The following is a 230,686-nucleotide window of genomic DNA, read 5'->3' as shown; positions in this document are numbered from 1 at the left end:
CAACGGCCGCACGGCCCGTATGCATGCCAAAGGCACATCATACCTGATATTAGCGCCGGACGAAAAGCCATCCTATTTGAAAGAGATGCCGGAGGTGGAAGAATTGCCCGAGCATCCTGTGGTACCCAAGCCATCGCCCTGGGCAACGCTTTATGTAGCTGCCGGTAAAAAAGACAAGGTAAATAAAATAGATATTGTTGGTTTGCTGCTAAAAAAAGGCGGATTGGATAAAGAGGATGTAGGCCTGATAGAGGTACTGGATTACACCTCATACGCGGCCGTGAAGCGCAACAAGATAGAAAAGGTTGTGCAGCAGATTAAGGGCGAAAAGATTAAAAACAAGAAGGTTAAAATAGATATTTCCATATAATTTAATACCAATAGCATGAGCAATAATGATATCATGAAAAAGCTGCGGGTAGCTATGAAGTTTACCGACGATGATATTGTAAAAGTATTAGAATTGGCCAACTTCCGGATTACCAAAACCGAACTGGGCGCCATTTTCCGGGCCGATGATCACCCCAACTTTAAACCCTGCGGCGACCAGATCCTGCGCAATTTCCTGAATGGCCTTATCATCTACAAGCGTGGCCCTATGCCTGATAAGCGCGCGCCTAAGACTGAAGCGAAGAAAGAGGAAAATAAATAAGCTTTTTGGCGGTAAGGCCGACTGTGGGGACACAGCCGGAGGGGGGAGCCAACTATATCCTAGTAATAAAATCGGCGGTGAGGACACTATCCCGTTGGCTGTGTCCCCACAGCCAACTATATCCTCGCAAAAAAACGGCTGTGAGGACACAGCCGATCGGATAAAGGGTGTATTGTAATGCAGATCAATATTTTTGGAGCATCGGGCTCCGGTTCAACCACTTTGGGGAAAGCCCTGGGTAAGGCGCTTGGTTACCCAGCTTTTGATGGCGATGAATACTTTTGGATACCAACGGAAACCCCGTTCACCATTAGGCGAAAGCCGGAAGAACGTAATACCATGCTTAACCTTGATACGGCCCCTCACAAAAACTGGATACTAAGCGGTTCGGTAGTCAGCTGGAACAATAATTGGGATTTCGACCTCTCGGTATTCTTATATATCCCAAACGCAGTAAGAATGGAAAGACTCAAAAAACGTGAGTTTGAACGTTATGGCGATAAGATATATACCGACCCCGAGCGTGCCGCACTCTACCATAAATTTTTAGATTGGGCCAACGGCTACGACGATAATACCACCGATGGCCGCACCCTGCAAGTACACCAAAACTGGATGAAAAACCTTAAAAAGCCCTTGTTGCTTATTGAAGGAGATACTACTGTTGATGAGCGGGTAAGGGCTGTATTGCGGAAACTGGAGGAGTTGAAATAACTTTCTGTTGCGCTACGAATTTGATCATGTGCCGGGGAGACTCAAAAAAGGCGGGGAATGTGCGATTCCTTCCTTGGGAAGGGGAGGTGGGGGCAAATCAGGCGTTCAAGTCGCTTTACAACTCATCGCGCGTACAAACCCCTCCCTGCCTTTGCGCTCGTGACCATCACACCCCTCCCCGAGGAGGGAATTTTTAAAACCCCATTTCTCCTTCGAACATATCGATAAACAAAAAGAGCGATGATCCTAATCACCGCTCTTTATAAGTCTCATATCTCAAATCTAATATCTCACATCTAAAAAGATTTACCTCAAGTCCACCACTTCAACGCCGGGGTGTGCTTTTGCGTCCCAGCCAAAGGTGCTGTCGGCAACGGGAGCGTTGGGGGTAAAGCTCTTCACAACATAGTTGTATTTGTTGCCGTTTTTATCGAATAAAAGAGCGCTGTAGATCTGTTTTTTGGCTTTATCAACCAATAGGCGTACTTTAAAAATGCTCGCTTTTTCGTTTTCAGGTGTCAGGTCGATAGCCTGGTATGCTTTGCCGGCAATTTTTTGTTCGCCGGTGTACATGTATTTGTAGCCCTTTTCATAGATGGTAAAAATCTGCGAAGGATTGCTTAAACCATCACCTCCTTTACCAGCATCGCTTACTTGTACTTCTTTATCTTTTTTAAGGTAAGTCCACTGGCTTTTGCCATCGCTGATGATCTCTTTATCCACATCCTTTGCTGTAGCCGCACTGTATAAGGTAACCTTGTATTTGCCTGCTTTGGCTTTGGATATCAGCGTACCTGTCTGGGTTTCTTTTACGCCGGCCTGTTGGTTATCAAGTGTGAAAGAAAAATCGGCTTTAATTAGATCGTATGATTTGTATTTGGCGCTTACCTGGTTTAAAATGGCTTTGGCCTGGGTATCTTTCTGGGCAAAAGCGCTTGTGTAAGTGCTTAAAGCTAAAAGGGTGTATAAGATTGTTTTTTTCATGTTTGTTTTATCATCAACAACTATTCATGTTAATAGTTATTGGTTTAGAGCATATTTATTGTATTTGGTTTAATCTTTGGCTTTTTGCAGAGTTTCCAGGTAGCGCTCCAGGCTATATTCGTCGGGGTAAAGTACATCACGGGCTTTGCTGCCTTCAAAAGCGCCAACTATGCCGGCCGCTTCCAACTGGTCGATGATCCGGCCGGCGCGGTTGTAACCCAGTTTCATTTTACGCTGAATGAGCGATGTTGAACCTTGCTGATGCAATACAATCAAACGGGCAGCTTCCTCAAACATTGGGTCGCGGTCGTCCGGGTCATACTCTTTAGGGCTGCTGGTTTCGCCTTCGCCAAGGTATTCCGGCAGTAACATGGCAGTTGGGTAGCCCTTTTGGTTACCAATAAAATCAGATATCGCCTCAACTTCGGGTGTATCCACAAACGCGCACTGCAGGCGGATAAGGTCGCTGCCCGTTGAAAACAACATATCCCCGCGGCCAATCAGCTGATCGGCGCCGCCCGCATCCAAAATGGTACGCGAATCTATTTTAGACAGTACCCTGAATGCCAGCCTGGATGGAAAGTTGGCCTTAATAGTACCCGTAATAATGTTTACCGATGGCCTTTGCGTTGCAATAACCAGGTGTATACCCACGGCGCGGGCCAGCTGGGCAATACGGGCTATGGGTACTTCTACCTCTTTACCGGCGGTCATCATCAAATCGGCAAACTCATCAATTACCAGTACGATGAATGGCAGGTAACGGTGTTTTTCGGGATCGCTTATTTTGCGGTTAACGTATTTGGCATTGTACTCTTTCAGGTTACGTACCTGCGCATCCTTCAACAAATCATAACGCTGGTCCATCTCGATACAAAGCGAATTAAGGGTGTTCACCACCTTTTTGGTATCGGTAATAATAGCGTCGGCTTCATCGGGCAGCTTGGCCAAAAAGTGCCTTTCTATCTTACGGAAAAGTGTAAGCTCTACCTTTTTAGGGTCAACCAGTACAAATTTCAACTCGGCGGGATGTTTTTTAAATAGTAAAGAAACCAGTATCGCATTGATACCAACCGATTTACCCTGCCCGGTAGCACCAGCAACCAGCAGGTGAGGCATTTTGGCCAAATCGGCTATAAAAACTTCGTTTGATATGGTTTTACCCAAAGCAATGGGCAAGTCCATTGTGGTGTTCTGAAACTTCTCGGTCATCAGTATCGAGCGCATCGACACCATTTCGGGGTGCTGATTTGGTACTTCGATACCGATGGTGCCCTTACCAGGCATTGGCGCGATAATACGGATGCCCAATGCGGCCAAGCTCAGGGCGATATCATCTTCGAGGTTTTTGATTTTGGAGATGCGGACACCCGGTGCCGGTATAATTTCGTATAGGGTAACCGTTGGGCCAATGGTGGCTTTTATTTTATCAATCTCGATATTATAATGGTTCAGCGTTTCAACAATTTTGTTTTTGTTGGCTTCCAGCTCTTCGGCATTAACCGAAATTTTGTTTGAACCATGGTTTTCCAGCAAATCCAGGTGCGGGAATTTGTAATTAGCCAGGTCAAGGCGATGGTCGTAGATACCAAACTGGTTTACCAGTTCCTGCGCTTTTAAATCGTCGGCCTTTTCAACACTCAATTCAGGCAAAGGGCGGTTAACATCGATAGTAAGAGGGAGGCCCTCGTCATCTGTCCCCGTCTTGCCGCTTCCGGTAGGTGTTAAAACAATGGGCTCATGATAAATAGGAGTTTGTACCATTGGCGGCTGTACAAGAGGTTCGGGCCTCACAACATTAACCGGGGTTACCGGTACATCCTTTACGCGGTTGCCGCGGGGCCATTCAACAGGCAGGTCAATTTCGTCGTCAATCAGCTCAACAGGCTCTGGTGATACTTCGTCGACAGCTATGGGTGTTACCTTTTTTTCTTTACGGGATGGTATTTTAAAGTCGATGTTATATGCTATAACCAACACGGTAAGCGCTGCAAATACAAGCAGGCCGCCGGTACCTGCCGGGCCTATCTGGGCATCAAGCAACCGGTTGCTCCAATAACCAAAGCCACCCTCTAAAAAATGAGGGTAATCTATAATAAACGCGTGAAAATAGCCTATGGCTGTTGAGATGAATACGATACTGAAAATGGAGTAAGCAATTGTTTTAGCGAGCGAAAAAAGCCTTACCTTAAACAGCAGGCGATACCCCAAAACAAAAAATATAAACACAAACAGGAACGATGCTACGCCAAACCACTCATAAATAAATTGGTTGCTTAGCAGTGCGCCAAATTTACCCAGCCAGTTTTGGGCAATATGCGGCGTACCGGTATCGGCAATTTCCTGTACGGTTTTGCCGGTGGCCAGGTTATGCCAGCCGCCATTGGTTGATGAAATATAACTTTGGTCTTCCTGCCAGGTAAACAGGTACGATGTAAACGCGATCAGGAAATAGATGGCCAATAAAAGCGAAAATAAGCCCGCTATTTTTACACCACGCCCATTTTCCATATCAAAGCGGGGCATTTTAGGGAGCAGTTTTTTTGCTTCCTTCTCTTTTTCGGCCCTGCCGCCTGGTTGGCGTGGCTGATTATCGTCCTTAAAACTATTTGATTTAAACTGATTTGCTTTTACCGGCATCCTGATGTAACATCCTTTAACTGCAAACTTACATAAAATTTCACCTATGTAAACTTTGCAAAAACAACATATAAATTTTTATCTACTGTCAAGTCAAATGCGTTTAATCGCATGTGTTTAGCCGAAAGTTGTAGGTTCTAAGCCGAAAATGACAATCAAACTTAATGGCTTGCAACTAATTACTTATCACTTAACATTACCCTCATCAACCACCCGAAAAAATACTAAGTGTTGAAATATAAAGTTAGCAGATTAAACAAATATTTAGGCGTATTTTTATTTTTTTAGTATAATTGAAACAATGGTACGCTTTATGTTTACCATGTAGATTTTGCCTTTATTTATGTGCAGATAATGAGTATAGAACAGGTTGAAGAGTACATTGCTACTGCCGATTTAACCGGACTGGCACAGCTGCTTGCCCAAAACCCTAAACTGGCCACAACATTAACCAGCCAGCGGGTTTCGCCGCTGATGCTGTCATGCTATTACAAAAAGCCCGGCGTAACCGAGTTGTTGTTAAAATACGCCGGCGAGCTTACCATGTTTGAGGCCGCCGCTGCCGGTAAACTGGATTTGATAGCCAACCTTGTTTATGACAGCCCCAACTCGCTTGACGATTATGCCGACGATGGCTTTACCGCCCTTGGGCTGGCCTGCTACTTTGGCCACTATGATGTGGCCCGCTACCTGGTGCTAAAAGGGACCGATGTTAACAGGCCTTCAAACAACGGGTTCCATGTGTATCCCTTACATTCGGCCTGTGCGGGCAACTATACCCAGATAGCCCGGATGCTGATAGAAAACGGGGCCCTTATCAACATCAAACAACAGGCAGGGGCCACCCCACTGCACTCGGCTGCTCAAAACGGCAACACCGAACTGCTGATACTATTACTGGAAAACGGCGCCGAAATTAATACCCGCATGGAAGGCGGCAAACTCCCCGCGGATCTGGCCCGCGAAAAAGGCTTTGTTGAGATAGCGGAGATTCTGGAATAGGGGAGAAGGTAGAATCAAGAATCAAGATGGAAGGGGCTGGATGAGATAATATTAAACATACGTCATTGCGAGGTACGAAGCAATCCCCTACATGCTAAGTCCCACATAGTTCGGGATTGCTTCGTACCTCGCAATGACGGTAGTTTAGAACATTTGTTTAACTATATCCGTTGCACGTCATAACGATTTTTTTCAGGTTTTACCTGATGTATACGCGCAATGACATGATTGTTGTGAGGCTCTAAAGCCTGAAAGTCCCTAAGACTTACGAAGTTTTTAAAACTTCGTAAGTCTTTCGCGGTATATTCTGTTCATTTTTAAATTCTGAAAATTCTGATTCAGACAAATGCGTAAGGGATTGGCGCGGATACCGGCCAATGTGGTTAAGGCCTGTGCAGTATGAGCAAAAAGCCCGACCCCAACTTCTACCGGTTGGGGTTACGCCCTATTACATTAATACACTTTCAGTTTTAGGCTTCTCTCCAATCTTCTGCTTCTCCAGCTCCTCAAAATATTTTTTCTTTACAACGGTTGTCATTTTATGGTCGCCGGTGTGGCTCCAGCCGGGGGGCATTACGATGTAGAGGAATTTATTCTTGATGCCGGGGGCTTTATACACATCTTTGGCCAGAGCTATTATTTCGCCAAAGTAAGCATCGAGGAAACTGTTTTTAATCATTGGGCGGCTTATGCCGTATTCTATCGGGATGTTACGGTCTTCGTTTTGGTAGGTGCCAAAAACACGGTCCCAGATGGGGAGCAGGTTGCAAAAGTTGGTATCCATATAGGTTACGTTGCGGGCGTGGTGCACCCGGTGGTGCGATGGTGTAAGGATAATGTTGTTCAGGAAACCCAGGCGGGCATCTTTCATCGCATTTTCGCCAATGTGGATAAACGTGCCCCAGAAACCATCAATAAACATGATAACGCCCAGCATAAGCGGACTAACGCCTAACAAGATACAAACCGTAGTACGGATAAAATCGGCATAGGGAGCCTCTAAAAAGAAGTGCGCATTGCTGATGGCAATATTCATGCTTTCGGGTGCGTGGTGCGTGGAGTGCAGGCACCAGAACAACCTTACCTTATGGCCAAAATAGTGGTACAAAAAGTGGGCAAACTCCCAAACAATATAGCCATATATAAACCAGTACCAGGTAAACGTGGTTTTAAAAATGGCATACTTTTCAAACAAGCCTATACAAAGCACCACCATGGCAATTGAAAAATACCTGCCGATAAAGGAGTTTAAAACGAACGAAAAAAACGATAGCTTATAATGAATAACATGAAAGCGTTTATAAAAAGCACCGCGAATAATCTCAAGTAGTAGTAAAAAAGGCATGATGGGGAATAGCATAGCCTGGAAACCCTCGTAGGTAAGCAGCCTGCTGTAATTGCCCGATTTAATAATGTCGGTTAAACTGCCCCAGCTGCCCCAGCCAAAAAAGCCTTTAAAAAGATCAAGTATGTAATTGAAAAAAGCACTCATCTGAATTTTTATAATTGGTATAACCGGCAGGTTAATGTATATACATTACAATATTATAAAAATAGATTTGTAAAATGAAAAGATTTGAGTGTTCTGTAGTGTAACAATTTGCCGTTTGGGTGGTGTTTAATAAACAAAAGCTTCCATGTGCTGTACGTATTCTTCAAACTCCAGCAGGTAATTGGCATCCTGTTCAAAGTACCTGGCCTTCTCATAATCTTTGCCGGCAAACAGCTTAATTGATTCAAACGAATCCCATTTGGTAACCGTCCAGAAATGGCAAACATCACCTTCTGTTTTTCGCCATATTTCGGCAGATAGGTTGCCTTTTATGTTTTTGTATTCGGCGATGCCGGTATCTTCAACATATTTAAGGTATATGTCGGCATCGGTGGCTTTTGTGCGGCCGTGCCAGATACGTGTTATCACTTTTTTCATAAACTATATAACGCCGCCTTTAAAAGTTTGTTTAACGGCCATTTTGATTTGATTTGATGTGCCCATGTAAAACAGAATGGATAGGTGGATGTTATTTGCACAGTAATATAAATCAAAAACCCGCACCCAAAGGCGGGTAAAAACACAGTTATGAATGTTTATCAACAAAAATGGCTAACGGTATTGCATCATACCAACTTGCCCGGATGGAAGATTGAGGCACAGGGAGATGATATTTTTATTGAAATGCCCCACGTAACCGACCTGAAACTAATACGGGATAACCTGCCTGAAACACTGGCTTTAATGTCATTAGATATTGCAGGGCCGAAAGAAAGGTTGAAATTTATTATCCACAACGGTTACGAGCAGTTTGATTACCTGCTAAACCCGGGTGATGCTGATTTGAATAAAGCTTAATGTACTAAACTACCACTATTGCGAGTATCCACCAGCCTATGCTTGAAAAAACAGTGATGACATAATTGTAAACGGGGCTTTTGTAGAGACGCAACATTTTGCGTCTCCCGCATGCAAATCCCGCATGCAAATTGGGCCTGTAAATTTTGAATGTCCTGGGGGAGACGCAAAGTATTGCGTCTCTACATTAAAAAAAACTCTGATAATCAACAGCTTACAATCATGTCATTATAAGGTACGAAGCAATCCCGAACTATTTGGGACTTAGCATGTCGGGGATTGCGTCGTGCCTCGCAATGGCGGACATCTGATATTGATAATCAATAACTTACAAGCATGTCATTACAAGCAACTGAATAAATTACTCGCTCCTTAAACTCTTCACCGGGTTTGCTTTTGCCGCTTTTACAGCCTGGAAACTAATGGTTAAAAGCGCAATAATTATGGCCGCCAGGCCGCCTATTGCAAATAACCACCAGCTTATATCAATACGGTAGGCATAAGCCTGCAGCCATTGGTGCATGTAATACCATGCTATGGGTGCAGCAACAGCAAAGGCAATTGTAATGAGTATGACAAATTCTTTCGAAAACAAATAAACGATACTGCCCGAGGTAGCACCAAGTATTTTACGGATGCCAACTTCTTTTATGCGCTGCACTGTCATAAATGAGGCTAAACCATACAATCCCAAACAGCTAAGGAATATGGCAATGGCGGCAAAAATTTTGTACAAAGCGGCTAACTGGTTTTCCTGTTTATAAAAACCTGCAATTTTATCATCCAAAAACTTGTATTCATAAACAAAATCGGGAATTGACTTCTCAAATATTTGTTTAACAGATTGCATCGTCGAAAAGATATTTGTTGTTTTAAGTTTTATGCCTACCTGGTTATACATGGTGCCATTTGTGGCAATAAGCAATGGGGCAAGGCCATGCCGAAAAGACCTGTCGTTAAAATCTTTTAACACACCAACAACCGGACACTTGATAACACCATCCCAAATGCTGATTTCTTTATTCAATATATCCTCGGGTTTTTTAAGCCCTAAGCTTTTCACAACTGATTCATTCACCAGGAATTCTCTCGTAGTCATGGAAGGCTGCAAATTTCTTCCCGCTATTAATTGTAACTTATACACCGGAATATACCCTTCGTCTGCAAATTTGGTGATAGCCTTAAAGTCCGATTCTTTAATTGAATGGTTAAACTTTATAGTACTCCAGGTATCGTTATTATTTTCAATAGGCGTATTTGAACTGTAACTCACCGCCTGTACGCCGTTTATCGCTAATAACTGGTTTCTCAAAAAATCATACCTGCTGATGCGAAGACTATCTACACGGAATGGAATATTTACAACGGCATCTTTATCAAAACCTAAGGGTTGATCCATAAAATAGTTCATTTGCCTTACTATAATGATTGTGCCGATGATGAGTGCCTGTGCAATAATGAATTGAAATACCACCAATCCTCTCCGTAACGAAATTCCGTCTGCGCTATTGGTTGAAAGTTTACTCTTTAAAGCATTAACCGGACTAAAACGTGATAAAACAACAGCCGGGTAAAAACCTGCAAGCGCGGTCACAACAATGGTTATTGCGAAAAGAAATAAAATGATTGCAGGATTGCCGAATATATTGAACGAAAGCGAAAGCTCCAAAAGCCGGCTTACAGCAGAAACTGCAAAAAATGTAATAACTGCTGCAAGTATTACAGCGCCAGCAACTATCAAAAATGTTTCGACGATGAACTGAATTTGTAGTTGGGATTTACTGCTTCCCAAAACTTTTCGTACACCAATCTCCTTTGCCCGGTTAACAGCTTGCGCGGTAGAAAGGTTGATGAAATTTACGCAGGCAATTGACAAAATGAACGCCGCAATAAGCCACAGCACATTTAGCAGCTGACGACTGATTGATTTATTGCTGTAATTAGCTACCTGGGTATCATAATGTACAGCGTTTAAAGGCTGTATCATTTGAATATCCTTGTTAACGGTTGATTTAACCTTTTTTGAATATGCGCTCAGCTGCTGGTTGAAATTACCGGCAGCAACATTCGGCGGTAATAAAATATAGCAACCAAAATCGGCTACCGTTCTGTCCCAGTCGGTTGATTTGGCCAAATAATCTCCGGTAAACCCTGTTCCAAAACTAACCACAAGTTTTAGCTGAAAGTCGGAATTTGCAGGAATTGTTGCCAGGATGCCCGAAACTTTTAATACATCGGTGCCGTGCTCAAACATAAAGCCGCCCATTTGCAGTTTAATGGATTTGCCTATTGCCGTTTTCCAGTCGCCAAAATATTTTTCGGCGGTCTCTTTTGTGAGCAATACGTTGTTCGGATCTTTTAACGATTCATAAGAACCTGCAAGCAGCGGAAAATCAAATATTTTAAAGAAAGAAGGCTGTGTATAAAATAGCCCCCGTTCCTCTTTAAATACTTTTACCGTAGTTCCGTTATTATCAGGTATCAATAACTGATCATTTTGGCTTGCAAAAATTGGCGCTACCTGTTCTACCTGGGTAAAAGCAGTCTTCAATCCCAGTGGTAGTGGAAACGGTAGGTCTTTTCCATAGGATATATTTCCTGCGTCCTGGTGATGATATTCGGTTAGCACACGGTAGATGCGATCTTTTTTGGAGTGAAAAGCATCGAAGCTTGTATGGTATTGTATAATGATAAAAATCATCATACAAACGGCAATGCCAACAGCCATGCCAATAATATTAATAGCCGCGTAGCTTTTATTGCGCGTAAGATTGCGCCAGGCTATTTTAAAATAATTTTTGAACATATAATTGCGATTTAATTTGTGAGTAGACCACGTAGGTGTGGTTTCCTGGAACGAAATTACCTTCGCAAAGCGGGGCGAACGCCCCAAACTATAAGATGGGCCTTCTTTTTTTTGATGATTTTTATATTCAGCCGGGCTTTTCCCGGTTATTTGTTTAAAGGTGCGGTTAAAAGTAGTTTTAGAATTGAAGCCCGATTCAAAAGCAATACCCAGCAGCGTAATATGATCATAAGCCGGGTTTTGCATTTTTTGAACAACAGCTGCAACGCGATACTCACCAACGAAATCGTTGAAGCTTTTCTTGAGTGCTGTATTGATGATGCGCGATAACTCATGAGGGCTCAGCTCAAGCTTTTCGGCCAGCGAAGTTAGGCTTAGATCAGGGTCCTGGTAATACAGGCCTGCTTGCACGGCTTTTTTTAGCCAGGTACCCCTTTGCTTCATTTCGGCAGGAAGCGGTGCGCTGAACAACGCGGGCGACTCGGCCGGTACACTTGTTTCCTGCCTGAAAAAAGCGACTGCCGACAGCCAGATGGTCATTACCGCTAATAAGGAATACAGAGGATAATAGGCATGTATACCTAACTGATGATGATAATAAAAATAATCTATAGCGATATAAGGCACCCACAATAGCCATAACAGGCCAAAAATGGTGAGTAATCGATGCAGCCACCGCAGCTGGTACCGGTAACGATCGTTCACCGTATTAAATTCCAGCTGCTGGTAAAAACGTTCAATCAGCCTGAAAGAGAGGTATAAGTATACGGTGACAGATATAAACGCGGACAGGTCCAATACCGGGCTCAGTTGCCGAAAGATCAGTGTATCATAAGTGGCGCCTCCCGTCCTGATGCTCTCCATGATCTCCAATACCCAAACGGCCAGTTGCAACAACCATGGGCTAAAATGCAGCAGATTCTTCCATCGGAATAGATATTCCGGCCGGGTTATTTTAAGCACATAAAAATAGATGAGGGGGCCGAGTGACATGGAAAATTGCAGCGGCAGCCAGTTCCAGCCGGGAAAAAAGCTATCCGGCCTGATGTCAATGCCCAATACCCAGGCCATCCACAAAACGACAGTTGCCGTGGCCAGGCCAATAAACCGGTTTGCAGCCCGGTTCACTCCTTTGGCAAACCATAACTGCAGGCTAAAAGTTAGCCCAATAAAAATGGCTCCCAGGAAAACCAGGTCGAACAAGCTGATATGGAATGTGTATGGATTCAAATGAAGTATTTAAACACAATCGCTGTTCCAAACTTATAACTTATTGATAATATAAAAGTTATATAAAATGCAATATATGTGCTGTAGCAAAACCGGACATTGAGACGTCCGGTTTTGGATTGTGGTGACCCGTCTGGAAATATACCGATTTGCGGATTGTTTTTGAAGATAGGGATGAAAATAATGAAGACCCTTGACGTGTTTTGTTACATGCTAACCTTTGCACAGTAACTTAGTGCCCCGCACTACGAATCGAGTTTAGCTTTGGTTGATACCAAAACTACCGAAAGCCCCATGAGCGCAATAAGCACAAACGACGCCCGCAATGTTGCGATGCCTGCAATAAATCCGATAACCGGAGGGCCAACCAAAAAACCAAGAAAGCCGATAGTGGATACCGCTGCCAAAGCAACGCCGGGCTGCATGGTTTTTGATTTACCTGCGGCGCTGTATACCATTGGAACAACAGACGATACACCGGCACCCACCAGTAAAAAGCCAAACATGGCTGTATAAAGATTGGGGAAAATTACCGCTATAGTCAGGCCTGTCGCAGTTAGTGAACCGCTTAATTGTAAAGTGCGTTTTAAACCAAATTTATGTGCAAACCAATCGGCGACAAAACGACCGGCGGCCATCGTAAACATAAACGCTGTAAAGCCAAGGCCTACTAATTTTGCCGGAGCAACCACTACATTTTGAAAATATATAGAACTCCAATCAAACATGGCACCCTCGCAAATCATCGAACAAAACGCGATGATACCCAGTTTGATGAGCGATTTATCAGGCATTACAAAGGCTGGCCCCGCACTGGCCACTTTATCATCTTTTAAATAGCGGGCAGAAATAAAAACACTTAAAGCTATAACTAAAAGCATTAATAAAAAGTGGTAGAACGGTGCAACATTGATAGCTATCATAAACGCGCCCACTACACCGCCGGCAAAGCCAGCCAAGCTCCACAAGCCATGAAACGATGCTAAGATTGGTCTTTGGTATAGTTCTTCGGTAGCTACAGCCTGAGTGTTTACAGATATGTTTACGGCGTTACTGCTAAAACCGAAAAATACCAGGCAGGCAATAAGCTGAAATGGATTTTTTGCCAGGCCTAAAGTCACCAGGGAGCTCCCATATACCAATAATGAACTTATCAATAAACGCCTGCTTCCAATTTTGGTTATAATCCATCCGGAAAATGGCAATGAACACATTAGGCCAATTGGCAACGACACAAGCACAGCACCCCAGGCGGCCTCCGAAAGGCCTAAGCTTTGTTTGATCGTCGGAATACGCGACGCCCAGCTTGCAAAGCTTAGCCCGGCCATAAAAAACATAGCGCCCACCGCAATGCGCAGTGTTCTTTTGTTATTTAAAACCGGTAGGGCGGGAGCATCTATCATTACTATCTGTATTGAACTAAGTGTATTTTTTACACTTAGTTATGTTAATGCAAATATAGGTGTTTTATTGACACAATGAAAATGCTAAATCGTTTTTTACTTTGGCTTGTTTTTTTTGAAAATAAAAATGCTAAATCGTTTTTTACTTTAACCTTTTTTTGAAAATAAAAAAAGCAGTTGCTTTTAAACAACTGCCTTGCAAATATGACATTGGTTTGGGTAAGGTTATTGCTTTAAGTTAAACGACCCTTTAACATGATGGGTATTAAATGATGCGTCCATCTCGTCGCCGCTAAATGTACCTTGTACGGTTCCTTTTATATTAGATGAATGACTTAAAATGGTAGCTTTCACTTTACCGTTTGCCGAGGCCGACAGCTGCAAGGTTGGAGTAGTAATAGTTACTGAAAAAATATCATACGTGCCCGGTGTAATACCCGTAAATACCATCATAAAAAGAGTATTTACATCACTTGGGTTTAACATCGAAATTTGCGTAGCCCCGTTTGGATATAAAAGACTTACGCCGGGTTCGCCGGGAGAAAAAACAACAAACGATGTATGTGCAGAATAGGTAACCACAGCACTACTATCTACCTGGTAAGAAATTGTACCAACCGGACCAATAGCCACATCTCCACTACTGCCAGTACCCGTTCCAGTACCTGTTCCAGTACCTGTTCCAGTACCTGTTCCAGTTCCTGTTCCAGTACCCGTACCCGTACCCGTACCCGTTCCGGTGGTGTCTATTTTAACAGCATTAGCCGGTATAACATCGCCGCTAAGCCTGCAGCTGCTAACAGTAGTAATTAAAAATAAGCCGGTAAATAAATTATAGTATATTTTTCGCATACACACATCATTGATTTTCAATTCGTTTTACTGCTTTAAATATAATATTGTTTCGCCTTATTTAAAAATGTTTAAAACTATTTTTCTGGTTAATTGTATAAGGCGGGGTTAAAAAAGATACAGGTCGAATAACGAAATTTATTTAACCTGTACATTCTGAAATTTATATCAAATGAAATATTGTCGTAAAAAAACAATATGTTGGATTTACAGCTATTAATCAGTAATTAAGCGCAGTCGCCATCAGGTCCGCACGATTCACCTTCGATAATAGTTAGCGCTGGGTTGCTGTTTTCCTGCTGCCACTCTGCAAACGATTTTTCTATAGTCTCCTGGAAAACCGGAACCGCCTGCGCGCCTGACACGCCATATTTGTTATTCATCACAAAAAACGGAACGCCCCTGATACCCAGTTGCTGTGCTTCGGCAATGTCGTGCTTTACATCGTCGGCATAAGTGTCACTTTCCAGCACTTGTTTTATTTCGGCCGCTTCAAGGCCAATGCTGGTGCCCAGGTTTACAAGGGTATCGGTATCATCAATATTTAAACCGTCGGTAAAGTAAGCTTTAAACAATGCTTCTTCCGCCTCGTCGCCCAAGGCATGCTTTTTGGCCAGGTGGCTAAAACGATGCGCTTTAAAACTATTGGCAACAACCGACCGGTCGAAATCATAGGTGAGGCCAACTTCGGCCGCCATCTGGGTTACGTGGTTGTTCATTTGTTGGGCGTATTCAAGCGTCCATCCTTTTGCATCGGCCAGGTATTGGCTAATGTTAATATTGGGGTCGGTTTTCATATCCGGGTTAAGCTGAAAGCTTTTCCATTCAATCTCAACCTGGTTTTTATGTTCAAATTGTTCCAAAGCTTCTTCAAACCGGCGTTTGCCTATATAACAAAACGGGCACATTACGTCGCTCCAGATCTCTACTTTCATCATGGTATTTTAAATTATTTGCTATACAAATTTAAACTAAGCGTTTAGCATCACCGTAAGGGCAAAGTAAAATTTAAGTATTCGGCCACATTGGTCTGAACCAGGATTCGTCAGATTTTTTGAATTTGATTTGCAGGTGGTGAACTAATCAAATCCAAAAAATCTGAAGAATCTGGTTAATCCTGGTTCAGACAAAAAAATGTGGCTGCACAAAAAGCAATCAAACTTAATTATGTTCAATTAGTTGGATAGATACCAGTAAAACAATTGTTTTGTATACCCTAAAACAACAACAACAGAAATGCAAAAACGCTATACTATTACCTGTTTATTATCGGCGCTTATTTTATGCTGTAACAATTCTATCGCCCAGCAAAAAACAAAACCTGGCGGTACCGGCGATAACCTGTTCAGCGCCGGTTTTGCCTCAGGCTTTATAGGCGGCCTGTATGATAACTGGTATCCCTACAAACAACTAAAAAAACATGGCGATTTTGGCCTCGGCGCCCCCGGCCACCTTGATGGCGAGCTGCTGATGCTGGATGGAAAGATTTATCAGACAAGATCAACCGGTAAAACAACCCTGGTAACCGATACCGGTAAACTGCCTTATGCGATAGTTTGCTTTTTTAAAGCAAAAAAAACATTTAAACATACGGGCAACTTAAATAAAACAACGCTTTATGCCCTGTTGGATAGCTTGCTTACCAATCAAAACGGTATTTATGCCATTCATATCAACGGTAAATTTAAGCTTGTTAAAACACGCGCTTTCCCGCCGGTTGAAAAGCCTTACCTGCCGCTTGCCGCCATGCTAAACAGGCAGCGTTTTTTTGAACATACCAACGTGCAAGGCGACCTTGTGGGCTTCCGTATTCCGGCGTATATGGAGGGGGCGCATATCAGCGGGTATCACTTTCATTTTCTGTCGATGGATAAAACAGCCGGCGGCCACCTGATTGACCTGGAAGTGACGGATATTACCATAGAAGTTGATACCCTCACCAGCTACACCATGGATTTGCCCCAAACTGCCGATTTTAATAACTTCGATTTTAAAAAAGACCGCAAGGAAGAGATAAAGAGTGTGGAAAACGGTAAGAAGCAGTAAATTAAGCGTTGGGGTGGCGAGGTTCGAGGAACGAGGTTCGGGTCGAAGGGTCGAAATTCAATTTGTTCTTTTCAACTTACCCCGAACCACGCTACACGAACCCCGCCCCTCAATAATAATTTACAATAGATTGTTGTTTATTTAATTTTTTAGATAAATTAGGGTCGATTATAAAACCTTGTATTTAAATTTATTGGCTGGCTACAACGCCGGAAACACATAAAACTGGTATGCCCTATATCCCGTTAGACAAAAACCTGCCCGGAATTACCGGTTTGCTTAATTATAGGCAGGATACGGCTTTGCCTATAAGGCAGCTTACCCAAATCCTGTTGCGGGGAGAATCGACCCTGACGGAAGGCGAGCGCGAATTAATTGCCACCGTTGTAAGCAATGGTAACCAATGCCGCTTTTGCACCAATGCCCATACCGCAGCTGCTAACGTTTTGTTGGGCGAAACCGCAACTGCCGAAAAGGTAAAAAACGACCCCGACAACGCCCCGGTGACTGAAAAAATGAAACATCTGCTTGAAATTGCGCGCCAAACACAGGTAAACGGCAAAAATGTAACCCCCGAATTGGTTGCAAAGGCCAAACAGGCCGGCGCTACCGACCTGGAGTTACACGATACTGTGTTAATTGCCGCTCTTTTTAGCTTATATAACCGTTATGTAGATGGATTGGCCAGCGTAACACCAACCGAACCTGCTTTTTATAATCGCCTTGCGGGTATCTTGAAAACAAATGGGTACCTGCCATCGGCAAACAGGTACGCCGCCTTAAATGCAGATTAAATGAAGAAATATATACACAGACCAGGAATATTTTGGATTGGGATTATTTTGTTGGTGGTACCGGGCCTGGTACATGCCTACCTGCTGATGCCTTTTCCCGGCAGCCAGGATTTGAATGCTATTACGGTATGTTATTACCTTGAAAAAATAGTAAACCCGTTACGCTTGATAGGGGCAATTTTTATTATTTGGTACCTGTTTAAGTTTTACTCAAAAAACACGCAGAAAGGCAAAATAGTTAAAGCCGTGATATTGTTGCTTTGCCTGGGCAGCTTTTACATTACCGATTATATGTACAAAGCCGAAACCATGTTTAAAGAAACCGAGGCTGCTAAATTTGCTAACGGATTATCAAACAAGGTGCCTTTAAATTATTTGGTTGTGGGAGTGGTAAATAATGGTGTTGCCAAAGCTTACCCGGTTATTTATTTGGGCTATCATCATAAAGTACAAGATAATGTGGGCCAGCAGCCTGTTCTGGTTACCTATTGTACCATGTGCCGCACGGGCAGGGTTTATAACCCAATTGTAAATGGCATACGTCAAAATTTCAGGTTGGTAGGGGCAAGGCATTATAACGCCATTATTGAAGACGAAAGTACCAAAACCTGGTGGTACCAGGCTACCGGCAACGCCGCGGTTGGTAAACTAAAAGGCCAGCATTTACAGGAGTTGCCTTATGAGCAATTAACCCTGGGAGCCTGGCTGCAAAAGCATCCCACATCGCTTATTATGCAGCCCGATAAGTTGTATGCTCCTGATTATGCCGACCTTAAGAATTATGATCGCGTGCAGTACATAGATAAAGATAGCACGCTGAAAAACAAGGATTCGCTGATCCGTAAAAGCTGGGTTATAGGGGTAATCATCAACGGGCAAGCCAAGGCTTACGACTGGCGGCACATGTTTCACAAGCGGATTCTGAACGATGAACTTAATAATAATTCGCTGCTGATTGGCATCGAGAAGGATAGCCTGAGCTATCACGTATGGAATGCCGTCCTCAATGGTAAAACACTCCATTTCGACCTGGATAAGAATGATCAGCTTACCGATAAGGAAACAGCCTCTGTTTGGGATTGGGATGGTTTATGTACCTCAGGGGCACAAACGGGGCAACGACTTACCAAGGTGCAGGCCTACCAGGAGTATTGGCATTCGTGGAAACATTTTCACCCCAAAACCATATTCTGGAAAGAAGGTGAACGCGAGGAGCCTTTGGCAGTTATTTTTGGTTTTTAGCTTAACCTAAATAACAGCAATAATTTTTGCTACATCGCCGTCGTTTAGCAGGTCGCCGTTATCAATGTTCGGGTAATATTTGTTCAGGATTTTTTGGATAAGCAGGTAGCTTTCCATCGACTGGATAGGAGGGTTGGCCAGTTCATTGATGATAGAACCAATCATTTTTATTTTTTTAGCCTCATACTGGTTCAGCACAAAGTCAGAAGTCTTCGTTTTGCGGCTTTGGGTAATCAATTCGTCCAGTTTCTTAATCTCCTCAATCAGGTCAATCAGCTTTAATACTTCCACTTTTTTCATCGGCGGTAAAAATAAACAAATAATGTAGATGTGCAGATTTTAGATTTCAGATGTGCAGATGAGAGTCATTTAAAAATTTGAGAATTTGAAGATTTGAAAATGAGGCTGCAATAGATTATAATTCAATAATTCTTCCCCTCGTAACAATTCCCCCTGCCAGCCGTCTATAAAGCGTATGCTTCAGCTTGAAAAGGGAAAATATTTCGGAATCCAGAATAAGGCTATTCATTTGGATAACCTTATCGTTACTGATACCGAGTATACATATGATAAGGTTGACTGGCATACCCATGAAAACCCGTACTTTACTTTTTTGCTTACCGGTAACATGCAGGAAACCAACAAAAAAGAAAGTTATGAATGCAACGCCGGAACTCTGTTATTCCATAACTGGCAGGATGCGCATTGCAATACCAAGCATCCCGGCTATACCCGTGGTTTTCATATCGAATTGGAGCAGGACTTTTTTGACAAGTACCAATTGCCTTTAAGCCGGATGGAAGGCAGCCTGAAACTGGACAACCCGGTTTTGAAACTGCTGTTCCGCAGCATGTACATGGAAACCAAATACACGGCTGGTGTCGAACTGCTTTCAATCCGTGAATCGCTTTTTAAAGTCCTGGGCTTGTTAGCCAATGAAAAATGCCGGGAGACAGCGAGGCAGCCAACCTGGGTTAAAAAAATAAAAGAGGTTTTAAACAGTAGTGATATATCCGCTTTATCCTGGGATACACTGGCATCCATAGCACAGGTGCACCCGGTACATTTATCGCGCTGTTTCCCAAAATATTTTAATACCACTGTTGGCGATTACCTTAAAAAACTACGAATAGAACAGGCGGCCGGGTTGTTAACCAAAGCAGATGTTTCACTTACCCAGGTTGGTTATGAATGCGGTTTTGCCGATCAGAGCCATTTTATCCGGAGTTTTAAGCAGGCGGTAGGGGTTACGCCATTGCAATACCGAAAAATAATTACCGCACGTTAACAATGTGCTATTTTGCCGGCATTATTGCCATTACTATTGTGGTATAAAATATATATCATGTTATTAAGCACGTATTTAAAAAATAGGTTACCCACATTGTTATTTCTGTTGCTAATCAGTTGTGGCTGCATGGCCCAGGCCGGGATGAAACCATACGAAGGCCATTGGGAGGGTTTACTAAATCATCCGGAGAATTTCAGCATTAATGTATCGGTAAAAAAGTTGAGTGCTAATGCGTATACCTTTCAATTGTTATCTGCCGGGAAATCAATTCAAAGGAAATTTGGCTTATCGGCCAATAGGTTTGATATCAAAATAGATAGCAATCTTGCTGTTAAAGGCATTATCGGGGAGGGGCAAATTCGGCTCTTTATCCGTTCTGTTCAGTGGAGCTATCACCTGGTATTGAAACAGCAACCGGGCAATATTTATACCGGCCGGTGGAATATTCTTTTTGTGCCCAACCTGAAACCTCAATTTTATATTGATGTGGAGAATACCGATTCAACCAAATACGAAGCTTATATTTTCTTGGGCGATCCTCGTTTTTCGGGTTTCGCCAGTGGCGGGCTAAGGCTTACAGGTGATAATATTCATTTCGGAGATTATCGCACCGGGTTAAAGTTTAATGGCAGAACTTTAAAGGATGCAATAAACTTACAGGTTTCCATAGCCGGCTTGCCTATTGCTGCGGTTTCATTGCACCGCTCGGTTAATGATTGGGATTTAACGGGCGGAAACCCCAAAATGCCGTTTAATGGTAAAGTGCCGGCCGATATGCACGATGGCTTACCTGTAAATAGTTTAAAAGCTGCCGGTTTTGATGTACGTTATTTAAAGTTGATGGCAGATAGCATTAACGCCAATAAAATTACAAATACACATAGTGTGCTCATTAGCCACAACGGTAAGCTGGTTTATGAGCAATATTTTAACGGCTACGATGAAGCAACGGTGCATGACCTTCGTTCGGCCTCAAAAAGTATCTCGTCGGCAATTGTGGGCATTGCCATGGACAGAGGCCTGCTGAAAGACACGGCTCAAAAACTGTTTGGATTTTTACCCGCAAAGTACAAACACGCCGCCGATGGCGATGCCAGGAAACAAGCCATCAGTATTGGCAGCCTGCTTACCATGAGCTCGGGCCTTGATGCGATAGATTTCGGGATTGATCGTAAATCTGTGGCATCTGAAGATGAATACCAAAACTCGGCCGACTGGCTTAAAACGGTAGCAGAGGCACCAATGATCAATTATCCGGGGACGCATGCCAATTACAGTTCGGCTAATCCATATCTATTAGGTGTCATAGTAGATACTGTTGTAAAACAACCGCTCGATTTTTTTATCGACCAAAATCTTTTTGAGCCCTTAGGTATCTCCAACTATATTGTTTTTGACGATCCTTTGCACCGCCCTTATTTTGGAGGCGGCATGCTGCTGCGCCCGCGCGACCTATTGAAATTCGGCCTGTTGTATGCTGATGGTGGTAAATGGCAAAGCAAACAGATCATCAGCAAAAACTGGGTTGATGCATCATTTAAAAAATACCTGGTGCTTGAAAATCATAATGAGAAAAACGAATATGGGTTTTTATGGTGGCATTACCACTATAACGTAAACGGCCAAACTATCAACACTATTGAAGCCCGCGGGGCGGGTGGCCAGTACATTTTTATTGTGCCGCAATACCAAATGGTAGTAGTTATTACATCTGGTAATTTCAGGAACCGAAGGGTATGGCAACCTGAAAAGATCATGGAAAATTATATTTTGAAGGCGGTAATGGCCAAGTAGGCTGTCATATAAGAAGGGATAGGCAGCATTGATTTTAAAACTATAGTGTTTATCCTTTTTTATAATGTCCCTTTAAAAAGAATATCCTAATCTCATCGTCGATTACGTCATAAACGATACGATGTTCTTCATTAATTCGTCTCGACCATTTGCCAGAAAGTTCGTGTTTTAACGCTTCGGGTTTCCCAATCCCTTCGAATGGCGTTTTCTGAATTGAAATTAATAATTGCTGAATTTTTTTCTGTACAATTTTATTTCATGATTTTTTCCAATATTTCAAGTCTTCAACAGCTTGAACCATGTAAACTATTTCCACAGATCTTCAATCTCTATTTTAACGCCTTTCCCTTTTTTATAATCTTCTTCTCCCTGGCGCACTTTGGCTACAGCTTTAGGGCCATAATGATTTTTCTCTGTTTTAAATTTTACATTTATAGCCTTGGCAAAAGCTTTTATGGCACTTAGCTGCTCTTTATTTTCGGGTAACATAACCATCGTTTCCATAATTTATTTTTATAATCAAATTTACATAATATCAAAGTTAAAGCCAAATTACGTCGGTACCTTGTTGTCACCGGATGCATTGAGTTAAAACGTTGACACAGAATTTTTTTTATAATAATTTGGTAACTTAAGTGTTTAAAAAACATCTTATCTTAGATATCAACAAAATTAAATTATGAAAAGAAAGTTTTTTACTACAGCATTATTGGTTGGCTGCTTTATGGTGTGCCTTGCAGCCATTGCCGACCTTAACGGAAAATGGGCCGGAAAAATTGACATTGGCGGTACCGAGTATCCATTGCTTTACAATTTTAAAGTTGAAGGGGATAAATTAACAGGAACGGCTTTAACACCCGAAGGTGATGTGCCTTTAACCAACGGTAAAACAGATGGTACCACGTTTTCATTCAGCATAGCTACCAGCGGAATGGATATTGCTCATACCGGCAAATTCTACGGCGATTCAACTGCTATCGACCTGGAAATTAACGGCTCAAAAAATCACGCCGTATTAAAAAGGGCTGAAGAAAAGAAATAAAAACTTTTTGATAAAAAAACTCATGTCGAAGCTTGTTTCGGCACCTCTATAAACAAGTTCGCCATTATATTGGTTAGCTGTGACGTGCTGAAACAAGTTACACATGACATATTAAATTTTCGATGTGTGAAGCTTAGCCGGCTTAAAGCTGTAAATGAAGCAGATCTAACGTCCGTTGACGGCTCTGCAATTTTAAATAACAGTTCTGTAAGGGATTTACAATTCTCAACCGTTCTTCTCCGCACAAAAAAAAGACTGCCCTTTTGAGGCAGCCTCCATAAGCAACAAGGTAGTGGAAATATTTTAGTTTACATTAACTTTTAAAACTATGGGGATGATATCGCCACTTTTTGAAGTACCTGTAACACTCATTTTTCCGGGCTGATATTGCAGGCTGCCGATGGGCATCAGGCGATTACCAAGCACTTCTTTAAGTTTATCCATCATGACTGGTTTGGCGCTTTCTTTTACCTGGGTAACAATATCACTGATGTTTTCTATCTGGTTGTAGCTGTATAAAATCACCATATTATCAAGCCCGCTAACATCTGTGGTAATAACCTTATTGTTGCCTGGTATCTCCAACACGGCGTTATCGTAAATACGTGGCACCTCGGTTACATTGCCACTCAGGCCATGTGCCGCGCTAAAAGCTTCATTTTTACTGAAGGGGTATAATACCTCGCCCTTGCCATTAGGATCGATACTGAATACATAGATATAACAGTTAGAACTCACGTTTTTTGCAAAAAGTCGTAAATAATCGCCTTTGCTAAATTCGGCATGCAGTGTATATTCGTTATTCTCGAGCTTTGGACTCACCGCATCAAATACAGGCTTATCCTTTTTATCATCCCATGATTGGAAGCGTTCTATCGCAAAATCGCCGCCAACTTTCACCGCGGCATCGGGAGTGGGCCGATCATCAAGCGTTACCTGGTAGCCGTAATTGGCAAGCCTGACAAAATCCTTATAGCTGATGTTAAAGTAACCACCATTGCCCCAGCCTATGCCCCAGCTGTTCATCACCTCGAAGGTTTTCAGGTAATCGTTGTAGCCTACTATGCACATAGCATGCGACGCCAGCTTTTGCTCGGCAGCGGGGTTGGGCGACCATAGGAAATTAGTTGAATTTACATCGTAAAAGCTGGAATACAGCTGAAAACCGGCGACAACAGGTTGATGGTTTGCAATGCTATAACGGGTTTCATCAACCTTTTTAGCCGAATCGGAATTGAGGGGAAATACCGTGGCAAAATCTTTAATGCGGTATGGTAAAGCCACCGGTTTTAAAGGTTCAATATCGCCCAAATGATTATCAGATGTGTAATAAGTTTGCGGGTTAAAATCGTTTATGGAACAAGCTCCCTGTTTTTTGAGTACGGTTAATGCATCGTTCAGCCTTGACCCGCGCTCGCAGCTATTGGCTATCTGCACATAAACAAACATAGGCGATTTGGCATCGTTTGTGATTTTTGCCCTGTCGGTTATATTGTTTTTGTAAGCCCACGAGGTGGTAAGCGCACCATAACTGGCCGCCCAGCACACACAGGAGTTACACTGCCCCTGGTTACCAGGATAGGGTGTGTAATTTTTAAGCGAAAATTGCGGGGCTGTAACCGGCGATTTACTGCCAACGGCCAACCGCGGCGCGCTGTCATATAAGGTATCATCCAATATCAAACCAAACTGCCGGCCATTTTTAAACAAGGTGTCCTGCTGCGATTTTAAACCAGAGTATTGCATGTTCGGCTGAGTAAAGCCATGATGCAAGGCGCGCGCGTTAAGCGCCAATGTTTTTGACTGGGCCATCGCTCCGATACAGCAACCCAGGTTTAATATGATGAATACGAGTAAAAGTGCAGGTTGCTTATTCATTTTAAGTGCTTTTAACGGTGACAAGTCCGGCTATTTTATGTAGATGCTGACATCGCCCCGGGGATTTACCATTTTAGGAGTTTGCGTAACGGGATTGCCGTTTTCGTCTTTCTTGCCGGCCTGGCTTATCAGGTCGGCCACCCGGATTTTTACATACTCAAATAATTCATTCATTGTAACAAAGCCATTGCCGTCTTTGTCGGCCTTCATATCCTGCAGGCCATCTTTTATTGCCCTGGTAAAGGCGCCATTTCCCCAGCTTTCATCTTCCCAGCTTTTTTCGGTGCTACTGCTCGAGCTGATGATGGTAATGCCGTTGCCTGATGTTGCCATCTTATTAATTTCGCCGGTTACGTCTTGCAAGGCAGCCTTGCCGCCATCGCCCAGCCCGGCACCACTGTTGCAGGCATCAATAAAAATAAATTTCTTACAATTCAGTGCCTCCAACTGGTCAACCACCTGGCTTTTAAAATCGATAGTTGTTTGCCTGCTATTGGTGGCCTTATAGTCCGACCCGGTAATTACCAGGTGCCCATTTTCAATTAATCCGTGAGATGAGATAAACAACATAAGCACATCCCGTTCATTATATTGCTTGCCGGCCCACATTCCAATTTCGTTGGCCATATTTATAGCTTTGGCATCATCGCCTATCAAAACTTTCGCACTTACATCATGAAATAATTTGCCGGCGCCTTTTTGCTCGCTGAATATATTTGCAAAATCGGTCGCATCCTTTTCGGGATATTTTAAGCTTTGCCCTTCGGTACCTATGGCCAGTATGTGGAGACTTATATCCTGCGGACGGTAAACAACAGTCAGGTCATCGCTTGGTGCGTAATTTTTGTATGCAAGCCTAATAACGCTTGTATCAAGCCCTACCTTAACGGTGGTTATATAGGTGTATTGATAAGTATTTGCCTTGCGCTTTAAATCCTCAATGCTGGCGGTTGTCATTTTATTGCCGTTACTTACGTCGGCATTGTTCATATACAGGTGAAACTCCTTTGCATCAAGCGGCACGTTGGAATTTACCTTTATTTTAATCTGTATTTCATTGCTGTCAAAAGGTTTTAAAACACCATTGGGCAGGCTGCTGACGTCGTCAACCGGTTTAATCCACTGGAAGTTTACAAAAGTGTTATTTGCATTGTTTTCCGGCGGTGCAATTGTACTTTGGTTTACCACGGGCGGTTGTTGTGGCTGGACTGTTTCTGCCTGTTTTATGGTTGCAGGATTAGCAGGCACATTCGTTGCCGCTGTTTCGGTTACAGGAACAGGTTTTATCGGCGAAGGTGTTGCCGGAGGTGTCGTAGCCTGGGTAGTTGGTTGTGAACTGCTTGAAGATGAGTTGACTGTAAATTTAGTAACCGGTACCATTGCCGTTACTTTTGATGCAATGGCAACTGCGCCCCCTTGTTTATTCAATTTAGCTTCGGCATCGTCGCGGTATTGCCAGTAGGGGTTGCTATCGTCCTCTTTATAATCGGTGCTGGTATCATCATCTTTTATAGCCAGTTCATATTTACCCAGCATATAATAGGCGTATCCCCTGTAATTGTAGGCTTTGGGGTTTTGCAGGTCGAGGCCAATTGCTTTACTGCAATCTTCTATCGCTGCTTCATATTTTCCCAGTTTTATTTCGGCATTACCGCGATTACGGTAAGCGCCTGCGGCAAGTTTAGGGTCTAAACGAAGCGCCGTATTGCAATCATTTATTGCCTCAACGTTTTTACCCATCACCGTGCGCGCAAAGGCACGGTTGTTATAATAGGTAGCGTTGGCAGGATCGATAGCAATCGCCTCCGAAAAATCATTTATTGCCTCATTATATAAATGTACGCACACCTTTGCATTGCCCCGGTTGGCATAAGCCGATGCATATTTGGGCGAAATACGAATGGCAGCGGAAAAATCTTTTATAGCCTCAAGCACCTGCCGCTGTTGTTTATCCATTTTGTCTGTTTTGCCAAGTATGTACCGGCATGTGCCCCTGTAGTTAAAAGCCAGCGCATTGGTAGGATAAACGCGAATGGTACGGTTAAAATCTTCAATTGCCTGTTCGTATTGCCCCAGGTTAAATGACGATAAGGCTCTGACATTGGTTATATCAGCAATATTTTGCCCAAAAGTCAATGCCTTGTTACAATCGGCAATTGCTCCCTCATTATCTCCTGAGCTTTGTTTGTCTATAGCGCTCTTTAAATAACTTTCGGCAGTTTGCTGGGCATTTAGGGTAAAAGCTGAAATTAGTAAAACAAACGCGAGTAAAAGTTTCTTCATAAATAACAATAATTACAATATATTAAAATATAACATGCGATTTAACTCCTGCTTAAGTCGATCGGGTGTATGGTTTGTAAAAAACAAGCTGAGGTATGGCTCATAATTATTTAAAGCTTAGGTGTTTAGTAGTAATTTATCGATATAGTGAATTTAAAAGTAAAGCAGGCAACGTATTCTAAATTATTAGCCTCAATCCTTATGCACAACCTAAATAATTTGCTGCGTTTATATTTTAAATATAACTACAAATATTTTAGTTTTTATCTGTGCTGCAATATTTAAAAAAAAGCAGGCAAAACTTCCCATTGAATTGAATCAGCTTCAAAAAAAATCCTCAATTTTAAATTTGGATCGTCAACTTAAATCGCAAGGAACACGTCCGCCAACCCCATCAAATTTAAGCATTAAACATTGTAAATGAATACCATGAAATGGGTATTTGTTTATAATATACCATTGATTATTTTAGGCGATATTAAATCAAGGGTTAAATTTTTTTTTGCTGTAATTGGGAAGATATCATAGGAAAGCTGACCGCGGCATTGTATATCGAAACTACTAAGGTTATATATTATTTATTATTTTCTGAAGAAACATCTTGGTGTTTGTTTTGAGTTTATTAAATAATTTACAAGTTAAATTTACCTTTCTTTTTATGTAAAAAGCTGATTTTTAGTACAATAATTGATAATAATGAGCTGATAATTTTTCATTGCGCATTTAATTATTATATTTATGATACCTAATGCCAAAGTGATTTCCTAATAGTTAATTATATGATTAAACCTTTACAAAAACTTTTCACTAATCGCCAGCTTGCATTCCCGATATTGATTAAGGCGGTGTTAATTATTTCATTATTTTGCTGTTCGCGCGTTGCAAATGCACAGGCTGTTATTTATACTGTAAAGGGGGGTGCAATTTCCTGTAAGGTGCAAGAAATTGGCGATGACTCGGTGGCATACAACGAAGCTACCGATCTTGCAGGCAAGCCCAAACTGATTTTGAAAAAAGAAATAAGCATCATAAGGTATACTAAGGATAATTACGAAGAACCTTTTAACACCGATGCTATATTAACAACCGCAGGAAAGCAGATATATGCCAAGGTTATTACAGCCGACGAGGCAAGCGGAGCTATAACATATACCCTGCCCGGTGCTACAGATCCGGAGAAAATGGCAACAAAAAATATTCAGTTTGTTAAATACGCCGATGGAACCAGGAAAAGTTTTAACATAGCCGGCCAAAAGCCTGCATCGGCGGTTGTAAAACTGCCGCCGAAAGTTGACATGGAAACCGCGCAAAAAAACAATAGCATGTTAACCATATTGCAAAACTGGAAAAACAAGTATATAGCCCCGCCACTTGATGTACTTTAAGCGTCCGTAATAGCAAACCTAATATACCCCTAATCACTATACCCGAAATGAGAGTTTTTTACCTTATAATTTTGTTGTTTTTTGTTTCAAAGGCGTCGGCACAGGATATCCTGTACACGGTCAGCGGCGAAGCCACCCCTGCCAAAATTGTAGATATACAGGCCGAAAAAATAAAGTTTAAAGATCCCGAAAATGTAGCCGGGCCCGATCATTCAAAAAGCATCTCCAAATCCCTTTTTGCATTTAATGCTGCCGGGAGCTACCTGGTGTTTTCGGATAAAAGAAGCGTTGCCGATAACAAAGACCAGTTCATCGCCGAAACGTTACAGCCCCGTGCGTTTGATGTTTTGGTTGATAATAAAGGCGTAGCGCTTGATATGAATATTACCGCCGAAGGAGATAACGACATTACCGGCACCCGCCACTATAAAACTATCAAAGCGCCGAAAGCGTCGCTTATATTTTTGATCCGCAAAAATGGTACACACCAGTTGTTTGTTCCTGCCGACAAAGCGGCCCCTTACCTTATCAATGCCAAAGCGAAAATAGCGCAACTATTTGCACCGGCTATAGCTGGGCCTGTACCAACTCCTGCTGTTTCAGCAAAACCGGCAGTTGTAGCAGCCGGCGATATTGATGTAGATATGGCATTGTTTAATAAAAAAGCACTCGATAAAACCAAGGAATTATCAAATTACCTGGCCACAATATGCTCGGTAAATACATCTGCAACAATAGCAACCAAAACCATCGGCCTTGCAGTAGATTTATTTGTGAACGAAGATGCCAAAGTTGAGGTGTCAAGCGTAAACGCTTTAACCAAACCACAATACAAGATCCGCAGCTACCTTAACCGGCTGCAAAAATTAAGTGGCCAATATGATAAGGTTGATATTGAATACGCTAATATTAATTATGCATCAAAATTTACCCTTGGCGCCGATGGCAATTATTATGCGGTGATAACATTTGTACAAAAATTCAGGGGGTTTAGCGATGGTAAAGTAATTTATGGCGATGTAACCCGCCGTAATGTAACCGTGGTTTTAAAATCGTACCTAAAAACCGGCGCCGATGGTGATACTAAGAAAGCATGGGACGTTTTCCTTGAAGATATAGGTGTTGTACAAACCCATAAAGCATGACTTTTAAGCCTTATAATTACCTTATTATGTTAAAATACGCGTTTGCTTTTTTACTGGTTTTTAACAGCACAACGCTGTTGGCGCAGGATTATGAGAACGAATATCAAAATATATTTGTATGGCAGGTAAAACAGGTTAACGAGTTTATTGAACGTTTTAACAATAATGATAGCACATTATTAAAAAAATACACTGGCGATAATACCCAAGCCAACCTCATAAGCCGCGAAAGGCTGATATTAAGCCTTTTTAATGCCGAAAAAAAAGATTGGGACAAAACCGAAGTAAAAAGCTTTATAAAAAGCGTTGATGATAAAGCAAATCCCAGGTTTTTGAGTATGTATGGCGACAAATGGTACGCCAGCCTCAACTGCGATATTAACTGGAAGGGTAGGCGTGAGAATGCAGTATTAAGCTTAAAGCTCATAAGGTTGCCCTCAAATGGCTATAAATGGATAATAACGGCAGTTAACGCCAAATTTTTAAACGCCGTTGCTCCAGCCGGTGCTGTAAATCAGCCGGAGTTTACAATGCCTGCTGCAGTAGATAAAACTACCTCACTTAACCCCATGAGCCACGGTACCGATTTTATGGATATTTACCAGGTTAACACCGATAAAAAGAACATAGCCAACTATTTTGACGAAGTGCAAAACCTTGATGCGGCAACACAGCGCTTTATACAGGAAAACATAAATAACAACGCGCAAATTACCAGGGTAAATAATATAACCTACCACTTTAATCAAATTGACGGCTGGGCGTTTGACATTCAACAGTATAACCGGCAAACCCGAAACTCCGGATGGCTTATAAGTAAACTTACAAAAACATCCGCTAATTAAAATCCCCTCCCTGTTATGGATAAAAAATTACTTATCAAAAATTTACAACTAAAAAGCGCCGGCAGCATACTTTTTTTGCTGTTATTTTCGGCAGCTGGTTTTGCCCAAAAGCTTACACTTAAGGATGCGCGTGAAATTAGTTACCAGGCTACAGAGACTGTGAAACGGATACCAGACCTGCTGAATGTTATTAACGATCCTAACAACATAGCCAGCGACCTGATTCAGATTGAGGGCGACAGCTATAAGCCATCGCGAAATCAGCTTTTTTACAATAAGGACATTACGGTTGAGAATGACATTGACCCCTTAGCCTCGCTGGGCAACAGCAAAGATATAAGCATTGATAAGTACATGACTACGCTTGATTTACAATACGATAAATCAACAGATGCTACTATTAATTATAACAACCTTGTGCCGTCGTTCATCAAGAAAAAAGATTTTGTATTTGTTAACGTAAAGTTTGACGGTGAGTTTAAAGGCAAATACAAGGTTAAAAACATCGCCTATAAAACAAGGCCGCGCATTGCAACTATCAGGATGGTGAGCGGCGGCAATGGCAAATGGTCGGCTTATGTTATGGGTATCAGCTTTTATGATCCGGCGAAGCCAATAGAATCTACAGAAAATAATACAGATATATATACAGACACATCGGCTACTGCAACCGTTGTACCACCCGATAGCGTATTTAAAGAAAGCAGTTCGTTCCGTACGGCCAAAGAAGAACAGGAAAAAGCGATTCAAGCCAATTTTAACGAATATGTGAACACCGGCAACGGCTATTTTGCCGATCAGCGTTATAAAGATGCTTTGGAGATGTATGTAAAGGCTCAAAACCTAAAGGCATTTGTTCCGGCGCTTGATAAGAAAGTAATGGACACCAAACGCATGGTTGCCGAGTACACTTACGACAACTTTAAAAACAAAGGAGATAAAGCCAGAGACGAACGCAGATACAATGAAGCCATAAGGTTTTACCAAAAGGCGCTCACATTAAAACCAGAAGCCAATGCCGAAATAACTGCCGCAACTGCGCCGCTCAATAAAATGCTTATCCTGATTGCTTCTCCGGGCAATAAAGTTGGGTCTGGGTTATTAGATGAGGCTATTGACGAATGTGATAAAATACTAAAGGAACACAAAAAAGATAAAAGTGAATACCCCGAGGTATTTTTTATTAAGGCTAAGGCATATGAAGCTATGATTGCTAAAAAGCCCGATGAAACCAGAGCGATAGACAGGGCTTTGGAAAATTACTCATTTGCGATACAATATTTCCCAAATTACCTGGATGCCCGCATTGCCCGCGCTGCCTTTTATATTAAATATAAAAATGATTTTAGCAGCGCCATTTCCGATTACGATGTGTTAACCTTGAGCGCTACCGATGACGCGCCCGAAAAACCAATTTATTTTGATACAAAAGGGCATTGGAAAGATAAAGTTGGCAATTATGCCGGTGCACTTGATGAGTACGGTAAAGCGATAGCTTTGAATGATAAAAACGCTGTTTTTTATTTTGACAGGGGAGAGATTTTATACCGGTACGGAAAAACTGAAGATGCCCAAAAAGATCTTGATGTCGCGCTTAAATTGAATCCCAAATATGAGGCGGCTTATTATATCAGGGGCTTAAATTATGTGGCAACAAAAAACAACAGCAGCGCCGGCGCCGATTTTATTGAAGCCGAAAAGTTAGGATTTGAGCCGGCGCAGCAACAAAAGGTTGATTCCATCAGCAATGCATATTTCCTATCGGCCGAAGATTTACGCCAAAAGCATGATTTTACTAATGCCGATACCGCTTATGACAATGCGCTCAAAATACGCAAATGCAATGCACTGGCGCTTCATGGCAAGGCCGAGATAAGGTTTACAAGAGCCGTGGAGTTTGGCAAAAAAGATATCGGCGCAAAATCACAATACCTGGAATCAATTGATTTTAACCGGCGCGCCATTGCCTGTAATAACGACTTATCTGACGCCCATTTTAAGATGGGGCTTGCTCATAACCGTATAACCAATTACGATAAGGCTATAAAGAGCTACGATGAAGCCATCCGCAGTGATAAAAATAACTACGGTGCGTACCTTGAACAAGGTAACACGTACCAGATACAGCAAAAATATGCTAAAGCCGTTGAGGATTTTGGCCAGGCTATCAATATCCTGAAAGTTAACCTGGAGGCAGCTAAAAATGGCTCGAAAAGTGACCTTGCGAAGGAAATTACCCTCAACCTTTCAACCGCTCAGGAACTTTATGGCGAAGCATTGTATAACTCCAAAGATTATGATAACGCGCTGATATCGTTAGATCAATCGCTTAATTATAATGAATTTAATTCAGAAGCATTATACTATCGCGGTTTGGTGCGTGTGCAGCAAGCCGATTTTAGTAGGGCGTACAAAGACTACTACGCCGCTATAAAAATAACTCCTAAGTACAAATACTTTTACGCCAACGGTGATGCATCTTTAACCAATAAAAATTATGAGCAGGCCATTAGCAATTATAACGATGCTATAACCGCTGATACCTTATCAACCGTAAGGAACAGGTTTTACCTGCTTGGCCTTAGTTACTTTAAGAATAAATCGTTTGAAAACGCCGCTACAGCTTTTGCCAGTTACGAAAAAGGGGGCACCTTACGCAGCGACAGTTCATTTAACGCTGAGTATGGTTTAGCATTATTATATAACAACCAGGATAGCCTTGCCATTAAGCATCTTACCCAGGCATTAGCCCAAAAAAATAATGATGCCAGCGCGTTATACAGCATGGGTTGCTCTTTTGCGAAAAAAAGCCAGTTTGACAAGGCATTGGAATATTTTGAAAAAGCCTTTGCCACCAGGCAGCTAACCCGGGATGATATTAAACTGGCCGAAAATACATTCCTGGCAGATTTGTATAAAACCAAGCCGGTGAAAACCAAATATAACCAGCTAAAAAAGCAGTATACTGATTGACGGCCTTTTGATAACATGCTGATTTAGTTTAAGGGGGTAGTGTCGGCACATAAAAGCAACCTTATGTATTATTAGTTAAATTAAATCATGAAAAATATTGTAATGCCTTAAAGTAAAAGATCAAAAAATAGGGTAAATTATCAATAAACTACATAAAAGTTCCAAAAAGAGCAATATTGGCAAGGTATTTTATATATCGGGACATTGCTTGGTAATAAAAATTTTACATATATTCATCCTGTCGAGTTTGCCCTCCTGCACAGCCTGATTTGTAAAATGAAGAAGTATTTAGGTCTTTTATTGTTGCTAATATTTGTGGGTAAGGTTGGCTATTGCCAAATAAAAGATATCGACTATATCCAAAAACAACTTCCTTTAATAAACGATAGTATAAAATACGTTAACGCCCTTAACCGCCTGGGGATGCTGATGTATGAAAGAAACATTGATAATTCATTTTACTACGCAAAGCTTGCACGGGCTATCTCTACAAGATTAAAATACCAGCAAGGCGAAGCCGACGCCCTTAATATTATAGGGATAGTTTATGACCTGCGCGGCAATCTTCAACTATCGCTTAGGTATTATAATGACGCATACAACCGCTATGTTGTGTTACGAGACTCGGCCAATATTGTTCAGACCTTGATGAATATAGCGCTTGTTTTTAACGAACGTAAAGAGGATAAAAAGGCTGTAGAAACTTTAAAACATGCGCTGGCCCAGGGTACCGGCCTTAAAAAAGATTCGATCATGTCTTTGTTGTATTGCAACTACCTTTTGATATATCCCGATTCGGTTAGTGAAGATTTAACTAAAGTATACCTTGACCGCGCCCGCCGTATAGCCACTAAGTACAAAGATGAACGGGTGTTGTTGGTGACAGATCAGGTAGAGGCAAACCTTTACCTAAAAAATGGCAAACGCGAACGAGGTATAGCACAACTGCAAAAGGCCGCCGCCGAAGGTATAGCCTTAGATGTAAACTACGTAACCCTTGATATATTAAAAAGCCTCGGCGATCTTTTTATTCTTACCGATAGCTCAAAGGCCATCTATTATTATAAACAAGGGCTTAAAATATCGGAGTTAAAGGGCTATCATTTTTACGGCAAAGTTTTTGGCAAAAGTTTATACAATATCTACATTAATCAAAACAATCTGCGCGAAGCGCAACGTTATAGCGGCAAACTGCTTGAACTATATGAAGCTGAAGAAGTATTTACCAACACATCGGGGCTTGATTATATTGACTATGCTATAAAAGACCAGCAAATTGAAGCTTTAACGGTAAGAGCCGAGAATCGCAATACGCTGATGTTAGTTTTCGGCTTTCTGCTTTTGCTTACTGCGCTTTCGGTAGGCATATTTTATCGATTATACAGGCTTAAACGCCGCCACAGCGAAACCCTGGAAGAGTTGAACCGCACGGTACAATTGCGCAATCAAAAATTGGAGGTTGACCATGAATTTAATAACCGCCTGGTGTCTATCCTGGCCCACGATTTCAGACAGCCGTTGGGTACATTAAAAACACTGGCTACAGTTTTGAAGGATCCGGATGCTTTTACCCGCGAAGAATTGATAGCATTGGTAGAAACCATGGAACGCTCATCGGATGTATCGCTGGAAATTTTTGAAAATATTTTACAATGGATAAAGCAACAGCTATCGGGTTTTAGTTATAGCCCAGTTGTACTGCCACTCAGGGAGCTGATAGACGAGGCCTTACAACCATTTGCACTTATGGCCAGGGAAAATGATATTACATTAGTAAATAACATAGACAGCCACATTAACCTTTATGCCGATAAAGAACTTGTGCAATTTATCCATCGTAATTTTATCCATAATGCAATTAAGTTCTCGCCAAAAAAATCAAGTATCACCATTGTTGGATTTGGCGGCCCCGATGAAGTAACAGTTTGTGTACAGGACGAAGGCAAGGGCATTTCGCCGGAAAAACTACCGGGAATTTTCAATTTCAAGATAGACCTGAAATATAGCAGCGAAAAGGAGAAGGGAGCCGGTGTAGCCCTCATGATATGCAGCGATTTCATCGACAAAATGAATGGCCGTATTTGGGTTGAAAATAATAAGGGTAAAGGGGCTTCATTTTGCTATGCACTGCCAGTTGTTCAAAAATTATCAAAAAGAATAATTTTAAATGTACAAGCTACAGTACATTAGTAATTTCACCAGGTAAACCAATCAAATCCAAACCGTTAAGCACAAATAGCATGAAAAAAAACTTACCATTATTTTTAAAGATAGCAACTGTCTTTATGAGTATTATAACATGTTTCTCCATCAGTAAGGTATCGGCTCAAAGCGGCGATTATAAAAAAAACAACATCCAGGTTAACTTATCCTCGTTGGTGTTGCATAATTACAGTTTTAACTACGAACGTTCAGTTGCCCGTAAGATCACTATATCAGCAGGATATAAATTTATGCCCGATACCCGCATTGGCGACGTATCGTTAATTAACACCATAAGCGACAAAATATCACATGATGGCGACAATATTGATTACAAAAACACCCGCACCTCAAACCAAACGTTTACCGCCGAAGCACGGTTTTATACCGGCAAACATGATGGCCCCCGTGGATTTTATGTTTCGGTATATGGCAGGTACAACAGTATGAAAGTTGATTATCCATATGTTTATAATGATGGTAATGGCAATAATGTAAATGTGCCTTTGAACACCACCTTAAACGGCATAGGAGGGGGCGTGATGATTGGCGCTAAATGGCTTATCGCCCAAAAGGTATCATTAGACGTCTATATCCTGGGATTACACTATGGCAGCATGAGCGGCGATGTAATAGGAAATACAGATTTGAGCGGCTTATCAGCAAGTGATAAACAGGGGCTTAAGGATGATATTGACAGCAAGTTTGTTTTATTAAACCACAACTACGTTAAAAGTTCTACAGTTACCAATAGCGGCGTTACGGCGCATGCAAGCGGCCCTTTTGCCGGTATCAGGGGCTTAGGCATCAACATAGGGTTTTCATTTTAACATTAATCAAACTCTGGCAGAGGGTTTCTTAACTCATACTTGACAGATTGATATCGTAATCAAGCGTATTGGAGCGCGTTTCACAAACTATCTATAGCTTTGCTGTGAAAAGATAGAACAGAATAATTACTATATTAGCAGAAATGCAGCTGCGGTTAAAAGTAACTTCATTTCTGCCTGTCATAAGCGTACAATAAAATGTGTTTGGGATATGCTCATTGTAGATATAAATAAAAATACGTCAAAGAAAAAACGCAAATTACACCTGTGCCCAAAGTGCAAAAGCAACGGCGGACAAAGAAAGCAACGACCATTATTAGTTAAGTGGCTTTTATTTTGGCTCCCCATAAAACGTTATCATTGTAAAATTTGCAGCAAAAACTTCATGACTTTCGGCAGTTGGGGATAAACCTTGATAATACCTGCTCGTAGACACTAAACGTGGAAAACTACATTTCTATGATTTTTTCAACACAATCACCCCCAAAATCCCTGCAAGCAACGAAGCCAACAAGATCCCATACTTCGCCTGGTCAACCATCTCAACATGCGTAAATGCCAGGCCAGATATAAAAAGCGACATGGTAAAACCAACACCAGCCAGTAACGCTACGCCGGTTATTTGTTTCCAGGTGGAGTTTGCCGGGAGTGGGGCGCCAAACTTTACCATGAGCCAGGTGGCTGATAGCACCCCTATAAATTTGCCGGCTACCAGGCTAATCATCACACCCAGGCTTACGGGGTTTAGTAACGACGAAAAGAAATCAGAGCCAATAATGATGCCTGCGTTTGCGAGGGCGAACAGTGGCATCACCACAAAGGCCACCCAGGGATGCAGTCCATACTCTACTTTTTGCAGCGGTGTTTCAGCATCGGTAGTCATTTTCTTTATTTTTTCGATGGTATCATGCTGTTCGGGCGTGGTAAGTGTGCTGTTATTGGGGATTTGCGCTTCAAAATCAAACAAAAGCTTGCGCAGGCTTTCGGCATAGTTTTTTTCGTTGATGCGGGTTCGTGCAGGAATGGTAAAGGCAACCAATACGCCGGCAATTGTAGCATGCACACCCGAAAGCAAAAAGGCTACCCATACTGCAAAACCTATCACCAGGTAAAAAATAATGCTGCGGATGCCAAGTTTATTGCCAATAAGTAATATGGTTAACAGGCATACGCCAATGGTTAAAGGCGCAAAATCGATATGCGAACTGTAAAAAATGGCTATCACCAGTACAGCGCCTAAATCGTCGGCCACTGCCAATGCCGATAAAAACACTTTTACCGATGATGGGATATGCTTGCCTGCAATAGATAACAATGCCAGCGCGAAGGCGATATCCGTAGCCATAGGGATACCCCAGCCATGTTCGGATGCTGTTCCTTTGTTAATGAAAAAGTATATCAGGGCGGGCACTATCATTCCGCCTAAAGCGGCTACCATGGGCAGGGAAGCTTTTTTTATGGTCGATAATTCGCCGGCCATAAATTCGCGTTTCAACTCCAGGCCAATCACAAAAAAGAACACGGCCATTAGCCCATCATTAATCCACAAGTGCAGCGGGTGATTAAGCGCGTGATTGCCAAAGCCCAATGATACTTTAATATCCCAAAGTTGATGGTACGAATGCGCAAACGGCGAGTTTACCCAGGTTATAGCTACCAAAACACCTATAAAAAGCACAATACCGCTGGTATGCTCCTGGTGTATGAACTTACTTGCCGGTTCGGTAATTTTGTCAATGGGTAGTTTTTTTCGCATCGTTTTTAGTTAGAATCAAGAATTAAGAGTCAAGATAGCTGCATTTGTTGTTATCGATTTTTACAAGACCGTCATTGCGAGTATCCATCAGGATGATCCTGAAAAAAATGGGGATGACGTGCAACGAAATATAGTTAAACCAATGTCCAAAACTACCGTCATTGCGAGGCACGAAGCAATCCCAAACTATGTGGGACTTAGCATGTCGGGGATTGCTTCGTGCCTCGCAATGACGGATATTTGATATTGACAGTCAGTAACTTACAAGCACGTCATTATAAGGTACGAAGCAATCCCCGATTTGCAGATCAATTACGCAAAGGTCAACAATCGTCCTAAAGAGATTGCTTCGTGCCTCGCAATGACGGTGAAGAATCGCTGATTTTCAGTCTTTGTTTCTTGCTCCTGAACTCTTTGCGCCCTTTTTATGGTTTCCAAACATTATTGCTCTTATCCGAATCTACATCGTAAGTAGTACCTAATGTTATTTGCTTAATGGCGCCTTCGGCTACAAAGTTAAGCGTTGTTGTTTTATTGCCCTTTGCCCAGGCTGCAATACTTGTTCCTGCCGACTGTTTGCTGCCATCAGCATAAAAAATGGTAAGGTGCACGGGTACAGCTTTGTTACCAATGCTGGTAACTGTAACCGTATATTTTTTTGCCACATGCGCTACCTTGCTGATGGCCAGGTCGGGGATGCCGTTATCAAAGAACCAGTTTTTCCAAAACCAGTTCATGTTAATGCCTGCGCCGGTATTCATGCAATTAAAAAAATCATACGGCATGGGGTGTTTACCATGCCACAGGTTAATATAGTTGTGCAGTGCTTTGGTAAATAGTTTGTCGCCCAGCATTTCTTTTACATAAAGGTAGCCAAAGCCGGGTTTAGGGTAATTATCGGTAAAGGCTGCAATGCCTGTAAGCGCGGGGGTAAGCGTCATGATAGGTACATCCTGTTCGCTGCCTGCCGAGTTTTCAACGGCTGTAATGCCATACAGATCGGTTATTTTAGGATCAATCTCGGGGCTGATCAGCCATTCGCCAATGGTGGCCCAGCCTTCGTCCATAAAAGCATACTTGGTTTCGTTTATACCCATGTAAAAAGGGAACATGGTATGGAAAATTTCATGGTCGGTCAATTCTATCGCATCTTCGCTTTGCTCTAATGGGTTGTCGTTCACCATCATGGGGTATTCCATTTGGGCAAGGCCATCAAAAACGGTTTCGTGCGGGTAGGGGTAAGGCCATTTAGGGAATTTATAGCTCATACTCTCTACCGTTTTGCGGGCGTAATCTACCACCGCGTAATAATCCTTATGTGCCGGGTTAAATACAGCATCCACGCGGGTACGCCTTTGGGTTTTAGGATCAACCACCAGGCTGCTGGCTTTCCATATATAGTGGTTGGCGGTGGCAAAAGCCAGGTCGGTAACACTGTCGGCTTCAAATTTCCAGGTGTTGATAGCATTCTTTTTGGTGATATCGCCTGCGGCTACATCAGCTTCGGTAACAATATCTGTTACGTTATCGGCGCCGGCAGCGGCGGTTATTAGTTTTACATATTTAGAGTTGTAAACTTCATCAGCATTTTTCAGGTTGCCGGTTGCCCAAACCTGGTAATCGCCGGGAACGGTAATCTCGGCATTAAAATGGCAAAAATCGTTGTAAAACTCCTGCGAACCGGTGTAAGGAAATTCGTTCCATCCGTCTATATCATCATAAACAGCCACCCGCGGAAAAAAGTAGGCAATAAAGAAAGCGCCCGGATCAACCTGCCCGCCGCGGATGTGCGAGGTTTTGTTGAGGATGAACGAATAAGCAATATCCAAATGCACCTTTTGTTTAGGGCTGATAGGTTTAACACTTAACGACATATTGGTAGCATTAACACGGCGTTTGGTACTATCAACAGGCTGATTATCCAAAGTGATCGACTTTATTTTAACGCCATCGCTTACATCATTTGGCGAAATAGCGGCATCCCGCGGTGCTCCTTTTTGGTATACATTGGGATATAGCTTAAAGCCAAGTTTTTTAAGTGTATCGGGACTGTTGTTTATATAATCGATACCAACAGTGCCGGTAATTTCGAGGGTCTTAGGATCAAAATTTACTTTTATGGAATAGTCGGCAGTGTTTTGCCAGTAATTTTTACCCGGTGCGCCGCCCCGGGTACGTGTGCCTTTGGTATATGTTTTTTGCAGGGTAGTATTTATGGGTAAAGTTATTTGTGCCGATGCCATTGTGCTGCCAAGGAGCAAAGCCACCGGGAGTAATTTTTTAAGGTTGATCATGAAGGCAGTTTATATCTATATTTGACGTAAATATAATAAACAGGAATATACCCAGGTTGGCGTAGCAGCTTTAATGTATAAATATTACATAACTTAAAGCTATTTGTGCCCGTTTAAGTAGTACCAATTATAACAACCATATGACCGCAGAAAAAATGATCATTATAACAGGTAAGCAATACCTGGAACTTAAGCAAAGTTTAGAGAGCGGCGAAGGCCTTACCTATAATATAGGCACTGATAAGCACCCCGAAATGGTGAAAATCACCAACATGTACATGGATACCGACCCTGATTTTACGCGCAACTCGGGCCAGTTTGCCAAAATGAACGAAAGCCTGAATGTGCAGGTGAAAATGGAGTATATGGCGGAGTAGGTTGTTGGGCGAATTCCTGCAAGCGGTTAAACTTGTTTCAAAATTTTACAATTCCAATTTCCCTGTCATCCTGAGGTACGAAGGATCTATCAGTTGTGTATACCTGACAGAAAAGTTCGCGAGTAGATCCTTCGTACCTCAGGATGACGGTCTTTTATTTTTGAATGTCATTTCTCCTCCACAGTACCCGGATTTTAACACTCAGCGTGACATCCGAATAGGGTCTTCCCAATGCTATTAAATTAAGTTAAGTAATTGACAGGTTGCTCCATCGGAGCAAAACATTTGTAGCATTTGTAAATCAACATTTTTGCGTGCCGTAGGTACGCTTCATAAGTTCCGTACGGCACGGAGCATTGTTTTTCTATTTTTCTCTGCAAATGTTATACCCCTACGGGGTTGAAAACGCTTAACTTAATAGCACTGAGGGTCTTCCTCAAGGTTCAATTCACTAAATCACTAATTCAGTAATTAAAAATCACCATCCTCCTTTAAAGCCCTCTGTCAGCGCGTGTTTATAGCCTTCCAAATCAAACGAATAGAGGTAGGGCGCTTTATGGGCGCCTCCCTTACGGGGCTGTTCTGCACGGTTCAGGATGCCAAAGCCCAAAATCCGGCGCTGAAAGTTGCGGCGGTCCAGCTTTTTATCAAGGATGGTTTCGTATAGTTTTTGCAGTTCGGGCATAGTAAACTCCTTTGGCATCAGGTTATAGCCGATGGGCTGGTAGTTTAATTGCAGCCGCAGGGTATCTAAAGCAGTTTTAAATATCAGCTCATGGTCAAGCTCAAGTTTGGGCATATCATCCAAATCCCGCCAGCCGCATAATTCCGAAAAGCGATCGGCCTGTGGTGTTACTTCAAAAAAATCAACCAGTGCATAATACCCTATTGTTAAAAAACGGCCCGAAAACCAGTTCTTTTCAGGTGGCAGCATACCGCCATACATCTCGTTGTGAACTTTCGACCTGTCGGGATCGCCAAATACGTGAAATTGCTGCAAAAATATCTGGTCGAGGCCGGTACGCTCTTTTAAAATGCGGTTGGCAGCCATTTCAATAGGTTCGCGCTTAAGCACAAAGCCGCCTGGCAGGTACCATTTTTCTTCTCCTATGTTTTTAAGCAACAGTATTTTCATCTGGCCTTCGTGAAAGCCAAAAACAACACAATCAATAGAAATATGCTCGAGGTAGTTTTTACGGGCCTCGTCGCTGTACTCAATAAGTTCTTCTCTGGTCAACATTTTTGCTATTCTACAAAAATACTTTGATTATTTAATTATAATAATTACAATTGTGTACTTTATACACAATCATTTTGTTGTTGTGTTATAGCCAATTATAAGCGATGATTTTTAATTAAATAGTTTTGTAAGGGCTTAATCGCGCTTTTACCTGTCCAATTTTGGTTAATCAATATCCCTACAACGTAAATTTAAAAAATGAACAAATATTTTTCAACTCAACTTATAGCCAGGGTTATTCCGCTTTGTGTAGCGTTGTTGCCTTTTAACAGGGTGTTGGCTCAAAATAAAACCGAGGATGCCAAAATGGATGTTTTTGTGAGCGGTTTGATGAAAAAAATGACGCTCGACGAAAAAATCGGCCAGTTAAACCTGGTAACCATCGGTGCGCCAACCACAGGATCGGTAGTTAATAAAGGTGTAGAGGATAAAATAAAAAAGGGTGCTATCGGCGGAGTGTTCGGCATTTGGGGTGTGGATCATACCAAAGAGGTACAGGAAGCGGCTGTTAAAAACTCTCGGCTACATATTCCGTTGATTTTTGGGTTGGATGTTATACACGGGCATCGCACTATTTTTCCAATTCCGTTGGGCATGTCGGCAACGTGGGACCTGGATCTGATCAAACAATCGGCACATATTGCAGCAAAGGAAGCAACTGCCGAGGGCTTAAGCTGGGTGTTTTCGCCCATGGTTGATATCGCCCGCGACGCACGCTGGGGCCGGATATCAGAAGGTGCCGGCGAAGACCCATGGTACGGCGGGCAGGTGGCAAAGGCTATGGTACAGGGTTACCAGGGCGCCAGCCTGAAAAATGCCGATGCGGTTATGGCCTGCGTAAAACACTTTGCTTTATATGGAGGCGCGGAAGCCGGCCGCGAATACAATACCGTTGATATGAGCCGTATTAAAATGTTCCAGGACTACCTGCCGCCTTACAAAGCGGCCGTTGATGCGGGTGCAGGTAGCTTCATGAGCTCATTTAATACCGTTGACGGTGTACCCGCAACAGGTAACCAATGGCTGCTTACCGACTTGTTGCGCAAGCAATGGGGATTTAAAGGTTTCGTGGTATCGGACTATACTGCAGTTAACGAAATGGAAGCGCACGGCCTTGGCAATTTGCAAACGGTATCGGCCCTGGCGTTAAAAGCCGGGTTGGATATGGATATGGTTGGCGAAGGCTTTTTAACCACGCTAAAAAAATCATTACAGCAAAAAAAGATAACCCAGTTTGAAATTGACCAGGCTTGCCGCCGGGTATTAGAGGCCAAGTATAAATTGGGTTTGTTTGATAACCCATACAAATCAATGGATGCCGCGCGCGAAAAAACGGATGTGATGTCTGAGGCGAATCTTTCTGCTGCCAGGGAAATTACCAAACGTTCATTTGTGTTGTTAAAAAACGATAACCAAACGCTGCCGCTTAAAAAAACGGGCAGTATAGCGCTTGTTGGCCCGCTGGCCAATAACCAGCGCGATATGCTGGGCACCTGGATATTAGCCGGCGAATGGCAAAAGTCAATCAGTGTAATGCAAGGGATTAAAAACGTTGTTGGTGATGGTGTTACTATCAATTATGCCAAAGGATCAAACATTACCGAGGATGCTGAATTTATAAAACGCTTGAATTTTGGCCCCGGAATGGTTACAATCGATCCGAAATCGGCTGATGAGCTTTTGAAGGAAGCTATTGATGCCGCCAATAAATCGGATGTGATTGTGGCGGTGGTAGGGGAGTCGCAAAGCATGTCGGGCGAATCATCAAGCCGGTCGGATATTGATATCCCGGAGCCGCAAAAAAATATGCTGAAGGCATTGTCTAAATTAGGTAAGCCAATGGTTATTGTTTTATTTAATGGCCGCCCGCTTACTTTGACCTGGGAAAATGGCCATGCAAGCGCTATACTTGATGTTTGGGCGCCGGGTACCGAAGCAGGCAATGCAATTGCCGATGTTTTATTTGGGCAGTATAATCCTTCAGGAAAAATAACAGCTACTTTTCCGCGTAGTGTGGGGCAGATACCTATATATTATAACCACAAAAACACCGGCCGTCCGTACAGCAGCGGACCAACTAAGTTTAAATCAAACTATCTGGATATTTCTAATGATCCGCTTTATCCATTTGGGTATGGCTTAAGTTACACAACTTTTGGCTACAGCGATGTTAAGTTGAGTAAAACCACGCTTAAAGGCAACGAAACGCTGACCGCAACTGTTACAGTTACCAATACCGGAAAATATACAGGCGAAGAGGTTGTACAATTGTACATTAGCGACCCAGTTGCAAGTATCAGCCGTTCGGTTAAAGAGCTGAAAAATTTTAAAAAGATAAGCCTGCAGCCGGGCGAAGCCAAAGAGGTAAGTTTTTCCATTACACCCGAGCAACTGAAGTTTTACAACAGCCAACTTAAGTACGATTGGGAGCCAGGCAAATTTGTAGTTGAGGTAGGAACAAACTCGAGCGATACCCATTTGGCATCGGTTTGGTGGAACAAATAGCAGTCACAATTTTTAATATAAATTATAAAAAATAATATATGAGGCTGAAACTACGGGCAGTTTAGAAAATTAATTCTACCTGATAAAAAGCACCGTGCATTTTTTAATGCACGGTGCTTTTTTGCTTAAAGGGAGAGTTTTTGGGCGAATTTTTCACAGTTTTATAAATCGATAAATGTTGACGGAACATTTATTATTTCGTTTATAAATGTTTGTATCACAGTTATAATGCAATAAAATAATAAATGTTGTAGTGACATTATTACAAAATCATGATGATATTTTAACACTAAGCCTGCAATGTTTTTGTAACATTCATGTAGCATTGTTCCAATAAAAAAAATGAGGTTTGGCCCCTGCAACATTAAACATGTGCCCATAAAGTGTGGTATCGATTGTGTTTTACCATAAGTGCTGTTATTTTGGCTTTGCAAAATTTACAAACAAGGCTTTGATTTGTTAATGATTTATTAATAAAATATTCACAATTTGTAATTTTAACGCCTTTTTGGTTCTATAAATAATTAATTTGTAAATCTGCATTTTTCACTTGTGTAAACAATACACTCTCTTTACATTAGTTGCATAGCCAATATAAATTTCTGGAACGCCAGAAACCATACAAATTCTGATAGTATTATAACATAGTTCACGTACACTTAGTTTTTAGGCAGCGTGAAACCAGGGTAACGGGGATAAATTAAATTTGTTACAGGAAGTTCATATATGATAAAACTTTTACATTCCAACATTTTAAAGTCTTCAAATTTTACCGGTCAGCACTATGCTGCCAAGCCCCATGATTTTTTTGTTCTCACCAAAAAAATTATAACGAGGCATGTTATTGTTCAACTGCAAACTTAATAAACACCAAAACCGCCCAAGATCTTAAATCAAATATATTAATCAACTAAATCTCAATCTCATGTTTAAAAGTTTACTCCTAAAGGGAAGATTCCTTGGCGTGCTACTATGCTGCCTCGTATCTTCATTGGTAGTTACAGCCCAAACAAAGTACAAAGGTAAAGTTATCGGCAGCGATGACAAGTTACCAATCATTGGAGCGTCAGTACGCATCCAGGGATCTACTACAGGTGCAGTAACTGATGTTAACGGTGAATTCACCCTTACATTAAGCCCGGGCCAAACGCTTGTGGTTTCGTACATTGGCTATCAAAGCCAGGAAGTTAAAATTGGTGCAAGTACCAGCATCACGGTTACTCTTGTTGCAGGCAGCAACGCGCTGAACGAGGTGGTAGTAACAGGGTACGGTTCGCAACGTAAAAAAGACATCACCGGTTCGGTTGCTGTTGTTAACGTTGCCAACTTAAAAACTGTACCAGGCGGCCAGGCGGCAGCATTATTGCAAGGCCAGGCAGCAGGTGTTACCGTAATCAACAACGGTCAGCCAGGTAGCGGAAGCTCGGTGCGCGTGCGTGGTATTACATCAACAGGTAACTCCGATCCATTGTATATTATTGATGGTGTGCAAGGCAATTTTAATGATGTTAACGCAAACGACATCGAATCAATCCAGGTACTGAAAGATGCAGGTTCTGCTGCCATCTATGGTGTGCAGGGTTCAAATGGTGTGGTTGTAATTACTACCAAAAAAGGTAAATCAGGCCGCGCTAGTATTAGTTATGATGCTTATTACGGTAGCCAAAAGCCGCTAAGTAATGGCTTTAACCTTGCAGGTACCCAGGAATATGCAGAAGCTCTCCAAAAATCAGTAGGTAGCGTTCAGTTCCCAGGTACTTCGGTTACAATCCCTGATTATATTACGCCAACTGCAACAGCATCTGGTGGTGCTAATACCGACCCTGCTACTTATAACATCAATAGTAACCAGATCACCAAAGCCAACAAAACAGGCACCGATTGGTTTCATGAAGTATTTAAATCTGCCCCTCAAACTTTCCACAACATTACGGCAAGCGGCGGTAGCGATAAATCAAGCTATTTGATGTCTGTTAATTACCTTAATCAACAAGGTACTTTGCTTAACACTTACTTAAAACGTTACGCATTGCGTGTTAATACAAATTTTGCCATTGGTGATCACATTCGTGTAGGCGAAAACGCTTATATGTTCTTTAAAAGCAACCCAACAATTGGTAACCAAAACGAAGGCAACGCCATTTCACACACCTATCGTGAACCTCCGATTATACCAGTTTATGACATTAAGGGTAATTTTGCAGGTACAAAATCAGCTGGTTTAGGTAACGCGTCAAACCCAGTTGCTATACAAACACGTGCAAAGGTAAACCAGGGGAATGACTGGCAGATGGCTGGTAACGTGTTTGCAGAAGTAGACTTCCTGAAACACTTTACTGCCCGCACGCAATTTGGCGGTACTTTTGATAATTACTACTTCCACTCTTTTAATTATACTGCTTACGAAAACGCCGAAGGTAACACCAACCCTAATAACTACACCGAAGGCGCAGGCTACAACAGTACATACTTGTGGACTAATACTTTAAACTATAACCAAAAATTTGGCAAACACGATGTTAAGGTGTTTGTAGGTTCAGAGTCAAATAAGGTGTATAATCGTGGTTTACAGGCCGGAAGATCAAACTATAGTGTATCAACCGATCCTAACTATGTGGATTTGGATACTGGTTCGCCGTCTGGTCCAAGTAACCAGAATATCAACATCTATTATAGAACCATTTATTCAGTATTTGGAAAAGTGGATTATGCATTCAATGACAGGTACCTGTTAAGCGGTACCTTGCGTCGTGATGGTGCTTCTGTATTCTCTTCTGCCCACCGTTATGGTGTGTTCCCGTCGATAACTGCTGGTTGGAGGATTTCGCAAGAATCGTTCATGAAAAATATCAGCTGGTTAAACGATTTAAAATTACGTGGTGGTTGGGGTAAATTAGGATCATTGAACAACGTAAGTATCACTAACATTACTAACCTTTATGCAGCAGGTCCGCAAAACTCTTATTATGATGTTACAGGTTCTGGTAACAGCGCTGTGTTAGGTACTTACGCAGCTTCATTAGGTAACACTAACACTACCTGGGAAGAAGATAAAGTGACCAACGTCGGCTTTGATGCAACTTTGTTAAACAATAAATTAGAGATTGGTTTCGAGGTTTACAAAAAAGAAATCAGTGGCTTACTTTTCCAGAACCCAGCTTACAATCCGCTTGGTGGTGCAGCCCCAGCTTATAGCAATTCCGGTAACATCAGCAACAAGGGTTTTGACTTTAATATCACCTACCATGGTAACGTTGGCAGCGATTTTAAATATGACATAACAGGTAATATTACCTCATACAAAAGCCGTGTTGTTGCCTTGCCTCCAGGTTTAAAATATCAGGACAGAAATAGTGCTGGTTCAACCCGTATTGGTAACTTCACCAGGTTACAGCCAGGCCAGCCATTAGGCGAGTTCTTTGGTTATGAGGTTTTAGGTTTATTCAGGGATGCTGCAGATGTAACTGCTTCTCCAACCCAGGAGAGTGCTGCACCGGGTTTCTTCAAATATAAAGATGTAAATGGTGATGGTAAAATAACTTCGGATGACAGAACTTTCTTTGGTAACCCAAATCCGAATTTCACTTATAGCTTTACTTTGAACACCAACTACAAGAATTTTGATTTGAATGCATTCTTCTACGGTTCACAAGGTAACAAAAACATTAATTACATTAAATACTGGACAGATTTTCCACAAGTATTCAAAGGAAACGTATCTAAAGGAATTATAGCTAATTCATGGACACCAACTAACCAAAATGCTACAATCCCTGTGTTAACTGCCTCTGCAAACTTTAGCAATACAGCTGTATTTAACTCTTACTACATGGAAAGTGGTTCTTACCTAAGATTAAAAACTTTAACATTGGGTTACAGCATTCCAGGCATACAACTCAAAAAGGTAGGTTTATCGAAGCTAAGAGTTTATGTTCAAGCGGTTAACTTGTTTACCATTACCAAATACAAAGGTTTAGATCCGGAAATTCAGCCATCTGCTTTGGGAGATAATAGTAACTTTGGTATCGACTTTGGTAACTACCCGGCAAACCAAAAAACTTATTTATTAGGTGTACAGGCTACATTTTAACAATATTTTAATAGATTAAAATCATGAAAAAATTTCAATTAAAATTAATCATCCCACTGTGTTTGCTGCTGATATGTGCAGTATACGCGTGCCAGAAAAAAGGCTTTTTAGATAAGCCAGCGCTGGGTAGAATTGATCCTGTACTTCTTGCAAATAAGGCGGGTGTCGAAAGCTTATTGATAGGTGCTTATTCAGAATTGGATGGTTACGGCGGTGCCGGTGGTGGTCAATCAGCAGCCCCTTCAAACTGGATGTTTGGTAGTATTACCGGTGGCGATGCTTATAAAGGTTCTGATCCATCAGATGGTGCTGCCGATCAAACTCCGGTAGCAACATTTAACCTGCCCGCTACCAATAGCTTTATAACAGGTAAATTTGCGGCTCTTTACGATGGTGTACAGCGTTCAAATGATGTTTTGCGCGGTATTCCTAACGCAAAGGATCTTACTGCTGATGACATTAAAAGGATAAGTGGCGAAGCCAGGTTTTTAAGAGGCTATTTTTACTTCGAGTTGCGTCGTAACTTCTTTATGGTTCCTTATGTAGATGAAACTACAACAAGTGATGCAGTTTATACCACTAAAAACGATAAGGATATTTACCCTATGATTGAGGCCGACTTTAAATTTGCAGCCGATAATCTTCCGGAAACTCAGCCTCAAAAAGCGCGTGCAAATAAATATGCTGCAATGGCATACCAGGCAAAAGTTTTTATGGCCGAAGCTAAATATACTTCTGCATTGCCTATATTAACTACTTTAATGGCAAGTGGTAAAACTGCCGGTGGTTTAACATATGCTTTAAATGATCACTTTCAGCAAAACTTTAGCCCGGAAGCAGGTCAGAAAAACAGCGCCGAATCAGTATTTGCTGTTCAGGCATCGGTGAATGATGGATCATTGGGTAATAATAGTAACCAGGGCGATAACCTTAACTTCCCTTACAACGGTGGTCCTGGTGGTTGCTGCGGTTTCTTTAACCCATCGCAATGGCTGGCTAACTCTTACAAAACAGATGCTGTAACCGGTTTACCATTGTTAGATGATTTCAACTCGGCACCTGCTGTAACTGATGTAACCTACACCGGTACATTAGATCCACGTATTGATGTTACTATGGGCCGTAAAGGTATTCCTTATCTTGACTGGGGTCCACACCCTGGTGATGCATGGATTCGTAACCCAGGGTCTGATGGTCACTTCAGCCCTAAAAAGAACGTGTATTCAAAAAGCGAAGTTGGTACTAACACAAGTACAGAAAATACCTGGACTTCTGCTTTGAGTACTTCGAACAACGTAAATTTAATCCGTTACTCAGATATCCTGTTATGGGCTGCTGAATGCCAGGTTGAAGCAAACAACCTTCCTGCTGCAATGGCACTTGTTAACCAGGTACGTACCCGTGCCGGTGTCAAAAGCGGATGGGTTTATTTGAACTCCCCTTACGATGCTTCAAAATCAATTTATACCGTTCAAACTACGCCGGCAGCTAATTATAAAGTTGGTCTTTACACCGTGTTTGCCGATCAGGCTTATGCACGTAAAGCCGTACGTTTTGAGCGCAAAATTGAGTTAGCTATGGAAGGTCACCGTTTCTTCGACTTACAACGTTGGGGCAGCGCTTACCAGACTGCTGAGATGAATACTTTCTTTGCAAGCGACAAATCAATTGATATTACCCTGAAAGATGCCAAATTCACTCCTAACAAGAGCGAGTACCGCCCAATCCCTCAGGCACAAATTGATATTGCTAACGCAAAAGGTCCAATCATTTTAAAACAAAATCCTGGTTATTAATTTTTGATAACCCGTTCGATTATTCTAATTTAGGTGGAGATAATTTTCTCCACCTTTTTTTATAGCCTACTGTCCAAAATTCATGAAGTATACCTACATATTTATTAGCCTGCTTGTGTCTTTATCTGCCTGTAAAAAGTCGGCGCTTTTTCAACAGATACCCTCATCGGCATCAGGTATTACCTTTAGTAATACCATTGTTGAAGATGATAAAATAAACCCTCTTACCAAGCTTAACCTTTACAATGGGGGCGGGGTAGGTATAGGCGATTTTAATAACGATGGCTTGCAGGACATTTATTTTGTTGCCAATACACTCTCAAACAGGCTATACCTTAACAAAGGCGATATGAAGTTTGAGGATGTAACCGCAAAGGCGGGGGTTGGCGGAAAAGGAGGCTGGGGCAGGGGAGTTGCTGTTGTAGATATTAATAACGATGGCCTTGCCGATATATATGTTTGTAATACCTTGCTCGACGATTCTGTTAAGCGTACTAACTTGCTATACGTAAATCAGGGCGTTGGCGAAGATGGTGTACCGGTTTTTAAAGAAATGGGTAAAGAGTATGGTCTGGATATTAACGTGCACTCTACCATGGCGTCGTTTTTTGATTATGACAACGATGGCGACCTGGATATGTACGTTACTGTAAATGAAGCTTTAGCCAGCGATAATCAAAGTACTTTTAGGCCTACTATAAAGGATGGCAGCCACAAAAGTACAGGCAGGCTTTATCGTAATGATTGGAACGCCGCACTTAAACATCCCGTATTTACCAACGTATCAAAACAGGCGGGCATAACTATTGAAGGCTACGGGCATGCTACAACTATTGTTGATATTAACAAAGATGGCTGGAAGGACATTTATGTAACCAACGATTTTTTACCCGATAATATACTGTACATCAATAATGGCGATGGTACTTTTACAGACCGATCTAAAGAATACTTTAAGCATACTTCATTTAGTGCCATGGGACAGGATTTTGAAGATGTTAACAACGATGGGCTGGTTGATGCATTTGAAGTTGATATGAACCCTGAGGATAATTATCGTAAAAAGATGTTTATGCCCGGCAATAATTACCAGATATTTCAAAATTTTGACCGCTATAACCAACAATACCAATATACACGCAATACCTTACAAATAAATAAAGGCCCGCGCCTGGGCCAAAATGATTCAATAGGCGCGCCAGTTTTTAGTGAAGTTGCTTTTTTAAGCGGCGTGGGCCAAACAGACTGGAGCTGGGGCCCAATGCTTACTGATTTTGATAACGATGGCTTACGAGATCTGATAGTGACCAATGGCTATCCCCGCGACGTTACCGATCATGACTTTATTACCTTCAGGAACCGGGCTTTTGCAATCGCGTCAAACAAACAAATCCTTGACCAGATACCGATTGTAAAAATACCCAACTATGCATTTAAAAATACCGACGGGTTGCAATTTACCGATGTAACTAAAGAATGGGGCCTCGGCACACCGTCATTTTCAAACGGGGCGGCTTACGCCGACCTGGATAATGACGGCGCTATGGACATGATTATCAATAACATTGATGACGAAGCCTTTGTTTACAGAAATACAGCCCGCGACAAAAATAAAACCGGCAACAACTATTTACACATACAATTTAAAGGCGGCCCGCAAAACCTTGGCGGCATTGGGGCATTTGCCAATATTTATTACAACCACGGCCAGCAGCAGGTATATGAAAACACGCCATACCGTGGCTATCTGTCTACCATTCAAAATATAGCCCATTTTGGCTTGGGTAACGTACCTCAGTTAGATTCGGTTGTTATCAGTTGGGATAATGGGAAAAAACAGGTGCTGAAAAATGTAAAGGCCAACCAAACGCTTAAAGTAAGCATGGCCGACGCAAGAGAGCCCTATTCATTTAAGCTTCCGGCCCAAAACACGGGCGCACTTTTTCGCGAGATAACAAAATCGGCAGGTATTAACTATAAGCACCAGGAAAAAGACTATATCGATTTTAACGTTCAAAAATTAATCCCTCATAAATTATCGCAATATACCCCGGCAGTGGCAGTTGGCGATGTAGATGGCAATGGTTTTGATGATATGGTAATTGGCGGTACAACTTTATACCCGGCACAGTTATTATTGCAACAAGCCAGCGGTAAATTTATTCAGCGCAATTTGCTGCCGCAATCGCCGGTGAAGGCACCTGCTTTAAACCCCATGGATATGGGTTCATATTTGGCCCAGGTAGCTGGTAATAAAGATGAAGGTTTGCTGTTATTTGATGCCAACGGCGATGGCCATCCTGATTTATATATTGCCAGCGGCGGGTTTGAAACCCAGCCGGGGTCGGCCAATTACCAGGATAGGTTTTACCTGAATGATGGTAAAGGTAATTTTATATTGCAGCCAGATGCATTGCCCAAAAACCTCACCAGTAAATTGTGCGTAAAGGCAGTTGATTTTGACCATGATGGCAAGCTCGATCTTTTTGTATCGGGCCGTGTTGATCCATGGAATTATCCTAAACCAGTATCCAGTTTCATTTTGCGTAACGACAGCAAAAATGGTGTTATCAAATTTACCGATGTATCTGCAGTGGTAGCGCCCGCGTTAAAAAATATCGGCCTGGTATGCGATGCTACTTTTACCGATTTTAACAATGATGGCTGGCCCGATTTAATACTTACGGGCGAATGGATGCCAATTACCTTTTTGAAAAATGATAAAGGCGTATTCAAAAACATTACAAGCAACACCGGGGTAGCCGATAAATTAGGCTGGTGGAATACCATTGCCGCAGGCGATTTTGATCATGATGGTGATATCGACTACATTGTAGGAAATACTGGGCTGAATACTTTTTACAAAGCATCAGACCAATACCCTATTTATATAACAGCTAAAGATTTTGATAATAATGATAGTTATGATGCTTTCCCATCTGTGTTTTTAAAAGATCAGGATGGCGTGAAGCGGGAGTTTCCGGCATTTGGGCGCGATGATATTGTGAAGCAAATGATTAGCATGCGTATCAAATTCCAAAACTACCACTCTCTTGCTGTGGCGCCTATGGATTCGGTAATCACCCCAAAAATGCGTGAGGGTGCTATCCGTCTGAAGGTAAACTACCTGCAGTCGTGCTATTTGCGCAACGATGGTGGCGGTAAATTTACAGTGACGCCGTTACCAATTGATGCCCAGCAGTCTGAACTTTGCGGTATTACCGTTGATGATTTTGATGGCGACGGCAACCTTGATGTAGCCCTGAGCGGCAATGATTACGGTACCGAGGTTGCAACAGGCCGCTACGATGCATTTAACGGACTGGTGCTAAAAGGTGATGGCAAAGGTGGTTTTAAACCCTTAAGTATTTTGCAAAGCGGTTTATACATACCTGGCGATGGCAAAGGCCTTGTTAAATTAAGAAGCGCCAAAGGGAGTTATATGCTTGCAGCAACCCAAAACCGCGATGCGCTGAAGTTATTTGAGCTTAACCGCAGTGTTAAAACGGTTGCTTTACAGCCATTGGATGCTTTTGCAACCATCAAATATAAAAATGGAAAAATGACCAGGCAGGAGTTTTATAATGGAAGTTCTTTCTTGTCGCAGTCAGGCAGATTCTTTAATATTGAAAGTAATATGGCATCAGTAACCATAACTGATAGCTATGGCCACCAACGAACCGTACAGCTTAACTAATTACCTGTTTATGAGATGTTTTAAAATACTTTTAGCCGTTGCATGCTTATCTTTGATTTATAGTTGCGGACAAAAAAAAACAACGCCCTTGTTAAAAGACGCGGATGTACTACATAATAACGTTGATCAGTTAACGCAGGTTATTATTTATGATGTGTTTACACCTCCGGTTGCAAGCCGGATTTACGGCTATACTACATTGGCAGCTTACGAAGCTGAGCGTTACGCTGATACCAGTTATAATTCAATAGCTGCCCAGTTAAAGGGCTTTGGCAAACCGCCTAAGCCCAACAAAGATTTTAAATACAATTTTACACTGGCCGCAACCAAGGCTTTTTTTACGGTAGCACACAAAATTACTTTCTCGGTAGATACGTTGCAAAAATACGAGGATAAGGTTTACGCTATGTATAAGAATAACCTTGATGATTCGACTTACTCGCGTTCAATAGCTTTTGGCGCCCAGGTAGGTAAATTCATCCTTAAACGCGCATCAGTTGATAATTACCCGCAAACCCGTGGCAAGCCTCGTTTTTTGGGTAACGATGGCCCTGGTCAATGGCGCCCAACTGCCCCCGATTATCTTGATGGAGTTGAGTTTTGCTGGGGTACCATGCATACTTTTGCTGTTGATACTTCAACGCAATTTAAATTACCACCGCCCCCGGCTTTTAGCGACGACAAAAACAGCCCTTATTTTAAGCAGGTTGTTGAGGTGTACGAGTTAAGTAAACACATCACCCCCGAGCAAACTACTATAGCCCGCTTTTGGGATGATAACCCTTTTGTAATTCAGCACAATGGGCACATGATGTTTGCCAATAAAAAAATTACCCCCGGTGGCCACTGGATTGGTATTACGGCTATTGCCTGTAAACAAACCCATGCCGATGGTATAAAAACCGCGCAGGCATACGCACTTACTTCTATAGCCTTATTTGATGCTTTTATAAGCGGATGGCAGGTTAAATACCAAACCAACTACATAAGGCCGGTTACGGTTATTAACGATAAAATTGACCACGACTGGCTGCCTATGCTGCAAACGCCACCATTCCCCGAGTATCCAAGCGGACATAGCGATATCAGCGCAGCATCTGCCGTGATGCTTACCCACTTGTTTGGCGATAATTTTGCTTATCAGGATACCAGCGATTTAAAATATATAGGAATGCAGCGTCATTTTGATTCGTTTTTAAAAGCGTCTGACGAAACATCTATAAGTCGTTTTTACGGCGGTATTCACTATCGGAACAGTGTTGACCAGGGGGCTGTACAAGGCCGGCAGGTTGGCGAATACATCTGGAAGAAACTTAAACTTAAAAAATAACGGTACTTAACGCTTTATATGTACTTCAAACCAAAATACCTGGCGGCTACTTACCTGCTTTTATTTACAGTTTTATTATCGTTTGCTACGTTGATTTATGGCTGCAAACCCAAAACAAGTCAGCCCTATAAGTTAACCGGTAATGTAAAGTTAGATGGCGAAAACCTGGTACAATTAAAATGTACAAGATGTCATGCATTAACACCCATAAATGCTTTGCCAAAGGATGTTTGGATAAATCACGTGTTGGTAAGTATGGCGCCTATGCTAAAAATTTCTACTTACGGAGGGCAATTTTTTAAACAGGATGCTAAAGATACTACGGGCGCAAGCATACTGGAGTGGCTGGCTATTGTTAATTATTACAAAAAGTTTGCGCCCGATACATTGTTACCCGCCAAAAAACCTACGCCACTGGTTGAAGACTGGGCTGGGTTTACTTTAAAAAAGCCAGCGCCCTTTAATTCAACCAGTTTTACCACCGCTATAAACTATAACCCGGCTACCAAAAAGTTGTACAGTGCCGATGCAGTTAATGAAAAATTATATGGTTGGGATAGCAATTTAAAAGCCGATACGCTGGCATCGCTGCCCTCAGCGGGCGTTGATATCAGCTTTGATAAAGAAGCTGGCAGTAACATTGGTTTTGTATCGGCCATTGGTCGCATGGCACCAATTGATTTCCCTAACGGGAAAATTGTGAAGCTTAATCTTGATGCTAAGGACGTTCACGCTTCTGAAACTTATATAGCATCAGATTTGCCCCGGCCCGTTCAAACCATTGTAGGCGATTTCAATAAAGATGGCCTGAACGACATTGTAGTATGTGGGCAGGGCGATAAAAAGGGCGGCGTTTATTTGTTGGTTCAAAATAAAGACAAAACCTATACTCAACAACCTATTTTAAATAAAGCAGGATCGGTGCAGGCTTTAAAAGGCGACTTTAATAAAGATGGATGGCCTGATGTGATGGTTTTAACTGGCACAGGTGACGAGGGACTATGGCTATTACTAAATGACCAGAAAGGCGGATTTACGACGAGAAAATTACTTACTTTCCCGCCGACAAACAGTTCAACCAGTTTTCAGTTGGTTGATATGGATCACGATGGTAATCTTGATTTGGTTTATACCTGTGGGTATAATTACCATGATTCGCGCATTTTAAAACCCTACCATGGCCTGTATATTTTTACCAACGCCGGCGACTGGAGCTTTAAACAGAAATATTTTTACCCTATAAATGGCTGTACCAAGGCAATTGCTGCTGATTTTGATGGTGATGGCGATGTTGATATTGCCACGATAGCCTTTTTTGCAGATATGCAAAACACAGCCTATGAGGAGTTTATCTACTTTGAACAAAACAAACCGTTTGATTTTAAACCGCACGCCGTGCCTGTAAGTAAATATGGCCGCTGGATGTGCATGGAAACAGCCGATTTAAATAACGATGGGAAGGTTGATATTATATTGGGTAATTACGCTGATGGGTTTAAATTCATCCATGGCCTGCAACCGCAATGGGATAGAAATTTGCCGCTGATTGTGCTTGAAAATCATACAAAAAAATAGGTTATTACTATAATAGATTATATAATAAGCGTCTATCTTCAAAGCTTTGAAAGCTGCTTCGGAAAACGGGATAAGTGTAAATGATTAATAAACAAAAGTTTTTTTTCCATTCATTAATCATAGCGCTGTTTGCTGCGCTCACAACATGTGGCAGTTGCAATAGGGATAATGGGCAGGCAGACGATGAAAGGTATATTGAGGAGGGCAAGCAACTGGCTCAAAAGCGCTGTTCCACCTGTCACCAGGCGCCAGATGCATCTTTGCTTGATAAAGCAACATGGGATAAGGGTATTTTGCCGGCAATGGCAGCTAAGTTTGGTGTAAGGCCCTTTATGGGCGACTACCTGGTATACTCATCCTCGGCCATATCAAACGCCGATTGGCATAAGATTGTAATGTATTACAAAAGTGCTGCGCCCGATAAATTGGCTATCCCTAAGCCCAATGCGGTGAAAGATTGGGCTATTTTTAGCTTAAAACGGCCGGCAAAGGCAGATACCACCAATGGTATGGCCATGACAACTATGGTTGCTTTTAACCCTAATGATAAAAGTTTTTATACTGGCGGAGCCGGTGATAAGCTCTATAAATGGGATAGCAACCTCAACGCCACAGTTGTCAAAAAATTCCAGTCGCCGGTAGTTGATGCGGATTTTTTTAAAACGGTTGCAAATCCTAATGGCGCGGTTATTACCTGTATCGGAGTGTTGCCCCCTAATGATCAGCTTAAAGGGAAACTGATCAGCCTTAACCTTAACAGTAAAATGAAGGGCAAAGATTCGGTTTTAATTACCGACAGCTTGCCCAGGCCGGTAAAAAGCGCTTATGCCGATTTTAATAAAGATGGCTTAATGGATTATGTATCCTGTGGATTCGGCCACAATAAAGGTGGCCTATTCCTGGTGCAGCAACAATCGGCGCATCAATTCACAAAAAAAATCATCAGGGCAATGCCAGGGCCAAGTCAGCTTTATATTGATGATTACAACCATGACGGCTGGCCCGATATTGTATGCCTGTTTGCCCAGGCTGATGAGGGTGTGTGGCTGTTTCTGAATGACAAAAAAGGAGGGTTTACCACGCAAAATCTGGTGCGTTTTCCATCTGTTTATGGATCGAGCAGTTTCCAGTTCATTGATTTTAATAACGATGGCAAACCGGATATTTTGTATACCTGTGGCGATAACAATGATTACTCGCCTATATTTAAACCCTACCATGGGGTATATATTTTTACCAACCAGGGCAACTGGAAGTTTAAGCAAACCTATTTTTACCATATCAACGGATGCTCAAAGGCTATGGCCACAGATTTTGACCATGACGGCGACCTTGACCTGGCCGTTATCGCTTTCTTCCCCGATTTTAAATACCATCCCACTGAAGGTTTTACCTACCACGAACAAGTAAGTCCTGGCAAATTTAAAGTACACGAGATCCCGGTTAATCCTTATGGCCGCTGGCTCGCCATGGATGTGAACGATATTGATGGCGATGGCAACATGGATATCGTTTTAGGTAATTTTTCGGTAGGCGCAAAAGGACTTATCAACCAAAAAGACTACAATCCTAACTGGGACATGTATTCGCCCATCACTGTATTACACAATACCACCAAAAAGCGGCCCTGAAAGTTGTATTTGTATCATTTGTATGATAAAATGATAAATAAGTACAATATCATCCTGCCGATTGTTAATTAGTTTTACCGTTGTTAATTATTGCCCAATGGGTGTTTCCATGCCTATTCATTGAATGGCCGGTGGGCATCCCTGTTAAAAAATCATTATGATGAAAAAAACTATTAATGCGGTATTTGGTGTTGTCGCAGCCTGCGTTTTTCCCGCCTTTTTGTCGGCCCAAACGGCCCCCGTAAAGCAGGTTAAACTGGTTAACTTTGATTTGCAATCCTCGGCATTGATTAACGCCAGCGGTGCCGAGTTATCAAGTATCCAATACCATTCGTCCATATACTGGTTTCCGGTTAGGGTACCTTCAACCGTGTTAACGGGGCTGGTGGCCAATAAAATTTATCCCGATCCATACCAGGGATTAAATAATATGCTGATCCCCGATGCATCAGATCAGTTTAATAAAGAATATAACCTGGAGCAATACAGTCATTTACCCAATGATCCCAATCCATGGAGAAAGCCCTACTGGTACCGTACCACATTTAAAGTTGCAGCGGCAGATAAGGGCAAACAATTTCAGCTGATATTTAAGGGCATCAACTACCGCGCAGCAGTGTATTTAAACGGCAAACAAATTGCCGATAGCACCCAGATGGCCGGCATGTTTGCCGAGCACAACCTGGATGTTAGTAAAGCTATCAATGCCGGTGGCGAGAACGCGTTAGCTGTAAAAATTTACCCCTTGGATTACGCAGGTTATCCTGCAAAGGAACAGTTAAAAGCCCTTGGCCCATTCTACGAAAATGGAGGCCCTACCGGCGATATCGGCAAAAACGTAACCATGCTTTGCTCTGCCGGCTGGGATTGGATTCCCCCGGTTCGGGATCGTAATATGGGTATCTGGCAGCCGGTTTTTTTACGGACCACGGGCGCAGTTACTATAGGAAGGCCAAAATTGGTAACCAATTTGCCAAACCTGCCCGATACCAGTACGGCTAAACTATCTTTAAAACTTACTTTATCAAACAATACTTCGGTTGCCAATGCAGGTAAGCTAACCATCAGTATAAAACCCGAAAACTTTGCAGGTTTACCTGTGCAGTTTACGCAGGCGTTTTCCGTTCCTGCAAACTCGGGTACAGCGGTTGATTTAAACGCCGATAATATTAGCCAGCTGGTTATTCATCAGCCTAAATTATGGTGGCCCAATGGGTATGGTAAAGCCAACTTATACCGTATTCGCCTGCAATATGCCGATGCCAAAGGTATAAGCGATGATACTACTTTTGTTTTTGGGGTGCGTACGGTATCGTCAAACGCCGAAAAAGTGAACGGCTTTGTACGCCGGCAGTTTTATGTAAATGGCAAGTTGGTACATTTAGTAGGCGGCGCCTGGGTACCCGATATGATGGTGAACCGCGATTCGGCCCGGTATGATTACGAGATGCACCTGTGCCGCAATGCCAACGTGAACCTGGTTCGCATTTGGGGCGGTGGAGTTACCGAACCTGATGCGTTTTGGAACGCAGCCGACAAATATGGCCAGATGGTATGGTCGGATTTTTGGATCACCGGCGATACGCAGGGTGAGTTTAAAGGCTCGCCGGATTGGCCTTTGGAAGGCAACGTATTTACCAAAAATGTTCAGAGTACTATTTATCGTATCCGTAATCACCCAAGTCTGTTGGTTTGGACCGGGGGGAACGAAGGCCATGCCCGTAAGGAATTGTACGACAAAATGCGCAACGATATCATTGAACTGGATGGCACCCGTCCGTTTATACCAAGTTCATCGGGCTTTGCCAAGCTACCCGAAGGTTGGAAGGGCTCGTGGCCGGATGATATGCCTTCTGGCGTTTATAGCGGTGGCCCATATGCCTGGAAAGATCCTAAAGAATATTACAAACTGGCCAATTTGGCTCATGATTGGGTATTTAAAGACGAAACTGGTTTGCCATCGCAGCCACCTTATACCACGCTGCCAAAAATAATTCCCAACCTTACCTGGGATAAAACTTTGCCTTTCCCCTTAAATAATACCTGGGGATATCATGATGCTGCCACAGGCGCGGGTCAGTATGATAAGTACTATGACGAAATGGTAAAGCGCTATGGTGCACCAAGCAGCATCGTCAACTTTTCGGATAAGATGCAGTTCTTGAACTACATTGGCTACCAGGGGATTTTTGAGGCAGATGGCCATAAGTTAAACCAAACAGGTGGTGTTATGCTTTGGAAACTGAACGCTGCGCTCCCAAGTGTTATCTGGCAAATTTATGACTGGTACCTGGAGCCAAATGCAGGCTACTACAGCATGCAAAACGCCTGTGAGCCTGTGCATATCCAGTATAACTACGATAATTCGAGCGTGTCTATTATTAACCGAACGCACCATGCAACAGGTAGTTTAAGCGCTACAGCCGATGTTTTTGATATCGATAGCAAGCTCATTAAATCTATCAAATTAGATCATGTTGGTTTGGCTACAAACGGTGTGCTGGAAATTATTCAGCTTAAGGATGTTTTGGCAGGTACACAAGGTGTAAGCTTTGTAATACTTAACCTAAAAACTTCAACCGGCAAAGCGGTTTCGCACAACGCTTACTGGCTATCTGCAACAGATGAATTCAAAACGCTTAACGATATGAAACATGCACAGGTAAGCGCCAAAATTATCAAAACCGAAAAAGGTACCGTAGAAAGTAAATGGACCGTTCAATTCACCAACACATCAAATAAACTGGCATTCTTTGTACGCCCGCAACTAATGAAAAACGGCGAAGAAATTATGCCAAGCTACTGGACAGGTAACTATTTTACCCTGGCCCCGCATGAAAGCATAGCCCTATCGGTAACCGCCCCGGCAGCCAAATTAGGTAACGTAACCCCAACCATATTGCTGGAAGGCTGGAACCTGGATAAGCAAGTGATCGGGTTAGCTTCAAAGTAGTAAAGAAAGTTCCTATAATAGAAAAGCCCTTAAAAAAGGGTTTTTCTATTACCAAAAGTTATAATTGTTGCGGTTTTGTTGCGGTTTGTAAATTATGACAATTCGTAATGTGTTGATTAATAGTGATATGTGATTTTACAGTGTTTCACCTGTTTCGCAACACAACACTTTTTCATCTGCACATCTGTAATCTGCACACCTGCACATCAAACCGAAGGTTCCTGCTGGCTCAAACAGTGGAAGCTACCCAGTCCCCAGATAATATCTGTTGAATCAATGCCTACAACCTCGCGGCCGGGGAAACATTGCTGGATGATTTGCAATGCTTTATCATCATTTGCCGAACGGTACGTAGGTACTACCACCGCCGAATTAGCGATATAGAAGTTAGCGTATGATGCCGGCAAACGGGTGTCTTCGTAAATTATTTCGTCGGGCATTGGCAACTCAACTACATTAAGTTGTTTACCGTTAAGCAAGCGCATGGTTTTAAGTGCTTCAAGGTTTTCTTGCAGCAGATGATAGTTATCGTCGTTTTTGTTTTCTTCAACAACGGTAACTACGGTGTCTTCATTTACAAAACGGGTAATATCGTCGATATGGCCGTCGGTATCATCGCCAACAATACCATCACCCAGCCATAAAATTTGTTCGGCACCGTAAAAATTACGCAGGTAGCCTTCAATCTGGTCCTGGTTAAGATGTGGGTTACGGTTTTTGTTAAGCAGGCAGGCGGTGGTTGTTAAAATAGTGCCCTTGCCATTAAAATCGACAGAGCCACCTTCCATTACAATCCCCGGGTTAAATACCGGCAAACCAAAGTGATAACCAATTTTTGTAGGGATTACATCATCCAGGTCAAACGGCGGATATTTACCGCCCCAGGCGTTGTAACCCCAATCAACAGTAGCTTTTTGTTTGGTATCCGGGTTTATCAAAAATGCCGGTCCGTGATCGCGACACCAGGCATCGTTGGTAGCAAATTCAAATAGTTCAATTTTGCTCATATCAACCCCGGCATTTTGCAGCTGGAAGGCTACCGAGGCTTTCATGCTTTCATCAACCACGTTTATGCGCACTAATTCGCCTTTGGTTAGTACTTTGATGAATTCAATGTATGCTGGATAAATCAAATCTATTTTACCCGGCCATGAAGCCTCTTTATGAGGCCACGAAAGCCAGGTGGCGGTATGTGGTGTCCATTCCGCGGGAAAGACGAATCCCTGCGAAGCGGGAGTTTGTATAGTAGAAATTTTTTGACTCATAATTGGTATATGAAATACCCATTATGTCATTGCGAGCGTAGCGCGGCAACCTCGTAGCGGGCAGGGCAAACATGCATAGCTACGAGATTGCCACGTCGTTCCTCCTCGCAATGACAAAGGGTGGTAAATTAATCTTCGTCCAGTAACCGTTTTGTTATCGGCTGATAGCTGTCAATCCTTCTGTCCCTTAAAAAAGGCCAGTGACTGCGGTAGTAATCAGATTTATCCAGATCCAACTCCTGCACAACAACTTCTTCCTGGTCATGTGATGTTTGATGGATGATGGCGCCAAACGGATTGGCAAAAAATGATCCGCCCCAGAATTTTACGCCGGCTTCTTCGCCTACGCGGTTGATGCTTACAACGTGTATGCCATTTGCAACCGCGTGCGAACGTTGGATGGTTTGCCATGCGTTGTATTGTTCAATATTTGTAGCCTCGTCCTGAGTGGTAGCCCAGCCAATGGCGGTTGGATAAAACAGGATATCGGCACCCATCAACGCTGTAATGCGGGCAGCTTCGGGATACCATTGGTCCCAGCAAATCAAAACGCCTAAACGACCGTATTTGGTATTGAATACCTTGTAGCCCAGATCGCCGGGAGTAAAGTAAAATTTTTCGTAAAAACCCGGATCATCGGGGATATGCATTTTGCGGTATTTGCCAAGGTAGTTGCCATCGGCATCTAAAACAGCTGTGGTGTTGTGATATACACCTTGCGCACGCTTCTCAAAAAGCGAAGCAATGATCACCACATTTAACTCAGCAGCAACTTTCGACAATTCGTCAGTTGATGGGCCGGGGATGGTTTCGGCCAGTTTAAAGTTGTCGTAATCTTCTACATCGCAAAAATAAAGCGAGGTAAATAGTTCTTGTAAGCAAACAATCTGCGCACCTTTAGCAGCTGCTTCCCTTACTTTAACAATGGCCTTTTGCAGGTTCTGCTGCTTATCTGCAGTACAGCTCATTTGCACAATGCCAACTTTTACTTTGTTCATACCTATAAAAATTTGCGCAAAAATAACAATTATGAATTTATGATTGCGCCGATAATTATATGATTACACTGATTTGATTTGCAGGTTATATGGGTGTCGGTTTTAACGCGGTTTTTTCTCGCGCAAAGACGCAAAGGCGCTAAGAAAAATAAGGAGTTTGACTTGCATCTTTGAGCGGAAAATAATCTTGGTTTTAAATAGCTGTTTTAGGAAATCGTTCTTGATTTTTTTGACTAAAGCTTTGCGTCTTACCGTCTTTGCGCGACAAAAATATCCTCCCTGTTAAACTTTTATACAAAAAGCTTTAAACTTGATTTTACCTTTAAATAACGTGCCGGTTATATCCAAATAAAAAAATACCATAGCTTTGCACCCAGATGACAGATACCGAAGAAATTATAGACGAAGGCACCGAACATAAAACCTGGAAAGGCAAGCTTTGGGGCGTTGTTAAAGTTATCCTGATTATTGTAGTTACCGGCGGCCTGTTGTATTGGGTTTTTAGCAAAGTACCATTTGCCAAAATAAAGTACAGGTTGGTACATGCCGACAGGGCCTGGCTGGCAGCCGCAATTCTTTGCTATTTCGGTTCAATGTTATTTTCGGCCTGGCGGTTATTGAGCTTTTTTAAGTCGATAGGCTTAAAGCTTGATTATCGCTTTAATTTACGCCTGTATTTTTTAGGCCTGTGTTATAATGTACTACTACCCGGCGGTATAGGTGGCGATGGGTATAAAATTTACCTGCTGCACAAAAAATATAAACTACCCACCAAAAAAGTATTCTGGGCTATTTTGTTCGATAGACTAAGCGGCTTTTGGGCTATAGGCGTTATCACCGTTGCACTTATTATTTTAATACCGCACATCAGTATACTGGTAGGTTTAAAAATTCCGATAACTTTGCTGGTTGTTGGCTCTGTTGTATATTATGTAGTTGTTCGCAAATTTTTCAAAGAGTATACTCATAATTTTTTTGCAGCGCATTTAAAGGCTATCGGCGTACAATCCATGCAGTTGCTGTGCATTGTATGTTTACTGCTTGCCCAGGATTTTACCGGCAAATTTGCACCTTACCTGCTTTCGTTTCTCATATCTGCTTTTGCATCTGTGATTCCATTTGGTTTAGGCGGCGGCGGCGTACGCGACGCTATTTTTTTAAACCTGGCCAAGCCATTTCACCTTACCGAGGATATGGCTCTTTATTTAAGTTTCACGTTTTTACTTATATCTATCGTAGTAGCCTTATTGGGTGTGTATTACGTTTTTCGTACCGATAAACTGCAGGCTGGTTTGCCCGATATTGAAGAAAAATAGACAGGTTTATTAAACCTTATTTCCTAATTTTACGTTCTGTTATAAACCGTACCCAACGTACATGAGCCATTTTAATGATTTTAATAATCCGCAGGTTGCGGCATTGCCCGGTCATTTAAAACAATTTATAGTCGACCAGCACTACGAGCATTACACGCCTATTGACCACGCGGTTTGGCGCTATGTAATGAGGCAAAATTATAGCTATCTTAAAGATGTAGCCTACTATCCCTACATTCCCGGTTTAACCAAAGCCGGCCTTACCATCGAACGGATACCCGATTTGCAGGAAATGAACGATGCCCTGGCTAAAATAGGCTGGGGCGCGGTTACTGTTGATGGCTTTATACCGCCGGCCGCCTTCATGGAATACCAGGCCTGCAGGGTGCTGGTTATTGCTGCCGATATCCGGCAATCGCGACATATTGAGTATACACCGGCCCCCGATATTATCCACGAATCGGCAGGGCATGCGCCAATTATTGCCGATAAGGACTACCACGAGTATTTGAGCTATTTTGGCTCGATAGGGGCAAAAGCGATGTTTTCGGCACAGGATTTTGAACTTTATGAAGCCATAAGGGCTTTATCAATATTAAAAGAAATGCCCGACGCCGACCCCGAGCAGATCAAAAAGGCCGAAGAATTGTTGGCCCACCGGCAGGAAAATATGGGCGAACCTTCAGAAATGGCACTGCTTAGCCGCCTGCATTGGTGGACGGTAGAATATGGCCTGATAGGTACACTCGAAAACCCGAAGATATACGGGGCGGGCCTGCTATCGTCAATAGGCGAAAGTGCCAGCTGTATGATGGCCGGGGTAAAAAAACTTTGGTATACCATAGATGCCGTGAATTATAGTTATGATATTACCAAAACACAGCCGCAGCTTTTTGTAACGCCAACATTTCAAAACCTGATAGATGTGCTGGAGGAATTTGCCAATACCATGGCCTTCCGCAGAGGGGGCGCATATGGTTTGGGTAAGGCTGTTGAAAGCAAAAATACCTGTACCGTAGTTTATAGCTCGGGCCTGCAGGTTTCGGGCACGGTTGCCGAATTTAAGGTAGATAAAGATGGCCAGCCCTGTTTTATCAAAACCGCAGGATCTACAGCTTTGGCAGTAAATAATAAACAACATAAGGGTCATGGCAAAAGCTATCATCATAACGGCTTTAGCTCGCCTGTTGGCAAGCTAAAAAACCTTGGCCCGATTGAAGATTTGAATGCAATGCAATTGGAAAATACCGGCATCAGTATAAACCAAAATGCGGTGCTGAATTTTGAAAGTGGTATTACGGTGAAAGGGATAGTAAAAAGCATCCTGGAAAATGAAGGCAAAACGTGCCTTATTACTTTTACAGACTGTACGGTAACGGATAAAGACGATACTGTACTGTTCGACCCATCGTGGGGTGTTTATGATATGGCCGTTGGCCAACAGGTAACGTCGGTGTTTTGCGGCGCCGCCGATAAAGAAGCTTTTGAAGATGCTGTTTATAAATCAAAAACAGCAACCCATCATGTAGAATACGATTTCAAAAACAAGGAGCTGCACAAACTGTACAAACAAGTTAGGGATTGCCGCCAAAAACAAGGCGATTATGGTTTTTTAGGTAACGTTTGGCTCAAGCTGCAAAAAGACCATCATGACGACTGGCTTTGCGCCCTGGAAATACTTGAACTTCTGGAACATGAGGATATTGAGCCGTTATTGGCATCCGACATCCGCAATTTTCTGCAACAAAAGGCAAAAGATCAGCCCGAACTAAAAAAACTGATTGACGATGGTTTTTACCTTATAGCGCACCCGGTTGAGCAAAAATTGGTATTTTAGGCCGGCGATAACAATAAAGCTACGACATACGAGTAACCATCAGATGAAACCCGAAAAAATCGTTATGAGGCGCAAAGAAATATAGTTAAATCGAGGTACTATAAACTACCCGTCATTGCGGGTATTCATCAGGTAAAACCTGAAAAAAATCGTTATAACGTGCAACGGATATAGTTAAACGAATGTTCTAAACTACCGTCATTGCGAGGCACGAAGCAATCCCGAACTATGTGGGACTTAGCATGTCGGGGATTGCTTCGTGCCTCGCAATGACGGATATTTGATATTGACAATCAATAACTTACAAGCGCGTCATTGCGAGGCACGAAGCAATCCCAAACTATGTGGGACTTAGCACATCGGGGATTGCTTCGTACCTCGCAATGACGGTACTTTAAGGCATTGACTTAACTATATTTCGTTGCACGTCTCAGTGGTTTTTTCGGATTTTACCTGATGGGTACTCGCAATGATCTTAAATATATAGGGGCTGACACTTATGAACATTATTATAACAGGCGCCAGCAGCGGCGTAGGATTTGAAGCTGTAATTGAACTGATACTATCCGGTAATCATAAAGTAATAGCCCTGGCGCGCTCGCAGGATAAACTGGAGCGTTTGCTGGAAATTGCCAATGGCCTTAACCCCGATTGCCAGTTATACGCTCTTACGTTTGATATTGTACATGATGATTACGAAGGCCTGCTTCAGTTTATTGAAGCCAACTTTGATAACCGGGTTGATATTTTAATTAACAACGCCGGTGTACTTATTAATAAGCCTTTTGCCGAACTGCAGGAAACTGATTTTGTAGAAATGCTGCAAAGTAACTTTATTGGGCATGTACGCATTATACAAGCTTTATTGCCATTGGTGCCGGGTGGCGGCCATATTGTAAATATTGGCAGTATGGGCGGCTACCAGGGCAGCGCTAAGTTTCCGGGGTTGGCGGCATATTCGGCAAGTAAAGCGGCATTGCATACTTTAACCGAGTGTTTAGCCCAGGAATTAGCCGGTCAGGATATTAAAGTGAATTGTCTGGCATTAGGATCGGCACAAACTGAGATGCTGGAAAAGGCTTTTCCCGGTTATGAATCGCCTGTACTGGCATTTGAAATGGGAAAATACGTGGCCGATTTTGCGCTTACCGGTCATCGGTTTTTTAACGGTAAGGTTTTGCCGGTTGCTGTAAGCACCCCTTAAATTAATATTTGGTTATTGTAAATATTTTATAACTTAGATATAGTAAAATATGCCATAATAGCCTGCTATGGATAAAAGATTCATATCCTTTTTTACACACTCAAAAGATATATTTTTTGTGATGGATATGAGTGGTGTAATATTACATACCAACCCATCCTTCCGGCAATTATTTAACTATACCGAGGCCGAACTGCATGGAATAAATATTGCAGATATTTGCCACCCGGCGGATAAGGAACGCAGAGAAGAATCAGTAGGCAGGTTAGTTGCAGATAAACAGTTAATAGGATATCAGAGCCGCGTTAAAGCTAAGGATGGATGTTACTATAGCGTAACATGGTCTATCTTACTGAATGACGATGGCCTTATTTATTCAACCGGTAACGTGGTGATTGGCGTTCCTGCCAAATCTGGCGCCACAAGTGATGATATTGTGCAACATACCATTCAAAGCCTTACCGAGGGTTTCATAGTACTTGATACCGGGTGGAATGTTTTAGCCTTCAATCCTGCCTTCCAGGTGATGACCAATCTGGATGAAAACCAGATAAGGTCATCTCGCTTTACATACATCAAAAGCCTGGGTTTAACACCCAGGGTAATAGATGAGTTACAGCGATCATTGGCCAGCGAACAAGCATTACAGGTACAGTATCTGAATACATTTTGTAATTCGTGGTTGCGAATGAATGTATATCCGTACCATAACAGGTTAGCTGTTTTTATAAGGGATATTACCGAAATAATGATTCAGCAATGGGTTTTAACGCTGGAAAAGAAGGTGTTAGAATTAAATACCACCTCGAGGTATACCCTTGCTCAAACCGCGAATGAATTGTTAATGGGAATTGAGGGTATTTTTCCTGAAATGATTTGCTCGGTTTTAGAGGTTGATGATGTGGAGGATAAATTACATAACCTTGCCGCCCCACAATTACCCAAAACGTATTGCGACGCAATCGAAAATCTTTCGGTGGGGCCAAATGTGGGCTCATGTGGTACGGCGGTTTTTCACCGGAGCCAGGTTATTGTGAGCGATATTGAAAACGACCCACTTTGGGCCGACTATGCCGGATTAGCTAAACAATTTGGATTAAAAGCGTGTTGGTCTACCCCGGTTATCAGTTCAAAAGGGTCGAAGGTTTTGGCGGTGTTTGGTATTTATTATAACACTGTGCGCGAGCCTAAGGATAGTGAACTACAGTTGATTGGACGTACGGTAAATATTTTGCGGGTTTTGATAGAAAGTAAAAGAAACGAAGAAAATATACTTGACCAGAACAACAGGCTGCAATCCATCGCCAACATTAGCTCGCACGAACTCAGGCGACCGGTAGCTACCATCCTCGGCCTGGTAAATTTATTCGACAAGGATGATATGGAAAATCCTTTGAATAAAGAAATAGTTGCCCACCTTGACACCACAGCCCGTGAACTGGATGGGGTGATACACAATATTGTCGAAAAAACCGTTTATATGCGGGTTAACGAAACAGAGATGTATGGCGAGGAAGTGAAGGGTGGAAGGTAAACCATATCAAATGTTCGACAAAAAAGTAATCACAAAAGATACATTGGAGCAGCATTTAGCCGAAGCGACGGTTAGTTTGCTTGCTATGACCCGTGATATGACATGGAATACAATTTCAGATAGCTGTTTGTATTTTATTACAAATTATCAAGAAGCGGCGGGGATTGGTCGTATAGAGAAGACCAGGGAATTTAGATTTGATAAAACGGAACCACAATATTTAGCCAATGTTATGCCTCAACTGTTAACATTATATTCCAAGCTGTGTGATATTAACCTTTTTATTTATGAAGCTTCAAAAGCACTTACAATAATTGAAATTGAGTATAATCCAAAAAGTGCATTGGATGACGATTACCGGAAAATAGTTGAAAATAACCCGCCAACACTTCATTGCAAAGTGGCATTGCCTTTTTATTATCATTTTAATGGAAAAAAAAAGTTCGACATCAACTGGCAAAATAATTCCCTTTCCTATAAAATAAATTCTTTTTGGGCCAGGTTTAAATATAAGTTTTACAGGACTATTGGCCGGGATCACTACGCTATATTGACAAAATAACCTTGAAACGGTCTTTCTGTGCAATTATAAACTTCAAGAAATTAATGAGGTCCTCGAATTTCAGGCTATTGGAATAGTAAACCAAAAAGTACTCCCTTTCCCCGGTTCGCTTTCAACGCCTATCTGCCCTTCATGTTTTTTAATAATTTCGGCGCTGATGTATAATCCTAAGCCCAATCCACCTGTTTGAAAGCCGGCTGTTTCAACCCGGTAATAGCGTTCAAAAATACGTTTTACTTCTTCAGGGTGTATGCCTGGTCCTTTATCTGTTACGCTAACCCTGGCCATATCGTTTATTTTTTCAATCGAAACAATAATATCCTTCGACCGCGGAGCGTATTTAACAGCATTGTTTATAAAGTTCACCAACACCTGGTCTATCTGGTGCTCGTCGGCAAATACCTCCAATTCAAGATTGCCGGTTGCTATTATCTTATATTCTTCTGCCAGCCTTATTTCGCTGCTGCCTGCACTTACTATTTTTGAAAGTACAAACGTTGATTTGCTTAATTGCAGGCGGTCCTGGTTTATCCTGCTCAGGTTTAACAGGTCTTCAACCAGGGCAGTTATTTTGTGCATGCTCCTGCTTGATTGAGTTATCAGTTTAGGCAGCATGGGCGAAGAGGGGTTATTGGTTAACCGCTCCAATAATTGCAACGAACCTTTGAGGCTGGTCATCGGAGTTTTAAGCTCATGGCTGGCAATACTAATGAAGTCGTCTTTTTGCTGTTGCAGTTCTTTAAGTTGGTTTATCTCGGTGGCAGTACCAATCCACAGCTCAGTTTCGCCCTCTTCGTTTTTAACCGGCACCATCCTTGTTAAATGCCAGCGAAATACGCCATCAGTGCCTTTGATCCTGTTTTCGATGCCGCCACCATTACTTAAGCCCAATTGCATATCCCTGAATTTGTTAAGGGCTGCTTCCACATCGTCAGGATGCATCGCTTCTTTCCAGCCATATCCTTTGCTGGCTTCAAAATCAAGCCCGGTATAGTCGTACCATCTTTTGTTAAAAAAGGTTGCTTCGGCGTTGTTATTAACAGTCCATGCCATTTGCGATATGGTTTCAAACATTGTTCTGAAACGGGTTTCACTATCGGCTAAAGCTTTGGTACGCCTTAAAATGCGGTCTTCCAGTTCGGTATTGAGCAGCTGCAAACTTTCGCGCGATTGTTCCAGCAGTTCATTTGATGTGTATAACTGTTCGTTTGTAACGGCAAGCTCTTCGTTGGTGCAAGCTAATTCTTCATTTAGTGCACGCAGTTCTTCATTAAAGTTTTGCAATTCATTATTGGCGTTGGCAAGCTCTTCGGCCATCTCCAATTCTTTTTTCCTTGATGCTGCAAGGGCCAGTTTGTTCAGCTCCTGTTCTGTTACATTTTTGGCAATACTTAGCAGGTATGCTACCTTACCTTCGCTATCAAAAATGGGCGTAATTTCTGTTTGCGCCCAACCCTGAACGGTTGCACCCCCGGGTACAGGAATTTCGAAATAGAGCAGTGGGAGCTTAACGTATTTTTTTTGTTCTACGGCTTCAATGAGCCCGTTTTTTAACAGGTTTAGTTGTTCTTCGCTGTTTTTGTCCCAGGGTTTAAAAACATCAAAGGTATCCTTGCCAATCATTTGCTCTGCGGTCATCGAAGTTGCCCTTATCCGCGCCTCATTCATGGCTATTATAGTAAACCGGGGTATGTTGGGCTCAATAATAGTCATGGGGAAACCAATCTGGTTAAATACAGTTTCAAACATAGCGGCTTGCTCGGGGGCCATATTGGTAGATATAATTGGATTCAAATATACTATTCAAAACTCAAAGCCCCTACAGACCCGGCCTAAAACATGGAATCGTTTTTTTGAACGTTCGCAAATAGCAAAAAGCCACAGGAAAGCTTTTAACATTGATAAGATTTATTTCGCGCAAAGACGCAGAGGCGCAAAGGGATTTGCTTGTTCTTTTTGGGCCTCGACGATCCCGGCGCGAAAAACCTAATAAGCAATCATCAGTTATAATCAGCCAGGACCAGCAAACAAAGCGGTGCTTCCTGATCCAGCTGATTATTGATATCGTAAACGCGATTAAATAAAGTCGGGTCATTTTTCATCGTCTTTATTTACCGGTGCTACAAACCAGCGGCCCGAAACCTTTTTTACTTCCTTGGCTTTCTCTTCATCAATACTTGCATCAGGTGCTTTGAGTTCTTCGGCCACCGGGGATTGGTTTGCGGTTTTGCTCTTCAGCCTTTTGCGCCAACTTTCAAAAAGTCGTTTACCACAATTTCAGATACGTAGCGTTTAATGCCGTCTTTATCTACGTAATTGCGGTTGGCCAGTTTGCCTTCAATGGCTACTTCATCGCCTTTTTTAAGCAAATCTTCTGCAAGCTTGGCTGTAGTGTTCCAAAATACCAGGTTATGCCAGGTGGTATCGGTTATTTTTTCGCCTTTGTCATTTTTATAACTTTCGTTAGTGGCCAGGGATACCCGCACCATTTTTTTGTTGCTGTCAAAAACTTTTACTTCGGGGTCCATACCTAAGTTGCCTACAAGGCGTACACTGTTTTTTAATGTGTTCATCGTTTTATTTTTTAATGTTACTGTTGTTTTGATAACGATACAAAGGTGCAGTGACTCTGAAAATTTAACCGGATAATAACCGTTTACAGTCGATAGTATCCATTTGTAAGCGTTTGCAAACGGATAAATAATTGCCTAACTTTATATCATGAACCAGGAAAGAAACTGTTTGGATTGCGGCGAACCCCTGCATGGCCGGGCTGATAAAAAATTCTGTAACGACCTATGCCGAAACAATTACAACAACCAGCTTAATAGCAACAGCTATAACCTGGTGCGCAATATCAATAACATATTACGCCGCAACCGCCGGGTAATGGAAGAGCTAAACCCCACCGGCAAAACCAAAACCACCCGCAAAAAAATGGCAGCTAAGGGTTTTGATTTTGATCATATCACAAGTGTCTATCAAACCAAAACAGGGTCGACTTATATGTTTTGCTACGAGTATGGATATTTGTTGCTGGATGGCGATGAGGTTTTGTTGGTGAAAAGGGAAGGGGAGTAGTTGGTGTTTTGAAGATAACTAACGTGATTTACCATACTTCCCTTTTAAAGCCAATTCTGCTACAGATTTAATTGTACCATCTTTTCCTGATGTTGCAACGCAATGGTTTAAGAATGGAAGTGTTAAATCTTTTTTCCACCCCGCGCAGGCAAGTGCTAAGCCATATCTTGGGTCTAAGTAGCCGCTCGATAATCCAACGCGATCTGGGTGTTGATGGAGGTCCCAACTCAAATTAATTAATTCACAAATCTCATTGTCTGAGGGTATCATTCTGTCGTTCCCAATGGGGATCAATGCACCCGTTACTACAGATAATCTCCCGAATGTTAGCAACTGAATGGCAGGAGAAGAGTCAGCCAACGTTTCTCGTTTCAAACGGACGAATGTAATTGCGGCGGCGTAGGTCACCATATCGTGCGGTAAATTAGCTTTAGTAATCATTTCCATTTCTGAAAGTGCTGCCTTATATTCAATTAACCCCAAGGCCAAAATCATTTCTACTTTGGTTTCCCAGGTCCTGAGATCTTTTTTTTCTTTTAAAAATGCGTCAAAAAGTTGTTCACCTGCTTGTTTAATTTTAAGCTTGCCGATAGCTTTTGCAGCCTGTCGCCTATCCGAGGATTTGGTTGATTTAAGTTTAGTTGCGATTTCGTTATTAATCATAAAATAAATTTGACCACAGTAAATGGCGGCCTATAAATGTATTTATATAAATACGAATTTCAACTCAAAATAAAGTGAAATCCGAACACTTAAATTTGTGTTAGGGATTGAAACGGATACCGGCCAATGTGGCTAAGGCTTGTGCAGTATGAGTGTAAAGCCCGGCCGCAGGCAACACCGTAATAAAGTATCAAGTAGTTAGTATCAAGTATCAAGATTTTTTGATGTGCAGATATCCAGATTTTAGATGTGCAGATGAGTTTATCTGAACCGGGATTCGTCGGATTTATCAGATTTTTTTGGATTTTGATTGCGTTGCATTTTAAAATCTGTGGAATTCGATAAATCTGCTTAATCCAGGTTCAGACAAAACTCATCAATTAAAAAAATCCGAAATCCCAATTCCCAAATCCGAAATCAAAACCGCCATCCAAAAATCTCAAATCTCATATCTCACATCTCATATCAAAATCCTATCTTTGCCCATGCAAGAAAAAATCCTCATTCTTGACTTTGGCTCGCAATTCACCCAACTTATAGCGCGCCGTGTCAGGGAGCTCAATATTTACTGTGAGATCCACCCCTTTAATCATTATCCCGAAATTGACAGCACTGTAAAAGGTATCATCCTTTCCGGCAGTCCTTATTCTGTAAGGCAGGAGGATGCGCCACGCTTTGATTTTGAGCAATTTCATGACACCCGCCCAATTTTAGGGGTTTGTTACGGGGCGCAGTATGTAGCCCATTTTCATGGTGGCGAGGTGTTGGCATCAAGCACCCGCGAATATGGCCGTGCTAATTTAGATTACGTTAACCGCGAAAACCCGCTGTTTAAAAATATTCCCGAAAATTCACAGGTGTGGATGTCGCATGCGGATACCATCGCGCGCATTGCCGATAATTTTGAGGTTATTGCAAGTACCGATACCGTGAAGGTTGCGGCTTACCAGGTTACGGGCACCCAAACTTATGGCATCCAGTTTCACCCCGAAGTTACCCACAGTATTGATGGCAAGCAATTGCTGCAAAACTTTTTGGTTGATATTTGCGGCTGCCACCAGGACTGGACACCAGATTCGTTCATTGAAACTACCATTGCCGCTTTAAAAGAGAAACTGGGCGATGATAAAGTAGTTTTAGGCTTATCAGGCGGAGTTGATTCGTCTGTTGCGGCTGTATTGCTGCACCATGCCATTGGTACCAATTTGCATTGTATTTTTGTTGATAACGGCCTGCTGCGTAAAGGCGAGTATGAGCAGGTGCTCGACTCGTACAAGCACATGGGCTTAAATATAAAAGGTATTGATGCCAAACAACGCTTTTACGATGCGCTGGCCGGCTTAAATGACCCCGAGAAGAAACGTAAAGCCATCGGCCGCGTATTTATTGAAGTTTTTGATGATGCAGCACACGAGGTGCAGGATGTAAAATGGCTTGGCCAGGGTACCATTTACCCTGATGTTATCGAGTCGGTTTCTGTTAAAGGGCCATCGGCTACTATCAAATCGCACCATAACGTTGGTGGACTGCCTGATTTTATGAAGCTGAAGGTAGTTGAACCTTTAAACACCCTGTTTAAAGACGAAGTTAGGCGTGTTGGCAAAGCATTGGGTATCGATCCTAATATTTTAGGCAGGCACCCTTTTCCTGGTCCGGGCCTGGCTATCAGGATACTGGGTGATGTTACGCCAGAAAAAGTTGCTATATTACAGGAGGCTGATGCGATTTATATCAACAATTTACGCAGTTACGGTGTTTACGATAAAGTTTGGCAGGCAGGTGCAATATTTTTACCGGTACAATCGGTAGGAGTAATGGGCGATGAGCGTACTTACGAGAACGTAATTTGCCTGCGTGCTGTTGAATCGTTGGATGGAATGACAGCCGATTGGTGCCATTTACCGTACGATTTGCTGGCCAAGATCAGTAACGAGATCATTAACAACGTAAAAGGAATTAACCGGGTAGTATATGATATCAGTTCGAAACCACCTGCTACAATTGAGTGGGAATAAATGGTTACTGTTTTTTATAACGGCGCTGGTACTGGCTGCATGTTCGCCAAAAGTGCGGCAGGTAGCGCCTGTTAAAAAACCAACTGACACAGAAGCCGAAAAGCCAAAGGTTGCCGAAAAGCCACCTGTAAAGCCCGTAAGTGCCAAGCCTTTAACCATTGCTATGGTATTGCCGCTGGGTTTAGATCACCTGAAACCCGGCGCCAGGTATACTTCGCCCGGCTTAACCAAGGCCAACATGAGCGTGGAGTATTACCAGGGTTTTAAATTGGCCCTGGACTCGCTTACGGCCAGCGGAGCCAATTTCAAGCTCCGGCTGTACGATTCAAAAGACGAGGGCGCGCAGGCGCATAGCCTCGGTTTTAATCCCCTCATCAAAAACAGCGACCTGATTGTGGGTCCGGTTTTTCCTGACGGGATGAAAGTTTTTACCGCGGTGCTCAATACTAAATCGCCCGTTGTTTCGCCGCTTTCTCCTGCATCTCCGGCCACCATCAACAGCAATAATTTAATTACGGTAATGCCCCCCTTGGAGTATCATGGCTGGGGTGCTGCGCAGTATATCAACGATAAACTAAAGCCTAAAAAGATTTTTATCCTGCGGTCGGGCTTTAGCCAGGAGCAGGATTACGTGCGGGGCTTTAAAAATGCCACTGATAGCTTGAGCAATAAAAAGGTTAAGGTTATTATCGTTACCATCTCAAAAGGCCAGTTAGGCGGGCTGATACCACAGTTGTCAAAAAAAGAACAAAACATATTTGTGGTAGCGGCTACCGACCAGGCATTTTTATCGGTTACCTTAAAATCGCTGGATACTTTAAACAGGCATTATCCCGTAACCTTGTTTGGACACCCAAGCTGGGAGAAGTTTAATTTTTTGAAAATAGATATTTTGCAACGGTTGAAAACCCACATAACATCGGCCGATCAAATTGACTATAAATCAGACGCCAATATGGAATTTGTGCGGGTTTACCACCGTGTTTACCATGTTGAGCCTACCGACTTTGCCATTAAGGGCTTTGACGAGGGCATGTACTTTGGCCGCCAATTGATTGATAATAATTTCGCGGCATTGGACAAAGCCGATTATACAGGCCTGCACAATCAGTTTCACTTTATTAAGAAAAATGGACTGGGATGGGTAAATACCCATGTAAATGTGTTAATGTATGCTAACTTTGAGCTTAAACAGGTAGAATGAAGGCGATAAACCAGCTTAAAACGTTTCAGCGCATAATAGGGGAGTACCCGGTTGATACGCCCTTAAGTAAATTTTTACCAGGCTTTTACAGGCAAAACAAGCAAATGGGATCAACCGACCGGCGGGTGGCCAGTCGCCTGGTATACAGCTATTTTCGCCTGGGGCAGGCACTCCCCAATTTAGCTACTGATGAAAGACTGATAGTTGCGGAATTTTTGTGCAATACCCAAAGCAATTCATTTTTACTGCATTTTAAGCCCGATTGGGCGGCTTGCATTAATTTTACTATTGATGATAAGCTTGCGCTAATAAAAACAGCATACCCTGCATTTAAATTGGAAGATGTTTTCCCCTGGACATCACAGATCTCGGCAGGCATTGATAAAGATGCATTCCTGAAATCATTTTTTTGCCAGCCCGATTTATTTATCCGGGTGCGCAATGGATACGATCACCTGGTGAAAGCCGAACTGAATAAAGCCGGAGTTGTGTTTAAAGATGAAGGCAACGGCTGTTACGCTTTGCCTAACGGAACGAGGCTCGAAACCATCTTCCCAAAACAAAACTGGTTCGAGGTGCAGGACCTTTCCTCGCAGCAAACCGGCGATTTTTTCAGGCCCCAGCGCTGGGATAGCTGGTGGGATGCCTGCGCAGCATCGGGCGGTAAGTCGTTATTACTGCACGAGGACGAACCCAATATTAAACTGGTAGTATCAGATATCCGCGAATCGGTTTTAGCCAACCTGGATGAGCGTTTCCAGTTAGCCGGCCTAACCAAGTACCAGAAAAAGGTACTGGATTTAACCACCAATATCGCTCAAACCCTGCACGATTACGAATTTGATGGAATCATCCTTGATGCCCCCTGTAGTGGTTCGGGCACCTGGGGCCGCACACCCGAGATGATAGCCCAGTTTATGCCGGCTAAAATCGAGTTTTTTCAGCGCCTGCAAAAAGGGATTGCCCAAAACGTGGTGAAATACCTTAAACCCGGTAAGCCGCTTATTTACATCACCTGCTCGGCCTTTAAAGGCGAGAATGAGGATGTGGTTGATTACCTGGTAAAAGAGTTAGGATTGAAACTGGAGGAGAGCAAGGTGCTGAAGGGCTATGAGCATAAGGCGGATACGATGTTTGTGGCGAGGCTTTTAGCAATTTGAAAATTTGAGGATTTGAAAATTTGAAAATGCCAAATTATCCTTAACCTGGTGGCATTTCGAGTCGAAGAGCAATTCTACTTTTTCATTTTCAAATCTTCAAATTAACTCATTCTCAAATTAAAGATGCGTATTTGCTCTAAACAACTTTATTGCTATTGCCAGCAAAATAATCCCGAACGATTTACGCAGTATACTCAACCCAACAGGCCCCAACAGCTTCTCTATCCACTTTACATTTTTAAGCACCAGGTAAACTACAATGGTGTTTAGCACAATGCCTACAATGATGTTTTGGGTTTGATATTGAGATTTTAAAGATAACAACGTGGTCATGGTGCCGGCACCGGCTATCAGCGGGAAGGCTATGGGTACTATGGATGCAGATAGCGGCACCTCTTCCTTAAAAAAGTCGACGCCTAATACCATTTCCATGGCTATGATAAAGATGACCAGCGAGCCCGCTATCGCGAAGGAAGAAATGTCCAGGCCGATGATGGCCAGCAGCTCATCGCCCACAAATAAAAACACCACCATTAATACCAGTACCGCGATGCTTGCCTTTTCCGATTCGATGTGTCCTACACGCTGGCGTACCTGGATAATTACAGGTATGGCGCCCAGTATATCAATAATGGCAAACAGGATCATCGTAACAGATAATATCTCCCTGAAAATTAATGGACGCATGGCTTTAAGGTTTTATGTTTTTGACTTTAACCGGAAACTGAGCAAAGTTGCAATTAAAGCTCCGGTATAAAAAAGAACTTAACAAAAAAGGTTCTGAAATTTCAGAACCTTTTTTGTTTGTATGGATATTGTTATCAGTTATTCAACAAATTTGGGATTGATGGGGTCAATTGCTCCTTCAACTTTTCCGTGTCGTACGTGCGAGCGTTTAACACTGTAACCAAAGTAAATTACAAAACCTATCAGCAACCAGCCTATTAACCTTAGCCAGTTTTCAAGACCTTCACTTGCTATCATACAAAGACAAATAATTGCTCCTAACGGACAAACAATCATATACCATGGAGTTTTGAAAGGGCGAACAATAGTAGGATCTGTTCTGCGGAGAATAAAAATACCTAAACATACCAGTACGAACGCGAACAAAGTTCCGATACTTACCATTTCGCCTACTATACTATCGGGAATAAACCCGGCAAATAAGGATACGAAGCCAAAAAACAACCATTGCGATTTGTATGGAGTGCGGTGCTTAGGATGCAGTTTTGAAAATATAGGTGGGATTAAGCCATCTATACTCATGGTATAAAATACACGGGTTTGGCCCATAAGCATCACCAGGATAACTGAAGAAAAACCCGCAAGAATAGATACCGTTACCAATGATGATAACCAGGTATAACCTGGCATTGCCGTTTTAATGGCGTAGCTAACAGATGCTTCTTTACCTTGTATCAGGAATTCTTTGTATGAAACCAGGCCGGTTAATACGTGCGAGAACAGGATGTAAAGTGCGGTACAAATTACCAGTGATATTAAAATACCTTTTGGCATATCTCTTTGAGGGTTTTTTGCCTCCTGTGCCGCTGTTGATACGGCATCAAAACCAATAAAGGCAAAGAACACCACACTTGCACCCCGCAACACACCCAGCCAGCCGTGATTAAAAGTATCGGCATAATTTACAGGGCCTGTATTTGTATTTACTACACCCGCATCGGCCGGGATCATATAAGGGATATGATTGGCGGGGTTTATAAAATGCCAGCCTAAACCAATGATCATAAGTACAATAGCAACTTTTACAATTACAATAATATTGTTCACGATTGCCGATTCTGCGGTACCACGGATCAATAACAGGGTAAGCATCAGCAAAATAAAAATGGCAGGTAAATTAATTATTCCATGAGCACCCAGTTCGGCAGCATATATGCCTGTAGTGGTTTTAGAAATCTCCCAGGGAGAATGCGACCAGGCAAACGGGACATGCGTATGAAAAAATGTATCTAAAAATGCGTTAAAATATTGCGACCAGCCTATAGATACTGTTGCCGCGCCTAATGCGTATTCAAGCACCAAATCCCAGCCTATTATCCAGGCAATAAATTCGCCCATGGTAGCGTAGGAATAGGTATAAGCAGATCCCGCGATAGGGATCATACTGGCAAATTCAGCATAACATAAGCCCGCAAGTGCGCAGCCTGCAGCCGCAATTAAAAAGGAAATGGTAACCGCCGGACCGGCATGCTGGCCTGCTGCTGCTGCCGTTCGTACAAAGATACCGGCACCAATAATTGCGCCAATACCCAGTGCAATAAGCGATCCAACGCCTAAAGTTCTTTTCAGCGTTTTCTCAGTTTCCTTTGATGCAGCCATTAACTGCGCAATAGGTTTTTTAATAAATAACTTCATGTTTAATTAGTAAGATCAGTCGTAAAAAAATTAAAAATTCACATTTCCCCAAACGTACTTAAATTTATTGAAAAGATAAAGGGCAGAATGTAACAATGGAAGCGAATTAATAACCCAAATTATAGTTTGAAAATGAAGTGTTTACAACACAGTTTAAAGCAGGTGCCAGCCCTATTGTTACAATATTGCAGGGAAAAAAACGCGGCATTGTACTACTATAGGCTGTTTACTCAAAGTTATGCAGTTTTTTTAACGCTTTTAAGCTATACACTTTAGTTTCGACTGTTCGCATAGTATCTACCAGTATGTTATTATCATACAAGTATTTTTTTTCTTTAGCCAATATGGTGTCCCCTTTTAATATGAAATCAATATAGCCGGTTTGATCGTCATAAGTGCCCAATTTGATGCTGAAACTTGCCGAGTCGGTAAGGTAGGCAGTGGTATTGGTTTCAAACAACCCGGTGCGGTAAATCTGGATGTATAGGTTGCTATCTTTAGCGATGGTGTATTTGAGCCTGTTTGGGCTTTTACCGTTTTTGCAGGAGGTGAAGGCTAAAATTATCAGGAGGAGTTTAAATGGCTTTTTCAGTTTGATTATCTTTTTATTTCCTTGGAACATGCAATTGTAATTGAATCTTTCGTGCTTTCACGTAAATCTTCTGTTAATCCGTTAGGGTAAAATTGCTTTAACCTGTTAATATAGCAATTGCAATAAATTTTCTGATTTTCGATTGATAGCTTTTTCATTGATGGAGCTTCCATTAGTTTATCCCTAATTAAATTATCCACAGTGGGTGACCATCCCAAGTTGATATTTGTTTCTTCGCTACAAATGGAAATAAATCCTGCTGTAACATTTTTTAGCGAGTCATCATTCACTGAATCCACTCCTTGTGGATATTTATCTTTAAGCTTTGTTATGGCGCAATTAATAAGGTTTTTCTTAGAAGAGCTATCTATTGCCATTTTATTAAGGTCTTCATTTAATGAGTTGTAAACATCCTTTGTGTGTTCTGGAGACCACCCATTTTTGTTAGAGTTGGCAAAATGAATGGATTCTTTTAAAATCGCCAAAAATATTGTTATCAGTATTGCCCATCCCCATAAAGGCATTTTCTTTTTAGAGTTTTGTTTAGCAGCCCATTGCGAAAACTCATTGTTTTCGTTGTTGTCAGATGACATGATGTGTAGAATAAGTTAATAAAAAAGCCATTTGTTAGTGGCCTAAATCTATGAATAATTGCAATTAGTTGCTTTTAAGACTTTGAGTTTTGGTAACAATAATACCCTGGCCCCTCAGATGTGCAGATGAAAGAATTATTTGAGGATTTGAAAATATCAGATCCAAAAAATCTGAAGAATCTGTTTAATCCGGGTTCAGACAATTATTCTGTTCATTCTTTAATTCTGTAAATCCTGATTCATACAACAAAAAAGCCACCCTCAACAGGTGGCTTTCCATAAATATCCTAAAAAGGACAATTATCCTTTTTTATCAACTTTGGTAACAGGCGATGTATAAGCCTGAACAACAATTTGTTTTTTAACCTCGTGTTTCATAGCGGTTGGTGCCACATGGTTCGCATTCAAATGCGGTGCGATAACCAGTGAAACTATCGACATCAGTTTGATCAGGATGTTCATTGACGGGCCTGAAGTATCTTTAAACGGATCGCCTACGGTATCGCCGGTTACTGATGCTTTATGTGGTTCTGATTTTTTGTAGTACATCTCGCCATTGATCAGGCAGCCTTTTTCGAACGATTTTTTGGCGTTATCCCATGCACCTCCGGCGTTGCTCTGGAAAATACCCATCAAAACGCCCGATACGGTTACACCGGCCAATAAGCCGCCCAATACTTCGGGGCCAAAGGCAAAACCGATAACGATAGGGGTGATCAGCGCGATTAAACCCGGGGCAACCATTTCGCGGATGGATGCTTTGGTAGATATAGCCACGCATTTTTCGTATTCGGGCTTGCCTTCATAGGTCATAATACCCGGAATTTCGCGAAACTGGCGGCGCACTTCTTCAACCATGGCCATGGCGGCACGGCCTACTGCCGAGATACACAATGCCGAGAAGATGAAAGGGATCATCCCACCCACAAATAAGCCGGCCAATACGTCGGCTTTATAAATATCAATATGTTCGATACCTGCAACACCCACAAAGGCTGCAAATAAGGCCAGTGAGGTTAACGCGGCTGATGCAATGGCGAAACCCTTGCCTGTAGCAGCGGTAGTGTTACCTACAGCATCCAAATTGTCTGTACGGTGGCGTACTTCTTCGGGCAGGCGGCTCATTTCGGCAATACCACCGGCATTATCGGCAATTGGCCCAAAGGCGTCAATAGCTAATTGCATAGCTGTTGTTGCCATCATGCCGGCAGCCGCTATAGCCACGCCATATAAACCTGCAAAATGGTACGAGCCATAAATACCCGATGCTAAAACCAGGATAGGCAATACTGTCGATTCCATACCTATAGATAAGCCACCAATAATATTGGTAGCATGGCCTGTTGACGACTGGCGGATAATGCTCAGTACCGGGCGTTTGCCCATGGCGGTATAGTACTCGGTAATGATAGACATTAAAGTACCCACAATCAAACCTACTACTATCGACATGAATACGCCGTTTTTGGTAAATGGAATTATGCCAGCTTTTACTACGCCGTTAACTTCATCGCGTACCATGTGAAACTCGCCTTCGGGCAGCATCCATTGTACTACAAAATAGGTAGCAATAGCGGTTAGTATGATTGAAGCCCAGTTGCCTATGTTCAGTGCTTTTTGCACACTATCGGTTTCACTTTTAATCCTCACCATGGCTGCGCCAACAATTGAGAATATCAAACCTAAACCGGCTATAACCATAGGTAACAGGATAGGGGCAATACCTCCAAAAGCGTCATGTGAAACAATTTCGCGGCCCAAAACCATGGTAGCCAGCATAGTTGCCACGTACGATCCGAATAAATCGGCGCCCATACCTGCAACATCGCCTACGTTATCGCCTACGTTATCGGCAATGGTGGCAGGGTTACGCACGTCATCCTCGGGGATGCCCGCTTCAACTTTACCTACAAGGTCGGCGCCTACGTCGGCAGCTTTGGTATAAATACCGCCGCCCACACGGGCAAAAAGTGCTATTGATTCGGCACCTAATGAAAAGCCGGCCAACACATCAAGTGCTTTGGCCATGGCCTCGCCGTTTACGGTGCTGCCTGCAACGTTAACTACATAAAACTGGTAAAATAATATAAACAGCGATCCTAAACCAATGATAGCCAAACCGGCAACGCCAAGGCCCATTACGGTACCGCCGGTAAACGATACTTTTAATGCCTGCGCCAAACTGGTACGGGCGGCCTGTGTAGTACGCACGTTGGCTTTGGTTGCAATGCGCATGCCCAGGTAACCGGCAAATGCCGATAAAAACGCTCCGATGATGAATGATACAGCAATTACCGGGCTCGATGTAGCCACGGTTGTACCGCTCCAGGCCAGCAGCAATGCTGCTACGGCAACAAAGCCGCCAAGTACTTTCCACTCGGCGCGTAAAAAGGCCATTGCGCCATCGGCAATGTAGCCGGCCAGCGTAACCATGTCGCCATCGCCGGCATCCTGTTTGGTAACCCAGGCGGCTTTAACTGCCATAACGGCAATGCCGATGAGCCCAAACACCGGAATTAAGTAAATTAAGTAAGAGTTCAAAAAGTCCATAGTAACAATTTTGGTTTATTAAAGTAAGTTTTGCTAAGTCTGAAGTCTAAAGTCGCAAGTCAAAAGTCTTTTTTTACTTTTTTCCTTGATTCTTAAGACTACTGACTTAAGACTAACGACTCAATACTACACCGGCTATAGCAGGGTTTAATTGGTGGTTGCAAAATAGTAAATTTATTTTCTTTACAATAGCCTGTCAATATTAAAGTTTTTTGAATAGTTTAGGGCTTTAAACCCTTTTTTAATTTATGGCAAAAGATTCCGGACAACCAAAAATGAAACATGAGCTTGGCCTGCTTGATGGCACCATGCTGGTAGCAGGTTCGATGATAGGCTCGGGTATATTTATAGTTGCTGCCGACATTGTACGTAATGTAGGCTCAGCAGGTTGGCTGATAGCCATTTGGCTCATCACCGGTTTCATGACCTTGACAGCAGCCTTAAGCTATGGCGAGCTAAGCGGCATGTACCCCAAAGCAGGCGGACAGTACGTTTACCTGAAAGAAGCCTACAATAAACTTATAGCATTTTTATACGGCTGGAGCTTTTTTGCGGTGATACAAACCGGAACGATAGCAGCGGTTGGTGTAGCTTTTTCGAAATTTACGGCGTATTTGATACCGGCGGTGAGCGAAGATAATATTCTTTTTCAGCAGGGCTTTATAAAAATCAGCGCGGCTCAGCTTGTTTCTATCTGCGTTATTTTAATATTAACGTTTATTAATACCCGCGGTGTTAAGAGCGGGAAACTAATACAAACCACGTTTACACTAACCAAGCTTGCAAGTTTATTCGGGCTGATAATTTTTGGTTTTATAGCCCTAAAGCCTGAGGTATGGCACGCCAACTGGAATGATGCCTGGAACCTACATAAATTAAATACCGACGGTAGCTTTACAAGTGTAACCCTGGCAGCGGGACTTGGCGCTATTGCGGCATCTATGGTGGGTTCAATTTTTAGCAGTGACTCCTGGAACAACGTAACTTTTATAGCAGGCGAAATGCGTAACCCTAAAAGGGATGTGGCATTAAGCTTGTTTTTTGGTACCATGATAGTAACTATAATTTATGTGGCTGCCAATGTGGTTTACACAGGGGTATTACCATTACATGAAATAGCTACGGCTCCAAAAGATCGTGTTGCGGTAGCTGCTTCACAGGTGATTTTTGGTCATACAGGAACGCTTATTATTGCTGTGATGATCATGATATCCACTTTTGGTTGTAATAACGGTTTAATTATGGCAGGTGCAAGGGTTTACTACACTATGGCTAAGGATGGTTTGTTTTTCAAAAAAACAGGCGAACTTAATAAAGCATCAGTACCCGAATTTGGCTTATGGATACAGGCATTGGTGGCATCAATACTTTGCTTAAGTGGTAAGTATGGCGACCTGTTGGATATGATATCTTTTGTTGTCGTAATATTTTACGTGCTCACTATAATTGGCATTTATATTTTGCGTGCCAAATTGCCTAATGCAGATCGCCCTTACAAAGCATTTGGGTACCCGGTGTTACCGGCCATCTATATTGTGATGGGAATAGCCTTCTGTATATTGCTGATTATTTACAAGCCGCAATTCACATGGCCCGGTTTGATAATAGTGTTGATTGGTATCCCAATATATTATATTACCAAGGGGAACGTTAAGGAGCAGGATGAAGCGGTTATTGATAGTTAGTTTATTTATTTTAAGCGGGCAGGCTTATGCACAGGACCTGCAATCGAGATTATCAGCGGCATTTAACAGGTTACAGGCCGATAGCCAGTGCCGTTATGCATCGCTTTCGCTCACTGTTTTGGACGCCAAAATCGGCGAACAGGTATTTGCCGCCAGCCCTAACATGGGGCTGGCTACTGCATCAACCTTGAAGACCATTACCAGCATCACAGCCTTTAATGTTTTGGGCGCCGATTTTAGGTACCAGACCCAATTAGGTTACAACGGCGAAATTGCCGCCGACGGCACACTCAATGGCGATATCATCATCAAAGGCTCGGGCGATCCAACCCTGGGCAGCTGGCGGTACGAGCAAACCAAAGAAGCTCATGTACTTGCCTTAATGGTTGATGCCCTTAAAACTGCAGGCATCAAAAAAATAAACGGGCGCATTATTGGCGATGATAGCGCCTTCGGTACTCAATCCATCCCCGAAGGCTGGATATGGCAAGATATTGGCAACTACTATGGCGCCGGAACATCGGGCCTTTGCTGGCGCGAAAACCAGTTTGATATTAAACTGCGCACCGGCGCTGTTGGCAATCCTATTGGCGTTTCGTACACTGTGCCCAATGTATCGTACCTCACTTTTAAAAGCGAATTGGTTAACGGCCCGGCAGGTAGTGGCGACAATGCCTACGCCTTTTTGCCCGTTGGTAGTAAAGTGATGTACCTGCGCGGCAGCTACGCAATTGATAAAGATAAAAAAAGCATCTCGGTAGCCACGCCTGATGCCGCTTACGATGCTGCGTTGCGTTTGTCGGATACATTGAAGAAATTAGGTATTGGAGTGGGGTTCGATCCCGAATCTGTTGCTACATTAACCGCGAAAGGATTAAAAGCGCCGTTGATCACCAAAAATCTGGCTGCCATTCCATCGCCGCCGCTGAGCCGGATCATTTACTGGCTCAATCAAAAAAGTATTAACCTGTATGCCGAGCAATTGCTTAAAACCATAGCCTGGAAACAGGGCCGTAAACCTACCACGGCAAACGGGGTAGAAGAAGTACAGAAATTTTGGCAGGCCCGCGGCATTGATGCGAATAGTATAAATACCTACGATGGCAGCGGCCTCTCGCCCGGCGATAGGGTAAGCACCAATACCATGGCCCGCATTCTGCAATCGGCCAAAAAAGAAAGCTGGTTTCCTGATTTTTACGAAAGTTTGCCGGTTTATAACGATATGAAAATGAAAAGCGGTACCATCAACAGCGTGCTTTGCTATGCGGGCTACCAAACCCACAATGGCCGCGAACTTTGCTTCTCTATCATGGTCAATAACTTCAGTGGATCAAGCAGGGGGATTAAAGAAAAAATGTTCAGGGTATTGGATGTGTTGAAGTAGGAGCCCTTAACCTCCTGAAAGGGGATAGATTCTCATTTCTGGAATACCGCGAAATACCAGGCTTTTATTACCGCTATTGATATTTGCCAAACTGAGAATGCAGATATATATATTCCCTATAAAGACGATATTTACGTGATGGTTCCAAAACGGGGTTTTTGAAAGCCGGATTATACCGTTCATCATAAGTGATTTACAAATCAATATATCATGAAAAAATTAAGCACCGCAGCAATCCTTTTGACAGTTTTTTCCTTATCAGCCTGCAAACCTAAAGCTAACCCTGCCGATGCCGTAAAAAGCATCCAATTTAAATTTACAGAACTTGGGCGCGAAACCCAATTCCGGATCCCCTGCGATAAATTTGATTATTATTTTCCGCAGGGTAAGGTCAAGGATTTTACCAGTGCAGCGGGTATTGATAGTGTGATGCATTTGCTTACCGGCTTAAAACTGGCTGGTGAAGGCATTCTGCCCGATGTAAGGGGAAAGATTTATATCACCCATGCCGGCAGTGCTGTAGATACCCTCTGCGTAGGCGTAAAAGCTTTGGATTATAAGGGGACTACTTACGAAACACCGCAGGAGTTATTGGTGTTGATACAAAAATAAGGAAGCAAAAAAATATGTCATTGCGAGTATAGCGCGGCAATCTCTTAGTCTACAGGGCGAACATGTATAGCTACGAGATTGCTTCGTTCCTCGCAATGACATAGAGGAGAATTATCGCTTACGCGTAAGTAACATTCAACGTAAATGGCACGCTTAACGCTTTTGATATAATGCAATTTGCTTTTGCATCTTCGGCAATGGCTTTAAATTTAGCTTCGTCTACACCGTCAATTGCTGTTGCTTTTAATTCTAAATGAATACCGGTGATGCTTAGTGCCTGCATATCCAGGTCAAGAATGGCATCGGTTGTAAGGTCGCCGGGAGTAAAGCCGGCCTGGGTTAAAGCAGCGCCAACAGCCATAGTGAAGCAGCCTGCATGAGCAGCGGCAATCAGCTCTTCGGGGTTGGTGCCAATGCCATCGGCAAAGCGGGTTTTAAAAGAGTATTGGGTTTTGTTAAGCACGGTGCTTTGAGTGGTAATTTCTCCGCTGCCGGCCTGTAAAGTGCCGTTCCAATGGGCGTTTGCTGTACGTTTCATAGTTTGTGGTTTTATTGTTTGTGGTTTTATTGTTTGTGGTTTTTATTAGTTCATGGTTCATGCTTTTAGTTCATGGTTCATAGATCATGGTTCATGGTTTTTCGAGTTAATGCAAAAATTCATAATTTCCGTATAGTGACCATGAACTATGAACCATCAACCATGAACGCGCTACCCTACCATTTCGCCCGAACATACTGGGCGGGCCATTCTACTTCGTGACCCAGTTCATGGGCGGCACGTAAAGCAAAATGCGGGTCGCGGAGCATTTCGCGGGCTATAAATACAACATCGGCTTCCCCTTCCTGTATAATTTCGTCAGCCTGATGGGGTTTGGTTATTAAGCCTACTGCACCGGTAAGTATACCGCTTTCTTTTTTAACTTTCTCGGCAAATTCAACCTGATAACCTGGTTTTAACGCTATTTTAACACCGGCAATGTTGCCACCTGTCGAGCAGTCAATAAGGTCGATACCTTTATTTTTTAATATTTTGGCAAGCGCTACCGAGTCATCGGCTGTCCAGGCGCCTTCCGTCCATTCAGTTGCCGATATGCGTACAAACAGCGGGTTTTCTGCAGGCCAAACTTCCTGTACGCTTTCAATTACTTCCAGCAAAAAACGGATTCGGTTCTCGAACGGGCCTCCGTATTCATCCGTACGTTTATTACTTGCCGGCGATAAAAACTCGTGCAGTAAATAACCGTGTGCGCCATGCAGTTCAATTACGTCAAAACCTGCGGCCAGGGCCCTGGCAGCGGCGGCTTTAAAATCAGCTTTAATTTTTTCGATGCCGGCTTTATCCAGTTCTAAAGGCGCCTCTTCACTGTCGATAAAAGCGATGGGGCTTGGTGCGTATGATTTCCATCCGTTAGGCTCATTTGATGGTACTTGCTTGCCGCCCAGCCACGGTTGCAGGTGGCTGGCCTTGCGGCCGGCATGTGCCAGCTGTGTGCCGGCATAAGCGCCATGGGCGTGCAAAAAGTCGGTAATCTGTTTTAATTTGGTGATGTGTTCATCTTTATAAAGACCAAGGTCGGCAGATGAAATGCGGCCTTCGGGCGATACTGCGGTGGCTTCGGTGATAATTAAAGCTGCACCGCCAACGGCCATGCCGCCAAGGTGTACCAGGTGCCAGTCATTAGCGAAACCGTCTTCGCTGGAATATTCGCACATGGGCGATACCACGATGCGGTTTTTAAGTTCGATGTTCTTTATTTTAAGCGGTGAGAATAGATGGGGCATATGTTTTTGTTTGGTACAAATATGGTAAGTAACATTGATTGTAACCACACTGTTTTGTAAAATAGATATAAGCTAAAAGCCGAAGGCCTAAAGCAGAAAGCTAATTGCAGGAAAAAAGCTTTTTGCATCCGAACTTGGTTTTATGCTTTTCGGTCGGACGTAAATTCTTTAGCTTTGAAAATCACCGCAATTTGTTCAATCAGTATGGATAATAAAAATTATATCGAACTAAAGGTTGCCGACGGAAGCTCGATGGCCGTTTATGTTGCTTTTCCTGAAGCCAATACGGCGGGCGCGGCCGCTATTATTGTATTACAGGAAGCATTTGGCGTTAATAACCATATCCGTCATGTTGCTGATAGATTTGCGGCCGCGGGCTATGTTGCGGTTGCTCCTGAGCTTTTTCATCGTACAGCGCCAAAAGGTTTTGCAGGTGACTATGCCGATTTTAGTACGGTAACACCACACACATCAAAACTAACTAATGATGGTTTTAAAGCCGACCTGGAAGCTGTTTGGGAGTGGCTAAATACGCAAACCAATGTAGATATAAGCCGGGTATATGCTATTGGTTATTGCATGGGCGGTAGGGTAGCTTTTATAGCCAATGCCTTACTTCCCTTAAAAGCGGCTGTATCCTATTATGGCGGCGGGCTTGATAAGGTTGCACATATAGCAGCCGACCTGCATGGCAAACACTTGTTTATTTGGGGTGGCAAGGATGCGCATATTAAGGATGACAACATCAATGCTGTTATAGGTGCAGTTGAAGCTGCGGGCAAAGATTATATCAACGTAAAAATCTCTTATGCCGACCACGGCTTTAACTGCAACGAGCGGTCAAGTTATAATGAAGCTGCATCCAAAGAGGCCTGGGCTTTAGTTATGGCTTTTTTGGGAGAGTCTTAAATATCGGGTTGTTCAGGATGCAGTTTCTTCTTCCTCCTCGTCCTCATAGCTTTCATCTTCCAAATCCAGCCGGCAAATCCAAACCCCCAATAACAAAGGGAGTAAAAATGGCAGCAGCATGGCCGATAGCTCAAAGGGCGAATAAGCGTTTTTAGCCGCCGATGCGCCTATAAACACCAAAACAACGACAATACCCAGGGCGATTGAAACCCGTTGCTTAACGGCTATCACGGTTGACTCCCTGGTCATTCGCGGGATAATAAAAGTGAGCAGCGCGCCCAGCGGGCAGGTTAATACCATTAACACGCCAACCGACAATGGATACTCTTTAATAAAGGCGATGGATAGGATACTCCCGGAGTGAAAGAAAAACTGGCTGATAAGAATTTGCAGCACAGGCGCGATGATCACCATAGTTAGCCACACCTTAAAACTGTAAAATTGCGCCGGATCCATAGGCTATTATTGTTAAAAAAGTAAATATAAAAGATATCAGCTTTCAAACAAGGGATGCGCCGCATGCGGCAAAAAAAATTGGGAGACAATGTTTAAGTTTGAAATGTTAAGGTTGATTTCTATGTACTCACCCATTCGTAATTTATAAGTCTCACCTCCCGGGGGAGATTTAGTGGGGGCTGCCAATATCCGCAAGTTCCGGGTTTTATGAGGGATAATATCAGCCTACATTTGTTTATAAATAACAAATAATATTATGAACACACAAGAAAATATTAATTACGACCGTATTGCCGAGGCAATAAATTACATAAAGCTCAACTTTAAAACCCAGCCAAATTTAGATGAGGTGGCCGAAAAAGTGAACCTGAGCCCCTTCCATTTTCAGCGTTTGTTTACCGATTGGGTAGGCATCAGCCCTAAAAAGTTTTTGCAATACTTAAGCCTGGAATATGCCAAAGGTATTTTGAAAGATAAGCAGGCCACGTTGTTTGATACGGCATATGAAACGGGCCTGTCGGGTACCGGGCGTTTGCACGACCTGTTCATCAGCATTGAAGGCATGACTCCGGCCGAATACAAAAACGGTGGCAAGGAGCTGAGCATTAACTACAGCTTTGCCCAAAGCCCCTTTGGCAATATCATAGTGGCATCAACCCCCAAAGGTATTTGCTATATGGCCTTTGCCGACGACCATGCTGATGCTTTAGATCAGCTTAAACAGCATTTCCCTAACGCGGCTTATACCCAGGTAGTTGACATGATGCAACAGGATGTTTTGCATATCTTTAAAAAAGACTGGTCGCAATTGCCCGCAATAAAATTGCATTTGAAAGGCAGTAATTTCCAGCTGAAGGTATGGGATGCATTGCTTAAAATACCAATGGGCGGGCTATGCAGCTATGGCGATATTTCGCAAAAAATACAATTGCCCAATGCCGGCAGGGCGGTAGGCAGCGCCATAGGGGCCAACCCGGTAGCGTTTTTGATCCCTTGTCACCGGGTTATCCGGTCGACAGGCGAATCGGGGCAATACCATTGGGGAGCAACCCGTAAATCGGCTATTATAGGCTGGGAGGCGGCAATGGTTAATCAACCGGTATCAATATAAAAGGTGATGGAAATTAAAGAACGAATTGATAATTTAAATTGGGCTGACATTAAAGCCGGTATGGATGCCCGTGGATATGCCATTGTAAAAAACGTTTTAGCTGCGGATGAATGCGCCGCTCTGGCTAATCAATATATTGATGATGGGCTTTACCGCAAAACCGTTGTGATGGAACGCCATCATTACGGCCGGGGCGAGTACAAGTATTTCAAATACCCCTTGCCGGCAATCATTCAACAGTTACGGGAGCATGTTTATCCCCACCTTGCGCCCATTGCCAATAATTGGATGGAAATGCTAAATAAGCCTACGCGTTTTGCCGATACTTTAGATGAATTGCTGCAGTATTGCCATCAGCATGACCAATTGCGCCCAACCCCCTTGATACTGCAATACACCGAAGGCGGTTACAATGCCATGCACCAGGATTTGTATGGCGAGGTGTTTTTTCCCATTCAATCGGTTTTTATTTTGGATGAATCCGGCTTAGATTACGAGGGTGGCGAATTTATTTTGCTGGAACAAAAACCGCGCGAACAATCAAGGGCGATGGTGTTAAAACCCGGCAAGGGCGATATGATATTATTTACCACCAGCTACCGCCCCGCAAAAGGCAGCAAAGGGTATCACAGGGTTAACATGAAACACGGTATAGCCGAGATTACCAGCGGTCGGCGGCACAGCATGGGTATTATTTTTCATGATGCCAAATGATGGTTGCAAACCGGGATTGGAGGTAAATTAATGCTTTAAAACGCCTGCGATTGCGATTGATTTGTGCCATAAATTACATCAATAGTTAATTTTTGCTAAATTTATCGCAATTCTATGTTAACCCCCCTTTCAGGATGGCAGAAAAGGTAGCTACAAGCGATGTGCAATTGATCGACCGGTTAAAGTCGGGGGATGAAAGTGCGTTGACCGATATCTACAAAGAATACTGGCAGCAATTATTCCTGTCGGCCTATAATGTTTTAAAAGATAAGCAGGCCTGCGAAGATGTTATCCAGGAGTTGTTCATCAAGCTTTGGAATAGCAGGGATAATATCGAGATAGCCGTATCGTTAAAAGCATACCTGTATGCATCCATCCGTTATGAAGTTTACAGGCAAATCCGTGCCGGGGTTGTAACAAGCGATGTGTTTGATGCCCTTGCCAACCGTTTGCAAAGCCCTGCCACCCATGAAAATTTAGAATACAAAGAGCTGGTTTCACAGGTAAATTCGGTAGTTGAAACGCTACCCGAAAAATGCCGCGAAGTTTACAAGCTTAGCCGCGAAGAGTACCTAACCCATAAGCAAATTGCATCAAGGCTCAATATCTCTACCAAAACAGTCGAAAATCATTTAACCAAAGCGCTTAAGCATTTGCGTACTTCGTTGGGGACTTTGTTTTTGTTGTAGATTGGGGTGTTTTCTGTTGTGGATGGGTGAAAAAGATGTGTTATTGCACGAGTTCAAAAATGCCGACCGATGTTCGATTGATTAGTTATGGCATTTATCGTAACTTTATACTTAATTAAAAATATACGGAAGTGAAAATGAAGCCTAAAAACGATCAACAGGATAACCGCTTATTTGCCATGCAGCAGGTTATAAAAAAACTCAGGAATGATGATCTGAACCAGGGACATTGCTTTATGATTTTTGATGATGAATTGCCTGATGATGAAGCCTACTATGAATACCCAGATGGCCAGATAAAAGTAGAAAGATTGGATAAAAGTAATTTAGATGCCCCGCGCGAAGTGATCAAGGTACTCACAAAAAGTGAAATTGCTGCCGTAAAGGAAAAACATGAAGTTTTCCATTAAGCCTAAACTATTTATTATTACTGGGAGCAACGGTGCCGGCAAGTCTACCTACAAACAAACGTTGATCCCATCCGAATTTGCTGATCTCGATATATTTGATGGAGATGTTTTTTACACACAAAAAAGCATTGAGTTTTATAAAATAAATAAATCGTCAAAAGAGTCAAGAAAGCTTGCGGAAGAAGCACTTGAACAAGAATTTCTTCGTCTTGTTAACTTAAATATTGAGGACAAAGCTAACTTTGCCTATGAGGGGCACTTTACAGGCCCAGGTGCTTGGGCAATCCCAAAGAGATTTAAAGAAGCTGGTTTTGAAACCCATTTAATTTTCTGCGGGCTAAATACTTTAACAAGATCAATCCAAAGGGTAGAAATGCGTGTTAAAAAAGGAGGTTTCCATGTTCCCCCACTTGCAATCGAGAACAACTATTGGGGAAATATGGAAATGCTCGATAAGAATTTCCCGATGTTTGATTCTGTTGAACTAATTGATACGTCACTAAAAATGATTTCTATTGCTAAACTTCTAAATGGAAACGTCGGAAGATCCATACCTCCAGATCAGGTACCAGAATGGTTAAAAAGCGGAATGCCAATTATGTTTGAACTAATCAAGAAGTTTTACAATGTTGCATGATTTCTGCCATCATTCATCGTGAGAAAGAAGTATATAGCATAACTGTATTTTCAGCTATGCTATATATATGCTATTTTGTATTGATGTTTGCTCTGAAAATAAGCATCCAAAGCTTTCTTTTCATCAAAATCAATTGGAAGTTTAACACAGCCTGCTATCCTTTTTAATTTTGGGGATAATTTCTTTATACTTGTTTCTTCCGCCACTAACTTCTGCTTCGTTTTCATAATATTTTGCCTGTAAAACAAATTCACTTATCCGGACAATCTTCCCAATTTTATTTTTTTTCTCCCCACGTAGGGGATACCCCTGTTTTTATACTCTTACTATGAAAACCAGGTTGTGCAAAAACAGGAATTTCAACAATTGATAGATAAATACCTTAACGGGCAGGCTACTGCCGATGAGGTGCAGCTGTTAATGGAATTGTTTGACAATGCCCAAACCAATAATGATTGGGACGAGCAAACCCTGGGCGTAAAGCACGAACTGGAAGATAAAATGCTGCAACGTTTGCAATCGGCTGTGCAGCAATCGTCAGCAAAGCATCAACCTAAGGTATTCAAAATCTTTCCTTTACGGAATGTAGCTGCGGCGGTAATTGGCCTTATGGTCATCAGCAGCGGAGTGTATTATTGCATGCAGCATGTTGCGAAGGATAACACCTTGGTAAAAAACAAGACGGTGGTTAAGCACGATGCCGACCCCGGTAAAAATGAAGCAGTCCTAACCTTAGATAATGGCGAAAAAGTGGTGCTCGATTCTGCAAGGATCGGCACCCTTGCCAAAAAAGGCAACATCAGCATTAAAAAAACTAAAGACGGGCAACTGGTTTACCAGGCCAACGGCGGTAACGCTTCAGCGGTAAATGGCCCTGTAGCTTATAACACCATCAGCACGCCGCGTGGCGGCCAATACCAGGTTATATTGCCCGATGGTAGCAAAATTTGGCTCAACGCCGCATCATCGCTAAAATTCCCCACGGCATTTACCGGTAGCCAACGTGATGTGGAACTAACCGGCGAGGCCTATTTTGAAGTGGCTAAAAATCCGTCGAAGCCATTCATAGTAAATGTTAATGCGCTTAATGTAAAAGTACTGGGTACCCATTTTAACATTAATGCTTACGCCGATGAGGACAACATTAAAACAACTTTACTGGAGGGCTTGGTACAATTAACCAGCGGCAATAGTCATAATTTGCTAAAACCAGATGAGCAGGGTATTGTCAAAGGCGATAATATCCAGGTTGTTGAAGTAGATGCTGAAAGGGCCGTAGCCTGGAAAAACGGTTTTTTTGATTTTAACCGGGCCAGTATCAGGGATATCATGAAACAACTATCACGCTGGTACAACATCCAGGTGGTTTACAACGGCAAAGTATCCGACGATGAATTTATGGGCAGAATTGAACGAAATGTGAAGTTATCGCATGTACTGCACGTTCTGGAGCTTAGCCATGTCCATTTCAAAATTGAAGATAAAAAGATAACAGTATCACCTTAACCATATCAGTTTTTAATATCAACCTTAAAAAACATCTACCTATGAGCAAAAACATACATCTCCATTAACACCCTACAACTACCTTACCCATGAAAAATGCCGGGAGTACTGCAATACTCCCGGCTTAAAATGCATGGGCTAAGCTTTTACTGAGTTTCCTTAACAGACACATTCACCCAAAACACGACGAAGTTATGCAATTAAACTTTAGGGGTAAAGTATTTTATGTACCCCAAACATCAACCTCCAAACTGTTTTTGACAATGAAGTTAACGGTTATCCTGATTATGATTGGCTGTTTACAGCTTAGCGCCAAAAGTTACTCGCAAACTATAACGTTAAGCGCAAACAATACTGCTATTGATAAAGTATTTACCGCCATTGAAAAGCAAAGCGGTTTTTATTTTTTTTACAAATACAACGAAATCAAGCAGGCCAAGCCCGTCACGCTTTCTTTAAAAAATGCCACGCTTGAACAGGCCTTACGCGAGTGTTTTAAAGACGAACCTTTTACCTACACCATTGATAACAAAACCATTATTGTAAATAAAAAGGAAGAGCAGACGGTCGCGCCCGATAAAATAACGGTTACCGGGCAGGTGCTTGATAATACCAAACAGCCATTGCCCGGTGTAAGCATTACCATTAAAGGTTCAAATACCGGGGTAATAAGCGGGGCCGACGGTAAATACAGCATCCAGGTTGATGATAACGCGGTGCTTGTTTTCAGGTTTGTAGGATTTAAAACCAAAGAGGAGCCTGTTAGCAAACGTGCGGTTATCAATGTATCCCTTGATGAAGATAACCAGCAAATGAGCGAGGTTGTAGTGGTGGGATACGGTAACCAGGAGCGTAAAAACGTTACCGGAGCCGTTGGAACCGTAAAAATGGCCAATATTAAAGAGATAAAAGCTGCCAGCCTTGATCTGAAACTGGCAGGGCAATTGGCCGGTGTTACGGTAAACCAGGTTACAGGCACACCGGGTGGTGGTGTGGCGGTTAATATACGTGGAGCCGGTTCAGTAGGTGCCGGTGACAACCCATTATACGTGGTAGATGGTTTTCCGCTCTCGCCGGGTTTTGATCAATATTCGAATCCGCTGAGCACCATTAATCCGGATGATATTGAAAATATAAGCGTGCTTAAAGATGCGGCTTCAACCGCCATATACGGTTCGCGTGGTGCAAACGGGGTTATCCTGATAACCACTAAGCGGGCAAAAAAAGGAGAATCGTCTATTACGGTAAACACTTCAACCGGCCTGCAATCGGTATTGCCCAAAAGCAAACTTAAAATGATGACTGCGGCCGAATTTGCCCAATGGCGCACTGAAGCTATCCAGGATGCAAACGCGGTCAATGGTACCAATACCCCCGTACCCGATGCGTATAAAAACCCTCAGTCGCTTGGCAAAGGTACCGATTGGTTTGACGCCGTAACCCGCGTTGCACCAATGCAAAATTACGATGTTACCATAGCTAACGGTACCGAAAAAGTACGGTCGTTGTTTTCATTGGGATACTTTGATCAGCAGGGTACTGTGCTTAATACGGCTTTTAAACGCTATTCGTTAAAGGCTACAATTGATGCAGATATAGCTAAAGGCTTAACCGTAGGGTTAAATATAGCCCCAACTTATAGTTTCAGAAATTTACAGGAAACAGACGGACACTTTCTTTCGGCAGCCTTAAGCCAGGCCTACCTGGAAAGCCCGCTTGTGCCGGTGAAACAACCGGATGGATCGTATACCAACGTTATTGGTTCGCCGGGTACTTTTCAAAATAATAACCCCGTAAGTTCGCTTGTAAATACTACCAACAAGCGTAACGAATTCAGGGCCCTTGCCAACACTTATATTGATTATGAAGTTATTAAAGGGTTGAATATAAAATCAACATTCGGTGTCGACTATCAAACCAAATCACAGGACTATTACAGGCCATCGTACCTGGGCGGGTTTAATGTTCCAAACCGCGATGGTAACCAGCAAAAAGCAGTGGCATCATTTACCTCGCAAAATGTTTTTAACTGGCTCAACGAAAACAGCATCAACTACAAAAAAACCTGGGGCAGCCATACGTTAACTGTATTGGCCGATTACTCCATACAACAGGAAAACTCGCATGACCGTTTTACTTTCGGCACCGGCTTTCCCGATGATGCCATACGGTCTGTTGCCAACGCAACTATCATAACCGCCGATGCCGGCGATGCCGAGTGGCGTTTACAATCGCTTATTGGCCGGGTAAATTATGCATACAAAGATAAATACCTTTTAAGCGGGTCTATCCGCCGCGATGGTTCATCAAGGTTTGCACCCGGACATCGCTGGGGTACCTTCCCGTCGGTATCAGGAGGATGGCGCATTTCCGACGAATCGTTTTTTCCTAAAACGGCGGCAATTGACCAGGTTAAGTTTACCGCAAGCTACGGCCTGGCCGGTAATAACGATGTAGGGAACTATGATTACATTCCCGTTGTTGATGTAGCCAATTATACATTTGGTGGTGGCCTTGCACCAGGGGCCTCCATAACCGACCAGATCGGCAATACCGAGCTTGGCTGGGAAACCACCAAACAGCTGGATATAGGCATGGATATATCGCTGCTAAAAGGCCGCATTTATTTAATTGCCGAATATTATAACCGTTATACCCAACGGATGCTGCAGTATATCCCAATTCCAATCGTATCAGGCTATGGTTACGCTTTATCAAATGTGGGTAATGTACGTAACCGCGGATGGGAGTTTACGTTGACCACAAAAAACATAGTAGAGCGTAACTTCAATTGGTCAACTGATCTTAACATATCATTTAACCGCAATAAGGTGCTTGATTTAGGCCCCACTCCATATATCTACGACGCGCCTAAAAACGACAACCCAACAAGTATTACCAAAGTTGGCTTGCCTTTAGGCCAGTTTTACGGGTATATTTTTGAAGGGATATTTCAAAACCAGGCCGAACTTGACAAATACCCGCATTTTGACGGTGAACAGGTTGGCAACATCAGGTACAAGGATATCAATAACGACGGCGTAATTGATGGCAACGACCAAACCAATATAGGCAACCCCTGGCCCAAATTTACATTTGGTTTCAGCAATCATTTTTCATACAAAAAATTTGATCTGAATATCATTACGGCAGGTTCGGTTGGCGGGCATGTATTTGATATGTACAAGCAGTTTACAACCAATTTAGATGGGGTTTTTAATGTCGAAGAGTCGGTTATTCATCGCTGGCGGTCTGCAAGCAATCCCGGCGATGGCATATTGCCAACCACTGTTTCAAACACCAATCTTGCGCGCGATTATTACCCATCATATTGGGTCGAAAGTAATTCGTACCTCGCAGTTAAAAATATTGATTTTGGATACAATTTTAAAACAAAGTTCACTAAAAATTTCAGGGTGTATTTCAGTGCCCAAAACGCCATACTATTAACCGGCTATAAAGGCGGTAACCCCGAGGTAGGCATAGATGGGCAGCAGGGTAACAGGTCGCTTTCGCCCAACGTAAATTTTACAGGTTACCCTGTTTCGGCAGTCTATACATTGGGATGTAACGTGACATTTTAATTGAAATGAGTATTCAAACGAATGATGGTGAAACCATAACAATCGAAATCATGAAAAAATACATATACGTTTTCCTGGTACTTATCGCATGTGGTATGTGGGGGTGTAAAAAAGACTATCTTAACCTTCAGCCTGCCGATACTCAAAACACAACCAACTTTTTTAAAACACAGGCACAGTTTGTTCAGGCGGTTAACGGGGCTTATGCACCATTACAAGGCCTGTATAATGGCAGTTTTTGGGCAATGGGCGAAATGCGGTCTGACAATACATCGTACGAGTTTGACCCCTATGATCGCTCTGGTACTAACAAAGAAGAAATAGACGAGTTTAGGGAGTTGAACAATAATGATATGGTAGGTGCCTTTTTCAGCGCCAGTTATACAGGTATTGGCCGCTGCAACGCCATCTTAGCCCGTTTACCGGCGGCAAAACTGGATGCGGCCGTTGCCGATACCATTGCAGGGCAAGCCAGTTTTTTACGCGCATTTAACTATTTTAACCTGGTGCGTATGTTTGGCCGGGTGCCGCTGGTACTTAACGAGGTAGCATCGGTAAGCGAGGCTTACAAGGTAGCAACCAAGGCCGAGGTAGATGCTGTTTACGCGGCTATTATTGCCGATGCGCAGGTTGCAGTTGCCAAACTGCCTGTAACCTATGCCGGCGCCGCAAATAAAGGCCGGGTAACCAAGGGAACTGCCGAAACCATGCTTGCCGAGGTGTACATGACCCGGAAAAAATTTGACCTGGCCATTCCCTTGCTGCGGAATATTATTGCATCAAATGCTTATCATCTGAATACAGATTATGGCGATAACTTTGATAATAATAAAGAGAACGGCCCCGAGTCTATTTTCGAAATACAATACATTGAGGGTTCAAACGGACTGGGTAGCGATTTTGTAGATACGTTTATACCCTGGGATTATTATGACTCGGATGTGACCGGTTTTGAGATAGCCAATGGCGCGCAAAACGGCTGGAATATACCAACACAGGATTTGGTTAATGCATATGAGGATGGCGATAACCGCAAAGATGCCTCGTTAATTGAATTTACATCTGATGAGTACGGCGTGGATTTGCCCTTTATTAAAAAGTTTGCAACCACCAGCGCCGTGCAGGGTGTAACCGGTAAAAATTTCCCGGTGTACCGCTATGCCGATGTTTACCTGATGCTGGCCGAATGCCTTAACGAGCAGGGATTTGTGGGTGGCGGCGATGCTTTTAAATATTTAAACCTGGTACGCGAACGGGCCGGCCTGGCCGCTAAATCCGCCGGGAATGATGACCCTGCTTTAAATGTTTCGGGGCAGGATGCCTTTCGGGATGCTATAGCGCATGAAAGGCAGGTTGAATTGGCGTTTGAAAATCACCGCTGGTTTGATCTTTTACGTACAGGTAAGGCCGTTGCTGTAATGACAGCCCACGGCGCCCGCGAAAAAGCCTTTAAAAAACCTTACTGGAATGTTAACTCGGCTGCATACTCAAATATCCGCCTGCTTTTTCAATACCCGTTAACCGAAGGCACCCTGGAACATTAGCCCGTGGGGCCTACCGGTCCCCGCGAAACTTTTGCGGGGCCATTTTCGTTTACTGATAGATATTGCAATTACCACATCATTTTTACTTGTTTTATAGCTAAATATGTACGGTACTTAAAACAAAAATCGTTCTAAAGCTATATTTAATGCATGAATTATATTCAACAGGTAAGCGTGCTCAAAAAAGGATGCTTCAGTATCGTTTTATTATTTTCTGTTTCCCTAAGCTGTTTCTGCCAGGTTAAGTCATTACCACCACCCATCACGGTTGATAACCTTATTTGTGAGTATAAAACCAACCCCATATCGGTTGCAGTTGCTAATCCGCGTTTGAGCTGGAAACTGGTATGCCCGGAGCGCGACATTCAGCAAACATCCTATGAAATAAGAGTTGGCAGCAATGCCGTATCGTTAACAAAAGGCAAGGATATCATCTGGGGTACAGGCCGCATTTATTCCGCTCAGTCTATCCAGGTTTATTATGGCGGGCCTATGCTTGCTTCGCGCCAAAAAGTTTACTGGCAGGTTAGGGTATGGGATAACAAAAACCGGGTAAGCCCCTGGTGTATGGTCAACTTTTGGAAAATGGGTTTGCTAAACCCAACCGACTGGTCGGCCAAATGGATCCAGGATACTTACCCGTCTGACACCACCAACGGCCCGGCGCCCATGTTCCGCAAAAGTTTTAAGTTAGATAAAAAAGTGCGTGCAGCACACTTATACATCACCGCGCACGGTGTTTTTGAAGCGCAAATAAATGGCAAACGTGTTGGTAATGATTATTTTGCCCCCGGCTGGACGAGCTATAACAAACGCCTGCAATATAATGTGTATGATGTTACCACCAATATGCTAAAAGGCGCCAACGCCATTGGCGTAACCGTTGGCGATGGCTGGTACAGGGGCTATACTTATAACCGTAAAAAAAATATATATGGCAGCAAACTGGCCCTGCTTTGCCAGTTGGAATTAGTGTATACTAATGGTAAACGGGAAATAATTAATTCAGATAAAAGCTGGAAGGTAACTTATGGCCCAATACGCTCGTCATCTTTTTTTGATGGCGAGGTTTATGACGCCCGCAAGGAAAAAAACGGCTGGACAAGTCCCCTTTATAAAGACATGGGCTGGGATACGGTTAAAATGGATACGACCATAAGGAATAACCTGATTGCCACCACCGGCCCGACTGTAAAAAAACACGAAAAGTTTTTGCCCTTAAAGGTATTTACCACACCGGCAGGCGAGCGGGTTGTCGATTTTGGCCAAAACCTGGTAGGCTGGGTGCAGTTTAAACTGAAAGCAAAGGCAGGCGATACCGTCAGGCTTTACCATGCCGAAGTGCTGGATCAAAAGGGAAATTTTTACACCAAAAACCTGCGTACCGCCAAACAGGAAATTACCTATGTTTTTAAAGATGATAGCATTGCCACTTTCGAACCTCATTTTACCTTCCAGGGGTTCAGGTTTTTAAAGGTGGTGGGTTATACCGGCCCGCTGGATTCCACAAATCTGGCTGCTTATGCCGTTTACTCGGATATGGCACAAACAGGCAAATTTTCCACTTCAAACCCATTAGTTAACCAGTTACAACATAATATTCAATGGGGGCAAAAAGGAAATTTTATTGATGTGCCTACCGATTGCCCGCAGCGCGATGAGCGCATGGGCTGGACGGGCGATGCACAGGCCTTTTGCCGTACCGCCACGTTTAATATGGATGTGGCAGGCTTTTATACCAAATGGCTGAAAGATTTAACCGCCGATCAGCATAAAGATGGCGCGGTGCCTTACGTAATACCTAATATGCTGGATAGCGCTTCGTCTGCCGCATCCGGCTGGAGCGATGTGGCCACTATAGCTCCCTGGAATATTTACCTGGCTTATAATGATAAACAGGTGTTGCAGCAGCAGTACGAAAGTATGAAGGCCTGGGTGGGCTATATTCAACAACATAGCCGCAACTATTTGTGGGATACAGGCAACCACTTTGGCGACTGGCTGTTTTACGCCGGTACCAATTACGAAGATGGCGCCGCACTAACCGACAAAAACCTGATAGCGCAGGCTTTTTATGCCCACTCAACGCAATTGCTCATCAATGCAGCCAAAATATTGGGTAAAAGCGATGATGTACAAAAATATTCGCAGCTGTTGTATAATATCAAAAAAGCTTTTAACAGCGAGTATGTAACACCCAACGGGCGCATGATATCGGGTACGCAAACCTCATACGTGCTGGCATTAAATTTCGATTTACTGCCCGAGAACCTGAGGGTATCGGCAGCAAAAAGGCTGGTAAAAAATATTGATGATTACGACGAGCATATCACTACCGGCTTTTTAGGCACACCCTATATTTGCCATGTTTTGAGCCGCTTTGGCTTTACAGATATTGCTTATGACCTGCTGATGAAAGAATCGTACCCATCGTGGCTATACCCGGTTAAAAACGGCGCCACCACCATTTGGGAGCGCTGGGATGGCATTAAGCCGGATGGCACTTTTGAAGACCCTGAAATGAACTCTTTTAACCATTACGCATACGGCGCCATAGGCGATTGGATGTACCGGGTAATTGCCGGTATTAATACTGACGAGGCTGATCCGGGTTTTCACAAAATTATTATAGCGCCAAAACCGGGCGGTAAATTAACCAGCGCGCAGGCCGAACTGGAAACCCTGTACGGCAAAATAAAATCGGCATGGAGTATTGATAATGGCATATTTACCCTGGATATCGTAGTGCCGCCAAATACTACTGCACATGTTATTTTGCCATCGGTAACAGATCAGATCACGGAGAGTGGCCTGGATTTTAATACCGAAGAGGAGATAACCGAAATTAAAAAAGTTGGTAATGATGAACAGATGAATGTAGTTTCGGGTACGTATCATTTTGTATATACGCTTAAGGCCCCGGGGAAAAAGATCTGACGGCCTGATGATTTATGGAAATAATAAAACATGGCAAATACAATAGTTGGCGATAAGGCCACCAGTACCAGCAGGCCAAGACTACTTTCGCTCGATTTTTTTCGTGGCTTTACCGTCGCGGCTATGATCCTGGTAAATGATCCCGGCGATTGGGGGCATATTTACTGGCCGCTGGAACACTCTAAATGGAATGGCTGCACCCCAACCGACCTGGTGTTTCCTTTCTTCCTTTTTATGGTGGGGGTATCCATCGTTTATGCTATGCAGGGCAAAAAGTCAGATGAAGCAAATCATGGTAAAGCTATCCTTTCTATACTGCGACGCACATTAATCATCGTTGCATTAGGCGTTTGCCTGCCATTGATCAGCGATTTTCAGTTTGCGCATCTTCGCTTCCCCGGCGTATTACAGCGCATAGGGGTGGTGTTTGGCATTACTGCCATTATGTACCTGAAAACGAATACCCGAACACAAATTATGATAGCTGTAAGTTGTTTAATTGGCTATTATTTAATCATGACTTTTGTGCCGGTGCCTGGCGTAGCTCACCCCAACCTTGAAAAGGAGACCAATTTGGGCGCTTACATTGATAGGATGGTTTTTACCACCAATCACCTTTGGCAAGCCTCTAAAACATGGGACCCCGAAGGGTTGTTGGGTACCGTACCCGCTATTGGTACCTGTTTGTTAGGCGTATTTACAGGCACCTGGCTTAAAAGCGACCGGCTTAAAAACGGCAACGAAATTTTTAAACTTACCGGCGCGGGTGTGTTGCTGGTTATACTTGGCTTAATATGGAACACGTTTTTCCCTATCAATAAACAATTGTGGACAAGCTCATTTGTGCTGTTTACAGCCGGGCTGGCTATTATTATCCTGTCGTTATCGTACTGGCTTATCGATGTAAAAGGCTATAAGAAAATCCTGCCGCCATTCCTTGCCTTCGGCCGCAATGCCATAGCCGCCTATGTTTTAGCCGATGTAATCCCGGAAATACTATCCATTATTCAGGTTACGGACAACGGGCATAAAACAAATGTCTGGTCGTACATGTACTTTCACCTCCTTACGCCCAATTTTTCGCCAGAGAATGCGTCGCTGATATCGGCCATACTTACGGTTATCATTATATTTATCCCTGTTTGGATATTGTACGTCAAAAAAATCACCGTAAAAATTTAAGCCCCCCTTACATTACATGAACAACATCAGCATAAAGTATTTAGCCGCGGTTTTTATAGTTACTTGCATCAGTTTACAGGTAAGGGCGCAACTACACATTATACCCCAGCCTTTGCACTTAACCGAACAAAAAGGCAGCTTTGTTTTAAGCAGTAAAGCAGTTATCGGGGTTGATAAAGAAAGTGAGGCTGTAGGTAAATACCTGCAAACCTATCTCGCTACGTATTATAAGCTTAATTTAAAGCTGAAAGTTTACCCTAAAATTCCGGCTGCTGCGGCAATAAAATTGGTAACCGCGGTAACCAATAAAGAAGGTGCTTATAACCTGGATGTAACTCCCGGCACTGTAAAAATATCGGGTAATGGAGCCGGCGTGTTCTATGGGGTACAATCATTTATTCAATTATTACCGGGGCGGGCTATTGCTCCTTTAAAATTAGCGGCATGCCGTATTGCCGATGAGCCCCGCTTTCAGTGGCGTGGGTTAAGCCTGGATGTAAGTCGCCATTTTTTTACAGTTGATGAGGTTAAAAGGTATATTGATGTGATGGCCCATTATAAGCTGAATATATTTCACTGGCATTTAACGGATGATGAAGGCTGGCGCATCCAGATTAATAAATACCCAAAACTGACCGAAGTTGGCGCTAAGATTACCTATTATGAAAAACAAGGGAAATTTCGCAAGTTGGATAATTTGATAGATGGTGGTGGCAAAGATGGGTTTTATACCCAGGCCGAGATTAAAGAAGTGGTAAAATACGCGCAGGACAGGTTTGTAACCATCCTGCCCGAAATCGAGATGCCCGGCCACAGCGAGGCGGCCATATTTGCCTATCCCGAATTAGGCTGCCAGGATTCAACCGGCGCCAAACACCGTGTACGCATGCTGGATCCAAGCGAATATACTTTTACCTTTATGGAAAACGTGCTTACGGAAGTGATGGCATTGTTCCCTAACCAATACATTCACATTGGCGGTGATGAAGCCGAAATGGAGGCCTGGCTGAAAAGCCCGACAGCCGTTGCTCTAATAAAAAAAGAGGGCCTGAAAAGCGAGAAGGAAGTACAAAGCTATTTTATTAAACGAATAGAAAAATTCCTACTCTCCAAAAATAAAAGACTCATTGGATGGGACGAGATATTACAGGGTGGCCTGGCCGAATCGGCCACGGTAATGAGCTGGCAGGGCGAAGCGGGCGGCATAGCTGCGGCAAAAATGCACCACCATGTGGTGATGACACCGCTGCCTTATATGTATTTTGATGCGCCTCAGGCGGCCGAGGATTTGGAACCGGTGGGATGGAACCCAACGGTAACCTGGCAAATGGTGTACAACTACGAACCCATGTCTAAAGAGCTTAACGCCGAAGAGGCAAAATACATTTTAGGTGCCCAGGGTAATATTTGGGCCGAGAAAGTGCCCACTGCCACACATCTGCAATACATGGTTTATCCGCGTGCTTTAGCTGTAGCCGAACTCACCTGGTCGGCAGCGGAAAATAAAGATATAGATAGATTTGCCTACAAAATGAAACAGCAATACGGCTACTTCAAACTCTGGAACTGGAATGCCCGCCTGCCCGATATTGTGGGTATGGACAATATTGTAACCAATAGCAACCAGTTTGGGCTGGTGCTTAAATACCCGCTGTTGGGCGCGCAGGTACGTTATTCGCTTAACGGCAAAATGCCCGATAGCACCGCTAAACCACAATCGTTCCCCGTAAAAATCAATACCATGCTCCAGGATACCTTCAGTATTAAAACTTATACCACCTGGACACTAAATAAGCAGCATATTTTGCAGGAGGCCATGATCAGGCATGTGGATATTAAGCCCGTTATTATCGACCAGGCGGCGTTTACCCCCGGCTTCAGCTACCGGCTGATTAAGAGCAAGGAATACAATATTGATAAAGTGGATACCACACAGGTGGTGACAACTGCTATCATTAATTCGGCTACGCCGATGGTGCTGCCGGTAACAGACGGAAACCTCACCTGGGTAAAAGTAAACGGCTTTATCCGGATTAATGCCGATGGTGATTACCAGGTTACTTCGGGCTTTTTAGTTAGTCCGGCGCTGTTTATCAATGGCGAGCAGATCATATACCGGGGTAAGGATAAGTACGCGCAGCCGCAAAAAGGGATGCTGCATCTAAAAAAAGGTGCCTACGCCATTAGCGGCCATTATATTGCCGATAACACCAACCGTAATGAGGATTTGCTGATCATCAAAGCTGCCGATGGTAAGGTGATAGATCCTCAGGTTTATATGTTCCATCAATAGCGTTTGATATGAGGTTATCCTGGTGCCCGAAAGTTGTTTTGTTGCTATTTTGCCTTGTTGCGGGTAGTACAGCCTATGCCCAAACATATGGTAAATATGTAAACCCTTTTATTGGCACATCGGCAACCGGTCATACATTTCCCGGCGCTACCGTTCCCTTCGGATTGGTGCAGCTAAGTCCCGAGACCGGCAACTTTGGCTGGAATTATTGCTCGGGCTATCGTTATGAAGATAGCGTGACTACCGGTTTTGCCCATACCCATTTAAGCGGCACCGGCGGTGTTGATTTGGGCGATGTATTATTCTTTCCATTCCAGGGGAATGAACCCATAAAATTCGTGAGCAAATTCTCGCACCAAACAGAAAAAGCATCCCCGGGGTACTACGAGGTTGTTTTAGGCGATCATAATATCAAGGCACAGCTTACGGCTACAGCGCACACGGGCTTGCATCGTTATACGTTCAGCAAACCTGGCAAGTCGCATTTGCTTATTGACTTGCAAAGCGGCCTGGTTGAGGATGCGGAACAATTGAAAGAACATGTGTTTGAAGGCAGCATTACTGTCAATAGCAAAAACAATATCAGCGGGTATGCTTATACCAGCCAATGGGTTGAGAAGAAGGTTTTTTTTACCGCTACGTTCGGCAAAGCCTTTACCGGCTATCATTTTATTGATGGCGACGCCCATCGCCGCCTGGTTGTTGATTTTGACACTCAGCCCGGCGAAACTATTGAAGCCAAGGTTGCCATATCCACGGTGAGCATCGATGGAGCCCATAAAAATCTTGCTGCCGAAATAGGCAATAAAACCTTTGCACAGATTAAAGCCGAGGCGGCCAAAGTTTGGGAAAACTATTTTTCCCGGTTGAAGGCCGAGGGGGGAGAGGAGCAGAAAATAGCCTTTTACACCAGTATTTACCATGCCCTTATCCAACCCAATAATATTGCCGATGTAGATGGCAAATACCGCGGAGCTGATGGCTTAGTGCATCAGTCTGCCGATAAGGTTTATTATTCTACGCTATCGCTATGGGATACCTACCGGGCCGCTCATCCACTGTATACACTCATCTGTCCTGATAAAGACGGGCAGATGGTTGAGACGATGCTGCAACACTTTAACGTAGCTAAATTATTGCCTGTATGGACATTGTTTGGCAAAGAAAGCTACGCCATGATAGCCAATCACGCCATTCCGGTTATTGTGGATGCCAGCTTGAAAGGGATTAAGGGCTTTGATAAGCAACAGGCATTTGCGGCCATTAAAGCTACGCTTACCACCAATAAAAACCCTAAATACAATTGGGATTTGTACATGAAGTATGGCTACCTGCCATCTGATTCGGTGAAGCGCGAGGCGGTATCACGTACGCTGGAGGCAGCTTATGATGATTGGTGCGCTGCTCAGTTAGCCAAATTGCTGGGCAAAATAGCAGATTATAATTACTTCAGTAAACGGTCTTCCTTCTACAAAAACCTGTTCGATAAATCAACCAACCTGATGCGGGGCAAACTGGCTGATGGCAATTGGGTACAACCATTTGCCCATTTGGATAGCGGGCAGCTGGCCATAGGCGGCGATTATACCGAAGGCAACGCCTGGCAATACACCTGGCAGGTACAGCAGGACATTCCGGGGTTAATCAACTTAATGGGAGGGAAGAAGGCTTTCTTAATCAAACTCGATTCGCTGTTCAGTATGGATTCCAAAGTATTTGGCAAAGGCTCAACGCTTGATGTTACTGGGTTGATAGGTCAGTACGCGCATGGTAATGAGCCTAACCATCATATTGCTTATTTATACACGCTTGCCGGCGATGCCGCTAAAACGCAGCGTTTGGTAAGGCAAATTGCCGATCAGTTTTACCAAAACAAACCCGATGGTTTATCCGGGAATGATGATTGCGGGCAAATGTCGGCATGGTATATCTTTACAGCTATGGGCTTTTATCCGGTTAACCCGGCCGACGGTAAATATGTGTTTGGCGCGCCACAGTTGAGTAAGGTTAGCCTGGCATTGCCCGGTAATAAAAGTTTCCTTATCGAGGCCAGGAATCTAACGGTAGCCAATAAATATGTACAAAGCATCAGCCTGAATGGGAAGCCTTATTTGAAGAGTTATATTAGCCATAAAGATATTTTGAAAGGCGGGAAGCTGGTTTTTGTGATGGGGGATAAACCAAATGTTGGAAAATATGATGGGGGATAAAGCCTTCTGCTGTATTTGAATTGACTGAAAAATTATGTTAGGTGATAAAATAATCTTAACTTTAATTTATGAAAACAACGTTAAAAAAGGAGTCCAGACATACCACCGAAGATGGATATGCCTATTTAACAAAGAGGACTTTGGTTGCTAAGGCGAAAAGTGCCGGGAGGTTAGCCGCAAAAAACGCAATGGAAATTATGGGCTATGTTGTTACCGTTAAAGATGGTTGGGTTGTAGAGGAGCACGAAGATGGACATATTGTTAAGCTGTCTGAAATATAATTCTAATACTAACCTTAGTACAGTCCCATGCAAAGAGATAGCAGCTCTGCCCAACTCAGGCTTAGAGTATTTGCAGGACCCAACGGATCGGGAAAAAGCACTGTAGTCAGGTCAATAAGAGAAACGAAAGTAGATGGAAAGCCCATTGATTTTGGTATATACATTAATGCAGATGATATTGCTTTAGCTTTAAAAACAGATTCATTTAGTTTTAAAGCCTATAAAGTTGAAACAACTAAAGAATCTATTCTGATCTTCGCCCGGCAATCGGGGCTTTTGAGTGATAAATTTACTATCGAGAATTTGGGAGCAGGATTTGTGCTGAAAGGAGATCGCCTTACGATGGTTATAAGCACAATTTTAGATCGGTTGGTCCAAATCATCGCGCGTTATTTAAGAGAGGTTTTACTATCCAAGCGGGAAAGGTTTTCATTTGAAACTGTGTTTTCGCATGATTCAAACCTTGATATCATGAAGCGGGCGAGTAAAGCTGGATATAAAGTTTATTTGTACTTTGTGTCGACCGAATCTCCAGAAATAAATATCTACCGTGTAAAATTGCGTGTAAAGCAAAATGGACACGATGTCCCCGAAGATAGAATAAGAGAAAGATATAAGAGAGCTTTGGGTTTGATGTACGAAGCTTCACAAATAGCCTATCAGGCCTTCTTTTTTGATAACTCTAAAAATGATGAACCATTTACTTTGGCTGGTCATTTTAAAAAATCAGGTCAAAGAAAAATTTGGGATGATATCCCCTCAGTTCAGGTACCCAAATGGTTCAAGACTTATTATAGGTCGAAGTGATTTATTTAAAGTTTTTTCTATTGTTCCAAAGCTGTAAATTGATAACCAAGGATGGCCCAAGGATTCAAGCTCTTCACAATTTTCCACTCCTTCAATTCATCAATAAACTCCGGATTTTCCAACCCCGCATCCGCGGTAGCCTGTGCATAAAACACTGATTTTACAGGATGATCTGGTGCACATCCGTTAAAAAGGTATCCAAAGGCATCGTGGCCAACAATAGCTTTTGTTAATCCTATGCAATCATCCAGGTGAATGAGGTTAACCGGCGCATTCCCATTTGGGATATTTTTTTTACCCGCAAAAAAACGTCCGGGATTTCGACCGGGGCCAATTAATCCCGCGAAGCGGATAATGGTTGTTTTAAATGTTGCCCCTTGTCTGAGAAGGTTTTCGGCAGCAAACAGAACCCGGCCCGCTTCGGTGTTGGGTTGTGGGTCGGTATTTTCGTCAACCTCGTAATTTAAGTCGGCATAAACACCGGTGGAACTGATGAATATTACTTTTTTAACGTCATGTTGCTTTATCGCATTAATTATCTTTTCTATCTTATGAATAAAATCCACACCCTCGCCCGCGCGTGTTTTAGGCGGGGTGGCTATCAAAAGTATGTCGCAGTCAAAAAAGCGGGCATCGTAATTTTCGGTGGCGGCAGTAAAATTAACCAGGTATGGTTCAATGCCTTCATCCGCCATGGTTTCCATTTTGCCGGGCGATGTGGTTGACCCTTTTACCCGTATTCCATCGCTAATCAGTGCTTTTGCTAATGCCAGGCCATACCAGCCGCAGCCTAATATACTGATGGTGTTTTTGTGCTGAAATGCCGCTGTACTCTCCAAATTTAATACTTTGTGACAAAGGTAATTAAATATTTCAGGGCGTTTAATAACATAAATATCTGTACCGGGGTTAAACTTTTTGCTCCTGCTGATCGTTAGTGAAATATGAAGAAAGAAATTTTGGCAACTTCTGTAGTATTGGGTTTGGCCGCTGCTGCTGCTTTGGCATTGCAACAGGCAAAAGAAAAACCTTTGGAAACCGTAAATTACGTCGACATAAAAAAATACCTGGGCACCTGGTTCGAGGTAGCCGCTTTTCAGCAGCCTTTTGAAAAAGGATGTTCCTGCACATCGGCAACTTACGGCCTAAATAAGGATGGCAGCATCATTGTTAAAAATCGGTGTATAAAAGGTAATAAGCTTAAAGTGACCGAAGGACGGGCCACCGTGACAGATAAAGGCGTTAACTCCAAACTTGACGTGCAGTTTTTTTGGCCTTTTAAAGGCAAATATTGGATTATCGACCTGGCTAAAGATTATAGTTACGCTGTGGTTGGGCACCCCAATCGCAAATTTTTGTGGATTTTGAGCCGCAGGCCAACGTTGGATGACCAAACTTATAACCAACTAATGGTGCGTGCTGCAAACAAAGGATTTGACATACGACGGCTGGTAAAAACCGAGCAAATAGGGGATTTATCGGGGATATAAATAGTAGTAAGTATCAAGTAGTAAGTAGTAAGACCTTTAGGAAGGTTGCAAGTTCAAAAATCCGTTATCCGAAATCAAAAAATCTTGTTACTTGATACTTACTACTTGATATTCTCTTAAAAACTATACCCTAATGTCAGGAATGCGTTATTGTTGGTCTTTTTCAAATTGGCTCCTGGGCTGCCTGTACCTATTTCATAGGGGTAAACTGTTTGGTTGCCGCTTAAATGCGCATAAGTGGCATCAACATAATAGCTACCAAAGCGTACACCAATACCACCAGTTACGGTTTTAATATCGCTGCCGTTAGTTTTTAGCGGGCTACCCTGTATCCCGTAACCACCGCGCAGGTAAAACATGCTGTTAAGCCGCGCCTCGGCACCTATACGGGCATTTACGGTTGAGCGGTACAGGGCTTTTATGTTGCTGTTATCAAAATCGGCGCTATAGCTGTCGTTGCTGCTAATGTGGGTAGTAGTGTAATCAATATAATCCACATCGCCCGATACGAAGCCGTATTTGCCTATAAAAATGGCGGCGCCGCCGGTTAATTTTAAGGGAGTGCGCATGTTATAGGATAATGGGTACTCTACCGGGCCGTTTTTAAAGCTGCTGTTATTGGCAAAATTGGTATTCAGGCCTTCGGAGTACGAGTCGTCAATGGTATAATAAGTTGGCGATGTAAAGGTAAAGCCTAAGCGCAACGCGTTAACGGGTTTGTAAATTACCCCCAGTTTAACATTGGCGCCAGATCCCTTGGTAACCTGGTCCTGTACAAAATTGGAGTTAAAGCCAACATTTGTGCCCACGTTATTAACTAATATATTGGCTGTGCCTGTTTCATTGAACACGTTATAGGAATTGTAACGGATGTCGGAAAAAGAAACGCCTAATCCCAAATATAGTTTGTTGCTGTAGTTGGCGCCAAATGCCAGGTTAACTTCTGATTGCCCGCCTGTGCGAATGGTGTTGCTTAATTGATTTACAGTGCCAAATGAATTTCTTCGATATTCGCTCCCGCCCGTGATGGCATAGCTATCTATCAGGTTTTGTTGATAGGCCCAGTCATCTAATCCCCCTGAGCTCACCTGGCCATTTGAATTGGCAATTCCCGCGTAATAGTCGCCTATGGAGTTGCTGGCGTTTTTACCGCCGTAGGTAATGTTTTCATAAAAATTATTGGTACGGCTGTATGCTGCGCCGTAGTTGATACTTAACCATCCTTTGGTTTTGTCGCGGCCTCTTGGCGTGCTCAGTCGCTGGTAAATTACAATCGAACCGTTACTGAAATTCAGATTGCTTTTGCTGTCGGTATTAAACTGGCCAAGGTAGGTTGAATTTACTTTCGACCCGTCAAACTCCGGCGTAATGCTTGCCTCGGAGTGCGTAAAAAAGCCCAAACCTGCGGGGTTACCGCTGATCGAGCTTAAATCGCCCCCAATTGCCGTACCCGCGTTGCCTATCCCCTTGATGCGCGACGTTGAACCGGTTTGAAAGGTGCTGAAACGAATAGCATCCTGCGAATATTGCGCAAAACTATCTTTAGTAATTGCTACTATAGCAATCACACTAAGTAAATATTTAATCTTCATAGATTTAAGCTGATAAAATTATGGTCTAACTGGTCTGCCGCCACCACCGCCGCCGCCACTGTTACCGCCGCCACCTGAACTTGAAGATGATGACGATGGAGCAGGCGAAGGTGAGGAACGCTCAACACTTTGGGTTTGCGGCCTGGTATCTTGTTGCCTTACAGGGCGAGAATCACGAGAGTAACTGGTATTGCCGTTGTTTGAATTGCCGCGGGTTATAGTACCATCGGTTGTTCTGTTTGCACGGCCGCCTGGTATATAACCAATTCCGGTACGCGTAGGCGAGCCTGCACCTACCGGGCGGGCAGTACGGGTAAATGAACTTGGCGTGTAACCACGGCCGCTAAACGGACTGCCGGTACCGCGCACAGGGCGCGGCGTACCTGATGAAGCATAACCCCCACGGCCATAACCGCCGCCGTATCCATAACCGCCGCCATAAAGGCCACCGTAGCCATAACCGCCACCGAAACCGCCGTATCCATAACCGTACGGGTAGCCATAGCCTAAACCAAGGCCCCAGCCGCCACCATAGCCATAACCAAGTCCCCAGCCGCCGTACGCGTATGGCGAGTAGCCATAACCATAAGGACCATAATTAAAGCCTAAGCTAAAACCGCCATTGTAATAGGGGTTGCTGTAACCGTAATATAAATTATCATAATAACTAAACGGAGAGTAATAACTAAAACGATTTATACGCGATGCATAATCATCATAATAAAAATAATCGTCGTCATCTTCCTGCTGTACCTGCTGGTTATCAGCATCAGTTTGGTTGTAAACAGGTTGCACGGCATAAATAGGTTCGTCTCCCGCCTTCGCGTTCGAAAAGTATACATCGTCGTTACTGGTAGTGGTTGCGAGTTTTTGGGTGGAGCAGGAACTCAGCGCCAGGGCGCCGATGAGAAAAATTCCTATTGCAATATTCCGTTTCATATGCAGGATTGTAAAAGTTCGGGTTCGAATAAGTTTTAAATTTATAAATTTGGGCGCAATATACAATAATTGCAAAGTCAAAAATTCTATTCCAATCAATATGAGCAAAGGTGTTATCAGTAAAGACGAAGATTATTCGCAATGGTTTAACGACTTAGTAATTAAATCTGACATGGCCGAATATTCGCCGGTTAGGGGCTGCATGATCATTAAACCGTACGGCTATTCTATATGGGAAAAAATACAGGCTGTGCTTGACGGCATGTTTAAAGATACCGGGCACAGCAATGCCTATTTCCCGCTGTTAATACCCAAATCGTTTTTCAGCAAAGAAGCCAGCCACGTTGATGGTTTTGCCAAAGAATGTGCTGTTGTTACCCACTACCGCCTTAAAAACGATGGTAATGGCAATATTATAGTTGATGAGGATGCCAAACTGGAAGAAGAGCTGATCATCCGCCCAACGTCAGAAACCATTATCTGGAATACCTATAAAGGCTGGATCCAATCATACCGCGATTTGCCTATTTTGGTTAACCAATGGGCCAACGTAATGCGTTGGGAAATGCGTACCCGTTTGTTTTTGCGTACCAGCGAGTTTTTATGGCAGGAAGGCCACACCGCCCATGCTACAGCCGAGGAAGCCATAGCCGAAACCGAGCAAATGCTGAACGTATATGCCGATTTCGCCGAAAACTGGATGGCACTACCGGTAGTAAAAGGCCGTAAAACCGCTAACGAGCGTTTTGCAGGCGCCTTGGATACTTATTGTATTGAAGCTTTGATGCAGGATGGTAAGGCTTTGCAGGCAGGTACATCGCACTTTTTGGGGCAAAATTTTGCAAAGGCCTTTGATGTAAAATTCACCAATAAAGAAAATAAGATAGAGCATGTTTGGGCAACCTCATGGGGCGTATCGACGCGCTTGATAGGTGCTTTAATTATGGCCCATAGTGACGATGCCGGCCTTGTATTGCCCCCAAAACTGGCACCTATACAGGTTGTAGTTGTGCCTATTTATAAGCACCAGGCAGAGTTGGACAATATATCAGCTTATGTAGATTCTTTAAAGAAAGAACTGAAGGCCAGAGGTATTTCTGTAAAATTCGATAATCGCGATACCCACCGCCCGGGAGCAAAATTTGCCGAGTACGAGTTGAAGGGCGTTCCTTTGCGCGTAGCCATTGGCAGCCGCGATATGACAAACGGTACCGTTGAACTGGCCCGCCGCGATACCAAAACCAAGAATACCGTTAACCAGGAAGGGTTGGCCCAGCATATTGAAGCTTTATTAGAAGAAATTCAGAACAATATCTATAAAAAAGCTTTTGATTTCCGCGCCGAAAACATGACCGAGGTGGATACCTACGAGGAATTTAAACGCATGTTGGATGAACAACCAGGCTTTATAAGCGCCCACTGGGACGGAACCCCGGAGACCGAACAAAAGATAAAAGAGGAAACTAAAGCGACAATCCGTTGCATACCTTTGGATAATAAGCAGGAAGAAGGGAAATGTATTTTGACAGGTAAACCATCTACACAAAGGGTGTTATTTGCCAGGGCATATTAATTCAGCATATAGTTCATAGATCATGGTTCATAGCCGAATCTGATACTGCCATGAACTATGATCCATGAACCATGAACAAACCAAAAATGAAATTCGCAACTAAAGCAATACACGCAGGGCAGGAGCCCGATCCAACCACCGGTGCTATCATGACGCCGATATACCAGACATCTACCTATTGGCAAAAATCGCCGGGGGATAATAAGGGATATGAATACTCGCGTGGTACCAACCCAACCCGCAAAGCGCTGGAGGGCTGTTTGGCCGCACTGGAAAATGCCGAATTTGGACTGGCTTTTTCAAGCGGAATGGGCGCGACTGATGCCGTAATGAAATTATTACAGCCCGGCGACGAGGTGATTACCGGGAACGACCTGTATGGTGGTTCGTACCGGATTTTTACAAAAATTTATGCTCACTATGGCATTAAGTTTCATTTTTTGGATCTGTCTGATCCCGAAATTGTTGCCGAGTACACCAACTCATACACCAAACTGGTTTGGATAGAAACGCCTACTAATCCAACCATGCAGATTGTTGATATTGAGGCTATAGGCAAAATAACCAAAGATAAAAATTTGCTGTTTGTGGTAGATAACACCTTTGCCTCGCCATACCTGCAAAACCCTATCGACCTTGGGGCCGACCTGGTAATGCACTCCGTAACCAAATACATTGGCGGCCATAGCGATGTGGTAATGGGTGCCCTGATGACGAACGACGAGGACCTGTACAAAAGGCTTTGGTTTATTTACAATGCCTGCGGTGCTACACCCGGCCCAATGGACAGCTTCCTGGTGCTTAGAGGTATTAAAACCTTGCATCTGCGCATGAAAGCCCATTGCGAAAACGGTCGCCAGGTAGCCGAGTTTCTGAAAACACATCCCAAAGTAGAAAAGATTTACTGGCCGGGCTTTACCGACCATCCAAATCACGAAGTTGCCAAAAAGCAGATGCGCGATTTTGGCGGCATGATCTCTATCGTACTGAAAGGTGCCGACCTGCAGGAAACCTTCCGCATTGCTTCATCATTTAAAGTATTTGCCCTCGCCGAATCATTAGGCGGTGTAGAATCCCTGATTAACCACCCTGTAAGCATGACGCACGGATCTATCCCAAAAGCCGAACGCGAGAAAGCCGGTGTGGTAGATAATTTGCTGCGTTTAAGCGTAGGGGTTGAGGATATTGAAGATTTACTGGAAGATATAAAGCAGGCGTTAAGCCCCCTAACCCCCTGAAGGGGGAACGATAGTTCAGTATGTTAGATCAATCAAAGGCATCCCCTTTAGGGGACGGGAGGGGCTTGGAGGCTTTGCAATCCTTTCTCGATTCCAAAGTTGCCCAATACAACCGCCCGGAGTTTATTGAGAACGATCCTATCGTAATCCCGCATATGTTCAGCAAAAAGCAGGACATCGAGATCATGGGCTTTTGGGCGGCTACACTGGCCTGGGGGCAGCGGGTTACCATCATTAAAAAGTGTAAAGAGCTTATTACATTGATGGATGGTGTGCCCTATGATTTCATCATCAACCACGAAGAGCCAGATCTTAAAAAGCTGCTGAGCTTTAAGCACCGCACTTTTAACGATATCGATACGCTGTACTTCATTAGCTTTTTCAGGTATCATTATGAAAATTTTGATTCGCTGGAGGATGCTTTCGTGCCAACTCAAAATAAAGAATTTGTCATCCTGAGCGATAGCGAAGGATCTATCGGTCGGATAACCGTTGTGCAAAGTAATGAACCAGCGGAGAAATATCTTAACCACTTCCGTTCCTATTTCTTTTCCCTGCCAGATTACCCGCATCGCACCAAAAAACACGTATCCTCGCCTTCGCAAAAATCAACCTGTAAACGGTTGAATATGTTTTTACGGTGGATGGTACGGCAGGATAATAACGGTGTAGATTTCGGCATCTGGAACCGCATCAAACCTGCCGACCTGATCTGTCCGCTCGATCTGCACGTAGACAGGGTTTCCCGCAAACTGCTGCTCATCACCAGAAAACAAACCGACTGGCAAACCGCGCTTGAACTAACCGAACGCCTTAAACAATTTGATCCGCTTGACCCGGTAAAATACGATTTCGCCCTGTTTGGGCTGGGCATTGAAGAACGTTGGGGAATAGAGGGCGTACTTCCAAACTTTAGCTAAGTTCTAAGTCTGAAGTCTTAAGCCCTAAGTCCGGATTGTAATTTTGACTTAAGACTTCGGACTTCAGACTAACTTTTCGCCTTTTCAACAACCACTACTGTGGGCTTCGGCTCTTCAATCCGTTCCATACGCACCAGGCGTCCGTCTTTAAAATAATAGTACATGTTTGCTACTACTCTTTGGGCATCAACTTCAACCACACGTTTGTAAACAGATCTTCCCTGTGTTGCCTCAACAAGGCTTAAATTATATTTCTGCGATGCGGTAAATTCTGTTTCGCTCATGCCAATGGTATACCGTTTAACCGCGCAGCTTGCTAAAATAACAGTCAGGAATAAAATGGCGAATGACTTTTTCATAAGGGAAATGTGACAAGTTTTATAATATAATTTGTTTATGGAGGTATGACTTATAAGCACCCGAAAGGTTTACTTATTGATGGCCAAGAGTGCGTTTATTTATTGTCAATAAATGTTTTTTTTCGGACTATGACTATCGTGACAAGGTCTCTTTAGCCTCGTAATGCATAAAAGTGATGCAATATTTACTATTTGCGAACGGCTATCGTTTTGATAAAACCTATCAAAATGATAGGTTTTTCGATATTTATAAATCCCTGTATTTTGTAGTTAATTATCTGTAAAACAGATTTTTAATTATAATAATTGCCCTGTAGGCATGTGTTTTGACTACGAGGTTTCGTTATTAAAAACAGTTTATGGTGATAGTATTTCCTTGTTGCCGCGGCCAACATTCAATGTGGCTGCAAAAAAAATTCCTGGCAACAGTATTGTCACTTTTTCCAACCCCTAATTTTTTATTTATTAAATGAACTCACACGTTAAGCACCTCACATTTGCGGGCATGATTGTTACGCTCGGTATCATTTTTGGCGATATCGGTACCTCCCCGCTATATGTATTTCAAACCCTGCTGGTCGAAGGCGGCAAGGTTAATCCGGCCCTGGTTTTAGGCTCCATCTCCTGCATCTTCTGGACGCTTACCCTGCAAACCACCTTCAAATACATCGTAATAACCCTGCAGGCCGACAACAAAGGCGAGGGTGGTATATTCTCATTGTATGCCCTGGTAAGGCGTTACGGCAAGTGGCTGGCTATACCGGCTATTATAGGCGCAGGTACATTGCTTGCCGATGGTATAATTACCCCACCAATATCAGTTACCTCAGCCATTGAGGGCTTGAACCTGGTGCCTTACTTTTCGAATGTTATCATTCCGGGTAATAACCTTATTTTGATCATTGTAATAGCAATAATTATACTGCTTTTCTTTTTTCAACAGTTTGGCACCAAGGTGGTTGGCTCGGCTTTCGGGCCTATTATGCTGATGTGGTTTTTGATGCTTGGCATTTTAGGTGGTATCCAGGTAATCCATTCCCCCGGCATATTTAGAGCCTTAAACCCTTATTATGGCGCGCGCCTATTAATGGATCATCCAAAAGGTTTCTGGTTGCTGGGCGCGGTATTTTTATGTACAACAGGTGCCGAGGCCTTATATTCAGATTTGGGCCATTGCGGTCGTAAAAACATCCAGGTAAGCTGGATTTTTGTTAAAACTACGTTGGTTATTAACTACCTTGGTCAGGGTGCATGGGTATTGGCGCAGGCCCCAACCAAGAATTTTACAGGTGTAAATCCTTTCTTCGAGATAGTGCCTCACCAATTCCTGATCCCGAGTATTGCATTGGCAACAATGGCTACTATTATTGCCAGCCAGGCTTTAATCAGCGGATCGTTTACCCTGATCAGCGAGGCGGTGAGTATGAACTTTTGGCCGCGCATTACTATCAAATACCCGTCTAACATTCGCGGACAGATTTATATCCCCAGCATCAACTGGATGCTGTGTGTAGGTTGTATCCTGGTATCGTTGTATTTTAAAACATCAAGTGCCATGACCGCCGCTTATGGCTTTAGTATCACCATTGCTATGCTAAGTACTACCATTTTAATGTACTACTTTATGCGCTATGTTAAACACTGGCCGGTGTGGTTGGTCACTATTATTTTGTGCCTGTTTTTAACCGTTGAGTTCTCGTTTTTTGTAGCCAATGCAGTTAAAATAGTTAAAAGGTTATTCTTTGTAGGCTTTGAAGTTGGGTTGATATTTACCATGTACGTTTGGTTCAGGGCGAGGAAGATTAATAACCGTTTCCTGCATTTTGTAGATATTAAAGAAAAATTACCCCTGCTAAATGCACTTAGCGCCGATACTACCGTAAATAAATACGCTACACATTTAATCTATCTAACTAAAGCTAATAACAGCAAGCAGATAGAAGAAAAGATCATTTACTCCATCATGAGCCGCCGCCCTAAACGTGCTGATACCTATTGGTTTGTGCACATTGAGCGTACAGACGAGCCCTACACCATGGAGTATAGTGTTGACCATATTGAACCAGGTAAAGTTATCCGCATCGAATACCGCTTAGGCTTCAGAATACAGCCGCGGGTTAATGTGCTATTCCGCAACGTGGTAGAAGATATGGTGAAACGTAAGGAAATTGATATCGCCAGCAAATACCCATCGCTTAACGAATACCACATCCCGGCCGATTTCAGGTTTGTTATTATGGAAAAATTCCTGAGCTATAACAACTTATTCAGCGTGAGCGAAGGATTCATATTGAACAGCTACTTCGCCATAAAAAAACTGGCCCAGTCAGAAGCCAAAGCTTTTGGTTTGGATACCAGCGAAACCCGCATTGAGAAAATACCGCTGGTGGTAAAGCCGGTGAGTAATTTACATTTGAAAAGGGTGGAGCCTGTATAGTCATTAGTCATTTGCTTCGCGTCATTGGTCATTGGTTTTGAGCAAGTGTGTTAGAACTTACGAAGTTTTTGAAACTTCGTAAGTTTTTGCATAAAATAACCTAATCGATACTGTAAACATACCTGCAAACCAACTTGCCATTGTTAATTATCCACACAACATCGTAAGCACCGGCACCATCGCTATTGCCTGGCATGTACAGGTAGATATTGCCTTTTTTATCGGAGTAAATATTGAGCTTTTTTATGTTTGACTGATAGATATCTGTAAACGAAGCTTTTGGTATCGCAATAACTTTGTTGTTTATATTTAAGCTAAAAGCGCTAATTTCAACAGCCGGCAAACCTCCGTCAACACCAATCGGGAGCCTATCGTCAATTTTATCGATAATGGTACTGCCTTTAGCATAATGGATGTAATGACTTTTGTTGTTAAACTGCCGCGTTTTGATAGTTAGCACCACCGAATCTACCTTAAGGATAGCCTGTCTTGCCGATAATATACGGTTTAGCTTTGTGAGTTTCTTGTGCGGTAGGTTTTCGAGTGGCATCAGCCTGCTTTGGCTGATAAAGCCCGAAATGTATTTGGGATATTTTTTAATATAGACCTGGTTGTAAAACTTGAGGCTATTATTATCAAAACTTACGTCAATCCAATCTTCCTTGTCGTTTTCGGTATAAAACAAAAATACCTGACCAGTATAAAGCTTGTCCACAATCTCGGCACCGGGCGAGCGCCCCTTTCGCACGTTAACAAACCCATCCGGATCATTAATGATAGCCAGCTGCGATTTTGCCGTAAAAGCAAAAAGCATCAGGATGATTGCAGTTAGGTAAGATTTCATGACGATAAATGTACAGGCTAAATGACGGATAATAAATATGGTTGATTTTGAGGCTTATTTTCAAAAATAGAATGCTACATTGTTTATATCTGCCCCTCTATTTTTTTTAAAGTAACACCCGCTTCTGTTGTCCACTCTCCAGGACCAGTAGCCGATCTGCCCAAAACCATAGATGCTGCCCGCGATGAAGAATTAAAAGTGTATGTTTTTTTTAGAATCAAAATATCTTCATTGTCAACTAAGATTCCATCAATAATCATCTTCGCTTTTTCATTTCTTATACTTTCTGGCAAAGACGGCTGATGCTCTCTTATAAATAAACTTTCTTCAAAAACGATAAAGCCTTCGGTTGAAGGACTTCCTTGAGCATATGCGCCAGCATTGTTTTTGCAAATAAACTTTATGTCTTTATTCTCATTCTTCTCTAATGTTTCGCCGATGTTTTCAAATATTTTATGACCTAATGTCGATGTCAATAATTTGATGTTAGAAAGAAATTCTTCTAATTCGGCTTGCTCTGCTTCTGAGACGCCAGACATAGTTGGGATATTGCTATTAAAAATATAATATCTGTTTGCGTTATCTCCGATATTATGAAGCCTGTTTTCTAAATATTTGATGCTGGCCTTATTTAAATATTTATCCTTACTGACGAAAATTACCACCTCATTCCAAAAATCCTTTTTATTTAAATGATCTTTTATTCTGTCTATAACTGGTTCTCCTTCGCCAATATAAGCGGCTTCCTCATTCTTTTCATTTTTCCCAAATAAAATATAAATCCCGGGGCTTTTAAATTCTTCCCTCGTCAGATATTCTTTAACTTTTATTCGAGGAATTTTAAAAGCTTTGCCAGTCCAATTTGATAATTCAGCTGAGATAAGGCCGTTGGTGGTTCCATCAATCAAAAAGAGTCTTATGGTTTTACCGAATGAAATTGCCATTATATTGATTTATATACCTAAATTAGAAATAATATGAGAGATAGATCGGGCTTTACGCTTCTTCCTTAAAATAAACCTTATAAAAGTTCATCGCTTTATCATCGTCAAAACCTTTTTCGATGAGTTGTTTATCCCCATGGATATAGATGTGAAAGTTTTTGTCCAGCTTTAAAACGCTTTTGTAGTCGCGGGCTTGTTTTTTTACGGCATTACCGGATATTTCAAAGCTGTTGCCTATCGGGCTGTCAAACTCCTGTTCGTACTGGTTTTTGAAGGTTTTGAACGATTCTATGGCTTCCGGGTTGCCTATCACCTCGTTACCAAATTCGTCCATATCAAAGGTTTCTTTTTCTTTAAAATATTTCATCGACCGGTTGAGCAGGTCAATCTTATCAGCCTTGCTCATTTCAAACTGATCATCGAGCTTTTGGGTAACAAAGTTTTTGTAAATTCCCAGGGTATTGTTGGTTTGGTTAAAGCTATCGTTGCGGATCTTGAGCTGTAAAAAATCGTCTTTCCAGTACACAGCTGCATCCTGGCCGCCGTTGGTTTTATCAACCACCACTACTTTATAACCGTTTTCTTTCTCGATGTTGAAGATGAGCACGCCTTTATCCAGCTTGTTAATGTTAATGGCGTCCTGCTCATAATCAACCTGGAAACCACCTTTATCCGGGTAAACCTTCAGGTAAGTTTCTTTGTTTTCTGATTTAAAAATGCCAATGGTATCCAGTGGGTTACCTTCAATTTGTACGTTGTTAAAGTAAACTACGTATAACTCGCCGCCTTTAATATTGGGGTGGGTGGTAACCTTAAAAAGGTGTTTGGTAATTTTTTCTGATGCTTCATGAAATTTTTCCTGATCCTCAAACACCTGGGTGGCAAAGTTATGCAGCTCGTTAAGCGCCAGGTCGCCGCTGCTATGTGTCAGGTGATAAACTTCGTTAACCTTTTCAAACGGCTTTAAAAAATACTGCATCAGCAGGTTAGGAATAATCTCATCCTTCAATTTCAGCGGACTATCCGACAAGGCGTACAACTCATCCTGCAAAGGATTACCAACATGATGCACCGAAATAGTATCGAGCGAAGCTTCAAAAAAAGTTACCATAATGGGGGCAAAGGTAGTTTTTTTAGTCCATAGACCATGGACGATGGTCCATAGTTAGGTTACAAAAGGATGATAGGAAGATTGATCTTAAATTGCGACTTTTGTGCTTTGGTCCTTTTGCTATGGGCTATCGACCATCGACTATTGACCACCGACTATGAACACTCACCACTCACCACTCACCACTCACCACGAAGATACCATCGTTGCCCTTGCCACCCCAAACGGGATTGGTGCTATTGCGGTTATCCGCCTTTCGGGGCCGGATGCCATAGCTATTGCCAACAGTGTATGGAAGGGTAAGGATTTAACCAAACAGGCATCGCACACCATCCACTTCGGCCATATTATTGATGGCGATTTGGTGTTGGACGAAGTTCTGGCATCGTTGTTTGTTGCCCCGCGGTCATACACGCGCGAAAATGTTGTCGAGATAAGTTGCCATGCCTCGGGCTATATCATTGAATCTATCATAAAGCTATTCATCAAAAAGGGAGCACGTTCAGCTAAACCGGGCGAGTTTACCCTCAGGGCTTTCCTGAACGGGCAGCTTGACCTTTCGCAGGCCGAAGCCGTTGCCGATTTGATAGCCTCCAATTCCAAAGCATCGCAGCAGGTAGCTTTACAGCAATTGCGTGGTGGCTTTAGTACCCAACTGCAGGCCCTGCGCGAGCAACTGGTAAATTTTGCATCGCTGATTGAACTTGAACTTGATTTTGCCGAAGAGGATGTTGAGTTTGCCAACCGCGACCAGCTGAAAAAGCTCATACATGAGATAACCAAAATAGTAGGCAGGTTAATCCAGTCATTCGAGCTGGGCAATGCCATCAAAAATGGCGTGAATACAGTTATAGCCGGCCGACCCAACGCCGGTAAGTCGACCTTGTTGAATGCGCTCCTGAACGAGGAAAGGGCTATTGTAAGCCATATTCCTGGTACTACACGTGATACCATTGAAGAGGTACTGAATATCCAGGGCATCAATTTCCGGTTGATAGATACCGCTGGCATCCGCGAGGCCACTGATGCTATTGAGCAGATCGGGGTACAGCGTACAATGGAAAAAATAAGCCAGTCGGCATTGTTGGTTTACGTGTTTGATGCTGCAGAAATTACTCTTGACGAATTGAAAAGTGACCTGGAAAGCTTACAAAGGCCAGGTTTAACTATGCTGATGGTGGCCAATAAAATGGATTTGTTGGAGTCAGAAAGTCGGCAAGTCGGCAAGTCGGAAAGTTTCGGATCTGGCAAGCTACAAAGCATCGATAATTTCTTCCAGACTTCCGGACTTCCGGACTTCCGGACAATTGCCATATCCGCCAAAGAAAAACAGCACATTGACGAACTGAAACAACGTATCTATTCTTCGTCCATTAAAGACCAGCTGAGCGGCGATGAAACCATGGTAACCAACATCCGCCACCTGGAGGCTCTTCAAAAAACTGAAGAAGCACTCATTCGTGTACTGGGCGGGATAGATGGCAGCATTACTTCCGATTTTTTGTCGATGGATATTAAGCAGGCCCTGCACTATTTGGGCGAGATAACCGGTGTGGTTACTACGGATGATTTGCTGGAGAATATATTTAGCAAGTTCTGTATCGGCAAGTAGTCGATATAACTAATTTATTATCAAGTAGTTATAAAATAAAAACAGAAGGTAAAAATCCCCATTTTTATTTCTTAAATTCCATGTTATCAGGTAGTTACATGGATATTCCGGAGTCGTTGATCAATGTGTTCCGGTGATGATAGCATGGCATTCCGTTACACTTTGACCATGCTATCATCCAGAATTACATTCTTGAAATTTTATATTCATCAACACAATCCATTGGTCTAATGAGCACGGAACAGCATGGTCAAGCATGCCGGAATATCCAACCTTACAGCGGATTCATACTTAATACCGCCTCATGGAGTTTTCCTCGAATACCTAGACTACGAATCTAATAAAAAGATGTGTCCACACCATAGCCATTGGAGATGGCTGCGGTTGCAATGTAAAGCGACGGGAAGGGGTTATACCGGGTGCACCAGTTAGTAAACAGAGTTAACCGGTTTGCTATCCGCGGCCGCAAATGCTGTTTCATAGCGCAATTTATAACCAGCTGCTTCACTTAGTTTGTTTTGGGCTTTCATGCAGTTATACATGCCCAGCAATGACCACCCGTTACCGGGGTTGGCTACAAGGTCATCATGGTAAACTTTCGCAGCCTCGGTAGCTTTATTTGTTTTTAAGAGATAATAGCCGAGGTATTGCCTGGCAGGTATTAACCACTCATGGGGTTCACTGTAAATCAGTTCATCTTCCTCGTCGACGGCTTTTTTAAAGGCATCAATTGCTTTGTCCGTCTTGCCTTCAGCATACAGCATCTCGCCCGATAAAATATCGGCCGCAATTTGCGCTGTCTGTTGGGGTTTGTTAAAAGGCATAAGGCGAATGGCAAGCAAACTATCAGTTAAATTACTTCTGAGCTCATTAAGGCATTGTTTGGCGCGTGTTATATTGTTATTGCGGACGTGGGCCAGCCCCTTTGCAAAATCATCAAGCACCACTGCATATTTCCACCTCGCATCCGGACGGGGTTCTTTTAATATTTCCTGCCATTTCCCTAACCGGGCATAGGCCATCTCCGGTATCATATAAACAAACTGCGCATAAGGGTTTTTTTCGATAGACGGTGATATTGCCATCAGCTTTTCCCTGACCCGGCGGTAAATCGGCATCCCTTTAGTAAACATCCCCGCACTCATGGCACAGTATGACTGAACTGCATAAATATGGATGAAATTATTTTTACTTAAATGCAATACTGGTACAGTTGAATCCACATTGTTAAATGCAGTAATTGCATCGTCGTTCACCGATACGCCTTTAACAAACAAGCCATTGCGCTGGTAGGAATGTGTGGCCATATGCACCATATGGGACACGCCCGGCATTTCATTTTTTAACACTTCTGCATAACGCAACGCACGTTCAGGGTGCCGGGATGCTTCTGTAAGGTGTATATAATAATGAAGCCCGCCCGGATTTAAGGGATCACTTTTCAGGATATTTTCGCATAATTCCACCAGTCCGGGTGTCCAGGGTTTTGGCGTACCATCCGGGCTCCAGAAATCCCATTTATGGCATAGCATCATCGCGTCAATGTATAATGCTTTGATATCGTTATCCGTTGGATATTTAACTGTCAGATTGTACATTGCATCAGCATAGCGCTCATCCAACTCCTTCCGGTCGGAGTTGGTTGTATCCGAAGAATATCTCTGCAACATTGCATTGATCAGGTCATTTTCTTTTGCAACGGCACCCGTATTTATCCTTTGCAAGGACATTAAAACTTCAGGCACCCGCGGACTCATTTTATAGTAATAATTATTATAATATGGCCCCAGTGCAAGTGCTTGTCCCCAGTAAGCCATTACGCAGTTTTCATCAAAGCGGGCAGCCTCCTTGAATGATGCCAGCGCTTCGGTGAAGTGAAAGCTGTTATAAAAAGTAAGCCCCTGGTCAAAATAAATTTGCGTACTGTCCGACTTGGTATTGATGCGATAATGATGATGGCCAAGGCCTGCAAGAACGGGAATAAATTTACCATTTTTATCGGCGCTTGATTCAGATGCGTATACGCCGCACATACTTACATTGTGCCCGTATTCGTAGTCTGGGCCATTCAACCATAGCTGGATTTTCTTTGCCCCGGTAAAGAGAAAAATCGCAGACATCAGAAAAAGGGCAAGTACAATTTTTCTTTTCATGATAAACTAATATTAAATGTATAAACTATAATAATTTATTATCTACTGTTGTTTTCTGAAATGTATCTACTTTGATAAGTCCCTGTTCTGTCAATTCAAGTCCCCTTGTTTAATTAGTTCTCGTCTTGATATTTTTTTCGCTTCAGTCATTTGTTTTTTAGATGTGTGTCGTTTCTTAAAGTTGCATATAATGGTCACAGCTTTGCCTTCGACAGGGCATCCGGAAAACGTCCAGCCCGGAAAATAATGTTTTAAATTTTGAAACAAAGGTAATCTGCCAGTCAGCGAAAGTATAGTAAAAATCGGAAGTGCTAATCCTTGTAGAATATGTGTCCGAATTCGTTGTCGGTTTTGATGAACGCTGATGGTGAAAGTCCTGTAAATCGCTTGAAGTCCTTGATAAAGTGAGTTTGGTCGTAGAAGTAATGGTAAATATCCTTTTTAAAAAAATCAGCAGTCGGGTTTTTTGCACTTGCTGCATAAAACTGCATGAAGCGGGTAACAGATAATAGGTTCTTAGGACTTAACCCAACTTTTTCAATAAACTTTTCATAAAGCCATCGGCTGCTGTAACCTGTTTTCTTTGCTAACTCGGTAACCGTTACTAACCCTTTTGAACTTTCTATTTGTCTCAGGCAATAGTCAAGAATTAAATCAGGTTCTGATTGCGAAAGTAAGTTGAGCAGGTAGGATTGAATGATTTGTATTTTTTCACTTACAGGTACTGCATTGGCAATGCGTTCATTTATAACCTGCGCCGATTTTCCGAACACATCGGTCAGGGGAAATATTTTGTTCTTGAGTTCCGACTGTCGCAGTTGAAAAAAGCGATATGCTCCAATTTGTGAAAACTCAATGCCGATATTTCCGTGTGGTGCATCATCTTCCACATCAACAATGGCGGGGCTGTCCGCAATACCGATTAAAGTGATGGATGCTTCCTTTGAAAGATGATACCAGTCTTTATATTTACCCGAAAGTCCGTTGCGAAAAGGAATAACAAGTTTTGCCATGCCATTCGGAACAATCAACTTCATGTCGTCATCAGGCAATCGTTTGTCGTTCTCAAACACCCACATTTTGCTGATGTAAGGTCTAAGTTCAGGTCTGGGTTGCATGAGTTCAAGTTTCATTTTGTCGTCTTAAAATTTTCAGTCAGCGTGTTGTCGCACTGACGGTTGAACTGTGCGTCAAACTTGCCGCTAACGGCTACGGCTTGGTGATGTGGCGGCATTTGAAAATCGTCAGCCTGGAACCGCAGCTAAATTTACAATTTAAAGTGCATTGTTTATTCTATTGCCTGGTGCTATTCTTTGCCTGGAGTTAAAGCTGATTAGCGAACACAAAGTTGAGCGTATATTCGTCGCCCCGCCATATTGCCAATGCAAGGTTAGCAACAGACATTCTTGCTACAATAACCACCTCGGAGTTTTCTTTTTATATTCTAAGTATGGCTCTCCAAACCATTCTGCCATCCATTTCTCTTCTCGAAGTACAAATTGTGTGTGAAGTATCAAAAAGATGATTGGGATTACAATGAGAGGTGAAAATGTTCCTAAAAGCATTGAAGTGCCAATAAGCATAGTGATAAGACCCAAGTACATCGGGTTTCTTGTGTACTTGAATGGACCTTTTGTTACAATTAGGGTTGCCTGGGTGCCTGGGCGGGGATTTGTGCCTAATTTTCGAAAGAACATGCCACTTCTAACACTAAGAGAAAATCCAAGAACAATTATTATAATTCCAATGTATCTCCATGGATAATGTAACCAGTGTCCGATTGGAACAAATGAACTGAGTAGTATCATCACAATTAATCCTATAAGAAAATAAATTGGAGGAGGAATACGAGATATTGAAGTGCTCATGATGATTTGAATTACAAATTACTTGCTGCTAACGGTTAACGACTTGGCGTTGTGGCGATATTCCGTCTACTCACGGCTGAAGCCGAATGACAAACTAATGTACAAGTATTATTCTACTGCTCAATAGCGTTCGGTTAAGCTGGATATGCAGCACAATATCGAACTATTGCTGATGCTGCGTTGTATCAGCAGCCACAACGCCAAACCGCATATTAAATGCCCTTTTATTGTCATTTTAAAAAATCTACTTCTGTCATAGCGTTATTTAAAAATACTCCTGTATTATTCCCTGTTGATATCGCATATGATACAGCACGTAGCGGATTGGTATTGTCTCCACAAGCGAAAATATTATCTACTGTTGTTTTCTGAAAGGCATCTACTTTGATAAGCCCTTGTTCTGTCAGTTCACAGCCCAATGCTTCGGGGATTTTACAATGTTGTTCAAAAGGAGGTCTTGAATAGATAACTTTCAATTGAAAAGTCGAATCGTCTGAAAAAATTATTTCTTCAATTACTCCGTCTTTGTGTTTCAATGAGGTAATTTCCCGTTCAACTATTGAAATATGGTGTCTTTTGATTTCATCGGTTTGCTCTTGTGTCAATTCCGATTTCCCATTGGTAAATATGGTTAAATCCTTTGTCCAGTTACGAATGAGCCGCGCCAAATGAAATGCAGCATATCCGTTTGCAAAAATCCCTGTTTTTTGATTCTTTACTTCATATCCGTGGCAATAGGGACAATGAAGTACCGTAATTCCCCAACATTCAGAAAATCCCTTAATATTTAGCATGGTATCTTTTAGTCCTGTTGCAAAAACTAATTTTTTAGCTGAAAATATTTTTCCTGATTGAGTTGAAATATCAAAACCTTTATCAGTTTTCGTTCCATTAACGGCAAGGTCAGTTAAGAATTTTACCGTGTCGTATTTCAACACCTGTCCTTTTGCTTTTTCTGCAATAACGCCTGGTTTTTCACCGTCCTGCGTAATAAAGTTGTGTGAATGAGGTGTTTGCCGGTTACAGGGCAAGCCGCTGTCAATGATTAAAACATTTCTTAATGCCCGTCCCAAAGCCATTGCTGCCGAAAGTCCTGCATAGCTTCCGCCAATGATGATTACGTCAAAATTTTTATTATCTGTCATTTCTTTAAAATTTAAAAATGCTGTTAATGGAAAGGTAAAGCTAAAACTGATAAAACAAGTTCCCCTTGTTCAATTAGTTCCCGTCTTGATATTTTTTTCGCTTCAGCCATTTGTTTTATAGATGCGTGCCGTTTCTTAAAGTTGCAAGGCTCCATGCCGCGATCCGCTCGGCGATCGCCACGGGTGCCTCGATGTGAAGGAAGTGGCCGACGTCCGGGACGACCTCTATCGCATGCTGGGCGGCGAACCGATGTCGGTCGTCAACCTGCGCGGGGAGGATGCAGCCGTCGTTGGCACCGTAAAGCTGCAACAGGGGCACCTTGATCGGCTTAGACATGCGGCGAATCGCCCCAAACATACCGGGTCGTAACATCGCACGGTAGTACTTTAGAGGCGCAGGCATGCTCGCCCGCAGGTGCTCATGTAGCTCCGCCTTGAGCGCAGGATCGAGCGAGAAGCCGGGCGACCACTGACGCCAGAGGTGGTCGATGAGGGCGAGATCGCGGGCGGTGGCTATCCAGCCGCTCCCAGGCAATTGAAAAAGCCCCATGTACCAGCTCAGGCGTAGCTGAGCCAGGTGCGTTAGCCGGCCCATGAACGTGAGTGGATGAGGGATTGCGAGCGCGACCGCGCGTACAATCTTCTCCGGTGCTGTGACGCAGGCATCGTAGGTGATCAGGGCACCCCAGTCGTGGCCAATCAACTCCACGGGCCGTCCCTGAGACCAGCGGTCGATTAGGGCGAGCACGTCGCTGGTAAGGGATACAAAGTCGAACGGCCCGGCGGTCGGGGACGGCGAGTAACCGCGAAGCCAGGGTGCGACGACGTGACGTCCGCGGCGGCCGAGCTCGGCCAGGAAGAGCCTCGCGGTCGGCGGATGGTCTGGGAAGCCGTGCAAGAAGACAGTTGGTTGACCATTGGGATCACCACCCTGCAGCGCGTGAAAGGTGCCGTGTGGCAGGTCGAAGGTGACGTGTTCGAACCCCATGTGTGTCATGTCTTCTCCGGGAGTCGTTGGATGAGAGACGGTGTCTTTGGTTTTTGGCTCACCTTGTTCTGATTCGTCACGAATTTTCTCAATTGTATTCATATTTAAGATGATTTATTTTGCTGTTTTTACGCTTGACATTTTTTCGTTTTACTATAGCCATCTTGGTGTTTTCTTTTTATATTCCAAGTATGGCTCACCAAACCATTCTGCCATCCATTTCTCTTCCCGAAGTACAAACTGCGTGTGGAGTATCAAAAAGATGATCGGGATTACGATGAGCGGTGAAAATGTTCCTAAAAGTACTGAAGTGCCGGTAAGTATAGTGATAAGACCCAGGTACATCGGGTTTCTTGTATACTTGAATGGCCCTTTTGTTACAATTAAAGTTGCCTGGGTACCCGGGCGAGGGTTAGTGCCTAATTTTCGAAAGAACAGGCCGCTTCCAAGACTAAGAGAAAATCCAAGAACAATGATTATAATTCCAATATATCTCCAGGGAAAATGTAACCAATGTCCGATTGGAACAAATGAACTGAGTAGTATCATCGCAATTAATCCTATAAGGAAATAAATTGGAGGAGGAATACGAGGTATTGAAGCGTTCATGATGATTTGATTTACAAATTGCTTGCTGCTGGTAATTCATTTTATGCCATTCACGTTTTTTAAAACGGAATTTTCAAACACGTCATTTAGCACTTGCGAGCTTCATCTTAATTTTCATCATTACAGCGTCCGGCAGTATTCCTGCTAAAATGGAATTAAACCGGTTTTGAAAGCCTACAATTTTCTTTCCTTTTCCATGTAGCAAGAGTTTTACGCCTTCAGTAGCCACTGTTTTTACGGAAGTGGGCTTGTTGGATTTCAACAGGTTGGTTTCCCGCATTTCCGGCGAAATAAATGCTGTTTCTGTAACCCCAGGGGCAAGCGTGGTAACCACTACGCCGGTTCCTTCCAGCTCAGCAGCGATGGTTTGCGAAAAGGCTAAGACAAAAGACTTGGTGGCTGAATACACCGACTGGTAAGGGAAAGGCAAATAGGCAATCACTGAAGCCACGTTCATGATTCGGCCCGACTTTCTCGCCGCCATATCTTTGGCAAACAATTTGGTAAGGATAACCAGGCTGCTGACGTTGAGATCGATCATACTCAACTCCCTTTCCAGCGAGGTTTCCAGAAAACTTCCATAGTCACCAAATCCTGCGTTGTTAACCAAATGAGATACCTGATAGCCGGCGTCCTTGATCTCATCAAATAACTGAGCCGCCTGCGCTGTTTTGCCTAAGTCTTTGGGTATGCAGTGCACGGTAATGCCATATTTGGAAGATAATTCCTGCTGCATAGCTGCCAGTTTATCCTCACTGCGGGCAGTAAGGATCAGGTTGTATTTTAGAGCCGCAAGCTGTTGGGCCATTTCATAACCGATTCCGGATGATGCTCCGGTTATTAAGATGTATTGTTTCATTTTGTTTTGATTTTATGAATGTTTAAATACTTTCGATAGAAGGTGGTATTAGCTTATACATTACCGGCGTTACAATTCTTGAAAGAATGGTTGAACTGATCAATCCGCCGATCAACACGATCGCTAACGGAGCGATAAGCGGGTTGGGATTCGAGGCAAGAGGAATTAATCCGCAAATAGCTGTTATGGACGTTAGCACAACCGGTAAAAAACGGGTTTCTCCTGCCTTGTTAATGGCATCGTCTATGCTATATCCTTCAACCCGCAACTGGTTGGTAAAATCAACGAGTAACAGCGAGTTCTTGACCTGTATGCCGGACAAACCAATGAAACCGATAATAGAAACTATTGACATCGGATGGCCGGTGATCAATAGCATTACCACGCCTCCGAGAATACCTAATGGAATAATAGACAGTACAATGATGATACCTTTAAACGTTTTAAATTGCAGTAACAGAACGCCAATAAAAAGGAATGTACTTAACAGGATAACTGACAGAAAATTTCCACCCAGTGTATCACCTTCCGATTCTGCTTCACCGGATAGCTTGTAATAGTAACCGGGCGGCATTTTAAGTTTGTCCAGTCGCGGAACGATATCCTTTAGTACATCGTTTGCCAATACACCTTCCCGGGTTAGAGAGGTAACCTTTGCGAAACGCGATTTATTAAAATGATTGATTGCCGTAGGTGATGTTTCAAAAGAAATGGTCGCAATCTGATTAACCAATACAGGAACCCCTTGCATGTTGTTTACGTACAGATTTTTGAATGCATCTAAGTTTGAAAATTTGTCTTTGGGAAGTGTCAGGACAACATTGCGGGTATCGCCTCTGTCATCTATATAATCACCGACAGTCAATCCTGCTACCGCCATTCGAATTACCTTATCAACATCGCTTGTAAACACACCCAGTGTGCGGGCTTTTTCTTTGTTTATTGCTATTTTAACGTCAGACTTGTAGGTGTTTAATTCGTTATTGATGTACACAGTACCTGGGTTGTTGCGTAAAATATCCTCCACTTTAAAGGAAAGCTTGCGCAGCGTGTACGGGTCTTCACCAAAAACCCTTACCACTATGTTGGCTTCTATCGGCGGGCCCTGTTCAAAATCTTTTACTTCAATTTTGGCATATGGAAAATCTTTAAACTTTGCCCTTAGTTGCTTAACTAACGCTACTTTAGAGTCAGGGCTTGCCTCATCATCCATCTGTACAAAAATCTGGGCGAAGTCGGGCTTTATGTCCTGCTGATGTAAATTATAATATATCTGCGGATTGCCCTTGCCTACATTGCTTGTGTAATACACGATCTCTTTATGTTGCTTCAATTCATCTTCTACAAGTTTAGTCACCCGGTCACTTTCAGGAATATCAGCCTGCAGCGGCATTTTGATATTGATCAGGAACATCGGTTTTTCAGAGGTTGGGAAAAGCTTAAATCCCGTTTTTGTAAATAAGAAAAAGGCGAAGGCGCTGAGTATGATAGATATGCCAATGGTTGTCTTGGGATATTTTAAAGCCCGTGGCATAATACCGCGATAACTGTAGGTGAGAAATTTTTGCAGTTGCTTCAGGAAAAAATTACCTTCTCCGTCTGTGTGTGGTTTCAATAACCGGCTTCCCATGAAAGGAACAAGCGTTAAAGCGACGATCATCGATGCCAGCACACTGGTGATGACAGCCATAGGCAGGCTGCGCATAAATTCACCGGCTGCATCCGGCAGGAAGGCAAGCGGCAAGAACGCAAATACCAAAGTGGCTGTACATCCTACAACTGCTACACCTATTTGTTTAGTGCCTTTCAGGATGGCATCCATTCGTGAATGTCCTTCTCTGAGCCATCTTTCTATATTTTCAACAACTACGATACTGTCATCTACCAACAGTCCCAAAGCCACCACGAGCCCGACAATACTAAGCTGGTTTAATGAATACCCGAATAAATTCAGTGCGATAAGTCCTATTGCTAACGAAAGCGGAATAGAAATCATTACGATGAGTGATGCTCTGAATCCCAAAGGCAATAAGGTAATGGCTACTAAAAGAATTGCTAAACCGAAATCAAATCCGAGATGCCCCAAACGTTGTGAGACCATAGTAGCCTGGTCGAACGTTTTTACAAGGCGGATATTAGCAGGCAGCCCTTTGGAAAATTCATCCAGTATCGGGGAAAATTCCCCCTGCACCCGCGCTATATTAACACCATCTTTCATTGCTGCCGTAACCAGTACACAACGATGCCCGCTTACACGTGTAATGTGGCTGACCATTTCGTTTCTATAACTTACTTCGGCCACATCTTTCAAATAAATAATTTTTCCGTTGGCATTGTAGATGACGGTATTGGCAACATCCTCAACATTCTTCAGCTTGCCGCTGGTTTTTACATTAAAAACCTTGCTGTCCAGGTTGATACTTCCACCAGGAATGTCTGCCGCTTCGCTTTGTAAACTGCCTATAACTACGTTGAGCGGAATTTTCAGCTGCGCCAGTTTATCCAGTTGCATATCAACACGGATTTCCTGTTCCGGCATTCCGGAATATTTGACTTCTTTAAGGTCCGTTATTTTCTCCAGGCGTGTTTTCAGTATGTCGGCTTCATCTCTCAGCAATTTATCGGAGGCATTATCCGAAACCAATGCAACCTGCAAGATTTTTACATCGGAAGAAGAAATTTTCTCTGTTTTGATCAGATAGATATCCTTGGGAAGCTCGCTGTTTTTTAACGCGTTCATTTCCGTAGAAATCTCCTGGTATTTATTGTCTATATTAACGCCATATTTGAATTTCACCTGGATTGCCGCCACACCGTCTTCAATTGTGGTCAGCAGTTTATCAATGTTTTCCAACCCATAAATTTTATTTTCAATGGGCTTTACGACTTGCTCCTCCATGTCTTTAGGACTTGTGCCGGGGTATATGACAGTGATGAGATATTCCGGTGGATGGATAGTCGGGTCTTCCGAACGGGGCATAGTGAACAAGGTCAGTACCCCAACTACCGCAAACAACAGGAATATAATGAGGGTGAACTGATAATTCTTAACGGCAAAGTTTGTAATTTTCATAGCTGTTATTTTTTACCTGATAATTTTTACTGTAGATTTTTCGTTGAGATAGGCACTATTGGATATCACGATTTCTTTTACACCCTCAAGCCCTGCTCTTAGATACACCTGCTGGTTGTCGAACTTTGAAATCGTTACCGGAATTTTCCTGACCTTACCAGGTCCGTCAGGTGTAAATACAAATGCCTTATCACCATCCGCTTCTACTAACGAACTATACGGGATGACCTTGACATTTTCGTCCTGATTTGTGGAAATTTCCGCTTTGCCAAACATACCCACCGCCGGTTTTATGCCGTTTAATTTCAATTTCAGTTCTACCTGAAAGGAGCCAAGTGCAGGATCCGCGGCCTGTGACTTACGGAACACGAAGGCGTCAAATTTTTTATCAGTATATCCGTCCAGCGTCACGGTTGCCGTTTGTCCCGGATTAATCGCCGCCCACTCCCGGTCAGTTACGCCGACTTTAAGCAGGTAGTTGTTATTTTGCTGGGTTTCGTTAATGGCAAGCACCGGCGTACCTGGCCCGACTACTTCCCCTTCACTGGCCATTTTCTGACTTACGAAACCATCAGATGCCGCATATATTTTTGAGTAGCGGTCATTAAAGGCAACGGCTTCTTTTGCCTTATGTGCAATATCTAAGGCGGTCCTGGTATTTTGCAACTGCTCTAAGGTATAAACACTGTCTTTGTAAAGATTAACCGCCCGTTCATAATCACGCTGCGCCTTGCCGGCACTTAAACTGGCCTGCATTAGTCCGGCAGCAATTTCTGTTGAATTGAGTGTGGCGAGCAACTGGCCTTTCCGGAAGAACTGACCTTCTTCTACAAAAACACGGCTGATTACGCCGCCTATTTTGAAAGAATATTTGGCTTCATTTTCCGTGCTTACGAGACCTGTAGCACTTATTTTTTGGGGTAATCCTAACGCGGACACAGCAGCAATCTTTACAGTGACAACGTCTGCTTCTCCCAATGAATTTTTTGTTTTTTCTTTATCCTTGCAGGAAAATAAAACCAATATTATTGCAGCAAGGCTGAGTGATTGTATTTTTTTCATAACAGTTTGATTTTTTATTTATTGAATGATGAAACTTGCATTGGCGCGTTCTATTTCTGCCTGCTTTATCAAGGTGTCGTAAAGTGAAATATTTGCCTGCAGTTGGGCAGATACCAGTTGGTTTTGTGCATCCAGCAGTTCTATGTAAAGTGCGGTGCCTTCTTTATACAGCCGCAATTCATCCTTATAATACTTTTCGGAAGAAGCCACTTGCGAAACAGCAGCATGGTAATTAATAAGGGCAGCGTTAAATGCATTGGCCGCAATTTCAACCTGTAATTTCAGTTGCTGCTCGGTATTGCTTGTCTGCGATGCGATCACTTTACCATCCGCCTCCGCCTGTTTTACTTTGTATTTATTTTTGCCTCCTGAAAAAATGTCCCAGCTAAGTGAGATCCCCAAAAAATAATAAGGCGATTTATCATTTACTTTAAAATCGAAAGCCTGGGAGCCCAAATCAAGAAAGGAATTTAGTTTGGGTATTTTGTAGGAATTGGCAAGGCCAACCAGGTTCTTATTGATGTCGGCTGCAGTACGCAGCTTTAATAATTCTTCTCTTTTATTTAACGCAGTATCATCTGCGATATGCGGGTCAGGTGTACTTGTCAGTGAATCAATAAGTATGGGAGTGTTCAGTGGCTGGTTGATTAAAAAATTAAAAAGGTCTCTGGCATTATCCCTGTTTATCATGCCGGTTTTCAGTTGTGCAGTAATTTTTGTTACTTCGTTATTGCTCCTTACAACTGCCGTACGGTTTACTTTTTGATTATTAAAAAGAGAAGTGTTTATCCTTTCATTTTCTTTTACGAGTGCAAGGGCATTTTCATAAATGCCGATGGCTGTCGTTGCCTGTAAATAATTATAATAAGCGATTTTGATTTCTTTTACAAGTTCCCGCTTGTAAATGCCGGTTTCTATCTTTTGCAAATCATACTGCTGGCTTTTTATTTTTTTATTATAAGCGATTTCTGCATTGATGACCGGAAAAGTGGTATGCAGTTTTACATCATAAAAGTTATTGGGGTTCAGCAGTACACTTTGGTTTTGTATTTGCGGAAAATTATTGGTGCCCGTCAATTGATTAAGCGTTTTGTAAACGGGATTCATTAAATCTCCCACCGGAATATCCACGGTGCGCCCGCCGCCCGCAAGGGTATAGCTTCCATTAAGCTCAACATTGGGCAGGAATAATGATTTGGCTTCCTTCAAAGCCCACAGGCTTTTATCCAGTAAAAATTGCTGCTGCCGGATTGTTTCATTACTGCTGAGACCCGTGCGGATATACTGCTCCAGGTGTGTTTGAGCATAGGAGCTGCCAACCAATAGCAATAAAAATAGGGTGAGTGTTTTTCTCATTTTATTTTATCTTAATGAACGTAATAAATTAAATGAACAATGTTCAGTACGTGGGTAAAAAAATTTATAGCTTATTTATAATTTTCAAAAATTCATCATACCCCGCTGCTACTATGTTTTCAGGGTTTTTAATACTTACATTTTTCGTACGGGAGCTTATTTCCAGGCTGCACATGCCATGCACACAACCCCATATCAGAAAAGACAGCGGTTCCAGTTCATGCCCTTCGAAATGGCCGGCCTTCATACATTCCTGCACTGTTGCCCGCAATACCTCGAAGTTAGCAGTTCCTTCTTCCCACTCTTTTTCCTGCATGTCGTCCAGAAACTCCATTGGCGCCTTTAAACTGAACATCAGCTCATATTTATCGGGATTGTCCATGCCATACTGGATATAAAGGTGCCCCATTGCTTTTAACCGCTCCATCGGGTCTTTTACACTATTCAGCACCCTGAATTGGCTCCCCAATTCGGTAAAGCATTGTGTGTGCAGGGCATGCAAAATGGCATTCTTATCCTTAAAATAAAGATAAACGGTGCCGATACTGTAATCAATTGCATCAGCAATATTACGGATGGTTGTCTGGCTAACACCTTTTTGAACAAACAACTTCATTGATTCTTTTAGTATCAGGGCTTTCAGCTCTTCCTTCTCTCTTGCTTTACGGTCTGCGCTACTCATAGTTATAAATTATATCGCAAAGAAAATGAACATTGTTCATTTTTCCAAATAAATTTTATTTTTTTATAAGGGCTGGAATAAATCTTTTTGATCTATAAATGACTCCAGATGTGCTTTAAATGTCTTTGTAAAAAAGCGAGCCACGTGGGGGCCCTGCTACAAAAAGCTACGATGCGCCTGGTTGGGCTCGAACCCAGAACCCACCACTTTCTTGACCGGATTTTTGTTATTTTCGAGTACATTTCAGTACTTTTACAATGCCTGAGCGGTCAGCGACCAAAGCGGCGACCAATATCGCCGGTGCCTCTTGCAAGTGATTGATAATCAACGAATAAAGACATAGCCAGTTTAGCCCGGGTGGACCTCACTTTCAGGGTAATGATCTCAGTTAATTATACTTTATGTATTTATTCTTATGTAGCTATATTGCCATCTAAAAAAAATAAAATACAATGTAGAACCAAATGGAAAATCGATCCGAATGCTTGATTTTGACAAACGAAACATAAAAATGACAAGTTTTCCACACAAAAAAATGGTCGAATTTTTTGTTACTGTTTGGTAACTCAAAACTTATAACTTGCTGATAATCATTACATAAGTATTTTCTGTATCGGTAAGTAAATGATATAACTGATTGATAATTAAGTGTTTTTTTTGATTTTATCCAGAAAGAAAAAATCCAGTTTTATTTTTCTTAAGCATTATGAATAATTACTTGCAAGCATCGCGCTTTGCATGAAGAGTTAACTTTTGAAGCATGGTCAACTAACTTGTTGTGGATTCCTCGAGTCGCTTTTTATCGATGATCCTAATCTGCTTGCCCGTCAGTGCTACGATATCATCTTTTGTGAGATCCATGATAACCCGGAACACCGTTTCATAGGTAGAAGCTGAATATGCAGCAAGATCATGCCTGGATAGTGTCAAATTGATATAGCCATTCGAGTCTTTGCCAAACTGTTCTTCCAGCGAAAGCAAGGACTGCGCCACCCGCCCTTTGACCGGCATATGCGCCAGGTCGCGCATTTTCCGCTCGGAAACATCCAGTTCTTCTGCAAACAGCACCATCAATTTATAGCTTAGGTCGCCATTGATTTTCAGCGAGGCTTCAAAGAACTTGATGTCCACAAAACAAACTACCAGCTGCTCGACAGCGGTGGCGGAAACGCCGTAGACGAGCTTGCTACCCAATCCCCGGTGCCCCAGTATGGAACCATCAGCAGCAAACCTGATGATCAGTTCTTTGTCGTCTCCCCATTTCTTATGAACTTTTGCCGCGCCGGAATAAACAAAATAAATGCCCGTTACCGGTTGCCCCTCGCTGAATATCCCCTCTCCTTTTTTGAATTTCAGGTTTTGTTTATGGAGATTGATGGTTTCGCGCCATTCGGGAACGGTATTACTGCAGAGAAAACATTTTTCGAGGTTACATTCTTTCTGGGGTTTGTTCATGGACTTTTATTTAAATATTTGGTTGGTAATGATAGAATAGTTCCAGTATGATCATTGTTCCCCAGCCGAGCGCGGCCATATGGGTGATAGCAAGGATCTGCGGATGAAAATAGTGCCCGGTAAAAGCTTTTACAGAGAACAGCATCATCACAGAAAGCACCAAAAAGCAAAACGCGGCCGCCACATAATGGGTCACCACGATTTTATAAAGGCCAGGGTTCTGCTTGATCCCACTCATTTTTTATAGATCAGCATGTTGATATCGGCAGGGCCGATCGTTTTAAAGACATAGGTCAATTCCTGTTTCTCCAACTCCGGCAGCAGGTATACCGGGATCTTTTTGTGGTATACAAATAAAGCGTTACCCGCCACAAGGTTCGGTGTTTGCTCCAGGATGGCAAGCATGGGTTTTGGCATGTCCAGTTGGCGGACATCAAGAAAAATAATTCGGTGTTCGTCAAATCTTTTCAGCAGCCGGTCAAATTCATCATTATCATAGGCCGGGACTGTTAAGGGAATGGTAACCGTTTCGTCCGCATCAGATCCTGCTTTATTAAAATAAGTTACGACCAGGTTTGGTTCGGGATGTTCCACACGGAAGGAAAATCCTTTGTCTGCCAGCAAATGGATCAATGGCAGCGGCTCGAAGGTATTAATAAGTTTTAGTCCCTGACCGTTTTCGAGTTTCTTGATACAGGCTAATATTTCTTTTAGCGGGTCTTTATCCTGGGCCAGTACAGGACGGACATCCAATTCAAGATAATCCAAAGGCTCCTGGAAAGAAGCATTCTGCAGGGCTATATCATTCCCAACGGAAGTGTCAGCGGTTACTTTGAACCCGATCTGCTTCATGCTCCACATAAAATCAGCGATCTCGGTTTTGGATATTTTGCAGGCATCGGCGATGCTAACCCTTTTGACCAATAAATTCCGTAGCAACGGATTTTTAAGTCTTGAAAATTTTTTATTCAAACCGACCAGCGTCCTGATCACCAGGTCACGGTCAACTTCAAGCAGCTGACTGATCTTTGTTTGCGCGTTAATTGTAAGTTCCATCGCACAAAAATGCGGGTTCGTATCCGATTAAAATATGATATAAATCATGATATGTGATGACTTTAACTAAGGCCGGTTGCGGCGGCGGTGCTGAGGGAACACCCTGCCAAATATTTTGGCCTGATTTATGCCGACTTTAACTTGCTCCCGATTTTCCTTTTTGTCAACACACTCTGTTGCTCTAAATATAAATTCTTCTGCTATAAATTGCAAAATGCGATTAGGCTTTTTTCTATCTAAAAAAAATGGGACTTAAATGTATTCAATACAATATTGATTAGCCAAAACTGAATGCAACCTTAAATCGGGATTTTACTAAATCAAACAGCAGAGTTTTCTGAATGTTACACGCAAAAATCTTTATTACTATAACATTATATAAGTATAGTAACAAAAGATAGTAGCTTTTCCTAATATAACCAACTTATAAATAGGGTATTGTAGGGCGTATGCCTATTGTTTTACACCAAACCGCTCGATGGTTTGTGCAATATTGTCCTGTGAATTAATCAATCTGCAACAAATCGTATCAATATTTCGCCAAATCGTATCAATTTGAACTGTTGCGAAAAGTTAGTTCATTTTTTATCATATTTTTATTTCACAATTATAATAATACAATACCGGCTTAAAGTAATTAAAAATTAGCAGTCGGTATTTAACGAACATTTACCAAATTATGAATACAAAACAAAATGCTATTATGGCCATGGTGGCTATAGTCAATTATTACTGCCGGCTACCGGTGGTCACTCCCCTAATGATTTATAGTAACCTAAAATGTTAGGATTTAGTGCTGAATATTTATTCCTGCCTGCAATTAACTCAGTAAATACTTAAACTAAAATCTATGCCCACAAACCTTACTCAACATCACTCTTCCTGGCAAATGCCTCAGATGCTTAAGCAGCATACTGTCTTGGTGAAGGTATAATCCTTTACAACATCAATTTTTATATCCATTAATCAAATTATCCATTAATTATGCGATACTTATGGCTGTGCTTTGTAGTTTTTTCAGCAATTACTGCAAATGCACTTACTTGCTTAGCTAAAGATAATAGGGGAGAGAGAAGCAAAATCAACTATATTGTGTTTAACAATGACACCACAGTTCGTCGCGATACAACTGTTAAGGACTCGTTGTTAAAGGATAGTACCAACTTTATAAAAAAGCGTACTATTTATAACTTTTTCGCCGATAGCGTTACAAAAAAACCTTATGAATTATCCTTATTTCCGGCAGTTTCATTACAACAACTTTTAAAAGGGAAATTCGCCGGTTTATATGTTCAGGAACCTTCGGGCGAGCCCGGTTCTATACAAAATATGTTTATCAGGGGGGCACCAATGCCCTTGTTATCACAAAGGGAAGTTTATCAATCACAGCCGCTGGTAGTACTTGATGGCATCCCGATAATAACCGAACATCCGTTTGCTTTTGATATTCAGCAATATGAGTTTAACAGGCCCGGCCCTGCTACTAACATATTTGCAGGTATTGATATGAACAATATTGCTTCGATAGAAGTACTGAAGGATTTGGCGGCTACTGCGGTTTATGGGCCACGGGCTGTAAACGGAGTAATTGTTTTATCCTCAAAAACGCCGGGTGCCTCAAGAAGCATCACTTTTGATTCATATATCGGATTGGCGCAACGCCCGCACGTAACTACTATAAACGGTAAGTACGAAAACGCTTTCAGGCAAAGGTTTTACGACCAGTATACTACCAATGGCCGATATTCTGATGATGAAAATTATCCTATTTATTTAAGCGATTCGCTTAACAATGTATATAGCGGGAAAGCCGACTGGAGCGATCTTTACTACCGCAACGCTTTAGTTTATGGTATCAACTTCGGCATCTCGGGAGGTACAAACCGGGCGAATTTTCGCTTTTCCTTAGGGGATATGAAAAATGAAGGGGTTGCTGATGGAACAGCGCTAAATCGGTATAGCGCCATGTTTAACATCAATATGAAACCTGTAAAGTGGCTTTTGTTTTCAACCATGGTAAATGCAAACAGGTTGGACCGTACCCGTAATAAAAATTTACGCGACAGGTTTGCGCAAATCAACTACTTCCCGGACCTGAGCGCGCCCTTACCCCCCAATAAAGATTATTATGCCAACTATCTTAAAGAATATCAAAAAGGCTTTGATAATAACAAAACCAACATTATTGACGGGTACGCAAGGATTGGCGTTGAATTTGGAAAGTTCAACTTCAGTACCACTTTTGGTGTAGATTATAATGAAGGTTATCGCGATGTGTTTTATGCCCGTACACTTTTGCAGGGTAATAGTTATGCGTCAAATTACTTTGGCTTTAACCAAAGATTGATGTTGGATAATAAAGCAACATATTCTTTTAACCTAAACAAAGTAAATGATTTTCAGCTGGAGGTTGGACAATCAACCCAATGGAATATTTATAAATACAGTAATGCGTATGCATATAAAGGGGTAAACGACTTTATCAAAATAAACCTGCTAAACTCAGACCCCAACGATCCTAATTATTTAACCCCGGTTGCTTTTCCACGTGAATTAACCTACCGCTTTTTGGATAAAACCAGGGACAACCTGGTATCGTTTTATGGTAAAGTAGATTACACACTAAAAGAGAAGTACCTGTTATCAGTTACATTACGCGCTGATGGTTCTTCAAACGCTCAGCCAACAAGCCGTTGGTTTTATTCGCCTGTAGTTTCTGCCGCATGGAACATTAAAAAAGAAATGCTGAAGGATAACAGCACTATCAATGACCTTTTATTGCGGGTTAGCGCAGGTCGGTTAGGGCGATTGAATGCGTATGATAATTATGCACAGGGCCCGCAGTATACTGCATCGGTAGGCTATACCGGCAACTTAACTGTACCTGGTTACAATGCATTTGGTGTATTAACCAGGCCATACTCAACCGGGTGGATTGGCTACGGCATCCCGTGGTCGTATTCAGATCAGCTTAATCTTGGTGTAGATGCCGGTTTACTCCACAACCGTTTACACTTATCTGTTGATTGGTACAATAAAGAAGAAAAGAACCAGCTTATTGGCATCCCTGCCTTTGCCGAATACGGTTATAAGCAATCGATAGAAAGTGGGATGGCTGTAAATAACAGCGGTATAGATGTTTCGATAGCAGCCAATATAATCAATCATAAAAACTTTGGCTGGACATCATCTTTAAACCTTAACCACAATACTAATAAATTAAAAGCACTCCCAAGGGGCTTAAATGAAATTATAATTGGTGATAGGCTTTTAAAGGTAGGTCAACCGGTTGATCAATACTGGCTTTTAGTGAACGATGGTATTTATACTTCAAATGACCAGGTACCGGTGGTTAACGGACAACCCACTAAGTATAACGGCATCCCACTGCAGGCCGGTGATCCTAAATGGCGCGATATGAATGGCGATAACGCTATTGACAATAGCGACAAAATATTAACAGGCCATTCGTTGCCCAAAATATCGGGTGGTTTTGATAATAATTTCAGATACGGTAACTGGAGCTTAAACCTCAATTTTTATTTCAACCTGGGCAGAAACCTGATTAACCAGGAAATGGCCAACCGGTTTGATTTTATTAACAGGGAAGGCAACAGTGATGTTAACTCTGTTAAAGAGATTACTTATTGGGAAAAACGCGGAGATTACAGCAAGTACCCTTTGTATAATCCATGGAGCACAGTAATTCCATACCGTGTTGATCAGAATTTATTTCTTGAAAATGCTTCATTCCTGAAATTGAGGACGGTGTTAGTTGGGTACGACCTTACCAAAACACTGCGCAGAAAAAGCATAAACGTAACACGGTTTTATGTATATGCATCAGTAAATAATGTATTTACAATCACTCCTTACACCGGCCAGGACCCCGAGCTGGTAAATTATAATGGGTATGATACAGGCTACGGACTGCCAATACCAAGAACGTACACATTAGGAGTGAAAATGGAATTATAACATGGAAAAACGAATTACAAAAATGAAAAAGATATTATATATCACGCTTCTGTTTTTTGTGGCCTTAACCGGTTGTAATAAAACACTGGATATAAATTCTGTAAGGGTGGTTGCCGAAGTGAACATGTGGAATAAGCTGGAAGACACCCGTGCCGGTCTGTTGGGAATTTACGCGCTTACCCGTGCTGCATTATCTGATAACGACAGCCATTGGCTGTATGGAGATGTTCGGACAGGCGAATTTATCAGCCCAAACAGGCCCGACCTTAAGGCTATCGCCGGCAATAAACTAAATGCATCCTACCCAACCGTGGACGCTTTATCCGACTGGACCAGGTTTTATGCCATCGTGAACGCCGCCAATATTTTCCTGGAACGCGTTGGCGATGTAAAAGCCGCAGATAAGCGCTATACAGAAAACAATATGATTGTTGATGTTGCCCAGGCCCGCTTCCTCAGAGCCTTCGCTTACTTCTACATGGTTAGGATATGGGGCGATGTACCCTTTATTATCACCTCGCACGATGGCAAGTTTGAAAACAAGCCCCGTGAAAATCAAGGTAAGATATTGGTTTGGGCTCAGCAGGAAATGTTGACGGCCGCCACCGATTTGCCATTTATTTATAGTGGCGGCGATGTTCAGCAACCCGGTAACTATTACAACGAGGACAGAACCAGGTGGGGAGGTGCTTTGGCAACAAAAAATACAGCTTATGCTGTTTTGGCTCATTTGGCCGCCTGGCAAGGCAATTATACCGATGTTGCCACCTATACCAAATTTGTTGAGGATAACTATGGCAAAAGTGGCATAGGTTTCCAGAATACCGAGGACCTGACCAAATCAAATGGGTTCTTTTTTAATAAAAACACCAGTCAGATGTTTGGTTTCAATTCCGACTGGGGGCATATTGATGGGTCTGGAACTGGCCATATAGAGGAGTTGACCCTGGCCGAACCTGTTTTAAATAAAAAGGTTCCTGATATCTATATGCCCAAGGATACTATTTTAAAAATATTTAATCAACCAAATGACGAACGATTTAGCGTTGATACGCTTGGGCTGCCACGGTCTGAAAGATATTTTACCAATATAAATGGTAAGTACCCCATTTTTAGTAAGATAAAAGTTATACAAGGAGGTACCACCGACCCTACTTTCAGGTATTTCACCAGTGCGTTGATTTTTACCAGGCTTGAAGATATTGTACTGTTGCGTGCTGAGGCATTAGCTGTTTTAGGTGATCAAAACGGTGCTTTAAACGAGCTATTAAATGTAATGACAAGGCGGGGAATAACAACTATCACCATCAATAGCGGAGAGCTGATTGAGCTGATTTTTGATGAGCGGCATCGCGAATTACTGGGCGAGGGGCAACGGTGGTACGACTTGGTAAGGTATAATAAAATCAAGCAAAACAATCCCGCTTTTTTAAACCTGATAAACTCCCAGGGAATTTACTGGCCGGTATCCCGTAAGCTTATTTCACAAAACAACTTATTAACTCAAAATCCATTTTGGAAATAATCAGACCATATATGAAAAACTTTGAAAAATATATGAGTGCCTTAAAGCTATTAGTAGTTATGGCCCTATTGCTGTCTGCCTGTAAAAAAGATGGGGGATACCATAGCACCGCAACCAACAGCCCCAGGTTTGCCGGTAACACCTATGAATATTTAAAAAGCAAACCGGGTGTTTACGATTCGCTGATAGCAGTGATTGACAGGATGGGTTTAAAGCAGACGTTAACCGATAGTAATATAACCCTGTTTGCCGTTACAAACCCCAGTTTTCAACTGGCAGTTAATAACCTGAACACCTTAAGAAGACAAGGGGACAAAGACCCGCTTTTTCTTTCAAACATTGATGGTGTACAGCTGGATACGATGGCCTCGTATTATATTATGAGGGGAAGGCGCACTACCGATTCGTTAACCTTACAGGATGGGCTTGATTTGTCAAGTGTGCGGTTTGGTTATCCAATGCATGGTAAAGTTACCCGGGCATCCTCATCAGGTTTGGTTGATGGTGGCCCGCAGGTGATTGAATTCAGCAATACCAAAAAGAGTAAATTCATTCGTTTTTGGTCAACAACTACAACAGGATCTAATAATATCATTACCAAAAATGGGGTAGTTCATGTAGTAAGTGCCGACCATATCTTCGGGTTTGATGAGTTTGTTCCCAGGCTCACATTTATCCCACCGCCACCAAACTTAATATCATTAATAGGAGGTAAACTATCCGTATTAAGAGATAATAATGGCGGTCCTGATAATGGCGAAGGATCTAAAAAAGTTATCGACGGAGATGATCATACCAAATTCCTGGCAGAACTACAAGGTAGGTTATGGATCAAATTTGAGCTGAATACGCCGGCTGTATCGGGCGTATACACGCTTACATCGGCAAATGATGCGCCCGAACGAGACCCGAGGGCATGGACTTATGAGGGCTCAAATGACGGACAAACCTGGGTTGAACTGGACAGGCGCAGTAATTTCTTTTTTGAAGAGCGGTATCAAACAAAAGTCTTCAGTTGCCCCAATACAGTAGCTTATAAATTTTACCGCATTGATATTACCGAACTCAGGGACGGCGGGCTTTTCCAGTTAGCTGAATGGTCAATAAATAAAGCTAAATAAGTGATGAAAATTCAAGGAATTAATACAATTAACCATAAACAGATGCGAACATATTTTAAAAAAGAGTTCATTTTCTTCTTGTTTGCTATTGCTGTATTAAGCAGTTGTAAAAAGATATTTAATCTGCCAAATGAAAAGGACTATTTAAGCTCAAATGTAAATTACAGCAATAAGATATTTGAACCAATTATTGGGCGCACTACCGTTATAGGCGGCTTTAACGGCGATAATTCAACACAGCCTATAAAGTTTGAAATTGTTAATCCCCGCTATGGCGATGGCCGGCCGGTAACAGACCTTTTTCAAAAAAAATCAACTTACGTTTGGACTTCGGCTTATAACGGCCTGGAAAAAAGCCTGGCCGAAATTGAAGCCAAAAGAAAGCTGCAGGAACATCCATTATTTGAAGTACTCCCGTCCGGCGAGTTCATTTTATGGGCATCGTCAACCAATGAACTTATTGCTCCCAGGCCGGCCGATAGCACAAATTTTCCGCAGGATACCCGTTTTTTTGATCTCAAGATCACCAACACAGGCGGCCATACCATTATCCGCGATTTCCAGATAAGGCCTTTCCGGGAGCGCCCTTATGAGCCATCTGACGATTTTAATATTTACTCAGGCGGTCCGGCCCCACATCCAAAAACACCTTATAACCCATTAAGCAGGAATTACATAAGGCCATTTTTAAATAATGTTATTGGAGCTACTACCGATATACCACTTGAAAGTAATGACGATAAAAAAGACGTGGTGGTTTATATCCGCCCATTTACAGGTGGTACGGGGAATTCGCTGAGGTTTAAATTTTTAAATAAAGACTCGGTAGAGATGAACCCAGCTTTGTTTAATGAAACCGTATGGGATAAGATAGTGCACGGGTTTAACTTTCAAAAAACACTTACATACGCACAGTATGATGTGGCTTACCCAATTCCTTTAGTTGAAATACCTACTATATATGCCCCCGGGGGTACCCGTGATCATGCCGAATTCAGGTATTCACGAATTGGTTTTGGTGGGGTTAGGGTAGTGGCAAGTTTCGGGATCGATTTTGCCATATACAGAAAAGGAGACTGGGAAATAGTTTTCCATTTCCGGAAGGATAATCCAAAGTTCGAAAACGAATAATAGCATTTAAAGCCACTGAAATGAGAAAACATATACTATTTTACGTAGTACTAATAGTTTGCATAATCTGCAGTGCAGATATATATGCGCAAACAAAAAATATAACGGTTTCTGGTAAGGTGCTTGATAAGCCCGAAAACAAGGTGCTGGTGGGGGTTAATATCTCTATAGATAAAAAGGGAATAGCCCAAACCGATGCCAGCGGAAGGTTTTCCATTACGGTACCTGCCAACGCTGTAGTTTCATTCTCCTTTATTGGGTTTGTTACTCAAAAGTTAAAAGTTGAAGAAAGCCAGAAAGACGTTATCATCACATTAAGCGAAGATAAAAAAGGGCTTAATGAAATAGTTATTGTAGGTTATCAAAACCGCAGTAAAGAAACTACCACAGGCGCTTCGGCAATTATTACCAATAAGGATATCGCCGATATCCCGGTATCAAGTTTTGAACAGTTACTGCAAGGCAAGGTTGCCGGCTTAAACATCCAGAACAATACGGGCGCGCCGGGCTTCAGGGGTTCGGTACAGGTGCGTGGCTTGTCAACCCTTAGTGTTAGCGGCAGCGGTAACGAGTCGTTTTTACAGCCAACATCCCCGCTGTACATTATTGATGGCGTTCCGTTAGATGCCGATAAAGCAGCCGAATTTGGTTTTCAAACCCAGGGCCCAGGGGTTAGTCCATTGTCCTTGATTCCGGTAGAAGACATCCAGAGTATCCAGATCATGAAAGATGCCCAGGCAACGTCCCTTTACGGTTCAAGAGGTGCCTATGGTGTAATTATTATCACCACCAAACGCGGAAATTCAAAGGTGCCAAGGGTGCGTTATACCACTAACTTTTTTGTTAACGCGCCGCCAAAACTGCGCGAAACATTAGGAGGTAACGATGAGCGCCGTGCAAAAATTCAGCAAATATTATCAAATGCCACAACTGTTGATGAGTTAAGAAAAATAGGATTGACAGGCTTTTTGGCCGATAGTTTGAACGCTTATTGGAATAACTCAACCAACTGGCAGTCTATATTTTATGCAACTACCTATAACCAAAGCCATAACCTGGCTTTAGATGGTGGCGATCAGAAATTCAACTACAAGGCAAACGTTGGTTACTACTCAGAAAAAGGGGTAATAAAAAACACCGGATTTGACAGGTATAACCTGAATATGAACATGGAGTTTAAACCAAATGACAAGTTTAGGTTTTTTGGGTCCTTATTCGGCTCGGTAGGCAGCCAGGCCAAAGGCGATGGCCTGGGGCTGCTGCAACAGGGTGTTGCTTCAAACGGCCAGGCATCAACGTTATTGCCACCGCCATCGTTCTACCTGTCGTCAGACGGTGTTACATCGGCGTTGAAAACGTTGAACAGTAACAGTTCAAGAAACATTAGGGCCAATGTAGACGGCCGGTACGAGTTTATTCCCGGGCTTGCTTTGTCATCAAGCATCAGTTATGATTATACCTCCGATGCCGAATCGACATTTACGCCGGCTGCGGCCAATTCACAATTTGCACAGGTATATGATTTTGAGGGCCGAAACTACACCTTGTATAACCGTAACGCCATTACTTACGCCAAAACGTTAGGCAGTAACCATAATATTTTTGTTAACTTATTTAATGAAATATATAAACAGGGTGGTCAAAGCGGCATCATCAGGCAGGAGCGCACGCCCAATGATCAGCTTCAGGGACCGATTGGGTATGATTCGTATAACTCACGTGGTGGTGGTGTACTTTCAAATTACAAAAATGCCACCATCGCGTCATTTGCCGGGGCAGTAAGTTATGATTTTCAGCGCAAATACGTGGTTGAGCTTTCATACCGGTTAGATGGTACGTCATCAAACGGGTTAGAGAACCCTTACTCTAAAAACCCATCGGTGGGCCTAAAATGGAATTACAGTAAAGAAAACTGGTTTAAAGATCTGTCCTGGCTTACTTATGGTGGTATAAGATTAACCTGGGGCCAAAATATTGTGCCTACAGGTAGCTTGCAAAGTATTTACGGTATCTATAACCTGAATGGCAACTTTAACAATAATCCAACTATTGGTATAAATTATGATTTTATACCCAATCCTACATTAAAACCAACTACCACTACACAATACAATTTAGGATTTGATATCGGGCTATTTCAAAGCCGGGTTGATTTAAACTTCGATACCTATTATAAAAAGGTTGATAATTTATTGTTCGACAGGTTTTTATCAAACACTACCGGCTTTAACCGCCGGGTAAGCAATGACGTAGCTATTGCCGATTATGGTTATGAGTTAACGCTTACGGTAAGGCCGGTAATTTCGAAAGATTTTAACTGGAGTATTTCGATGAACGGCGCCATCAATCGTGATGTTTTATTAAAGCTGCCTGCCGAGTATAATGGTCAGTACATTAAGTTTGATAACAGCCCTTATTTACAGCACATTGTTTTCAGGGTAGGTCAAAACACGCTGTCAAACTATTTGCACATCAACCAGGGTGTATATTCAACAGATGCTGAAGTGCCGGTAAACCCTGCAACAGGAAAAAAATATTCGTCGAACGGGGTACCGTTTAAAGCAGGCGATCCTATTTTTAAAGATGTTAACGGCGATTATATATTAGATGACAGAGATTATGAAATAACCGGTAATTCCCAGCCTTTGGTAACCGGTGGTATATCAACAAACATTATCTATAAAAACTTTGGCCTTAACATTTATGCAACATTTACCGCCAAAAGAACTGTCCTGAATAATGCATTAGCCGATCGTTTGGCCATATCACGCAATCCTTATGATTTACTGGCTGTTGTGCCTTTAAGTAATATGGATATCTGGAGGCAGCCCGGCGATCATACGGTTTACCCAAATCCTTATTCATTTTCCACCTATAACCAGATACAACCTTTAAGGCCCGATCAAACATTATGGGCCGAGGATGGATCGTACTTTAAAATAAATAATGTAACCCTGTCGTACTCGTTTGATCGCAAGCTTATCCGCAAGATTGGTTTTAACAACCTAAGGGTATATTTTTCAACCAATAACCTTACCACGTTTTCAAGCTATAAAGGACCAAACCCCGAGAACGTAACAACGCTTGGGCGGGATATATCCAGCGGATACCCTGTGCCGCGTACCTATAATATTGGTTTAAACTTAGAACTCAACACAAGTAAATAAAACTTAAAATCATGAAAAAAAGTATTTTATACATTTTAGTAATTACAGGAAGTTTCTGTTTACCTGCCTGTAAAAAGTTTTTGAACATTCAACCTATTGATAAGTTAACGGGTAACAACTTTTACCGCTCAAAAGAGGATGTTGTTGCCAATATATATGATCTTTCGCGGCTGTTTTTTGGGAAGATCAACGAAACTCATTTCATAGGTGCCACCGGCGAATACCGCTCTGGCGAGGTAATGCACGAAGCACAATCAGACCTGGGCCCGGCCCGCGAGTATGTTGAAGTATTGGGCAGAAATGATTTGCTGGGTCTTATCAACGGTAACCCGCCATGGAACTTTTACAATTTTTATAAAATTACCAACTGGACGGGCTATTACCAGGTTGTACAGGGAGCCAATATCCTGATATCCAAACTGGACGAAGGTATACCCGGAGTATCCACCACCGAGAAAAATCAATTTAAAGGCGAAGCGGCTTTTATACGGTCGCTGGCTTATTTCTTTATGGTACGGCTTTATGGCGATGTGCCTTATTATACCGATGCTTTTCATTCAATTTCTTTACCCCGTGAAAACATGGTTTCGGTTTTAAATAAATGTATTGCCGACCTGAAGATATATAAAGACAACATGCCATGGACTTATTCGGACCCTGCCCTGAAAGGGGTACGGGCAAGCAGGGGCAGCATCATAGCGCTGATGATGAATATGAATATGTGGAATGCCGGCTTTGATAAGGCAAATGCCCCTAAGTATTACCAGGAAACTGTCGACCTGGGCCAGGAACTTATTAAAAGCAACGCGTACAGGTTATTGCCAATTGCAGAATGGGCCACGGTTATTAAAGGACGATCGGACGAAAGCCTGTTTGAATTTTATCGCAGCGTTAACTATGGTGATGCAAACTCAAACATAGCGCCCATTGGAGATATGTTTTTGCATTATCCCTACAAGCGACCAGAATATACACACAGGATAAGCTTTGCTTATTTCCGCGGAGAATATATGCAAAAACTATACCCCGGAACTGCAGATAAACGGGCTACTATATGGTTTAATGAAGACATATATGCCGATAACGGAAAATTCATGATGCTAAAATTTGCTCAGAATGCATTTGCAACGGGCGAAGAAGATAGTAATCCCGATAATACTTTTATGATTTTCAGGTATGCCGGCGAAATTTTACTATGTGCCGAAGCAATGGCCGAATTAGGACAGGATAATGAGGCAATAGCGTTGGTTAACAAAGTGAGGGACAGGGCCGAAGCTTCGCAGTATTCCGGTTCGGGCGGCCAGGATCTGAAGGATTTTATCTTTTTAGAAAGATCACGCGAATTGATGGGCGAGGGGCATCATTATTTCGACCTGGTGCGTACCCGCAGGATACTTAGCAGCGAGTGGTCATACAACGTATTAACCTTAGATAAATTTAACAGGGGCGCCTGGACATGGCCTATCAGCAGTGATGCATTAACCAATAACCCTTTCATGACACTAAATGCCTATTGGGTAAACGGTGGTAATTAAAACATAGTTTAAAGAATAATGATAACGATTATGAGAAATATAATTATTGTTTGTGCTGGTTTATTATTGGTACTTACCGGGTGTAAACGGGATGAATACTACAGGGATGGAGGGAAAGCCAATGCAGATTATCCCGGAGATATGTTTCAGTATTTACAGGCAAAAGCAGCTCCGTTTGATACCATTGCGCAAATTGTGAAGCTGGCAGGGCTTGAGAATACTTTTCACCAGACTGATTTTACCTTTTTTGCCCCTGACGATGATGTTATAAAAAGAACTATCGGCAATGCCAAAACTTCAGGCTCGTTAAACCAGTTTCTGTTTGATGTAGGGCGCGATACAGTGAAAAGGTTAGCAGATATCGATTCATTAATATGGCGTAAATACCTGCAGCGCTACATGTTTAAAGGTATCAACCGGCTTAAGGACTACCCGCAGATTGACCTTGATCTTCAAAATCAATACCCCGGCGCATTATATTATTCATACAGTGGCGACGTATCCAACATCGGGGTTATTTATGGCGATGCAAACAAGGTTAGATACATAGGGCCGCGTAGCCTTATAATCAGCTATGTGCTTGATATAAACAATGCCGAAAACGCGGTTTTTCGAACATACATATCGTCGTCAGATATCAAACCAAAAAATGGGGTGGTGCACACCTTGCAGTATAACGGGGCATACTTTGGGTTCGATAGAAACGATTTCTTCACTGATGTTTATAATACAGGGCTTCATTCATCCAATTAAAATATTTGCGTTGATGTTTGATCAATAACGAATTGACATATGAAAAAAATCAGATACATAATAATATTTGCCATGGCAGCCTTAGTTATACAAAGCTGCAAAAAGAATAAGGAGACCTTTGAAGCCCCCTATGGCGATGGTAAGCCACCGTTGGGCGTTTCCCTTAGCCGCGATGCGTTACCCAGCCCGACATCAGGTGCGGTAGGTGCCGAAATTACTTTTAAAGCAACCGGGTTGCTGCCTTATAAGGATAAACTGAAATTTATGTTTAATGGCGAGGAAGGACAGATTACCGAGGTTACGGCAGCGGGCATCAAAGTAAAAGTTCCGCCGTTTGGTAGCAGTGGTATCACTTCTATAGCTATAGATGACCAGCTGGTGTTGGGGCCGTTGTTTAAGGTTAACGGACTTATTAACATCGATCCTTCCTTTAGGGCTACCTTGGGTGCAAATAACTTTGTAAGCCAGATATTTCCACTGGCCGATGGCAGAAACCTGGTAATAGGCCGGTTTACCAATTACGATAACAAGGGAATAATTACGCCGCTTAACCGGATTGTAAGAACATCATCCGATGGCGAGTTTGACCGTACATTCAGGACGGGTAAGGCTGCTAACGGTGCTTTAGCCAGGGTGATGCAGATAAACTCGAAGTTTATTATCGCAGGCGGCTTTAGCGGATATAACCAACGCACAGATAATATTAGCAACATAACAAGTTTGGGCGTTGACGGCAGTGTTGATACTATAGGTTTAAAAGTATACCGGAGGCCTACGCAAAAAGATACCTCAAGGGATACCACCAAGTATTTTCCAAAATTTAATGGCGGTACAAACGAGTTTATAAACAGGGTGTATAATCATCAAAACAAGATACTGGCAACCGGAAACTTCAGGTACTATGTACACCGCACCTATAAAAAGCCCAATCACGACTTTACAAAAGATACGGTTATTGTAGATAGTACCGAGATAAGGCAAGTGCTGCGCTTTAACCTGGATGGATCATTAGATAAAACGTTTCGTTTTAACGTGGCCGCCAATAAAGGCCTGCCGGCGGCAAACGGCCCCATAGATTCATATATGCACACAGATGCCGCACTGATAGAGAAGCTTGTGGTTTTTGGAAGCTTTACAACGTTTGACCAAACCCCGGCAGGGCGTGTTGTAAGGTTAAATGCCGATGGTGGTATCGATAATACCTTTAAAGCAGGCTTGGGGGCCGATAACAGCATCTCGTCATTAACCTATAACACCGTTACAAAAAAATACCTCATTACAGGGGTGTTCAGAACTTATAATGGTAAACCTGTAATAAGTATGGCACTACTAAACCAGGACGGTAGCCTTGATGAGTCATTTGCGCCAAAAGTATTTGAGGGCGGCTACCCGGCCTTTGCAAGGCAGCTGGATGATGGCTTAATAGTAGTTAGCGGCGGGTTTAAAAAATACAACAAGGTAACACGCAACGGATTTATGGTACTCGACTCCAAAGGCAACCTTGCCGGTAATTATAACACTACCGGTCCGTTTTCGGGTGGCTTGTCAGATATAATTGAAACAAAATCGGCCGATGGAAAAAGGGCGTTATATCTGATAGGTGGGTTCGACAGGTTTGATAACCAGCCGGTAAATAACATTATACGGGTAACCATTGAATAAATTAAAAAGAAATTATAACTATAAAAAGATGGGGCAGAAGAAAAAATACCAGGGAATAGTGTTTGGAATAATGTGTTCCATACTGGCCATTGCGGTAATATCCTGTAATAAAGATTTTTTAAAGGCGTTGCCTGATAAAAATTATAGCGATACCACCAGCGTATCATACGGCCAACGCAAAGTGTTGTATTTGATTGTTGATGGGGCCAGAGGCGCATCTGTAAACAGCGCTAATGTGCCTAATATTAAAGCCTTATTACCAAATTCCATTTACAGCTGGGTAGCGTTAAGCGATCCTGATTCAACCAGGGATGTTAGTAATTGGGCCAACATGTTAACCGGGGTAAAAAAAGAAAAGCACTTGGTTTTAAACGACAATTTAACCGGGGCAAATTTGGCAAACTACCCGGTTGTGCTTCAACGAATAAAGGACGAAAAACCTACCGCCAAAATGGTAGCGTTTTCGTCTTCGGCAATCTTTAAAAATAATTTTACCACGGGGGCCACTGTAAGTGAGTTGTTTGATACCGATGAGCAGATCAAAACAGCCGTTGTAAACAATATCAATACCGATACTGCAAGCCTGATTTTGGGGCATTTTAATGATATAGACGAGGCAGGGGCCAAATACGCTTATGATAACTCGGCACCCCAATATAAAGCCGCTATTGAAAAGTTTGATGGCTATGTAGGTGCTATAATGGATGCATTAAAAAAACGGAAGAATTATCAGAATGAAGAATGGCTGGTAGTTATAGCATCAAGTGGTGGTGGTAAGTTTACCATACCGGCAAATCAAAACGACAACACGGTTTTTAGCAACACAGCGGCCAATACCTTTACTATCTATTACAGTTCAAGGTATAAGCAACGCGTAATAGGAAAACCGTTTACCGGAAACCGTTATTTAGGTAAAACAGTGAGGTTGTACGGCGAATCGGTAAGGGCAGAAATTGATACGGCAGATGTATTTAATCTTGGGGATACTACCAAATTTACAATTGAGCTAAAGGTTAAAAAAAATGAGGATAAGTTTTTTTGGCCAAGCATATTGGGTAAAAGACGCGAGTGGTCAGGCGGCCACCCAAGTGTGGGCTGGGTAATTTACCTGGAAGATGCCTATTGGTATTTTGAAATGAGAGGCACAAAAGATGGCGATTACAGGCAATGCAGGGGGGCTGATTTGCAGAAAGGCAGATGGCATAACCTATCTGTAAAATGCGAGATCCGTGCCGGCAAACGCTTTATCAGAACGTATACCGACGGTAATTTTAATAACGAAATGGAAATTACAGCATCGGGAAGCCTTGATAACAATAACCCCTTGAAATTGGGTTTTTTAAATGGCAACGGGCATGGTACGCCAGATGTATATGTAAGCGATATCAGGTTTTTTAAAGTAGATGTGCCAGATGCTGTAATTGGTAATTACGCTTGCGAAACGTCTATTTCAGAAGGGCACCCTTATTACAGTTTTCTTGCGGCCTACTGGCCGGGAACCGATGGGCAGGGTGATAAACTGAAAGATGTTGGTCCGCAGGCCCGTGACTTTCAATTAAAGGGAGATTATAAATGGGAAGATTTTAACGACCTGATATGCCCGCCACCGGCCGAAGCACTTGCCGTATTTGTGCCGCAAACAACAGATATACCTGCACAAATAATAAACTGGTTCAGGATTCCTAACAGGCAAAGCTGGGGCCTTGATGGCAGAGTTTGGTTAGATCAGTAAAATTAATACACCATAAATTAATTGATGATGAAAAATTATATATACAGTATACTACTTGGGATAACCCTTGTAACTATTTCTTGTAAGCACAATAACCTTGACGACGTAGGTTTAATAAAAAATAATGCCGTAACCATTTCTGGTGATGGCGTTGTTGTTGCGGCGGTAACAAAGGATAATGAAACAGTAAAAGTTCCATTTAAAATATCGCTATCTGCGGCGGCAACTAAAGCGTTCCAGGTAGGTATAACACTTAATAGCGATACCGTTAATCAATTAATAGCCAACGGCACTTTAAAAAATACAGTAGTGCTACCTAACGGAGCTATTGATTATCCAAGTGTAATTAATGTATCCTATGGTGCCGATACAGCTACAGGAGTTGCAACAGTGAGGCTTACAACGCTTGAAGCTAATTATGGTAAAGACGTAGCATTTGCTTTTAAACTTATCGATCCCGGAAAAGGCAACGTGGTTAAAGCGTCTAAATCAAATATCATGGTTGTGCTTAATACCAAACAGCTGATAGCCGAAAAAGATATCCATTACCTGTCAATTGTAAATGGCGGAACCATTATGAGTGTTGATTATAAAAAGAATTACACTACTTCTCCTGCCGGCATTATTATACCGCTAATTGTAAATCTATCCGGTCAGGCCGGTACTGCATTTAATGTGCACGTAAAGCTAAATACCGATACCATTAACAAGCTTGTGAGCAGCAAAGTATTACCGGCTAATGCCATCAACTTAAGCCCTGCCAATTTTACTATTGATACCCTAATCAGGGTAAACTCCAATTCAAATACGGCTCAAATACGCTTACAGATAGGGTGGCCGGTTTTTGATGCCAATATCGTGGCAAACAAAAAATTTGCATTTGCAATAAGCTTAAGCGCCCCAACAAGGCATATTTTACACCCAACAAGCAGCAAAATAATTGTTTTGGTGGAGCCTACGGTTAATCTCGACAACAATTCATACATAACGGGTAACGGCACCGGCCTAAAAGCCGAATATTTTTCAAACAACCAGCAACTTGATTTTGACGGCAGGGCGCCATCACTGGTGAGGATAGACGAAACTATTGATTTTGGCGGAGATTGGTTACCCTCAAACATTGTCAGCAACGATAACTATTCATCCAGATGGACCGGCGAGTTTTTAGCCCCGGTTCGCGGCGAGTATATATTTTATCAAACACGCTGGGACGACGGCGCCAGGTTATTTATTGATGGTAAAGCGGTTATAAACGATTTTACCACCCAGTGGGACCTGCCAAGCAGATTTGCCAAGGTAACCCTTGAACGCGGGAAGCGATACAAGATAGAAGCCGATCATCGTGAAAATGTTGGCGGTCAGCAGGCCAGGCTTGAATATGAAGTGCCGTCGGCAGGCATCAACGGAAGGCGGATTGTACCCAAAAGCCAATTATTTCCAGCACAATAATCATTTATAACGATTAATAAAAAGGCAAATGAAAAAGTTATTTAGCATAATATCAGCACTTATATTCATAGTAATGTTGTCGGTAGGATGTAAAAAGGATAAACCTGTAGATACTACCGTAGTTGAAGAACCTGTGCCCTTAACAGGCTTTACGGCGGCGAAGGCAGATAGTGTTGATTTTCTGAAATATCAGTTTACCAACACCTCAACCAATTATAAAGAGTTATTATGGCAATTTGGAGATGACAGCACTTCTGTCGAAAAATCGCCGCTGCACAAATATGCATTTGAGGGCATATACCACGTAGTACTTACATCAAGAAACTCGCAGGGGCTTTCATCAAGCCGGGAAATAATATTGAATGTAGCCGATCCTAATTTTGACAGAACAAAGGTGGGCGAAAGCTATTTTGCCACTATTGGCGGTACTTTTACTGTTTCGCGCGATAACGGAGGCGGTCCTAATTCAAACGAGGGGTCGCTAAAAGTGGTTGACGGCGATCCGAATTCAAAGTTTTTTCAATCCGGCTTTTCCGGCGACCTGGTGATGAAGTATGAGCTTAAAACAGCTGCACTTGCAGGAGCGTACACTTTAATAAGCGGTAATGATTCGCCCGATCGGGATCCTAAAACCTGGATATTGCAGGGTTCTGAAGATGGGATAAAGTGGATAAACTTACATTCGCGCACAGGGGAGCTGTTTTCTGGCCGTGCCCAACGTAAATTATATCATTTCAATAACAATGTGCCCTACAAATTTTACAGATTAAGCATTAAGGCAAATAACGGCAGCCGCGATTTTCAAATGGCCGAATGGACAGTAAATAAAAAGCAACCTTAAGCCACAACATTTATGGGCGCGTTTTTACGTACGCTGAACTCGTAATTGCATTAAGCTAAATAAAATATAGATCGCGATTTAAAAAACGGAGAATCTTTTGAGTGGCAAGGCATTAAAAAGTGTCACTTTGGTTACAGTTTTTAATTTTTCAAGTATCGGCTTTATGGTAAATGCAATTTTACTACGGGGTAAAATTGTATTTATCATAAGCCTAAACCCAGTGCTTAGCATTAAAAATCACTTTGGGCTTGCATCTGACTCTGGAGGTATTAATAATTAATTTACCCGAAATGAGTTCCTGGAGCCATCACCTTTTGCCCAATCATGACCATTAATTGTCAAGCCTTTATAATCGCCCCAAAACAAGCATGTTACTTGGCACGGCGGTTAATGATTCATTTTTACACGATAATAAATTTACAAACACAGACCAACGAATGACGAACGGAATTAATAAATTAAAGATACTTGCCGTTATAGGATGCGTTTTTGCCGGCATGTTGCTCAAAGCACAAGATCGGAAGGCGCCATCTTATCCATTAATTACACATAACACCTATTTTAGCATTTGGTCAAATACAGATAAGTTAAACGAGTCATCTACAGTACATTGGACGGGGGCAGAGCAGTCACTTTTGGGGTTGATAAATGTTGATGGAGATGTTTTTCGTTTTATGGGCGTGGAAAGTCCTAATTATATCACCATTCTGCCTGCATCAGATGAAAAGACATACCAGGTACAGTATACAGAAATTGAGCCCCAGGGAGATTGGAAATCACCTGATTATGCAGCCTCGGATTGGAAAACAGGTTCGGCACCAATAGGGGACGATATTAAAAACATAAAAACCATTTGGCGCTCAAACGAAATATGGGTGCGAAGGCCATTCAGGATTTCTAATCTGGCGGCAATTAACAAGCTTTTTTTAAAGATAAACCATGATGATAATATTCAGGTTTTTGTTAACGGGAAAAAGGTATATGCTAAGGAAGGCTGGACAAGCAATTTTCAATACATCGCACTAAATGATAAAAATGTCCTTAAAGAAGGCGATAACACTATCGCTATACATTTAATGAATACTGCCGGTGGCAGATATCTTGATTTTGGACTGGTTGACAGGCAAAAAGATAATGCTGTAAAAATACAGGTAGCCAGGCAAAAAAATGTTGATGTAAATGCTACCCAAACCATTTATGATTTTACCTGCGGTAAAATAGACCTGAAATTAACGTTTACCTCGCCGCTATTGATGAATGACCTGCAATTGTTTGCCAGGCCTGTATCTTATATTACTTATCAGGTTAAAGCCAATGACGGTAAAATGCACCAGGTTAAGGTTTCCTTAAGTGCATCATCTAATATTGCCGTTTATAATCCCTCGCAGGAGGTAACAACCCAAAAATACGCTACGAATAAATTGTCGGTTTTAAAGGTAGGAACTATTGAACAACCGGTTTTGAAAAAAGCAGGTGACGATATGCGGATTGATTGGGGATATTTTTATGTTGCTGCCCCCAACACAAGCAATGCTATTCAATTTGTTACGCCGGGAAAAGATGCTGCCGGCGCTTTTATAAAAGGTAGTTATCAATCAACGGCTAAGCAAGGCAAAATGCTGGCATTAAATACCATTATACCTTTTGGCGCAGTTGGTAATGCCCCGGTCGAAAAATTTGTCGAGTTGGGTTACGATGACATTTACTCCGTTCAATACTTTAACAATAATTTAAGGCCATGGTGGAATGCTTCGGGAAAAGCAACCATTGAGGGGGAATTGACTGATGCCGCTTTGCAGTACAAAAAGGTAATGGATAAATGCGATGCTCTTAACAAATCAATTTACGCCGATGCTGTAAAATCTGGCGGGGTGGAGTATGCACACCTGTGTATGTTAAGCTACCGGCAAAGTATTGCGGCACATGCACTGGTTAAAAGCCCGCAGGGCGACATCTTATGGTTGTCTAAAGAGAACAACAGCGGCGGTTTTATCAATACTGTTGATGTAACATACCCATCTGCACCTTTATATTTAATTTACAATCCATCGTTATTAGAAGGGATGCTAAATGGCATTTTTTATTTTAGTGAAAGCGGAAAATATCCTCATCCATGGGCTGCGCATGACTTAGGAACTTATCCGTTAGCAAACGGCCAAACCTATGGCGAACCGATGCCAATTGAAGAATCTGGAAATATGCTGATTTTAACAGCTGCAATTGCAAAAGCCCAGGGTAATGCAAATTATGCAAAGCAGCATTGGAAAACACTTAGCACCTGGGTCGATTACTTGGCAAAAGAAGGACTTGATCCTAAAATGCAGTTATGTACCGACGATTTTGCAGGCCATTTGGCCAGAAACGCTAATTTATCGGTAAAAGCCATTGTGAGCATTGCCTGTTATGCCCAACTGGCAGAGACGCTGGGGTATACCGAAGTTGCCGGTAAGTACAGGGCCATAGCTGTGAGTATGGTGCCTAAATGGATAGAAATGGCTGACGCCGGCGATCACTATGCATTAACTTTTGATGATAAAAGTACATGGAGCCAAAAATATAATTTGGTTTGGGATAAAGTTTTAAACCTAAACTTGTTCCCGCAAAAAGTATATGATACAGAAATCAGTTACTATTTAACTAAGCAAAACAAATACGGTATTCCGTTGGATAGCAGAAAATCGTATACTAAAAACGACTGGATTTTGTGGACTGCTACCTTTGCTCCAAATCAGAATGAATTCCAGGCATTGATTCATCCTGTTTATAAACACGCAATTGAAACAGAATCAAGAGTGCCTTTAAACGATTTTTATGATTCAAATACAGGCATACGCGATAATTTTAAAGCCCGCAGTGTAGTTGGTGGTTTCTATATGAAAATGCTTGCTGATAAACTAAAAATGACAACAAAGTAATTTCAAATAATGCCCGTAAACGGAAATACAACGTTTAAAATGCTACTGTTGAATAGGAACGTAAGGCACCTTTACCAATAAAACATTAACACGCTAATAGCACTCAACTAAATCCGCAATTAGGCTACAAATGCCCCCAATTAGGCTACATACGGCCGGCTGGTACTCCTGATCTTTGCTTTATCAATAATTGAAAAGATAAGGAACATGGAAAGTAAATTGAATAGTAAAGTTTGGTTCATTACGGGCGCTTCGCGCGGTTTTGGACGTGTTTGGGCAGAGGCCGCTCTTGAGCGTGGCGACAAAGTTGCGGCAACGGCACGTAAAGTAGATAGTTTAGCCGGACTTAAAGAAAAATATGGCGAAAATGTGTTAACCCTGGAATTAGATGTAACCAGCCCTGGCCAGGCAAAAACGGCCATAAACCAGGCATATGCCCATTTCGGGAGGTTGGATATTGTACTGAACAATGCCGGCTATTCATTAGTGGGAACTATTGAGGAGGCGAGTGCCGAAGATGTTAAGGCAATGTATGAAACCAACATTTTTGGGGCAATTGCAGTTATCCAGGCAGCATTACCGTTGCTTCGGGTGCAAGGCGGAGGCCATATTCTTGGCACATCCAGCAATCTTGGTCATGTTACCCTGCCGGTAATTGGTTACTACTGCTCGTCAAAGTGGGCATTTGAGGCTATTCATGAAAGCCTGGCGGCAGAGGTAAAAGACTTCGGCATCAAAGTGACTATTATTGAGCCGGGTGCTTACGCTACTGAATTTGGCAGCCAGGACTCTTTGAAATTTGCAGCCGGCATGGAAGTATACGCGGATTTTAAAACGCAGTTTTTCGGAAGATTAAAAGACGCGGAACGAGGCGACCCGAACGCCACTCCACAAGCGCTTTTCCAGATTGTAGATGCGGAAAACCCGCCGTTACGGTTTAACCTGGGTAGCCAAAATTTGCCATGGGTACGCGCTGCTTACGCAGAACGGTTGGCCTTATGGGAAAAATGGGACGCCGTTTCCAGTTCGGCCCAAAAGGTAGCTGAGTAATAACCAGATCATAACCGGTAATTAAAATGGTTGCCGGTTATGATTATATTTGTTTTGAAATGAAAAAAGACGAAAAAAGTCTGCATAAATTTGAAACGCTAACCGATGCCCATCGGGCCTTCGGCCTGCCTCATCCAAAGCACCCATTGATAAGTATAATCAACGGGGCGCAATCCGGGGCTCAACTACACCAGCCGGCTCAGCATCATGTGTTGGGCTTTTATAAAATTTCTTACAAGCCAAAACTTGGCGGCAAATTGAAATATGGTCAGGGCTATTATGATTTTGATGAAGGCGGCTTGCTGTTTGCTTCCCCCGGCCAGGTCATAGGTAGCGGCGATAACGAGGGAACGGTATGTTCTGAGTATACCTTGCTAATTCATCCGGATTTCTTTTTAGGTTATCCTGTAGCTAAAAAGATCAGTCAGTACGGGTTCTTTTCTTACTCAGCCAACGAAACGCTACACCTTTCTGAAAGTGAGAAAGTTACCATCATTTCTATTTTCAGGATCATGGAAGAGGAACTGAATAGCCGTATAGATGATTTTAGCCAGGATGTCATCATATCCCAAATTGAGTTGTTGCTAAATTACGCCAACCGCTTTTACAAGCGCCAATTCATTACCCGTAAAATAGTAAGCCATGATCTGCTGCAAAGGCTGGAAGACTTGCTGGCCGGCTACTTCGGCAATGAACATGCTTTAAGTAAGGGTATTCCAACCGTTCAGTATCTTGCCGAAAGCCTGCATCTGTCGCCCAGCTATTTAAGCGATATGCTGCGCGCGCTTACGGGTCAAAACGCGCAGCAGCACATCCATGATAAGTTGATCGAAAAGGCAAAAGAAAAACTTTCTACCACTACACTATCGGTGAGTGAAGTAGCCTATGCGTTGGGGTTCGAACATCCACAGTCATTCAGTAAGCTATTTAAAACAAAAACCAACCTGTCTCCACTCGAGTTCAGGCGGTCTTTTAACTGAGCAAGCCCTTGCAAAGGGTACTGGGGGTATTTTTAAATAACATAAGATTGATTTGTATACTATATGATGAAAAGTCAATCAAATAGTATTTCTTTTTGAGTATATTTACATCGTGAAAGAAAGATTAATTTATACTGCCCTGCTGGATCATTGTAAAAAAAAACAAGTTACCGTCATTACCGGCATGCGTCGGGTTGGCAAAAGTACCGCTGTAAGATATATCTTAAAACAGTTGGGAGGTTCCAACCATCTTTATCTTGATTGTGAAAGGATCGAAATCCGTGTGCTTTTTAATGCCACTAATTATGAAGGTATTAAAAGTGAACTGGAATTAATGGGCATCGATTTTTCGCTGCCCGCGATCGTTGCGCTCGATGAGATACAGTTGGTGGAAAACCTACCCAGTGTGATCAAATATTTCTATGACACTTATGGGGTCAAATTTATCGTGACTGGATCAAGTTCTTATTATATGAAAAACCGGTTCTCTGAAAGCCTTGCCGGTAGGAAACGTATTTTTGAAATGTATCCGCTAAGCTTCAGTGAGTTCCTGGCTTTTAAGGAACTGACTCCGCCAAGTATTGAAAAATATGCCTGGAAACCTTTTGACAGGGCATGGTACAACAGGTTTTCAGCAGCGTACGCAGAATATATCCGTTTTGGCGGTTTTCCGGAGGTGGTATTGGAAGAGAGTCAAGCCGACAAAGTGGAGTTACTGAAAGATATCATTAATTCCTACATAGAAATTGATGTCAAATTATTAGCCGACTATTCGCTGAGTGAAGACCTTTATAAACTGATCAAGGTGCTGGCTGCCCGTACGGGTAACAAAGTGGATTATACCAAGATCAGTAGCGTTACAGGTATTAACCGTCAAAAAATCGCGAGCTACATCCAGTTGCTGGAATATACCTACCTGATCTATCAGGCCAAACCCTTTACAAAAAATATTGATAAGGAGATCTCACAGCAAACCAAGCTATATTTCGCAGATACAGGCATCCTTCAGGTATTAGCCGGGATGCAAGTCTCCAGTGGGCAAGTGTTCGAAAATGCGATCGCCGCACAATTGAAAAGTCAGGGTACCATTCAATATTATCAAAAGAAGACAGGGCAAGAGATCGACTTTGTTTTTAACGGAGATATGGCTATAGAGGTAAAAGAAACACCCTCACAGCAAGACCTGCAAACCATTTCCCAGCGCGCTGCAGGTATCGGTATCTCTCAATATCTTGTTATTGGAAGATATCTGCCTGCCAGTGCTTTTACAGGTTTTACCTGGGGCGGCAACATCTATTGAGTAGGGCCTCGTCGGGGTAAATTGTAAATGCTATTACTGTAAAAAGTATAAAGTCGTCTGGGGGTATTTACATTATCAAAATATTTTTTAATGATTTACATCAAGGTGAGTATAAATTTATTCAACTGTTGTCTTTTCTTCAATAATACACAGTTTTAAAATGATATGCAGGCTGTTTTATGCATCTGAACAACCGGGCTGTAACAAATACAAGGTTGGAAGCGAGACGGACCCTTCGCCAAACCCGGTGAATCCACCGGGCGATATTTTACCACTATGGCTATCCGGAACCCACTTACCCCGGATTTCTGACTGCAGTTACAGTAATTACAACTTATTAAGTTAACAACCTCTTTTTCGTTAGTAGATAATACCAACGATCATACAAACGCCGGCCTCCGGTTTCGGGAGTAGCTTATTCCTTGAATATAAAGTGTTAAGCTGGATGTAGTGTAGATTTAGCCCGGTTTACTTAAGTCGGCTATCTTTAAATAAGTGTTTTAAAAACAATAATTAATTTGATGATAAAATGTAATAATCACTAAATTAGTGAGCCAATTAATAAATCGCCCCTGAGGGTAAATTCTGTTGCTAAAAAATCGCACTGTAGCTTGCAGCCATTTTATGAAGAGATTGCTTTTTATAACCGCATTTATACTATTAAAGTATAACGCCGATTCCTCCTCGCTCCCGATGTCGTACCTGGGGATTGAGCAGGGCTTATCTAACAATACCGTAACCACCATTTTTAAAGATAAATTCGGCTTCATGTGGTTTGGCACCCTTGATGGCCTTAACCGGTTTGATGGCTATTCCTTCAAAAAAATCAGGAACAAGATAAATGACCCGGCAAGCCTACCTGAAAATACCATTACTGCCCTGGAGCAGGATGAGCTGGATAGGATATGGGTTGGTACCCGTCATGGAGTTGGTATTTTAGATAGTAAAACACTCTATTTTTCGCAGATAACTTACAAAACGGGCATAGCAGAAGCCCTGGCGCCGCTGCCGGTTGATAAAGTAGTTAACGTGTTAAAAAAAGATCTGTCGGGAAATATGATGATCGGATCAGCAGATGCCGGTTTACTGATTTATTATAAAAATAAAACCTTTGCGGTTGAGATTCCGCTATTAAATGCCCAAAAAAAGCAACAATGGAAATACACGGTAACCGCGCTTACAATACTGAACGACCACAGTATTTGGCTGGTTGTTGATAATGTTGGTTTATGCAGGTTTTTACCTGGCAAAAACGTTGTGCTCCCGGTTACCAACTCGTTTCCGTCGGCTACCTATTTGAAGCAAGGGCCCGATGGTAACCTGTGGGTAAGCACCAATGCAGGCATGTTTTCTTTCAATACCTTAACCAGCCAGTTAAAACATCAGTCTTTCAGCAATAAGGCGCTTGATAACATCAAGATATTTGATTTTTATTTCGATAAGGCTAAAAATCTATGGCTGGCAACCGATGGTATAGGTGTTGGTATTGTAAATATTTTTGGTTCGGGGCAATGTACCCTGCTTCAGCAGCAGGATGCTGGTACGCTTTCCAGTAATTCGGTTTATGCCATTTATGAGGATAACCAAAGCCGCAAATGGATAGGGACGTTAAGGGGCGGGATCAGTGTTATCGACCCTAATAAGAATCAGTTTAAAACCATTGTACATCAGCCTTATAATAAAAACAGCCTGGTATCCAATTTTACATTTTCGTTTTGTGAGGATGCCGGCCACAACATCTGGATAGGCACAGATGGTGCAGGCCTTAGTTTGTGGAACCGGGCTAAAAACACTTTTACCACTTTTATACATGACGAAAACAATCCGCAATCGTTAAGCAATAACCGTGTTTCATCAATCATTAAAGATAGCCAGAACCAAATATGGGTGGCCACATTTGGAGGTGGAATAGCTATATACGATGTCAACAGCCATTTGTTTAAAAATGTACCGTTTGAAAATACCCTGAATTATAGAAGGTCTACCTGGAAAATTTACATGGATGCTGACAACAAAATTTGGACAACAGCCTTACGGGGAGAAAAGGCGGGGTATGAGCGTGGCCGGCTTTTTTATTTTGATAAGGTATCCGGCAAATTTGTTTCGGCCGGGTTTGATGTTAAAGACGATGTACTGTCAATAGCTGATGATGGAAAGGGTAATTTGTGGCTTGGCGGTTTTAAAAACCTGGTGCGGGTTAATAAACATACGGGGCAATCGACGGTAATACAGTCAAATATTGCCGTAAGGAGTTTGCTGGTTACAGCAGGTACCCTATTTGTTGGTACCCATGGCAAAGGCTTAATGACTTACCAGCTGGCTACGGGTAAAATGGCCTGGTATAACGAAAATAATGGGCTGCCCAACAATACCATATTAAATATCGAAAGCGATAATAAGGGGAATTTGTGGATGAGCACCTTCAACGGCTTATCAAAACTAAAGATCGCCACAAAAAAATTCGAAAACTACTATGCCTCGGATGGCCTGCAATCCAACCAGTTTTACTTTAACGCATCCGGGAAACTGGCGTCCGGCGAACTGCTTTTTGGCGGGATAAAAGGCTTTAACATTTTTTACCCGGATAGCATCAGGCGTTTTAACAGCTTCCCTGATTTGTTGATTACGCAGGTTAATATCGAAAATGAAAGTGCCAACGCCAATAATGCTTATATAAAAAACGCCGCAAACATTTATGATATCGATAAAATCCGGCTGCCATATGATAAGGCCGTACTATCAATGGAGTATGTTGCCCTGGAGTATTCGCTCCCCGAAAAAATTCAATATGCCTACTACCTGCAAGGCTGGGATAAAGGCTGGAACTACGTTAACAATGCGCGGGTTTTAAATTATTCAAGGCTAAGCGAAGGCAACTACACGCTGCATATTAAGGCCACCAACGGTTATGGCGTATGGAATACAAAAGAAAAAATCGTATATATTACCGTGCTGCCGCCCTGGTTCAGAAGTTGGTGGGCCTATTTGCTTTATATGGGCATCGTCTCCGCGTCGGTTTACGGTTATATTTATTACCATAAAAAGGAAAACCGGCTGCACTATGAAGTTAAGCTGGCCAACCTGAAGGTGGAACAGGAAAAAGAGCTTAACGAAAAGAAGATTGCTTTTTTTACCAATATCTCGCACGAGTTCAGGACACCGCTTACACTTATAGCGAATCCTATTAAGGAGTTATTACAAAATAACGGCAAAAATATCGACCTGATAGACCTTAGTTCGGTGTATCGAAATGCAAGGCGGCTCCTTAGCCTGGTAGACAGGTTGTTGCTTTTCCGGTCGACGGATAATGAGTTAACCGAGTTGAAAAAAGAATGGGTAAGCCTGTCGGACGTTGCCCGCGAGGTTTTTTCATGCTTTAATAACCAGGCTAAAGCAAAACACCTTGATTATCAATTGCACATGGACCAGGAAACTCTGGCCTGTATTGATAGGGAGAAAATTGAAATCGTGTTGTTCAATTTACTTTCCAACGCGCTTAAATTCACGCCCGATCATGGAAAAGTGGCCATGCACATCCGGGAGACAGGCGACAGAATTGAAATAGAAGTTCATGACAGCGGACACGGAATTTCGGCAGAGACAGGAGGACGTCTTTTTGAAAAGTTTTACCGCGAGGAAGTAATAGACAGGGCTAACCAAAGCGGATTTGGCATTGGTTTATTCCTTGCCAAAAAATACGTTGATATCCATGGCGGAGATTTATCATATACCAGCGCGCCGGGCGAAGGAACGGTTTTCAAAATTGGATTGCCAGGATCGGACGAAGTGACTAAACCATTGGCAGTAACTAAACCGGTTTTCCGTTCCTCGGCTTTTGAGATCCTGAACGAAGCTATTATTGATCCTGAACCCGGATTGTTGAGGGAGCCCGAAAAGCCAGATCATGTAAGTGAATTAATGGAAAGCATTGTAAAAGACAAGCCATCGGTGCTGGTTATTGATGATGATGGTGATATTCGTCAATATCTGAGGAGGTTGCTTAAGGATTCCTATAATGTTTATGAGGCAGAAGATACGGTGCAAGGGTTTGAAATTGTGATGCGGGTTGACCCCGATATTATTGTTTGCGATGTTGTGATTAAGGAGTTTAGCGGAATTGAGTTTTGTTCTAAATTAAAAGATTCGCCCTCGTTTAGCCATATACCTGTAATTCTTTTAACCGGCAGTTCTTCGGCCGAAATAAAGTTAAAAGGGGTTGAATGCGGAGCTGATGATTACATAACCAAGCCTTTTGAAAACGACCTGCTGGTTGCGCGCATTAAAAGTATTTTAAAAGGCCGCAACACGCTTAAACAGTTTTTCCTGAACGAGGTAACGCTAAAAAGTAACAACCTGAAGATTCCGGAGGAGTACAGCCTGTTTTTGGCAAAGTGTATTGCTTTGATAGAAAAACACCTGGATGACGAAAATTTTTCGGCAACTGTGTTCACAAAGGGCATGGGGATGAGCCGGTCTAATTTATTCAGGAAGGTTAAAGCTATTTCGGGGTTAAATATTTCTGAATTTATCAGGCATATCAAACTCAAAAAAGCTGCTGAACTATTGATTCAAAGCGATTTGCAGATTAAGGAGGTTGCCTATAAAATTGGTTTCCAGGATGTGAGGTATTTCCGGGAACAGTTTTTTAAGCTTTTTGAATTGAACCCGTCGGATTTTATCCGCAAGTACCGGAAAACTTTTGTAAAAAGTTATAACCTGGGGGCCGGAATGGCACCCGAAAATACCAGGTAGGCGGGCAGGCGGGCCTATGTACAAAGCGCTTGTATATGAATCTAACCCGGTTTAGGAACGACTTCCTGGCCGGGTTTCTATTTAAAATGTTTTTTTGCCGCGCCCGGTAAAACGGCGGCAATCCGGCCAATTGCTTTAATTGGCGTTTTATAGCCCTTTTGGGGCTTAAATATGCAAATCTACCACCGTTGTTTGGCCGTTTAGCCGCCTCCAAAAGAGTGGTTTTCAATCGAGATTAGCACTCGAAATCCTGTCAGCGCCCAATTTGACCGGACCGAAATCCAATTATTTAAACTTTTAAATCCAAAATTATGAGAGATTTTACTTTCCGTATCCGATGGCTGCTAACCATCTTTTTTTTGTGTTTTTTTACCGCGCTTGCCAGCGCCCAGGACAAGCCGGTTTCCGGTAAAGTTGTCGACGCTGGGAATGGGACCCCATTGATTGGCGTATCGGTAATGGTTGCAGGAACATCAAATGGTGTTGCTACAGATGCCGATGGCAAGTTCACCATCAGCGTGCCCCAGAAGGCAATTTTACGGTTCCAGAGCATGGGTTATGCCGCTGTTAATGTGGCGGCCGATTTTAGCGGCCCTATGGTGGTTAAAATGGCGGCGGCCGGTAAAACCCTTGATGAAGTTGTTGTGGTGGGGTACGGCGTTCAGCGCAAATCAGACCTTACCGGCTCGGTAACAAGCATTAAGGCGGCCGATATTACCAAAATTGGCGGCAGCAATGCTGCCGAAGCTTTACAAGGCAAGGCGCCAGGCGTACAAATACTAAACCAGGGTGGCCCGGGCACAGCTCCATCTGTATTTATCAGGGGCCTGGGTACCAACGGCGATGCAAGTCCACTTTATGTTGTTGACGGTATGATGGTGGCCAATATCACTTTCCTGGCTCCGGGCGATATCGAATCAATGGAAATATTAAAGGATGCTTCATCTACGGCCATCTATGGCTCACGCGGTGCAAACGGTGTTATCCTGGTTACTACCAAAAAGGGCAAAGCCGGTAAACCGGTCATCAACTTTACTACTTCTCACGGCTTCCAGTTTCTGACACGTAAGTACGATGTTGCCAACGGTAAAGAGTACGCGCAGCTGGTAAACATGTTTAAAACCAATGCCGGCGCATCCCCGGTTTATAATAACCTGGATACTATTGGTGCCGGTACCGATTGGATTAAAGAGGTAACCCAAAAAGGAATGGTGAGCGACTATGGCCTTTCGGTAGGCGGGGGCAACGAAAATGTAAATTATAATATCAGCGCCAGTTACCACAAAGAAGAGGGCGTTTTAAAATATACCGATTATAACCGACTCACCCTGCGGGCCGATAACGGGTATAAGTTAAGCAACAAATTATCTATCGGGCACAATCTTTCACTGGCCAGCAGCAATTATAATGGCGATGGTGTTTCTAACACCGGGCGTGGAATAAACTCTATCTCCCGCATCTCGCCATTGTTACCGGTTTATAACCCCGATGGGTCTTTTTCAAAAGGCCAGGATATTGATATTGTAAACCCCTTTGCCGAGTTATATTATCATAAAGACAATAAAGTACATCCCCTGCAATTTGTGGGCAACGGGTACCTGAACTACAATTTGCTTGATGGCCTGGTATTCCGCAGCAGTTACGGGGTAGATTATACGCAAAACAAAATAAACAAGTATACGCCATCTTACAACTTGGGGGCAAATCAAGCAAACCAAACCACTATCGAAAACGGGTACACTACTGTTTCATCGTGGTTATGGGAAAATACCCTTACTTACAACAAACAAATTGGCAAACACCATATTAATTTATTGGGTGGCTACACAGCGCAAAATACCAATTACGGCGGTGTTGACGTAACCGCCAGCGGACCGCTGACCACAACTGACCCCAATTATCGCTACATCCAGGTGTATCCAACCAGCAGCATCAATTCATTAGGTGCATTGCCTTCAAGCGAATCAATCCTGTCCTATCTTTTCAGGGCAAATTATAGCTACATGGACCGTTACCTGCTAACGGCTTCATTCAGGAGTGATGGCTCATCAAAATTTGCTGATGGCAACAGGTGGGGATATTTTCCTTCGGTGGCATTGGGCTGGCGGGTATCCCAGGAAAAATTCATGGAAAACGTAACCTGGATCAGTAACCTTAAACTACGCGGCAGCTGGGGACAAACAGGAAGCAACAAAATTGCCAACTATCAAACCTATAGCACACTTAACCAGGAAACTACTTACGATGGCGTTTTTAACGGGGTATTTTATCCAATGGCAACCATAATTGCGGCCGCCAACCGCGATATTACCTGGGAAGTTTCACAACAATCCGATCTTGGTTTGGAGTTTACCACGCTTAACGACCGCCTGCGAATTGAAGCCGATTACTACAGGCGCGATACCAAAAACCTGCTCCTGGTGTTACCCATCCCAGGCGGTTCTACAGGAACAAGCGCTGCTTACTCAAATGCCGGAACAGTACGCAACAGCGGCTTTGAGTTCCAGGCAAGCTGGAACGACAGGGTTGGCCAATTTAAATATGGTGTAACAGTTACCGGAAGCGCCAACAAAAATAAAATCCTTGATTTTAAAGGGTTAACATCCTACGCTTCAGATTTTATGGTGCCATCTACCCACATATCTAAACAGGGCTTTCCAATTGGCGATTTTTATGGATATAAGTCGGCAGGGATAGTTCAAAGCCAGGCGCAAATTGATCAGTTAAATGCCGATGCAGCTACCAAAAGTGGTGTCGCCGGCAAACAATACTGGTCGGGCCTTAAACCGGGCGACCTGCTGTTTAAAGATATCAATGGCGATGGCTTTATTGATGGCAACGACAAAACAGATATCGGTTCGCCCTATGCAAAATTTGTTGGAGGTATTTCAATAACCGCTGCCTACAAAGGGTTTGATATCGCCATTGATATGATGGGTAGCTTTGGCGGGAAGATTTATAACGATTCGCGTAACCAGTTTGTAAGTTCGGGCCTTTCTAACCTTAACGTAGAGTGGCTTGACTCCTGGACACCAACACATACCAATACCAGCATTCCCCGTTATGCCGTAAATACTTCAACAACACAATCGTCTGATTTCAACATTTTTGACGGTACTTACATTAAAGCGCGGTACATGGAATTAGGGTACACGTTTGGCAAAGCAGTAGTAAGCAAGCTGGGCATTTCAAGCCTGCGGGTATACGTTAATGCCACCAATCCTTTTTATATCACAAAATACAAAGGGTTTTCGCCCGAGGTATCCAATGCTTACGGAGTATCAACCATTGGCGACGACTTCCGCACGTATCCTGTTTCGGGAACTGCAAGGCTGGGTATAAACTTAAATTTTTAAAAGCTTTCAGAATTTGAATTATGAAAAATATAGTAAAGATATTAATGCTGCTCAACCTGCTTGCTTTATGGTCGTGCAAAAAAAGCTTTCTTGATAAACAGCCTTTAGGAGTGCTTTCCAGCGCTACTTTCTCTTCGGATACAACTACGCTTGGTTTGGCTGTTAACCGGCTGTATGGCTCAATTGCCTGGCGCGAATTCAGGATAGGCCAGCACCAGTATTCAACCAAAGAGATGTGCGGTGATGATTTTATAGTAGGCACCAACGCCGATTTTAGCGTATTCCAGAACTATAGTTTTTTAGCCGATAACTATATGATTGAAAGGTATTGGGGCAGGGCGTACGAAAATATCCACTATTGCAATGTGGTTATCGACCGTACACCTGCATTTGCCGCCCGCTATTCGGCCGAGTTGTATGAGGCGCAGGCTAAATATTTCCGCGCGTATTACAATTTTGATTTAACCAATGTTTTTGGTGATGCGCCTTTACGTGATCATGACCCGGTAACCCCTGCGGAGTACAATATTCCAAAAAGCTCGCATGCCGATATTATTAAACTGGTGATATCCGATTTAAAATATGCCATAGCTCATTTGCCTACCCGCTCACAATGGGGAACCGCCAACCTGGGCCGTGTTACCAAAGGTACGGCGCAAGGTTTGCTGGCCAAAGTATACCTGTATGATCAGGACTACGCCAATGCCAAAACTTATGCTGAGATGGTTATAAACGGCGGCGAGTACAGCCTGTATAACGATTACCGGGATTTATTCAGCCCCGACCACTTGTACTCATCTGAAAATATGATGCCGGGCGGACTGATTTATAACGCGTCGTTGCCGGCGGGCCGCCAGTATGCCCCTTACCTGCAATACCAGGGTTTGCCTTCGTTGGGTGCAAATGGTGCTATATATCCATCGCCAAACCTGGCCAGCAATTACGAAAGCGGCGATCCGCGTTTTGCTGCCACGTTCTTTACCCGGACGGATATTATCCCCGGTTACAATAACAACCAGCCTGTGGTTTTTCCGTCAAATACCGATTACGCTAATAAAAAAGTAATATGGCCTTTTGCCTACTGGAATGCCGGCAACTTTAATTTTCAAAGCGTTAACCCCATGTACCTGCGCTATGCCGATATTATTTTAATAGCTGCAGAAGCAAGCAACGAATTGGGTAACACTGCCGATGCGCTCAAATATTTGGAGATGATAAGATACCGGGCCCGCGGTAATAAAACCTTTGCCGCATCGATAGCTGCCGGCGATAACGGCGGCGCCGGGGTACTGCCTCAAATTATAACAACCGATAAAACAGCCCTGCGTTTAGCAATCTGGCACGAACGGCGTATTGAGCTGGCGCTGGAATTTAACAGGTGGTATGATTTGGTACGTTACAATAAAGTAGCCGCCGCAAACGGAAGCAGCGGAACGGGTTACACTGAAAACCTGCTGAAGAACGTTTATGGAAGAACAAACTTTAACTACACCAAGTTTAGCCATTTCCCAATACCGCAAACGTTTATAACCTCCTCAAACGGTGTGCTTACCCAAAATAGCGCATGGTAAAAGTTAGGATGTAAAACAGTAATATCCAATAAAAAAGCGGGGCCGCCAATAAAGGTAGCCTCGCTTTTTTTATTATGGCGTGTATTAACTATTCGCCATGACGTGTTTGGGTTCAAATAAACATCGGCTTTGAACGCCTGCTACGACTCACCCGGTCGAGGCTGCGCCCGACCACTCTCTCCGGCTGAAGCCGCAAAGAGGGTGAAACTCATTTGCTTTTTCTTTTTTGCCCCTCTATGCGACGCAGTCGGAGAGAGGGGCGACGGGCGAAGCCTCGTCGGGGTGAGTCGTCTCCGCCATACGATAAACGCCATTTTGCCGGGCAATTACATCTAAAGAATTGCTTTAAAACAATTCCCCGGTATTAACTATGGCCGGTAATAATGCACTGGCCAGATCCGCTGCTGGGCAAATGAAAATAATAATTTACGCCGCCGATATTCATCGTGTAGGTTTGATTAGGTAGCAATGTATATGCGCTGCCAATCCATAAAATATATGAACTTGTATGAGGGTCGACACTTTGTGTGTTGCCTTTAAATGTAAACGGTACAGGCCCAAGAAATGGGTTGTCAACCAGCGACCAGTTGAGTGAAACCCAGGGATTGCTGGAATCATAACCGATAGTCCAGGTATAGCCTGTCGGAAAAGTTGCGTAGGGTTTTTTAAAAGCAACTTTCGCTTTGTGCGGTTTATGCGCTTTAGGCACAACTGTACTGGCATGCAACGATGTTGCAAGCGATAAACAAAATACTGCTGCAACAGCAGTGAGGCTGAAGAATTTTTTCATATGGTTATTTTTTAAATTTTAGCTAAAATAAATAACCATGTTATTGATGCACCCGTTTCAGAAAAATGGCGCAAACGATTGTCTTATAGAAAGTTATTAACAATATCGTTGTCCGGCCAACCCGGCAAGGTAAAGGCCGTTTTTATAAGCAGCTACATAGCGGGTGCCGTTCTGGTGTAGCCTTCTACGGGCCGGGGGGAGCATTGCCGGTAAATCAGGCAAACCGTGCTTAGTTAAATTCGGGTAGCACTCATGACTTTATAATTTGATACCTGACCATTGCGCATAAGTGCACCTGTAATTGCTTTTTGCGCCGGTAGAAGGGACGGAGATTGCCCAGAATTTCAAAAACTGCATCTAAACCGGTTTTTTAGGCTTTTTTGGCCAGTTTACGTCCGTTGAATGGTTGTTTTATAGCCTTTTCATCGCTCAAAATCCACTCATATTAGCTGTTGTAAAACCAATTATCCGGCAATCGAGAAAGTTCGGGCCAATTTTTTTAGCCTGATTTAAAATGGTTGTTTTTGGGAGCAGTGGGAACCAAAATCAATTTTAACTATCCATTTTTTATGAACATGAATGACCAGTTAGCCATACGTTGGGAAAAAAGCCGGCAGGGCGATGTAAGTGAATTCGGAGCTATTCATCACGAACTGTACCAGGTGCTTTACCATTATGTGCTGAAAATTACCCGCGATGAAATTGTATCACAAGACCTGGTTCAGGAACTGTTTATAAAAATGTGGGAACGCAGGGAAAGGCTTGGGCCGATATACAATGTCAGGGTTTACTTTTTTAAGGCGGCCCGCTCACTCGCGCTCAATTATTTTAAGAGCCAGAAGAACCATTTACCAATAGCCGAGGACCAGCGCGAAATTGACCTGGCATTTTCGCAGGAGGAGATTTGGGTGAACGGTGAAAATGATGTGGAGTTTAACAGGTTATTAACGCTTGCGCTAAACGCGTTACCCAAAAGGCAAAAGGAAATGGTGCATTTAAAATATTTTGACGGCTGGACGTATGAACAAATAGCTGAGGTAACCGGGATAAATTACCAATCGGTAGTAAACCACGTACACCGGGCTATGCAACAGCTGCGCGCCAATTTGGTGGATGACAAACGGGTTCAATCCTGTCGTATTGCGGTTTAAATGAAGTTAAAAAATCTTTCGTGCAAAGACGCAGAGCCGCAAAGTGATTTGCTCACTTTACTTGGCCGCTTGGCGCGAAATTAAAGTTTTAATATTTTCCTCAACTTAATGGCATTGTCCATTTCCCCAGGGCTACTGCGTGTAGACACTTTGATATGAGATAGTAATTTAGAGAAGCCAACCGGTAGGAGTGAATTCGGATTGGAATTTGAACAGTCAATTCACCGGGGTTGTTAAGCCGCATCATCAAAATGGTATATGAAAATTTTAAATGCTGCCGGTAGTTAAATCACACTGCCTTTATTCTATTACAAAGTAGCGTCTAAATAGGGTTTATTTTATTACAAATAAATAGTAAATTTGCCTTTATTCTGTTATATTTTCTGTTGTGGCCTTTAAAAGAAGTATTGAAAATCATCTTAATCGCTGGAAAATAAGTGCCGCGCGCAAGCCGCTTATTATCAGGGGCGCGCGTCAGGTTGGCAAAACCACATTGATACGTGATTTTGCCGAAACGTATGCACACACTATTGTACTCAATCTGGAAAAACCAGCCGACCGCCGTTATTTTGATGACTTTGAGGATGTTCAAACCATTTTCGAAGCTTTATTTTTAGCACATAGCATTCCTTCATCGGCTGTCACAAATACCCTTTTATTCATCGATGAAATACAGGAGAGCCCCAAGGCCATCCAGCTATTGCGCTATTTTTATGAGGAAATACCAGCGCTTCATGTCATCAGCGCAGGTTCATTACTGGAGTTTGCCATGCAAAAAGTGCATAGCTTCCCGGTGGGCCGTGTGGAATTCTTATATCTCCACCCGTTGAATTTCCAGGAATATTTGGAAGCCACCGGAAAGCAAGCATTGCTCAAACAATTGCAGCAGGTACCGGTAAAAGCTTTTGCACATCAAACCTTAATGGATGCTTTTCATCGCTATGCGATTATCGGCGGTATGCCCGAAGTAATAAAAACAGACGTTGAGAAACATAGCCTTTCAGATTTACCAATTATTTATGAAAGCATTTGGGGTACTTATAAAAATGATGTAGAAAAATATACATCCAACGACACGGAAAGAAAAATCATTAAACATATAATGGATACTGCACCGCTGTATCTGGACGAACGTGTAAAGTTTCAGGGCTTTGGAAATTCCAACTATCGGTCAAGAGAGGCAGGAAAAGCATTTAGAACCCTTAACGAGGCAAAGATTGTGCGGTTGATATACCCAACCACAGACCTGCACCCGCCATTGAAAGCCGATTTGAAGAAAGCGCCACGTTTACAATTCTTAGATACTGGCCTGGTCAATTATTCTTTGGGCATCCAGGCAGAAATGCTGGCTATGGATGATTTGAACAGTGCTTACAAAGGGGCAGTTATACCCCATTTGATCACGCAAGAACTGATATCCCTCCAAAGTATTTCGGCACATACACCGAATTTTTGGGTGAGAGAAAAAGCCCAGTCCAATGCAGAAGTTGATTTGCTGTATGCTTATGGCAAGTTTGTAATTCCCATCGAAGTAAAATCAGGCAGTACCGGCAGTTTAAAATCACTTCATCAGTTCATTGAAGCCGCAGACCATCCGTATGCCATCCGCATGTATGCAGGCGCCTTCAAGATAGAGAAAGCCATCACTCCTAATAAAAAACCGTATTTGTTGATGAATCTACCTTATTATGCCGGCACAGCATTGCCTCAATATGTTGAATGGTTTATCGGGCAGACACCTGACACAAAGATTCCAGATTAATCCTAAATAGCATGATATATGGAAAGGTAGTTGATTTTAAAGAACGTATTAGCCGGATGGATGAATTAACGGAACGGTTTAGAAAAGTGGCTGAGATTTAGCAATATCTTTAAAAAAAACTTGCCCACATCTTGTTTACTGGCTTAACCCAAGTTCCGTAAAAAGGGGTTTAAAACAAAGTGTTTTCAAATGTTTTTCGAATAGGGAAATAAATTGGCGAAGTGTGTTCAATGTAATCGGTTTTTCCAACGTACCTGCACGTAAAACTATTTTTAATCTGTTTCTACCAGCATTCAATCCTTCTGGGGTTTTCCTAAAACAATGGGTACACACAGTAGTTGATCATACGTATAATTTAAACCCCTGCCCGCATCACCACGCTCTACATTTTTGCTGTTAGAGTTAACTATTGATTAATCCGTAGCCTCTTTTTGGTTAATCAAACCCCGCTCATAGAGGTTTTTATAACAGAGATTTGTATTCTGTAAACCAATTATCAGCCATTATAAAACCTATGCCGCCCTGTTTGTGGGTGGCCTTTAATTGTGCCCCGACAACGCAACACGATTACTGCCATACTATTGCGGCTGGTGCTTACGTACAATTAATTAAACCAACATACTTAACCATTTATTATGAAAACAAGATTGCTAATTCTGTTTTGTCTTTTTTGCCTGCTTCCTTTTTGGAGCTGCAGGAAATCAGCTGCCCCTGTTGCGGCTGTTACCGATGATGTAAAAACCGGTAAATCATCCAAGCTAAAGGTTGCCGCTGTAAGCCCCTTTATCCATCCGGGCCTGTTGCATACCGAGGCCGATTTTATCCGCATGCAAACCATGGTAACAGCAAGCACCGAGCCCTGGCTTTCTGGCTGGAACAAGCTTACTGCAAACTCCCACTCGCTGTCTACCTATGTCATGAAGGGCCCGGTTGATACTGTGTACAGGGGATCTGGCTCGCCCGAAAATTACTCCAAGCTGTATAATGATATTGCGGCGGCGTATCAAAATGCCCTGCGCTGGAAAATTAACGGTGATGTGGCCTGCGGCAATAATGCGGTGGCTATCATGAACGCATGGTCATCTACGCTCGTAGCGGTGTCCGGTAGTGCCGATAGGTGGCTTGCTGCGGGCATTTACGGCTACGAGTTTGCCAATGCCGCCGAAATTATGCGCTCATACAGCGGCTGGGCGGCGGCCGACTTTACCAGGTTTAAAACCATGATGCTTACCGTGTTTTACCCCATGAATCACGATTTTCTGGTGAACCACAACGGGGCCTGCATCACCAATTACTGGGCAAACTGGGATTTGTGCAGCATGGCATCAATCCTGTCTATCGGCATTCTGTGCGACGATGCCACCAAATACAATGAAGCTGTTACTTATTTCAAAACCGGTGCCGGTAATGGTGCAATAGACCATGCCGTACCATTCTTATACACAGGCGGGCTTGGCCAGGGCCAGGAAAGCGGCCGCGACCAGGGGCACCAGTGCCTTGATATCTCCTTACTTGGTGCCTTTTGCCAAATGGCCTACAACCAGGGCGATGACCTGTTTGGCTACGAAACCAACAAAGCGCTGGCAGTAAGCGAATATACGGCCAGTTATAACCTGGGCAATACCGTGCCGTTTACAACCTACAACTGGGGCAGCGGCACTACCTGCGCGGCAAATTCACAAACTGTAATTTCGGCATCAAGCAGGGGCGATATCCGGCCATCCTGGGAGTTGATTTATAACCATTTTGCCAATGTAGCCGGGGTTACAGCCACTTATAGTGCCCAGTATGCCAGTAATATAAGACCCGAAGGTGGCGGCGGCGATTATGGCAGCACAAGCGGCGGATACGACCAATTGGGATTTGGCACCCTCACGTTTACAACGTCCACTCAGCCCATTGCCAATGGCACTTATCACCTCCTGAACCGGGCAAGCGGCAAGTATCTGGATAACCTTGGCGCTACCGCCAATGCTGCCAATGTTGGGCAATGGGCCAGCAGTACATCCGGTAATCAAAAATGGGGGCTATCCTATAGCGGCGGCTATTACAAGCTTACCTGTGTTTCAAGCAGTAAGTGTTTGGATAGCAATGCCAATACGGCCGATGGCTCCAATGTTACCCAGTGGGCAAGCGGAACCTCGCCAAATCAGCAATGGATAATTGTGCCCGTCGGCTCGTACTATAAAGTGGTAAACCGCACCAACGGCAAATGCCTTGATACCGGTGGCGGTACCGCCAATGGCTCCATTATGCAATTCTGGGGCAGCAATACCAGTTTAAACCAGCAGTGGTCTATTGTGCCTTGATGCTGAGGGTTAAAAGTTAAGTCGAAAGTCTTAAGTCAAAAGTCGGATTGTTTTTTCCTGACTTAGGGCTTAAGACTTTCGACTTTAATTTAAATGATGATTATTGAGTATCAAACCCCGGGCAGGTTGTCATAGCAACAGGTTGCCCAACTTTTAACTTATTAACTACTGCAGCCTGCTGTTAAACCTGATGAAGAAATTAGTTATAAAAGATATTGCCGAACAATTACAGGTATCAAAATCGACTATTTCATTTGTTTTAAATGGCAAGGCAAGGCAGCATGGTATTAGTATCAAACTCGAAAATAAAATACTAAAGTATGTTGAAAAGGTAGGCTATCAGCCAAGCCGCATAGCTGTTGGGCTTAGTACCGGAAAAAGCAAAACCATAGGTATGCTTGTTGAGGATATTTCGGATCCGTTTTTTTCTTCAATTGCCCGCGTTGTCGAACGGTCGGCCCTCTCTTCGGGTTATAGAGTTATTTATGGCAGTACCGAGAATGATACCGTACAGGCTATTGATCTGTTGCAGGCCTTTCGCAACCACAATGTCGACGGATATATCATCGCCCCGCCGCCCGGAACTGAAAATTATATCCGGGAACTGGCAGCCGATGGTTTCCCGGTTGTTGTATTTGACCGCGATGTGCCCGGCCTTAACTGCGATAAGGTGCTGATTGATAATTTTAATGGTGCTTTACAAGCTGTAGAACACCTAATAGCCCGGCAGTTTAAAAATATTGCCATGGTAACGCTGTTATCAAAGCAAAACCAGATGGAAGAGCGCGCCAACGGCTATTTAAAGGCGCTGAATGATTCGGGGCTGGTGCAAAGGATCAAACAAATACCCTACGATCTTGAAAAATCAAAATGTGTAGAACAAATCCGGAGATTTTTAGCAGGCCAAAAGGCTATCGACGCCATATTTTTTTCGACCAATTACCTTGCCCTGAGCGGTATAGAAGCTATAAGGCAACTTGGCCTGCAGGTTGCCAGGGATATCGGTATCGTTGTTTTTGATGATAATACCAATTTCGAATTGTTTAGCCCGTCCATTTCGGCCGTCGCCCAGCCTGTAAAACAAATAGGGGAGCAGGTAACCGAAATAATGCTGGGCCGGCTGCAATCAAACAGCCCCGTCGATTTTCAGCGGATAGTGCTTAAAACTAACTTCATAGCAAGAGAATCCACATTAAACCAATCGCGTTAAGCCAAGGTGTTTTAAAAGCGATTTATTCTGCGCTAACAATACTAACACCAACTATTAAATAAATTAAAATTATATATTTATAACTTAAATGTTGTTTAGGCCGTAAAAATCCTGTTGGCAATTGTATAACAGTGCAATGGCGTTTGCGATACAGTTTAAACAACCTTTACTTTAAAACCCTAATTCTATTTTTTTTTGATTGAATGAATACCAAAATATGGCTTAGTATTTTATCGCTTTTTTTATGCAATTTGTGCTCAGCCTATCGTTATGAAGCAAAACCGGATAGCCTGAGAAACGAATTACTTAAATCCATTGCGGCCAAAAAGCAGGTAAATGATACGGCAGTTATAAACGATTTAAATAAACTGGCTGTAGCCTACACCTCATACTATCCGGATAGTACCATTTACTACGGGCAAAAGGCAACACAGATTTCGCGTAGTATAAACTACAGCACCGGCATTGCCGATGGGCTGCTGGCCGTTACAACGGTTTACATCAGCCAGTCTAAATATGATATCGTATTAAAGAACATTAAAGAAAGTATGGCCCTTTACACCCGGGCCAAAAGCGCCCTGGGCATTAGCAATTGTTATAAGCTTTACGGCGATTTGTACTACCAGCTGAGCGATTATCAAAAAGCGTTAAATTATTACAACAAGGCGCTGCCAATTAAGCTTGCTATTAATGATTTGCCCGGCCTATCGCGTTTATATTTAAGCATGGGCAACAATTATGATAACCTTGGTCACTCATCCACGGCGCTTGATTACTATTTTAAGGCTCTCAACATCGATACAAAGCTTCATAATAAAAAGAAAATATCGGCAGACTATAATAACATCGGCGTTATCCTGCAAAGTATGGAGATTTATCCCCAGGCTTTAACCTATTTTACCGAGGCACTGCAAACCTGGACTCAAATGCAATCGGACGGTGGCATTAGCGTAGCCAAACAAAACATTGGCGAAGTATTAATGGCCCAGGGAAAGTATGACAACGCTATTAAATACCTTAACGATGCCCTGGCTATTGACCAAAAGCAGGACGACAAGGACGGTATAAGCACATGTAATAGCGATTTGGCAGTATGTTATATTCATAAAAAGCAAAATCAAAAAGCTTTAGGCTACCTGCAACTGGCCCTAAAAGTAGCTACGGATAATCAAATGGACTACAATAAGGTAATTGCTTTGATTAATACAGCCCTGTTTTACAATGTAAACCACGATTACGCTAAAGCCTATGGTTTCGCCCTGCAGGCCAAAACTCTTGCCGACCATATTGGCAGCGTTTTGCTGCGTACAAATGCCGCTGTTCAACTAATTGAAACCCTTGGAGGGCTTAAATTGTACAAGGAGGCATATGCCGCCCAAAGGGATTTTGACAACATGAAGCGTACTTTCCGTAAAGACGAAAGTGTTCAAAAGTTTACCCTGTACATTGCACAATACAACTATGCCGAAAAACAGCGCCAGCAATTATTGCAGCAAAAGGCAAATGCCCTGCTCTATCAGCAAAAACTACATGATAAAGACCTGTTAAACATTATATTTTTTATAATTATAACGGCTGTATTGTTAATGGCTTTCCTGTATTACCGGCAAAAGCAACAGCAGCTAAAAATAAACGCCCAGCTTAAACTAAAAAATAATGAGGTTTTGGAGCAAAAGGTTAATATTGACGAGCAGGCCGAAAAGCTGAACGACTTGAATAAACTAAAAGATAAGCTGATATCTATATTGGCGCATGACCTGCGATCGCCGCTGAGTACCTTGCGGGGTTTGTTTGACCTGTTGTCCGACGAATCTATCAGCCACCAGGAAATGCTGGAGATGATCCCATCTGTAATACGAAAGCTCGATTACACGTCCGATTTTCTTGATACACTTTTATTCTGGATCAACAGCCAGCTCGAGAATTTCAACGCATCGGGCAAAAGTTTTTCAATAGATGATATCATCCAATCAGAAATTAAAAACCATACGGAGCAGGCCTCGTTTAAGGGCATTACCTTGGTATGCGGCGGCAATAAAGAACTACTGGCCCTGGCCGATCCAAACTCGATAAGGATAGTTGTCAGGAACTTAATTACCAACGCCATCAAGTTTTCGGGCGCGGGTGATGTTATCGAAATATCTGCCATTGAGCAAGATGGGAATGCACTGGTAACCGTAACCGATACGGGCATGGGCATGCCGCCCGACCGGGCTAATAAACTTTTCAAAAGTCAGGTGGATAGTAAAACCGGCACACTCAATGAATCGGGCACAGGTATGGGGCTGTTACTTTGTAAAGACCTTATCGAAAAATGCAACGGCCGTATCTGGGTAACCAGCGAAGAAGGCATCGGCACCAAATTCAGTTTTGTTATCCCGCTGCAACCCTCGGCTACCATGGCTGCGGGCGAGGTTGATTGATAAGGGCAGGCAGCCCCCTCTAAATCTCACCCTGTTGGGGAGACTTAACGGCATTCATCTTTAAAGTCCTCCCTCCCGGGGAGGATTTAGGTGGGACTTACCGGTCCGTATCCGGTAGCTGTTTAATCTCGATATTCCTGAAATCAACCGGTTGGCCCTCGCTTTGCAGGGCAACAAAGCCGCTGCTTAATAACTTTCCGTCCTGTTTGTATTTAGGGTCGTAACCATTGGCCACACCGCCTCCAATAGAGGGTTTGGAATATTGCAGCACGGTATCGCCGTTAATGATATGGGTAACTAACTTGTTGCCCAGAACAATCAGTTCACCTTTTACCCATTGCTCACCATCATAGGTTTTTGATGTCGAACTGATGCAATGGTCGGGCCAAACCCTACCTTTATAAACTACATCGGTGCCGGGCGAGCACATATTGCCTGTTGGTCGTGGTTTTCCGTCGCCAAGGCCGCCCAGTAACTGCATTTCTATGGATATTGGCCAATCCTGGTCTTTAAGCATGGTCCTGGGGTCTTGCGAATGAAACATAACGCCGCTGTTAAGCAGGGTGTAGTCGGGCGCGCCTTTTTGCTGTTTGCCAACAAAACGATACTCAAACCGCAGTTTAAAGTGCGAAAACGGCGTTTTGTAATACAAATGGCCAAATTGATTGTCAAACTCGCCATACTGATCATACCTTATCTTAATTATGCCATCTTCTACCCTAAAGGTATTGCCATAGTTTTCGCCCACCAGGTGATGGTTAATCTTTACAAACCAATCCTTTATATCGGTTCCGTTAAATAGCGTCTTCCAGCCTTTGCCGTCGTTACCGGCATCGGCCAGTTTTTTAGCCCCGGTACAGCCAAGTAACAGGAAACAGGAAAATATAAAAAAATAGCGTGTGTTTTTCATGGCAGGGCAGGTGTTATGGTTTATGACCAGGTTGTTTTAATGGTACCAAAATAGCATTAAATTCAATAAGGTAAGCAAAAAGAGATATACAAATAATATCGAATAATGAATTTTGAATGTCCAACACCGAAGTCTTATGTTCATTATTCGACATTAGATATTCAGTGTTCGATATTAAATCATTTTTACACCATTAACGTAATGATACAACGTGGCAGTAGGCGGCCATCAGCTTTTATCATCTCTTTGTTACAATTAATCAAAAAAGTAAAAAAGATAAATGCCAACATGTAGCTTAGTAAAAATTAATGTTTAGCGATGATACAAATCCCTAAAGACCTGCTTGATCATCATTCGCATATCAGGTTACGATTGTCTGATATGTACGGAATTATCATTGATAAAAAGCGCCCTTTCAGGTGCGATGATACCCTGCAAACCGCGCATTGCCTCGAAGTAATTTTAACGGGTACCATTGATGTGAGGTATGGCAGCTATGTACAGCACCTGACCGCAGGCGATATCCAGTTTAGGCGGCGGGGCAATTACCAGCTGTTCCCATCTGATGACTATTCCAGCCTGCTCATTTTTATGGAAAACGAGTTTGTTGATTATTTCCTGGAAAGCCACGTGCCCGAATTTAAACAGGAAAAACTATGTGCCGATTTGCCTCCATTTACTTTTAAAACTTCCGAATTTATAAAAGCCAACGTAGCCCAGGTTATGCAGCATATTTTACAGCCGCAAAACTACTCCAGGTGCATTGTTAAGTTTGCGGCCCACCAGGTGCTGTTGCAGATATTATCGGGCGATCAATCAAAAACCTTTGCCTCGTTTTTGAAAGACCTGGTAAGTAATAAAAAGGTTGATCTGGCTTACTTTATGGAAACTAACTTCAACCGGCAGCTTTCCATAGCCGATATGGCCAAACTTACCGGGAGGAGTATAAGCGCGTTTAAAAAAGAGTTTACAGATCGTTTTAAAACCACGCCAGTAAAATGGCAGTTCAACCGCCGGCTGGAGTATGCCGAGTACCAGTTAAAACATTCTAACGATCCGGTGTCGCTGGTAGCTTATAGCAGCGGGTTCGAAAATATTTCGCATTTTTCAAAAGTTTACAAGCAAAAATTCGGCGCTTCGCCCAAAAGCGCGCGTAACGAGCTTGCGTTATAAAAACAAACAAATAAAGCCTCACAACAAAATTGCGGCCCTTGCAAAGCTGCAATTTTGGGGTATGGAAACACTACAGAACACCAACCCCGCATTAATACTCGTTGATATACAACAGGGTTTTGATAATATCCCTTACTGGGGAGGCGAACGCAATAACCCCGATGCCGAAGTTAATGCCCGCAAACTGCTTGATTACTGGCGGGCAAATAGCCTGCCGCTGTTCCACATCCAGCATTGCTCAGTTAACCCCAACTCGCTGCTGGCCGAGGGTAACGCCGGCAACGCTCACAAAGAAATTGTAAAACCTTTGCCCGGCGAGGTGGTGATCAAAAAATCGGTAAACAGCTCCTTTATCGGCACCAATCTGCAACAACAGCTGGATGCTGCGGGCATTGAGACCGTGGTTATAGTTGGACTTACTACCGAACATTGCGTATCTACCACGGCCCGTATGGCCGGTAATTTTGGCTACCACACCTTTGTAGTGGCCGATGCTACCGCCGCCTTTGCCAAAACCGGCATCCAAGGCGAACACTACGACGCCGAAACCATCCATTTAACCGCACTGGCACAAATCAACAACGAATTTGCCACCGTTTTAAATACCGATGATGTACTTCAGGCTTTAAAAAAAAACGATGATTTTCTTTAGCAATTTAATCAGGAAACTATCGGCACCCTATTTGCCGTTTTCGCAAGTACTATCGGTGATGAAGTGATCATTGGTATGGCTATAATAGGGACAGCGCTGTCTTGATACTTGATACTAAACAGTGCGTTCCCCCGCTGGTAGAAGCGGCGGTCAGGCTTTTCGTTACAAGTCCTCGCCTTGCCTTTGCCGCCCCGGCCTGCCCGCGCTGTGGGCTTTTCACTGCAATCCTTAACGCGTGATGTGGGTATACAAAAACTCCCGGATGCAATTAAACATCCGGGGGCTATTTATTGCTTAGCATGGGCGTTTGCCTATCAGCGGGCTACAGGGCTGGAGGTTTGCGGCAGCGAAAAGCCTTTGCGGTAGCTGCGGAGAGCCCTTCGTCAACCATGGTTCGACAGGCTCAAGATAGCCCCTTTTACATACGCCCTGTTTAATATTACCAGCTAAAGCTTGATGATCTGGTTCTGAATAGCATACAATACCAGGCCTGTGCGCGATTTTATGTTCAGTTTGGCAAACAGCGCCTCGCGGTAATTATCAATAGTGCGCGGGCTGATGTTCATTTTATCGGCCATTTCTTTGTAGGTAAGCTCCGAACAACAGAGTTTTAAAAATTCCACTTCGTTTTTTGAAAATGATGCCTCGGCTGTTTGGCTGGTCATCGACCGCATCAGTTTGCCCGATACCATTTCGTTAATGAAAACACCTTTGGCAAACACTGTTTTTATAGCATTGAACACTTCGCGCGGGTCGGCTTCTTTTAATACATAACCGCAGGCACCGTTTTTAATCATTTTAATTACAGCCTTATCATCTTCATACATACTTAAGGCTAATACCTTAACCTGGGGGTAGTGCTTTTTTAACCAGGCCGTGGCAGTGTAGCCATCCATAACCGGCATGTTAATGTCCATTAAAATCACATCGGGCATCGTTCTGTTGGTTAAAAACTGCTGCATATGTTCGCCGTTGCCGGCTTCAAAAACAATATTCAGCTCGCCAAATTCTTTCATCAGCGCGGCTACGCCGTTACGGAATAAGGTATGATCGTCTACAATGGCAATATTTATAATAGTGTTTTGTTGCATGTTACGGGTACGGAATAAAAACGTGAATATGGGTGCCTTCACCGGGGGCGGAGTTGATCGTAGTTTGTCCGCCAATAATTACAGCACGCTTATGAATGTTTTGCAGCCCCATGCCCATTTGGCCGGCCTGTATTTCGGCCAGGTTAAAACCAATACCATTATCGGTAATATCCAGTTGAAGTTGTCCGCCGTGATAGGTTATTTTAATGCCAACAGCTGTGGCCTGCGCGTGTTTGATGGCGTTATTGAGCACCTCCTGAACTATCCTGAAAATAATCAGGTCCTTTTCAGGATTGGCAGTTACTCCGCTTAATCCCTCGTCGTGGTAATTAACATGGTATTGCCCGGTTTTTTCCAGCCATTTTACTTCTTGTTTTATAGCTTCGGTTAAACCGATGCCTATCAACTGCTCGCCCTGTAGCAACTTACCCAGCAGGCGCATTTCCTGTATCGACCGCGAGGTAAGCTCAATGGCGTCACTCACCTTTTTCATCATTGTATCCGGCTCACCATAGGCAATTGATTTGAGGGTGAAAGAGGTAAGGCTTAACAACTGCCCCACATTGTCATGCAAATCGGCCCCAATGGTTTGCATGGTTTGCTCACGGATCTCGTGCTGGGTTTTGATTAGTTCATTATTGAAATTCTCCTCCATCTGTTCTTTCTCCTCCATGTGTTTTTTTTTGCGTTTGTTGTAAACTGAAATAAATCCGAACAACGACACCGGCGCCAAAAAAAATATCAGCGTTGTTACAACAATTAGCTCTTTGATGTTATAGGATGGGTCCGTTTGCATATAAAAGAATAGCTCCAACAACCGTACAGGATCAGGTTTGCGGCCTTATAAATATAGGCAAATGTATCGTTCGGTGCTATAAGCATTTTTGATAAAACCGGGTAAAAAACATTGAGGGTTGTATCAACAAAATAGTAAAAAAAAGTACCGAACACCCACCAAAATGCAGCAGAATATTTTAGGTTGATATACTCTTCATCTTTAAGCAAACTATAAAAATAATAAAGGCTTAATATCACCGCTGCTATGGCTAAGGCAATATTGGTATAATAGTTCCTTTTAAAAATACCATGTAACGATAGGTCATAAACATATATAGTTGCAAGCACAATTGCTGAACCAATTACCACAGTTTTATTTTTAATGTATTTACCTGCTATTGTTTGTAACATGATCAATACGGTGCCGATTTCAAAAAACAGCAATATATTATAAACCCAACTATTGTGTTTATCCTGATTTTTTATGTAAACGCCGCAAAACTCGGTAACACAAACCAGTAACATGTAAAAGGCCAGCCATTTCCAGGCTGGACTTTTATCTTTATAAAGGCACATCGCTGCCACAAAAAAGCAGATTAGTTCTGAACAGGTGTTTATGGTGAAATAAGGCTGCATAAAAAGGTTCGATAATTTTAAGGTAAGGTTACTCCAGTACAAAATACAGGGCATTCTTCACCGTGGTCGTTTCCGCCCAGAAATTCGTGAGCGTAACACATATAATCATCCTCATGGAAGTCTTCTTTTTTATCAGTCCGGATAAAAATAAACCGTTCCATATCACTATTATCCTTGGCAAAATATATCCTAACCCCATCAGCATCAATGCCCGCTGATGTTGCTGCATCCAATTGCATTTTTATTTCGTCTATTACGGCTCTACCATACCAAACACTTGTTGTGGTAATGTGGCCGCCTTTTAAATTTGTAACCCATTCTTTGGCGTCTTCGCAGGAAATAAAAGATGGTTTGTGCGGCTCACAACCATCATCATCAGGACAAGGACTATCAGTATACAGGTAAGCACCCTCAGCAGAGCCATCGGCATCGTCCTCGTTTGTAACATCTGATAGCGGTAAGAGCACAGGATCGTGATCAAAATAATCAAGGTGCAGCCGTTTTGACAAATTTGGATAATCAACCGGACTTGGTCCGTTATCTTTTGTTGATACGATTACTACTGTATTATCTGAATTGACGTCCGTGGGATCTTTCATTGCAAAGTAAACCCTTATGCCATCTCCATTTTCAGTGTCCAAAGCCTTCTGAACTCTGTCGATAAATGCTTTTTTAAACCAAATATTTGTTTTGGGATGTTTAAGTGCTCCGGGAAAGTTTTGCACCATTTTTTGAGCATTGGCATAAGGAATACCGTTTAACGTAATTTTTACTGATTCATTAGTTAGATTTTCCATGACATTAAGATTTGGGTTGGTTTTTAAATATAGTTAAAAGTTGTGAATTGATAACTCCAAAATTCAATATCGCCAGCTAAGTCACCTTCGATACTTATACGGTTTTTAATACCGTAAAAACACCCGGCCAAAAAAGGGCCATAGTACGCTAAAACGACGTCATCAAACTTCCGAAGTTTGGATTATTCAATCCCGGCTTAAAATGAACAAGAAATCGCTCTTATTAATACTGGCTGCCATTTTAATGATAATAGTGGCGCTCATTATAGTTCATCATTTCCGTCCCGCGAGGGCTCTCATAGAGGACCCAGCGGTTGCACATAGCAAGTCGTAATCCCCCAAGCCGCGTTTATGTGAGATGATGGTGCACCCTTTAGTTCTGAACAGGTGTTTATGGTGAAGTAAGGTTGCATAGTAAAAAAGTATGGATCTATGGAAGTGCGGTACCATTACAAAAAACAGGGCATTCTTCACCATGGTCGTTTCCGCCTTTTTTCTCCGTATCGACAGGTATGTTGCTAAAACATTCGTGATAATCCACCTGAACACCGTTGACTAACTTCGTTGTCACGAAAACAAATGTATTTTTTCCACCGTTATCTTTAGCGAAATAAATTCGTACACCATCAGCAATATTATTATTAACTGCCTGGGCTGCAATTAATTCGAGTTTTATTTTCTTTATCATTTTAATATTATACCAAACACTTTTTGTGACTATCCCTTCCCCCTTGAAATTTCTTATCCATTCGTGGGCGTCATCACATGAAAGATAACTGGCTTCCTGTCGATTACAAATATTGCCGGAACCAGCCGGAGGGCATGGCTCATTGGGATTCAATATTGGATCATAACTCTCTTTTACTTGCATTTCCGGTAAACTCAAGACAGATGTGCTGTGTTCAAAATAGTCGTTATGGATCCGTTCTGAAGGATTTGCATCTCCTGCAGGGCTTGGCCCCCCATCATAAGTTGACACTATAACTATCGTATTACGCTTGTCAGGCCTCTTAGCAAAATATATCCTAATTCCGTCTCCTCCCTCATATTGTAATACACTATAAATATTGTCAATAAATGCTTGGCTAAACCAAATGCTCGTTACAGGATCACTGCTAATGGTGTCGGATTGAAAACTCCGCACTCTTTTGGATGCAGTGACAGAGTCCACTCCATTTAAAGTGATTTTTTTTATTGTTAAAGCCTTAGGCGAAGACTTATTGACCGATACATTTTTATCGCAATGGCAAGCCGCCACGCTAAGTATACAAAGGATGAACATTAGTTTTTTCATGACATTAAGATTTGGGTTGGTTTTTAAATATAGTTAAAAGTTGTAAATTGATAATTCCAAAATTCAACATCGTCAGCTAAATCCCCTTCGATGCTTATACGGTTTTTAATACCGTAAAAACACCCTGTTTTAGTATCAATAAGCTTAATGCACTTATTAATACTAAATCTGCCACCATTACATCTCAATAAAGCCGCGAATGATTTGCAACATGAAATATCTAAAACCAATAATGATGACCAACTTTAATTACAGTGACTTGGGCAAAGCTCACCATTATCCTGAGGTGGTGTGCCCGATGTGCCATTACTACTCTCGCTATTTACTGTCATTTTAGTTCTGCAGCCGAAAATGTCCGTAGTTAGTTCGGGATGAAGAGGGTCTGTGCCGGTAGCGGTTATAACAAAAGCATCTTTATCACTTTTATAAGGATCATTGCTTTTTGGGTGCCGGGCAAAATAAATCCTTATACCGGTATAATCAGAATTGTATGCTATGTTATCTAATAAAGTACGATCAAACCACTCGCTGTAAGTAGTAATTGTATGTGGCTCCTGAAAATTGGCAACCATTTTTTCGGCATAGTCAACACTAATATCGTGGGGCATAAATAAACATCCCGAATTATTGATCGCCGAGTTTCCTGGATGATAAAGTTTTGCACCTGCGTTTTGTGCACCATCATTTTTCCCTTGAATTGATTGAGACTTAAATAAATCATACAACGAAGTGTTTAAATAAAAATCCTCATGTTTTTTTCCGGATTGTATTGGAAGGGAAAGATCAGCGCCCATTTCTTTAGTAGCAACTAAGATGATTGACAAATTTAAATCAGTTGTGGTTGACGGTTCTCCCGCAAAATAAATTCTAAATCCATCAATCTGAGAATCTGAATCAAGGACCTTTATTATGCCGCCAACAACTTCTTTGCTAAACCATACACTCCCGGACGCAGAATTTTTATAATCTTCAATATGATTGTAAAAGTATGCTATTTTATCTTTGGCTACCGCTTCGTCAACTCCATTCAATGACTTATAAGCTGGTAAAGCATCGTTGCTGGTCTGTGTTTTTTTTAATATTCCTTTTTGGTCACTACCCAGATCTGTTATTCGATTTGACGTTGTTTTACTGCATGAGTTGAATAAACACAATAGTATGCACAAAACTAATGATGTGGTGATTTTTTTCATTGTATTAAGAGTTAGGTGTTTAAATGTAATAAAACATTTATAAAATACATAAAAACTCTTCGATTTAATTTGTGCGGACTTAATACCATAAAAACACCCTGCCAAAAAGAGGCTTGGTACGCTAAAAGCTTTTTGTTAAGTTCCCAAAGTTTGGATCATTCAATCTATGGTAAATAATATACCACCACCTAACGATATTAGTTCCTGTTTTACGTACGATGACAGTGGTTAATATTATTAATTGAACGCAGAATACGAGGCCTGCATTTAGCTGCGATCTTGCGTTGCGAGTCTGCTTTTCAGCCTGATAACACCCACCAGAAGCTGAAACTGAATAACATTCTGGTCTATTTACCTTTACTCATCAGTTCAACTATTTTTAGTACGCTGGCGCTATCAAATTCATTTATCGCCGATATTGTTTTACTTTCATACAGTTCATATTTTTCGGCTAATAAACTATCTATTAGTTTGGCAAAAAGTTGATCACTTGCAGTTGGCGCGTTTTGTAACGCAGGTGGTATATCGTTAGCTGTATCATCGCTTTGCGTAACGCTTGCTTCTGCAGTATTATTGAAATTAGCTGCCCTTATATCGTTTAACTGCAATACATGAAAGAAGTTATACAGTTTTAGGTAGATGGAATAAAATAATTTATACTCGTTAAAAATGATCCGGTATTGCTTTAAAAAGAAAAATGTAAATGTTTCTATAAATACCAATAACAAAACCGGCTTTAGTAATGAAATGATACTTTTAGGGTTTAATAAATCGCCAATGGTTACACTGGAAGAGCTGAATAATATTGATGCGGTTACAACACCGCTGGTGCCGAAAAGTATACCCAGTACCAACATCATGTCCGACCGGAATTTTAAAGCCTCTGCAGCTTTTTTTACGCCTTTAAATTTTTCTGTATACGTTGGCACTAAAGTGACGCTCTCTACGGCCAGCAGTTTTTCTTTTGGTGGAGCTTTCACAAAAATAAGCCCGATAAGAAAGGCGGTGATGAGCGTGATAACCAATACAATTACATAATAATAATCAATTTTAGCGTTATAGGTAAAAACATTTTCATCAAAATGAATCCCATCTAAAATGGTTATCCTTGGGGCACCATCCACCGGGCGAACCAATTTAACTATCGTTCTGTTGTATGCTGATACTCCAATAAATGTGGGCTCCTTTGCACTTTGAAGGACACAAAACTCAAAAGTGTCAAAGTTTTTTAAAGCATCTAAATCATTTTTACCAGGCGTAAACAATTGCAGTGTATTATTAATAAAACGGTATGCGCCGTCTGCTCCAAGCCCGAGAACACAAATCCCCTTATCTGAATACCAATATGCACGATTATCATCGACTAAAGATGTTATGTTCTCAACGTTATATAAATCTTTGGAGTTACTTTTGAAGCGGCAGAAAGGCCTATTATCGTACGATAAATAGAGATTTTGGCCGGTGGATATTAATGCTGTCTTATTGAAGTTATTCACACTTATGTCAGTCAAAAATGTATTATTGCCTACAACTTTTGCCTTAGACGGAGAAATTTCGACTATGCAAACGTTTACCTTTCCAGCCACAAACTGTACGATAGACAAGTATACTTTAGAATCATTAATAGCTTTGGTGCGGGTTGCTGTTATTACCGTATTATCTTTTGTCACGTTATCAAAGGGGATTTTTACAGCAATGGGTGGGTTAGATAGTCTATCAGCGTTGTACCTGCTCCACTTATCAATCATCAAAATATTTTTTTTTGACGAGTCTGTTCGCAATACATAAATTTCGCTGTCACTTTCTCTCCCGGGTGCCTTACCAGGGAGGGCCATGCCAATAATTTTGCCATTTGCCTTGTTGAAAACATTTTTCAAAACCTTCTCTTTCGCGTTATTTAAATCCGCCGTTAGTGGGCTGAAAACTATAGCGTTATCATTATAAGAAATGCCGAGAAAACCAGTGTCGAAATTTCCTGTAAAAATGACCGGACTTGAAGTGAAGTCACGAAAAAATGATTTTGGGTCCTTGCAATACTGAACAGCTACCCCTCCTTTATAATCAATAACACTTAATTTAAAAATATCTTTTTCTCCGGAATCAGTACTTTGAACGAGCAATTGCTGTTCAGCATCATCAGAAACGTGAAGGCAACTCATCCCACAAGCACTATCGGCTAAATTGTTTTCAAATTGAAGCTTACTGATGTTATATATACTTAGACCATTTTTTTCTTCGTCTTTGTTATCGTCGTTAAAGACCAATCTATCTCCATATATAGCTGGAGATCTGCTATCAACTAAATCATTTTTTTTGGGTACAATCTGATAATCTTTGGTAAATGGAAAAGGAAACAACGGAAATTGTTCCTCTTTATAAAGTTTTTGAATAATTTCTAATTTCGTATTAGCATCGCCATCATTAATATAGTCTTCAAGAATCGTTGTGTCCTTTCCGCCCTCAATAGAGTTGGCTTTAAAATAAAGCACTATGAACGTAAGTAATATCAACCAGCAAACAATGTAAGTTAACACCCGGTTTACTTTTATACGGGCATAAATTGCCCTGGCCGTTTTTAAACAATAGGATAAAATTTGTTGTGCTTTGTTCAGGTTTATCATAAGCAGGCAATAAGTTAGGTATTGGTGTTTAAGCCGCAGGCCCAAGTGGGTTAGGTTTCACTGAGGCAAGCTACTAAAATTATTGCATATATTTTAATGTAGCAATTTTTATATCTCTTTAAATTAATGAGTTACAGTTTAGTTAAGGGAAACATAGGTATACTTGCCGAGTTTTATCAATATAGAATTAGAAGTTTGTTTTTTTTCCTCACAAGGTTTCTTAACGAGGATACTGCGGTTGCACCATTCCTCAATTTGTGGCGGAAACCGTCATTGTCTCGGCATGCAAAGTAACAAATATGCAACTCCCGAATGTTTAATTTCATCCGGGAGTTTGTATTTTCAATTGTGCAAAAGAATAATACGAGGGCATTAAGGCCGGCAATAAACATTGTTGATTGTCCTAAAGGTATGGTGTTTACCTATCAGCGGGCGCACAAGCCTGGGGGCAGCGCAGGGGCACTCCGATCCAGAGTTGTTTTAGCAAAAGATACAAAATAGTTGTAAATTCTAAATAAATACTACCCAGGGTTTAGGCTAAGAGGCGATGATGTCACCCTTTCAGGGCTGTTTCGTTGATGTATTTGCACCCATCGCAGGAGGATGCCCACCCTTTCAGGGCGGTAGGAGGGGGGCTTTAAATTGCGATGCGTTGTCGTCACGACAAAGTTTGAGGTTTTAGGGTAGGCATGCGATGTAATTGGCACAGTAGTTAACCGATCCTGAAAGGGGCCCATATGCCAACACAGCGCATAGCGCTGTGTTATGCAACACCATACAAAAGCCCTGAAAGGGTGACATATATCGGGGATCGCAGTCGCGGAGACAGGGGTTTTAGCAATCACGGCGGTCGCGTTAAGGACTGAAATGGATACCGGCCCGCGCCTAACGCCCTGTGCGCGTATGAATGTAAGGCCTGGCCTCGTTTCTACCAACGGGGAAACGCCCTGTTAGTTCATTGGTTCATTAGTGAAAAGTTTATTATCGCAGGGCTTTTAGTTTGAGCAGAATACGCTTTAGGTGATACAAAACAGGATGAACCTGCTTTGCTAAATCGATATAATACAGCCAAATTGTTTATTGGTTCACCGGTTCATTAGTTCACTGGTGAAAAGTTTGCTATTGCGCTGCCTTTAGTTTTACTGGAATGTACCTGGGCGATGAACCAACCCATGAATCCCGCCATCCAAGACCAATGAACTAATGAACCAATGAACAAGCCCTCCTTACTCGCTCCTCAAACTCTTCACCGGGTTGGCCAGCGCTGCTTTGATGGATTGAAAGCTGATAGTAACAAACGCGATGACGATGGCGATAAAAGCTGCCAGTACAAAAACGGTCCAATGGATGGGAATGCGGTAGGCAAAGCCATTGAGCCAGTTGTTCATGGCATACCAGGCCAGCGGGAAAGCTACTACGATGGCTATGAGTACCAGTTTGATGAAATCTTTAGCCAGCAGGCCTATTACGCCGGCAACTGATGCGCCTAATACTTTGCGTACGCCAATTTCGCGGGTGCGTACCTGGGCGGTGTAGGCGGCAAGGCCCAGCAGGCCCAGGCAGGATATCAATATGGCCATGCCTGCAAAGTAGTTAAACAGGGTGCCTTCGCGTTGTTCGCCCTGGTAAAGGTCGTTGAAAATCTCGTCCAGGAAGTTATAGCTAAAAGGGAACTCGCCGTTGTATTGTTTAAACTGGTCGCCGGCCGCTGCTATAGCTGCAGCGGCGTTTTTGGTATTGGTTTTTATATATAAGGTTTGGTAAACGGCTGGTCTGTAAAAAAAGAGGGCCGGTGCAATTTTTTCGCGCATGCTGGCAAAATGGAAATCTTTTACTACGCCGATGATGGTGCCGTTGGTTCGTTGGAAACGGAAGCGCTTGCCGATGGGGTTTTTAAGGCCTATTTCTTTTACGGCGGCTTCGTTGAGGATAAAATGGGTGGAATCGGACACTGCTCCGCTGAAGCTGCTGCCCTGCTGCATTTTTAGCTTAAAAAACGAGATGAAATCCTTATCTATCCCCATAGGGTGCAGGATAAAGGTTTGGCCCGGCGCTTTGCCGTCCCAGGAGTTGTCGCCCGAGATATTGCCGCCGCTGTTGATGATGTTGCCGGTTGCACGGGTTACGCCTTCTACACCGGGTTGCTTTAAAAGCTCGGCCCGAACGGCATCATAGTGTTTTGATGCATCGCGCATCCAAACCCCAAAAACATGGCTTTTATCGTACCCCAGGTTTTTTGATTGGATGTATTTTAATTGCCGGGTGATAACCAGTGTGCTCACAATAAGCACTACCGAAAAGGTAAACTGCACCACAACTAATATTTTGCGGAAAAGGGCATCGCCAATACTGCCGTTTATTTTGCCCTTAAGCGCTTTTAATGGTTCGAAAGAAGATAGTAGCATGGCCGGGTAAATGCTGGATAGGGCCAGGGTAGCTACTACTGTTATGCTGATGATGAGCCAGATATGCGGATTGAGCAGGTTAAGTACCAGTTGCTTGCCGGCCAGCTGGTTAAATACCGGCATCAGCAGGTATATGGCCAATAATGCAAACAGCGTGGCGACGGCGAACAGCAGGGCGGTCTCGACCAGGAATTGCATAAACAGCTGTACTTTGGCAGCCCCTATAATTTTGCGCATACTGATCTCTTTAGCGCGCAAAAGCGAGCGGGCGGTAGAAAGGTTCACATAGTTGATACAGGCTATAAGCAGGATCACCAAAGCTATGATAACAAAAATGCGCACCGTTTGAATGCCGTGGTCGGTGCCATCGGCGTTGTAGAGGTGCATTTTATTGAGAGGCAGCAGCAGGTAGTCGGCATCGGTATCTTCGGCGCGGTGCTTAATGTGGATCTTGAACAAATCGGCCGAGAGTTTTTTTAACGATGCGCCGGGCTTTAATTTGAAATAGGTTTGATAAGAGTAGCTATTGAAATCGGTGTTAGCATCTACCTTGCCGTGTTCCAGTATATATTTAACGTGGTAACTCATGGGCATAATCATATCAAAGTTGATGCTGGAGTTAAGCGGGAAATCGTTGATAACGCCTGTCACGGTGAAGTTTTCCTTACCTTCTGCCACAATCACTTTGCCCAGGGCACTCTCGTTACCAAAATATTTTTGGGCGGTGTTTTTGGTGATAACAACTGAGTTATCATTAAGGAATGGCCTGGCGGTATTGCCTTCAATAAGCGGAAAATCGAAGATGCTGAACAAGGAAGGATCGGCAAAGCCTACGTTTTGTTCGCCGAAAACTTTTTCCTTGTATTTATATAACGAGAAAAACCAGTTGGGGGTGGTGCGTACCTGCTCCTGCACATCGGTGAGTTCCTGTTTGGCTAATGGGCCGATAGGGGCAACGGTAGTTTGCCAGATCTGTTTACTGGCGCCTGTGCCGCCAAAAAGTTCTACGCGGTAAATGTTATCGGCGTTTTTATGGAAGCTATCGAAACTTAACTCGTCCTGCACCCAAAGCAATATCAATATGCCAATGGCCAGCCCGGCAGTAAGGCCGGTTATATTGATTAACGAATAGAACTTGTTGCGAAACAAATTTCGCCAGGCGGTTTTAAAATAGTTTTTCAGCATAGCCACAATGTAGTTGAACCTGTAGGGTAACAAAATCATGCCAGCTTTATAACTAATTGAAAGGTAGTTGCTTGCAGGTTTAATTGCAACCTTAAATGTTCATAAGCGTACAGTTGCGTTCGCTTATGGAACAAGGGGGCGACCGAGCCAATTCAATTCAATTCAATTCAATAATACTCCTCTATTTGCTAATATTTGGTATAGCCCCGATTTTTTTACTGTTTATCCTTTCAAAAATCCAGTCTTTAACCGATATCAACACCAAAACGGTTGAAATACTATTCAGGGATAAGGCATCGATGATTTGATTCCGGCTGTAAATCAGGTTGTTAAAGCAAACCATAACCAAAGTAGCCAGCAGTAAGCAAAATACATCCAACGCTAAAAGATATATAATCTTATATTCTTTGAGCATACATTTCCGGATGATCCTGTAATCGACCCAGTAGCATAATATCGAAAAAAACAATAAAGCGTTAAATACATACTGCGACACTGATATCGGGGTGACGTACCGGAGGCTGGATAACGATTGTACAAAATACTGCTGTACCGGGAAATACGAACGGTCGACAATGAAGTAGAAAATCAGGAAAACAGTGATATGAAATCCATATCGAAGCAAGCTCATCAGTAAGAAATTATTTTTCAGATTTTCTAACATTGGGTTTAGGTGGCAGGTTGGATTGTAATATGATGTGCTGTTTTGTTTAAAAATTAGTTGGGATATAAAGCTACAATGATTCTGTTAAAATCAATCAATTTATTAATTGATCCGGGTACCAAAAGCCCGGGTGAACCTGGTGTGTTTTGGTTAGGCAGGTTATATTGTTATGTTTGCTGTTGGTGGCGGGCGCTATCTGAACAGCAAAAAGTTGAGTGGTTATTTTTGTTCTTTTTTTTGCAAAAAACGGTCGGATAATGTTAAAATATTGCGCAGGCATTGAGCTTTTTTGTTAGCTTTTTAACATCTTCCATATCATAAACCATGAAAGCTTTCCAGTTTAAAATAACGCTTACTTATACGGATGACCCGGTAGTCTGGCGGCGGCTGCTGGTGCCAGAAGATATTAGTTTTGATGAATTACACCTGGCGATACAAGCTGTATTTGGCTGGGACAATAGCCATTTGTACCAGTTTTCGGCGAAGGGATGGGGATCAAAGCCTTATTACCAGCTGCTTGGCGACTGGGCTGAAGATGACGATGATATGCGCGACAGTGAAGACTACCTGATTAGCGAGGTGTTTAAACGGGCCAGGCAAAAGTATACCTACATTTACGATTTCGGCGATGATTGGAAGCACGAGATTTTGTTGGAAAAAACCACCGGACAGCCGGTGTTTGCCCCGCATTGCCTTGGCGGCGAGGGTGCCTGCCAGCCCGAAGACTGCGGCGGCGTGCACGGTTACTACCGCATGGTAGATATTGTGAACGACCCCAGCCACGAAGAACACGAAGAAATGAGCGGATGGATGGGCATACCCGAGGGCGGCAAGTGGGATGTAAACGCCTTCGACCTTGAAGCGGCCAATAAGCGTTGCGCCCGCCTGGTGGGCGATGATGACGACGAAGAATAATTTTTGATATTGGAATTGTATTTATCCGAACACTTAAGTTGTTGTTATTTAGATAGTTAATAGTGTTCGCATCCGAACACCCTTGTATTCCCACAAAAAACCGAACACCCTGGTTGTTTCTTAAGCATACAGCGGCTACTTTTGCGGCATTATGCTGCAACGTGTAACAGCCTATTTATTGATCTTTTCGCTGGCAACGGTCAACTTCTCGCGATTTTTTGTTTACGCGGGATTTGAACTGAACAAGAACTACATTGCCACCACCCTTTGCGAAAACCGGGACAAACCCGCAGTGCATTGCGATGGCAAATGTTACTTTGCCAAAAAGATTAAACAGGCTGATGACAAGCAGGCCAGCGACGAAAGGCAGTCGCAAAAGAGCCTCTTCCAGGAAGTGTTTATGATCAGTAGTACCGACATGAAATTCCACTCCAGCCTGTTGCAAGTAATTGATACCCCGTATGATGACTGCCTGCCACCAACCCCGGCCGCAGTGATCTTCCAGCCCCCGCAGTTAGGATAAATACCACTTATTTTTTTCCGGATGTTTTTTTGATTGACATGGCGTTGCTGTGCGCATGTGATAGCCGTATGTATCATTTTATCTAACTGCTGTCATCCTGAGGTACGAAGGATCTATTCGCAAACTGTTCTGGCGGTCATGCAAGGCGTACAATAGATCCTTCGCTATCGCTCAGGATGACAGAAAAGGAAACATGTCAAGGGTAGGAACGAAGGATCTATTCGCCATCTTGCATGGTTCACAATAGATTGCCGCGCTACGCTCGCAATGACATCATTAAAATCACTCATCCGGATACAATTTATTTATCCACCGGAGGTAACTCCCCATACTTAATACATGAAGAGATTTTTCATTCTATTTATACTGTTTTTAATACTCAACACCCTGGCTTACAGCCAGGCCAACATCCAGGTTATCGTAATAGATGCCAATACCCATGAGGCCATGCCCGGCGCTATCATTACGAAATCCAGCGGCGAAAAGCTGGGTTTAACCGATGCCAAAGGCAGGTACGTTATTGTAAGCTCCGGCATCAGCCAAATTAAGGTAATAATGGTTGGTTATAGTACACAGGTAATTAATGTTACCGGCGGCAAGGCAGACGTCGCTTTGGTACCATCTACTTTAGACCTTCAACCCGTAGTAGTTACTGCCAGCCGGGAAGGCCAGGCCAGGCAGGACGCGCCAATTGCCATCAGCAAAATAAACTCTACCCAGATAAAAGATACCAAAGCAACAGCCCTGTACCAGCTGCTCAACAAAGTAGCCGGCGTTTACATGGTTGATTTGGGAAACGAGCAGCATACTATGGCCATACGCCAACCCATTACTTACAATGCCCTTTACCTGTATATGGAGGATGGTTTGCCGATACGCCCAACCGGGATTTTTAACCATAACTCGCTGTATGAAATTAACATGTCGGGCGTTAAGGATATCGAAGTGATTAAAGGCCCGGCATCATCATTGTATGGCAGTAACTCCATTGGTGGTGCTGTAAACTTCATCACTCAAGGACCGCCTTCGGGTTATGCGGGCAACGTTTCTATCCGTGGCGATAACTATCACTACCGGCGGGTTGATGCAGATGGTGGCTTTACACAAGGCAAATTCGGCCTTTATATAGGTGGGTACATCGGTCACCAAAAAGATAGCTGGCAGGATTATTCTGATTTTGATAAGTACTCGGCCAACTTTAAAACTACGTATGATTTTAATGCTGGCACGCGATTAACAACTTCTGCCGCTTACAATTACCTCAACACCCAAACACCAGGCAGCCTGGATAGCGCCCACTTTTATAACAGGAGCTATGGTGCAAATCAGCGGTTTACCTATCGTAAGGTAGAATCATTCAGGGCCAGCACCAGGGTGGATCGCCAATGGAATGAAAAGAACGCAACATTTGTGACCTTGTTCTTTCGCCATAACTCAACTGCTCAGCTGCCAAGCTATTTCATATCCGACGTTAGGGATAATGCAGGCAACTACCTGAGCAGTAACGGGCAGGTGAATGACCAGCGTTTTCAGAGCTATGGATTGTTGGCACAACATAGGGTTAATTTTGATTTTCTGCATTCCCGGCTGATAGGAGGGGTTTATCTGGATGATAGCCCAAGTTCGTACTATGCTCAATACCTTGATATTGATAAGGATGTGCAGAATAACTATTACACCGGCTTTGCCAATACTGGCCGGTATATTGACGATTACCGTATCAAATTATTCAACACGGCCGCTTACCTGCAATATGAAATAAAGCCTGTAGAGGCCCTGCGCATCGTAGCCGGTTTGCGGTACGATAGGGTGCACTACAATTTTACAAACGGCTTGCCTGCCGGTAATACTAAGTACAAACAGCAAGAAACCAATAACTTTAACATTGTGGCCCCCAAGCTGGGCTTAACGTATGATTTGGGCAGCAATAAGGGTTTCTACGCCAATTACAGCGTAGGTTTCCAGCCGCCCGAAACCGGCGACTTGTACAGTTCCAGGCAGTTAACCCCTTTAAAACAAGCCACGTTTAACAATTACGAGGCGGGTGGCTGGTTCTCAGCCTTTAACAAAACGCTGTATTTTGAAATGAGTTTATTTGATCTGGAAGGCCGTAACGAGATCATCAGCCAGCTAATGCCCGATAATACCACCCAAAATCAAAACGCGGGGGCAACCCGTCACCGGGGTATCGAGTATTCGTTAACTGTTGCGCCTGTTAAGGAGCTGACTTTCAGGTTTAGCGGTACCAATGCACGGCATACTTACGTAAATTACAGTGAGGTAAGCACCAATTACAGCACTGGCACCAGCACGGTAATTAAATACGACGGCAATCGCATGAACAATGCCCCGGCCTGGATTGCCAATTCCGAACTTACCTACAAGCCCGCCTATCTGCAAGGCTTCCGGATAGCGGGCGAGTGGCAGCACATTAATCAGTATTACACCAACCCGGCCAATACCAAAACCTACAGCGGCTATAATATTTACAACCTGCGTTTGGGGTATGATGTTAAAGGCAGCGTATTAAAAGGGGCAGGCATCTGGTTTAATGTACTAAATTTAACCAATAAACTGTATGCCACAACGGTAACCAGCAACCAGTATGGCGATACTTACAATGCCGCCGCGCCGCGTACATATACCCTGGGCATCAGTTATTCATTTTCAAAATATTGATCAATGGCATTAGCAGCAGTAAAAAGCAACTTTTATAAATGGCACCGGGTGCTGGGTTTAATGGCCTTGATCCCGGTCATCTTCTGGACATTGAGCGGGTTATCGCACCCGTTCATGTCCAACTGGTTCAGGCCGTCCATCGCAAAGGAAGTATTTAAACCTTTGCCACAAAGTAAAATGAAACTTGTGCTTACCATTCAGCAGGTGTTGGACCGCAACCATATTACTGCCTTGCGGAACTTCAACCTCATCAGCTTAAAAAAAGGCGCCTTTTACCAGGTACTTGGGGTAGATAGTACATATAATTACTATTCGGCAACCGACGGTGTATTATTACCGCATGGCGATACCGACTATGCCGAATACCTGGCCCGCTATTTTGTACAGGACAGCACAACGGCCATACAAATTAGCCTTCAGCGTTGTTTTGATAGCGAGTACCAACCTATTAACCATTTGCTGCCCGTATTCAAAGTGTCTTTCGACCGGCCCGATGGGATGGATGTTTATGTAGAAACAGGCCAAAGCCGTATGGGTACCTTCAACAATAATACCCGGAAGGCTTTTTTGTCGTTGTTTGAGGAGTTTCATACCTGGCAGTTTTTGGCCCGCTGGGGTGGCGATACTTTCCGGAATGTGGTATTGCTCATCATCATGGGCATTATGCTGTTCGCGCTTATCAGCGGGTTAACGGTTTATGGTTTGATGTGGAAGAAGTTTAAAACCATTGCCCAAAACCGTAATGTTAAAGGAGCGGAAGATAAACGCTTTGTACACCGTTTTCACAGGCAGATAGGGCTCGTCGTATCTTTTGTAATGTTCACCTTCGTCATCAGCGGCGTGTTTCACCTGGCAGTGAAGCTGCACAACAGCAGTCCGGTTAAGGCAGATTACGGGCAGGTAATTAAACGAGGCCAGTTGGTGGTATCCAATCTGGCACTGTCGGTTGCGGATAGCCTCATTAGTAAAATTGGCCTTACCAGCTTTAACGGCAATGTATTTTACCAGGTGACCGACAATCAAAAGCAGCTAACCTATTTCAATGCCGCCAACGGTAAGGAACAGCTTAATGCCGATGAAGACTATGCCAGGTTCCTGAGCACTTATTATCATACCGATAAGCTCAAAACCTTTAGCGGCCGGGTTACGGTACACGATGTGAAGCAATTTGATAACGAATACGGCTTTATCAACAAACGCCTGCCGGTTGAGCGTGTTAGCTATCCTAATGGAGATAACTGGTATATCGAAACCACCACGGCTAAACTGGCCACCAAAGTAACCGGTATTGATAGGGCCGAAGGCTTATCTTTCATCTTCCTGCATAAATATTTCGGCATGACCTGGGCCGGCAAAAATATTCGCGACATCGTAAGTATGCTTGCCGCATTGGGCGTACTGGTTGTATCTTTGTTTGGCTTTGCCTCATTTATAAATAACAAGTAACCATGAAAAAAATCATTATCATATTGGCAGTAGCCGCATTTGGGTTGGGCAGCACTACGTCGTGCAGCAGCCCGGCCGAAAAGACAGTAGTAAAAAAGCAAAGCAAATACATGTGCACCATGCATCCCGATTTAGCCTTTGATAAACCCGGTACCTGCACCAAATGCGGTATGGAATTGGTAGAACGGGATACAACGGCGGGGAAGTAAAAGCAAAAAAAAAGCGGCAGGCTGTGCGATTCCCCTCTTGAGAGGGGCGGAGGGGTGTGTTCATTCAGGCGGCAATGAACGCTGGTTAACACACCCCTGCCACTGCACTTTCCACCCCGCCCCCTCTCGAGAGGGGAACTGAAAAAAGCCCCCCTCCAACGCAAAAAAGCCATCCTTTTTCGGGATGGCTTTTTATTTAAAGTTTGTATTGCTTTGCTGTTTTCAATAATGCCGTGCTGTTACGTATACTTAACAACAGCGGCATTTTAATTATTAAAACACAGCAACAGCATTCAAACAATTAAGCTTGTTTGGCAAACTGAACGTTAATTAACAGTTTGATGTCTTCGCCTACTACAATTGAGCCGGCTTCGGTAACGCCATCCCAGGTAAGGCCAAATTCTTTACGGTTAATTTTACCGCTGATCTCAAAACCTGCTTTAGTATTGCCATAAAAATCAGCAGCCGAACCGCCAAATTCTACAGCTAACGATACTGGTTTGGTTACGTCTTTGATAGTTAAATCGCCTTTTAAAGCAAACTCATCATCACCTGTTTTGGTGAATGAAGTTGATTTGAAGCTGATTTTTGGATAGGTTGCTGCATCAAAAAACTCAGCCGATTTCAAGTGCTCATCGCGTTGGCTTTGGTTGGTGTCGATACTGTCGATATCTAACGTAAAGTCGATCTCTGCATTTTCAAAATCATCGCCATCGGTAACTAATTCACCGGCAAAGCTTTTGAAAAAGCCACTCACGGTTGATATAACTAAGTGTTTTACTTTAAATTGTACTTCTGAATGCATTGGGTCGATAACCCATTTTGTTGCTGTTTGTGTTGACATGATATTTGTTTTTTTTGTTGATACAAAGATAATACAAAAATAGATGTTTAAACATCTATTTTTACTAATTTACAATTCGCAGACATTGAATGACAATTTTTAGACGTTGAATTACCAGTTTAACCATACAATTGCGCCATTGTTTAAATTAAAATCTACTTTTATATAATATAACACCAGCTTCATACCAATTTAACAGCCCAATGAGAAAACTCTTTATAGTTTCATTCTTTATCATATTTGCCGCCCTTGCCGGGTGGACTATCATCTGGAAACCCGCCGCCTGGTCGTTCGTGATCATGGTGCCTATTTATGCGGTGGGCTTTTACGACCTGGTACAAAAGAAACACAGCATCGTGCGTAACTTCCCGGTATTTGGCCACCTGCGCTTTGTGATGGAGGACCTGCGCCCCAAGATATACCAGTATTTTGTGGAAAGTGATACCAATGGTACACCGTTCAACCGCCAAAACCGCAGTGTAGTATACCAGCGCGCCAAAATGGTTGATGATACCCGCCCATTTGGTACCGAGCTGGACGTTTACGAAAACGGCTACGAATGGCTTAACCACAGCATTGCCGCTATCGATCACCATAAATTAAATATGGCCCCCCGCGTAAAAGTTGGCGGGCCCGATTGTACGCAGCCCTACATGGCCAGCGTATTCAATATCTCGGCCATGAGTTTTGGTTCGTTGAGCGAGAACGCCATACTGGCTCTTAATGGTGGTGCCAAACTGGACAACTTTGCCCATAATACGGGCGAAGGCGGCTTGAGCGACCACCACCTGCAGCCCGGTGGCGATATCATCTGGCAGATAGGCACCGGCTACTTTAGCTGCCGCCATAAAGATGGTACTATTGATTATGACGCCTTTGCCCAGCGTGCCGTATTGCCGCAGGTAAAAATGATCGAGATTAAGCTGTCGCAAGGCGCTAAGCCGGGGCATGGGGGTATTTTACCCGCGGCCAAGGTAACGCCCGAAATTGCCCGCATCCGTTTGGTTGAGATGGGGCAGGATGTGGTATCGCCGCCATACCATACCGCTTTTAGCGATCCTATTGGCTTAACCACCTTTATTAAAAAACTGCGCGACCTATCCGGCGGCAAACCCATCGGCTTTAAACTGTGCGTAGGCCATAAAAGCGAATTTTTGGCTATTTGCAAAGCGATGGTTAAAACAGGGATCTATCCCGATTTTATTACCGTTGATGGGGGAGAGGGAGGCACCGGCGCAGCCCCGCTGGAGTTTTCCAACTCGGTAGGTATGCCGCTGCGCGAGGCTTTGGCCTTTGTGTATGACGCCCTTACCGGTTTCGATATTAAAAAACATATCAAGCTCATTGCCTCGGGCAAGGTAGCTACCGGGTTCGACCTGGTGAAGAACTTTGCCATCGGGGCCGATATGTGCAACAGCGCCCGCGGTATGATGTTCGCTCTGGGGTGTATCCAGGCGCTGGAGTGTAACATGAATACCTGCCCAACCGGCGTGGCTACGCAGGATAAAGGCCTGATGCGCGGCCTGGTGGTCGATGATAAAAAGGTACGGGTGGCTAACTTTCATAAAGCAACCGTAGGCAGTGCCATCCAGATGATAGGCGCTGCCGGCCTCAGCAAACCCTGCGATTTGCACCGCATGTTCATCTACCGTCGCATTAACCACAGCCAGATTCAAACGTACGCCGAGCTGTTCCCCTATATCCCCAAAGGCAGCCTGCTGAACACACCATACCCCGCCAGTTTTGAACTGGACATGGCCCTGAGCAGCGAAAATACTTTTTTACCGGATTACAGTGTGGTAACTAATATTGATTATAGTAATGTGAGTTCTTATTCAGTATCAAGTACATAGTATCAAGTAGCAAGATTTTTTGGACCTTCGGATAAGTATTTTAAATGCGATTTTCTAAATTCCCTCCCTCGGGAGGGGCGCGACAGAAATGTGGGCAAAGGCAGGGAGGGGTTTAATGAACTATTTACTTTTCGGGGAACGATTTAGCTACCCGCAGCTAAAATTCTGCTAATTCTTTAATTCTAAAAATTCCGGTTCAGACAAAAAATCTAAACTCAAATTATTACCTCATATTTGTATTAAATGGAGAAACTAAGAAATTTTTATGCCCTGTTTTGGATCCTGGGTTTAACCCTGTTGATTTATGCTTTCTTTAGGATTAAGCAGGAGATTTTCCGGAATAGAAAACCGGCTACTGAAATAAAAAAGACTACCAAGTAATCGGTTTGAGTAACCAGTTTAAATCAATTGGTAATGCTACGTATTGCCTTTATATAGAAATAAAAAAACTACTCATAAATAAAAAATCACGTTAGATTATGTGCAAAAGGTACTTCTTCTTCCTTTTTGTGATGTTAATATTTTTAAGCGCCTGTGGTCGGAGCCAGAATCATAAAATACAGCGATCAATAAGTACATCAGTTGATAGCTTAAAACGGCTAATCGACTTTCATTTGGATGTTAAGGCAGTCAGATGGGAAATGGTGACAATTAACAATGAAGATAATCGATCTATTCCCGGGCCCAACGACAATACTTTATTTGCTGAAATTGAAATAAGCAGAATTGATTACCAAAAGCTTAAGGATACTTTTATTAAAGGTAAAGCCAATATCAAACGTGATGTGTACTTAGGAAAAGACTTTGTGAAAGATTGGTTTTCACCGAAAGTTAAATCGGTGTTTTATAAAGAAAATGAATATATACGTATTAATGTTCCGGTATATGAACTTAACAAGGAGATTATTGGGAAAACTTATTTTAGAGACGGCTTCTTTAGTTTGATAGGTGGTGATAAAATTTTTATCTTGCTGGATAAGTGATAGGTAAATTAAAAGTTATAATAACTTGCCGAACCTGGCAATAATATTACAGTAGTGCGAGTAAGTATATGGAAAAGGGAGCATATTGATGGATATAGAAACTTTGTTCTAAAGGAGTCACAAGTCCGCCATCGCTCAATGTTCACAACACAAGCCAAGGGGGAGGGGGGGTAATGAACTTTTTACTTTTCGGGGATCGATTTAGCCGAACAAAAAACTATGTCATTGCACGAGCCAATCTCGTAACTATGCCTGATGTTTCGTGGTTGCGAAATTACTTTGTAGAAGCTATAACATAGGCCCGCTCTTGGCCGCGGGAGGGCCAGACACTTTTGTCTTGATACAAAAGTGTCCAAAAATTCAAGTCAGCAGAAATGCTTCTTTGCGCTCGGGGCCATTGCCCTGCAAAACGGCCAAAACCTGGGCTGGAATTATTTGCCCCCTTTGCTTTGCCGCACAGGCCTCCCCCTTCTGGCAAAACTTCCTATGCCCTGCCACCGCACCATCCACCATCGTTTTGGCCGTTTTCGCCCGAAGCTGTTCTGCTGACACATCGGGGAACACAAATTTTTTGTGGATCCCGAAGTTGCTTTTTTACAATTCCCTCCCTCGGGAGGGGCGCGACAGAAATGAGAGCAAAGGCAGGGAGGGGTTTAATGAACTATTTACTTTTCGGGGATCGATTTAGCCGAACAAACTATGTGATTACGGGGCACGAAGCAATCCCTGAACTATGCCTGGTGTTTTGTGGGTTACGAAATTATTTTGTAGAAGCTACAACATAGGCCCGCTCATTCGCCGCGGGAAGGGCTTGTTCTTTTTCTTGAAAAAAAGAACCAAAATTCAAGTCAGCAGAAATGCTTCTTTGCGCTCCAGGCCTTTGCCCTGCAAAACGGCCAAAACCTGGGCTGGAATTATTTGCCCCCCTTTGCTTTGCCGCACAGGCCTCCCCCTTCTGGCAAAACTTCCTATGCCCTGCCACCGCACCATCCACCATCGTTTTGGCCGTTTTCGCCCGAAGCTGTTCTGCTGACACATCGGGGAACACAAATTTTTTGCGGATCCCGAAGTTGCTTTTTTACAATTCCCTCCCTCGGGAGGGGCGCGACAGAAATGAGAGCAAAGGCAGGGAGGGGTTTAATGAACTATTTACTTTTCGGGGATCGATTTAGCCGAACAAACTATGTGATTACGGGGCACGAAGCAATCCCTGAACTATGCCTGGTGTTTTGTGGGTTACGAAATTATTTTGTAGAAGCTACAACATAGGCCCGCTCATTCGCCGCGGGTGGGCTTGTTACTTTTGAAGCCCCAAAAGTAACCAAAATGGCTGTCAGCAGAAATGCTTCTTTGCGCTCGGGGCCTTTGCCCTGCAAAACGGCCAAAACCGGGGCTGGAATTATTTTGCCCCGGCGCGCTTAGCCCCATGCACGTGCAAAAACTTCCTATGCCCTGCAGCCGCACTGCCCACCATCGTTTTGGCCGTTTTCACCCGAAGCTGCTCTGCTGACACTTGGGGAAAATGAGAGCTTTTTATCATCAATAGCCCGCAGCTAAAATTCTGTCAATTCTTTAATTCTGCAAATTCCGGTTTCAGACAAAAGAGCCGAAGCTGTTCTGCGGCCTCGGGGAACATGTGAACTTTCTACCATCAAATAACCTGCAACTAAATTCTGCTAATTCTCAAATTCTGCAAATTCTGATTCTGACAACTGAAAAGCAGCTCCGCCGGCATATTTCATTTTAAAAGATCCTCCGCCGTTCCCTTTACTGCCGGGCCAATGTTGGCAGGGAGGCTGTCTTTGAGTATTTTTAAGGCTTCCGCTGCTGTTCCGCTGCCCAGTAGTTGGTTGTTGGGCAATCTTACTTCAAAATAGCCTTTGTCAACCGGATTTATGGTTGCTATATCGCCGGTGTAGGGATAGCCGGTACATTTGCTAAAGCAAAGCCTGTTGAGGCTGGTGAACGGGAAAAGTTTACTTAAAACGTCGTCGTCCATTGCCAGGCTGATAAACTCTTTTAAGTGGTCTGTTGGCGGGTGGTTTAATGTTTGATGCCAGCTGTATTCAACCTCCCGGCCAATGTCAAAGGCATGGGCTTTATCATTGGGTGTAACAAACGGGAATTTTTGATATAGTGCTTTTGTTGTAATGTTATTACCAAGCCAGTAATCAATAACCATAGCAAGCTGGCCAATATCGGGTGTTGAACCATTGGCTAAACAAACACCATCCCGCCAAAAATCGGGCAAGTAAAGCTTTTGTTTTGCAGCGATGTATATTTGCGAAAACTTATTTTCGTTTTCAACCCTGGCATAAACAATCGGGAACTTTGCTTTTAAGTCCTCATCAACCTTTACCTTGAAGGCAGAATTTATTTTAGCCAGTTCCAAATCAAGGGCTTTATCAAGGCTGCCAACCTTTTCTATTTCAACATACTTGCCGCTTTTTTCGCCTTTGCCGAACATTAAAAACACAAACAACCCGAACGTGGTGATGATAATTGCAACAATTACCCAATCCTGAGCCATTCCCGGTCTGAATTGCAGTTGCCCGTGCGAACCCACTACCCAAACACCCAATGTAACCAGGCAAAGCAGTAAAAACAGTATGGCGAAAAGCTTTTTTAACATGTAGTGAATGGAAATTTTTTGGTTTGACAACTTACCAATTGGCCATCACGCATTTGCACGACACAAGATTTGCGCTTTTTTAGCGCAGGTCTTGTGTTCGGGGTTTTGAGCAATGGGTGACCTGTGCTAATTGAACGTGTGTAAACGTATAACAGGATTTATCAATTAACCTGTAAACTTTTTTAGGACGATACATTTTGCCAGATCACAAGTCCACCTCCCGCTCGCAACCGCACGACACTTGCGCTAAAGGTGGGGCACATTGTTACTGATTTCGTTCTTGACGATCATTTGATGGCGATTCTTGTTTATTATATTTATCAGTGCCAAATATTTTTTTTGAAAGGCTCCTCATTAAATCCACAACATCTATTATTCCAAAACCGGCCAGGATCGTTAAACCCATAAGATAAAAATTTGGCTCGCCAGACACATTTTCTCCAGGGCTTAATATTTTAGAATATAAAGCTATCACGATGAACCCTCCTCCTAAAAAGCCAAAAACAGGTCTTAGGACATACCAAGGCCACCATTTGATTAAATCAACGTCATTCTTGAAACAAGCGTGCCCGACAAGATCAAATAGGCTTCTTATTTGAACACCGAGTATCGACGCCAAGCCGCCGATTATTAACAAAACGTACAAAGGAATATTGGCTTTACTATTAGAATAAAAAGCTAGTTTATCGATCGCTTGAACAAATTCTAAATCTTTAGTAGTATCTATAATACTCTTAAATTGTTGTTTGTCTTCAATATTCATAATTTTTGTCGTTGCTATAAATGACGAATCTTTTTCATATAAAAACCAAACTGGTGTTTCTTTAATAGTAATTTTTTTTTCATTCTTCCAATTTACCCTTGCAAACAATTTATAGGTCTCTAAATTTTGAAGTCGTAAATAGAATATCCAGCAAACAAAGGCTGTAAATAACACAGATAAAATTGACATGAAAATTATATGCTTTTGACGGTTTGCTGGTGAGGGATTAGGATCCATAAGATTATGTTAAGAAATTAGATAAGGTTGATTCAATTCCAGGAAAAAAGATTAATAAATCGTCTCGCTTTTGCCCATTCGGTAAATCTGCGAGAGTATATTCTGCAAGTCTCAATAGTCTTATCATTGCATAGAATTTCAAGTCTTGACTGATTTCTAAAAGACCTAGATTTAGGCATGAAAAAATATCAGCCAATATATCTTTCCCAAAATATCGGGCATAAAAATAACCGTAAGTTGCAATCACATCTCCAGATAGAGAATGTTCAAAATCTATAAAGGCAGCTAGCCTATTATCCTTCACTATGATATTATCCAAGCTAAAATCTGTCCAAATAAAATTCGAACTATTTTTTCTATTTGATAAATGCTCAATGAAGTTTGCGCAGAAGTTTTCAATCGCCTCTAAATTGTACTTGTAAAAAGCGGGATTTCTCTCAATAAATGGAATACCCCTTTTTACGACATCTTTAAGAAAATCTTGGTTACTCTCATACAATGCTTTGGAATTGTTCAAAATATCGCCATAACCAGTAAATCTTTTATCTGAAATAGCCATTAAATTAGAACAAATATCATCTAAAAGTTTTTGAGGTGGATTATGTTTAGTAGAATTAATATAATTATTCAACGTGATACCGTCAACCCATTCGTATATTATAAATGATGTATCGATTATATTTAAGGACGCTGAAGTATATGATAATTTAGGAACTTTAACTCCAGATTGATAGAAGTCTTCTAATAAAAACGGTTCATATTTCAGTTTTTCGTTCCCGTTAACTAAATAGTACCTAATAACAAAACTTTGGCCAAAGCAAACCACCTTAAATTTTACGTTCATAACACCAAAGTCAAGATGTGAAATTTCCAGTGGAGGAAGACCTAGTACGTTTGAAAATATGTTTTTAGTTTTCTCTTTTAAGCTTTCAATTTTATCCATCGTTTAGATATGATAAGTTGAGATTGATGTAAGATCAGGTATGAAAAAGTGTCTTTTAAACTTATCATGGAATTCAAGTCGGAATTTGTTTGCCCTTAACCAATCTAACGTTTTTTGTTCAACTTGAAAATTTATAGTCGAAATAATATGAATTATTCTGAACCATAAAGTAGTCAAAGGCGATATAGGGCAAGTAACTGAAATATCATCGTCTCCAAAATCAAATCTAATGGAACGAATAACCCTTTGGTCAATATCTTTTAATGCGTCAAACGGGTTGTAGAATTTTCGATTTCGAATATTTAAGGCGACGGCGTTGATACTTATATCAAATTGCAATAGTAACTCGTCAATATTATTGGGTATAGAAAGCCCGAGATTTATCTCGTTAAAATGAACTATATCGTAATAGAACGGGTGTTTAGCGTTTGGATACCATCGAATCGATCCAAATGGAGTACGCTTTATTAAGCCTTGTTTTTTAAGGGAATCACAAAACAGCGCGAAATTATCGCCATTTACGAAAATGTCAACATCATTCACTTTAATATCAGTCTTATTTAATAAGTATCTCCTTATATATCCTCCTGCAATATAATAATCCAAACCGTTATAGTTCTGGAATAATTCGTCGAGCAAAGAAAATCCTTCAAGGCGTTTTATCTTCCTTATCAATCCATCTATTTCGTCCAACGTGGGTTCGTTCAATAACAATGTTAATAAATTTGATTATCGCAATGCAAAACAAAATTACTAATAATCTCTTACAAGATTTTATATATAACTACTTCGCTATAATACCAAGCCTAAAGGGTAATTTACTCTCTGCCGGTTCGTTCATAAATTTCAGCTATATTTCAAAAATCCTAATAACTGTAATCGTCCGCTGGTGTACACGTGTCGCGTGTCTCCTCCCACTGATAGGTATTCGTCGTGATAAATAACTCAAAACGCCTCGATGTATAGGTTCCCTGGAGCGTTTGCATGCAGTTGACTAATTTTGAGGAAATGATCTTCGGCTTTCGCTACTTGGTGTCTTGTGTAAAGGGTAGAGCGATGGGGGACTTGTGATTGTTTTAGTTCTGAAGTATGCAAAATCCTGTAATCCGAAAAAACTGCTTAATCCAAGTTCAGACAAAATCCCCCCGCGATAGGGATGGAAACGGATACCGGCCACGAGCCTAATGCCTTGTGCGCGTATGAGTGCACAGCCCGGGCCAAAGGCATCGCCATAGTTAGATATGAGATATTAGATGTGAGATTTGAGACGGTCAATGCTTCGGCAACTCCGGATACGCGAGACGTCAGTTTAGTGTTAACCATGATTTTAATATAAATTATTGATTATAAGGTGTTTGATGTATTTTATGTTTAAAATATGTTAAGTTATGTTAACCCAGTTTTGGTGTATTTGCCCCGCAACAATTTGCTTAAAGCTGTCCCATCTGCAAAATATTTCCTTATTTTGAATTATGGAACCACTAACCCTCACCAAACCCCAGGTCCGCAAAATTATCCTGCATGCCGCTGGCCTGGCCCGGCAGGCGCAATTTGGGACGGGGATTGAGGCGGTTTACCGGCTGATTGATCACCTGGGTTTTGTGCAGCTGGATACCAATTACGTGGTGGAAAGGGCGCACCACCACGTGATGGCCGCGCGGGTGCCCGATTATGAGCCGGAATGGCTGGGCGAGCTAACTGCGGATGGGCGGATTTTTGAATATTTTACTTCGGATGGGGGGTATATCCCGATGGGGGATTTTCGCTTTTCGCTGCCGGTTAAGGAAGCTTTTTCGGTAAACCGGAAGCCTGTAAGCCCGGCAGAAACCCGCCTCATGAAACAGGTGCTCGACAGGGTGGAACGCGAAGGCCCCCTGATGGTTGGCGATTTTGAAAACGACCGCCTGGAAGCCAGCTCGGGCTGGTGGGACTGGCGCCCCGCCAAAGTGGCGCTGGAAAGGCTGTACCTTGATGGCAAACTGACCATTACCCGCACCAGGGCTTTCCATAAGGTATATGATGTGCCGATGAACTTAATCCCCGCAGATACGGATTTGACGATGCCCACGGCAGAGGAGTTTGCCCGCTTCGTGATCAGGCGCACGCTGGGTGCATTGGGTATTGCCTACGTTAAAGAAATGGCCTGGCGCGCCCGTTACGTAAAGGGTAACCTGGTTAAGAAGGAGCTGGAGAAAATGGTAGCCACCGGCGAAGTGCGCACCGTACAGGTGGAGGGGCTGAAAAGCGCCCCGCTTTATATGCTGCCCGGTCAGCAAACCGAGGTTGAACTGGTGGGTGATGCCTTTATCCTTTCGCCCTTTGATATCCTGAATGTTTTCAGGCACCGGCTACGCGACTTTTTTGACTTTGACTACCAGGTTGAATGCTTTGTGCCCGCACCCAAGCGTAAGTATGGCTATTTCTGCTTACCGGTACTGGTTGGCGACACCTTTGTAGCCCGCATGGATGCCAAAGCCGACAGGAAACAAAAGGTACTGATTGTACACAACCTGCACTTTGAGGAGGTAGAACTTGACGAGGCCATGATAGAGAAGATAATAGCAGCGTTAAAAGCCTTTGTGCAATTTAACAAGTGCCGGGACATTGTTTTTAAAAAATGCAACAGGGAGGATTATTTAGCGGTTATTGGTGGAGCTTTTTGATGGGGGGAGATTAAGGTTGAGAAATAAGATAGCAGGAAAACGTTGGTAAAACATTTCTTGATTTGATTTGTGGAGTTTATTATATTTGTATACAATGTCACGCAAAGTAGTAAAAAAGACAGTTTCAAAAGGAGAACGTTTAGGCTGGACTCCGCTTGATGAAGTGAAGCCGGTAACACTTTCTTCAATTGTTGTTACAGGCCGCCGTGTAAGTGTGCCTCGCCGTGACCGTTTATCAACCGAATCCCAACAAGGTCAGGTTCCGTTTTTAATCCCTTGATTTTTAATTCTCCTGGTTACCCGTTAAGGTTTATTCAAAAGCAAATTTGCCGAGATGCAAGTAGTCATTTGTTTACCTTGATTTTTAAGTTCTATTCTCCCATAACCCGTTATGCTTATATACTTCGTGCAGAGTACCATGAAGAGCATGTATTTGCATTGAAGTTTTATGCTCAAAAAGACAGTAAGAGTGATTACAAATATTCGCACATCATTAATCGGGGCGATGTTTTTAATATTCTTATCACCTGTTTAAAATCTGTGCAAATAATTTTACAGGATTACCCTGAAGCCTCTTTTGGTTTTATTGGTGCCAGGACAATTGATCCGGTTGCTAACCGGGCAGAAGATTATGAGAATACTCAGAGGTTTCGTATTTATAGCCAAATTGTAGAAGATACAATTGGAGATCAAACTTTTGAACATTTTACCTACGAGATGGTTAGCGGGTATTTGTTGGTTAACAAATATGGCGGGAATATTGAAGGCAAAGAACGCCTGATTAAGCAAATGTTTATTCGTACCTATAATCATTTATTAGATATCTGATTTTGTTATGGCACTGGCTCATTATCGTTGAGGATAGTTGCGGGGAAGAACCCAAAAAAGGGGCACAAGGCCCCTCTTTCAATATATTTCAACCAGCTTTAATTACAAAGCCAATACTTCTTTAACTCTCTCCGCAGCTTCTTTTAATAAGATGGCCGAGAATACTTTTAAACCTGAGTTATCGATGAGTGCTTTTGCTTCGGCAGCGTTGGTGCCTTGCAGGCGCACGATGATAGGTACAGGGATGTTGCCAATTTCTTTGTAGGCATCAATAACACCCTGTGCAACACGGTCGCAACGAACGATACCACCGAAGATGTTGATGAGGATAGCTTTAACGTTTGGATCGCTCAGGATAATGTTGAAACCTGCTTTTACGGTTTCGGCATTGGCAGTACCACCAACGTCAAGGAAGTTGGCAGGCTCGCCGCCGGCAATTTTAATAATATCCATGGTGGCCATAGCTAAGCCGGCGCCGTTAACCATACAGCCTACGTTACCATCAAGCTTTACATAGTTAAGGTTTGATTTGCTGGCTTCAACTTCGGTAGGGTCTTCCTCGTCGGTATCGCGCATAGCAGCGTAATCGGGGTGACGGTATAGTGCGTTATCATCCAGGTTAACCTTGGCATCAACAGCCAAAATTTTGTTGTCAGATGTTTTTAATACCGGGTTAATTTCAAACTGCGATGAATCGGTTGCATCGTAAGCTTTGTACAGGGCCGCGATAAACTTGGTCATGTCCTTAAAAGCCTCGCCCGATAAACCCAGATTAAAAGCGATTTTGCGGGTTTGGAAAGCCTGCAAGCCAACTTTAGGGTCAATTTCTTCTTTAAATATCAGTTCGGGGGTTGAGTGTGCAACTTCCTCGATATCCATACCGCCTTCGGTGCTGTACATGATAATGTTACGGCCCTTAGCCCTATCAAGCAGTACACTCATGTAAAACTCTTTTACTTCGCTTTCGCCGGGGTAGTAAACATCCTGGGCTACTAAAATTTTCTTAACTTTTTTACCTTCGGGTCCGGTTTGTGGGGTAACCAGCTGCATGCCAATAATATTACCGGCAATTTCTTTCACCTGGTCGTGATTTTTGGCCAGCTTTACGCCACCGCCTTTACCACGGCCACCGGCATGGATCTGGGCTTTTATAACCACCCAGCTCGATCCCAGGTCTTCTTTCAATTTTTGGGCAGCTGCAACAGCCTCTTCGGGTGTGTCAGCAACAATGCCTTCCTGTACTCGTACGCCAAAGCTTTTCAATATCGCTTTGCCCTGATATTCGTGGATATTCATGTTTTTTGAAGAATTTGCGGTAAATCTACAATTTTTGTTTAAAGTAGGGGAGGATTGTAGCGTTTATTTGACAGTACTTATTTTATCATCGCCTTTTAGCCAGAAAGAAATTTTACTGCCCTTGCCCAATTTGCTTTGGATGGTTAGTTTGCCGCCATTTTTTTCGATAAAATCCTGGCAAAGCGAGAGCCCCAGCCCCGAGCCTTTTTCGCCCGAGGTGCCATCTTTATGGAAGTTTTCTTTGCGGAATATTTTGGCAATATCCTCGGCAGACATGCCGCCGCCGGTATCTTCTACATACACTTCAACAAAGCCGGGTTTGGTACTGTATCCCAGGGTTATTTTGCCGTCAACCGCGGTAAATTTAGTAGCATTGCCAAGCAGGTTGCGCAATACCAGTTTTATCATGTCCCTATCGCCGTAAACAGCAATGCTTTTATTAATGTTGTTTACCAGTTCAATATGTTTGTTGTCGGTGTTCAATTTAAACAGGTGATAGTTTTCGTCGGCAATTTCCATTACGTCAAATAAAACGGGGTTTACCTGGATGCCGTCCATCTGGCTTTTTGCCCAGTAAAGCAGGTTATCCGTAAGGCTAAATGCCGAGCCAATATTTTCGTCGAGATGGGGGATAAGCTCCTCCAGTTCTGCAAGTGAGATCGAACCGGATTTTACCAGGTCGAGGGTTTGCTTGAGCTGGCCTATTGGTCCCCTTAAATCGTGTGAAATGATGCTGAAAAGTTTGTCTTTGGTTAAGTTTGATTCCTGGAGCGCCTTGCTTTGGGCCAAAATCTCGTCGTTTTTATCACTTAACTCCCTGGTTTTTTCCTTCACCTTTTGCTCAAGCACCAATTTTTGCCTTTTAATACGGCTGTTGTTAAATATACTGAACAGGTAAAACAACAGCGCGGCTGTAAATGCATAGAGCAAATAAGCCCACCACGTTTTAAACCAGGGCGCATTAACATGAAACGAATAGGAATCTGTGCGGCTTATTTGCCCATAAATGTTTTTGGCCCGTACAAAAAAGGTGTAATCGCCATCGGCAAGGTTGGTAAATGAAATCTCGCGGTCATGGCTCCAGCCCGACCATTTATCCTCAAACCCGTTTAATTGGTATTGATATAGAATTTTATCGGCATCTTCAAAAAACGGGCTTGTAAAAACAAATTTCAACCTGTTTTTTGAAAACGGGATATCGTTTTGCGGTAACCCTACCCCGGTAGCAAAAATGGTTGAATCTGCCGCCTTTACGGTTTTAATGTATACCGGCAAAGGTTTATTGTAATAAGTTGGCTGATTGGGGCTGTAATTTACCACCCGCTTTAAATTACCAATCCATACCTGGTTGATGCCGGCTGCAAGCACCGGAGCATCTACATCAACAGGCAGCATGCCATGTGTAGCCAACGCGATTTTTTTAAATGGTGTAAACAGCAGCCTGAACGCGCCATTGGGCTGCTTAATAAAAGCTCCTGCACTTTGCTCTTTTTTTGATGGTGCGCCCCAGAAGTAAATATCGCCTTTGGTAGTTTGTGTAGCTGTATAAATGCAAACGCCCTGGCTTACTTTGCCAAGTACAGCATCGGGCTCAAACCTGTTTTTTGTTTTGTTGTAGCTATAAAAACCATTGGTGGTGGTAGCTATAATCCTGCCGTTTAGGCGGTAAATGCGGTTGTTAAGGGTTGAGGGCAGTCCGTTTTTTGTATCATAAAAGGCGGTGCTGATTACCGAATCCATCTGCGCGTTTAGCCGGAGCTTATAAATGCCTTTATTGTAGTGGCTTATCCATACGTTACCCTCATCATCTTGTTGTATGTAACGGGTTTCCTGTTCAAAACCCCTGATCTTTTTCTCGTGCCAGGCGTTGCCTTCTTTTGATAAAAGCCAGATGCCTGTGTTGTAGGTGCCCATGATCATACAATCGGGCTTGTTTTTTACCTCGCCCAGGGTTTGGATAAACCAATGATGGATGAGCGGGATGGCTTTTTTACCCTGTATTTCAAAAACCCCGGTACGATGAGCTAAGTATAGTTTGTTGCCGAAATTAAACATGTTCCAGTTTTCGCTTTCGGTTCCGGGGATGGCAGAAAACGTTGAATTGTCGTTTTTATAAAAAAGTGCTTTATCGGTACCCACATATAAATCGTTGCCTTTTTTACCAAGCGATAATATAGTCCCGTCGAGGCCATTATTATTGTCGTATATAGATAGCGGCGAACTTGAAATTAACTGCGTAATATAGGTATCGGCACCAAGCCAGATGTTTTGGGCCCTATCCACAAAACAAAAGCCGGTGTTAAGGTTAAGCCCCAGCATATCCTTTGAGTTGAAGTTTACCGTTTGGCCAGCCTTGTTTAAAATATAAACACCTTCCTCGGTAGCCACAACTATTTTTCCCATGTCCAGGTAAAGCAGGCTTCGTACCGGGACGTTTTTTGTGCTGGTTACCGGATTTTGAGTAAGCAGCAACATTTTTTTATTGCTATCCGCTTCAAGCGGGTTTAATGACCATATCCGGTTGTTATCGTCGAGCAAAAGATATTTGCCGTTTTCGTAATCGGCAATTCGCTTTACATGCAGGGCACCGGGTTGCTTGCCAAAACCAGCATCTACAAATTGCCCGTTTTTATAAATCAACAAACCATTACTGCTTAGCGAAAACAATTGCTCTTTTAACCTGAACAGCCAGTTATCGGCAATGTTGAGTATTTTAAGTGTGCCTTTGCTGTACCGGAAAATGTTTTTATTATTATTAAAAAACACTTCGTCATTAAAAACTATTGTTTGGCGTATATCGTTCAGGTTTTTGTACGTTTTGGGAAGCAGTGGCAATAGGGTATGATACTTGTAATTTGCGGCACTATCTTTCCTGAAATAACCAAGCTCGTTATAGGAGCCAACAAAAATCTCGTTTTTTGAATTCAGGCCCAGCGAAAACACATAGTTTTGATTGGCAATGGGCATTAAATCCCAGGTTAGGCCATCATATTTAACAACGCCATCGTTATTGGCAATATACAGCACCCCCTGGTTATCCTGTGCCATAGTCCAGCTTTGTATGCCGGCGCCGTAAACGTTCATTGGGTATTTTTCAACAAATAGCTGTTGAGCATTTATAAGTGATACATTGAAAAGTATAATGCAGCAAACTATCAGAAGGCGCATATCTTATATTTAGGTGTTTGCGATAAGTTTATTGCTATTTTAAAGTTTTGTATTATCGCCCTTTATACGGGTTTTGGTATATTTTGTTATACTATTTTAACATCATCGCCTTAAATTTAGCTAAAATTTAGCAGGTTATTGGCGCCGCAATAAAATCAACCAAAATAGTAACTTTGCGTATGCTTAAAGCTAAATCCATCTACAAGTCATACGGGCAGTTACAGATATTGAAAGGTGTTGACCTGGAGGTTAAACGTGGCGAAATTGTTACCATTGTTGGCGCATCGGGCGCCGGTAAAAGTAGCTTGCTTAATATTTTGGGCACGTTAGACAGGCCGGATTCGGGGCAGTTATATATTAATGATATTGAGTTAAGCCAGCTTAATAATAAAAACCTGAGCGATTTCAGGAACCGTAAAATTGGCTTTATCTTCCAGTTTCACCATTTACTGGCCGAGTTTACCGCCCTGGAAAATGTATGTATCCCGGCGTTTATTGCAGGTGTATCAAAATCAGATGCCGAAAAGAAAGCCAAAGAGTTATTGGATTTATTGGGCCTGGGCGATAGGATGAGCCATAAACCCAACCAGCTTTCGGGCGGCGAACAACAACGGGTAGCCGTTGCACGCGCCCTTATTAACAACCCCGCGTTAATATTTGCCGATGAACCATCTGGTAACCTCGACTCGGTAAACGCGCTGGAATTGCATGAACTTTTCATTAAGTTGCGTAAAGATTTTAACCAAACCTTTGTAATTGTTACTCATAATGAAGAACTTGCCGACCTATCTGACCGTACGGTTATTATGAAAGACGGTTTAATTGTACCATAAGCTTAGCTATTAAATTGAAGATACTGATAACGGCAGCAAACGCTGCACCGGCTTACAAGCAGAAAAATAAATTAAACGGCGCCGATATAATCATGGGCGATTACATGGACCTGCCGGACTTTATGCTGAAGCCCGGCCAGCTTATTAGGCTGCCTAATCCCGCATCGACCAGTTATACGCACGAAATGCTGGCTTTATGCCTCGACTTAGGGGTGGGCAAGGTTTACCTCTTCCGTGAACAGGAAATCCAACTGCTAAAACAATCGGAGGTATTATTTAACGAATATAATATAACAATCATTGCCGGCAACGATGACGTATAAGGATATTGATAAGCGCAAAACCGCGTTTGTACTGGAGCTGGATGATGTATTATACCCGGCCAAAGACTATATATACCAGGTTTACTACCTGTTTGCAAACATGCTGGAGTATGTTGAATTGGTTGATGCCAAACAAGTAATTAGTTTGATGACAGATACCTATGTTGCCGAAGGGCCGGAGTTTGTATTTGATAAACTTGCAGAGGAGTTTCCTGTTGCGGCGCAATACAAGGATAAATTTTACGGTCTTTTTGATACTGCCAAGCTGCCCTTGAAATTGCTTTTATACCAAAATATACTTACCTTACTTCAGGAAGTGGTTATTGACCGTAAAAAGCTATTTATTGTAACCAACGGGAAAGTTGTACAACAGGTAAATAAGATAAAACAGGTGGAGTGGCATAAGCTTGAACCGTATCTTACCTGCTACCTGGCCGATGAAACCGCCCCAAAACCCGAGCCGGATGTAATACACCTGTTAATGCAGGAGCATAACCTGCAACGTAGGGATATTTTGATGATAGGCAATTCGGAGGTGGATAGTTTATGTGCTGAAACCGTTGGAGTTGACTACATCAGCGTCGATAAATTTTTGTAACGTCTGTTGTAACATACTTATTTTTATTTCGTTAACACATTATACTCGTTGTACATGAAAAAAATATTTTACTTAACTATAATTTTGGCAGCCGGTTTATCCGCCTGCTCAAAAAAGAAAAATACCACCACAGATGATGGTATATTAACTGCCCCCACTAAAACAGGTACTACCCTCGACTTGATAAAAGATTCGGTTTATCTGTATGCCAAGGAAACTTATTTATGGTACGATGCCATACCCGATTATAAAACATTTCAGCCACGCAAGATCACCGCATCTACCGATGCAGATGCACTTACCAAAGAGGTTGACCAAATCTCGCAATACAAAATAAACCCTGCCACGGGCCAGCCTTATGAGTATTATGCAGCAGATCCGGGCTCGGCCAAATATTCATTTATTGATGACGGTTCGGTATCTACAGAGTTGGGTGGTACCAACGGCGATTTTGGTTTTTCGGTTTTATACCAGGAAACTACCGATTTGCGCATCAAATACGTATATCCCGGTTCGCCGGCCGATAATGCGGGCCTGAAAAGAGGTTACCAGATAACCAAAATAAACGCCCGTACCAACCTGGAATATGATAACGGAACAAACGTTCAGTTTGTAGTAAATGCTGTTTTTGGGACCGACCCGATTACCATGACCGTGAAAAAGCCTGATGGGACATCTGCTGATGTAACATTAGCCGTGGCAACTTATACCACAAACCCGGTTTTAACCTATAAAGTATTTACCGAGGGGGCAAAAAAAGTGGGATACGTGGTGTTTAATACCTTTACTTCGCCAACCAATGCCAGCCCGCAATTATTAAAAGCGTTTAAGGCGTTTACGGATGCTGGTGTTACCGAGTTGGTTGTTGATTTGCGTTATAACGGCGGCGGCTATGTATCAACCGCCGAATATTTAGACAACCTGATTGTGCCAACTGCAAAAAATGGATCGAAAATGTACACTTATTACTATAACGATAAGCTACAGGCAGATAACCACCCGTTGTTGAGCGCGGTTTATAATATTCAAAAAGGCGACTTTTTACCTGCAAACAATACCGTAAATTTTGCTAAAAACGGCACGTTAAATATCAGCCGGGTGTTTTTTATTGTAACAGGTTCAACAGCCTCGGCCAGCGAATTAACTATCAATAACCTGCGCCCCGAAATGGATGTGCAATTTATTGGCCGCACAAGCTATGGTAAACCGGTAGGCTTTTTTGCTATAGATATTAATAAATACCAGTTATATGTACCCCAGTTTGAAACCAAAAACTCGGCCGGCGTAGGCGGCTATTACGCTGGTATGAATCCTGGTACCACCGATTATCCCGGTAAAAATGATTATGATGATGTTACCAAAGATTTTGGCGATAGTACAGAGGTGTTATTGCAACACGCTTTAAACTTTATTAAAACAGGTACCTACGCTGTATCCGGGCCAAGAGTTCAAAGCCTGGGCAAATCACAAACTATGACAGCCGACCAGGTAAATACCATGACCCTTAAATTAGACGAACGTAAGTTTAGAGGGATGGTAGGCAGTAAAAAGACACTTACGCATAAATAAGCGGAAAGCAGGAGATTACATATGAACAGGGGGCAATGGATTTTATCTGTTGCCCCTGTTTAATTTAAGTGGTAATGTCTGCTTTTACAAAATTTGTGGCATTGACCTTTAGTACCCACCTGTCATTTCGAGTCCCTTGAAGGGGGCTGTGCAGGGGGAAGGGTGAGAAATCTTTTAAGCCATGCAACTGCGCATATCGCTCGTATAGGGTTTCTCCTCGCCTTATTCCGTGGCCCACCCACGTTCGTTGAAATGACAACTGTTTTTTACTCATAATATATATTAAAAGATGTAGACAGGAGTGAGGGGGGTAAAATGATAGAAGCTTGCGCCGTAGGTGCTATATATTTGTAGAAAAGAAACCGCCCCAGATATTTTGCCTCGTAGAGGCTACCTGTTTTGCCGAGAGATTTAATCGGCCAGTTCCCGCAAATCAACCGCCACTACCCGCGATATGCCTTGCTCAACCATTGTTACGCCATAAATAACATCGGTACTGGCAATGGTGCGTTTATTGTGCGATACAATGATGAACTGAGAGTCTTTAGAAAAGGTGCGGATGATGTTATTGAATTTATCAATATTGGTATCATCAAGCGGCGCATCAACCTCATCAAAAATACAAAAGGGGGCAGGTTTTAACAGGTAAAGGGAAAAGAGTATGGCTGTTGCTGTAAGGGTTTTTTCTCCGCCCGATAATTGGTTGATAGACAGCGGGCGTTTACCTTTCGGCTTCGCGATGATGTCAATGTCCGATTCCAGCGGGTGGCTTGGGTCGGTCAGGATCAAATCGCATGAATCTTCATCGTTAAACAGCGAACGGAACACTTTGATAAAGTTTTCGCGCACCATCACAAAGGCATGCATGAATTTTTCTTTGGCGGTATCATCAATCTCCTGAATGGTGGCCAGCAGCGACGCCTTAGCCTCACTCAGGTCCTTCTTTTGGGCCTGGATGAAGGTGTAACGCTCGTTCATCTCATTATAGGCCTCAACCGCCATAGGGTTAATGGCACCGAAATCGTCCAGCTGTTTTTTTAGCTTTTCAGCTTTTTCGCGCAGGTCCTGTTCGCTTTCAGCTGGTACTTCCGTTTCGGGCAGGTCTTCAATATCAATGTTAAACTCGACAGAAAGGCGTTCTTTAAGCGCATTTAGTTCAAGCTTCAGGTTATTACGCTCATCACGAAGCTCGTTTTCAATTACCTCGTGGTTATCCTTTTTACGCCGGAGGGCGGTTATCTCGTTCTCGTTTTCGGTAATGATGCCACGCCACTGGTAGTATTCCTGTTCGGCCTGCTGGGTGGCTTTCTCCAGGTTTTCCTTCTGCTCGTACATCTCCAGCAGGTCATCGTCGGAGTTGTCAGATTGCTTCAGGTTATCCTGTATGGCAATTTTTACTTTTTCCAGTTCGGCGCTGTTTTGTTTGATGCGGACCTCCAGGCTTTCCTGCTGATTATCGCGGTATTCCAGGTCCTTTACCAGGCCCGATACCTTGTTTTGCTGCTGGTGAAAACGGATATTTTCCTGGTTAAAGGCGTTTGATTGGACAGATACATATTCGTTCAGCTCGTTAAATTCGGCCTGTTTATCAACCAGCAACTCGCTTTGAATTTGCTTTTGGGCTTTTAAATCGGCCAGCTGTGGGTGCAGGGCTTCCATTTCGGCTTTAATACCTTCAATTTTGCGGGCTATATCATCCTTACGGTTAAGGCTGTTTTCAATAAATGTCTGGTACTGCTCCTGCCTGGTTTTAACGGTAATCAGTTCGGTATTCAGCCGGTTGATGATCATTTGCTGCTCGTTGATCTCGGCGCTTTTGGTTGATGATTTTAAGGCCGATAATTTGCTCTGTAATTCGTCGGACTTGCTTTTCTGCGTGTTAACCAGGCTTTCGATACCCTTAATCTCTTTAGCCAGGTTTTCCAGGTTTTTGGCGCGCCCAATCCTTTTCCCCTCAAACAAACCCACCGATCCGCCCGCCATGGTATGCCTTGATTTGTTGAATTTGCCGCTTTTGCCTATCAGCACAACGCCATCGGGAAGGGCAGCGTTGTTAATTTGCTGGTCTTTGTCGTCATCAACCAGGTATACATCTTTCAGCAGATGGTTACACAGGTTAATATAGCGTTTATCAACCTCAATAACTTTAAGGGCCGATACCGCGCCCGCGTTTTCAAAAGCAGGATTAGTTGGGTTTATCTCGTTATAATTTTCAAGGATAAAAAAATGCGCCCTACCGCGCGACGAATTGCTCAATAGCTGGATCGCCTTTATCGCTTCATCATAATTTTCAACTACGTAATAGTTCATCAGCGGCTCCAGGTAGTTTTCAATAGCTACGCGGTATTCCTCTTTACAAAACAGTACATCGCTAAACAAGGGGGCATTTTTTGCCCAGTCGGTATTTTTCTTTAGAAAGCGGATGGACTCGGGGAAACCCTCCAGGTTATCAACCATGCTTTTGGTAAGGTTGTACTCGTTTTGTTTGGCATCCAGCTTGCGGCTTTCTTTAATGATGGTATCTTTTACCAAACTCAGCTCGCTGTCTGTTTCGGCTATCTGTTCCTTTAATTTATTTTCAAAATCAAGGGACTGCTGGTAATCAAAGTCTAAGGTTTCCTTGCGGTTTTGCAGTTCGGCAACTACCTGGTTAAAGTGCGAAAGTTCCACCTCCTTATTGGTGGTATCCTCCATATTTCGTTGGCTTTCCTGTTCCAGGGCCTGCTGCTGAATTTGCAGGATATCAATGTCTTTCTCGGCCTTATAGGCCTGGTTTTGCAGGCGGGTGTTAATGCCGGTTATTTCGGTAAGTTCGTTTCGGGCCGATGTTTGCTGCAGG

168 protein-coding genes and 1 pseudogene (2 of these 169 cut by a window edge) are annotated in these 230,686 nt (G+C 42.7%); 98 read left to right on the top strand and 71 right to left on the bottom strand.

Going from position 1 to position 230,686, the window contains the following annotated elements:
* The 3 genes from AC1RM2_RS05795 to AC1RM2_RS05785 all read left to right on the top strand — a co-directional run.
* On the top strand, positions 1–370 hold the final stretch of the coding sequence (locus AC1RM2_RS05795; RefSeq protein WP_492984057.1) for a DEAD/DEAH box helicase. The gene continues 932 nt to the left of window position 1, outside the view; the window shows 370 of its 1,302 coding nt (coding positions 933–1,302); the start codon falls outside the window, past its left edge; its stop codon occupies positions 368–370.
* Positions 371–385: 15 nt separating this feature from the next.
* A complete protein-coding gene (locus AC1RM2_RS05790) occupies positions 386–652 on the top strand; it encodes a DUF1456 family protein (RefSeq protein ID WP_492984056.1) in 267 nt (88 codons plus the stop codon).
* Between the two features lie 177 nt (positions 653–829).
* On the top strand, positions 830–1,366 hold the full coding sequence (locus AC1RM2_RS05785; RefSeq protein ID WP_492984055.1) for an AAA family ATPase: 537 nt from the start codon (positions 830–832) through the stop codon (positions 1,364–1,366).
* 306 nt (positions 1,367–1,672) lie between these two features.
* On the opposite strand, the gene lolA1 is transcribed toward AC1RM2_RS05785, so the two are convergent.
* Together lolA1 and AC1RM2_RS05775 are read right to left on the bottom strand one after the other, a co-directional pair.
* A complete protein-coding gene (gene lolA1, locus AC1RM2_RS05780; protein ID WP_492984054.1) occupies positions 1,673–2,350 on the bottom strand; it encodes an outer membrane lipoprotein periplasmic chaperone LolA1 in 678 nt (225 codons plus the stop codon).
* Between the two features lie 69 nt (positions 2,351–2,419).
* Positions 2,420–4,990 carry an FtsK/SpoIIIE family DNA translocase gene (locus tag AC1RM2_RS05775; protein ID WP_492984053.1) on the bottom strand — a complete coding sequence of 857 codons (2,571 nt, stop codon included), beginning with the start codon at positions 4,988–4,990 and terminating at the stop codon, positions 2,420–2,422.
* Positions 4,991–5,344: 354 nt separating this feature from the next.
* On the opposite strand from AC1RM2_RS05775, the gene AC1RM2_RS05770 reads away from it, so the two are divergent.
* On the top strand, positions 5,345–5,992 hold the full coding sequence (locus AC1RM2_RS05770; protein ID WP_492984052.1) for an ankyrin repeat domain-containing protein: 648 nt from the start codon (positions 5,345–5,347) through the stop codon (positions 5,990–5,992).
* A 448-nt stretch (positions 5,993–6,440) separates the two neighbouring features.
* On the opposite strand, the gene AC1RM2_RS05765 is transcribed toward AC1RM2_RS05770, so the two are convergent.
* Both AC1RM2_RS05765 and AC1RM2_RS05760 read right to left on the bottom strand, forming a co-directional pair.
* On the bottom strand, positions 6,441–7,484 hold the full coding sequence (locus AC1RM2_RS05765; RefSeq protein ID WP_492984051.1) for a sterol desaturase family protein: 1,044 nt from the start codon (positions 7,482–7,484) through the stop codon (positions 6,441–6,443).
* Positions 7,485–7,610: 126 nt separating this feature from the next.
* Positions 7,611–7,922, bottom strand: a complete 312-nt coding sequence (locus tag AC1RM2_RS05760) for a hypothetical protein (RefSeq protein ID WP_492984050.1) — start codon at positions 7,920–7,922, stop codon at positions 7,611–7,613.
* Between the two features lie 150 nt (positions 7,923–8,072).
* Between AC1RM2_RS05760 and AC1RM2_RS05755 the strand changes: the two genes are divergently transcribed.
* A complete protein-coding gene (locus tag AC1RM2_RS05755; protein WP_492984049.1) occupies positions 8,073–8,342 on the top strand; it encodes a hypothetical protein in 270 nt (89 codons plus the stop codon).
* Positions 8,343–8,703: 361 nt separating this feature from the next.
* On the opposite strand, the gene AC1RM2_RS05750 is transcribed toward AC1RM2_RS05755, so the two are convergent.
* The 4 genes from AC1RM2_RS05750 to AC1RM2_RS05735 all read right to left on the bottom strand — a co-directional run bounded on the left by AC1RM2_RS05750 (position 8,704) and on the right by AC1RM2_RS05735 (position 15,571).
* Positions 8,704–12,378 carry an ABC transporter permease gene (locus tag AC1RM2_RS05750; RefSeq protein WP_492984048.1) on the bottom strand — a complete coding sequence of 1,225 codons (3,675 nt, stop codon included), beginning with the start codon at positions 12,376–12,378 and terminating at the stop codon, positions 8,704–8,706.
* A 245-nt stretch (positions 12,379–12,623) separates the two neighbouring features.
* Positions 12,624–13,781, bottom strand: a complete 1,158-nt coding sequence (locus AC1RM2_RS05745) for an MFS transporter (RefSeq protein WP_492984047.1) — start codon at positions 13,779–13,781, stop codon at positions 12,624–12,626.
* 225 nt (positions 13,782–14,006) lie between these two features.
* A complete protein-coding gene (locus AC1RM2_RS05740) occupies positions 14,007–14,633 on the bottom strand; it encodes a hypothetical protein (RefSeq protein WP_492984046.1) in 627 nt (208 codons plus the stop codon).
* Positions 14,634–14,860: 227 nt separating this feature from the next.
* Positions 14,861–15,571, bottom strand: a complete 711-nt coding sequence (locus AC1RM2_RS05735) for a DsbA family oxidoreductase (RefSeq protein WP_492984045.1) — start codon at positions 15,569–15,571, stop codon at positions 14,861–14,863.
* A gap of 298 nt (positions 15,572–15,869) precedes the next feature.
* Between AC1RM2_RS05735 and budA the strand changes: the two genes are divergently transcribed.
* The 3 genes from budA (at position 15,870) to AC1RM2_RS05720 (ending at position 18,715) form a co-directional block, all read left to right on the top strand.
* Positions 15,870–16,679 (top strand): acetolactate decarboxylase, encoded by an 810-nt coding sequence (gene budA / locus AC1RM2_RS05730; protein WP_492984044.1) that lies wholly within the window; start codon positions 15,870–15,872, stop codon positions 16,677–16,679.
* A 230-nt stretch (positions 16,680–16,909) separates the two neighbouring features.
* The gene (locus AC1RM2_RS05725; protein ID WP_492984043.1) at positions 16,910–17,473 is read left to right on the top strand and encodes a carboxymuconolactone decarboxylase family protein; all 564 of its coding nucleotides are present in this window, start codon (positions 16,910–16,912) and stop codon (positions 17,471–17,473) included.
* Entirely contained in the window at positions 17,474–18,715 is a 1,242-nt protein-coding gene (locus AC1RM2_RS05720) for a DUF3179 domain-containing (seleno)protein (RefSeq protein WP_492984042.1), read from the top strand.
* A 6-nt stretch (positions 18,716–18,721) separates the two neighbouring features.
* Here the strand turns inward: AC1RM2_RS05720 and AC1RM2_RS05715 are convergent, their stop codons facing one another.
* Positions 18,722–19,015, bottom strand: coding sequence for a hypothetical protein (locus tag AC1RM2_RS05715; protein WP_492984041.1), 294 nt, complete (start codon positions 19,013–19,015; stop codon positions 18,722–18,724).
* A 175-nt stretch (positions 19,016–19,190) separates the two neighbouring features.
* On the opposite strand from AC1RM2_RS05715, the gene AC1RM2_RS05710 reads away from it, so the two are divergent.
* Both AC1RM2_RS05710 and AC1RM2_RS05705 read left to right on the top strand, forming a co-directional pair.
* The gene (locus AC1RM2_RS05710; protein ID WP_492984040.1) at positions 19,191–20,003 is read left to right on the top strand and encodes a helix-turn-helix domain-containing protein; all 813 of its coding nucleotides are present in this window, start codon (positions 19,191–19,193) and stop codon (positions 20,001–20,003) included.
* 57 nt (positions 20,004–20,060) lie between these two features.
* Positions 20,061–21,800, top strand: coding sequence for a serine hydrolase domain-containing protein (locus AC1RM2_RS05705; RefSeq protein ID WP_492984039.1), 1,740 nt, complete (start codon positions 20,061–20,063; stop codon positions 21,798–21,800).
* A gap of 49 nt (positions 21,801–21,849) precedes the next feature.
* Here AC1RM2_RS05705 and AC1RM2_RS05700 read toward each other — a convergent pair whose 3' ends face one another.
* Positions 21,850–22,050 (bottom strand): Txe/YoeB family addiction module toxin, encoded by a 201-nt coding sequence (locus AC1RM2_RS05700; protein WP_492988234.1) that lies wholly within the window; start codon positions 22,048–22,050, stop codon positions 21,850–21,852.
* Positions 22,051–22,106: 56 nt separating this feature from the next.
* On the bottom strand, positions 22,107–22,304 hold the full coding sequence (locus tag AC1RM2_RS05695; RefSeq protein ID WP_492984038.1) for a DUF2683 family protein: 198 nt from the start codon (positions 22,302–22,304) through the stop codon (positions 22,107–22,109).
* Positions 22,305–22,479: 175 nt separating this feature from the next.
* Between AC1RM2_RS05695 and AC1RM2_RS05690 the strand changes: the two genes are divergently transcribed.
* The gene (locus AC1RM2_RS05690; RefSeq protein ID WP_492984037.1) at positions 22,480–22,842 is read left to right on the top strand and encodes a hypothetical protein; all 363 of its coding nucleotides are present in this window, start codon (positions 22,480–22,482) and stop codon (positions 22,840–22,842) included.
* Positions 22,843–23,145: 303 nt separating this feature from the next.
* Here AC1RM2_RS05690 and AC1RM2_RS05685 read toward each other — a convergent pair whose 3' ends face one another.
* Both AC1RM2_RS05685 and AC1RM2_RS05680 read right to left on the bottom strand, forming a co-directional pair.
* Positions 23,146–24,720 (bottom strand): C1 family peptidase, encoded by a 1,575-nt coding sequence (locus AC1RM2_RS05685; protein ID WP_492984036.1) that lies wholly within the window; start codon positions 24,718–24,720, stop codon positions 23,146–23,148.
* A gap of 30 nt (positions 24,721–24,750) precedes the next feature.
* On the bottom strand, positions 24,751–27,003 hold the full coding sequence (locus AC1RM2_RS05680) for a tetratricopeptide repeat protein (protein ID WP_492984035.1): 2,253 nt from the start codon (positions 27,001–27,003) through the stop codon (positions 24,751–24,753).
* A 779-nt stretch (positions 27,004–27,782) separates the two neighbouring features.
* Here AC1RM2_RS05680 and AC1RM2_RS05675 point away from each other — a divergent pair.
* The 6 genes from AC1RM2_RS05675 to AC1RM2_RS05650 all read left to right on the top strand — a co-directional run bounded on the left by AC1RM2_RS05675 (position 27,783) and on the right by AC1RM2_RS05650 (position 36,383).
* Positions 27,783–28,388, top strand: coding sequence for a hypothetical protein (locus tag AC1RM2_RS05675; RefSeq protein ID WP_492984034.1), 606 nt, complete (start codon positions 27,783–27,785; stop codon positions 28,386–28,388).
* A 47-nt stretch (positions 28,389–28,435) separates the two neighbouring features.
* Complete coding sequence (locus tag AC1RM2_RS05670; protein WP_492984033.1) at positions 28,436–29,533, top strand: hypothetical protein; 1,098 nt, start codon at positions 28,436–28,438, stop codon at positions 29,531–29,533.
* Positions 29,534–29,559: 26 nt separating this feature from the next.
* Complete coding sequence (locus AC1RM2_RS05665; RefSeq protein ID WP_492984032.1) at positions 29,560–30,378, top strand: hypothetical protein; 819 nt, start codon at positions 29,560–29,562, stop codon at positions 30,376–30,378.
* Between the two features lie 15 nt (positions 30,379–30,393).
* Positions 30,394–33,351 (top strand): tetratricopeptide repeat protein, encoded by a 2,958-nt coding sequence (locus AC1RM2_RS05660; RefSeq protein ID WP_492984031.1) that lies wholly within the window; start codon positions 30,394–30,396, stop codon positions 33,349–33,351.
* A 276-nt stretch (positions 33,352–33,627) separates the two neighbouring features.
* Positions 33,628–35,541, top strand: coding sequence for an ATP-binding protein (locus AC1RM2_RS05655; protein ID WP_492984030.1), 1,914 nt, complete (start codon positions 33,628–33,630; stop codon positions 35,539–35,541).
* A gap of 50 nt (positions 35,542–35,591) precedes the next feature.
* Positions 35,592–36,383, top strand: a complete 792-nt coding sequence (locus AC1RM2_RS05650) for a DUF3575 domain-containing protein (protein ID WP_492984029.1) — start codon at positions 35,592–35,594, stop codon at positions 36,381–36,383.
* 457 nt (positions 36,384–36,840) lie between these two features.
* Here the strand turns inward: AC1RM2_RS05650 and nhaA are convergent, their stop codons facing one another.
* Together nhaA and AC1RM2_RS05640 are read right to left on the bottom strand one after the other, a co-directional pair.
* Positions 36,841–38,139: a Na+/H+ antiporter NhaA gene (gene nhaA / locus AC1RM2_RS05645; RefSeq protein WP_492984028.1), complete on the bottom strand. Its 1,299-nt coding sequence runs from the start codon at positions 38,137–38,139 to the stop codon at positions 36,841–36,843.
* Positions 38,140–38,564: 425 nt separating this feature from the next.
* The gene (locus AC1RM2_RS05640) at positions 38,565–40,433 is read right to left on the bottom strand and encodes a M1 family metallopeptidase (protein ID WP_492984027.1); all 1,869 of its coding nucleotides are present in this window, start codon (positions 40,431–40,433) and stop codon (positions 38,565–38,567) included.
* 140 nt (positions 40,434–40,573) lie between these two features.
* Between AC1RM2_RS05640 and AC1RM2_RS05635 the strand changes: the two genes are divergently transcribed.
* The gene (locus AC1RM2_RS05635; RefSeq protein WP_492984026.1) at positions 40,574–40,810 is read left to right on the top strand and encodes a hypothetical protein; all 237 of its coding nucleotides are present in this window, start codon (positions 40,574–40,576) and stop codon (positions 40,808–40,810) included.
* 478 nt (positions 40,811–41,288) lie between these two features.
* On the opposite strand, the gene AC1RM2_RS05630 is transcribed toward AC1RM2_RS05635, so the two are convergent.
* A complete protein-coding gene (locus AC1RM2_RS05630; RefSeq protein WP_492984025.1) occupies positions 41,289–42,050 on the bottom strand; it encodes an NUDIX hydrolase in 762 nt (253 codons plus the stop codon).
* Between the two features lie 198 nt (positions 42,051–42,248).
* On the opposite strand from AC1RM2_RS05630, the gene bglX reads away from it, so the two are divergent.
* The 8 genes from bglX to AC1RM2_RS05590 all read left to right on the top strand — a co-directional run bounded on the left by bglX (position 42,249) and on the right by AC1RM2_RS05590 (position 61,627).
* Positions 42,249–44,555, top strand: coding sequence for a beta-glucosidase BglX (bglX, locus tag AC1RM2_RS05625; RefSeq protein ID WP_492984024.1), 2,307 nt, complete (start codon positions 42,249–42,251; stop codon positions 44,553–44,555).
* 925 nt (positions 44,556–45,480) lie between these two features.
* Positions 45,481–48,645 (top strand): SusC/RagA family TonB-linked outer membrane protein, encoded by a 3,165-nt coding sequence (locus AC1RM2_RS05620; protein WP_492984023.1) that lies wholly within the window; start codon positions 45,481–45,483, stop codon positions 48,643–48,645.
* A 23-nt stretch (positions 48,646–48,668) separates the two neighbouring features.
* Positions 48,669–50,441 (top strand): RagB/SusD family nutrient uptake outer membrane protein, encoded by a 1,773-nt coding sequence (locus AC1RM2_RS05615; protein ID WP_492984022.1) that lies wholly within the window; start codon positions 48,669–48,671, stop codon positions 50,439–50,441.
* 82 nt (positions 50,442–50,523) lie between these two features.
* Positions 50,524–54,138, top strand: a complete 3,615-nt coding sequence (locus tag AC1RM2_RS05610; RefSeq protein ID WP_492984021.1) for a VCBS repeat-containing protein — start codon at positions 50,524–50,526, stop codon at positions 54,136–54,138.
* A gap of 88 nt (positions 54,139–54,226) precedes the next feature.
* Positions 54,227–55,468, top strand: coding sequence for a vanadium-dependent haloperoxidase (locus AC1RM2_RS05605; protein ID WP_492984020.1), 1,242 nt, complete (start codon positions 54,227–54,229; stop codon positions 55,466–55,468).
* Positions 55,469–55,486: 18 nt separating this feature from the next.
* Positions 55,487–57,043 carry an FG-GAP repeat domain-containing protein gene (locus tag AC1RM2_RS05600; RefSeq protein ID WP_492984019.1) on the top strand — a complete coding sequence of 519 codons (1,557 nt, stop codon included), beginning with the start codon at positions 55,487–55,489 and terminating at the stop codon, positions 57,041–57,043.
* A gap of 80 nt (positions 57,044–57,123) precedes the next feature.
* Positions 57,124–58,674 (top strand): FG-GAP repeat domain-containing protein, encoded by a 1,551-nt coding sequence (locus tag AC1RM2_RS05595; RefSeq protein WP_492984018.1) that lies wholly within the window; start codon positions 57,124–57,126, stop codon positions 58,672–58,674.
* A 157-nt stretch (positions 58,675–58,831) separates the two neighbouring features.
* Positions 58,832–61,627: a glycoside hydrolase family 2 protein gene (locus tag AC1RM2_RS05590; protein WP_492984017.1), complete on the top strand. Its 2,796-nt coding sequence runs from the start codon at positions 58,832–58,834 to the stop codon at positions 61,625–61,627.
* A 206-nt stretch (positions 61,628–61,833) separates the two neighbouring features.
* Here AC1RM2_RS05590 and AC1RM2_RS05585 read toward each other — a convergent pair whose 3' ends face one another.
* Positions 61,834–62,892: an agmatine deiminase family protein gene (locus AC1RM2_RS05585; RefSeq protein ID WP_492984016.1), complete on the bottom strand. Its 1,059-nt coding sequence runs from the start codon at positions 62,890–62,892 to the stop codon at positions 61,834–61,836.
* Positions 62,893–63,020: 128 nt separating this feature from the next.
* On the bottom strand, positions 63,021–63,890 hold the full coding sequence (locus AC1RM2_RS05580) for a carbon-nitrogen hydrolase (protein WP_492984015.1): 870 nt from the start codon (positions 63,888–63,890) through the stop codon (positions 63,021–63,023).
* A 377-nt stretch (positions 63,891–64,267) separates the two neighbouring features.
* On the opposite strand from AC1RM2_RS05580, the gene AC1RM2_RS05575 reads away from it, so the two are divergent.
* The 5 genes from AC1RM2_RS05575 to AC1RM2_RS05555 all read left to right on the top strand — a co-directional run bounded on the left by AC1RM2_RS05575 (position 64,268) and on the right by AC1RM2_RS05555 (position 70,343).
* Positions 64,268–65,206, top strand: a complete 939-nt coding sequence (locus AC1RM2_RS05575; RefSeq protein WP_492984014.1) for a lysylphosphatidylglycerol synthase transmembrane domain-containing protein — start codon at positions 64,268–64,270, stop codon at positions 65,204–65,206.
* A 61-nt stretch (positions 65,207–65,267) separates the two neighbouring features.
* Positions 65,268–67,043, top strand: coding sequence for an aromatic amino acid hydroxylase (locus AC1RM2_RS05570; protein ID WP_492984013.1), 1,776 nt, complete (start codon positions 65,268–65,270; stop codon positions 67,041–67,043).
* A 499-nt stretch (positions 67,044–67,542) separates the two neighbouring features.
* Positions 67,543–68,247 carry an SDR family NAD(P)-dependent oxidoreductase gene (locus AC1RM2_RS05565; RefSeq protein ID WP_492984012.1) on the top strand — a complete coding sequence of 235 codons (705 nt, stop codon included), beginning with the start codon at positions 67,543–67,545 and terminating at the stop codon, positions 68,245–68,247.
* 67 nt (positions 68,248–68,314) lie between these two features.
* Positions 68,315–69,781, top strand: a complete 1,467-nt coding sequence (locus tag AC1RM2_RS05560) for a PAS domain S-box protein (protein ID WP_492984011.1) — start codon at positions 68,315–68,317, stop codon at positions 69,779–69,781.
* A 10-nt stretch (positions 69,782–69,791) separates the two neighbouring features.
* Positions 69,792–70,343 carry a hypothetical protein gene (locus AC1RM2_RS05555; RefSeq protein WP_492984010.1) on the top strand — a complete coding sequence of 184 codons (552 nt, stop codon included), beginning with the start codon at positions 69,792–69,794 and terminating at the stop codon, positions 70,341–70,343.
* A gap of 60 nt (positions 70,344–70,403) precedes the next feature.
* Here the strand turns inward: AC1RM2_RS05555 and AC1RM2_RS05550 are convergent, their stop codons facing one another.
* Positions 70,404–72,113 (bottom strand): ATP-binding protein, encoded by a 1,710-nt coding sequence (locus AC1RM2_RS05550; protein ID WP_492984009.1) that lies wholly within the window; start codon positions 72,111–72,113, stop codon positions 70,404–70,406.
* A gap of 464 nt (positions 72,114–72,577) precedes the next feature.
* Positions 72,578–72,916, bottom strand: coding sequence for a single-stranded DNA-binding protein (locus tag AC1RM2_RS05545; protein WP_492984008.1), 339 nt, complete (start codon positions 72,914–72,916; stop codon positions 72,578–72,580).
* A gap of 148 nt (positions 72,917–73,064) precedes the next feature.
* Here AC1RM2_RS05545 and AC1RM2_RS05540 point away from each other — a divergent pair, with 148 nt between their 5' ends.
* Positions 73,065–73,424 carry a hypothetical protein gene (locus AC1RM2_RS05540; RefSeq protein ID WP_492984007.1) on the top strand — a complete coding sequence of 120 codons (360 nt, stop codon included), beginning with the start codon at positions 73,065–73,067 and terminating at the stop codon, positions 73,422–73,424.
* A gap of 18 nt (positions 73,425–73,442) precedes the next feature.
* Here AC1RM2_RS05540 and AC1RM2_RS05535 read toward each other — a convergent pair whose 3' ends face one another.
* Complete coding sequence (locus AC1RM2_RS05535; protein WP_492984006.1) at positions 73,443–74,087, bottom strand: hypothetical protein; 645 nt, start codon at positions 74,085–74,087, stop codon at positions 73,443–73,445.
* A gap of 485 nt (positions 74,088–74,572) precedes the next feature.
* Here AC1RM2_RS05535 and guaA point away from each other — a divergent pair, with 485 nt between their 5' ends.
* From guaA to AC1RM2_RS05520, 3 genes are read left to right on the top strand one after another with little or no spacing between them, the layout of a single operon-like run.
* On the top strand, positions 74,573–76,102 hold the full coding sequence (guaA, locus tag AC1RM2_RS05530) for a glutamine-hydrolyzing GMP synthase (protein ID WP_492984005.1): 1,530 nt from the start codon (positions 74,573–74,575) through the stop codon (positions 76,100–76,102).
* Positions 76,059–77,306 carry an ABC transporter substrate-binding protein gene (locus AC1RM2_RS05525; RefSeq protein ID WP_492984004.1) on the top strand — a complete coding sequence of 416 codons (1,248 nt, stop codon included), beginning with the start codon at positions 76,059–76,061 and terminating at the stop codon, positions 77,304–77,306. Before guaA ends, AC1RM2_RS05525 begins: the two co-directional genes overlap by 44 nt.
* Positions 77,303–78,466 (top strand): RsmB/NOP family class I SAM-dependent RNA methyltransferase, encoded by a 1,164-nt coding sequence (locus AC1RM2_RS05520; protein WP_492984003.1) that lies wholly within the window; start codon positions 77,303–77,305, stop codon positions 78,464–78,466. The genes AC1RM2_RS05525 and AC1RM2_RS05520 overlap by 4 nt, the downstream gene beginning before the upstream one ends.
* A gap of 117 nt (positions 78,467–78,583) precedes the next feature.
* On the opposite strand, the gene AC1RM2_RS05515 is transcribed toward AC1RM2_RS05520, so the two are convergent.
* The 5 genes from AC1RM2_RS05515 to AC1RM2_RS05495 all read right to left on the bottom strand — a co-directional run bounded on the left by AC1RM2_RS05515 (position 78,584) and on the right by AC1RM2_RS05495 (position 84,583).
* Entirely contained in the window at positions 78,584–79,153 is a 570-nt protein-coding gene (locus AC1RM2_RS05515) for a MarC family protein (RefSeq protein ID WP_477363527.1), read from the bottom strand.
* Positions 79,154–79,291: 138 nt separating this feature from the next.
* The gene (locus AC1RM2_RS05510; RefSeq protein ID WP_492984002.1) at positions 79,292–80,848 is read right to left on the bottom strand and encodes an amino acid permease; all 1,557 of its coding nucleotides are present in this window, start codon (positions 80,846–80,848) and stop codon (positions 79,292–79,294) included.
* A 226-nt stretch (positions 80,849–81,074) separates the two neighbouring features.
* Complete coding sequence (locus AC1RM2_RS05505) at positions 81,075–81,470, bottom strand: hypothetical protein (RefSeq protein ID WP_492984001.1); 396 nt, start codon at positions 81,468–81,470, stop codon at positions 81,075–81,077.
* Entirely contained in the window at positions 81,446–82,033 is a 588-nt protein-coding gene (locus AC1RM2_RS05500) for a hypothetical protein (RefSeq protein ID WP_492984000.1), read from the bottom strand. Before AC1RM2_RS05500 ends, AC1RM2_RS05505 begins: the two co-directional genes overlap by 25 nt.
* Before the next feature lie 300 nt (positions 82,034–82,333).
* Positions 82,334–84,583, bottom strand: a complete 2,250-nt coding sequence (locus AC1RM2_RS05495) for a sodium-translocating pyrophosphatase (RefSeq protein WP_492983999.1) — start codon at positions 84,581–84,583, stop codon at positions 82,334–82,336.
* A gap of 248 nt (positions 84,584–84,831) precedes the next feature.
* Here AC1RM2_RS05495 and AC1RM2_RS05490 point away from each other — a divergent pair, with 248 nt between their 5' ends.
* The 3 genes from AC1RM2_RS05490 to AC1RM2_RS05480 all read left to right on the top strand — a co-directional run bounded on the left by AC1RM2_RS05490 (position 84,832) and on the right by AC1RM2_RS05480 (position 88,264).
* The gene (locus AC1RM2_RS05490; RefSeq protein ID WP_492983998.1) at positions 84,832–86,268 is read left to right on the top strand and encodes an APC family permease; all 1,437 of its coding nucleotides are present in this window, start codon (positions 84,832–84,834) and stop codon (positions 86,266–86,268) included.
* Positions 86,246–87,652 carry a D-alanyl-D-alanine carboxypeptidase/D-alanyl-D-alanine endopeptidase gene (gene dacB, locus AC1RM2_RS05485; protein WP_492983997.1) on the top strand — a complete coding sequence of 469 codons (1,407 nt, stop codon included), beginning with the start codon at positions 86,246–86,248 and terminating at the stop codon, positions 87,650–87,652. The genes AC1RM2_RS05490 and dacB overlap by 23 nt, the downstream gene beginning before the upstream one ends.
* 210 nt (positions 87,653–87,862) lie before the next feature.
* Complete coding sequence (locus AC1RM2_RS05480) at positions 87,863–88,264, top strand: hypothetical protein (protein ID WP_492983996.1); 402 nt, start codon at positions 87,863–87,865, stop codon at positions 88,262–88,264.
* 118 nt (positions 88,265–88,382) lie between these two features.
* On the opposite strand, the gene AC1RM2_RS05475 is transcribed toward AC1RM2_RS05480, so the two are convergent.
* Both AC1RM2_RS05475 and AC1RM2_RS05470 read right to left on the bottom strand, forming a co-directional pair.
* On the bottom strand, positions 88,383–88,802 hold the full coding sequence (locus AC1RM2_RS05475) for an OsmC family protein (RefSeq protein WP_259090564.1): 420 nt from the start codon (positions 88,800–88,802) through the stop codon (positions 88,383–88,385).
* Positions 88,803–88,978: 176 nt separating this feature from the next.
* The gene (locus AC1RM2_RS05470; protein WP_492983995.1) at positions 88,979–90,046 is read right to left on the bottom strand and encodes an NADH:flavin oxidoreductase/NADH oxidase; all 1,068 of its coding nucleotides are present in this window, start codon (positions 90,044–90,046) and stop codon (positions 88,979–88,981) included.
* A gap of 204 nt (positions 90,047–90,250) precedes the next feature.
* On the opposite strand from AC1RM2_RS05470, the gene AC1RM2_RS05465 reads away from it, so the two are divergent.
* Entirely contained in the window at positions 90,251–90,955 is a 705-nt protein-coding gene (locus AC1RM2_RS05465) for a dienelactone hydrolase family protein (protein WP_492983994.1), read from the top strand.
* A gap of 12 nt (positions 90,956–90,967) precedes the next feature.
* Here AC1RM2_RS05465 and AC1RM2_RS05460 read toward each other — a convergent pair whose 3' ends face one another.
* A complete protein-coding gene (locus AC1RM2_RS05460) occupies positions 90,968–91,411 on the bottom strand; it encodes a hypothetical protein (protein ID WP_492983993.1) in 444 nt (147 codons plus the stop codon).
* 256 nt (positions 91,412–91,667) lie between these two features.
* On the opposite strand from AC1RM2_RS05460, the gene AC1RM2_RS05455 reads away from it, so the two are divergent.
* From AC1RM2_RS05455 to AC1RM2_RS05435, 5 genes are all read left to right on the top strand, one after another.
* Positions 91,668–92,522, top strand: a complete 855-nt coding sequence (locus AC1RM2_RS05455) for a bifunctional helix-turn-helix domain-containing protein/methylated-DNA--[protein]-cysteine S-methyltransferase (RefSeq protein WP_492983992.1) — start codon at positions 91,668–91,670, stop codon at positions 92,520–92,522.
* Between the two features lie 6 nt (positions 92,523–92,528).
* Entirely contained in the window at positions 92,529–93,236 is a 708-nt protein-coding gene (locus AC1RM2_RS05450) for a 2OG-Fe(II) oxygenase (protein WP_492983991.1), read from the top strand.
* A gap of 134 nt (positions 93,237–93,370) precedes the next feature.
* Positions 93,371–93,925 (top strand): RNA polymerase sigma-70 factor, encoded by a 555-nt coding sequence (locus AC1RM2_RS05445; RefSeq protein WP_492983990.1) that lies wholly within the window; start codon positions 93,371–93,373, stop codon positions 93,923–93,925.
* Positions 93,926–94,062: 137 nt separating this feature from the next.
* Positions 94,063–94,335 (top strand): hypothetical protein, encoded by a 273-nt coding sequence (locus AC1RM2_RS05440; protein ID WP_090645752.1) that lies wholly within the window; start codon positions 94,063–94,065, stop codon positions 94,333–94,335.
* The gene (locus AC1RM2_RS05435; RefSeq protein ID WP_492983989.1) at positions 94,319–94,972 is read left to right on the top strand and encodes an ATPase; all 654 of its coding nucleotides are present in this window, start codon (positions 94,319–94,321) and stop codon (positions 94,970–94,972) included. The genes AC1RM2_RS05440 and AC1RM2_RS05435 overlap by 17 nt, the downstream gene beginning before the upstream one ends.
* A gap of 59 nt (positions 94,973–95,031) precedes the next feature.
* On the opposite strand, the gene AC1RM2_RS05430 is transcribed toward AC1RM2_RS05435, so the two are convergent.
* Entirely contained in the window at positions 95,032–95,199 is a 168-nt protein-coding gene (locus tag AC1RM2_RS05430) for a hypothetical protein (protein WP_492983988.1), read from the bottom strand.
* A 115-nt stretch (positions 95,200–95,314) separates the two neighbouring features.
* Here AC1RM2_RS05430 and AC1RM2_RS05425 point away from each other — a divergent pair, with 115 nt between their 5' ends.
* From AC1RM2_RS05425 to AC1RM2_RS05385, 9 genes are all read left to right on the top strand, one after another.
* Positions 95,315–96,478 (top strand): FecR family protein, encoded by a 1,164-nt coding sequence (locus tag AC1RM2_RS05425; protein ID WP_492983987.1) that lies wholly within the window; start codon positions 95,315–95,317, stop codon positions 96,476–96,478.
* A gap of 194 nt (positions 96,479–96,672) precedes the next feature.
* Entirely contained in the window at positions 96,673–100,062 is a 3,390-nt protein-coding gene (locus AC1RM2_RS05420; protein ID WP_492983986.1) for a TonB-dependent receptor, read from the top strand.
* Between the two features lie 50 nt (positions 100,063–100,112).
* Positions 100,113–101,606 carry a RagB/SusD family nutrient uptake outer membrane protein gene (locus tag AC1RM2_RS05415; protein ID WP_492983985.1) on the top strand — a complete coding sequence of 498 codons (1,494 nt, stop codon included), beginning with the start codon at positions 100,113–100,115 and terminating at the stop codon, positions 101,604–101,606.
* Positions 101,607–101,756: 150 nt separating this feature from the next.
* Positions 101,757–104,543: a family 78 glycoside hydrolase catalytic domain gene (locus tag AC1RM2_RS05410; RefSeq protein WP_492983984.1), complete on the top strand. Its 2,787-nt coding sequence runs from the start codon at positions 101,757–101,759 to the stop codon at positions 104,541–104,543.
* A gap of 30 nt (positions 104,544–104,573) precedes the next feature.
* A complete protein-coding gene (locus tag AC1RM2_RS05405) occupies positions 104,574–105,725 on the top strand; it encodes an acyltransferase family protein (protein ID WP_492983983.1) in 1,152 nt (383 codons plus the stop codon).
* Positions 105,726–105,741: 16 nt separating this feature from the next.
* Positions 105,742–108,018, top strand: a complete 2,277-nt coding sequence (locus AC1RM2_RS05400) for a beta-N-acetylhexosaminidase (RefSeq protein WP_492983982.1) — start codon at positions 105,742–105,744, stop codon at positions 108,016–108,018.
* An 8-nt stretch (positions 108,019–108,026) separates the two neighbouring features.
* The gene (locus tag AC1RM2_RS05395; protein ID WP_492983981.1) at positions 108,027–110,228 is read left to right on the top strand and encodes a GH92 family glycosyl hydrolase; all 2,202 of its coding nucleotides are present in this window, start codon (positions 108,027–108,029) and stop codon (positions 110,226–110,228) included.
* A 68-nt stretch (positions 110,229–110,296) separates the two neighbouring features.
* Positions 110,297–110,509, top strand: coding sequence for a hypothetical protein (locus tag AC1RM2_RS05390; protein ID WP_492983980.1), 213 nt, complete (start codon positions 110,297–110,299; stop codon positions 110,507–110,509).
* Between the two features lie 27 nt (positions 110,510–110,536).
* Positions 110,537–111,316: an ATPase gene (locus AC1RM2_RS05385; RefSeq protein ID WP_492983979.1), complete on the top strand. Its 780-nt coding sequence runs from the start codon at positions 110,537–110,539 to the stop codon at positions 111,314–111,316.
* 17 nt (positions 111,317–111,333) lie between these two features.
* Here AC1RM2_RS05385 and AC1RM2_RS05380 read toward each other — a convergent pair whose 3' ends face one another.
* Positions 111,334–112,155 (bottom strand): SDR family oxidoreductase, encoded by an 822-nt coding sequence (locus tag AC1RM2_RS05380; protein ID WP_492983978.1) that lies wholly within the window; start codon positions 112,153–112,155, stop codon positions 111,334–111,336.
* A 105-nt stretch (positions 112,156–112,260) separates the two neighbouring features.
* Between AC1RM2_RS05380 and AC1RM2_RS05375 the strand changes: the two genes are divergently transcribed.
* The gene (locus AC1RM2_RS05375; RefSeq protein WP_492983977.1) at positions 112,261–112,806 is read left to right on the top strand and encodes a lipocalin family protein; all 546 of its coding nucleotides are present in this window, start codon (positions 112,261–112,263) and stop codon (positions 112,804–112,806) included.
* A 116-nt stretch (positions 112,807–112,922) separates the two neighbouring features.
* Here the strand turns inward: AC1RM2_RS05375 and AC1RM2_RS05370 are convergent, their stop codons facing one another.
* Together AC1RM2_RS05370 and AC1RM2_RS05365 are read right to left on the bottom strand one after the other, a co-directional pair.
* On the bottom strand, positions 112,923–114,398 hold the full coding sequence (locus AC1RM2_RS05370; RefSeq protein ID WP_492983976.1) for an OmpP1/FadL family transporter: 1,476 nt from the start codon (positions 114,396–114,398) through the stop codon (positions 112,923–112,925).
* 18 nt (positions 114,399–114,416) lie between these two features.
* Positions 114,417–115,337 carry a hypothetical protein gene (locus AC1RM2_RS05365; protein WP_492983975.1) on the bottom strand — a complete coding sequence of 307 codons (921 nt, stop codon included), beginning with the start codon at positions 115,335–115,337 and terminating at the stop codon, positions 114,417–114,419.
* 100 nt (positions 115,338–115,437) lie between these two features.
* Here AC1RM2_RS05365 and proS point away from each other — a divergent pair, with 100 nt between their 5' ends.
* The 3 genes from proS (at position 115,438) to AC1RM2_RS05350 (ending at position 119,068) form a co-directional block, all read left to right on the top strand.
* The gene (gene proS / locus AC1RM2_RS05360; RefSeq protein WP_492983974.1) at positions 115,438–116,910 is read left to right on the top strand and encodes a proline--tRNA ligase; all 1,473 of its coding nucleotides are present in this window, start codon (positions 115,438–115,440) and stop codon (positions 116,908–116,910) included.
* An 86-nt stretch (positions 116,911–116,996) separates the two neighbouring features.
* Positions 116,997–118,148, top strand: a complete 1,152-nt coding sequence (locus tag AC1RM2_RS05355; RefSeq protein ID WP_492983973.1) for a cystathionine gamma-synthase — start codon at positions 116,997–116,999, stop codon at positions 118,146–118,148.
* A 20-nt stretch (positions 118,149–118,168) separates the two neighbouring features.
* Positions 118,169–119,068 carry a TIGR02757 family protein gene (locus tag AC1RM2_RS05350; RefSeq protein WP_492983972.1) on the top strand — a complete coding sequence of 300 codons (900 nt, stop codon included), beginning with the start codon at positions 118,169–118,171 and terminating at the stop codon, positions 119,066–119,068.
* Between the two features lie 68 nt (positions 119,069–119,136).
* Here the strand turns inward: AC1RM2_RS05350 and AC1RM2_RS05345 are convergent, their stop codons facing one another.
* Positions 119,137–119,427: a hypothetical protein gene (locus AC1RM2_RS05345; RefSeq protein ID WP_492983971.1), complete on the bottom strand. Its 291-nt coding sequence runs from the start codon at positions 119,425–119,427 to the stop codon at positions 119,137–119,139.
* Between the two features lie 469 nt (positions 119,428–119,896).
* Here AC1RM2_RS05345 and AC1RM2_RS05340 point away from each other — a divergent pair, with 469 nt between their 5' ends.
* A complete protein-coding gene (locus AC1RM2_RS05340) occupies positions 119,897–121,864 on the top strand; it encodes a KUP/HAK/KT family potassium transporter (protein ID WP_492983970.1) in 1,968 nt (655 codons plus the stop codon).
* 100 nt (positions 121,865–121,964) lie between these two features.
* Here the strand turns inward: AC1RM2_RS05340 and AC1RM2_RS05335 are convergent, their stop codons facing one another.
* The 3 genes from AC1RM2_RS05335 to AC1RM2_RS05325 all read right to left on the bottom strand — a co-directional run bounded on the left by AC1RM2_RS05335 (position 121,965) and on the right by AC1RM2_RS05325 (position 124,763).
* Entirely contained in the window at positions 121,965–122,708 is a 744-nt protein-coding gene (locus AC1RM2_RS05335; protein WP_492983969.1) for an SH3 domain-containing protein, read from the bottom strand.
* An 83-nt stretch (positions 122,709–122,791) separates the two neighbouring features.
* On the bottom strand, positions 122,792–123,652 hold the full coding sequence (locus AC1RM2_RS05330; RefSeq protein WP_492983968.1) for a GIY-YIG nuclease family protein: 861 nt from the start codon (positions 123,650–123,652) through the stop codon (positions 122,792–122,794).
* Positions 123,653–123,704: 52 nt separating this feature from the next.
* On the bottom strand, positions 123,705–124,763 hold the full coding sequence (locus AC1RM2_RS05325) for a nucleoid-associated protein (RefSeq protein WP_492983967.1): 1,059 nt from the start codon (positions 124,761–124,763) through the stop codon (positions 123,705–123,707).
* Positions 124,764–124,920: 157 nt separating this feature from the next.
* On the opposite strand from AC1RM2_RS05325, the gene mnmE reads away from it, so the two are divergent.
* Entirely contained in the window at positions 124,921–126,375 is a 1,455-nt protein-coding gene (gene mnmE, locus AC1RM2_RS05320) for a tRNA uridine-5-carboxymethylaminomethyl(34) synthesis GTPase MnmE (RefSeq protein ID WP_492983966.1), read from the top strand.
* Positions 126,376–126,803: 428 nt separating this feature from the next.
* On the opposite strand, the gene AC1RM2_RS05315 is transcribed toward mnmE, so the two are convergent.
* The 14 genes from AC1RM2_RS05315 to AC1RM2_RS05250 form a co-directional block, all read right to left on the bottom strand.
* A complete protein-coding gene (locus tag AC1RM2_RS05315) occupies positions 126,804–128,528 on the bottom strand; it encodes a tetratricopeptide repeat protein (RefSeq protein WP_492983965.1) in 1,725 nt (574 codons plus the stop codon).
* 311 nt (positions 128,529–128,839) lie between these two features.
* Positions 128,840–129,661, bottom strand: coding sequence for a helix-turn-helix domain-containing protein (locus AC1RM2_RS05310; RefSeq protein ID WP_492983964.1), 822 nt, complete (start codon positions 129,659–129,661; stop codon positions 128,840–128,842).
* 276 nt (positions 129,662–129,937) lie between these two features.
* Positions 129,938–130,396, bottom strand: a complete 459-nt coding sequence (locus AC1RM2_RS05305; protein WP_492983963.1) for a methyltransferase family protein — start codon at positions 130,394–130,396, stop codon at positions 129,938–129,940.
* A gap of 230 nt (positions 130,397–130,626) precedes the next feature.
* The gene (locus AC1RM2_RS05300) at positions 130,627–131,541 is read right to left on the bottom strand and encodes an NAD(P)/FAD-dependent oxidoreductase (protein ID WP_492983962.1); all 915 of its coding nucleotides are present in this window, start codon (positions 131,539–131,541) and stop codon (positions 130,627–130,629) included.
* A 115-nt stretch (positions 131,542–131,656) separates the two neighbouring features.
* Complete coding sequence (locus AC1RM2_RS05295; RefSeq protein ID WP_492983961.1) at positions 131,657–132,631, bottom strand: alpha/beta fold hydrolase; 975 nt, start codon at positions 132,629–132,631, stop codon at positions 131,657–131,659.
* Positions 132,632–132,682: 51 nt separating this feature from the next.
* Positions 132,683–133,138, bottom strand: coding sequence for a methyltransferase family protein (locus AC1RM2_RS05290; protein ID WP_492983960.1), 456 nt, complete (start codon positions 133,136–133,138; stop codon positions 132,683–132,685).
* Between the two features lie 82 nt (positions 133,139–133,220).
* Positions 133,221–133,997, bottom strand: a complete 777-nt coding sequence (locus AC1RM2_RS05285; protein ID WP_492983959.1) for an SDR family NAD(P)-dependent oxidoreductase — start codon at positions 133,995–133,997, stop codon at positions 133,221–133,223.
* A gap of 22 nt (positions 133,998–134,019) precedes the next feature.
* Positions 134,020–137,070: an efflux RND transporter permease subunit gene (locus AC1RM2_RS05280; protein WP_492983958.1), complete on the bottom strand. Its 3,051-nt coding sequence runs from the start codon at positions 137,068–137,070 to the stop codon at positions 134,020–134,022.
* Between the two features lie 12 nt (positions 137,071–137,082).
* Entirely contained in the window at positions 137,083–138,132 is a 1,050-nt protein-coding gene (locus AC1RM2_RS05275; protein ID WP_492983957.1) for an efflux RND transporter periplasmic adaptor subunit, read from the bottom strand.
* Between the two features lie 18 nt (positions 138,133–138,150).
* Positions 138,151–139,488 carry a TolC family protein gene (locus tag AC1RM2_RS05270; protein WP_492983956.1) on the bottom strand — a complete coding sequence of 446 codons (1,338 nt, stop codon included), beginning with the start codon at positions 139,486–139,488 and terminating at the stop codon, positions 138,151–138,153.
* Positions 139,489–139,552: 64 nt separating this feature from the next.
* Entirely contained in the window at positions 139,553–140,170 is a 618-nt protein-coding gene (locus tag AC1RM2_RS05265; protein WP_492983955.1) for a TetR/AcrR family transcriptional regulator, read from the bottom strand.
* A gap of 768 nt (positions 140,171–140,938) precedes the next feature.
* Positions 140,939–141,625 carry a Crp/Fnr family transcriptional regulator gene (locus AC1RM2_RS05260; protein ID WP_492983954.1) on the bottom strand — a complete coding sequence of 229 codons (687 nt, stop codon included), beginning with the start codon at positions 141,623–141,625 and terminating at the stop codon, positions 140,939–140,941.
* A 10-nt stretch (positions 141,626–141,635) separates the two neighbouring features.
* Complete coding sequence (locus AC1RM2_RS05255) at positions 141,636–141,863, bottom strand: hypothetical protein (protein ID WP_492983953.1); 228 nt, start codon at positions 141,861–141,863, stop codon at positions 141,636–141,638.
* On the bottom strand, positions 141,860–142,681 hold the full coding sequence (locus AC1RM2_RS05250) for a DUF2249 domain-containing protein (RefSeq protein ID WP_492983952.1): 822 nt from the start codon (positions 142,679–142,681) through the stop codon (positions 141,860–141,862). Before AC1RM2_RS05250 ends, AC1RM2_RS05255 begins: the two co-directional genes overlap by 4 nt.
* 1,092 nt (positions 142,682–143,773) lie before the next feature.
* Between AC1RM2_RS05250 and AC1RM2_RS05245 the strand changes: the two genes are divergently transcribed.
* The 18 genes from AC1RM2_RS05245 (at position 143,774) to AC1RM2_RS05160 (ending at position 177,499) form a co-directional block, all read left to right on the top strand.
* A complete protein-coding gene (locus AC1RM2_RS05245) occupies positions 143,774–146,659 on the top strand; it encodes a SusC/RagA family TonB-linked outer membrane protein (RefSeq protein ID WP_492983951.1) in 2,886 nt (961 codons plus the stop codon).
* A gap of 22 nt (positions 146,660–146,681) precedes the next feature.
* Positions 146,682–148,184: a RagB/SusD family nutrient uptake outer membrane protein gene (locus tag AC1RM2_RS05240; protein WP_492983950.1), complete on the top strand. Its 1,503-nt coding sequence runs from the start codon at positions 146,682–146,684 to the stop codon at positions 148,182–148,184.
* 11 nt (positions 148,185–148,195) lie between these two features.
* Entirely contained in the window at positions 148,196–149,305 is a 1,110-nt protein-coding gene (locus tag AC1RM2_RS05235; protein WP_492983949.1) for an ATP/GTP-binding protein, read from the top strand.
* A 42-nt stretch (positions 149,306–149,347) separates the two neighbouring features.
* Positions 149,348–150,436: a DUF5007 domain-containing protein gene (locus AC1RM2_RS05230; RefSeq protein ID WP_492983948.1), complete on the top strand. Its 1,089-nt coding sequence runs from the start codon at positions 149,348–149,350 to the stop codon at positions 150,434–150,436.
* Positions 150,437–150,456: 20 nt separating this feature from the next.
* A complete protein-coding gene (locus AC1RM2_RS05225) occupies positions 150,457–153,603 on the top strand; it encodes a SusC/RagA family TonB-linked outer membrane protein (protein ID WP_492983947.1) in 3,147 nt (1,048 codons plus the stop codon).
* 11 nt (positions 153,604–153,614) lie between these two features.
* Positions 153,615–155,138 carry a RagB/SusD family nutrient uptake outer membrane protein gene (locus AC1RM2_RS05220; protein ID WP_492983946.1) on the top strand — a complete coding sequence of 508 codons (1,524 nt, stop codon included), beginning with the start codon at positions 153,615–153,617 and terminating at the stop codon, positions 155,136–155,138.
* Positions 155,139–155,168: 30 nt separating this feature from the next.
* Positions 155,169–155,891 (top strand): hypothetical protein, encoded by a 723-nt coding sequence (locus tag AC1RM2_RS05215; RefSeq protein ID WP_477365079.1) that lies wholly within the window; start codon positions 155,169–155,171, stop codon positions 155,889–155,891.
* Between the two features lie 39 nt (positions 155,892–155,930).
* Positions 155,931–157,553 (top strand): DUF5008 domain-containing protein, encoded by a 1,623-nt coding sequence (locus tag AC1RM2_RS05210; RefSeq protein ID WP_492983945.1) that lies wholly within the window; start codon positions 155,931–155,933, stop codon positions 157,551–157,553.
* A complete protein-coding gene (locus AC1RM2_RS05205; RefSeq protein ID WP_492983944.1) occupies positions 157,546–159,285 on the top strand; it encodes an alkaline phosphatase family protein in 1,740 nt (579 codons plus the stop codon). The genes AC1RM2_RS05210 and AC1RM2_RS05205 overlap by 8 nt, the downstream gene beginning before the upstream one ends.
* A 27-nt stretch (positions 159,286–159,312) precedes the next feature.
* Complete coding sequence (locus AC1RM2_RS05200; RefSeq protein ID WP_492983943.1) at positions 159,313–160,734, top strand: PA14 domain-containing protein; 1,422 nt, start codon at positions 159,313–159,315, stop codon at positions 160,732–160,734.
* Between the two features lie 28 nt (positions 160,735–160,762).
* Positions 160,763–161,575, top strand: a complete 813-nt coding sequence (locus tag AC1RM2_RS05195) for a PKD domain-containing protein (RefSeq protein ID WP_492983942.1) — start codon at positions 160,763–160,765, stop codon at positions 161,573–161,575.
* Positions 161,576–162,012: 437 nt separating this feature from the next.
* The gene (locus AC1RM2_RS05190; protein WP_492983941.1) at positions 162,013–164,490 is read left to right on the top strand and encodes a glutaminase family protein; all 2,478 of its coding nucleotides are present in this window, start codon (positions 162,013–162,015) and stop codon (positions 164,488–164,490) included.
* Between the two features lie 207 nt (positions 164,491–164,697).
* The gene (locus tag AC1RM2_RS05185; RefSeq protein WP_492983940.1) at positions 164,698–165,540 is read left to right on the top strand and encodes an SDR family NAD(P)-dependent oxidoreductase; all 843 of its coding nucleotides are present in this window, start codon (positions 164,698–164,700) and stop codon (positions 165,538–165,540) included.
* A 59-nt stretch (positions 165,541–165,599) separates the two neighbouring features.
* Positions 165,600–166,520, top strand: a complete 921-nt coding sequence (locus AC1RM2_RS05180) for a helix-turn-helix domain-containing protein (protein ID WP_492983939.1) — start codon at positions 165,600–165,602, stop codon at positions 166,518–166,520.
* Positions 166,521–166,632: 112 nt separating this feature from the next.
* The gene (locus tag AC1RM2_RS05175) at positions 166,633–167,820 is read left to right on the top strand and encodes an ATP-binding protein (RefSeq protein WP_492983938.1); all 1,188 of its coding nucleotides are present in this window, start codon (positions 166,633–166,635) and stop codon (positions 167,818–167,820) included.
* A 624-nt stretch (positions 167,821–168,444) separates the two neighbouring features.
* Positions 168,445–172,572 (top strand): hybrid sensor histidine kinase/response regulator transcription factor, encoded by a 4,128-nt coding sequence (locus tag AC1RM2_RS05170; protein ID WP_492983937.1) that lies wholly within the window; start codon positions 168,445–168,447, stop codon positions 172,570–172,572.
* A 311-nt stretch (positions 172,573–172,883) separates the two neighbouring features.
* Positions 172,884–175,928 (top strand): SusC/RagA family TonB-linked outer membrane protein, encoded by a 3,045-nt coding sequence (locus AC1RM2_RS05165; protein WP_492983936.1) that lies wholly within the window; start codon positions 172,884–172,886, stop codon positions 175,926–175,928.
* A gap of 20 nt (positions 175,929–175,948) precedes the next feature.
* Positions 175,949–177,499 (top strand): RagB/SusD family nutrient uptake outer membrane protein, encoded by a 1,551-nt coding sequence (locus AC1RM2_RS05160; protein ID WP_492983935.1) that lies wholly within the window; start codon positions 175,949–175,951, stop codon positions 177,497–177,499.
* A gap of 364 nt (positions 177,500–177,863) precedes the next feature.
* Here AC1RM2_RS05160 and AC1RM2_RS05155 read toward each other — a convergent pair whose 3' ends face one another.
* A complete protein-coding gene (locus AC1RM2_RS05155; protein WP_090648145.1) occupies positions 177,864–178,289 on the bottom strand; it encodes a hypothetical protein in 426 nt (141 codons plus the stop codon).
* Between the two features lie 575 nt (positions 178,290–178,864).
* Between AC1RM2_RS05155 and AC1RM2_RS05150 the strand changes: the two genes are divergently transcribed.
* The 5 genes from AC1RM2_RS05150 to AC1RM2_RS05130 all read left to right on the top strand — a co-directional run bounded on the left by AC1RM2_RS05150 (position 178,865) and on the right by AC1RM2_RS05130 (position 187,144).
* A complete protein-coding gene (locus AC1RM2_RS05150) occupies positions 178,865–179,440 on the top strand; it encodes an RNA polymerase sigma factor (RefSeq protein ID WP_492983934.1) in 576 nt (191 codons plus the stop codon).
* Between the two features lie 388 nt (positions 179,441–179,828).
* Positions 179,829–181,202, top strand: coding sequence for an ATP-binding protein (locus tag AC1RM2_RS05145; protein ID WP_492983933.1), 1,374 nt, complete (start codon positions 179,829–179,831; stop codon positions 181,200–181,202).
* A 635-nt stretch (positions 181,203–181,837) separates the two neighbouring features.
* Positions 181,838–183,511, top strand: a complete 1,674-nt coding sequence (locus AC1RM2_RS05140; RefSeq protein ID WP_492983932.1) for an RICIN domain-containing protein — start codon at positions 181,838–181,840, stop codon at positions 183,509–183,511.
* A gap of 190 nt (positions 183,512–183,701) precedes the next feature.
* On the top strand, positions 183,702–184,721 hold the full coding sequence (locus tag AC1RM2_RS05135; RefSeq protein ID WP_492983931.1) for a LacI family DNA-binding transcriptional regulator: 1,020 nt from the start codon (positions 183,702–183,704) through the stop codon (positions 184,719–184,721).
* A 203-nt stretch (positions 184,722–184,924) separates the two neighbouring features.
* The gene (locus tag AC1RM2_RS05130) at positions 184,925–187,144 is read left to right on the top strand and encodes a tetratricopeptide repeat-containing sensor histidine kinase (RefSeq protein ID WP_492983930.1); all 2,220 of its coding nucleotides are present in this window, start codon (positions 184,925–184,927) and stop codon (positions 187,142–187,144) included.
* Positions 187,145–187,241: 97 nt separating this feature from the next.
* Here AC1RM2_RS05130 and AC1RM2_RS05125 read toward each other — a convergent pair whose 3' ends face one another.
* The gene (locus AC1RM2_RS05125; RefSeq protein ID WP_492983929.1) at positions 187,242–188,054 is read right to left on the bottom strand and encodes a 3-keto-disaccharide hydrolase; all 813 of its coding nucleotides are present in this window, start codon (positions 188,052–188,054) and stop codon (positions 187,242–187,244) included.
* Positions 188,055–188,372: 318 nt separating this feature from the next.
* On the opposite strand from AC1RM2_RS05125, the gene AC1RM2_RS05120 reads away from it, so the two are divergent.
* Both AC1RM2_RS05120 and AC1RM2_RS05115 read left to right on the top strand, forming a co-directional pair.
* Positions 188,373–189,227 (top strand): helix-turn-helix transcriptional regulator, encoded by an 855-nt coding sequence (locus tag AC1RM2_RS05120; RefSeq protein ID WP_492983928.1) that lies wholly within the window; start codon positions 188,373–188,375, stop codon positions 189,225–189,227.
* A 61-nt stretch (positions 189,228–189,288) separates the two neighbouring features.
* Positions 189,289–189,879, top strand: a complete 591-nt coding sequence (locus AC1RM2_RS05115) for a cysteine hydrolase family protein (protein ID WP_492983927.1) — start codon at positions 189,289–189,291, stop codon at positions 189,877–189,879.
* 446 nt (positions 189,880–190,325) lie between these two features.
* On the opposite strand, the gene AC1RM2_RS05110 is transcribed toward AC1RM2_RS05115, so the two are convergent.
* The 9 genes from AC1RM2_RS05110 to AC1RM2_RS05070 form a co-directional block, all read right to left on the bottom strand.
* Entirely contained in the window at positions 190,326–190,970 is a 645-nt protein-coding gene (locus AC1RM2_RS05110; RefSeq protein WP_492983926.1) for a response regulator, read from the bottom strand.
* A 1-nt stretch (position 190,971) separates the two neighbouring features.
* Entirely contained in the window at positions 190,972–191,643 is a 672-nt protein-coding gene (locus AC1RM2_RS05105; protein ID WP_492983925.1) for a sensor histidine kinase, read from the bottom strand.
* An 86-nt stretch (positions 191,644–191,729) separates the two neighbouring features.
* Positions 191,730–192,383 carry a hypothetical protein gene (locus tag AC1RM2_RS05100; RefSeq protein WP_492983924.1) on the bottom strand — a complete coding sequence of 218 codons (654 nt, stop codon included), beginning with the start codon at positions 192,381–192,383 and terminating at the stop codon, positions 191,730–191,732.
* Between the two features lie 17 nt (positions 192,384–192,400).
* The gene (locus AC1RM2_RS05095) at positions 192,401–193,180 is read right to left on the bottom strand and encodes a hypothetical protein (protein ID WP_492983923.1); all 780 of its coding nucleotides are present in this window, start codon (positions 193,178–193,180) and stop codon (positions 192,401–192,403) included.
* Between the two features lie 430 nt (positions 193,181–193,610).
* A complete protein-coding gene (locus tag AC1RM2_RS05090) occupies positions 193,611–194,474 on the bottom strand; it encodes a hypothetical protein (RefSeq protein ID WP_492983922.1) in 864 nt (287 codons plus the stop codon).
* A 245-nt stretch (positions 194,475–194,719) separates the two neighbouring features.
* The gene (locus tag AC1RM2_RS05085; RefSeq protein ID WP_492983921.1) at positions 194,720–195,667 is read right to left on the bottom strand and encodes a hypothetical protein; all 948 of its coding nucleotides are present in this window, start codon (positions 195,665–195,667) and stop codon (positions 194,720–194,722) included.
* A 347-nt stretch (positions 195,668–196,014) separates the two neighbouring features.
* On the bottom strand, positions 196,015–198,288 hold the full coding sequence (locus AC1RM2_RS05080) for a hypothetical protein (RefSeq protein WP_492983920.1): 2,274 nt from the start codon (positions 198,286–198,288) through the stop codon (positions 196,015–196,017).
* Between the two features lie 1,226 nt (positions 198,289–199,514).
* The gene (locus tag AC1RM2_RS05075; protein ID WP_492983919.1) at positions 199,515–201,917 is read right to left on the bottom strand and encodes an ABC transporter permease; all 2,403 of its coding nucleotides are present in this window, start codon (positions 201,915–201,917) and stop codon (positions 199,515–199,517) included.
* 142 nt (positions 201,918–202,059) lie between these two features.
* Positions 202,060–202,509, bottom strand: coding sequence for a hypothetical protein (locus AC1RM2_RS05070; RefSeq protein WP_492983918.1), 450 nt, complete (start codon positions 202,507–202,509; stop codon positions 202,060–202,062).
* A 357-nt stretch (positions 202,510–202,866) separates the two neighbouring features.
* Between AC1RM2_RS05070 and AC1RM2_RS05065 the strand changes: the two genes are divergently transcribed.
* The 5 genes from AC1RM2_RS05065 (at position 202,867) to AC1RM2_RS05045 (ending at position 208,314) form a co-directional block, all read left to right on the top strand.
* A complete protein-coding gene (locus AC1RM2_RS05065; protein WP_492983917.1) occupies positions 202,867–203,457 on the top strand; it encodes a plasmid pRiA4b ORF-3 family protein in 591 nt (196 codons plus the stop codon).
* A 151-nt stretch (positions 203,458–203,608) separates the two neighbouring features.
* Positions 203,609–203,980 carry a hypothetical protein gene (locus AC1RM2_RS05060; RefSeq protein WP_492983916.1) on the top strand — a complete coding sequence of 124 codons (372 nt, stop codon included), beginning with the start codon at positions 203,609–203,611 and terminating at the stop codon, positions 203,978–203,980.
* Between the two features lie 339 nt (positions 203,981–204,319).
* Positions 204,320–206,659 (top strand): TonB-dependent receptor domain-containing protein, encoded by a 2,340-nt coding sequence (locus AC1RM2_RS05055; RefSeq protein WP_492983915.1) that lies wholly within the window; start codon positions 204,320–204,322, stop codon positions 206,657–206,659.
* Between the two features lie 3 nt (positions 206,660–206,662).
* Positions 206,663–208,105 (top strand): PepSY domain-containing protein, encoded by a 1,443-nt coding sequence (locus tag AC1RM2_RS05050; RefSeq protein WP_492983914.1) that lies wholly within the window; start codon positions 206,663–206,665, stop codon positions 208,103–208,105.
* A 2-nt stretch (positions 208,106–208,107) separates the two neighbouring features.
* Positions 208,108–208,314: a heavy metal-binding domain-containing protein gene (locus tag AC1RM2_RS05045; RefSeq protein WP_492983913.1), complete on the top strand. Its 207-nt coding sequence runs from the start codon at positions 208,108–208,110 to the stop codon at positions 208,312–208,314.
* Positions 208,315–208,615: 301 nt separating this feature from the next.
* On the opposite strand, the gene AC1RM2_RS05040 is transcribed toward AC1RM2_RS05045, so the two are convergent.
* Positions 208,616–209,158 (bottom strand): YceI family protein, encoded by a 543-nt coding sequence (locus AC1RM2_RS05040; protein ID WP_492983912.1) that lies wholly within the window; start codon positions 209,156–209,158, stop codon positions 208,616–208,618.
* A 203-nt stretch (positions 209,159–209,361) separates the two neighbouring features.
* On the opposite strand from AC1RM2_RS05040, the gene AC1RM2_RS05035 reads away from it, so the two are divergent.
* A complete protein-coding gene (locus tag AC1RM2_RS05035; RefSeq protein WP_492983911.1) occupies positions 209,362–211,011 on the top strand; it encodes an FMN-binding glutamate synthase family protein in 1,650 nt (549 codons plus the stop codon).
* Positions 211,012–211,490: 479 nt separating this feature from the next.
* A complete protein-coding gene (locus AC1RM2_RS05030) occupies positions 211,491–211,994 on the top strand; it encodes a hypothetical protein (protein WP_492983910.1) in 504 nt (167 codons plus the stop codon).
* 760 nt (positions 211,995–212,754) lie between these two features.
* On the opposite strand, the gene AC1RM2_RS05025 is transcribed toward AC1RM2_RS05030, so the two are convergent.
* From AC1RM2_RS05025 to AC1RM2_RS05005, 5 genes are all read right to left on the bottom strand, one after another.
* Positions 212,755–213,030 carry a hypothetical protein gene (locus AC1RM2_RS05025; RefSeq protein ID WP_492983909.1) on the bottom strand — a complete coding sequence of 92 codons (276 nt, stop codon included), beginning with the start codon at positions 213,028–213,030 and terminating at the stop codon, positions 212,755–212,757.
* A 702-nt stretch (positions 213,031–213,732) separates the two neighbouring features.
* The gene (locus AC1RM2_RS05020; protein ID WP_492983908.1) at positions 213,733–214,626 is read right to left on the bottom strand and encodes a DUF6193 family natural product biosynthesis protein; all 894 of its coding nucleotides are present in this window, start codon (positions 214,624–214,626) and stop codon (positions 213,733–213,735) included.
* Positions 214,627–214,891: 265 nt separating this feature from the next.
* Positions 214,892–215,626, bottom strand: a complete 735-nt coding sequence (locus tag AC1RM2_RS05015; RefSeq protein ID WP_492983907.1) for a hypothetical protein — start codon at positions 215,624–215,626, stop codon at positions 214,892–214,894.
* A gap of 4 nt (positions 215,627–215,630) precedes the next feature.
* A complete protein-coding gene (locus AC1RM2_RS05010; protein WP_492983906.1) occupies positions 215,631–216,569 on the bottom strand; it encodes a phosphotransferase in 939 nt (312 codons plus the stop codon).
* Positions 216,570–216,572: 3 nt separating this feature from the next.
* Positions 216,573–217,262 carry a Gabija anti-defense Gad2 family protein gene (locus AC1RM2_RS05005; RefSeq protein WP_492983905.1) on the bottom strand — a complete coding sequence of 230 codons (690 nt, stop codon included), beginning with the start codon at positions 217,260–217,262 and terminating at the stop codon, positions 216,573–216,575.
* A 779-nt stretch (positions 217,263–218,041) separates the two neighbouring features.
* Between AC1RM2_RS05005 and AC1RM2_RS05000 the strand changes: the two genes are divergently transcribed.
* The 3 genes from AC1RM2_RS05000 (at position 218,042) to AC1RM2_RS04990 (ending at position 220,060) form a co-directional block, all read left to right on the top strand.
* On the top strand, positions 218,042–219,232 hold the full coding sequence (locus AC1RM2_RS05000; RefSeq protein ID WP_492983904.1) for a winged helix-turn-helix domain-containing protein: 1,191 nt from the start codon (positions 218,042–218,044) through the stop codon (positions 219,230–219,232).
* 94 nt (positions 219,233–219,326) lie between these two features.
* The gene (locus AC1RM2_RS04995) at positions 219,327–219,512 is read left to right on the top strand and encodes a hypothetical protein (RefSeq protein ID WP_492983903.1); all 186 of its coding nucleotides are present in this window, start codon (positions 219,327–219,329) and stop codon (positions 219,510–219,512) included.
* Positions 219,509–220,060, top strand: a complete 552-nt coding sequence (locus AC1RM2_RS04990) for a hypothetical protein (RefSeq protein ID WP_492983902.1) — start codon at positions 219,509–219,511, stop codon at positions 220,058–220,060. Before AC1RM2_RS04995 ends, AC1RM2_RS04990 begins: the two co-directional genes overlap by 4 nt.
* Before the next feature lie 102 nt (positions 220,061–220,162).
* On the opposite strand, the pseudogene sucC reads toward AC1RM2_RS04990, so the two are convergent.
* Together sucC and AC1RM2_RS04980 are read right to left on the bottom strand one after the other, a co-directional pair.
* Positions 220,163–221,359 (bottom strand): annotated as a pseudogene (gene sucC, locus AC1RM2_RS04985) (ADP-forming succinate--CoA ligase subunit beta); the annotation flags it as partial.
* Positions 221,360–221,419: 60 nt separating this feature from the next.
* Positions 221,420–224,524: a sensor histidine kinase gene (locus AC1RM2_RS04980; RefSeq protein WP_492983901.1), complete on the bottom strand. Its 3,105-nt coding sequence runs from the start codon at positions 224,522–224,524 to the stop codon at positions 221,420–221,422.
* Positions 224,525–224,703: 179 nt separating this feature from the next.
* On the opposite strand from AC1RM2_RS04980, the gene AC1RM2_RS04975 reads away from it, so the two are divergent.
* Genes AC1RM2_RS04975 through AC1RM2_RS04960 form a run of 4 tightly spaced genes read left to right on the top strand, consistent with a single transcriptional unit; the run spans position 224,704 to position 227,847 of the window.
* Complete coding sequence (locus AC1RM2_RS04975) at positions 224,704–225,357, top strand: ABC transporter ATP-binding protein (protein ID WP_492983900.1); 654 nt, start codon at positions 224,704–224,706, stop codon at positions 225,355–225,357.
* Positions 225,358–225,371: 14 nt separating this feature from the next.
* The gene (locus tag AC1RM2_RS04970) at positions 225,372–225,680 is read left to right on the top strand and encodes a hypothetical protein (protein ID WP_492983899.1); all 309 of its coding nucleotides are present in this window, start codon (positions 225,372–225,374) and stop codon (positions 225,678–225,680) included.
* Entirely contained in the window at positions 225,670–226,278 is a 609-nt protein-coding gene (locus tag AC1RM2_RS04965) for an HAD family hydrolase (protein WP_492983898.1), read from the top strand. The genes AC1RM2_RS04970 and AC1RM2_RS04965 overlap by 11 nt, the downstream gene beginning before the upstream one ends.
* Positions 226,279–226,332: 54 nt before the next feature.
* Positions 226,333–227,847: a S41 family peptidase gene (locus tag AC1RM2_RS04960; RefSeq protein ID WP_492983897.1), complete on the top strand. Its 1,515-nt coding sequence runs from the start codon at positions 226,333–226,335 to the stop codon at positions 227,845–227,847.
* A gap of 411 nt (positions 227,848–228,258) precedes the next feature.
* Here the strand turns inward: AC1RM2_RS04960 and smc are convergent, their stop codons facing one another.
* Positions 228,259–230,686: the 3' portion of a chromosome segregation protein SMC gene (gene smc, locus AC1RM2_RS04955; RefSeq protein WP_492983896.1), read on the bottom strand. The gene runs 1,112 nt beyond the window's last position; the window shows 2,428 of its 3,540 coding nt (coding positions 1,113–3,540); its start codon lies off the right edge, out of view; the stop codon is at positions 228,259–228,261.

The organism is Mucilaginibacter sp. GW822-FHT03E02 (genome assembly GCF_058801545.1).
Note: the sequence above shows the minus strand (reverse complement) of the source record. Positions and strands in the feature narration are given on the sequence as shown.

Bases quoted from the DNA above. Each gene is read 5' to 3' on its own strand.
- AC1RM2_RS05790 (WP_492984056.1), top strand. From the start codon at position 386: ATGAGCAATAATGATATCATGAAAAAGCTGCGGGTAGCTATGAAGTTT.
- AC1RM2_RS05785 (WP_492984055.1), top strand. From the start codon at position 830: ATGCAGATCAATATTTTTGGAGCATCGGGCTCCGGTTCAACCACTTTG.
- lolA1 (WP_492984054.1), bottom strand. From the start codon at position 2,350: ATGAAAAAAACAATCTTATACACCCTTTTAGCTTTAAGCACTTACACA.
- AC1RM2_RS05775 (WP_492984053.1), bottom strand. From the start codon at position 4,990: ATGCCGGTAAAAGCAAATCAGTTTAAATCAAATAGTTTTAAGGACGAT.
- AC1RM2_RS05770 (WP_492984052.1), top strand. From the start codon at position 5,345: ATGAGTATAGAACAGGTTGAAGAGTACATTGCTACTGCCGATTTAACC.
- AC1RM2_RS05765 (WP_492984051.1), bottom strand. From the start codon at position 7,484: ATGAGTGCTTTTTTCAATTACATACTTGATCTTTTTAAAGGCTTTTTT.
- AC1RM2_RS05760 (WP_492984050.1), bottom strand. From the start codon at position 7,922: ATGAAAAAAGTGATAACACGTATCTGGCACGGCCGCACAAAAGCCACC.
- AC1RM2_RS05755 (WP_492984049.1), top strand. From the start codon at position 8,073: ATGAATGTTTATCAACAAAAATGGCTAACGGTATTGCATCATACCAAC.
- AC1RM2_RS05745 (WP_492984047.1), bottom strand. From the start codon at position 13,781: ATGATAGATGCTCCCGCCCTACCGGTTTTAAATAACAAAAGAACACTG.
- AC1RM2_RS05740 (WP_492984046.1), bottom strand. From the start codon at position 14,633: ATGCGAAAAATATACTATAATTTATTTACCGGCTTATTTTTAATTACT.
- AC1RM2_RS05735 (WP_492984045.1), bottom strand. From the start codon at position 15,571: ATGATGAAAGTAGAGATCTGGAGCGACGTAATGTGCCCGTTTTGTTAT.
- budA (WP_492984044.1), top strand. From the start codon at position 15,870: ATGCAAAAACGCTATACTATTACCTGTTTATTATCGGCGCTTATTTTA.
- AC1RM2_RS05725 (WP_492984043.1), top strand. From the start codon at position 16,910: ATGCCCTATATCCCGTTAGACAAAAACCTGCCCGGAATTACCGGTTTG.
- AC1RM2_RS05720 (WP_492984042.1), top strand. From the start codon at position 17,474: ATGAAGAAATATATACACAGACCAGGAATATTTTGGATTGGGATTATT.
- AC1RM2_RS05715 (WP_492984041.1), bottom strand. From the start codon at position 19,015: ATGAAAAAAGTGGAAGTATTAAAGCTGATTGACCTGATTGAGGAGATT.
- AC1RM2_RS05710 (WP_492984040.1), top strand. From the start codon at position 19,191: ATGCTTCAGCTTGAAAAGGGAAAATATTTCGGAATCCAGAATAAGGCT.
- AC1RM2_RS05705 (WP_492984039.1), top strand. From the start codon at position 20,061: ATGTTATTAAGCACGTATTTAAAAAATAGGTTACCCACATTGTTATTT.
- AC1RM2_RS05695 (WP_492984038.1), bottom strand. From the start codon at position 22,304: ATGGAAACGATGGTTATGTTACCCGAAAATAAAGAGCAGCTAAGTGCC.
- AC1RM2_RS05690 (WP_492984037.1), top strand. From the start codon at position 22,480: ATGAAAAGAAAGTTTTTTACTACAGCATTATTGGTTGGCTGCTTTATG.
- AC1RM2_RS05685 (WP_492984036.1), bottom strand. From the start codon at position 24,720: ATGAATAAGCAACCTGCACTTTTACTCGTATTCATCATATTAAACCTG.
- AC1RM2_RS05680 (WP_492984035.1), bottom strand. From the start codon at position 27,003: ATGAAGAAACTTTTACTCGCGTTTGTTTTACTAATTTCAGCTTTTACC.
- AC1RM2_RS05675 (WP_492984034.1), top strand. From the start codon at position 27,783: ATGATTAAACCTTTACAAAAACTTTTCACTAATCGCCAGCTTGCATTC.
- AC1RM2_RS05670 (WP_492984033.1), top strand. From the start codon at position 28,436: ATGAGAGTTTTTTACCTTATAATTTTGTTGTTTTTTGTTTCAAAGGCG.
- AC1RM2_RS05665 (WP_492984032.1), top strand. From the start codon at position 29,560: ATGTTAAAATACGCGTTTGCTTTTTTACTGGTTTTTAACAGCACAACG.
- AC1RM2_RS05660 (WP_492984031.1), top strand. From the start codon at position 30,394: ATGGATAAAAAATTACTTATCAAAAATTTACAACTAAAAAGCGCCGGC.
- AC1RM2_RS05655 (WP_492984030.1), top strand. From the start codon at position 33,628: ATGAAGAAGTATTTAGGTCTTTTATTGTTGCTAATATTTGTGGGTAAG.
- AC1RM2_RS05650 (WP_492984029.1), top strand. From the start codon at position 35,592: ATGAAAAAAAACTTACCATTATTTTTAAAGATAGCAACTGTCTTTATG.
- nhaA (WP_492984028.1), bottom strand. From the start codon at position 38,139: ATGCGAAAAAAACTACCCATTGACAAAATTACCGAACCGGCAAGTAAG.
- AC1RM2_RS05640 (WP_492984027.1), bottom strand. From the start codon at position 40,433: ATGATCAACCTTAAAAAATTACTCCCGGTGGCTTTGCTCCTTGGCAGC.
- AC1RM2_RS05635 (WP_492984026.1), top strand. From the start codon at position 40,574: ATGACCGCAGAAAAAATGATCATTATAACAGGTAAGCAATACCTGGAA.
- AC1RM2_RS05630 (WP_492984025.1), bottom strand. From the start codon at position 42,050: ATGTTGACCAGAGAAGAACTTATTGAGTACAGCGACGAGGCCCGTAAA.
- bglX (WP_492984024.1), top strand. From the start codon at position 42,249: ATGAACAAATATTTTTCAACTCAACTTATAGCCAGGGTTATTCCGCTT.
- AC1RM2_RS05620 (WP_492984023.1), top strand. From the start codon at position 45,481: ATGTTTAAAAGTTTACTCCTAAAGGGAAGATTCCTTGGCGTGCTACTA.
- AC1RM2_RS05615 (WP_492984022.1), top strand. From the start codon at position 48,669: ATGAAAAAATTTCAATTAAAATTAATCATCCCACTGTGTTTGCTGCTG.
- AC1RM2_RS05610 (WP_492984021.1), top strand. From the start codon at position 50,524: ATGAAGTATACCTACATATTTATTAGCCTGCTTGTGTCTTTATCTGCC.
- AC1RM2_RS05600 (WP_492984019.1), top strand. From the start codon at position 55,487: ATGTACTTCAAACCAAAATACCTGGCGGCTACTTACCTGCTTTTATTT.
- AC1RM2_RS05595 (WP_492984018.1), top strand. From the start codon at position 57,124: ATGATTAATAAACAAAAGTTTTTTTTCCATTCATTAATCATAGCGCTG.
- AC1RM2_RS05590 (WP_492984017.1), top strand. From the start codon at position 58,832: ATGATGAAAAAAACTATTAATGCGGTATTTGGTGTTGTCGCAGCCTGC.
- AC1RM2_RS05585 (WP_492984016.1), bottom strand. From the start codon at position 62,892: ATGAGTCAAAAAATTTCTACTATACAAACTCCCGCTTCGCAGGGATTC.
- AC1RM2_RS05580 (WP_492984015.1), bottom strand. From the start codon at position 63,890: ATGAACAAAGTAAAAGTTGGCATTGTGCAAATGAGCTGTACTGCAGAT.
- AC1RM2_RS05575 (WP_492984014.1), top strand. From the start codon at position 64,268: ATGACAGATACCGAAGAAATTATAGACGAAGGCACCGAACATAAAACC.
- AC1RM2_RS05570 (WP_492984013.1), top strand. From the start codon at position 65,268: ATGAGCCATTTTAATGATTTTAATAATCCGCAGGTTGCGGCATTGCCC.
- AC1RM2_RS05565 (WP_492984012.1), top strand. From the start codon at position 67,543: ATGAACATTATTATAACAGGCGCCAGCAGCGGCGTAGGATTTGAAGCT.
- AC1RM2_RS05560 (WP_492984011.1), top strand. From the start codon at position 68,315: ATGGATAAAAGATTCATATCCTTTTTTACACACTCAAAAGATATATTT.
- AC1RM2_RS05555 (WP_492984010.1), top strand. From the start codon at position 69,792: ATGTTCGACAAAAAAGTAATCACAAAAGATACATTGGAGCAGCATTTA.
- AC1RM2_RS05550 (WP_492984009.1), bottom strand. From the start codon at position 72,113: ATGGCCCCCGAGCAAGCCGCTATGTTTGAAACTGTATTTAACCAGATT.
- AC1RM2_RS05545 (WP_492984008.1), bottom strand. From the start codon at position 72,916: ATGAACACATTAAAAAACAGTGTACGCCTTGTAGGCAACTTAGGTATG.
- AC1RM2_RS05540 (WP_492984007.1), top strand. From the start codon at position 73,065: ATGAACCAGGAAAGAAACTGTTTGGATTGCGGCGAACCCCTGCATGGC.
- AC1RM2_RS05535 (WP_492984006.1), bottom strand. From the start codon at position 74,087: ATGATTAATAACGAAATCGCAACTAAACTTAAATCAACCAAATCCTCG.
- guaA (WP_492984005.1), top strand. From the start codon at position 74,573: ATGCAAGAAAAAATCCTCATTCTTGACTTTGGCTCGCAATTCACCCAA.
- AC1RM2_RS05525 (WP_492984004.1), top strand. From the start codon at position 76,059: ATGATATCAGTTCGAAACCACCTGCTACAATTGAGTGGGAATAAATGG.
- AC1RM2_RS05520 (WP_492984003.1), top strand. From the start codon at position 77,303: ATGAAGGCGATAAACCAGCTTAAAACGTTTCAGCGCATAATAGGGGAG.
- AC1RM2_RS05515 (WP_477363527.1), bottom strand. From the start codon at position 79,153: ATGCGTCCATTAATTTTCAGGGAGATATTATCTGTTACGATGATCCTG.
- AC1RM2_RS05510 (WP_492984002.1), bottom strand. From the start codon at position 80,848: ATGAAGTTATTTATTAAAAAACCTATTGCGCAGTTAATGGCTGCATCA.
- AC1RM2_RS05505 (WP_492984001.1), bottom strand. From the start codon at position 81,470: ATGTTCCAAGGAAATAAAAAGATAATCAAACTGAAAAAGCCATTTAAA.
- AC1RM2_RS05500 (WP_492984000.1), bottom strand. From the start codon at position 82,033: ATGTCATCTGACAACAACGAAAACAATGAGTTTTCGCAATGGGCTGCT.
- AC1RM2_RS05495 (WP_492983999.1), bottom strand. From the start codon at position 84,583: ATGGACTTTTTGAACTCTTACTTAATTTACTTAATTCCGGTGTTTGGG.
- AC1RM2_RS05490 (WP_492983998.1), top strand. From the start codon at position 84,832: ATGGCAAAAGATTCCGGACAACCAAAAATGAAACATGAGCTTGGCCTG.
- dacB (WP_492983997.1), top strand. From the start codon at position 86,246: ATGAAGCGGTTATTGATAGTTAGTTTATTTATTTTAAGCGGGCAGGCT.
- AC1RM2_RS05480 (WP_492983996.1), top strand. From the start codon at position 87,863: ATGAAAAAATTAAGCACCGCAGCAATCCTTTTGACAGTTTTTTCCTTA.
- AC1RM2_RS05475 (WP_259090564.1), bottom strand. From the start codon at position 88,802: ATGAAACGTACAGCAAACGCCCATTGGAACGGCACTTTACAGGCCGGC.
- AC1RM2_RS05470 (WP_492983995.1), bottom strand. From the start codon at position 90,046: ATGCCCCATCTATTCTCACCGCTTAAAATAAAGAACATCGAACTTAAA.
- AC1RM2_RS05465 (WP_492983994.1), top strand. From the start codon at position 90,251: ATGGATAATAAAAATTATATCGAACTAAAGGTTGCCGACGGAAGCTCG.
- AC1RM2_RS05460 (WP_492983993.1), bottom strand. From the start codon at position 91,411: ATGGATCCGGCGCAATTTTACAGTTTTAAGGTGTGGCTAACTATGGTG.
- AC1RM2_RS05455 (WP_492983992.1), top strand. From the start codon at position 91,668: ATGAACACACAAGAAAATATTAATTACGACCGTATTGCCGAGGCAATA.
- AC1RM2_RS05450 (WP_492983991.1), top strand. From the start codon at position 92,529: ATGGAAATTAAAGAACGAATTGATAATTTAAATTGGGCTGACATTAAA.
- AC1RM2_RS05445 (WP_492983990.1), top strand. From the start codon at position 93,371: ATGGCAGAAAAGGTAGCTACAAGCGATGTGCAATTGATCGACCGGTTA.
- AC1RM2_RS05440 (WP_090645752.1), top strand. From the start codon at position 94,063: ATGAAGCCTAAAAACGATCAACAGGATAACCGCTTATTTGCCATGCAG.
- AC1RM2_RS05435 (WP_492983989.1), top strand. From the start codon at position 94,319: ATGAAGTTTTCCATTAAGCCTAAACTATTTATTATTACTGGGAGCAAC.
- AC1RM2_RS05430 (WP_492983988.1), bottom strand. From the start codon at position 95,199: ATGAAAACGAAGCAGAAGTTAGTGGCGGAAGAAACAAGTATAAAGAAA.
- AC1RM2_RS05420 (WP_492983986.1), top strand. From the start codon at position 96,673: ATGCAATTAAACTTTAGGGGTAAAGTATTTTATGTACCCCAAACATCA.
- AC1RM2_RS05415 (WP_492983985.1), top strand. From the start codon at position 100,113: ATGAAAAAATACATATACGTTTTCCTGGTACTTATCGCATGTGGTATG.
- AC1RM2_RS05410 (WP_492983984.1), top strand. From the start codon at position 101,757: ATGAATTATATTCAACAGGTAAGCGTGCTCAAAAAAGGATGCTTCAGT.
- AC1RM2_RS05405 (WP_492983983.1), top strand. From the start codon at position 104,574: ATGGCAAATACAATAGTTGGCGATAAGGCCACCAGTACCAGCAGGCCA.
- AC1RM2_RS05400 (WP_492983982.1), top strand. From the start codon at position 105,742: ATGAACAACATCAGCATAAAGTATTTAGCCGCGGTTTTTATAGTTACT.
- AC1RM2_RS05395 (WP_492983981.1), top strand. From the start codon at position 108,027: ATGAGGTTATCCTGGTGCCCGAAAGTTGTTTTGTTGCTATTTTGCCTT.
- AC1RM2_RS05390 (WP_492983980.1), top strand. From the start codon at position 110,297: ATGAAAACAACGTTAAAAAAGGAGTCCAGACATACCACCGAAGATGGA.
- AC1RM2_RS05385 (WP_492983979.1), top strand. From the start codon at position 110,537: ATGCAAAGAGATAGCAGCTCTGCCCAACTCAGGCTTAGAGTATTTGCA.
- AC1RM2_RS05375 (WP_492983977.1), top strand. From the start codon at position 112,261: ATGAAGAAAGAAATTTTGGCAACTTCTGTAGTATTGGGTTTGGCCGCT.
- AC1RM2_RS05370 (WP_492983976.1), bottom strand. From the start codon at position 114,398: ATGAAGATTAAATATTTACTTAGTGTGATTGCTATAGTAGCAATTACT.
- AC1RM2_RS05365 (WP_492983975.1), bottom strand. From the start codon at position 115,337: ATGAAACGGAATATTGCAATAGGAATTTTTCTCATCGGCGCCCTGGCG.
- proS (WP_492983974.1), top strand. From the start codon at position 115,438: ATGAGCAAAGGTGTTATCAGTAAAGACGAAGATTATTCGCAATGGTTT.
- AC1RM2_RS05355 (WP_492983973.1), top strand. From the start codon at position 116,997: ATGAAATTCGCAACTAAAGCAATACACGCAGGGCAGGAGCCCGATCCA.
- AC1RM2_RS05350 (WP_492983972.1), top strand. From the start codon at position 118,169: ATGTTAGATCAATCAAAGGCATCCCCTTTAGGGGACGGGAGGGGCTTG.
- AC1RM2_RS05345 (WP_492983971.1), bottom strand. From the start codon at position 119,427: ATGAAAAAGTCATTCGCCATTTTATTCCTGACTGTTATTTTAGCAAGC.
- AC1RM2_RS05340 (WP_492983970.1), top strand. From the start codon at position 119,897: ATGAACTCACACGTTAAGCACCTCACATTTGCGGGCATGATTGTTACG.
- AC1RM2_RS05335 (WP_492983969.1), bottom strand. From the start codon at position 122,708: ATGAAATCTTACCTAACTGCAATCATCCTGATGCTTTTTGCTTTTACG.
- AC1RM2_RS05330 (WP_492983968.1), bottom strand. From the start codon at position 123,652: ATGGCAATTTCATTCGGTAAAACCATAAGACTCTTTTTGATTGATGGA.
- AC1RM2_RS05325 (WP_492983967.1), bottom strand. From the start codon at position 124,763: ATGGTAACTTTTTTTGAAGCTTCGCTCGATACTATTTCGGTGCATCAT.
- mnmE (WP_492983966.1), top strand. From the start codon at position 124,921: ATGAACACTCACCACTCACCACTCACCACTCACCACGAAGATACCATC.
- AC1RM2_RS05315 (WP_492983965.1), bottom strand. From the start codon at position 128,528: ATGAAAAGAAAAATTGTACTTGCCCTTTTTCTGATGTCTGCGATTTTT.
- AC1RM2_RS05310 (WP_492983964.1), bottom strand. From the start codon at position 129,661: ATGAAACTTGAACTCATGCAACCCAGACCTGAACTTAGACCTTACATC.
- AC1RM2_RS05305 (WP_492983963.1), bottom strand. From the start codon at position 130,396: ATGAGCACTTCAATATCTCGTATTCCTCCTCCAATTTATTTTCTTATA.
- AC1RM2_RS05300 (WP_492983962.1), bottom strand. From the start codon at position 131,541: ATGACAGATAATAAAAATTTTGACGTAATCATCATTGGCGGAAGCTAT.
- AC1RM2_RS05295 (WP_492983961.1), bottom strand. From the start codon at position 132,631: ATGAATACAATTGAGAAAATTCGTGACGAATCAGAACAAGGTGAGCCA.
- AC1RM2_RS05290 (WP_492983960.1), bottom strand. From the start codon at position 133,138: ATGAACGCTTCAATACCTCGTATTCCTCCTCCAATTTATTTCCTTATA.
- AC1RM2_RS05285 (WP_492983959.1), bottom strand. From the start codon at position 133,997: ATGAAACAATACATCTTAATAACCGGAGCATCATCCGGAATCGGTTAT.
- AC1RM2_RS05280 (WP_492983958.1), bottom strand. From the start codon at position 137,070: ATGAAAATTACAAACTTTGCCGTTAAGAATTATCAGTTCACCCTCATT.
- AC1RM2_RS05275 (WP_492983957.1), bottom strand. From the start codon at position 138,132: ATGAAAAAAATACAATCACTCAGCCTTGCTGCAATAATATTGGTTTTA.
- AC1RM2_RS05270 (WP_492983956.1), bottom strand. From the start codon at position 139,488: ATGAGAAAAACACTCACCCTATTTTTATTGCTATTGGTTGGCAGCTCC.
- AC1RM2_RS05265 (WP_492983955.1), bottom strand. From the start codon at position 140,170: ATGAGTAGCGCAGACCGTAAAGCAAGAGAGAAGGAAGAGCTGAAAGCC.
- AC1RM2_RS05260 (WP_492983954.1), bottom strand. From the start codon at position 141,625: ATGAACAAACCCCAGAAAGAATGTAACCTCGAAAAATGTTTTCTCTGC.
- AC1RM2_RS05255 (WP_492983953.1), bottom strand. From the start codon at position 141,863: ATGAGTGGGATCAAGCAGAACCCTGGCCTTTATAAAATCGTGGTGACC.
- AC1RM2_RS05250 (WP_492983952.1), bottom strand. From the start codon at position 142,681: ATGGAACTTACAATTAACGCGCAAACAAAGATCAGTCAGCTGCTTGAA.
- AC1RM2_RS05240 (WP_492983950.1), top strand. From the start codon at position 146,682: ATGAAAAAGATATTATATATCACGCTTCTGTTTTTTGTGGCCTTAACC.
- AC1RM2_RS05235 (WP_492983949.1), top strand. From the start codon at position 148,196: ATGAAAAACTTTGAAAAATATATGAGTGCCTTAAAGCTATTAGTAGTT.
- AC1RM2_RS05230 (WP_492983948.1), top strand. From the start codon at position 149,348: ATGCGAACATATTTTAAAAAAGAGTTCATTTTCTTCTTGTTTGCTATT.
- AC1RM2_RS05225 (WP_492983947.1), top strand. From the start codon at position 150,457: ATGAGAAAACATATACTATTTTACGTAGTACTAATAGTTTGCATAATC.
- AC1RM2_RS05220 (WP_492983946.1), top strand. From the start codon at position 153,615: ATGAAAAAAAGTATTTTATACATTTTAGTAATTACAGGAAGTTTCTGT.
- AC1RM2_RS05215 (WP_477365079.1), top strand. From the start codon at position 155,169: ATGAGAAATATAATTATTGTTTGTGCTGGTTTATTATTGGTACTTACC.
- AC1RM2_RS05210 (WP_492983945.1), top strand. From the start codon at position 155,931: ATGAAAAAAATCAGATACATAATAATATTTGCCATGGCAGCCTTAGTT.
- AC1RM2_RS05200 (WP_492983943.1), top strand. From the start codon at position 159,313: ATGAAAAATTATATATACAGTATACTACTTGGGATAACCCTTGTAACT.
- AC1RM2_RS05195 (WP_492983942.1), top strand. From the start codon at position 160,763: ATGAAAAAGTTATTTAGCATAATATCAGCACTTATATTCATAGTAATG.
- AC1RM2_RS05190 (WP_492983941.1), top strand. From the start codon at position 162,013: ATGACGAACGGAATTAATAAATTAAAGATACTTGCCGTTATAGGATGC.
- AC1RM2_RS05185 (WP_492983940.1), top strand. From the start codon at position 164,698: ATGGAAAGTAAATTGAATAGTAAAGTTTGGTTCATTACGGGCGCTTCG.
- AC1RM2_RS05180 (WP_492983939.1), top strand. From the start codon at position 165,600: ATGAAAAAAGACGAAAAAAGTCTGCATAAATTTGAAACGCTAACCGAT.
- AC1RM2_RS05170 (WP_492983937.1), top strand. From the start codon at position 168,445: ATGAAGAGATTGCTTTTTATAACCGCATTTATACTATTAAAGTATAAC.
- AC1RM2_RS05165 (WP_492983936.1), top strand. From the start codon at position 172,884: ATGAGAGATTTTACTTTCCGTATCCGATGGCTGCTAACCATCTTTTTT.
- AC1RM2_RS05160 (WP_492983935.1), top strand. From the start codon at position 175,949: ATGAAAAATATAGTAAAGATATTAATGCTGCTCAACCTGCTTGCTTTA.
- AC1RM2_RS05155 (WP_090648145.1), bottom strand. From the start codon at position 178,289: ATGAAAAAATTCTTCAGCCTCACTGCTGTTGCAGCAGTATTTTGTTTA.
- AC1RM2_RS05150 (WP_492983934.1), top strand. From the start codon at position 178,865: ATGAATGACCAGTTAGCCATACGTTGGGAAAAAAGCCGGCAGGGCGAT.
- AC1RM2_RS05140 (WP_492983932.1), top strand. From the start codon at position 181,838: ATGAAAACAAGATTGCTAATTCTGTTTTGTCTTTTTTGCCTGCTTCCT.
- AC1RM2_RS05135 (WP_492983931.1), top strand. From the start codon at position 183,702: ATGAAGAAATTAGTTATAAAAGATATTGCCGAACAATTACAGGTATCA.
- AC1RM2_RS05130 (WP_492983930.1), top strand. From the start codon at position 184,925: ATGAATACCAAAATATGGCTTAGTATTTTATCGCTTTTTTTATGCAAT.
- AC1RM2_RS05125 (WP_492983929.1), bottom strand. From the start codon at position 188,054: ATGAAAAACACACGCTATTTTTTTATATTTTCCTGTTTCCTGTTACTT.
- AC1RM2_RS05120 (WP_492983928.1), top strand. From the start codon at position 188,373: ATGATACAAATCCCTAAAGACCTGCTTGATCATCATTCGCATATCAGG.
- AC1RM2_RS05115 (WP_492983927.1), top strand. From the start codon at position 189,289: ATGGAAACACTACAGAACACCAACCCCGCATTAATACTCGTTGATATA.
- AC1RM2_RS05110 (WP_492983926.1), bottom strand. From the start codon at position 190,970: ATGCAACAAAACACTATTATAAATATTGCCATTGTAGACGATCATACC.
- AC1RM2_RS05105 (WP_492983925.1), bottom strand. From the start codon at position 191,643: ATGGAGGAGAAAGAACAGATGGAGGAGAATTTCAATAATGAACTAATC.
- AC1RM2_RS05100 (WP_492983924.1), bottom strand. From the start codon at position 192,383: ATGCAGCCTTATTTCACCATAAACACCTGTTCAGAACTAATCTGCTTT.
- AC1RM2_RS05095 (WP_492983923.1), bottom strand. From the start codon at position 193,180: ATGGAAAATCTAACTAATGAATCAGTAAAAATTACGTTAAACGGTATT.
- AC1RM2_RS05090 (WP_492983922.1), bottom strand. From the start codon at position 194,474: ATGAAAAAACTAATGTTCATCCTTTGTATACTTAGCGTGGCGGCTTGC.
- AC1RM2_RS05085 (WP_492983921.1), bottom strand. From the start codon at position 195,667: ATGAAAAAAATCACCACATCATTAGTTTTGTGCATACTATTGTGTTTA.
- AC1RM2_RS05080 (WP_492983920.1), bottom strand. From the start codon at position 198,288: ATGATAAACCTGAACAAAGCACAACAAATTTTATCCTATTGTTTAAAA.
- AC1RM2_RS05075 (WP_492983919.1), bottom strand. From the start codon at position 201,917: ATGATTTTGTTACCCTACAGGTTCAACTACATTGTGGCTATGCTGAAA.
- AC1RM2_RS05070 (WP_492983918.1), bottom strand. From the start codon at position 202,509: ATGAGCTTGCTTCGATATGGATTTCATATCACTGTTTTCCTGATTTTC.
- AC1RM2_RS05065 (WP_492983917.1), top strand. From the start codon at position 202,867: ATGAAAGCTTTCCAGTTTAAAATAACGCTTACTTATACGGATGACCCG.
- AC1RM2_RS05060 (WP_492983916.1), top strand. From the start codon at position 203,609: ATGCTGCAACGTGTAACAGCCTATTTATTGATCTTTTCGCTGGCAACG.
- AC1RM2_RS05055 (WP_492983915.1), top strand. From the start codon at position 204,320: ATGAAGAGATTTTTCATTCTATTTATACTGTTTTTAATACTCAACACC.
- AC1RM2_RS05050 (WP_492983914.1), top strand. From the start codon at position 206,663: ATGGCATTAGCAGCAGTAAAAAGCAACTTTTATAAATGGCACCGGGTG.
- AC1RM2_RS05045 (WP_492983913.1), top strand. From the start codon at position 208,108: ATGAAAAAAATCATTATCATATTGGCAGTAGCCGCATTTGGGTTGGGC.
- AC1RM2_RS05040 (WP_492983912.1), bottom strand. From the start codon at position 209,158: ATGTCAACACAAACAGCAACAAAATGGGTTATCGACCCAATGCATTCA.
- AC1RM2_RS05035 (WP_492983911.1), top strand. From the start codon at position 209,362: ATGAGAAAACTCTTTATAGTTTCATTCTTTATCATATTTGCCGCCCTT.
- AC1RM2_RS05030 (WP_492983910.1), top strand. From the start codon at position 211,491: ATGTGCAAAAGGTACTTCTTCTTCCTTTTTGTGATGTTAATATTTTTA.
- AC1RM2_RS05020 (WP_492983908.1), bottom strand. From the start codon at position 214,626: ATGTTAAAAAAGCTTTTCGCCATACTGTTTTTACTGCTTTGCCTGGTT.
- AC1RM2_RS05015 (WP_492983907.1), bottom strand. From the start codon at position 215,626: ATGGATCCTAATCCCTCACCAGCAAACCGTCAAAAGCATATAATTTTC.
- AC1RM2_RS05010 (WP_492983906.1), bottom strand. From the start codon at position 216,569: ATGGATAAAATTGAAAGCTTAAAAGAGAAAACTAAAAACATATTTTCA.
- AC1RM2_RS05000 (WP_492983904.1), top strand. From the start codon at position 218,042: ATGGAACCACTAACCCTCACCAAACCCCAGGTCCGCAAAATTATCCTG.
- AC1RM2_RS04995 (WP_492983903.1), top strand. From the start codon at position 219,327: ATGTCACGCAAAGTAGTAAAAAAGACAGTTTCAAAAGGAGAACGTTTA.
- AC1RM2_RS04980 (WP_492983901.1), bottom strand. From the start codon at position 224,524: ATGCGCCTTCTGATAGTTTGCTGCATTATACTTTTCAATGTATCACTT.
- AC1RM2_RS04975 (WP_492983900.1), top strand. From the start codon at position 224,704: ATGCTTAAAGCTAAATCCATCTACAAGTCATACGGGCAGTTACAGATA.
- AC1RM2_RS04965 (WP_492983898.1), top strand. From the start codon at position 225,670: ATGACGTATAAGGATATTGATAAGCGCAAAACCGCGTTTGTACTGGAG.
- AC1RM2_RS04960 (WP_492983897.1), top strand. From the start codon at position 226,333: ATGAAAAAAATATTTTACTTAACTATAATTTTGGCAGCCGGTTTATCC.